At 62.8% G+C, this 230686-nt stretch carries 196 protein-coding genes, 1 tRNA gene, 3 pseudogenes and 4 riboswitches (1 of these 204 running past the window's edge); of the genes and pseudogenes, 145 read left to right on the top strand and 55 right to left on the bottom strand.

Features of this window, described 5'->3' with window-relative positions:
* Positions 1-3 precede the first annotated feature (3 nt).
* Positions 4-825, top strand: coding sequence for an alpha/beta fold hydrolase (locus tag GS_RS13225; protein ID WP_010943266.1), 822 nt, complete (start codon positions 4-6; stop codon positions 823-825).
* Complete coding sequence (bioC, locus tag GS_RS13220) at positions 818-1621, top strand: malonyl-ACP O-methyltransferase BioC (protein WP_010943265.1); 804 nt, start codon at positions 818-820, stop codon at positions 1619-1621. Before GS_RS13225 ends, bioC begins: the two co-directional genes overlap by 8 nt.
* A 61-nt stretch (positions 1622-1682) precedes the next feature.
* On the opposite strand, the gene GS_RS13215 is transcribed toward bioC, so the two are convergent.
* The 5 genes from GS_RS13215 to GS_RS13195 form a co-directional block, all read right to left on the bottom strand.
* Positions 1683-2873 carry a class I SAM-dependent rRNA methyltransferase gene (locus GS_RS13215; RefSeq protein WP_010943264.1) on the bottom strand — a complete coding sequence of 397 codons (1191 nt, stop codon included), beginning with the start codon at positions 2871-2873 and terminating at the stop codon, positions 1683-1685.
* Between the two features lie 68 nt (positions 2874-2941).
* Positions 2942-3226 carry an ArsR/SmtB family transcription factor gene (locus tag GS_RS13210; RefSeq protein WP_010943263.1) on the bottom strand — a complete coding sequence of 95 codons (285 nt, stop codon included), beginning with the start codon at positions 3224-3226 and terminating at the stop codon, positions 2942-2944.
* 107 nt (positions 3227-3333) lie between these two features.
* Complete coding sequence (locus GS_RS13205; protein ID WP_010943262.1) at positions 3334-4329, bottom strand: ABC transporter ATP-binding protein; 996 nt, start codon at positions 4327-4329, stop codon at positions 3334-3336.
* Positions 4326-5288: an ABC transporter ATP-binding protein gene (locus GS_RS13200; RefSeq protein WP_010943261.1), complete on the bottom strand. Its 963-nt coding sequence runs from the start codon at positions 5286-5288 to the stop codon at positions 4326-4328. Before GS_RS13200 ends, GS_RS13205 begins: the two co-directional genes overlap by 4 nt.
* Before the next feature lie 103 nt (positions 5289-5391).
* Complete coding sequence (locus tag GS_RS13195; RefSeq protein WP_010943260.1) at positions 5392-7530, bottom strand: HD domain-containing phosphohydrolase; 2139 nt, start codon at positions 7528-7530, stop codon at positions 5392-5394.
* A 434-nt stretch (positions 7531-7964) separates the two neighbouring features.
* On the opposite strand from GS_RS13195, the gene GS_RS13190 reads away from it, so the two are divergent.
* The 22 genes from GS_RS13190 to GS_RS13080 all read left to right on the top strand — a co-directional run bounded on the left by GS_RS13190 (position 7965) and on the right by GS_RS13080 (position 32521).
* A complete protein-coding gene (locus GS_RS13190; protein WP_010943259.1) occupies positions 7965-9101 on the top strand; it encodes a SpoIID/LytB domain-containing protein in 1137 nt (378 codons plus the stop codon).
* Positions 9088-10119 carry a tRNA preQ1(34) S-adenosylmethionine ribosyltransferase-isomerase QueA gene (gene queA, locus GS_RS13185; protein ID WP_010943258.1) on the top strand — a complete coding sequence of 344 codons (1032 nt, stop codon included), beginning with the start codon at positions 9088-9090 and terminating at the stop codon, positions 10117-10119. Before GS_RS13190 ends, queA begins: the two co-directional genes overlap by 14 nt.
* 85 nt (positions 10120-10204) lie before the next feature.
* Positions 10205-11314, top strand: coding sequence for a tRNA guanosine(34) transglycosylase Tgt (gene tgt / locus GS_RS13180; protein ID WP_010943257.1), 1110 nt, complete (start codon positions 10205-10207; stop codon positions 11312-11314).
* 70 nt (positions 11315-11384) lie between these two features.
* Entirely contained in the window at positions 11385-11705 is a 321-nt protein-coding gene (yajC, locus tag GS_RS13175; RefSeq protein ID WP_010943256.1) for a preprotein translocase subunit YajC, read from the top strand.
* 25 nt (positions 11706-11730) lie between these two features.
* The gene (secD, locus tag GS_RS13170) at positions 11731-13332 is read left to right on the top strand and encodes a protein translocase subunit SecD (RefSeq protein ID WP_010943255.1); all 1602 of its coding nucleotides are present in this window, start codon (positions 11731-11733) and stop codon (positions 13330-13332) included.
* 8 nt (positions 13333-13340) lie between these two features.
* Entirely contained in the window at positions 13341-14249 is a 909-nt protein-coding gene (secF, locus tag GS_RS13165; RefSeq protein WP_010943254.1) for a protein translocase subunit SecF, read from the top strand.
* A gap of 13 nt (positions 14250-14262) precedes the next feature.
* Positions 14263-14853 (top strand): tetratricopeptide repeat protein, encoded by a 591-nt coding sequence (locus GS_RS13160; protein ID WP_010943253.1) that lies wholly within the window; start codon positions 14263-14265, stop codon positions 14851-14853.
* Positions 14854-14914: 61 nt separating this feature from the next.
* The gene (recJ, locus tag GS_RS13155; RefSeq protein WP_010943252.1) at positions 14915-16651 is read left to right on the top strand and encodes a single-stranded-DNA-specific exonuclease RecJ; all 1737 of its coding nucleotides are present in this window, start codon (positions 14915-14917) and stop codon (positions 16649-16651) included.
* Positions 16641-17531, top strand: coding sequence for a cation diffusion facilitator family transporter (locus GS_RS13150; protein ID WP_010943251.1), 891 nt, complete (start codon positions 16641-16643; stop codon positions 17529-17531). Before recJ ends, GS_RS13150 begins: the two co-directional genes overlap by 11 nt.
* Positions 17532-17588: 57 nt before the next feature.
* Positions 17589-18095: a rubrerythrin family protein gene (locus tag GS_RS13145; RefSeq protein WP_010943250.1), complete on the top strand. Its 507-nt coding sequence runs from the start codon at positions 17589-17591 to the stop codon at positions 18093-18095.
* Positions 18096-18410: 315 nt separating this feature from the next.
* Positions 18411-19793, top strand: a complete 1383-nt coding sequence (locus tag GS_RS13135) for a hypothetical protein (protein ID WP_010943248.1) — start codon at positions 18411-18413, stop codon at positions 19791-19793.
* A 74-nt stretch (positions 19794-19867) separates the two neighbouring features.
* Complete coding sequence (locus GS_RS13130; RefSeq protein ID WP_010943247.1) at positions 19868-21406, top strand: LysM peptidoglycan-binding domain-containing protein; 1539 nt, start codon at positions 19868-19870, stop codon at positions 21404-21406.
* A gap of 31 nt (positions 21407-21437) precedes the next feature.
* Positions 21438-23375, top strand: a complete 1938-nt coding sequence (locus GS_RS13125; RefSeq protein WP_010943246.1) for a GspE/PulE family protein — start codon at positions 21438-21440, stop codon at positions 23373-23375.
* Between the two features lie 103 nt (positions 23376-23478).
* Complete coding sequence (gene pheA, locus GS_RS13120) at positions 23479-24555, top strand: prephenate dehydratase (protein WP_010943245.1); 1077 nt, start codon at positions 23479-23481, stop codon at positions 24553-24555.
* Positions 24552-25424, top strand: coding sequence for a prephenate dehydrogenase (locus GS_RS13115; RefSeq protein WP_010943244.1), 873 nt, complete (start codon positions 24552-24554; stop codon positions 25422-25424). The genes pheA and GS_RS13115 overlap by 4 nt, the downstream gene beginning before the upstream one ends.
* A 16-nt stretch (positions 25425-25440) precedes the next feature.
* Positions 25441-26730, top strand: coding sequence for a 3-phosphoshikimate 1-carboxyvinyltransferase (gene aroA / locus GS_RS13110; protein WP_010943243.1), 1290 nt, complete (start codon positions 25441-25443; stop codon positions 26728-26730).
* Entirely contained in the window at positions 26727-27428 is a 702-nt protein-coding gene (cmk, locus tag GS_RS13105) for a (d)CMP kinase (protein WP_010943242.1), read from the top strand. The genes aroA and cmk overlap by 4 nt, the downstream gene beginning before the upstream one ends.
* Before the next feature lie 37 nt (positions 27429-27465).
* On the top strand, positions 27466-28314 hold the full coding sequence (gene ispH, locus GS_RS13100) for a 4-hydroxy-3-methylbut-2-enyl diphosphate reductase (RefSeq protein WP_010943241.1): 849 nt from the start codon (positions 27466-27468) through the stop codon (positions 28312-28314).
* 66 nt (positions 28315-28380) lie between these two features.
* Positions 28381-30141, top strand: a complete 1761-nt coding sequence (locus GS_RS13095) for a 30S ribosomal protein S1 (protein ID WP_010943240.1) — start codon at positions 28381-28383, stop codon at positions 30139-30141.
* Between the two features lie 86 nt (positions 30142-30227).
* Complete coding sequence (locus GS_RS13090) at positions 30228-30518, top strand: integration host factor subunit beta (RefSeq protein ID WP_010943239.1); 291 nt, start codon at positions 30228-30230, stop codon at positions 30516-30518.
* A 10-nt stretch (positions 30519-30528) separates the two neighbouring features.
* Positions 30529-30615 (top strand) — tRNA-Leu (locus GS_RS13085).
* A gap of 148 nt (positions 30616-30763) precedes the next feature.
* A complete protein-coding gene (locus GS_RS13080) occupies positions 30764-32521 on the top strand; it encodes a tetratricopeptide repeat protein (RefSeq protein ID WP_010943238.1) in 1758 nt (585 codons plus the stop codon).
* A gap of 666 nt (positions 32522-33187) precedes the next feature.
* Here GS_RS13080 and GS_RS13075 read toward each other — a convergent pair.
* A pseudogene (locus GS_RS13075) lies at positions 33188-33880 on the bottom strand (IS5 family transposase); the annotation flags it as partial.
* 226 nt (positions 33881-34106) lie between these two features.
* Here GS_RS13075 and GS_RS13070 point away from each other — a divergent pair.
* From GS_RS13070 to GS_RS17805, 7 genes and pseudogenes are all read left to right on the top strand, one after another.
* The gene (locus tag GS_RS13070) at positions 34107-35153 is read left to right on the top strand and encodes an IS110-like element ISGsu4 family transposase (RefSeq protein WP_010941629.1); all 1047 of its coding nucleotides are present in this window, start codon (positions 34107-34109) and stop codon (positions 35151-35153) included.
* 632 nt (positions 35154-35785) lie between these two features.
* Positions 35786-36013 carry a hypothetical protein gene (locus GS_RS13065; RefSeq protein ID WP_164930454.1) on the top strand — a complete coding sequence of 76 codons (228 nt, stop codon included), beginning with the start codon at positions 35786-35788 and terminating at the stop codon, positions 36011-36013.
* Positions 36014-36086: 73 nt separating this feature from the next.
* The gene (locus GS_RS13060; protein WP_010941225.1) at positions 36087-37172 is read left to right on the top strand and encodes an IS5-like element ISGsu2 family transposase; all 1086 of its coding nucleotides are present in this window, start codon (positions 36087-36089) and stop codon (positions 37170-37172) included.
* Between the two features lie 263 nt (positions 37173-37435).
* A complete protein-coding gene (locus GS_RS13055; RefSeq protein ID WP_010943234.1) occupies positions 37436-38110 on the top strand; it encodes a lipoprotein in 675 nt (224 codons plus the stop codon).
* Positions 38111-38191: 81 nt separating this feature from the next.
* The gene (locus tag GS_RS13050; RefSeq protein WP_010943233.1) at positions 38192-39160 is read left to right on the top strand and encodes a lysozyme inhibitor LprI family protein; all 969 of its coding nucleotides are present in this window, start codon (positions 38192-38194) and stop codon (positions 39158-39160) included.
* 77 nt (positions 39161-39237) lie between these two features.
* A complete protein-coding gene (locus tag GS_RS13045) occupies positions 39238-39927 on the top strand; it encodes a hypothetical protein (RefSeq protein WP_010943232.1) in 690 nt (229 codons plus the stop codon).
* An 86-nt stretch (positions 39928-40013) separates the two neighbouring features.
* Positions 40014-40166 (top strand): annotated as a pseudogene (locus GS_RS17805) (toll/interleukin-1 receptor domain-containing protein); the annotation flags it as partial.
* 70 nt (positions 40167-40236) lie between these two features.
* Here the strand turns inward: GS_RS17805 and istB are convergent.
* Complete coding sequence (gene istB / locus GS_RS13035) at positions 40237-41031, bottom strand: IS21-like element ISGsu6 family helper ATPase IstB (RefSeq protein WP_010940725.1); 795 nt, start codon at positions 41029-41031, stop codon at positions 40237-40239.
* Complete coding sequence (gene istA, locus GS_RS13030; protein WP_010940724.1) at positions 41028-42053, bottom strand: IS21-like element ISGsu6 family transposase; 1026 nt, start codon at positions 42051-42053, stop codon at positions 41028-41030. The genes istB and istA overlap by 4 nt, the downstream gene beginning before the upstream one ends.
* A 34-nt stretch (positions 42054-42087) precedes the next feature.
* Between istA and GS_RS13025 the strand changes: the two genes are divergently transcribed.
* Entirely contained in the window at positions 42088-43398 is a 1311-nt protein-coding gene (locus GS_RS13025) for a hypothetical protein (RefSeq protein ID WP_010943230.1), read from the top strand.
* 515 nt (positions 43399-43913) lie between these two features.
* Here GS_RS13025 and GS_RS13020 read toward each other — a convergent pair.
* A complete protein-coding gene (locus GS_RS13020) occupies positions 43914-44696 on the bottom strand; it encodes a transposase (protein WP_010943229.1) in 783 nt (260 codons plus the stop codon).
* 166 nt (positions 44697-44862) lie between these two features.
* On the opposite strand from GS_RS13020, the gene GS_RS13015 reads away from it, so the two are divergent.
* The 3 genes from GS_RS13015 to GS_RS13005 all read left to right on the top strand — a co-directional run bounded on the left by GS_RS13015 (position 44863) and on the right by GS_RS13005 (position 47503).
* Positions 44863-45969 (top strand): restriction endonuclease, encoded by a 1107-nt coding sequence (locus tag GS_RS13015; protein ID WP_010943228.1) that lies wholly within the window; start codon positions 44863-44865, stop codon positions 45967-45969.
* 125 nt (positions 45970-46094) lie between these two features.
* Positions 46095-46814 (top strand): hypothetical protein, encoded by a 720-nt coding sequence (locus tag GS_RS13010; RefSeq protein ID WP_010943227.1) that lies wholly within the window; start codon positions 46095-46097, stop codon positions 46812-46814.
* A 248-nt stretch (positions 46815-47062) separates the two neighbouring features.
* Positions 47063-47503 carry a hypothetical protein gene (locus GS_RS13005; RefSeq protein WP_010943226.1) on the top strand — a complete coding sequence of 147 codons (441 nt, stop codon included), beginning with the start codon at positions 47063-47065 and terminating at the stop codon, positions 47501-47503.
* A gap of 243 nt (positions 47504-47746) precedes the next feature.
* On the opposite strand, the gene lpdA (GS_RS13000) is transcribed toward GS_RS13005, so the two are convergent.
* Positions 47747-49105: a dihydrolipoyl dehydrogenase gene (lpdA, locus tag GS_RS13000; RefSeq protein WP_010943225.1), complete on the bottom strand. Its 1359-nt coding sequence runs from the start codon at positions 49103-49105 to the stop codon at positions 47747-47749.
* Between the two features lie 17 nt (positions 49106-49122).
* A complete protein-coding gene (locus GS_RS12995; RefSeq protein WP_010943224.1) occupies positions 49123-49551 on the bottom strand; it encodes a MarR family winged helix-turn-helix transcriptional regulator in 429 nt (142 codons plus the stop codon).
* Between the two features lie 419 nt (positions 49552-49970).
* Between GS_RS12995 and GS_RS12990 the strand changes: the two genes are divergently transcribed.
* From GS_RS12990 to mtaB, 19 genes are all read left to right on the top strand, one after another.
* Positions 49971-51719: a hypothetical protein gene (locus tag GS_RS12990; RefSeq protein WP_010943223.1), complete on the top strand. Its 1749-nt coding sequence runs from the start codon at positions 49971-49973 to the stop codon at positions 51717-51719.
* A 193-nt stretch (positions 51720-51912) separates the two neighbouring features.
* Entirely contained in the window at positions 51913-52149 is a 237-nt protein-coding gene (locus GS_RS12985; RefSeq protein ID WP_010943222.1) for a hypothetical protein, read from the top strand.
* The gene (locus GS_RS12980) at positions 52140-53633 is read left to right on the top strand and encodes a patatin-like phospholipase family protein (protein ID WP_010943221.1); all 1494 of its coding nucleotides are present in this window, start codon (positions 52140-52142) and stop codon (positions 53631-53633) included. Before GS_RS12985 ends, GS_RS12980 begins: the two co-directional genes overlap by 10 nt.
* 138 nt (positions 53634-53771) lie before the next feature.
* Complete coding sequence (gene ycaC, locus GS_RS12975) at positions 53772-54404, top strand: isochorismate family cysteine hydrolase YcaC (RefSeq protein ID WP_010943220.1); 633 nt, start codon at positions 53772-53774, stop codon at positions 54402-54404.
* Positions 54405-54966: 562 nt separating this feature from the next.
* Positions 54967-56130 carry a choice-of-anchor F family protein gene (locus GS_RS12970; RefSeq protein ID WP_010943218.1) on the top strand — a complete coding sequence of 388 codons (1164 nt, stop codon included), beginning with the start codon at positions 54967-54969 and terminating at the stop codon, positions 56128-56130.
* 227 nt (positions 56131-56357) lie between these two features.
* On the top strand, positions 56358-57728 hold the full coding sequence (locus tag GS_RS12965) for a sigma-54-dependent transcriptional regulator (RefSeq protein ID WP_010943217.1): 1371 nt from the start codon (positions 56358-56360) through the stop codon (positions 57726-57728).
* Positions 57729-57936: 208 nt separating this feature from the next.
* The gene (locus GS_RS12960) at positions 57937-58203 is read left to right on the top strand and encodes a Franean1_4349 family RiPP (protein ID WP_010943216.1); all 267 of its coding nucleotides are present in this window, start codon (positions 57937-57939) and stop codon (positions 58201-58203) included.
* A 19-nt stretch (positions 58204-58222) separates the two neighbouring features.
* Positions 58223-59854: a methyl-accepting chemotaxis protein gene (locus tag GS_RS12955; RefSeq protein ID WP_010943215.1), complete on the top strand. Its 1632-nt coding sequence runs from the start codon at positions 58223-58225 to the stop codon at positions 59852-59854.
* A gap of 31 nt (positions 59855-59885) precedes the next feature.
* The gene (locus tag GS_RS12950) at positions 59886-60392 is read left to right on the top strand and encodes a chemotaxis protein CheW (protein ID WP_010943214.1); all 507 of its coding nucleotides are present in this window, start codon (positions 59886-59888) and stop codon (positions 60390-60392) included.
* A gap of 86 nt (positions 60393-60478) precedes the next feature.
* Positions 60479-60814: a hypothetical protein gene (locus GS_RS12945; RefSeq protein WP_010943213.1), complete on the top strand. Its 336-nt coding sequence runs from the start codon at positions 60479-60481 to the stop codon at positions 60812-60814.
* On the top strand, positions 60801-61664 hold the full coding sequence (locus GS_RS12940) for an HDOD domain-containing protein (protein ID WP_010943212.1): 864 nt from the start codon (positions 60801-60803) through the stop codon (positions 61662-61664). Before GS_RS12945 ends, GS_RS12940 begins: the two co-directional genes overlap by 14 nt.
* Complete coding sequence (locus tag GS_RS12935; RefSeq protein ID WP_010943211.1) at positions 61665-64217, top strand: hybrid sensor histidine kinase/response regulator; 2553 nt, start codon at positions 61665-61667, stop codon at positions 64215-64217.
* Positions 64218-64220: 3 nt separating this feature from the next.
* Entirely contained in the window at positions 64221-65327 is a 1107-nt protein-coding gene (locus tag GS_RS12930) for a response regulator (protein WP_010943210.1), read from the top strand.
* Positions 65328-65354: 27 nt separating this feature from the next.
* Positions 65355-65708, top strand: coding sequence for a hypothetical protein (locus GS_RS12925; RefSeq protein ID WP_010943209.1), 354 nt, complete (start codon positions 65355-65357; stop codon positions 65706-65708).
* A gap of 150 nt (positions 65709-65858) precedes the next feature.
* Positions 65859-66536 (top strand): serine O-acetyltransferase, encoded by a 678-nt coding sequence (cysE, locus tag GS_RS12920; protein WP_010943208.1) that lies wholly within the window; start codon positions 65859-65861, stop codon positions 66534-66536.
* A 3-nt stretch (positions 66537-66539) separates the two neighbouring features.
* Positions 66540-66977 (top strand): Rrf2 family transcriptional regulator, encoded by a 438-nt coding sequence (locus GS_RS12915; RefSeq protein WP_010943207.1) that lies wholly within the window; start codon positions 66540-66542, stop codon positions 66975-66977.
* The gene (locus GS_RS12910) at positions 66974-68158 is read left to right on the top strand and encodes a cysteine desulfurase family protein (RefSeq protein ID WP_010943206.1); all 1185 of its coding nucleotides are present in this window, start codon (positions 66974-66976) and stop codon (positions 68156-68158) included. Before GS_RS12915 ends, GS_RS12910 begins: the two co-directional genes overlap by 4 nt.
* On the top strand, positions 68142-69239 hold the full coding sequence (mnmA, locus tag GS_RS12905) for a tRNA 2-thiouridine(34) synthase MnmA (RefSeq protein WP_010943205.1): 1098 nt from the start codon (positions 68142-68144) through the stop codon (positions 69237-69239). The genes GS_RS12910 and mnmA overlap by 17 nt, the downstream gene beginning before the upstream one ends.
* The gene (mtaB, locus tag GS_RS12900; protein WP_010943204.1) at positions 69239-70543 is read left to right on the top strand and encodes a tRNA (N(6)-L-threonylcarbamoyladenosine(37)-C(2))-methylthiotransferase MtaB; all 1305 of its coding nucleotides are present in this window, start codon (positions 69239-69241) and stop codon (positions 70541-70543) included. Before mnmA ends, mtaB begins: the two co-directional genes overlap by 1 nt.
* A gap of 149 nt (positions 70544-70692) precedes the next feature.
* Here the strand turns inward: mtaB and GS_RS12895 are convergent, their stop codons facing one another.
* The 4 genes from GS_RS12895 to GS_RS12880 are packed head-to-tail and all read right to left on the bottom strand — an operon-like array spanning position 70693 to position 74965.
* The gene (locus GS_RS12895) at positions 70693-72504 is read right to left on the bottom strand and encodes a sensor histidine kinase (protein ID WP_010943203.1); all 1812 of its coding nucleotides are present in this window, start codon (positions 72502-72504) and stop codon (positions 70693-70695) included.
* Positions 72505-72546: 42 nt separating this feature from the next.
* A complete protein-coding gene (locus GS_RS12890; protein ID WP_010943202.1) occupies positions 72547-73314 on the bottom strand; it encodes a sensor histidine kinase in 768 nt (255 codons plus the stop codon).
* The gene (locus GS_RS12885; RefSeq protein WP_010943201.1) at positions 73311-74588 is read right to left on the bottom strand and encodes a DUF6178 family protein; all 1278 of its coding nucleotides are present in this window, start codon (positions 74586-74588) and stop codon (positions 73311-73313) included. Before GS_RS12885 ends, GS_RS12890 begins: the two co-directional genes overlap by 4 nt.
* A 59-nt stretch (positions 74589-74647) precedes the next feature.
* Positions 74648-74965 (bottom strand): YcgN family cysteine cluster protein, encoded by a 318-nt coding sequence (locus GS_RS12880; RefSeq protein ID WP_010943200.1) that lies wholly within the window; start codon positions 74963-74965, stop codon positions 74648-74650.
* Positions 74966-75152: 187 nt separating this feature from the next.
* On the opposite strand from GS_RS12880, the gene GS_RS12875 reads away from it, so the two are divergent.
* From GS_RS12875 to GS_RS12855, 5 genes are all read left to right on the top strand, one after another.
* Positions 75153-75638: a SixA phosphatase family protein gene (locus GS_RS12875; RefSeq protein WP_010943199.1), complete on the top strand. Its 486-nt coding sequence runs from the start codon at positions 75153-75155 to the stop codon at positions 75636-75638.
* Positions 75639-75665: 27 nt separating this feature from the next.
* Entirely contained in the window at positions 75666-76190 is a 525-nt protein-coding gene (locus GS_RS12870; protein ID WP_010943198.1) for a helix-hairpin-helix domain-containing protein, read from the top strand.
* Between the two features lie 48 nt (positions 76191-76238).
* A complete protein-coding gene (locus GS_RS12865; protein WP_010943197.1) occupies positions 76239-77129 on the top strand; it encodes a CHAD domain-containing protein in 891 nt (296 codons plus the stop codon).
* Entirely contained in the window at positions 77126-78667 is a 1542-nt protein-coding gene (locus GS_RS12860) for a Ppx/GppA phosphatase family protein (RefSeq protein ID WP_010943196.1), read from the top strand. The genes GS_RS12865 and GS_RS12860 overlap by 4 nt, the downstream gene beginning before the upstream one ends.
* Before the next feature lie 99 nt (positions 78668-78766).
* The gene (locus GS_RS12855; protein WP_010943195.1) at positions 78767-78952 is read left to right on the top strand and encodes a hypothetical protein; all 186 of its coding nucleotides are present in this window, start codon (positions 78767-78769) and stop codon (positions 78950-78952) included.
* On the opposite strand, the gene GS_RS12850 is transcribed toward GS_RS12855, so the two are convergent.
* The 6 genes from GS_RS12850 to GS_RS12825 form a co-directional block, all read right to left on the bottom strand.
* A complete protein-coding gene (locus tag GS_RS12850; protein WP_010943194.1) occupies positions 78949-79764 on the bottom strand; it encodes an RMD1 family protein in 816 nt (271 codons plus the stop codon). The two genes, GS_RS12855 and GS_RS12850, sit on opposite strands and share 4 nt — an antisense overlap.
* Positions 79765-79805: 41 nt before the next feature.
* Positions 79806-80741, bottom strand: a complete 936-nt coding sequence (locus GS_RS12845; protein WP_010943193.1) for a 4-deoxy-4-formamido-L-arabinose-phosphoundecaprenol deformylase — start codon at positions 80739-80741, stop codon at positions 79806-79808.
* Between the two features lie 7 nt (positions 80742-80748).
* Positions 80749-81963, bottom strand: coding sequence for a peptidase U32 family protein (locus GS_RS12840; protein ID WP_010943192.1), 1215 nt, complete (start codon positions 81961-81963; stop codon positions 80749-80751).
* 91 nt (positions 81964-82054) lie between these two features.
* The gene (locus tag GS_RS12835; RefSeq protein ID WP_010943191.1) at positions 82055-83674 is read right to left on the bottom strand and encodes an ArnT family glycosyltransferase; all 1620 of its coding nucleotides are present in this window, start codon (positions 83672-83674) and stop codon (positions 82055-82057) included.
* Positions 83658-83951, bottom strand: a complete 294-nt coding sequence (locus GS_RS12830; RefSeq protein WP_010943190.1) for a lipid-A-disaccharide synthase N-terminal domain-containing protein — start codon at positions 83949-83951, stop codon at positions 83658-83660. The genes GS_RS12835 and GS_RS12830 overlap by 17 nt, the downstream gene beginning before the upstream one ends.
* Positions 83944-84657: a glycosyltransferase family 2 protein gene (locus tag GS_RS12825; RefSeq protein WP_010943189.1), complete on the bottom strand. Its 714-nt coding sequence runs from the start codon at positions 84655-84657 to the stop codon at positions 83944-83946. Before GS_RS12825 ends, GS_RS12830 begins: the two co-directional genes overlap by 8 nt.
* Before the next feature lie 193 nt (positions 84658-84850).
* Here GS_RS12825 and ybgF point away from each other — a divergent pair, with 193 nt between their 5' ends.
* From ybgF to GS_RS12770, 11 genes are all read left to right on the top strand, one after another.
* Positions 84851-85579 (top strand): tol-pal system protein YbgF, encoded by a 729-nt coding sequence (ybgF, locus tag GS_RS12820; RefSeq protein WP_010943188.1) that lies wholly within the window; start codon positions 84851-84853, stop codon positions 85577-85579.
* 73 nt (positions 85580-85652) lie between these two features.
* The gene (locus tag GS_RS12815; RefSeq protein WP_041914065.1) at positions 85653-86654 is read left to right on the top strand and encodes a LysM peptidoglycan-binding domain-containing protein; all 1002 of its coding nucleotides are present in this window, start codon (positions 85653-85655) and stop codon (positions 86652-86654) included.
* A gap of 85 nt (positions 86655-86739) precedes the next feature.
* Positions 86740-87810, top strand: a complete 1071-nt coding sequence (gene dprA, locus GS_RS12810) for a DNA-processing protein DprA (RefSeq protein ID WP_010943186.1) — start codon at positions 86740-86742, stop codon at positions 87808-87810.
* 14 nt (positions 87811-87824) lie between these two features.
* A complete protein-coding gene (gene topA, locus GS_RS12805; protein ID WP_010943185.1) occupies positions 87825-90098 on the top strand; it encodes a type I DNA topoisomerase in 2274 nt (757 codons plus the stop codon).
* 72 nt (positions 90099-90170) lie between these two features.
* Positions 90171-90581, top strand: coding sequence for a hypothetical protein (locus GS_RS12800; RefSeq protein WP_010943184.1), 411 nt, complete (start codon positions 90171-90173; stop codon positions 90579-90581).
* A complete protein-coding gene (gene trmFO, locus GS_RS12795; RefSeq protein ID WP_010943183.1) occupies positions 90578-91882 on the top strand; it encodes a methylenetetrahydrofolate--tRNA-(uracil(54)-C(5))-methyltransferase (FADH(2)-oxidizing) TrmFO in 1305 nt (434 codons plus the stop codon). The genes GS_RS12800 and trmFO overlap by 4 nt, the downstream gene beginning before the upstream one ends.
* A 79-nt stretch (positions 91883-91961) precedes the next feature.
* Positions 91962-92243: a hypothetical protein gene (locus GS_RS12790; protein WP_010943182.1), complete on the top strand. Its 282-nt coding sequence runs from the start codon at positions 91962-91964 to the stop codon at positions 92241-92243.
* A complete protein-coding gene (locus GS_RS12785; RefSeq protein ID WP_010943181.1) occupies positions 92230-92805 on the top strand; it encodes a Maf family nucleotide pyrophosphatase in 576 nt (191 codons plus the stop codon). Before GS_RS12790 ends, GS_RS12785 begins: the two co-directional genes overlap by 14 nt.
* A gap of 9 nt (positions 92806-92814) precedes the next feature.
* Positions 92815-93510 carry a YggS family pyridoxal phosphate-dependent enzyme gene (locus tag GS_RS12780; protein ID WP_010943180.1) on the top strand — a complete coding sequence of 232 codons (696 nt, stop codon included), beginning with the start codon at positions 92815-92817 and terminating at the stop codon, positions 93508-93510.
* Positions 93511-93592: 82 nt separating this feature from the next.
* Positions 93593-94396 carry a polysaccharide deacetylase family protein gene (locus GS_RS12775; protein WP_010943179.1) on the top strand — a complete coding sequence of 268 codons (804 nt, stop codon included), beginning with the start codon at positions 93593-93595 and terminating at the stop codon, positions 94394-94396.
* Positions 94383-94571 (top strand): hypothetical protein, encoded by a 189-nt coding sequence (locus GS_RS12770; protein ID WP_010943178.1) that lies wholly within the window; start codon positions 94383-94385, stop codon positions 94569-94571. The genes GS_RS12775 and GS_RS12770 overlap by 14 nt, the downstream gene beginning before the upstream one ends.
* A 92-nt stretch (positions 94572-94663) precedes the next feature.
* Here the strand turns inward: GS_RS12770 and proC are convergent, their stop codons facing one another.
* Positions 94664-95476 carry a pyrroline-5-carboxylate reductase gene (gene proC / locus GS_RS12765; RefSeq protein ID WP_010943177.1) on the bottom strand — a complete coding sequence of 271 codons (813 nt, stop codon included), beginning with the start codon at positions 95474-95476 and terminating at the stop codon, positions 94664-94666.
* Between the two features lie 288 nt (positions 95477-95764).
* On the opposite strand from proC, the gene GS_RS12760 reads away from it, so the two are divergent.
* From GS_RS12760 to rsgA, 11 genes are all read left to right on the top strand, one after another.
* The gene (locus GS_RS12760) at positions 95765-96310 is read left to right on the top strand and encodes a cupin domain-containing protein (protein ID WP_010943176.1); all 546 of its coding nucleotides are present in this window, start codon (positions 95765-95767) and stop codon (positions 96308-96310) included.
* A 25-nt stretch (positions 96311-96335) separates the two neighbouring features.
* The gene (locus GS_RS12755) at positions 96336-97532 is read left to right on the top strand and encodes a saccharopine dehydrogenase family protein (protein ID WP_010943175.1); all 1197 of its coding nucleotides are present in this window, start codon (positions 96336-96338) and stop codon (positions 97530-97532) included.
* Positions 97533-97724: 192 nt separating this feature from the next.
* On the top strand, positions 97725-98879 hold the full coding sequence (gene nspC / locus GS_RS12750) for a carboxynorspermidine decarboxylase (protein ID WP_010943174.1): 1155 nt from the start codon (positions 97725-97727) through the stop codon (positions 98877-98879).
* Between the two features lie 198 nt (positions 98880-99077).
* Positions 99078-100985, top strand: coding sequence for an arginine decarboxylase (gene speA / locus GS_RS12745; protein WP_010943173.1), 1908 nt, complete (start codon positions 99078-99080; stop codon positions 100983-100985).
* A 108-nt stretch (positions 100986-101093) separates the two neighbouring features.
* Positions 101094-101906: a dienelactone hydrolase family protein gene (locus GS_RS12740; protein ID WP_010943172.1), complete on the top strand. Its 813-nt coding sequence runs from the start codon at positions 101094-101096 to the stop codon at positions 101904-101906.
* 257 nt (positions 101907-102163) lie between these two features.
* On the top strand, positions 102164-102667 hold the full coding sequence (locus tag GS_RS12735; RefSeq protein ID WP_235044896.1) for a response regulator: 504 nt from the start codon (positions 102164-102166) through the stop codon (positions 102665-102667).
* A gap of 79 nt (positions 102668-102746) precedes the next feature.
* Entirely contained in the window at positions 102747-104105 is a 1359-nt protein-coding gene (locus tag GS_RS12730; RefSeq protein WP_010943170.1) for a diguanylate cyclase, read from the top strand.
* Positions 104106-104119: 14 nt separating this feature from the next.
* Positions 104120-105331, top strand: a complete 1212-nt coding sequence (locus GS_RS12725; protein ID WP_010943169.1) for a hypothetical protein — start codon at positions 104120-104122, stop codon at positions 105329-105331.
* A 21-nt stretch (positions 105332-105352) separates the two neighbouring features.
* Complete coding sequence (locus GS_RS12720) at positions 105353-105784, top strand: ABC transporter substrate-binding protein (protein ID WP_010943168.1); 432 nt, start codon at positions 105353-105355, stop codon at positions 105782-105784.
* A complete protein-coding gene (locus GS_RS12715; protein ID WP_010943167.1) occupies positions 105781-108942 on the top strand; it encodes a PAS domain S-box protein in 3162 nt (1053 codons plus the stop codon). Before GS_RS12720 ends, GS_RS12715 begins: the two co-directional genes overlap by 4 nt.
* A 138-nt stretch (positions 108943-109080) precedes the next feature.
* Complete coding sequence (rsgA, locus tag GS_RS12710; protein ID WP_010943166.1) at positions 109081-110157, top strand: ribosome small subunit-dependent GTPase A; 1077 nt, start codon at positions 109081-109083, stop codon at positions 110155-110157.
* Positions 110158-110166: 9 nt separating this feature from the next.
* On the opposite strand, the gene fusA is transcribed toward rsgA, so the two are convergent.
* The gene (gene fusA, locus GS_RS12705; RefSeq protein ID WP_010943165.1) at positions 110167-112236 is read right to left on the bottom strand and encodes an elongation factor G; all 2070 of its coding nucleotides are present in this window, start codon (positions 112234-112236) and stop codon (positions 110167-110169) included.
* A 232-nt stretch (positions 112237-112468) separates the two neighbouring features.
* Between fusA and GS_RS12700 the strand changes: the two genes are divergently transcribed.
* The 4 genes from GS_RS12700 (at position 112469) to GS_RS12685 (ending at position 117167) form a co-directional block, all read left to right on the top strand.
* Positions 112469-114349 carry a DUF6600 domain-containing protein gene (locus GS_RS12700; RefSeq protein WP_010943164.1) on the top strand — a complete coding sequence of 627 codons (1881 nt, stop codon included), beginning with the start codon at positions 112469-112471 and terminating at the stop codon, positions 114347-114349.
* A gap of 90 nt (positions 114350-114439) precedes the next feature.
* On the top strand, positions 114440-115741 hold the full coding sequence (locus tag GS_RS12695; RefSeq protein ID WP_010943163.1) for a nitrite/sulfite reductase: 1302 nt from the start codon (positions 114440-114442) through the stop codon (positions 115739-115741).
* A gap of 188 nt (positions 115742-115929) precedes the next feature.
* On the top strand, positions 115930-116664 hold the full coding sequence (locus GS_RS12690; RefSeq protein ID WP_010943162.1) for a hypothetical protein: 735 nt from the start codon (positions 115930-115932) through the stop codon (positions 116662-116664).
* Entirely contained in the window at positions 116664-117167 is a 504-nt protein-coding gene (locus GS_RS12685) for a nitroreductase (protein WP_010943161.1), read from the top strand. The genes GS_RS12690 and GS_RS12685 overlap by 1 nt, the downstream gene beginning before the upstream one ends.
* Positions 117168-117188: 21 nt before the next feature.
* Here the strand turns inward: GS_RS12685 and GS_RS12680 are convergent, their stop codons facing one another.
* Both GS_RS12680 and GS_RS12675 read right to left on the bottom strand, forming a co-directional pair.
* Positions 117189-118583 (bottom strand): sigma-54-dependent transcriptional regulator, encoded by a 1395-nt coding sequence (locus GS_RS12680; RefSeq protein WP_010943160.1) that lies wholly within the window; start codon positions 118581-118583, stop codon positions 117189-117191.
* 33 nt (positions 118584-118616) lie between these two features.
* Positions 118617-119513, bottom strand: a complete 897-nt coding sequence (locus GS_RS12675; RefSeq protein WP_010943159.1) for a selenium metabolism-associated LysR family transcriptional regulator — start codon at positions 119511-119513, stop codon at positions 118617-118619.
* Positions 119514-119639: 126 nt separating this feature from the next.
* On the opposite strand from GS_RS12675, the gene GS_RS12670 reads away from it, so the two are divergent.
* The 8 genes from GS_RS12670 (at position 119640) to GS_RS12635 (ending at position 126073) form a co-directional block, all read left to right on the top strand.
* Positions 119640-120002: a hypothetical protein gene (locus GS_RS12670; protein ID WP_164930453.1), complete on the top strand. Its 363-nt coding sequence runs from the start codon at positions 119640-119642 to the stop codon at positions 120000-120002.
* Entirely contained in the window at positions 119999-120157 is a 159-nt protein-coding gene (locus GS_RS12665; protein WP_164930452.1) for a hypothetical protein, read from the top strand. The genes GS_RS12670 and GS_RS12665 overlap by 4 nt, the downstream gene beginning before the upstream one ends.
* Positions 120158-120173: 16 nt before the next feature.
* A complete protein-coding gene (gene yedF, locus GS_RS12660) occupies positions 120174-120761 on the top strand; it encodes a sulfurtransferase-like selenium metabolism protein YedF (RefSeq protein ID WP_010943158.1) in 588 nt (195 codons plus the stop codon).
* A gap of 49 nt (positions 120762-120810) precedes the next feature.
* On the top strand, positions 120811-121572 hold the full coding sequence (locus tag GS_RS12655; RefSeq protein WP_010943157.1) for an acyl-CoA dehydratase activase: 762 nt from the start codon (positions 120811-120813) through the stop codon (positions 121570-121572).
* A 33-nt stretch (positions 121573-121605) separates the two neighbouring features.
* Entirely contained in the window at positions 121606-122769 is a 1164-nt protein-coding gene (locus GS_RS12650; protein ID WP_010943156.1) for a double-cubane-cluster-containing anaerobic reductase, read from the top strand.
* Between the two features lie 27 nt (positions 122770-122796).
* Positions 122797-123219 (top strand): rhodanese-like domain-containing protein, encoded by a 423-nt coding sequence (locus tag GS_RS12645; protein ID WP_010943155.1) that lies wholly within the window; start codon positions 122797-122799, stop codon positions 123217-123219.
* Positions 123216-125213, top strand: coding sequence for a rhodanese-like domain-containing protein (locus GS_RS12640; protein ID WP_010943154.1), 1998 nt, complete (start codon positions 123216-123218; stop codon positions 125211-125213). The genes GS_RS12645 and GS_RS12640 overlap by 4 nt, the downstream gene beginning before the upstream one ends.
* A gap of 116 nt (positions 125214-125329) precedes the next feature.
* On the top strand, positions 125330-126073 hold the full coding sequence (locus GS_RS12635) for a rhodanese-like domain-containing protein (protein ID WP_010943153.1): 744 nt from the start codon (positions 125330-125332) through the stop codon (positions 126071-126073).
* A 304-nt stretch (positions 126074-126377) separates the two neighbouring features.
* Here the strand turns inward: GS_RS12635 and GS_RS12630 are convergent, their stop codons facing one another.
* A complete protein-coding gene (locus tag GS_RS12630; RefSeq protein WP_010943152.1) occupies positions 126378-126803 on the bottom strand; it encodes a c-type cytochrome in 426 nt (141 codons plus the stop codon).
* 149 nt (positions 126804-126952) lie between these two features.
* Positions 126953-127029, bottom strand: a riboswitch (cyclic di-GMP riboswitch).
* A gap of 333 nt (positions 127030-127362) precedes the next feature.
* Positions 127363-127803, bottom strand: coding sequence for a c-type cytochrome (locus GS_RS12625; protein ID WP_010943151.1), 441 nt, complete (start codon positions 127801-127803; stop codon positions 127363-127365).
* A 231-nt stretch (positions 127804-128034) separates the two neighbouring features.
* Between GS_RS12625 and GS_RS12620 the strand changes: the two genes are divergently transcribed.
* Together GS_RS12620 and GS_RS17710 are read left to right on the top strand one after the other, a co-directional pair.
* Complete coding sequence (locus tag GS_RS12620; RefSeq protein ID WP_010943150.1) at positions 128035-128373, top strand: hypothetical protein; 339 nt, start codon at positions 128035-128037, stop codon at positions 128371-128373.
* Between the two features lie 112 nt (positions 128374-128485).
* Positions 128486-131107: a bifunctional diguanylate cyclase/phosphodiesterase gene (locus GS_RS17710; RefSeq protein WP_010943149.1), complete on the top strand. Its 2622-nt coding sequence runs from the start codon at positions 128486-128488 to the stop codon at positions 131105-131107.
* Positions 131108-131155: 48 nt separating this feature from the next.
* Here the strand turns inward: GS_RS17710 and GS_RS12610 are convergent, their stop codons facing one another.
* The 3 genes from GS_RS12610 to GS_RS12600 form a co-directional block, all read right to left on the bottom strand.
* The gene (locus GS_RS12610) at positions 131156-132082 is read right to left on the bottom strand and encodes a class I SAM-dependent methyltransferase (protein WP_010943148.1); all 927 of its coding nucleotides are present in this window, start codon (positions 132080-132082) and stop codon (positions 131156-131158) included.
* The gene (locus tag GS_RS12605) at positions 132079-132843 is read right to left on the bottom strand and encodes a glycosyltransferase family 2 protein (RefSeq protein ID WP_010943147.1); all 765 of its coding nucleotides are present in this window, start codon (positions 132841-132843) and stop codon (positions 132079-132081) included. Before GS_RS12605 ends, GS_RS12610 begins: the two co-directional genes overlap by 4 nt.
* 109 nt (positions 132844-132952) lie before the next feature.
* On the bottom strand, positions 132953-134569 hold the full coding sequence (locus GS_RS12600; RefSeq protein ID WP_010943146.1) for a tetratricopeptide repeat protein: 1617 nt from the start codon (positions 134567-134569) through the stop codon (positions 132953-132955).
* A 278-nt stretch (positions 134570-134847) separates the two neighbouring features.
* Between GS_RS12600 and GS_RS12595 the strand changes: the two genes are divergently transcribed.
* The 16 genes and pseudogenes from GS_RS12595 (at position 134848) to GS_RS12525 (ending at position 159111) form a co-directional block, all read left to right on the top strand.
* Positions 134848-136713 carry a sensor histidine kinase gene (locus GS_RS12595; RefSeq protein ID WP_010943145.1) on the top strand — a complete coding sequence of 622 codons (1866 nt, stop codon included), beginning with the start codon at positions 134848-134850 and terminating at the stop codon, positions 136711-136713.
* Positions 136682-138376 (top strand): sigma-54 dependent transcriptional regulator, encoded by a 1695-nt coding sequence (locus GS_RS12590; RefSeq protein ID WP_010943144.1) that lies wholly within the window; start codon positions 136682-136684, stop codon positions 138374-138376. The genes GS_RS12595 and GS_RS12590 overlap by 32 nt, the downstream gene beginning before the upstream one ends.
* An 894-nt stretch (positions 138377-139270) precedes the next feature.
* Entirely contained in the window at positions 139271-140218 is a 948-nt protein-coding gene (locus GS_RS12585; RefSeq protein WP_010943142.1) for an NHL repeat-containing protein, read from the top strand.
* Between the two features lie 139 nt (positions 140219-140357).
* Positions 140358-140438, top strand: a riboswitch (cyclic di-GMP riboswitch).
* Between the two features lie 25 nt (positions 140439-140463).
* Entirely contained in the window at positions 140464-141762 is a 1299-nt protein-coding gene (gene omcS, locus GS_RS12580) for a c-type cytochrome OmcS (RefSeq protein WP_010943141.1), read from the top strand.
* A 110-nt stretch (positions 141763-141872) separates the two neighbouring features.
* Positions 141873-143165, top strand: a complete 1293-nt coding sequence (locus GS_RS12575) for a cytochrome c (protein WP_010943140.1) — start codon at positions 141873-141875, stop codon at positions 143163-143165.
* Positions 143166-143247: 82 nt separating this feature from the next.
* Positions 143248-146355: a fused MFS/spermidine synthase gene (locus GS_RS12570; RefSeq protein WP_235044895.1), complete on the top strand. Its 3108-nt coding sequence runs from the start codon at positions 143248-143250 to the stop codon at positions 146353-146355.
* Positions 146352-147665 (top strand): cytochrome c, encoded by a 1314-nt coding sequence (locus tag GS_RS12565; RefSeq protein WP_010943138.1) that lies wholly within the window; start codon positions 146352-146354, stop codon positions 147663-147665. The genes GS_RS12570 and GS_RS12565 overlap by 4 nt, the downstream gene beginning before the upstream one ends.
* Before the next feature lie 26 nt (positions 147666-147691).
* Positions 147692-149140: a YncE family protein gene (locus GS_RS12560; protein WP_010943137.1), complete on the top strand. Its 1449-nt coding sequence runs from the start codon at positions 147692-147694 to the stop codon at positions 149138-149140.
* Between the two features lie 36 nt (positions 149141-149176).
* Complete coding sequence (locus GS_RS12555; RefSeq protein WP_235044894.1) at positions 149177-151333, top strand: hypothetical protein; 2157 nt, start codon at positions 149177-149179, stop codon at positions 151331-151333.
* A gap of 22 nt (positions 151334-151355) precedes the next feature.
* A complete protein-coding gene (locus tag GS_RS12550; RefSeq protein WP_010943135.1) occupies positions 151356-151955 on the top strand; it encodes a GNA1162 family protein in 600 nt (199 codons plus the stop codon).
* On the top strand, positions 151927-153105 hold the full coding sequence (locus GS_RS12545) for a lipoprotein (RefSeq protein WP_010943134.1): 1179 nt from the start codon (positions 151927-151929) through the stop codon (positions 153103-153105). The genes GS_RS12550 and GS_RS12545 overlap by 29 nt, the downstream gene beginning before the upstream one ends.
* Positions 153106-153194: 89 nt before the next feature.
* Positions 153195-154910, top strand: coding sequence for a peptidylprolyl isomerase (locus tag GS_RS12540; protein WP_010943133.1), 1716 nt, complete (start codon positions 153195-153197; stop codon positions 154908-154910).
* A 15-nt stretch (positions 154911-154925) separates the two neighbouring features.
* Entirely contained in the window at positions 154926-156908 is a 1983-nt protein-coding gene (locus tag GS_RS12535) for a cytochrome c3 family protein (protein WP_235044893.1), read from the top strand.
* An 11-nt stretch (positions 156909-156919) separates the two neighbouring features.
* A pseudogene (locus GS_RS17605) lies at positions 156920-157675 on the top strand (cytochrome c3 family protein); the annotation flags it as partial.
* Between the two features lie 169 nt (positions 157676-157844).
* Complete coding sequence (locus GS_RS17600; protein WP_338029188.1) at positions 157845-158201, top strand: cytochrome c3 family protein; 357 nt, start codon at positions 157845-157847, stop codon at positions 158199-158201.
* 4 nt (positions 158202-158205) lie between these two features.
* The gene (locus GS_RS12525) at positions 158206-159111 is read left to right on the top strand and encodes an NHL repeat-containing protein (protein ID WP_010943130.1); all 906 of its coding nucleotides are present in this window, start codon (positions 158206-158208) and stop codon (positions 159109-159111) included.
* A gap of 347 nt (positions 159112-159458) precedes the next feature.
* Here GS_RS12525 and GS_RS12520 read toward each other — a convergent pair whose 3' ends face one another.
* From GS_RS12520 to GS_RS12500, 5 genes are all read right to left on the bottom strand, one after another.
* Positions 159459-161951, bottom strand: a complete 2493-nt coding sequence (locus GS_RS12520; RefSeq protein WP_010943129.1) for a PAS domain-containing sensor histidine kinase — start codon at positions 161949-161951, stop codon at positions 159459-159461.
* Positions 161948-163192 carry an MFS transporter gene (locus GS_RS12515; protein ID WP_010943128.1) on the bottom strand — a complete coding sequence of 415 codons (1245 nt, stop codon included), beginning with the start codon at positions 163190-163192 and terminating at the stop codon, positions 161948-161950. The genes GS_RS12520 and GS_RS12515 overlap by 4 nt, the downstream gene beginning before the upstream one ends.
* A 148-nt stretch (positions 163193-163340) precedes the next feature.
* Positions 163341-164708 carry an L-lactate MFS transporter gene (locus tag GS_RS12510; RefSeq protein WP_010943127.1) on the bottom strand — a complete coding sequence of 456 codons (1368 nt, stop codon included), beginning with the start codon at positions 164706-164708 and terminating at the stop codon, positions 163341-163343.
* Between the two features lie 370 nt (positions 164709-165078).
* Positions 165079-166467 carry a TatD family hydrolase gene (locus GS_RS12505; RefSeq protein WP_010943126.1) on the bottom strand — a complete coding sequence of 463 codons (1389 nt, stop codon included), beginning with the start codon at positions 166465-166467 and terminating at the stop codon, positions 165079-165081.
* A gap of 105 nt (positions 166468-166572) precedes the next feature.
* Complete coding sequence (locus GS_RS12500) at positions 166573-167664, bottom strand: hypothetical protein (protein WP_010943125.1); 1092 nt, start codon at positions 167662-167664, stop codon at positions 166573-166575.
* A 176-nt stretch (positions 167665-167840) separates the two neighbouring features.
* On the opposite strand from GS_RS12500, the gene arcC reads away from it, so the two are divergent.
* Together arcC and GS_RS12490 are read left to right on the top strand one after the other, a co-directional pair.
* Complete coding sequence (arcC, locus tag GS_RS12495) at positions 167841-168785, top strand: carbamate kinase (RefSeq protein ID WP_010943124.1); 945 nt, start codon at positions 167841-167843, stop codon at positions 168783-168785.
* On the top strand, positions 168782-170101 hold the full coding sequence (locus GS_RS12490; RefSeq protein WP_010943123.1) for a cyclic 2,3-diphosphoglycerate synthase: 1320 nt from the start codon (positions 168782-168784) through the stop codon (positions 170099-170101). Before arcC ends, GS_RS12490 begins: the two co-directional genes overlap by 4 nt.
* A 23-nt stretch (positions 170102-170124) precedes the next feature.
* On the opposite strand, the gene GS_RS12485 is transcribed toward GS_RS12490, so the two are convergent.
* The 10 genes from GS_RS12485 to GS_RS12440 form a co-directional block, all read right to left on the bottom strand.
* Complete coding sequence (locus tag GS_RS12485) at positions 170125-171942, bottom strand: KUP/HAK/KT family potassium transporter (RefSeq protein ID WP_010943122.1); 1818 nt, start codon at positions 171940-171942, stop codon at positions 170125-170127.
* Between the two features lie 82 nt (positions 171943-172024).
* A riboswitch (cyclic di-AMP (ydaO/yuaA leader) is annotated at positions 172025-172164 on the bottom strand.
* 69 nt (positions 172165-172233) lie between these two features.
* Positions 172234-172938, bottom strand: coding sequence for a response regulator (locus GS_RS12480; RefSeq protein WP_010943121.1), 705 nt, complete (start codon positions 172936-172938; stop codon positions 172234-172236).
* Complete coding sequence (locus GS_RS12475; protein WP_010943120.1) at positions 172928-175627, bottom strand: sensor histidine kinase; 2700 nt, start codon at positions 175625-175627, stop codon at positions 172928-172930. The genes GS_RS12480 and GS_RS12475 overlap by 11 nt, the downstream gene beginning before the upstream one ends.
* The gene (gene kdpC, locus GS_RS12470; RefSeq protein WP_010943119.1) at positions 175624-176193 is read right to left on the bottom strand and encodes a potassium-transporting ATPase subunit KdpC; all 570 of its coding nucleotides are present in this window, start codon (positions 176191-176193) and stop codon (positions 175624-175626) included. The genes GS_RS12475 and kdpC overlap by 4 nt, the downstream gene beginning before the upstream one ends.
* A gap of 45 nt (positions 176194-176238) precedes the next feature.
* On the bottom strand, positions 176239-178308 hold the full coding sequence (gene kdpB / locus GS_RS12465) for a potassium-transporting ATPase subunit KdpB (RefSeq protein ID WP_010943118.1): 2070 nt from the start codon (positions 178306-178308) through the stop codon (positions 176239-176241).
* Positions 178309-178372: 64 nt separating this feature from the next.
* Positions 178373-180151, bottom strand: a complete 1779-nt coding sequence (gene kdpA / locus GS_RS12460; RefSeq protein ID WP_010943117.1) for a potassium-transporting ATPase subunit KdpA — start codon at positions 180149-180151, stop codon at positions 178373-178375.
* 218 nt (positions 180152-180369) lie between these two features.
* On the bottom strand, positions 180370-180579 hold the full coding sequence (locus GS_RS12455; RefSeq protein ID WP_010943115.1) for a hypothetical protein: 210 nt from the start codon (positions 180577-180579) through the stop codon (positions 180370-180372).
* Between the two features lie 202 nt (positions 180580-180781).
* The gene (locus tag GS_RS12450) at positions 180782-183376 is read right to left on the bottom strand and encodes a B12-binding domain-containing radical SAM protein (RefSeq protein ID WP_010943114.1); all 2595 of its coding nucleotides are present in this window, start codon (positions 183374-183376) and stop codon (positions 180782-180784) included.
* A gap of 62 nt (positions 183377-183438) precedes the next feature.
* The gene (locus GS_RS12445) at positions 183439-185139 is read right to left on the bottom strand and encodes a protein arginine N-methyltransferase (protein ID WP_010943113.1); all 1701 of its coding nucleotides are present in this window, start codon (positions 185137-185139) and stop codon (positions 183439-183441) included.
* A 260-nt stretch (positions 185140-185399) separates the two neighbouring features.
* Entirely contained in the window at positions 185400-188210 is a 2811-nt protein-coding gene (locus GS_RS12440; RefSeq protein ID WP_010943112.1) for a GPMC system transcriptional regulator, read from the bottom strand.
* Positions 188211-188793: 583 nt separating this feature from the next.
* Here GS_RS12440 and GS_RS12435 point away from each other — a divergent pair.
* From GS_RS12435 to ltrA, 3 genes are all read left to right on the top strand, one after another.
* Positions 188794-189021: a type II toxin-antitoxin system antitoxin VapB gene (locus tag GS_RS12435; RefSeq protein ID WP_010943111.1), complete on the top strand. Its 228-nt coding sequence runs from the start codon at positions 188794-188796 to the stop codon at positions 189019-189021.
* The gene (locus GS_RS12430; RefSeq protein WP_010943110.1) at positions 189021-189422 is read left to right on the top strand and encodes a type II toxin-antitoxin system tRNA(fMet)-specific endonuclease VapC; all 402 of its coding nucleotides are present in this window, start codon (positions 189021-189023) and stop codon (positions 189420-189422) included. The genes GS_RS12435 and GS_RS12430 overlap by 1 nt, the downstream gene beginning before the upstream one ends.
* A gap of 547 nt (positions 189423-189969) precedes the next feature.
* Positions 189970-191310 carry a group II intron reverse transcriptase/maturase gene (ltrA, locus tag GS_RS12425; RefSeq protein ID WP_164930422.1) on the top strand — a complete coding sequence of 447 codons (1341 nt, stop codon included), beginning with the start codon at positions 189970-189972 and terminating at the stop codon, positions 191308-191310.
* A gap of 77 nt (positions 191311-191387) precedes the next feature.
* Here ltrA and GS_RS12420 read toward each other — a convergent pair whose 3' ends face one another.
* The 4 genes from GS_RS12420 to GS_RS12405 form a co-directional block, all read right to left on the bottom strand.
* On the bottom strand, positions 191388-191777 hold the full coding sequence (locus GS_RS12420) for a hypothetical protein (RefSeq protein WP_010943109.1): 390 nt from the start codon (positions 191775-191777) through the stop codon (positions 191388-191390).
* A gap of 37 nt (positions 191778-191814) precedes the next feature.
* Positions 191815-192570: a hypothetical protein gene (locus GS_RS12415; RefSeq protein ID WP_010943108.1), complete on the bottom strand. Its 756-nt coding sequence runs from the start codon at positions 192568-192570 to the stop codon at positions 191815-191817.
* Positions 192571-192593: 23 nt separating this feature from the next.
* Positions 192594-193121: a hypothetical protein gene (locus tag GS_RS12410; protein ID WP_010943107.1), complete on the bottom strand. Its 528-nt coding sequence runs from the start codon at positions 193119-193121 to the stop codon at positions 192594-192596.
* A 152-nt stretch (positions 193122-193273) separates the two neighbouring features.
* The gene (locus tag GS_RS12405; RefSeq protein WP_010943106.1) at positions 193274-193624 is read right to left on the bottom strand and encodes a hypothetical protein; all 351 of its coding nucleotides are present in this window, start codon (positions 193622-193624) and stop codon (positions 193274-193276) included.
* Between the two features lie 80 nt (positions 193625-193704).
* On the opposite strand from GS_RS12405, the gene GS_RS12400 reads away from it, so the two are divergent.
* Positions 193705-195078 carry an integron integrase gene (locus GS_RS12400; RefSeq protein ID WP_010943105.1) on the top strand — a complete coding sequence of 458 codons (1374 nt, stop codon included), beginning with the start codon at positions 193705-193707 and terminating at the stop codon, positions 195076-195078.
* A 15-nt stretch (positions 195079-195093) separates the two neighbouring features.
* Here GS_RS12400 and GS_RS12395 read toward each other — a convergent pair whose 3' ends face one another.
* Together GS_RS12395 and GS_RS12390 are read right to left on the bottom strand one after the other, a co-directional pair.
* Positions 195094-196938 (bottom strand): TIGR04442 family protein, encoded by a 1845-nt coding sequence (locus GS_RS12395; protein WP_010943104.1) that lies wholly within the window; start codon positions 196936-196938, stop codon positions 195094-195096.
* A 103-nt stretch (positions 196939-197041) separates the two neighbouring features.
* The gene (locus GS_RS12390) at positions 197042-197797 is read right to left on the bottom strand and encodes a GPMC system MBL fold metallohydrolase (RefSeq protein WP_010943103.1); all 756 of its coding nucleotides are present in this window, start codon (positions 197795-197797) and stop codon (positions 197042-197044) included.
* Between the two features lie 128 nt (positions 197798-197925).
* Here GS_RS12390 and GS_RS17595 point away from each other — a divergent pair, with 128 nt between their 5' ends.
* Both GS_RS17595 and GS_RS12385 read left to right on the top strand, forming a co-directional pair.
* A complete protein-coding gene (locus tag GS_RS17595; protein ID WP_235044892.1) occupies positions 197926-198180 on the top strand; it encodes a hypothetical protein in 255 nt (84 codons plus the stop codon).
* A complete protein-coding gene (locus tag GS_RS12385) occupies positions 198138-198950 on the top strand; it encodes a glycosyltransferase (RefSeq protein WP_235044891.1) in 813 nt (270 codons plus the stop codon). The genes GS_RS17595 and GS_RS12385 overlap by 43 nt, the downstream gene beginning before the upstream one ends.
* Positions 198951-198995: 45 nt before the next feature.
* On the opposite strand, the gene GS_RS12380 is transcribed toward GS_RS12385, so the two are convergent.
* The gene (locus GS_RS12380) at positions 198996-200102 is read right to left on the bottom strand and encodes a homoserine O-acetyltransferase MetX (RefSeq protein ID WP_010943101.1); all 1107 of its coding nucleotides are present in this window, start codon (positions 200100-200102) and stop codon (positions 198996-198998) included.
* 95 nt (positions 200103-200197) lie between these two features.
* A riboswitch (SAM riboswitch) is annotated at positions 200198-200300 on the bottom strand.
* A gap of 252 nt (positions 200301-200552) precedes the next feature.
* Between GS_RS12380 and GS_RS12375 the strand changes: the two genes are divergently transcribed.
* From GS_RS12375 to GS_RS12355, 5 genes are all read left to right on the top strand, one after another.
* Entirely contained in the window at positions 200553-200942 is a 390-nt protein-coding gene (locus GS_RS12375; RefSeq protein WP_010943100.1) for a DUF948 domain-containing protein, read from the top strand.
* A 5-nt stretch (positions 200943-200947) separates the two neighbouring features.
* Entirely contained in the window at positions 200948-201259 is a 312-nt protein-coding gene (locus tag GS_RS12370; protein ID WP_010943099.1) for a YtxH domain-containing protein, read from the top strand.
* A gap of 75 nt (positions 201260-201334) precedes the next feature.
* Positions 201335-202651 (top strand): YihY/virulence factor BrkB family protein, encoded by a 1317-nt coding sequence (locus GS_RS12365; protein ID WP_010943098.1) that lies wholly within the window; start codon positions 201335-201337, stop codon positions 202649-202651.
* Between the two features lie 148 nt (positions 202652-202799).
* Positions 202800-204143 carry a penicillin-binding transpeptidase domain-containing protein gene (locus GS_RS12360; RefSeq protein WP_010943097.1) on the top strand — a complete coding sequence of 448 codons (1344 nt, stop codon included), beginning with the start codon at positions 202800-202802 and terminating at the stop codon, positions 204141-204143.
* A 50-nt stretch (positions 204144-204193) separates the two neighbouring features.
* Positions 204194-204421, top strand: a complete 228-nt coding sequence (locus GS_RS12355; RefSeq protein WP_010943096.1) for a YkgJ family cysteine cluster protein — start codon at positions 204194-204196, stop codon at positions 204419-204421.
* Positions 204422-204429: 8 nt separating this feature from the next.
* Here the strand turns inward: GS_RS12355 and GS_RS12350 are convergent, their stop codons facing one another.
* A complete protein-coding gene (locus GS_RS12350) occupies positions 204430-205152 on the bottom strand; it encodes a UDP-2,3-diacylglucosamine diphosphatase (RefSeq protein ID WP_010943095.1) in 723 nt (240 codons plus the stop codon).
* 68 nt (positions 205153-205220) lie between these two features.
* Between GS_RS12350 and GS_RS12345 the strand changes: the two genes are divergently transcribed.
* The 16 genes from GS_RS12345 to GS_RS12265 all read left to right on the top strand — a co-directional run bounded on the left by GS_RS12345 (position 205221) and on the right by GS_RS12265 (position 226001).
* On the top strand, positions 205221-205661 hold the full coding sequence (locus GS_RS12345; RefSeq protein WP_010943094.1) for a UPF0158 family protein: 441 nt from the start codon (positions 205221-205223) through the stop codon (positions 205659-205661).
* A 35-nt stretch (positions 205662-205696) separates the two neighbouring features.
* Entirely contained in the window at positions 205697-206737 is a 1041-nt protein-coding gene (locus GS_RS12340) for an AI-2E family transporter (RefSeq protein ID WP_010943093.1), read from the top strand.
* Between the two features lie 3 nt (positions 206738-206740).
* Positions 206741-207793 carry an AI-2E family transporter gene (locus GS_RS12335; protein WP_010943092.1) on the top strand — a complete coding sequence of 351 codons (1053 nt, stop codon included), beginning with the start codon at positions 206741-206743 and terminating at the stop codon, positions 207791-207793.
* Positions 207786-210179, top strand: coding sequence for a heavy metal translocating P-type ATPase (locus tag GS_RS12330; protein ID WP_010943091.1), 2394 nt, complete (start codon positions 207786-207788; stop codon positions 210177-210179). The genes GS_RS12335 and GS_RS12330 overlap by 8 nt, the downstream gene beginning before the upstream one ends.
* Positions 210180-210204: 25 nt before the next feature.
* Positions 210205-210618 (top strand): peptide-methionine (R)-S-oxide reductase MsrB, encoded by a 414-nt coding sequence (msrB, locus tag GS_RS12325; RefSeq protein ID WP_010943090.1) that lies wholly within the window; start codon positions 210205-210207, stop codon positions 210616-210618.
* Entirely contained in the window at positions 210615-211391 is a 777-nt protein-coding gene (locus tag GS_RS12320; RefSeq protein ID WP_010943089.1) for an alpha/beta hydrolase family protein, read from the top strand. Before msrB ends, GS_RS12320 begins: the two co-directional genes overlap by 4 nt.
* Positions 211392-211495: 104 nt before the next feature.
* The gene (locus GS_RS12315; RefSeq protein WP_010943088.1) at positions 211496-214180 is read left to right on the top strand and encodes a 2-oxoglutarate dehydrogenase E1 component; all 2685 of its coding nucleotides are present in this window, start codon (positions 211496-211498) and stop codon (positions 214178-214180) included.
* Between the two features lie 77 nt (positions 214181-214257).
* Positions 214258-215487: a 2-oxoglutarate dehydrogenase complex dihydrolipoyllysine-residue succinyltransferase gene (gene odhB, locus GS_RS12310; RefSeq protein ID WP_010943087.1), complete on the top strand. Its 1230-nt coding sequence runs from the start codon at positions 214258-214260 to the stop codon at positions 215485-215487.
* On the top strand, positions 215477-216256 hold the full coding sequence (locus tag GS_RS12305) for a tetratricopeptide repeat protein (protein WP_235044890.1): 780 nt from the start codon (positions 215477-215479) through the stop codon (positions 216254-216256). The genes odhB and GS_RS12305 overlap by 11 nt, the downstream gene beginning before the upstream one ends.
* Positions 216257-216515: 259 nt before the next feature.
* Positions 216516-217934: a dihydrolipoyl dehydrogenase gene (lpdA, locus tag GS_RS12300; protein ID WP_010943085.1), complete on the top strand. Its 1419-nt coding sequence runs from the start codon at positions 216516-216518 to the stop codon at positions 217932-217934.
* Positions 217935-217948: 14 nt separating this feature from the next.
* Complete coding sequence (locus GS_RS12295; RefSeq protein ID WP_010943084.1) at positions 217949-219886, top strand: aconitate hydratase; 1938 nt, start codon at positions 217949-217951, stop codon at positions 219884-219886.
* Positions 219887-219888: 2 nt separating this feature from the next.
* On the top strand, positions 219889-221721 hold the full coding sequence (locus tag GS_RS12290; RefSeq protein ID WP_010943083.1) for an ATP-binding protein: 1833 nt from the start codon (positions 219889-219891) through the stop codon (positions 221719-221721).
* An 8-nt stretch (positions 221722-221729) separates the two neighbouring features.
* Complete coding sequence (gene pdhA / locus GS_RS12285; protein ID WP_010943082.1) at positions 221730-222707, top strand: pyruvate dehydrogenase (acetyl-transferring) E1 component subunit alpha; 978 nt, start codon at positions 221730-221732, stop codon at positions 222705-222707.
* A gap of 756 nt (positions 222708-223463) precedes the next feature.
* Positions 223464-224486 (top strand): RelA/SpoT domain-containing protein, encoded by a 1023-nt coding sequence (locus GS_RS12275; protein WP_010943079.1) that lies wholly within the window; start codon positions 223464-223466, stop codon positions 224484-224486.
* Between the two features lie 224 nt (positions 224487-224710).
* Positions 224711-225457 (top strand): SAM-dependent methyltransferase, encoded by a 747-nt coding sequence (locus GS_RS12270; RefSeq protein WP_010943078.1) that lies wholly within the window; start codon positions 224711-224713, stop codon positions 225455-225457.
* 127 nt (positions 225458-225584) lie between these two features.
* Positions 225585-226001, top strand: coding sequence for a hypothetical protein (locus tag GS_RS12265; RefSeq protein WP_010943077.1), 417 nt, complete (start codon positions 225585-225587; stop codon positions 225999-226001).
* A 48-nt stretch (positions 226002-226049) separates the two neighbouring features.
* Here GS_RS12265 and GS_RS12260 read toward each other — a convergent pair whose 3' ends face one another.
* Together GS_RS12260 and GS_RS12255 are read right to left on the bottom strand one after the other, a co-directional pair.
* Positions 226050-226340, bottom strand: a complete 291-nt coding sequence (locus tag GS_RS12260; protein ID WP_010943076.1) for a type II toxin-antitoxin system RelE family toxin — start codon at positions 226338-226340, stop codon at positions 226050-226052.
* Complete coding sequence (locus GS_RS12255; protein ID WP_010943075.1) at positions 226330-226575, bottom strand: type II toxin-antitoxin system Phd/YefM family antitoxin; 246 nt, start codon at positions 226573-226575, stop codon at positions 226330-226332. Before GS_RS12255 ends, GS_RS12260 begins: the two co-directional genes overlap by 11 nt.
* Positions 226576-226952: 377 nt before the next feature.
* Here GS_RS12255 and GS_RS12250 point away from each other — a divergent pair, with 377 nt between their 5' ends.
* The 5 genes in view from GS_RS12250 to GS_RS12230 are tightly spaced (at most 40 nt apart) and all read left to right on the top strand, a layout consistent with a single transcriptional unit that may run on beyond the window.
* Positions 226953-227438, top strand: coding sequence for a VOC family protein (locus GS_RS12250; RefSeq protein WP_010943074.1), 486 nt, complete (start codon positions 226953-226955; stop codon positions 227436-227438).
* A gap of 40 nt (positions 227439-227478) precedes the next feature.
* Positions 227479-228465, top strand: coding sequence for an alpha-ketoacid dehydrogenase subunit beta (locus GS_RS12245; RefSeq protein WP_010943073.1), 987 nt, complete (start codon positions 227479-227481; stop codon positions 228463-228465).
* A 15-nt stretch (positions 228466-228480) separates the two neighbouring features.
* On the top strand, positions 228481-229737 hold the full coding sequence (locus GS_RS12240) for a dihydrolipoamide acetyltransferase family protein (protein WP_010943072.1): 1257 nt from the start codon (positions 228481-228483) through the stop codon (positions 229735-229737).
* 29 nt (positions 229738-229766) lie between these two features.
* Positions 229767-230474: a lipoyl(octanoyl) transferase LipB gene (lipB, locus tag GS_RS12235; protein WP_010943071.1), complete on the top strand. Its 708-nt coding sequence runs from the start codon at positions 229767-229769 to the stop codon at positions 230472-230474.
* Positions 230456-230686 carry the beginning of a Lon protease family protein gene (locus tag GS_RS12230; RefSeq protein WP_010943070.1) on the top strand. The gene runs 2235 nt beyond the window's last position, so only the first 231 of its 2466 coding nucleotides appear in the window; its start codon is at positions 230456-230458; its stop codon lies off the right edge, out of view. The genes lipB and GS_RS12230 overlap by 19 nt, the downstream gene beginning before the upstream one ends.

Below are 230686 nucleotides of genomic sequence, written 5' to 3'. Positions count from 1 at the left end.
ATCATGCCGTTTCTTCAAATAGACCATAACCTGACGATTCATTATGACGACGAGGGGGACGGCTTCCCCCTGGTGCTCGTCCACGGCTGGGCCATGGAAGGGGGCGTCTGGGCCTTCCAGCGGCCGCTGGCATCCTCGTTCCGGGTAATCACCGTGGATCTCAGGGGCCACGGCCGGTCCACGGCGCCGGGTGACGGGTACGGCCTCGCCGATTTCGCGGCAGATATCGTGGTGCTGTTTGACGAGCTTGGCCTGGAACGGGCCGCGATTGTCGGCTGGTCCCTCGGTGCCCAGGCGGCCCTGGAGGCGGCACCGCTGCTGGGAGACCGCCTTGCCGCGCTCGTGCTCGTGGGGGCGACCCCCCGGTTCTCGGCAACGGATGGATGGCTCCACGGTCTCCCCGCCACCGAATGTCGGGGGCTGGGGCTGCGTCTGCGGCGCACGTTCGACGCGGCGCTTGACGGCTTTTTCCACAGCATGTTCGCAGAGGGGGAACTCTCTGACGAATCCGAACGGCTCATCGGGCAAGAGATCACCGCATCGTGGCGCCGTCCCGCAGCCACGGCCGCTCAGGCTGCCCTCGTCACCCTGGCGGAAAGCGACCAGCGCCACCTCCTGGAGAAAATTCGAGTGCCCACCCTGGTTATTCACGGCGACCGGGACGCCATCTGTCCCCTCGAAGCCGGCGCCCATCTGGCGGATCATCTTCCCCTGGGCCGATTCCTGTTGTTCGCCGGAACCGGCCATGCCCCCTTTCTTTCCCGTCCCCGGGAATTCAACAGCGAGGTGACACGCTTTCTGCGCGAGGTGGCCGGAGATGATTGATCGCCGCAAGGTCCGCAACGCCTTCCACCGGGGGGCCGCCGACTATGATGCCTATGCCGCGGTGCAGAAGCGGGTCATGGAGCGGATACTTTCCCTCCTCTTCGCCGAGGGGGTCGAGCCGGCCCGGATTCTCGACGTGGGGGCCGGCACCGGCGCCCTTGCCCTGCGCCTTGCCGACCGCTACCCGTCGGCCGCCATAACCTGCGTTGATCTGGCCCACGGCATGGCCCGGCAGGCCCGCGACAACCTGGGCCGGACCATGGAGCGCCTGGTTGCCGTGGCCGATGCGGAGCATCTTCCCCTTCGCGACGGTGTCTTCGACCTGGTAGTCTCCACCTCCACCTTCCAGTGGCTCACCACGCTCGACCGGGCCTTCGCGGAGGCCCGCAGGGTTCTGGCCGATGACGGGCTGTTCGCTTTTGCCCTGTTTGGCGACGGGACCTTCAAGGAACTCAAGGCATCCTACCGGGCCGCTCTCCATTCGGTGCCGCGCGGCGGCCGGGATCGGACCCACCGGTTCTTTACGCGGGACGAGGTGCGGGCGGCGCTGGCGCGGGCGGGATTCAGGTCGGTTGAGGTTTTCGATGAAGACGAGGTGGAATACCACCCGGACGTGCCGGCCTTTCTCCGCTCCGTGAAGCGGATCGGCGCCGGCAACGCCTCGCCGGTCGCCGGGCGGGGCCTTTCGGGGAGGCGGGTCATGGAAACGATGATGCGGACGTATGCCGAGCGCTTCGGCGGTGCCGATGGAATTCCAGCCACCTACACGGTGGTCTATGGGGTGGGGAAGCGTTAGCTGAAAACGTGAAGCGCCGGGAAGCAGGGGGCAGCGCGCGGCGCTGCCCTTCGACCGGAGATCAGACCGCCTGGAGAATGAAGCACTTGAGGTATTCGGTTTCCGGCACGGCCAGCAGCACCGGGTGGTCCGGCGCCTGGGACCGGACGCCCACCACCCTCATGTGGCGACCGGCCTGACGGGCAGCCTGGGCCAGAAGCTCCCGGAGCGGCTCTCTTCCCATATGGTAGGAGCATGAGCAGGTGATGAGGTATCCCCCCTCCTCCAACAGCTCCATTCCCCGCCGGTTGACGGTCAGGTAGCCCTTTTCCGCCTCCTTCAGGGCCTTTTTGCTCTTTACGAAGGCCGGCGGATCAAGGACCACCACACCGAAGCGCCGTCCCTCGTGACGCAGGCTCGCCAGTCGCTCGAAGGCATCGCAGACCTCGGCCCGCACCCTGTCTCCCAGGCCGTTGAGCCGGGCATTGGCCATGACCAGGGCGGCCGCCCGCTCCGAAACATCCAGACACAGTGTTTCCGCGGCACCGAAGGCCGCGGCGTGGATCCCCCAGCTGCCCGAATAGGAAAAGCAGTCGAGTACCCGCTTCCCTTCGCTGATCCCCTTCAGGAGGAGATGATTCTCCTTCTGGTCCAGGAAGTGTCCGGTCTTTTGCCCACCCATGATATCCACCCTGAACCGGAGGCCATGCTCTTCGATCTCAAGTTCGCCGGGTGTTTCCCCCGCCAGGACCTCCACCTCTTCGACGAGTCCTTCCAGCGATCTCACCGCCACATCGTTGCGGGCAACGATCCCTCGGGGGGCCAGGAGTTCCGTCAGCGTCGCCACGATCAGCTCCCGTCGGGCGTCCATCCCGGCAGTCAGAAGCTGGATGGACAGCCATTCGCCGTACTTGTCGATCACGAGTCCCGGCAGGAAATCCCCTTCGCCGTGCACCAGGCGAAAGGTTTCCATGCCCGGGTAGAGCTGCCGACGTAGCGCCAGCGCTCGGCCGATCCGTTCCAGAAAGAAGTCCCGGTTGTCGATGTCGGCCCGCTCCCGCGTGAGGAGGCGCGCCGCGATCAGTGACCGGGGATTGTAGTACCCCGTTCCCAGGAAACCGCCGCCGGTGTCGAAGATGTCGGCGGTGATGCCCGGGAGCCGCTCACCCTGGATATCGCGGATCTCGTTGCTGAAGACCCAGGGGTGTCCGCCCCTGATCCGGCGCTCCTCGCCGCGGTTGAGGATGATCCGTGTCCTGTTCGTTCCGTTCATGCGTGCTCCAAAAAAAATCCCCTCGCCTGGAGGGGATTCGGTGTGACGTCAGTAGGGTGGTGGAAAGACTAGCCGAGCACGTCGATGAGCTTTTTGGCCAAGGGGTGGACCACAGTATAGTGGACCTCGACGCCGTCGCGCTTGCCTTCGATGATCCCCTTGTTCTTGAGCAGGGCCAGATGCTGGGAAACGGTTGCCTGGGGAAGGCCGAGACACTCCCAGATATGCTTAACGTTACATTCCCTTGTGCAGAGCCCCGCCACGATCTTGAGCCTGACCGGGTGGCCGAGTACCTTGAAGATTTCCGCTTCATCGGTGAAATTTCTGCTCTTGTCGAATTCTTCCATTTCCATGAAAAATCCTTCCTGTTGCCCGCGGAAGCGTTGACCCTCCGGAATCGGCGGGATAATTGGGGCCTAGGGAATATTTCATATAGTTATATGGTTCTCACCATGCCTTGTCAAGAAAAAGGTGTCGGTATACCAAACAGTTTTTTACTTAGGTGGCACGCTGCAAAATGGCCGGTTCCCTTCTCCTCCAAGGGGGGGACATCAGTACGGCAAATTGCCTCTGCATAGGGGCATCGCGGGTGGAAAGGGCAGGCCTGTGGCGGATTTAGCGGTGAAGGCGGATCGCCTGCCAGGATGATTCGTTTGTGGCTGAGCCCCGCCTTTACGCGGGGGACCGCCGACAGGAGCGCCTCGGTGTAGGGGTGCTGAAACCGCGAAAACACAGCATCCCGCGTCCCGATCTCCACGATTTTTCCCAGGTACATGACCGCAACCCGATCGCTCAGATGTCTGACCACGGACAGGTCGTGGGCAATGAAGAGATATGAGAGCCCCAGGTCCCGTTTCAACTGCTGCAGGAGGTTGATGATCTGGGCTTGGATGGAGAGGTCCAGGGCGGACACCGGTTCATCGGCCACAATGACACGGGGCGAGACCGCAATGGCCCGGGCAATGCCGATCCTCTGCCGCTGGCCGCCTGAGAATTCGTGGGGATAGCGGTCCGCATGGCCTGCCTGAAGCCCCACCATATCCAGCAGTTCCAGGGTCCTGGCCCGGCGTCCCCCGCGCGGAGCGAGTCCGTGGATGTCCAACGCCTCGCCCACGATGTCACCCACCCGCATGCGCGGATTCAGGGAGGAGAACGGATCCTGAAAGATCATCTGCACATCTTTGTGGAATGACTGGCGTTCGTCGCGCGCCATGTCGGCCATGGCCCGGCCGTTGAAGCGGATGGTGCCGGCGTCGGGAGGGATCAGCCCCATGAGAAGTTTGCCCACCGTTGACTTGCCGCACCCGGACTCGCCGGCGAGTCCCAGGGTCTCGCCGGGGGCGATACCGAAGGTCACGTTCGAGACGGCCCGCAACTCCCGCCGGGGGGAAAAGGGACCGGCACTGACGGAAAATGCCTTGGAGAGGTTCTCCGCGCTGAGGAGGTGGTCGGTCATAGGGGATTCCAGCACCGGGCCCGGTGGCCCGGCGAGCGTTCGATGAGGGGAGGCGTTTCCTGGGCGCACTCCCGTACCTTGCGGGGACAGCGATTGCAGAAGCCGCAGCCGGCGAGCCCGCCGACCAGGCTCGGCACCTGTCCGGCAATCGTACGCAGCGGCTCGCCCGGAACGCTGCGCTGGGGGAGCGACGCCAGAAGCCCGTCGGTATAGGGATGCAGGGGGGTGGTCACCAGTTCGGCGGTGAGCCCCTCTTCCACGATACGTCCCGCGTACATAACCATGGTCCGGTCAGCCCGCTCGGCAACCACTCCCAGGTCGTGGGTGATGAGGAGAAGGGCCATGCGGTGCTCTTCGCCGAGACGGTCGAGGAGTTCCAGTATCTGCGCCTGGATGGTGACGTCCAAGGCAGTGGTCGGCTCGTCAGCGATCAGAAGCCGCGGGCCGCAGGCCAGCGCCATGGCGATCATGACGCGCTGCCGCATGCCACCCGACAACTGGTGGGGATAAGAATCGAGCCGGGACGCCGGCTCGGGAATCCCCACCTGGGCCAGCAGGCGCTCTGCCTCCTCCCGCGCCGCCCGTCGCCCGAGCCGGCGGTGGAGGATGAGCCCCTCGGCGATTTGGCTGCCGATCCGGAATACCGGGTTCAGGGACGTCATGGGTTCCTGGAAGATCATGCCGATGCGGTTCCCCCGGATGGAGCGCATCTCCGCCTCGCTTGCCGCCAGGAGGTCGGTCCCTTCAAATCGGATCTCGCCCTCTGTTATTTCGCCGGGCGGCGGGACCAACCGCAGGATGGATGCCGCGGTTACACTTTTCCCACAGCCGGATTCCCCCACCAGTGCCACGGTTTCACCGGCGGCAATGGAGATGTCGACGCCGTTCACGGCATGGACATCCCCTTCGGCGAGATGGAAAACGGTCGAGAGTTGCCTGATGTCGAGCAGGTTTGCCACGGACGATTCCTGTCTGGATAAAATGGGCGCAGGATGCGATGAATCAGTGGTGGTTATACCACGATCTCCACCGGTGGGCAAATGTCGGCTGGTGCTTCGGGGGTCAGTTGGTGCGGTGGCCGTATTCGCTGATGGCGACCACCTTGCGCTCCGCGCGCCGATGATCGCGGACAGGGCAGGAGGCTCCCGGCTCTTTCCGCTGGAAGGTGATGCCCAGGATGCCCGATTCCAGGAGTTCGACGAAGGGCGGTACCAGTTCGGGGTCGAATTGAGTGCCCACGTTGTCGATCAATTCCCGCACCGCCAGATCCACCGGCAGGGCCTTGCGGTAGGGACGATCGGAGGTCATGGCGTCGAAGGCATCGGCCACGGCGAGGATGCGGGATTCGAGCAACTGCTCCTCCCGGCCGAGGCGGTTCGGGTAGCCGCGGCCGTCGTACCGCTCGTGGTGCTGGCCGATGCACTGGCGCACATCCTGGAGAAAGTCGATCGGCTCCAGGATCTTCATGCCGATCACCGGATGCTGTTGAAGGTCGCGGATTTCGTCCGGCGAGAGTTTGCCTTCCTTGTGGAGCAGGCTCAGGTCGATGCCGATCTTGCCGATGTCGTGCAGGATAGCGGCCCGTTCGATCACCTTGATGCGATCGGCGGAAAGGCGCAGCTTGCGCGCCAGCTCCGTGGAGTAACGGGTCACCCGCTCCGAGTGGCCGCGGGTATAGCTGTCGCTCGCCTCGATGGCGGAAACCAGCGCCTGGATGGTGTGAAGATAGGTTGCCTGCTGCTCGTCGTAGAGCTGGGCGTTCTTGATGGCGATGCTCGCCTGGGCGGCGATGGTGGAGAGCAGTTCCAGTTCCTGGATGGTGTAGGTGGAGTTGTCGTCCTTGTTCACCACCGTAATGGTGCCGATGATTTCGTCCTTGATCTGGAGCGGGGCGCAAATGAGGGTTCTGCGTTCGTATCCCAGGGAGCTGTACCGGTCGAACTGGGGCCATTCGTCCATGGTGGTGATGAGGAGCGGTCGGCGATTCTCGATGACCCAGGTGGATACGCTCGACTGCTTCATGGGCAGCGTTGTCGTCGAGCCCTCCGGGATGGTGTGGCCCAGCAGCGTCGTCACCTGCAGATTCTTCTCCCGGGGCGAGTAGAGGATGATGTAGCCGATCTGGGCGCGGAGGGTGTCGACCGTGGTCTTCACGATCAGGTTGAAGAGCCGCTCGGGCTCCATGGTCGAGTTGACGGCGAGACCCACCTTGTAGAGAGTCGAAAGCCTCGCGACGGCCTGCTCGAGGTTGGTGTTCTTGTCCTCCAGTTCGCTGGCCAGGTCGGCTATTTTGTAGTTCGCCTCTTCGATCTCCTCGATCCGCTCTTCCATGCTGACGTTCAGGTTCTCGATCTCACTGAGCTGCTCCTCCAGCTTCTGGTTCATGATGTGCATTTCGTGGTGGTGGGACAACTTGGACTGGGCCCGGGCCAATTCACGCTCGTGGCTGATGGTGGTTTCCATGTAGTACTTGAGCTTGTTCACCATCATGTTGAAGTTGTCGGACAGCGCCATCATGTCGTCGCTGCTGGAAATATCGCTCCGCACATTGAAGTCGCCGTGCTCCACCCGCTGCATTGACGCAATGATGGTCTTCAGGGGGCGGTTCACGTAGGCGTGGAGAAAGAGCGATATGGTGACGAAGATCAGCAGGACCATGAACAGGGTCGAAGTCAGGGCAAAACTCTTGCCCTTGGCCAGATCCTCCTGGAGGTAGTCTATGGGAAGCTCGATCTCGAGGGCGCCGAGAATGGCCTGGCCGGCGTCGTGGCATCCCTGGCAGGCAGGCTTGTTGTAAATGAGGGAGATGCTGTGAAACTGCTGGTGGGCGCCATCGCTGTGCAGGTGGATGGCGTTTCCCTTGCGGTAGGCCTCCAGTTCCTGCACATCCACTTGGCCGCCGATTTCGCGCTTGTCGGAGGAGTTGAGGATGCGGCCGTTTTCGTCGAAGATGGTGAGGCTGTTGATGGCTTCGTGCGCCTTGAGGCGCGTCAGGATGCGGGTCACCTCGTCTGATTGCCCGCTCATCATGACGTTTTCGATACTGTTCTGGATGGTGGTGGCGAGGATCTGGGCGTTGCGTGCCGAAATGCGGGTGATGGTACGCTGCTGGTTGCGATATTCCAGGTATCCGAACGTCGCAACGATCACCACGACGATCAGGGTTATCATGCCGAGAATTTTTACTCGAAGAGAATTCATGAAGGGATATCCATGTGCCACTATGGGGTGATTATTCGTCAAATCGCAGGAAATGGCATCAAAGTCAAGTGATATGGCGGCTTCTTGTTGTCAAATTGTCAGACGCCGGTGGCCTGCGAGTGCTTCGGTCTGATTGTCCGGCGAGCCGGTTCCCGGTGCCGCCGGGCACTGCCGGCGGCCTGTGCTGCCGCGGCCCCGAAACGCTTGACAAGGCATCTGACTCCCCCTATGATTACGAACCTGCGCAAGGATTTGACTGTTCGCGCCAGGATTTAAAAGCAATTCATTTGCCAAGTGTCGGCTAATGATTTTTGCACTCCCATTAATCCGGATTCCATCCAGGAAAGCACACGCAGGCGGAGGGGCAATCCCCTCCCTCTTTTTATGCATCGGCCGGTGAAACCAAACTCAGAGCGCACCATAGGCGGGCAGCAGTGGTGAGAGCGTTATTCGTCCTTCTGGCCGTTGTCTTTTTCGCAGCGACAGCCGGCGGCGGAACCGCTCCGTTCCGCCAGGAAACCGTGCGGGTCGCCATCGTCAAGGGTGATGACGAGGTCCGTGTCGACGGCGACGGCCTCCTTGCCACGGACCAGGGCGGAGAGCCGGTGCGGTTCGCGCTGCCGGCCCCCGTCCGTCGCGTCGGCGAAGCCCTTTCCGTGGGCGGCAGGGTTCTGCGCCGCCTGACCATTGCCTCCCCTTCAACCGTGACGGTCAATGGCAAGCGGTATCGGGGCATCATCGAGCTGGTCCCGGCGGACAAGGGGATACTCGTCATCAACGAGCTCCCCCTCGAAGATTACCTGGTGGGGCTCATCAATTGCGAGATATCGTCCCAATGGCCCATGGAGTCGGTCAAAGCCCAGGCCGTGGTGGCGCGTACCTATGCGGTCTACCAGAAGAAGGCCCGCGCCGGCGCCGCCTATCACCTGGAGTCCACGGTCCTCGATCAGGTCTACGGCGGGTGCGAGATTGAAGACAGCAGGGCCGCCCGCGGGGTGCGCGAAACCGCAGGAGAGATACTCACCTGGGCGGGGCAGCCGATCCAGGCCTTCTACCATTCCAACTGCGGCGGCCGGACCGAGGTGGCGGAAAACGTCTGGGGCTTCAAGCTTCCCTACCTCAAGAGCGTTGACTGCGCCTATTGCTCGGATACGCCCTCAACCCGCTGGGAACAGACCCTGCCCCTGAAGAAGCTCGAATCGCTCCTTCGGGGGGCGGGCATCGCTGTGTCCGGGCTCAGAGATATCAGGGAAGGCAAGCGCAACAACAGCGGCCGTCTCACCGAGCTGGTACTGGTGTCGTCCCGCGGGAGCACCGCGGTCCCGGCGGTCACGTTCCGAAAGATCGTCGGCTACACTGTTATCAAGAGCACCAACTTCCTGGTGAAGGTGCGGGGTGACGAAGCCGTGTTCACGGGCATGGGCTACGGCCACGGGGTCGGCCTCTGCCAGTGGGGGGCCAAGCAGCGGGCCTCGGACGGATTCAGCTACCGTGAGATCCTGTCCTACTATTTCCCGGAAGCGGTGCTCACGCGCATGGACGATGGACAGGGGAGCGATGCTCGTTACTGAGTTCGACTACCATCTCCCCCCGGAACTTATCGCCCAGGAACCTCTTGTCCAGCGGGACGCCACCCGGCTCATGACCGTGGAGCGGGACGGCGGCGGCATCGGGGAGATCCCGTTCCGCGGCATCGTGGACCTGTTCCGGCCCGGTGACCTGCTGGTGATCAACGATACGCGCGTCATCCCGGCGCGGCTCCTCGGCCGCAAGGAAAGCGGCGGCAAGACGGAGATCTTTCTCGTGCGGCGCCGACCGGGGGACCACGAGACCTGGCACTGCCTGATCCGCTCTTCAAAACCGCCCCGCCCGGGCGTGACGGTGCTCCTCCCGGAAGGGGTCCGCGCCGTTGTCCGCGAGCCCGGTGACGGGGAAACCTGGCTCGTGTCCTTCACACCCGGTGAAGGGTTTCAGGAGTGGCTGGATCGCAACGGCGCCATGCCCCTTCCTCCCTACATCAGGCGCGAGGCGGATGCGGCGGACCGGGACCGGTACCAGACAGTGTTTGCCCGCAACCGCGGGGCGGTAGCTGCGCCCACTGCCGGCCTCCACATGACCGCCGGGCTCCTGGACGAGATCGCCGGCCGCGGGGTCCGGGTGGCGCCCGTGACGCTGCACGTGGGGCTCGGCACGTTCATGCCGATCCGGGTCGAACGGCTTGAAGATCATCGGATGCACCGGGAGCGGTACCACATCCCCCCCGCGACCGCCGACGCGATCAACGGGTGCAGGCGGGAGGGAGGCCGGGTCATCGCCCTGGGCACCACCGTCTGCCGGACCCTGGAGCAGGCAGCGGCGGCCGACGGGACCATCGCAGCCGGCGAGGGCGAGGCCGACATCTTCATCTACCCCGGTTACCGCTTCAAGGCAGTGGACGCCCTGATAACCAACTTCCACCTGCCCAAGTCGACCCTGCTCATGCTCGTGTCGGCTTTCGCCGGCAGGGACCTTCTCTTCAGGGCCTACGGCGAGGCGGTGGCCAGGCGTTTCCGTTTCTTCAGCTACGGAGACGCGATGTTCATTTTCTGAAAGGCGGGCGCGAGGCCGCGCAGGGGACGGACGGGATGATTTCCCGGCCCCGGGCTGCGGTGTCCGGCCCTGCGTGCAGGCATCCTTGGCAGCTATCCAGTTCCGATTACTGAAGCAGGACGGCGCGGCCCGTCTCGGCTCTTTGACAACGCCCCACGGGCTCATCGAGACCCCGATCTTCATGCCGGTGGGAACCCAGGCCACGGTCAAGGCCATGACCCCCGAGGAGCTCGATGCCATCGGTGCGCGGATCATCCTTGCCAACACCTATCACCTCTATATCCGCCCGGGCCATGAACTGATCCGGCGGATGGGGGGGCTTCACCGCTTCATGCACTGGGACCGGCCGATCCTCACCGACAGCGGCGGGTTCCAGGTGTTCAGCCTTAACGAGCTCAGAAAGATTTCGGAGGAGGGGGTGCGGTTCCAGTCCCACCTGGACGGGTCGTACCACACCATCCGGCCCGAGGACGCCGTCGCCATTCAGGAGGCCCTGGGCAGTGACATCGCCATGTGCTTCGACGAGTGCACACCCTATCCTGCGACGCACGACTATGCCCGGCGCTCCATGGAGCTGACCACCCGCTGGGCCCGCCGCTGCAAGGATGCCCGCCGCCGCGGGGATCAGGCCCTGTTCGGCATCGTCCAGGGGGGCATGTACCGCGACCTGCGCGAGCAGAGCGCCGCAGAGCTGGTGGAAATCGGATTCGACGGGTACGCCGTGGGCGGGCTTTCAGTGGGAGAGGAGAAGGAGCATATGTACGGCGTCATGGAATGGACGGCGCCGCTGCTCCCTGTGGACCAGCCCCGTTACGTGATGGGGATCGGCACCCCGGAGGATCTGGTGGAGGCGGTCTGGCGCGGCTTCGACATGTTCGACTGCGTGATGCCCACCCGCAACGCACGCAACGGAATGCTCTTCACCTCCTTCGGCCGTCTGAACATCAAGGGGGCTGCCTACGCGGAGGATCAGGGGCCAGTGGACCCCGCATGCGGCTGTTACGTCTGCCGGAACTACAGCAGGGCCTACCTGAGGCACCTCTACCGTTCCGGCGAGATCCTGGCGTCGCGCCTCAATACGTACCACAACCTCGCCTACTACCTGGATCTGATGGCGCAGATCCGGACGGCCATCGCCGAGGAGAGGTTCGACTCCTTCCGCCGGGAGTTTTACGCCCGCCGGGAAACGCAGTAACGGTAGCAGTTTTTTCACAGTCGTTTAACAGAGGGCTCTGCCCTACACAATACACGTGGAGGTACACACAATGCTCGGAATCGCGTTTGCAATGGCGGCACCCCCGGGAGGCGCCCAGGCCGGCGGCGCCATGGGGGCTTTCCAGGCAATTCTGCCCCTGGTCTTCATGTTCGCCATCTTCTATTTCCTGTTGATCCGTCCCCAGCAGAAGAAGGCCAAGGAGCACCGGGCCCTGCTCGACTCCCTCAAGCGGGGCGACCAGGTGGTCACCGCCGGCGGCATGCACGGCAAGGTGAGCGGCATCGATGGCGATATCGTGAACCTCGAGATTGCACCTGGCGTCGTCATCAAGATCACCAAGGGATACGTCGCCAGCCTGAAGAAGGACTAAGGATCCATCGAAAGGAGCTTCGCTCATGTCCAAAGGGCTACTCTGGCGCTTCAGCCTCATTGCATTATTTATTACTCTGTCGCTTCTCTACCTGACCCCGACCCTGGTGTCGCCGCTGCCGTCCTGGTGGAAGGGACTCCTTCCCAAGGACCGGATACACCTGGGACTCGACCTGCAGGGCGGGACGCATTTGGTCATGGAGGTGGAAACCCAGAAGGCCGTTGAGGGGACCCTGGACCTCATCGCCACCGACCTGGAGGATGCGCTCTCGGCCAAGACGCTGCGGTACAAGCAGATCGCCCGTCAGGGGGGCGACCGGGTCGGCATGACTTTTTACGATCGCGGGACCGCTGACGAGGCCCAGAAGCTTCTCAAGGACAAGTACCCGACCATGACGCTCGTCCCCCCCTATGACGAGGGGGGCTTCGTGCACCTGCAGCTCCGGATGAACGAGAAGGAGGCCCAGGAGCGCAAGGACCGGGCCGTTGCCCAGGCCCTGGAAACCATCCGCAACCGGATTGACCAGTTCGGCGTTTCCGAGCCGGTCATTGCCCGCGAAGGACTCACCAACATCGTGGTCCAGCTGCCGGGCATCAGCGACCCGAAGCGGGCCATCGAGCTCATCGGCCGCACGGCCCGCCTTGAGTTCAAGCTGGTGGACGAGACGGTCAATCCGGCCATCGCCACGCCGGGAACCATTCCCGAAGACACGGAAATCCTGATGGAGAAGCGGACCGATCCCACCACCGGGGCGGTCACCGAGATTCCGCTGGCGGTGAAGAAGAAGGCAATCATTACCGGTGATCTTCTCACCGATGCCCAGATCAGGATCGATTCCCAGTTCAACCAGCCCTACGTGGCCATCGAGTTCAACTCGACCGGCGCCCGGCTCTTCGACCAAGTGACCGCCGCCAACGTGGGCAAGCGCTTCGCCATCGTCCTTGACAACACCATCTACTCGGCCCCGGTCATCCGCGAGCGGATCTCCGGCGGGAGCGCCCAGATCTCCGGCTCGTTCACCGAGAAGGAAGCGGCCGACCTGGCCATCGTGCTCCGGGCCGGTTCCCTCCCCGCCCCGGTCAAGATCATCCAGAACGTGACGGTGGGTCCGTCCCTGGGTGAAGACTCCATCAACAAGGGACTCATGGCCGGCGCCATCGGCGTCGCGCTCGTGATCCTCTTCATGGGGATCTACTACAAGCTGTCGGGGATGGTGGCCAATTTCGGGATGATTCTCAACGTCCTCTTCCTCATGGGGGCTCTGGCCGCCCTGGGGGCGACCCTCACCCTGCCCGGCATCGCCGCCATCGTACTGCTGATCGGCATGTCGGTTGACGCCAACGTTCTGATCTTCGAACGGATACGGGAGGAACTGCGCCTTGGCAAAACGCCGATTGCCGCCCTTGATTCAGGCTACGACAAGGCGTTCCTCACCATCATGGACTCCCACGTGACCACCCTTATAACCGCGGCGGTCCTCTTCCAGTTCGGCACCGGTCCGGTCAAGGGATTTGCCGTGTCGCTCAGTCTGGGGGTCATTATCAACCTCTTTACTGCCCTCGTCGGAACCAAGGCGATCTTCGATTTCGTCCTGAACCGTCTGCGGGTCAAGCGTCTGAGCGTCTAGGGGGCATCATGCAAATAATCGGCAAAACAAATTTCGATTTCATGGGCAAAAAGAAGATCACGTTCGTGATCTCTTCCATCATCGCATTGCTCGGACTGATCGGCGTCGGACAGATTGCCCTGGGAACCGCCAACATGGGGATCGATTTTTCCGGCGGCACCGCGGTCCAGCTCAACTTCAGCCAGCCGGTAGCCATCGACCAGGCCCGGCACGCCTTGGCCAAGCACGGTTTCAAGGACGCCAACCTTCAGGAGGTTTCCGGGGGCAACAAGCTTCTCGTCAAGGTCGGCAAGGCCACCCACGTTCAGGGGCCGGCAGCCGACGCCATCGAAGATGCCTTCCGGAAGGAGTTCACCGACAACCGGTTCGTGATCGAGAGCTCCACGGAGATCGGCCCGGCCATCGGCGACAAGCTCCGCAAGGACACCCTCGTGGCAGTGGTCATTTCACTGGTGGGCATTGTCATCTACATCGCCTGGCGCTTCGACTTCGCCTTCGGCGTGGGTGCCCTGGCGGCGACCCTTCACGACGTGCTGGCCATGTTTGCCGTCTTCTTCGTCATGCAGAAGGAGATCAACCTGCTCTTCATCACGGCGGTGCTCACCATTGCCGGCTACTCGCTGACCGATACGGTGGTCGTCTTCGACCGGATCAGGGAAAACCTGCACAAGAACGTCAAGGATTCCCTGACGGCAATCTGCAACTTCAGCATCAACGAGGTCCTTTCCCGGACAATCATTACCGCCCTGACCACGTTCCTGGCGACCGCCTCGCTCTTTTTCTTCGGTGGCGAGGTGATTCACGACTTCGCCTTCGCGCTGCTGGTGGGCATCATCGTCGGTGTATATTCATCCGTGTTCGTGGCGAGCCCCATTGTCGTGATCTGGGGGTCGCGGAACAAGGAAACCAAGGCCTAGGGGGAGACAGTATATGAACAAGGAAACCTTGCTTGCCGCAGTTGTGGCTCTCGTCGTGGGACTCCTGGGCGGTTACCTGGTGTTCAGCATCAGTGGGTCCAAGAACCCGGCGCCGGCCGGCGGGATGGCGGGGGGGGGAGCTCCCATGGTGAACTATGAGGAGCGGATCGCCCAGACCGTCAAAGTCGTGGCCCAGGACCCGAAGAATCTCCAGGCCTGGGTCCAGCTGGGCAATGACTACTTCGACACCAATCAGCCGCAGAAGGCCATCGAAGCCTACGGCAAGGCCCTGGAGCTCAAGCCGAACGATCCCAACATCCTTACCGACCAGGCGATCATGTACCGGGCAGTGGGCTGGTTCGACAAGGCGGTCACTAACCTGGAAGCAGCAATGAAGGTCGATCCGAAGCATGTTCAGAGTCTGTTCAACCTGGGCATCATCTACATGGAAGACCTGAAGCAGCCCGCCAAGGCTGTCGAATACTGGAAACGCTATCTCGACCTGGATCCCGCGAGCCCCAACGCCCAGCGGGTCAGGATGATGATGGAACAGGCGCAACAGGTCCAGCCCAGCTCTTCGGCACCGGGCCCCATGTTCCGCTAGGCCGCACACCTCATCCCCGCTCCGGCGGGGATTTTTTTCGCGCGGACGGTCGCGAGGAGCCATGCACGCGGGCAACGAAAAAGTCTGGACCATACGGGAGCCGGACCGGGATGTGGTGGTCCGGCTCTCCCGGGATCTCTCCCTTGATCCTCTCCTGGCCCGGCTGCTGGCCAACCGGGGGGTGACCGACGGAATCGACGGGCGGCGCTTTCTCGGTGCGACCCTGGCCGACCTCCGCGACCCGCTGCTGCTGCGCGGCATGGATGCCGCGGTGGAGCGCCTCTGCGCTGCCCTGCGCAACGGTGAGCAGGTCTGCGTGTACGGCGACTACGATGTGGACGGCGTGACCGGCACCGCCCTCCTGGTGAGTTTTTTCCGGGAGGTGGGATTTACCTGCCGCTATCATATCCCCAAACGGCTCAGCGACGGCTACGGCCTCTCCGAGGACGGCATCCGCGCCGTTGCGGAAAGGGGCGCGCGGGTGATCGTCACGGTCGATTGCGGCATCGGCTCCGTGGCAGAGGCCGATTTATGCGCCTCCCTCGGCGTTGATCTCATCATCACCGACCACCACAGCCCGGGTCCCGAGCTGCCCCGGGCCCTGGCAGTCATCAATCCCCGGCAGCCCGGCTGTTCCTATCCCTTCAAGTCCCTGGCCGGCGTCGGCGTCGCATTCAACCTCCTGATCGCCCTCCGGGGCCGGTTGCGGGAGCAGGGGTGTTTCACTGCCGGTCCCGAGCCCAATCTCCGCCAGTATCTGGACCTCGTGGCCCTGGGAACCATCGCCGATGTGGTACCCTTGGTGGAGGAGAACCGGATCTTTGTTACGTACGGGTTGAAGGAAATGTCCGCCACGAGCCGTGTGGGGGTGACTGCCCTCAAGGATGTGGCGGGAGTGGCCGGCCGGGTCGGTTGCGGCGCCGTGGGCTTCCGTCTGGCCCCGCGCCTGAATGCCGCCGGTCGCCTGGAGGATGCCTCACTCGGCGTGGAGCTGCTCCTTACCGGCGACCGGAGCAGGGCGGCCACCCTTGCGGCGGAGCTCGACCGGAGCAACGGGGAGCGGCAGGCCCTGGAGCGCTCCATCCTCGACGAGGCAACCGCCATGGTGCGGGCAAACCCTGCCATGGCCAGCAAGAGGAGCATCGTCCTCGCCTCAGACGCCTGGCATCCCGGCGTGGTGGGCATCGTGGCATCCCGGCTGGTGGACAGGTTTCATCGGCCCACCATTCTCATCGCCCTGCAGGACGGCACGGGACGCGGCTCCGGGCGAAGCGTGCCCGCGCTCCATCTGCTGGATGCCCTGTCGGCGTGCGGCGAGCACCTGGAGAAGTTCGGCGGGCACCGGCAGGCGGCGGGCCTCTCCATTGACGAGGAAACCCTCCAGGCCTTCGTGGATCGGTTTGAAGACGTCTGTGCCGGACTGCTGGGTCCCGACGACCTGAAGCCGGTGGTGGCCGCTGACGCCGAGCTTGCCGCCGACGAGGTGACCCCGGCGCTCGTGGACCTGATCGAGGCCCTGGAGCCGTTCGGCATGGGGAATCCGGAGCCGCTGTTCCTGCTGCGCGGCGCCACGATCTGTGGCCGGCGGGTCGCCGGCGGGCATCACCTGCAACTGCGGCTGGACCTGGGGGGGCGCCAGGTGGATGCCGTCGGTTTCAACCTCGCCGCCAGGGACGGTGCGCCCGGCGAGCGGGTGGACATTCTCTTTACGGCTGGCTGGAACAGCTGGAACGGCCGGCGAAAATTCCAGCTCACTCTGAAGGATCTGAAACGATCGGGAGATGACCGTGCTTCGTGAGGAACGGTTCGAACGGGCGGAGAAAGTCATTCACCTGGGATTCTGGGTCAATGCCGTCCTGATGGTCATGAAACTTGCGGCAGGGCACTTCGGCGGGTCGGAAGCGGTTTTTGCCGACGGCGTTGAGAGCGGCTGCGACTTCGTGGCGCTCCTCTTTACCATGGTGGCGCTGCGGGTGGGGCGCAAGCCCTTCGACGCCAGACACCCCTACGGCCACGGCAAGGCGGAGAACGTGGCGGCATTCGTCATCGCGCTGGTCATCGGCGGCGCCGGTATGTTCATCCTGGTGCAGTCGGTGCGCACCATCATGTCCCGCTCCTGGCAGACCCCCGATCTCATCGCGGTGGCTGCCGCCCTGCTGACCATCGTCATCAAGGAAGGGCTCTATCGCTACAGCGTCGCGGCGGGGCGAAAGCTCGACAGTCCGGCGCTCCAGGCCGTTGCCATGGACCATCGCAAGGACGCCCTTACCTCTGTCGGAACCCTGGTGGGTGTTGTCGGCGCCTATGCCGGTTTCGGCATCATGGACCCGCTTGCAGCGGGACTCACCTCTCTCTTCATTTTCAAGATCGGGTACGAGACCTTCCGTAGCGCCCTCCACGACCTCATGGACGGCCAGCCGCCCGGCGACTTCATCCGGGCGGTCACTGATCTGGCCGAGGGGGTCGAGCACGTCCATGAAATACGGGGGCGCCGGTCGGGCCAGTACATCATCATCGACCTCAAGCTCGACATGGACCCGGAGATGACGGTCAAACAATCCCACGATATCGCCACGTGTGTCAAAAAATTGATTTTCGAACGGTTCCCCAACGTGGGGGATGTCATGATCCACATCAATCCCCACGACGAGGAGCATGAGGATCTGATACGGCTTTAGCAGGGAGGCGTTCGGACGCTGATGCGTCAGGACCCCTATCACCACAAGGAGGCAGCCATGGCAGAGACCCCCAAGAGTATCGCTGATCTGAAGGAAGCATTCGCCGGTGAGTCCCAGGCGAATCGCAAGTACCTCGCCTTTGCGAAGCAGGCGGACAAGGAAGGGTTCACCCAGGTGGCGAAGCTCTTCCGCGCCGCGGCGGAGGCCGAAACCATCCATGCCCACAACCACCTGCGCGCCCTCGGCGCCATCGGCGCAACCCGTGAGAACCTGGTGGAGGCCGTTGCCGGGGAAACCCACGAGTTCAAGAACATGTATCCCCAGATGATCGCCGACGCTGAACTGGAGGGTGCCACCGAGGCCCGCCGCTCGTTCACTTTTGCCAATGCCGTGGAAAAAGTCCACGCGGCCCTTTACCAGCAGGCCCTCGACACCCTCGGCCAGTCGACGGAGGAGTTCGACTACTACGTCTGCCCCGTCTGCGGCCACACGGTGGAGCGCGAAGCGCCGGAAAAGTGCGAAGTCTGCGGGGCCAAGGGGAGCGTGTTCTTCAAGGTAGCCTAGTCACTTTGTCTCATGTCCCGCCCGGTTGATCCTCTGGGTAGCTTCGAGCAAAGACCAGCCAAGCAGGCCATCAGCGTTTTCACACGGGCTGTCCGGGAAGTGCCGGGCAGCCCGTACGTCGTAATGGCTCAATTCCGCCGGTCCCCTTCGATGCGGCAGCGCGCCTCCGGCAGATATGAGGAGTGTGAAATATTACGAGGAATCTTTTATTGGCTGGCCCTTATTTTGCATTTAAGGCTGGGTGCCATAACCATCAGGAAAAAGATTGACATTAAATTCCGCCTCATGTGAGTATCCGGTATCCATGGAACAAGTATGAATACCATCCTCTTTATTTCCGACGACTTCAGGTCCAGTGACGTTCTCACGTTTCTTCGCTCCCACTATAAAGGGCGGGTGAAGCTCGCTCCGGATTTCGACCAGGGCCTCAAGGACGTGTTCGACAACCGTCCCTCGGGCGTGTTCATCCAGAGCGAGATTTCCGGCATTTCGGGAGAGACGGTCGCCCGGCACATCAAGACGCTCCTTCGGACTGAGGCTCCACGCATCATCCTCGTTCACACCGCTCCCCTCAAGCCCCAGGGGGGGAAAAAGTGGTTCGACGATTCCCTCGACTTCAATCAATCGGCCGATGAGCTTGCCCATGCGCTCAGGGAGTGCGTGCTGGCGATCTCGCCCGGCCTCTGGGTCGATGACGCCATCGGGGAGTCTGTCGCCGCTGGCGAGGCCGTGGCCGAGCCTGCAATCGACGAGTCCGCCATAGACGCGGCACCGTCGGCCGGGGACGAGGCCGCGCAGGAGATCGACGCTGCGGAGGAGGATGCTGCTCCGGAATTCGAGTTCAACAGCTGGGACGTGCCCGCGCTGCCGACAGAGATGCACGCTCCGGTTGAGGACGAGGCGCCCGTTTGCGTTGCGGCCGCACCCGCCGTTGCCGAAGTCGTGCCCGTTGCCGTGGACGTCGTAACTCCCCCCCCGGCTGCCCCGGCCGAATCCGTTCCGGAGACGGACCCGGCCCCCGCTCCCCCCCGGACGGCGCCTTCCGTGGCCGATTTCAGTGCTCCGCCCGTGGCCGCGGAGCAGAAGCCGCGACCGGCGGTTCCTCCCTTTAGGGCAACCGGGTCCTCACCCGCCAGGGCTGGCCGGAAATCCCTCCGGATGCCCCTACTCGCGGTTCTGCTGGTGATGGCGTCGTCGGCTGCCGCCTATTTCCTGCTTCATCCGGGGAAACCGTCCCAGCCTGCGGCCGCCGTTGCGCCCTCCGCTCCGTCGGCCGCGACCCCCTCCGCGCCTCCGGCCGGCGCTCCTGCACCGACTGCCGAGCCGGACCCGGCGCACCCCGCGTCCGCGACGCACCTTCCCACGTTCATCCCCACCAAGGAGCGCGATGAGGCCTTTTCCCGCGCCAATCCCGGCTGGGAGCGCTACCGGGGCAAGGGGATGGAATTCAGGGTTTACCGGGAATCGGGCGCGGTAAAGGCCGTCCAGGTCATCGCGGCAGGGAAGGGGGGCATTGCCGAGTCCTATGTGGCCATGGTCCTGCGTGAGCTGACGGGCAGCGAGGACCGCACCGACCCGGCGCGCCGGAAAAAGGACGGCTACCTGGTCGAGAGCGCCAGGACCGCCGGTAATGGCGAGATTGTCGTGTATCGGGGCAAGGGCGGCACGATCCGGGGCATCGTCCTCTCGCTCTCCTGATGCCCGGCACCAACCCGCGGACGAAGCACGACGGTTTCGTGACGCGGGATATTCACGCATTGACGGGAGAAGGAATGTCATCATTGGCACCCAGATTGTGGGTCGGCATAGCGTTCGCAGCCGTGGCACTTCTCGGCGTGTCCGGGGGAGCGCATGCCCTTGACCGCCGGTTCGAACTTACGCCCAGCCTGCTTTCCCAGGGGGGCGAGGCTCCCGCGGCCCCCCGCAGCGAAGGGCGCCCGGCCCGTAAAAGCGAACGGGCTTCGGCAGGAGTCACCGACTACACGGTCCGTCCGGGCGACCACATTTTCAAGATCCTCATGAAGGAATACGGGTTTTCCAACCGGGAGGCCGAGACGCTCATCCCCGAGGTTCGCCGGATCAACGGCATCACCGACATCCGCCGGCTGCGGGTGGGCCAGACCATTCGCATCCCCCTGGGCACTGCCGCCGGCAGCGACGTGCGGGGCCACAGCCGTCCCGTTGCCCGGGAGGCAGCCGTTGCCTCCGTCGCCAGCGTGCCCGCGGCAAAGGATACGGGCCATCTGCTCCGGATGACCAGTTATGCCGGCGCGCGCGCGACCCACGATCTCGACGCGGCCCGCCGCCTGTGGGACGGACTCGTTGCCGCCGAGGTGAGGGATGCGCGTCCCATCAGGATCGAGGACCGGAATTTCTCCCTTTCTCTCGATCCGGAGAATTTCCCCACGTTTCCTGCCGCCGACGGCGGCCGCATCCTGGTTGACGCCGACGGCAAGATCCCGCCCCTAGTGCGGGCACTCATCGAGGAGAAGGAACCTTCGGTCAGGATCGTGTCGGAGAATCCCCGCAACCGCAGGCGCTTCCTGGCCTCGCTGCTGGAGGGGGCCGGGTTCTACTCGGTGGAGGAGAACGTCTCCCTGGAGTTCGGCGCCGATCCCAAGCTGACCGTCACAGCCGACTTCAAGGTGGAGAAAAGCCCTGACAGTCTGCTGCACAACGACGTGATCCTCCTGAACGTGGACGAGTACCGGCGCGGGGTGCCCCCCGCTCTGACCGGTTTCCTGAAGCGCGAAGGGTTTCAGATGGTGGAGCCGTTCCTGGGCCGGGGCGAATCTGCTCCTCCCGCGAGCCAGACTCTGTACCAGATCACGGCCAGTGAGCCGCGCGACATTGCCGACTCGCTCCTCAGGGCGCTCAATCTCCGTTACGACGTAGACCGTAGCGTGGAGCTCTTCGGGTCCGGCGACGGCGGTGTTACGCTGTTCGTCCGGGCCGACCGTTATTTCGAGAACGGTGGCGACCGGTTCGTGGTGAGCCACTTCGACGGAGACCCGGTGAGCTACACCCTCACCCGCTTGCTGGAGACCAGGGGCTACCGGGTGATCATGCTCGGCGACCATGACGATTTCCGCATGGTGGCGGAAAAAATCTTCGGTCGCCTGCGGATGCCGGGGTCCTTTGCCCGCTACGATCTGGTTCCCTACCGGGAGGCCCCCTACGGCATCCAGATGTCGGGCTTCCGGGTGCCCCGCTCCGGGAGTGCGACCGGGGGCTTTTTTACCAATGCGGCATTGAACCCCCTGTTCCGCGATCTGCTCGATTTCAACGGCTACTCGATCGTTTCCTACTGAACGGCGGCCGATCCCGAGGTTCTTTGCCCCCATGTCCCAGAAAAAGGTTGGCGAGATACTTATCGAGCACCGGCTGATCTCCGAGGATCAGCTCCGCGAGGCCCTGGAACTGCAGAAGGTCTTCCCCGACCAACCCGTGGGGCAACTGCTCTGCAAGCTCGGGTTCCTGAGCGAGAGTGAGCTGTCCTATATCCTGGAGCAGACCGGCAAGCGCCAGAAGCTGGGCGATATCCTCATCAGGGAGCGCCTGGTCGACGAGGAGCGCCTGAACCAGGCCCGGGTCGCCGCCAAGCGGGACGGCTCCACGCTGGAGCGTGCCCTCCGCAAGCTGCGTCTCGTCGAAGAGGAGCCTCTGGCCAAGACCATTGCCACCCAGTACGACCTCTCCTTTGTTCACATCAACACCCTGGAGATCGAGCCGGACCTCGCCCGCTGCATCAACCCCAACTATGCCCAGCGCCAGCGGATCGTCCCCATCTCCCGCATCGGCAACACCATCACTCTGGCCATGGCCTATCCCATCAAGCTTCATGAGCTGAAGGAGCTTGAGCAGAGCATCAAGTCGCGGATCATCCCGGTCATTGCCATGGAGAGCGAGATCATCCAGGCCCAGCAGCGCCTCTACAAGACCGCCGCCAGCGCCGCCCACGCCCTTACCCTCGATGAGGCCGACCTGGAGATCGCGCCGGGAAGCATCGTCGACATCCTGAGCTCCGGCGCCGGGGAGGATGAGCCGGACATCGATGACGAGGTGCGCACGATCACCGAGCGCGACAGTGTCATCGTCAAGCTCGTCAACAAGATCATCTTCGACGCCCACCAGAACCGCGCCTCGGATATCCATATCGAGCCCTATCCCGGCAAGAACGACGTGATCGTCAGGATGCGGGTCGACGGCAGCTGCAAGGTGTACCAGCGCATCCCGTTCAAGTACAAGTACGCCATCCCCTCGCGCCTCAAGATCATGGCCGAGCTGGACATCGCCGAGAAGCGCAAGCCCCAGGACGGCAAGATCAATTTCAAGAAATTCGGCCCCCTGGACCTGGAACTGCGGATCGCCACCATGCCAACGGCCGGTGGACTCGAGGACGTGGTCATCCGGCTCCTGAACACGGGCCAGGCCTATTCATTCGACAGTCTCAGCCTCACCGACCGCAATATGCGCATCTTCGGGGAATCCATCACGAAGCCCTACGGCCTTGTCCTGGTGGTGGGCCCCACCGGAAGCGGCAAGACCACCACCCTCCACGCGGCCATCGCCCGCATCAACCGACCCGAGGTGAAGATCTGGACCGCCGAGGACCCGGTGGAGATCACCCAGAAGGGGCTCCGGCAGGTTCAGGTCAACCAGCGCATCGGCCTCACCTTTGCCGCGGCACTGCGCTCGTTCCTGCGGCTCGACCCGGACGTGATCATGGTGGGCGAGATGCGGGACGAAGAGACCGCCTCCATCGCGGTGGAGGCGTCCCTCACCGGGCACCTGGTCCTGTCGACCCTGCACACCAACTCGGCCCCGGAGACGGTCACCCGCCTCCTGGAAATGGGACTCGACCCCTTCAGCTTCTCCGATTCGCTTCTCTGCGTCGTGGCCCAGCGCCTGGCCCGCCGCCTCTGCGAGGATTGCCGCGAGCTTTACCGCCCTGACCGCAAGGAGCTCTCCGAGATCATCGAGGAGTACGGCGAGGAGCAGTTCGCCGCCACGGGACTGCTGGGCAACGAGGTGGTCCTGGCCCGGCCGGTGGGGTGCACCACCTGCAACCAGAGCGGCTACCGGGGGCGCCTCGGCATTCACGAGGTGCTCGAAGGCACCGACACCATGAAGAGCCTCGTCAAGAAGAAGTCCGACACCGAGATCATCCGGCGGCAGGCCATGGCCGACGGCATGACCACCCTGCGGCAGGACGGCATCCTCAAGGTCTTCCAGGGGCTCACCGACATCCACGAAGTACGCAAGGTCTGCCTCAAGTAACGATGGTGTAAACCATAAAATGTTTGCATTTTAGCCCCCTTTGCTATACAGTACCTCCCTCCGCGGAACTGCCGCACCATATTTCTCCCCCCAGGTGACCCCCTTGAGCGCGACACGCAATCTCGACGCACTGCGGCGCGAGATCGACGCCATTGACGATGCCATCCTCGATCTGCTCAACCGCCGTGCCGGACTGGTCATGGAGGTGGGACAGGTCAAGACCGTGGAGAAGCGCGATTTTCACGTGCCGAACCGTGAACGGGAGATTTACGAGCGGCTGCTCGCCCACAACACCGGCCCCTTTCCGGCCGAGGCGGTCAAGAGCGTGTTCCGGGAGATCATCTCCGCTTCACTCGCCCTTGAGGCGCCCATGAAGGTGGCGTTCCTGGGGCCCCGGGCGACCTTCACCCACCTGGCCACCATGCAGCACTTCGGCCTGGCCGCGGAGCTGGTCGCCCAGAAATCGATCCCTGCCGTGTTCGAGGAAGTGGAGAAGGGCCGCGCTCTCTACGGTGTCGTGCCGGTCGAGAACTCCACCGAGGGGATGGTTTCCCACACCCTCGACATGTTCATGGAGAGCGACCTCAAGATCAACGCCGAGGTTCTGCTGGAAGTGTCCCACGACCTCCTCTCCCGCACCGGCCGGCTGGACGACGTGAAGAAGGTCTATTCGCATCCCCAGGCCCTTGCCCAGTGCCGCAAGTGGCTCGACGACAACCTGCCGGGTGTGCCGGTGGTGGACGTGGCGTCCACTGCCCTGGCCGCCCAGATCGTGAGCGAGGATTACGCGGCCGCGGCCATTGCCAGCGAGTTCGCCGCGGCCCAGTACGACCTGAAGGTAGTGCGCACGAGAATTGAGGACCAGGTCAACAACTTCACCCGCTTCCTCGTCATCGGCCGGAAGATGGCGGATCGGAGCGGCGACGACAAGACCTCGCTCATGTTTTCCGTCAAGGACGAGCCGGGCATCCTCTACCGGATGCTGGAGCCCTTCGCCTCCCGCGGCGTCAACCTGTCCAAGATCGAATCCCGCCCCCTCAAGAAGAAGGCGTGGGAATACATTTTTTACCTGGACCTGGCCGGCCACATCACCGATCCGGTGGTTGCCGAGGCGGTTCAGGACCTGGGACGCTACTGCCAGTTCGTGAAAATTCTCGGCTCCTATCCCAGGGCGAAATGAGCGGTTCCGTCCCCTTTATCCGGCGACTGGCCGTCATCGGCGTCGGCCTCATCGGCGGTTCCCTGGCGCGGGCCCTGCGGACGGCCGGTGCCGTGGGTGAGATCATTGGCATCGACCGGGACGAGGCCAACCTGCGGCAGGCCGCCGAGCTGGGGGTCGTCGACCGGGCCGCGGCCACGGTTGCCGAAGGGGTTGCCGGCGCCGACATGGTCTTTCTTTCCGTGCCGGTCCGCGCCATGGCGGGGGTAGTGAGGGAGATCGCCCCCCACCTGGCTGCCGGGTGCATCGTGACCGACGGCGGCAGCGTCAAGGCAGAAGTCGTGGCCGCGTGCGATCCCCTCATGCCGGCCGGCACCTGTTTCGTGGGGGGGCACCCCATTGCCGGCACCGAGCACTCGGGGGTCGGGGCGTCCTTCGCCACCCTCTACCAGGGCAAGCGCTGTATCCTGACCCCTGCCGCAACCACTGACCGCGACGCGCTCGCCACGGTGGCCCGCATGTGGGAGGCGGCCGGTTCCGAAGTGGTGCTGATGGATCCGGAGAAGCACGACCGGGTGGTTGCCGCCATCTCCCATCTCCCCCACATGGTCGCCTACGCCCTGGTGAATGCCGTGGAGGGGTACGACCGGTTCGAGGAGAGCATTCTCCGCTATTCGGCCGGCGGCTTCCGGGACTTCACCCGCATTGCCTCGTCGGACCCGGCCATGTGGCGCGACATCGCCCTCATGAACCGGGAGGGGGTTCTGGAGATGATGGATCACTTCGCCGCGTACTTCGGCCAGCTCCGGTCCCTGGTGGCCGCGGGGGACGCTGAAGGTCTCGAACGGTTCTTCCGGGATTCCAAGGAGTCCCGTGACGCCATACTCTAGCTGCAAAGGAGTGTCCGTGGTAAGCCTGAGTTCACACCCCGCCCGTGCGCTGCGCGGCGAAATCGCGGTGCCGGGGGACAAATCGATCTCCCACCGCTCCATCATGCTCGGCTCCATCGCCCGCGGCGTGACCACGGTGAGCGGCTTTCTCCGGGGCGAGGACAATATCGCCACCCTCGACGCCTTCCGGGCCATGGGGGTGCAGGTCCACGACGACGGCGAGACCCTGCGGATCGAGGGGAAAGGGCTCCACGGCCTGACCGAGGCCGAGGACGTCATCGACTGCGGCAACTCCGGCACGTCCATCCGGCTCCTGACGGGGCTCATGGCGGCCCAGCGCTTCTACACGGTCCTAACCGGCGACCGCTACCTGCGGCGCAGGCCCATGCGGCGGGTGGTGGAACCCCTTTCGCGCATGGGGGCCTGCATCCACGGCCGCGACAACGGAGAAAAGGCGCCCCTTGCCATCGTTGGCCGGCCCCTGACCGGCATCGCCTACGATTCGCCGGTGGCCAGCGCCCAGGTGAAATCGGCCCTCATGCTGGCCGGTCTCTACGCCGACGGCGCTACCCGCGTCACCGAGCCCCATCTCTCGCGGGATCACTCGGAGCGGATGTTCCGCCACTTCGGCGCCCGGTTGGAGACCGACGCCGCCGGGGTCACCGTGTACGGCGGGCACGAGCTGGACGGCCGCGACATCGTGGTGCCGGGCGACATCTCCTCGGCGGCCTTTTTCCTGGTTGCCGCCCTGATCGTCCCCGGCTCCGAGCTGCTCATCCGGGGGGTGGGCGTGAACCCGACCCGCACGGGCATCCTCGACATTCTCGCCGCCATGGGGGGCTCGGTGGAGCTGCTCGACCAGCGCGAAGTCTCCGGCGAGCCGGTGGCCGACCTGCTGGTCCGGTCATCTGCCCTCAAGGGGATCGAGATCGGAGGGGACGTGGTGCCCCGGGCCATCGACGAATTCCCGGTCATCTGCGTGGCCGCCGCCCTGGCCGAAGGAACCACCGTCATCCGCGACGCGCGTGAGCTGCGGGTCAAGGAAACGGACCGCATCGCCGCCATGGCCGCCAACCTGCGCGCGGCGGGTGCCACTATCACCGAGACGGCGGACGGCATGATCATCGAGGGGACCGGCCGGCTGAACGGCGTCACCGTGGAGAGCTTCGGCGACCACCGGATCGCCATGTCCATGCTCGTGGCGGGGCTTGCCGCCTCGGGGGCCATCACCGTAAGCGACACCGAGTGCATCGCCACCTCGTTCCCCACCTTCACCGCGCTCCTGGACAAGGTGGCGGTACGGTGAGCGCGGCGGGGCGCAGGGGGCTCATCGTCGCCATCGACGGACCGTCGGGCGCCGGGAAGAGCACCATAACCAAGCTCCTGGCGGACCGGCTCGGCTACATCCACATCGACACCGGAGCCATGTTCCGGACCGTGGCCCTGGCCGCCAGCCGCGCCGGCATTGCGCCCGACAACGACGCCTCCCTGGCCGGGCTCTGCGCCGATCTGGAGATCGCCTTTGTGAGGAATAACGGCTGCTGCCGGGTGACTGCAAACGGCGAAGACGTGACCGACGCCATCCGGACCCCGGCCATCAGCGCCCTCACCTCGGCCATCTCGGCACGCAAGGTGGTGCGCGACGTTCTGTTGCGCCTCCAGCGCCACATGGCCCGCGAAGGGGGGGTCATCCTGGAGGGGCGCGACATCGGGACCGTGGTCTTTCCGGACGCCGACGTGAAGTTTTTCCTCTCTGCGTCAGTGGAGGAACGGGGCCGCCGGCGCTACCTGGAACTGAAGGCCAAGGGGCAGGAGGTGTCCCTTGACGAGACCATCGCGGCCGTGGCCCGGCGGGACGAGCAGGACTCGGGCCGGGAGCACGCCCCCCTGCGGCGGGCTGATGACGCCGTGGACATCGATTCGACCGGACTTTCCATCGAGGAGGTCCTGGACCGCATGGAATCCATCGTGCGGGAGCGGGAACGGGCCACTCCGGGCGCGTAGTCCGGGACGGCAACAGAGCAGCTTCGGGAGCAACGCAATGGAGATCGTACTGGCAAAGCGGGCCGGCTTCTGCTTCGGCGTGAAGCGGGCAACCCAGATGGCCTTCGAGGCCGCCGAAAAGGAAGGGGAAACCTTCACCCTCGGCCCCATCATCCATTCGCCCCAGGTCGTGCAGCGCCTGGAGGGGATGGGAGTGAAGGTGCTGAGCGACCTGGAAGGGATCGGTAACGGCACCGTCATCATCCGGTCCCACGGGGTGACCTCCGCGGAACTGGAAGACGCGGTCCGCCGGCAGCTTGAGGTGGTGGACGCCACCTGTCCCTTTGTCAAGAAGGCCCAGGAGCACGTGAAGCGTCTGTCCCACGACGGCTATACCGTGGTGGTGGTGGGCGATGCCGACCACCCCGAGGTGCAGGGCATCGTATCCTACGCCGAGGGGCCGGTCCACGTGGTCGGTTCCGGCGAGGAGGCCGCCAGGCTCCCCAACATGAAGAAGGTCGGCGTTGTGGCCCAGACCACCCAATCCTTCGAAACCCTCAAGAACGTGGTGAAGGAATGCCTCCTCAAGGGGGGGGAGATCCGGGTCTTCAACACCATCTGCGACGCCACCGCCGTCCGCCAGGACGAAGCCAAGGCCCTGGCCCGGGAGGTGGACTGCATGATCGTCATCGGTGGCTTCAACAGCGCCAACACCAAGCGGCTCGCCGAGGTCTGCTCCGAACTGCAGCCGCGTACCTACCACATAGAGACGGCCCAGGAGCTGGATGCATCATGGTTTCAAGGGGTTGAGCGGGTAGGGGTCACTGCGGGCGCATCCACGCCCAAGTGGCTTATCGACGAGGTAATAGAACGGATACAAGAGTTTGACAATAAGAAAAAAGGTTGAGTTTTTCGATAGATATTGCTACGTTTACTCATCCTAATCCACGACGTGTAGGGAGGCCAGCTTTAAATGAGTGATGACAAGGACTATAACAGCCGCACCGCAATGACGATCAAACGATTCGCCGATGCGGAGGACGAGGCGGATCAGGGGGGCTCCGGCGAGTTCGCCGAGCTTTTCCAGGAGAGTATCAGGCATCACCATGTGGGGGAAGTCGTCAAGGGCAAGGTGGTGCACATCAGCAACGATTACGTGCTGGTCGATATCGGATACAAGTCCGAGGGGAGCATCCCCGTTGAAGAGTTCCTCGACGAGGCAGGCAACCTGACCGTCCAGGTGGGCGACGAAGTGAAGGCCCTGTTTGAGCGGAAGGAAAACCAGAAGGGGTACGCGGTTCTCTCCAAGCGCAAGGCCGACCGCCTCTCCGCCTGGGACTCCATCGACGCCGCCGGCGGCGAAGGCGGCATCGTCGAAGGCAAGATCACCGGCAAGGTCAAGGGGGGCCTCACCGTCGACATCGGCGTCCAGGCGTTCCTGCCTGCCTCCCAGGTTGATCTCCGCCCCGGCGGCAACCTGGACAAGTACATCGGTGTGACCGACCGCTTCAAGGTGCTCAAGCTCAACAAGAAGCGGGGCAACATCGTTCTCTCCCGTCGCGTCCTGCTGGAAGAGGAACGGGCCGGCGTCCGCACCGAGACCCTCGCCAACCTGGCCGAGGGCCAGACTCGCGAAGGCGTGGTCAAGAACATCACCGATTACGGCGCATTCGTCGATATCGGCGGCGTTGACGGCCTCCTGCACGTGACCGACATGTCGTGGGGCCGCCTGGGCCACCCCTCCGAGATGCTCAAGCCGGGCGACAAGCTCAGCGTCAAGATTCTCAAGTACGACCAGGAGAAGGGCAAGATCTCCCTGGGCCTCAAGCAGATCACTCCCGATCCCTGGCTTGCGGTGGAGCAGAAGTTTCAAGTCGGCGACCGGGTCAGCGGCCGCGTGGTCAGCATGACCGATTACGGCGCATTCGTGGCCCTCGACGAAGGGGTCGAAGGGCTGGTGCACGTCTCCGAAATGTCGTGGACCAAGCGGCTCCGCCATCCGTCCGACCTCCTCACCGTGGGCGACGAGGTGGAAACCGTGGTGCTCGGCATCGACACCGGCAACCGCCGCATCTCCCTCGGCCTCAAGCAGGCCCAGGCCAACCCCTGGACCCAGCTGGAGGAGAAATACCCCGTCGGCACCAAGCTGGAGGGGCAGATCAAGAGCATCACCGACTTCGGCGTCTTCATCGGCGTTGACGAGGGAATCGACGGCCTCGTGCACGTTTCCGACATCTCCTGGACCAAGCGGATCAAGCACCCCGGCGAGGTCTACGCCAAGGGGCAGACCGTCCAGGCCGTGGTCCTCAACGTGGACGCCGAGAACGAGCGCCTTTCCCTGGGGATCAAGCAACTCACCCCCGATCCCTGGAGCGTCATCCCCGCAACCTACCGTCCCGGCACCCGCGTGCGGGGCAAGGTAACCTCCGTGACCGACTTCGGCGTCTTCCTTGAGATCGAAGAGGGGATCGAAGGGCTGGTGCACGTCTCCGAGCTTTCCCGCGAGAAGGTCGCCTCGCCCAAGGACTTCGCCTCCGTGGGCGACGAGCTGGATGCGGTGGTTCTGAGCGTCGACGACGTGGAGAAGAAGATCGCCCTCTCCGTCAAGGCTCTCCAGGCCGCCGCCGAGAAGGCCGAGCTGGAGTCGTACATGCAGGACCGCGGTGAAGCCACCTCCAACCTGGGTGCCCTGCTCCGGGAGGGGATGCGCAAGAACGGCGACAACAACGACTAACATCCGTCCACCGGGCGGGCGCCGTCCGGTCCGCCGGGCGACGCCGGCACCGCGGCAGAGTCAATCAAGCAGCAAGGAGTATTGTGATGACAAAAAGTGAACTGGTAGAAATGCTGGCGGAGAAAAACTCGTGGCTCACCCGCAAGGACTCGGAGATGGTGGTCAACATCGTATTCGACAGTATCGCCGACGCCCTCAAGAGTGGTGAGAAGGTCGAGATCCGCGGCTTCGGAAGCTTCACCGTCCGTGAGCGCGGCGCCCGCGAGGCCCGCAACCCCAAGAGCGGCGCCATCGTCAAGATCCCCGCCAAGAAGACCCCGTTCTTCAAGACCGGTAAGGAACTCCGCGAGCGAGTAAACCACGAGAACGCCGATTAGACCCGGTACTGCCCGGATGGTGGAACTGGTAGACACAAGGGATTTAAAATCCCTCGGCAGCAATGCTGTGCCGGTTCGAGCCCGGCTCCGGGCACCACGTAACAGATGAAGCACTGAGGAAAACAAGAGGGCTATGCCGCAACGCATAGCCCTCTTTCTGCATCTTCCGCCACGGGCCGGGCAGGCGTACGGAGTGCGCCGGCTGGCGGTGGCTGGCACTCACTCTTCATCCCAGGGGAATCGAGATGAGCAAGATCGGCCGGAATGACCCGTGCCCATGCGGCAGCGGGAAGAAATACAAGCAGTGCTGTTTCCACCGGGCGACGTCCGCGGCTGCGACTCCCGATGCCGAGATGCTCTGGCGCGCCGGCAACGCCCATCTGGCCGGGGGCGCGCTCGACATGGCACTCTCCTGCTACCGTGAGGCCGTGCGGCTCAGGCCCGGCTTCGCCCAGGCCCACTACAACCTGGGGGTTGTCTTTCAGCAGAAAGGGCTGCTCGACGAGGCCGCCGCCAGCTTCCGGAGCGCCATCTCCTTCAATCGCGACTACGCCAAGGCCTACAACAACCTGGGCTATATCCTGGCCACCCAGGGGCGGCTCGACGAGTCGGCCGACTGCTTCAACCGGGCCATCGCCATCGAACCCGGCTTTGCCGCGGCCTACCACAACCTGGGTACCACCCTGCGCCACCAGGGGCGGCTCGACGAAACCCTGGCCGCCTTCCGCACGGCCCACGCCATCAATCCCCACGATCCCGTCTTCCACAGCGACCTGCTCATGATGCTGCACTACAGCGACATGGACGACGAAACCCTGTTCCGTGAGCACGTCCGCTGGGGCGAGCAGCATGCCCCGGCCGCCGCGTCCGTCCCTACCCACCAGTGCGACCGCGACCCCGGCCGGAAGCTGCGCATCGGCTACGTCTCCGGCGACTTTGGGAAACACCCCGTGGGCTACTTCCTGCTCCCCTTCCTGGAGAACCACGACCGCTCGCAGTTCGAGATCTGCTGCTACTCCGAGCGGGGCCAGCGCCAGGAGGATGACGTCACCGCCCGGATCAAGGGCCATGCCGATCTCTGGCGCAGAACCATAGGCCTGGGCGACGCCGCCGTGGCCGAGATGATCCGCGCCGACGGCATCGACATCCTCGTGGACCTGGCCGGCCACACGGCCCACAACCGGCTCAGGGTCTTCGCCCTGAAACCCGCGCCGGTGCAGGTGACCTGGCTCGGCTACCCCAACACCACCGGTCTGCGCGCCATGGACTACCGCATCACCGACGCCGTTGCCGACCCCCCCGGCAGTGCCGATGCCCTGCACACCGAGCAGCTGATCCGGCTCGAACAGGGCTTTCTCTGCTACACCCCGCCCGCCGGCGCTCCCCCCGTGGGCGAGGCGCCATGCCTCGCGGGCGCCGGGGTCACCTTCGGCTCCTTCAACAACCTGGCAAAGGTGAGCCCGCAGGTGATCGACGCCTGGAGCGCCATCCTGGGCCGCGTGCCCGGCTCGCGCCTCATGCTCAAGTTCAAGGGCTTTGCCGACGAAACCTGCCGCAGGCGAGTCAGCGACGCCTTCGGGGCCCGGGGCGTCTCACCGGACCGGCTGGAGCTCGTCTCCTTCGTGGAGAACTTCAACGACCACCTGGCGCTCTACAACCGGCTCGATCTGGCCCTGGACACCTTCCCCTACAACGGCACCGCCACCACCTGCGACGCCCTCTGGATGGGCGTGCCGGTGCTCACCTGCTGCGGCACCCGCCATGTCGCCCGGGTCGGGGCCAGCATCCTCACCAGCCTGGGCCTGCCCGAGCTCATCACCCACTCGCCGGAAGAATACATCTCCGCCGCGGCCGCCCTTGCCGCCGACCCCGCCCGGCTGGCCGCCCTGCGCCGGGATATGCGCCCCCGCCTGGCCGCCTCGCCCCTGTGCGACCCCACCGGATTCGCCCGCCGCATGGAAACGGCCCTGCGGGATATCTGGCGCCGGTGGTGCAGCGCGTAAGGCCCGTCGCCCGCCCCGCGCGATACTTCCACCCAAAAATGCGAAAGGCTGTACGGTCACGTGCCGTACAGCCTTCTCTGATTCTGTGCCTGTCCCCGCCCGAGCGGGGATCGACCGGCAGGTTGCCCTGCCTCGGTGCTACTCATGTAGGTTTTCTCCCAGCTGTTACGATATCTCGCCTCCTTTCCGGCCCGCAGGGCCAACGCAATGAAGGTGCATCATCATACCAACTGCTTCTTCTGACCTGTTGGTAATCATATCGGCATCCCCGGCCGAAGCTTGAGAACTATTTTTGCGACCCGCGCGGACAGGGACGCGACCGGCTGCCGACCGTCGAACAGCGCAAAAAATCAGGAATTCCCCTAATTGATTAAATGTTAATTGCATGTTACTAACCTGAATCGTTCGTTTACAGCACCAGGGGTTTCCTTATGAAACGTCGTGAAAATGCTGTGTTGCGCCTTTTCGTACCGTTCCCGCCCCAGCCGTTCGCCAAGTATTCCCCGCGATTCAGTGAAATTGATGTCCTGCTCTGGGAGCACCTCGATGCGCCCTATGCCTCCGTGGTGGTGAGCCATGCGGGGCGTGTGGCCACGGGTGTTTGCAGGGGCCTCGCGGACAGAGGGGGCATGCGGGCTCCGGGTGGTGCGGGGGTAGGGGGGATGCGGTAACGGTACTCATCATGACCAGCCCATTCAGATTCTCGGTCAGCAGATGGGCCGCAAACGACAATCGAGGCTCTTGGTTGATCCCCTTGCGATAGAGCTTCGCTTCAGGATCGGTAGTGGATGCATGAGTCTCGTTGCTCAGCTTCTCACCCTGGAAATCACGGCCCGGATTCTTGCCGGCAGGCGGTTGCCCGTCATCATCGTCCCGTGACTTGAAGCTCTTGATGGAGGCCCATGACTGGATCAGGGTGCCATCAACACTGAAGTGATCTTTGGAGAGCAGTTTCTTGCATTTCGCCTGATCAAGTACTGCCTCCAGGAACTGCGTGGCGACATCGGTCTCGATCAACCGCTCCTGATTCGTGCTGAAGCTGGAATTATCCCAAACTGGATCATCCAGGCCCAGGCCAAGGAACCAGCGGAACAGGATACTGAAGTGAATCTGCTCAACCAGCTTGACGTTACTGGGAATCGAGTACAGCACCTGAAGCAGCATGGCTTTGAGCAAGCGCTCCGGCGGAATCGAGGGCCGGCCCGTATGGGAGTACATCTTACTGAACACCGGCGAAAGGTTTTCCAGTGCCGCATCTACCATGTGCCGAATCGGCCGAAGGGGATGGTCTTTGGGAACGAAGGATTCCGGCGAGAGATAAACGAACAAAGCATCAGATTGTTGCTCAAGGCCGCGCATATTTATTCTCCTGGAATATCAGCTTGTTATGCGCAATAAGATAGCATAAAACTGTGTCAAAATGGTCCTAAATACTGATAGTTTTTCAAAGACCTGATATAGGAAGCAAATTTCTTATATGGGAAAACCTACTAATAACGGGATACTGTGTAAGGCCCCCTCTGGGCATACGGATTAGCGTATGCTGGACTTTGGCGAAACCCATTCTCCAAAGGAGGCCTTACACATGAGATTTTACACTAAGACTCACAAGTACTACTGCGGAATTGATCTTCATGCCCGAAAAAAGTACGTCTGCATTCTCGACTCGGAAGGGACCGTGCTGGTTCATCGCGAAATCAACTGCAATCCTGAGAGCTTCCTTCGCCTCGTGGCACCCTACCGGGAGGACTTGGTTGTCGGCGTGGAATGCATGTTCGCATGGTATTGGCTGGCAGACCTTTGCCGTAATGAAAAGATCGAGTTTGTGCTCGGTCACGCCCTTTACATGAAGGCAGTCCACGGTGGCAAAGCAAAGAGCGACAAGATTGACGCCCACAAGATTGCTGTGCTGCTCCGCGGCGGCATGTTTCCCTTAGCCTACGTCTACCCGCCGGAAATGCGGGCAACACGGGACCTCCTGCGCCGCCGGAACTTTTTCGTCAGAAAACGTGCTGAGCTTATGGCACACATCCAGAACACGGTAACCCAATATAATCTGGCTCCTCTTGGCATTGATCTCGGAGTCGAAGAGAACCGCCATGAAGTAGCTCAGCTCTTCCACGATCCGGAAGTGAGGAAAATTATCGAAATTGACGTTGCCATGATCGACGCCTTTGACGATGTCATCAATGTCCTCGAACCGGACATAGAAAAAACGGCCCGGCAACACAACCTGCATGCCCTCAAACTTCTGCGCTCAATCAACGGCGTGGGAAAGGTGCTGGGCCTGGTAATGCTCTACGAGATCCATGACATAAATCGTTTCCCGACCGTGCAAGACTTCTCTTCCTACTGCAGGCTGGTGAAATGTGCCCACGAATCAGCGGGAAAGAAAAAGGGGGTCGGCGGTTCCAAGATAGGCAACGTCCATTTGAAATGGGCCTTCTCTGAGGCCGCTGTGTTCTTCGTGCGCCACAATCCCCAGGCAAAAATCCTGATGGAGAAACTGGTCAAGATTCATGGCAAAGGGAAAGCGATTTCGATCCTTGCCCACAAACTGGCACGAGCGATTTTCTACATGCTGAAAAACAATGTGCCGTTCGACCGGGAAAAGTTTTTGGCAACGGCGTAAAGCTGGAGGGGACAGAGGCAGCTTAGTGCACAACTGGAGCCACACGAGCAAGCATGACCACGACCGTGAAAGACAACGAGGTGCGGCTGAGAACACGTACCGGTCGATTTGATGATGCTCAGGGAGCAAGTTAACGAGATTGGAGCCCTGTCCCGCTCCTTACATAACTGAATCTATTCTTTTCAGCTTTTGAATGTTCTGCCCCTCGCCGGAAACCGGGATCAACTGTGCCTCGCACCAGCGATGAGCACGCTTCATGAATGGGACGGCCGAGGGAACGGGATAGTTTCTAAGCCGCGCAAGGAATGCCTTCGCAATCGCTGTAGCAGCAACAACCGCAGCGAATTGAGCTTTGATAAGAGTTTGGTGCAGGATTCTTTCCTGACCCAGTATTGGAAATCAAGTCAGAACGGATAAGATGTCGAGATAGATTCGTCAAAGAAAACGACTCAAAATCGGTTGGGCACCATTTTGCCTATTGACTGACTGGGGCCTTATAAGAGTTGAGAAGGATGAAAATGCACCGAATACAATTTGGCATATTGATATTCGCATCATTTCTTATGTTGCCTAGTTGTGATGCCACACATTTGTACTTGGTTAAGCAACCAAACTCTAAGATACCGAGAGGCATGGAATGGAAATGCCTATCCAGCGCAAAATCTGAACTATCATTAGGAGTGGCTCCAATAACAGACGAAGAAAAGGCTCTCTTCAACGGCAATGACGTCAAATATTTTCTCTGGTGGGGGTCTTTAAGCGGGCCTAGGCCCGTAGAAGATGTTGACGGCTACATCAGTGAGGCGAAAACAATTTTTACGATTTCAGATAAATACAAGATAAACCTAACAGGCTGTTGAAATTGAAATAGAGAAAACAGCCTATTTGTGGTACATTGTCGCGCATAACGCTCTACAATTATTGAGGAAAGTTATGCGCGGCTTTGACAGCAACACAGAAGCTCTCTTTACCTATGTGACACCTGAATCCTTTGTCCCGAAGGACCACCCCTTGCGGGCCATCCGTAAAATGGCCGACGAAGCCCTGGCAGGGATGGACAAGCTCTTTGACAGCATGTACGCCACAACCGGCCGCTCCTCAATCCCACCGGAGAAGCTCTTGAAAGCCCAACTGCTGATGATCCTCTACTCCATCCGCAGCAACCGGCAGTTGGTAGAGCAGATCCATTACAACTTCCTGTTCCGCTGGTTCCTCGGCATGGGCTTGGACGAGAAAGTCTGGGATCATTCCAGCTTTACCAAGAACAGTGACCGATTGATTGGCTCCGAAGTTGCCGCCGAGTTTCTTTCCCGGGTTCTGGCCCAGGCAGAGCGTAAGCGACTGTTGTCCCGCGAACACTTCACCGTTGACGGAACTCTCATCGAAGCCTGGGCTTCCATCAAGAGCTTCAAGCCCAAGGATGGACCTCCTTCAGCCGGTGGTGGCGGCAGAAACGATACCGTGGATTTCAAGGGACAGAAACTTACCAACGAAACCCATGGTTCCACCACTGACCCTGATGCCCGGCTCTACCGCAAGGGGAAGAACAAGGAAGCCAAGCTCTGCTACCAGGGACATACCCTGATGGAGAATCGTAGTGGCCTCATCATCAGGACCAAGGTGACAACGGCAACCGGTTGCGGTGAGCGCGACGCAGCAAAGGCCATGGTGCAGCAATTGCCAAGGACGACCCGACGGATCACTCTTGGCTGCGACAAAGGCTACGACACAGAATCATTCGTCAAAGAGCTGCGTAGGCTAAAGATAACGCCACACGTGGCCCAGAACACCTCCAACAGGAAATCGGCCATCGACGGCAGAACCACCAAGCATCCGAACTACACCATCAGCCAGAAGATCAGGAAACGAATCGAAGAAGGCTTTGGCTGGATGAAGACCGTGGGCAGCTTACGCAAGACGATGTACCGGGGAATCGAGAAGATCGCCATGCAACTTGATCTGCACGCTGCGGCCTACAACCTGGTTCGGATGAAAAACCTGGGTCTCGGTGTCACCTGAGAGGGGAAAACCAGGCTACATCAGCAGTATATGAGGTTGATAAAGAGCAAAAAGAACGAGAAACAAAGGTTCTGAGCAACAAAACTGATTCAAAAAAAAACGAACTGCAAAGTTCAGCAAGTCAAATGGGGCCGATTTTCAACAGCCTGCTAACGGAGAGGTATGTGCTCTGCCTTCTGAATGGCGGATACATGTGGCCTGATGCCGACTCTATAAACAAAAGATTTAAGTGAATCGACACTCGAAGACGTGAGAGACCTAAAATGAGCAAAAAATCTTCTTACATTGCACTTCTCACTATTGTATTGCTGTTTCAAGGATGCGCTGCCCTCACAAGTAACCCCTATTACAAGCCATCCACGGCTGAGTCTGCAGAAGGGTCCGCAGACCGAGGGGGGGCTTTGTTTATTCGTTTTGGAGGAACAAACTCACTCACCGTCAATAAGCCTGAAGTAGAAGTCAGTGTAAGATCTAACGGCACTGGAGTTTATTATCCGATGGCGATGGGACCAGTTCTTCCTGTTATTCCAACATTCATGACAGCCCCTGACAAAGCCCCCCCTACCGCTTTACTAGAAATATATCTGCGGCCACTGCGTGAAAATATCACGTTCAATCCTATGTTAGTCAAAATCAGGAACTCTAAAGGAATAGAAGTGTTTCCAACCAGTTATATCAATTCTCACGCCAGAGCATTCACATTCTACAATGGCAAAGAGATAACAAGCGAAACCAAGGAGATAGTCCTCAATAAAGGAAGCCGCTACTGCTTTGTTCTTGAATATGATATGCGGGACTCCCCGGACTGGGATCTCCATATGACGATAAGCGGGCTGAGGGCTGAAGGAAAGGAAGTTCCCACCCCAGAGTTCAAATTTGAGAGAGGTTCAGCCTTTTACCTGATATGGGGCGGACGAGGAAAATACTGCTCACAATAAGTCTCAACCAGTGCCTTGGACGCCGACCGGGGCTGAAATGCGCCCCGGTGCGGGTCAAGGCCTGAGCCGTTAAGGAACAACATGATTAACAAAAGAGATTTAGTGCGAGAAATTATTGAAGTCCGAGAGCGCAACCGTTCAGGTCGTGCTCAAGGTGAACTCTGGTCTCGGATCATTGCGCTTGAGAGAGTTTACGAGGAGTTCGACAAAGACAACATCGAATTACTAAAATATTTCCCAATAGCTTTGGTCGGCTGTGTCGAAAGCTATTTCAGGCTCATCATTAAGGAAATAATTGATGCTGGTGAAGACTATGTGATGGCTGCATCGAAACTGGTCGAAAAGGGAAAACTTGATTTTGAACTCATCAAAGCTTTCCACGGTCAGAAAATTTCGTTAGGAGAGTTCGTATCTCATATTATTCGTATAAGCAGCTTAAACCAAATTGACACTGTGATGTCTACCCTTCTAAGTACTCAATACCTCGATAAGTTGGCTACTGTTTATGATCGTAACCTTGTAGAAACTCATGGAAAACCAAAAGATCCAATAATCTATAATAAAGACAAGATATATTCGGATGTTACAAGAACATTCGAGCTAAGACACATTTACTGCCATGAAATGGCTAGTCGAGAAAAGCCTGATTGTAACGAAATAGATAGCTGTTTCTTTAGCTCTCTATTCTTTATGAAAGCTGCGGATGAATACCACCACCAACTTTTATATCCTGGCCCGATTATGGGGCAACAGCAGATGAATCATTCAGCAGCAGAGCATTATGGAGAAGCACGAAAAGAACTGGACGGAATTCATTCAAAGGTTTCTACATTCTTATCTAAGAAACGGTACAAAGAATTCATAAGCATCCACAAGTCATGGGAAAAGTACAGGGACAAGGAAGCGGAGTTCAATGCAGACGTATACCGTGGAGGAACACTCTGGAGCTATATTTATTCAACGACAGCTACGGAGATAACCAATAAGAGGATAAAAGAAGCCAAAGAGTATCTTGCTCAGCTTGAAGAATATGGCGGAGAGAGTCCTTAACCAGCGCCACGACCGGCCCAAAAAGACTGCCGGTCAGGCTTATGACGTTGAACAAGAAGAAAAGGAGAAGAAAGCAAATGGCCCACGAAAAGAAAATACCCCCGGCAAATGTTACCAAGCCAGAAACATTTATTATTGAGTCCCTGAATCACGAAGATGAATTGGCAACAAGACTTGATGGGAAGGTCTTGTATGATGTCCTGAAGCTTCAAGGTAAAAACCCGCTTTATTACTACTTCCGCACTCAAAGAGAATTGATTGAATTTGCAAAAATATTTAGAGAATCTGGCTACCGATATCTGCACCTCTCATGTCATGGAAGTGAAGAGATAGTTCAATATACTTTCGGAGAATCTACATACGCCGACTTTGCGGCTATATTCGAGAAGAAGCTGCATAACAGGCGATTGTTTGTCTCTGGCTGTAATTTGGGAAACATGAATTTTGCAAAAGCAATCTTTGACAAAAATGGCGGCATGTATTCTGTGACAGCTCCTATGAAAAAAGTGTATTTCGATCAGTCCATATCCTTTTGGTCGGCGTTCTACTACATGATGCACGCATGGGATTCGTCAGCAATGAAAAAGCAACGGCTCAACCAAGTGTTCGACCAACTTGCTACGATATTCGAAATGCCATTGGCACACTATTATCGGGACACATCACAAGGCGCAGCTGTGGTAGAGGCAATTTACTCAGCTAAACGCCAAAACCTAAATTCTTCTAAAGTGAAAGCTACAGTATTGCCAGGAGAAGAAATCGCTTAATATCAAGTGAATGTGGAGAAGTTCTTTAAAATAAGGAGATTGGAGTAAATTCCCAATCACACCTTTGGACACAAAAAAATATGCTATACGACGCATTTATTAGTCATGCATCTGAAGACAAGCAAGATTTTGTTCGTGGTCTAGCTGAGGCTCTACGAGACAATAATGTAGCCGTCTGGTATGACGAATTTACTTTAAAGGTAGGAAGCAGCCTCCGTAGATCAATTGACCATGGGCTGTCAACGGCAATCGAAAATTGACCCACTTTACCGGTTGATCGGAAATTGAAAAATGACCCACCTTCCTGGATTAGTCATCGATCTGAGGTGTCGGCAGTTGCTGGCCGAGAATACCTGCGCGTCGCTTCTCTTTCAGCCGGTAGCTGTCACCTCTGATCTGAATGACATGGGCGTGGTGCAGCAGTCGGTCGAGCATAGCTGATGTGAGTGCCGTATTGCCGCCGAAGGCTTGTTCCCATTCCCCGAAGCTCAGGTTCGAAGTGAGGATGACGGAACCTGTTTCGTACCTTTTGGCGATCACCTGAAAGAACAGATTCGCCTGCGTTTCGCTGAACGGGAGGTAGCCGATCTCATCGATGATGAGCAGTCTCGGCCCCAGGACACTGCGCCGCATTACTTCCTTGTACCGCCCCTGCCGCTGGGCGCTTTCAAGTTGCAGCATCAGGTCGGCGGCGGAGATGAAGCGTACCTTCACGCCGCACTGAGTAGCGCGGTAGCCGAGCGCGATGGCGAGGTGAGTCTTTCCGGTGCCGCTGGGACCCAGCAGGATTACATTCTCCCGGCGCTCGAGGAATGCCATCGCCGACAGGTCCAGAATTCGCTGTTTCGGGGCGCCGGTGGCGAACTCAAAGTCATAATCCTCGAGAGTCTTGATCGCGGGAAAACCGGCGAGCTTTGCCATTGTGTGGCGCGAGCGTCCCTGTCGGACGTCGTTCTCGGCCTTGAGTACCTGTTCAAGGTAGTCGATGTAGGAGGATTCCTGCTTTGCCGCGGCATCTGCAAGGTCGGTGTAGACATCGGCCACCGACAGAAACTTCAGATCATCGCAGAGCGTGACCATACGCTGGTGCTGGATGTCGCTCATAGCCGCCCCTCCTGAAGGATCTGATCGTAGAAGGAGGCGGGGCGCTGAAGGGGAATAACCGGCCACGGCATGGCAGCAATGACTTGCGGCTTGTCCGGCTCGACTGCAAGCCTTGGCGGCAGCGGCAGCATCGCTGACCGCTCGATCTCGAGCCGATCGCAGGGGCGTTCGCCGGTCTCCCCATGGATGCGGCAGTTGGCTACTTCGTTGAGCCACTTTCTGACCTCGATGTTCGCGGTTGCGACATCGAGAGTTAGTCCTGCCTGCTTCAGGCGCGAAACCAACGGGTAGTAGAAGCTGTACCGCAGGTAGCGGTTGAACCGCTCAACCTTTCCCTTGGTCTTGGCCCGGTACGGCTTGCACAACCGGGGGATGTACCCGAAATGCTTTGCCGTGTCCCACAGGCCGGTGTGGAAACGGTGGTTGCCCTCGCCGAAGGCGTTTCGCTCCAGCACGACGGTCTTCATGTTGTCATAGAGCACTTCGCGCGGGACCCCGCCGAAGAAGGAGAATGCCATCTCGTGGCATTCCCGAAGGACGTCGAACGCTTGGCTGGTGGTGAAGACAACGAACGAATCTCTACTGAAACCAAGCGTTCCAACGAATGCGTACAGCGGGTGCTTGCCCTTGCGCAGTTCGCACCAGTCGGCTTGCATCTGCTTGCCTGGCTCCGTTTCGAACCGGACAACGGGTTCCGGCGTGATGCGGGAATAAAGGGTCGCCAAAAACGTTCTGACAGTGCGTTCGCCGCCATCGTAGCCAAAGCTTTTGATCTCCCGAGCAAGCACCGGCGCGGGAATCCGATGCGGCAGAGCCGCCTTCACCCGTTCTTCGAGAAACGCTTTAAATGGGTCAAGCTTCCCCGGTCGCTTCGCTCGTTCTTTGTACCTGGGATCAGCGGTCGACCTGAGGAATTTCCTGACCGTGTTGCGGCAAAGTCCGGTGATACGCGAGATCTCCCGGATGCTCTTGCCCTGCTTCTTGAGAATTCTGACTTCCATACACTCTTCCTTTCCGATCATGCCGACCCTCCAGGTCGGCTAGGATAGAGGAAGAATGGGTCAATTTTCGATTTCCGAAGTGGGTCATTTTTACATTGCCGCTAACAATGGGCTTTCCAAGTCCAGATTTGGCATAGTTGTTCTGAGTAAAGCTTTTATTGGAAAGCAATGGCCTGAGTGGGAGCTTGATGGGCTTGTCCAACGCCAGAATAATTCTTTGAATTCTGTAATCTTACCCGTTTGGCTGGGATTATCTTATGAAGAGGTGCTGGATTTTTCTTCACCTTTGGCGGATAGATTCGCTATTCAGGCAGAAAAAGGGCTTGAATATGTGGTCAATGAGCTGCTGAAGGTTATTAATCCTCAAGGCTCATCTCTCGTAGTAGCGAGAAACAGGCTAGTTGAATTGGGTTTTAACCCACCCGTTGTTACTTCGGATTGGTGGCACCAGGCTATTGAATATTGTGGTTCAAATTCACTAGAAGGAACATTTCAAGACGCCATGGGGTGGGGGCATTGGGGATTTCCTCTTCCTCCAGTTGGCGACACTACCGCAGAAAAAGGCGAACGCATTGCGTGGGCGGCTCTGCAGTTGAATTGGCAGAAAATAGCTAATAATTGCTCTATATCTCAAATTACGAAACCTGAGACTATTCATGAATTCATAAATAACACACCTGGCTTACGTCAAGCGTGCCTTGAATACCCTCATTATTTGGCGACTTATGCCCCACAACTTACAATTCCTGGTTTCGGTGGCGACTTTGAAAAAATATATGACAAGTGGCTAGAAAATTCACAAAAGAAACAACGGGCTGAAAAAGAGAGAAAATCGCGTTCTGGAACGGCACTGACTACAGATGGAGATGTGCCAACTTGTGATGAACTGCTTGCACTTCATGAACCAAACTTTGGAAATTACGAATCAGCAACTATTGCATGTAATTTTGTTCAGGGAGACCTGATGGGCCCCCCTGTCAAAGTATATGATACGATTGATTATCTCATATGGCTGTTATCTGACGCCAGTGCATGGCTTCCTGAAAAAACTCGAAATTATCTCATTGATGGGCTAAAGAAATGGGCCGTTTGGCTCTGGACTGAATATAGTAATGATTCTGATCTTCCTTCTAATAATGAAACCAGTTCCCTCCAAGAAGCCCTTTCAAGAGCAGAGACCTTTAAAGCCTTTAGAATAACACCCAAGATCAACAAAGACATTGAATCGCGTTTTTCTTACACAATTAATATTCTGGACCTTCCCGAGTCTGTTGATGAAATTAAAAAAGCATTTCTTGGTTGTGGTGCTATTCAAGAGTGGTTTTCGAGCAGAACTCGCAGAAAGAAGAAGTCCAACCCTTATTAGGCCCCCGTCCGTCAAGGGCAAAAAAGAGCCCTGACGATTTTGAATCGCTTTTTAAATGAATCGGATCAGCAGTTTCTCTGTTCTGACTTCATTTCGGAATCATCAGAGTCAGGAACCTTTGCCAGAAGGAAAGGTCCTGCACCAAACACCTATCGAGGTTCACACCGCTGCGGATACTACAATTGGCAGCGGCTGCGAAGGCATCACCTTCGCGACCTGGAAACTGTACCGTACCCTCATGCCGTCCCATTCAAAGCGTCGGGATTAATCCTGACGGAGAATCGCAGTTAGTGCCGGGCTCAGGCGAGGGGCAGAACACACCGAAACAGCAAGAAATCGACTCATGTATGTAAGGAGCGGGACGGAGCTCTAATCCAAGCGACAGGTATCCGGGCATCGGCCAATCGACCGGTTCGCGTTCAAAGACGCACTGTTACTCATCTTTCACGGTCGTGATCATGCTCGCCCCATGTGGCTCCAGGTGAACGTTGTAGCTGCTTCCATCCCCTCCAGCTCTATGCTGTTGCCATGAACTTCTCCAAGTTGAACGGCACGTTATTTTTCAGCATGTAATAGATCGCCCGCGCCAGCTTGTGCGCTATGATTCCGATAGCCTTTCCCTTGCCATGTACCTTGGCCAGATTCTCCACCAGCTTCTTGGCCGGCGGGTTGTAACGGATGAACAGCATGGCTGCTTCGGAAAAGGCCCACTTCAGATGCGCATTGCCGATCTTGGCGCCGCCGCTGCCTTTCTTCTTCCCGGCTGATTCGTGACTGCATTTGACTAAGCGGCAGTAAGAGGCGAAATCCTGAACCGACTCAAAACGATTGATGTCGTGGATCTCGTAGAGCATCACCAGGGCCAGGATTTGCCCGACACCGTGGATATGGGTCCGACGGCGCAGCAGATCGCGGGTAGCGCGCATCTCCGGAGGGTAGACGTAAGCAACAGGGAACGAGCCGCCGCGTAACAGCACCGCGATCTTGTGGGAATCGATCTTGTCGTTTTTCGCTTTCCCGCCGTGGACGGCTTTCATGTAAAGGGCATGACCCAAGACAAATTCGATTCCTTCCTTACGGCAGAGATCGGCAAGCCAGTACCAGGCAAACATGCATTCCACGCCGACCACCAAGCCATCACGGAAAGGCGCGACTGCTTTGAGAAAGGCCTCCGGCGAACTTGAGATGTTGCGGTGCAGGAGCACCTCGCCCTGTGCATCCAGGATACAGAGGAACATTTTCTTCGCATGAAGATCGATTCCGCAGTAGTGTTTGTGAGTTTTTGTGTAAAATCTCATGGGTAAGGCCTCCTTTGGAGAATGGGTTCTCGCAAAGTCCAGCATACGGCAAAAATCCGTATGCCCAAGGGGGGCCTTACATAGTATCCTGCGGCGACAGCGGTCTCCGCTGACGCTCCGCCGCTGGCGCCTTGAGACGTTGGAAGGCTAAAGGAAAAATCCTGAAATGGCTGATGACAAGAAATGGAAGTTGGTAGAGAGAGTTGTCGCTGCGGCCTTTGATGAACCGAATGTGACTGTGCAGAAAAATGTGCGGCTACGATCCCTGCGTAGAAAGGGCGGAGCCGGTGGATTGCGCGAAATAGATGTCTTAATCACAGGAGAATTAGTAGGACAAAAAGTTCATTTTGCTATCGAATGCAAAGATTACAAAAGAAAGGTCGACTCTCATCATATAGATGCTTTTATAGGTAAACTGCAGGATGTAGGCCTAGCGACACAAACAAGTATTTTTGTTACAACTCGTGGGTATACTACTCAAGCGGTTGAACGTGCACATGAAGTTGGAATGAAAACGCTGGTGCTCAAGCATAATGAAGAAATAAATATCAAGACTGAAGTTCTGAATGCACTACAGTCACATGTATTCATATTCTGCGCGATTACCGAGATAGAAGTAAAAACTGATGAAATTTTTGATATGAGTTCATTTGAGCATTTCAAGTTCTTTGACAAAAAAGGGACGTTCGTTGGCCTACTACCTGATTTCATCTGGGAGTCCTGGATTAGAGGAACTCCTTCAGCTAATCTAGGCAAATACTCATACAGGGTTAATATCAGCGATGAGATCTGCTATCTGCAGGATGGCAAAAAGAACTGCATTAATTTCATCAGAGTAGACTATCAAGTTGGGGCGCTAGTTTTCCAATTTAAGGGGCAAGCAAAGCGCTACCATTTGTACAATGCTCATGAACAGAAAACAGAACTCTATAAAGTAAAGGCAGATTTTTCAACGTCCAAACCAACTCCATTTGTTTTCCACGATGAAAGCACACTACTGAAATTCTTAAATGAACAGTGTGCAATAGCCAAGATTGAATTCCCTCGCATAAAGCTCCCCAAAATAGTAATGAACCAAGGTCTTTTATGGCCAATACCTATTAGGGTCTCGGAATATTTTAAAACAATATCCCCCGAAGACGCGGCACAGGAAGTTCAAAAGCTCGCGGAAGGCCCAGACAATAATTTTTGGGAGTTTGACACCATATACAATGAAATCATGAAGAACATCGAAAATTTTCCAAATGTAAGGTTCACTTACCATCCCCTATAAAATGAGGCACAGTGAGAATTGGCGAAAAAGTAAAGAGCACTTCCAACATGGGCGGCGGCACTCGGACTCCGCTACGCTACGCCGGTGCGCCCCCGGCCGTTATGTGAATCGAGAAAGGATCAAATATGACCCAGGAAAATAATAACGAGGCGATAAAGTTCTACGTTAATATTATTGAATCACCATCTGACAGAGATATTTATTTCGGGAGGTCAGAGGGATCATTAATCCAACAAGCCGTAAATCTTAACGGCATTCCATGTTCTGTACGGTGTGCCATATCAAAAGATGCATTTGTTTTCGCACTAACTCACGACCTGCCACAGGTAATCAAAAGCTATGATGACCGAGCACCAGTTTTACACATAAGTGCTCATGGTTTCCCCGAAGGAATACAGCTTTCAAACGGAGAGCAAATTACATGGGCGGAGTTGAAAGAAATTTTGACCCCGCTTAGTGAGGCGCTTAAAGGCAATCTGTTAATTTGCATGTCGTGTTGTAGCGGTGTCGCTGCTTGCCGAATGGCTATGAATATTGATGACACTGAAGCGCCTTTCTTTGCTGTAATTGGACACCCAGCTGAACCGGAATGGCCTGAAACTGCTGTTGCATATGCAACTTTCTACCACTTGGTTGCTAAAGGCCGACATATAGATGAGGCAGTAAAAGCAATGCAAATAGCGTCAGACAACTATGGATTTCAAATCATAACCGCACAAACAGCCAAACAAGCATACCTAGACGCCCTAAAAGAAATGGCAGACGAAAATATTCCAGCAACTTTAGAAAACCAACTGCAATTACAACCGCCTTCCCCTTTGGCTAAGACTTTTATCCACACATGAACCAAAGTCAGAAGGGGCCGCTTTAGTATAAAAACTACCAAAACGGAGTAACCATAATCCTCCACCTTTTGCATAAAATGAAAGCGGCTTTACTGCGCCACCGAACAAAAAAGCGAAATACTTGAAGCTGACAAGCCGCATATATCCCCCAATGCGTTAGCACATAACTCTCGGCGGCACGCCGACCGCTAACGCGGCGGGTGCGCCTCATACACGTTGTGCAGTAGAAAATAATAAAGAGAGTGATCATGAAATATGAGGACAAATTTATAGCATTTGTAGATGTACTGGGATTCAAGAGCATGGTTGAAGCATCCGAATCCGGTCTTGGAATGGCATTACCTGAGTTAATGGAATGTCTATCGAAACTCGGGAAGCAAGAGGACAAGGAAATCTTTGACCGTTATGGAGCCCGGACCTGCCCAGAGAGCAGATTCATTCAAAAGAACCTTAATTTTGAACTGACGCAGATTTCTGATTGTGTGATTGTGTCCTCGGAGGTGTCCCCAGCAGGTGTCATCAACTTAATAAGCCATTGCTGGGGAGCTGTTATTGAGCTGTTGGTGCGAGGAATCATGTGCCGGGGTTACATCACAAGGGGGGCCATATACCACCACAAAGGTCAGGTAATTGGAAGCGGTTACCAGAAAGCCTATGCAAAGGCGGGGTGTGGGGTCGGACCAAGCTAACAACCTGAAGCTGCAGTAGATTTGGCCCAAAAGAACACATTCTCAGCGTTTAGAGCCTCACTTTTGCCGGTAAAACCGGCAGTGTAAGGCTCCCGCTCCTCCTTCAGGGGGCTGGGGATGCTTATGAGGGGGCAGGGACATTCCCGTAGCGGCTCTCCATGCTGAAGCCGGAGAGCCGCTTGAGATCATAACTGATGTGAGGCGGGTTATTTGGTAACAATTATAACGAGTTCAATCGTTGAATTAATTGAAGTGCTGGACGGCTAGCAGAACATTTTTGGAATGAGTCGGATGGGCATGGACCGTTTTCCCTATCTGCTCCAGGGTCAGACGGTTTTCGACCGCCACTGCCATCTCGTGGATCATTTCTGTTGCCCCTTCTCCGATGATGATTGCCCCGGCGATTTGAGAGGTATCCTCCTCGATAAACAGCTTCACGAAGGCCGGCGCGACTTTGTCCACCACGGCGCGGCCATTGGGGGCCTGTGGCATGGTGAAGGCCTTAATGCCGGCCCTGGCTTCATGTGTTCCTACTGCCGCCACTTCGGGGTGACAGAACACAACTCGCGGGACAGCACGATGGTCGAGGGGGTGGCGAGTGCCCTGAATAAGATTCTGGGCAAGCAGGTACCCTTCTTTTTCTGCCGCATGGGCCAGGGTCATGCCACCGATCACGTCGCCCAGCGCGTAGATGTGGGGAACGGTGGTCTGCATCATCTCGTTAACCTTGACAGCGCCCTGTTCGGTCGCTACTCCGGCAGCGTCAAGGTTCAGCCCGGCAATGTTCGCTGTGCGGCCGATGCCGACCAGTACCTTGTCGAATTCTTCGGTTGCGCAGGAGCCGTCATAATGGACATGGACCGTTCCAGCCTCGACCGAAATGCTTTTGATGGCCGCGCCTGTTTTCACCGTGATGCCCTGCTGTTCAAAGGTGGACTGCAGCGTTTTCCCGGCTTCCTTGTCTTCCCGTGGCAGCAGGCTATCCATGGCTTCAACCAAGGTAACTCTGCTGCCGAAGGTGTTGTACAGGGTTGCAAACTCGCAGCCTATCGCCCCGCCGCCGATAATCAGCAGCTTGTGCGGGAGATCCGTGTTTTTCAGAATCTGGTCACTGGAGAGGATGGAGTGCCCATCAAAGGGGGCACAGGGAAGTTCGGCGGGGACCGAACCGGTCGCAATGATAATTTTTTCGCCGCGGATTTGTTCGGAACTGCCATCTGCTTGGCAGATCTGTAGCTCATGTTCGGACAGGAAAGAGCCTTTGCCGCGGAAGACGGCAATGCGCGCATCGGTCAGTTTTCCCTGGACCATATGACGCAGCATGTTCAGATCTGCGTCGGCAACGGCGCGCAGGCGTGTTAAATCGACAGGGTTCACGGATAGGTCCAGGCCGTATTTCTCGCTGTTTTGGGCATCGCGATAGACCTTGGCCGCTTTTAGCATGGATTTGGTCGGCATGCAGCCACGGTTGAGACAGACCCCGCCGAAACTGTCGTGATTTTCCTGGATGATCGCGACCGATTTGCCAGCCTGCTTCAGCATCATCCCTGCGGTCATGCCTCCGGGACCGCCGCCGATAACAACAACATCAAACGTTTGCATTGAGATTCTCCTGTTGATTACTCTGTTTCCGGGTTCTCCAAGGCCTTTGTAGCGACATCGAGCAGTCGGGTGAACGTTGCCAGGTCCTCTGGCGACATGTGCCGCACCATCGCGGCGACAACCTCGTCCCGTTTCTCCTGTAAGGCTTCGACTGTCGGGCGGGTCCGCTCGGTTATATACACCCGTGACTGCCGTTTGTCCTTGTCGCTGGCGGTCCGGAAGATCAGACCGTCCCGCTCCATGCGTCGCAACGTATTGGCCATGGTTGGTTGCTCAACCTGAATATTCTTGCACAGTTCGGCTTGAGTCTGTCCTTCCGCGTCATGCAGGCAGCAAAGAACCGGAAGTTGCCCCTGCGTTACTCCGTGCGGTTTTATTTTTTCATTCACCTTGGACAGAATCAGCCGGGCCAGGTAGTTCAGCTTGTAGCACAGGTCATCATTCATTCCGGGCCTCCTGGTGATGTCCTCTTTGTATAGCCGGCTATACTTAAACATAGTTGGCTATCCATTGTCAAACGGATATGAGACGAATTGGTTGCTGGCACGGTGTGGCGAGGGGATTCCCCCGACTCATGGCTCGCACAAGGCTGAGGGGCGCTCTTTTTTATGTGGCGCGAATGTTCCGGAGCGCACCCAACCCGGCGACAGGGGAGAACCCGCAAATAGCTCAGAATCTCATCCTCGCCGCAGCACCCCAATCCCCCATCACAATCACCAATAATCCCTGTAATTCCATTGACGAACTGGTTTCTGGTGGTAAAGTTCATGCATAGTAAATGTAAATTCCCGTCCCTCTGAATACCTTCCCCTCCCCCTCCGTTACCTTCCTCTCTCCATCCCTCCCGCAGAAGGAGGTATGAGATATGAAAAAGATAGCGATTTCCTGTCTGGTGCTGGTCCTGTTGTTGGGTGTGGATGGGGCCGGCGTGTGGGCCATTGATGTCGGATGGATGCAGAAAGGGGTGCGTGTCTGGTATTTCGGGGCTGTTGGCAGCACAACGGCGTCGGATGCCGAAGAGGCGTATCTGCTCAGCAACGTCAACGGCACTGATGTGCAGGTGACCAAGCATTCGGGGCTGAATCATTGGGGGACCACCAATCCGGTAGATATCGGCACCTATTCCGCCCTAGACATGGGGCCGTGCTGGATCCACCCGCAGAGGCTCCAGACCCTGCAGAGCGGCGATACCTGGAAAGGCCAGGTGATCGCCACCGTGCTGCGGGAATCCCATACCTACGCTACCCTTAAGGCTCAATTCTCTTTTCCGTACCTCCTTCTCCCGATAAAGACATTGTTCGATCTCAAAGCCCAACGGGACGTGGTGAAGATCGTCTATTACATCAATCAGTACAGTACCGGCATTGCCTACTTTGACGCCGATACCGGCCTGATGCTGCTCTACGAAACGTCCAACGGGCTGGTGACGGTGTTCTTCCTCCTGAGCGAGATCAACTACGATTTTGCCACGCAGCTGGCCTTTGCCGAGGACAACGGGCCCCATACCGGGTTCAAGTCGTCGGTCCTGGAGCAGCAGATGATGCCCTGGCCCGATACCAGGAGCGGATATCTCTTCTTCCAGTCCTCGGTGGAGTCGCGATACGGTTCGACCGTGCAGATGTGGGTCTCCATGTCTTACAGCGGGAACAAGGGGTCTGCTCTGCCGCCCTATGAGAACTTCTGTTTTTTCGGCAGCGTCCCCATTCTGCGGCACATAGCCATGTCACAGGCAGCCGCTTACCCGCCTGACCAGTGGGCACCCTATGGGCAGTATCTCTGGTGGTGGGTACCGGCAGGGGCGTTGCAGGCTACGGCCATAAATGTTTTTGATGTCCCCATGACCCGGACTGCCACGAGTCCCTACACCTTTACGGCCACCCAGCAGCCGGCGAGCCTTTACTTTCCCAAGCTCTGGTTCGACAACAACGGTTACCTGACCCAGTTTTCGGCCATGGATTCCGCCACCGGACTCGATATCGATCCGGAACGAAGCGCGGCCTATTACAATAATTCCACCTCAGTCGACGGGGTAACCTACTATGTGAGCAGCATGGGGATTGCCACGCCGTCTGTCTACCATCTCAGCATGACGGTGGTGAGCGACACGCCGGACAAGGGCGGCGGCTCCGTCCACGGCGACAATGGCATAGCCTGCGCCGGCCACGGATCGAGTCCTTCCGGAATGAGTGGTACCTGTCAGGCGGATTTCTCCTCAGGGACCACCGTCAACCTCTACCAGACCCCCGACTCCGACTCCACATGGGCGACATGGACTGCGGCCGGCTGCGGCACAAACCAGAGCTGCCAGGTGGTAATGAGCAGCGACCGGAACCTCACCGTCACGTTTTCCTATTCTCCCATGGCAAAAGTGAATTCCAGCGGTTACCGATGCGACTCGCTCACCGAGGCCTACGCCACGTCCGGACCGGTAGACACCATATACGGCCGGGCCGTGACCTTTGCGGAGGACTTCACCTTGGGCAACAGCAAGGCCGTTACGCTCCTCGGCGGCCGCGACGCCTGGTATCTGCCCCTGGACGCCTGGACAACCCTGCAGGGGAGCCTTTCCATCCGGAGCGGCTCACTGACCGTGGAGAGACTTGCAATCAAGTAGGCGCCATGAGTTGGGTGCAGAGGGGAGAACAGCGAGTTCGCCGTGATGATCCCGGCTGCATCGGGCCGGTATCTTCCCCATCCTCCCGATACCAAACGAAGACAAGGGCTCGCCGGAACGGCCGGGGCACACCCCGCCGTTCGGCAGCGACCGCCTCTACCGCCCGTTTCCCGCAACACAAAAGGAGATGCCCATGGAGTTCTTCGTCTGCCCCTGCCCCGAAACCGGCACCGTGATCCTCGACGGCGTTGACCAGGGCCCCAACAAGGATGACGCGGGGGTGCTGCAGGCCAAGCAGTGCAACCCGGGCCGCCATACCGTGGCGCTCCGCTGCCCTGCGGGCAAGACCTGCGTCCCGCTCAAGAGGACCGTGGTAATCAAAGACACCGACCCGGTGGCGCCCCAGGAGGTGGCGTTCCAATGCGTGTGACGGGCAGAGGGCTGAGGCTGTTCCTGGCCGGCGCGGCGCTCGTGGCGGGGGGCTGCGCCCACTACCCGGAGAATCCCCGGCTGGCGGCCGTTTCAACGGAAGCGGGCTACCGCTACAGCGTGGTCAGGCCCCGGCCCACGGCGGACAAGCCCTTTGTTCTGCTGGCGTTCTCGGGCGGCGGTACCCGTGCGGCAGCCTTTTCCTTCGGCCTCATGGAGGAGCTGAACAGGGTCGAGTACGCCGGTCGGGACGGGGCCAGGCACCGGCTCCTGGACGACGTGGAGATCATCTCGTCGGTTTCCGGCGGGAGCTTCACCTCGGCCTACTACGCGCTCTACCCGGACCGGTTCTTCGACGATTTTCCGGGTACGTTCCTCTACCGCGACATCCAAGGCGGGCTCGTGCGGCGCCTGTTCAACCCCTACAACTGGTGGCGCCTGGCCTCGCCGGATTTCAGCCGGATCGACATGGCGGAGGAGTACTACAACGACACGGTCTTCGGGGGCAAGACCTTTGCCGACCTGGTCGCCGCGCCCGGGAAGAGGGCGCCCTTCCTGGTGCTGAACGCCACGGACATCAGCATCGCCCACCGGTTCGAGTTCACCCAGGACCAGTTCGACCTGCTCTGCTCGGACCTGGCCGGGGTCTCGGTCGCCCGGGCCGTGGCCGCCTCGTCCAATTTCCCGGTGGCCTTTGCCCCGCTCACCCTGACCATCCACAAGGAGCCGTGCGGCCCACTTCCCGAATGGATCGGGCTGGGCCTGGACCGGGAGAGCAACCCGAAGCGCCGCGTGGCCGACGCCGAGGCCGGCAGGTCGTACCGCGAGCCCGACCGGCTCTACGCCCACCTCCTGGACGGCGGCCTGTCGGACAACCTGGGGCTCAGGGGGCCGTTCCAGGCGGTGACCACCACCGACAGCGCGTGGAGCATCCTCCGCTACGCCAACCTGAACCGGCTGGGGCGGCTGATGGTGATTGCGGCCAATGCCAAGACGACCAAGCAGCGGAGCTGGGACGCCAGGAGCGCGCCGCCGGGGATCGACGCCGTCCTCGACGTGGCCCTGAACGGCCCCATGGACGACGTCTCCTTTGACAGCGTGGAGATGATAGACGGCCATTTCCAGCAGATGCGCCAGCTGGCCCGGACGGTGGATTCCTGCAACCGGCGGCTGGGGCAGGAGTGCCCGTCGGCCCCGCCGATCCCGAACCCGATCGTGACCGAGTTCACCTTTGCCGAGCTGACCTTCGACGATATCCCTGACCCGCGCCTGCGCCTCTGCCTGCAGGCGCTGCCCACGTCGTTCGCACTGCCGGCCAAGACCGTGGACCTGCTCCGCGCCGCGGCCGGGTACCTGCTGATGGGCTCGGCTGAATTCGTCGGCGGCATGCAACGGCTCGATTCCACCTGGCAGCCGCGCCCCGTGGCCATCGACCCGGCGCTGGTGGACGAGGTCTGCGGACCGGCATCCGACGGGGGGAGCTGACAAGGAGGCGATCCGGCCCCTGCCGTATGATTTGGGCCGGGAGCGTCGCATCGGCCCGGTGATATACTTGAAGCAGGTGGGGGCGGTTAGCGCCATCCGCTTCACCGCTCCTGACTCACCACGGGAAAGGAGACCATCATGAACGCACCATACAAGTACACCCGTCTTTCCAAAGACGATGCCGCGCTGTTGCTGGTGGACCACCAGGCGGGGCTCATCTCGCTGGTCCAGGATTTTTCGCCCGGCGAGTTCAAGAATAACGTGCTGGCCATCGCTGCCTGCGGCAAATACTTCAACCTGCCGACCATCCTCACCACCAGCTTCGAAAACGGCCCCAACGGGCCGCTCGTGCCCGAGCTGAAGGAGATGTTCCCGGACGCGCCCTACATCGCCCGCCCCGGCAACATCAATGCCTGGGACAACGAGGAGTTCGTGGCCGCCGTGAAAAAGACCGGGCGCCGGCAACTGATCATCGCCGGCGTGGTCACCGAGGTCTGCGTGGCATTCCCCGCCCTGTCCGCCGTTGAGGAAGGGTACGAGGTCTTCGTGATTACCGACGCCTCGGGCACCTTCAACGAGGTGACCCGCCACACGGCATGGCTGCGGATGCAGGCCGCGGGCGTGCAGCTGATGAACTGGTTCGGCATGGCCTGCGAACTGCACCGTGATTGGCGCAACGACATCGAAGGCCTGGGCAGGCTGTTTTCCAACCACATTCCGAACTACCGGAACCTGATGACCAGCTATTTTGCGCTGATGGGCACGAAGTAGCGAACCCTCCGCACAAACCCCCGCAACCCTGGTTGCACCCTGCAACCCTGGTTGCGGGTATCCGTTGCGTTCCTTTTCGTGTCGCGTGCGTGTCGGATGGCACATGTGGCACACCCCTAGTGTTTTTCCAGTAACTACAAGATGTTATATGAATTGCGCCCGCATGATGCCTGGCCGGCGCAGCATCCTCCACCACTGTCCCCGTTACGGCTCCATCGGCAGGACAACCTGAGATCGAGGCAACCATGGTTGCCCGGGTTCAGGCCCGGATTTTCCGTTAATTTTCAAAAAATCAATACATATCAATATGTTGAAGATAGTTGCCGGATTGGTATGCCCATTGCTGAACAGTGCAAGCATGATCACTGATTACAGCCGCCGGGCAGCGTGAGTCGCGCCCCGGCCCGGCGCCTGTCAGAACTGGAGAATTCGGTCGCACACCGGAAAGGAGGGTGCTGGAAAGGGTTTTTCATTGGAAGCAGCAGGGGGGCGCGATATTCGCTTCCCCCGCGCAAGGAAGTGCACGAAGCAACCTCAACCACACGAAGAAAAGGAGAACATCATGTCGAGAAGCAAAACTGCAAAGAAGCTGTCCGCACTGCTGGGAGTATCGTTGTCTGTTGCCGCTTCGGCCGCCTGGGCCGGCACCATCACCGGGTGGGACATGAGCAACGTGACGGTGGCGCCTGCCCCCTATACCGAGTATGTGACCTACACCAGCACCCTCTTCACCAGCCCGGCCAAGACTACCACGAACGGCGTGATCACCTGGAAAGAGACCGACGTCAAGGCGCCCGGCATGAAGGTCGTCAACAAGGACGACGTGACCGGTCTCAAGTGCATCATGACCACCGGCTACAACCCCTACGACTTCTCCGACAAGATGTGCTCGGACCCGCTCCAGTCCAGCAAGCGCTGGAAAGTGAAGGGGACCAACGGCCAGCCCATCGACGTGTATTTCAAGGTGGCGACCGACACCTATACCAGCATCTACAACTCCATGCAGAAGCTGACCGACGGCGACGTGAAGAAGTGGAAAGGCTTCCGGGCCGAGCTGGGCTTCATGGTGAACGGCGTGTTCACCAAGTCCAAGGCCGGTGACGGCCTCGGCTTCACCGACAAGAAAGGGAGATTCTTCACCACCACCTCGTCCGCCGTTCAGTCCGCCGAAGTCCTGTCGGCCCTGTTCGCCCAGGGGCTGGCCGGGCCCGCCGACGCCAATCATCCGAGCACCGGTTACTTCGATCCGAAGTATCGCTTCAGCTACCTGCTCAACGCCACGGAAGACGGGCTCGACACCGGCTTGATCTCCTCCAACTACTATGCGCTGTTCGGCGACTGGAACAACCTGTCCAGCGTGCCCTGGGCCTACTACTATGACAACGACGACAACATCAACACCGACAACCTGCTGATGGCCAACTGCGACGGCAACTTCGTGGTAACCGATCCGGTCGCGGAAACGGGTTACTGCGAAGGGACCTGGGTGACCTACCGCAGCCAGGCCGGCCTGGACGCCAACGGCCTTCCCTATCCCTCGGACGGCATCAAGAAGCCGGTTCCGGCCGACGTGCTGGCGTCCTGGCAGTCCAACCGGCTGTACCTGACCGGCCCCATCGAAGACCTGGCCAACCTGGGCGTCAACTACTACATCACGGTCAACAAGCTGAACGCCTCCTGGCCGACCCCGAACCAGTTCGTGCTCCGCTTCTATCCGAAGTACTAAGAACGGCCTGAACAGCAGGGTACAGTAACACAACAGCGGGAGGGGCATTGGCTCCTCCCGCTTTGTGCATTGTGAGCCGGACGTAGCGGGGGCACATGGGCGTGAGTTGGGATCCGGATGTAGACGGTCATGAGGGGATGTTCCCCGTTATCATCTCAAGTCCCGGGGGGAATTGTCCGATATAATATCTGGTATGTCCATTTTGCCGGGACGAGGTTCACCATCCCATGACCGCTCCGAAGATTCTTGCCGTCGACGATGACGAGCTTTCTCTCTTGATGCTGGAGAACCTGCTGGCCGATGCGGGATTCGCCCCCCTGACCGCGGTCAGCGGCGCACAGGCGCTGGCGCTGTTGGAGCGGGAGCATGTGGACCTGCTCATCTCCGACCTGATCATGGAGGGGATGAACGGTCTGGAACTCCTGGATCGGGTCAGGGAGCGCTACCCGAACGTGCCGGTCATCGTGGTCACGGCCCGGGGGAGCGTGGAGAGCGCCGTGGAGGCCATGCGGCGGGGCGCCTACGACTACCTGGCAAAGCCCTTCAACCCCGAGGTGCTGAGGATCACGCTCCAGCGGGCCCTGGACTATCACCACGTGGTCCGCGAGAACGAGCAGATCACGGGGCTGTTGCGCGAGCGGTTCACCTTCCAGAGCATCGTTACGGTGAATCCGGCCATGAAGAAGCTGCTGGAGCTGGCCGCCAGGGTGGCTGCGGCGCGGCAGACCACGGTGGCCATCTACGGCGAAAGCGGCTCGGGCAAGGAGGTGCTGGCGCGGGCCATCCACTTTGCCGGCAAAGGGCTGCCCGCCGGATTCGTGGCGGTCAACTGCGCGGCCGTGCCCGAGCACTTGCTGGAGAGCGAGCTGTTCGGCCACGTGCGGGGGGCCTTCACCGGGGCCGACCGGGATCGGGAGGGAAAGTTCAGTCTGGCCCGCGGCGGCACGCTTCTGCTGGACGAGATCGGCGACATGCCCCTGCCGCTCCAGGCCAAGTTGCTGAGAGTCCTCCAGGAGCGCGTGTTCGAAAAGATCGGCAGCAATACCCCCATCTCGACGGATTGCCGCGTTATCGTGGCCACCAACCGCAACCTGGCCGACATGGTGGCGGCCGGCCGCTTCCGCGAAGACCTCTATCACCGGATCAACGTGTTTCCCTTGGTCATTCCGCCTCTGCGGGAGCGCACCGACGACATCCCGCTCCTGTGCGAGCACGTCCTCGACCAGCTGCGGCAGCACCTGGGCAAGCCGCTGCCCGGCATCTCCCAGAAGGCCATGGACGCCATGCTGGCCCACGGCTGGCCGGGCAATGTGCGGGAGTTGCGCAACTGCCTGGAGCGCGCCGCGATCCTGACCGACGGCGAGCTGATCCGGCCCGAGCACCTGGGGTTCGGCGCGGCCGGAGCCCCTGCCCGGGAAACATCTGCCGGACCGGCGCCCGACACGGTGCAGTACGCCCTGGCGCTGCCCGTTGACCAGTTGTCGCTCCATGCCCTCACCGAGCGGATCATGGCCATCACCCTGGAGCGCTGCGGCGGCAACAAGTCCAGGGCGGCCCAGCTCCTCAGGATCGACCGCAAGGCATTCTACCGGGGCTGACCCCGCGCCGCGCTCCCCCTGCAGCACCCCCCTCATCCCCCACTGTTCCATTTTGCCCCACTCTGTCCCTCAGGGGGACGCTCCTTCTGTTGTTGTTCGGCATAACATATTGAAATTACATATTTGTCGAGATTGGCATCCTGCCTGCTGAATAAAGGGTAACAATTGTTCAACTGTCCCGTGAAGGGACAACACGAGGAGGATGCCCGTGACGCAAGAAGCTGTTGAAAAATTCCTTGGTCGCCTGTTGACCGATGACGGGTTCCGGCAGCGGGCGATAGTTTCGCTGGCCGATGCCTGCCGGGAAGAGGGGTATCGGCTCAGCAGCGAAGAACTTCGGGCAGTGAACCAGGATTACTTTGATCTGCTTGAGCAACTGGCGGGGCAACTCGACAGGAGCATCAAGCGCTTTTCCCCCGCCGAGCCGGAGGAGTGCGGCCGGGAATCACGGCTGTCACAGCCCGCCAACGACTGAACAAAGAGGAGATACCATCATGCAATGGTTGAGGAACCTGAGAGTGGGAATCAAGCTCGTGGCCGCATTCAGCGTCGTCGCCGCGATCGCCGCCGTGGTCGGTTTCATCGGCTCCGTGGAGATTCGCAGAATCCAGAGCGACGACCGGAGGCTGTACGAAAAGATCACCGTGCCCATGCACGATCTGGCGGAGATGTCGGTGGCCTTCCAGCGGGTCAGGATCAACCTGCGCGACGCGGTCGAGGCGACCGACCCGGCGGAGCAGGCACTGTACCTCGATACGATCCGGAAACTCCGGGAGGTCATCACGGAGCACCAGGACAATTTCGAGAAAACCATCCTGACCGACGAGGGCCGCACGCTGTTCAACGAGTATAAGGAAGCCCGCAAGGTCTATGGGGGCTACATCGACAACATCATGCAACTGAACAGCGCGAAAAAGGTCACCGAGGCAAAGGCGCTGCTCCACGGTGACGCCAAGAAAGCGGCACTGCATTACCAGGAGCTGCTCAGCAAGCTGGTCGACGCCAAGCAGGCGCAGGCAAAGCTGACCGCCGAGCGCAACGAGCACGTTGCCTCGACCTCCTTTACGGTGATGGCGGTGCTGTCGGCGGTGGGCGTGATCCTGGCCATCGGACTCGGCCTGCTCATTTCCCGGATGATCACCACTCCGCTGAGCCGGGCGGTGGACGTGGCCAACCGCCTGGCGGACGGCGACCTGACGGTTGTCGTTGCCGCCACCTCCACGGACGAGACGGGCCGGCTGCTGACCGCCATGCAGAACATGGTGCGGAGCCTGCGGGAGATGGTGACCCAGACCGCAACCATCTCCGCCGGTATTGCGTCTGCCTCGTCCCAGCTCCACGCTACGTCCGAGCAGATCGCCACCGGCACCGAGGAAGTGGCTTCCCAGGCCGGCACCGTGGCCACCGCCAGCGAGGAGATGTCGGCCACCAGCCAGGACATCGCGACCAACTGCCATGCCGCCGCCGGGAGTGCCGAGCAGGTGGCCGCCACCACCCGCCAGGGGTTCGACGTGGTCAGGCACACCGTTGATGGAATTCGCGACCGGGGCGAAAAAACCCGCCAGAATGCCCAGATCGTGGCATCGCTCGGCGACCGCTCCGAGCAGATCGGCGACATCGTGGGCACCATCGAGGACATCGCCGACCAGACCAACCTGCTGGCGCTCAACGCCGCCATCGAGGCGGCCCGGGCCGGGGAACAGGGCCGCGGGTTCGCGGTGGTGGCCGACGAGGTGAGGGCCCTGGCCGAGCGGACCACCCGGGCCACCAAGGAGATCGGTGAGATGATCCGGGCCATCCAGCAGGAAACCAAGACGGCCATCGTCTCCATGGAGGAGGGGGTGCGCGGGACGGAGCGGGGCGCCATCGAGGCGGCTCAGCTGGAAACGGCGCTCCAGCAGATCCTGAACCAGGTGAACGAGGTGAGCATGCAGGTGGGACAGATCGCGACGGCCGCCGAAGAGCAGACCGCGACCACCGGCGAGGTGACCAGCAATATCCAGCAGATCACCGAGGTGGTGCACCAGACCGCCCAGGGGGCCGAAGAGACGGCCGATGCCGCCGCCCAGCTGGCCCGTCAGGCCCAGGATCTGCAAGCCCTGATCGGCCGCTTCAGGCTGGCCTGAGCGTTCGCGTCGCGAGCATACGGAGGGAGTCATGGCACACGCACTGGTAACGAATGTCTCGGTCGGCCCGAGCGATGAACTGATTCAGCTGGTCAGCTTCACGGTCGACCATGAAGAGTATGGGGTGGACGTCCTGAAGGTCCGGGAGATCATCCGGATGAGCACCATAACCCATGTTCCCGAGGCCCCGCCTTACGTGGACGGGATCATCAACCTGCGGGGGAGGGTGATCCCGATCATCTCCATGCGCGACAAGTTCGGCCTGGCGGACGTGGCTAGCGACAACCGGACCCGGATCGTGGTAATGGGCGTGGGGGACGCCCTGCTGGGATTCAGGGTGGATGCCGTGTCTGAGGTGATCCGGATCGCCGGCAACCGGATTCAGCCGTCGCCCGCGCTGCTCAGCTCCGGCGGCGAGCAGGAGTACATCGTTGGCGTGGTCGACCAGGGGGAGAAACTGCTGGTGATGCTGGACCCAGACAAGATGCTGACGCCCCGCGAACTGGGACAGCTCGGCGATACTTCACGCCTGTGCTGACCCGGCCAAGCCGTGGTATGCTACTGGCGGAACGCATCAATTCGTGGGCGCCGGAGAAGGGATGCCGGCGCCGGGGAGCCTGAACCGTGGGAATAGTGCCGACTGAAAACCTCGAAGAGGGAATGGTCCTTGCCGCTGACGTCCATGACCGCACCGGGAGGCTGCTGCTGGGGGCCGGGGTGGAGCTGGAGCGCAAGCATATTGTCATCCTGATGACCTGGGGCGTGACTGAAGCCGACATCGCGGGGGAAGACAGCAGCGGCTCGGCCTCGCCCCTCTCCCCCGAGGTCCCGCCGGCTCTGATGGAGGCTGCCGAGGCAGAGCTCAGGCCCCTGTTCGGGGAAAACGACATGGAGCATCCGGTGATGCGCGAGCTGCTGCGCCTTGCCGCCCTGAGAAAGGTCATCCATGGCAACCCATAACCACACCCTGACTATGGAGTGGATCGTTGACCGGACCCGGACGGTCTACTCGCTCCCCTATTTCTACGAGCGGCTCAACGAGGCGATCAACCATCCCCGCAGCTCCATCGACGATGTGGCCCGGATCATCATCGACGATCAGGGGTTGACCGCGCGCATCCTGAAACTCGCCAACAGCCCCATGTTCGGCTTTTTCTCCAAGGTCGACTCCATCTCGAAAGCGGTGACGATCATCGGCACCCAGCAGCTGCGGGACCTGGCCCTTGCGGCCTCGGTAATGGATGTCTTCAAGGATATCCCCCGCGAGCTGATGGACATGGTGCTGTTCTGGCGGCACAGCATCGCCTGCGGCATCGTGGCCCGCAACCTGGCGATCTATCTCCGCGAAAGCAACGTGGAGCGGTTCTTCGTGGCGGGCATTCTCCATGACGTGGGGCAGTTGGTCATGTGCACCGCCATTCCCGAAAAAGTCAGCGAGGTGCTGGCCAGGAACCGGTTGGAGTCCCGCTTCCTCGATGCCACCGAACGGGACGCGCTCGGCTTCGACCACGCCGCCCTGGGCGGCGCACTGCTGCGCGCGTGGAAGATTCCTGCCACCATCAACGAGCCGGTCGCCTATCACCACGAGCCCGGCAAGGCCGAGCAATTCTCGCTGGAGGTGTCGATCATCCACCTGGCCGACATCATCTGTCAGGCCCTCGGGTATGGCGCCAGTGGCGAAGGGGGGGTGCCCCTCCTGGACCCCGCCGCGTGGGACCGCCTCGGTGTGCCGGTGTCGATCCTGACGACAATAGTGAAGCAGTCCGAGCCCCAGGTAGAGGAAACGTTCGCCATCCTCGTGGAGGGATAAATGAGACAGAAGGCCGCCGCACCATCCCGCGCCTTCCTGCTGGAGCGCGTCAATTACCTGGAAGAAGCCAACCATCGCTACTTGTCGATCCTCGACATGCTGGCCTCCAGCAGTATGTTCCACAGTGACCTGGGCCGCGCAAAGGACCCCCAGGAAATCTTCCGGGCCACCCTGACCCAGCTCCGTCGGGTCCTCGACTGCCGCATGACCGGCTTTCTCATCTCGTGCAGCGACGGCAGCTTCAAACTTGTCTCCTGGGAGCCGGACGAGGGGCATGACGAAATCCAGCGCATCATCGACGCCAAGATCGTGGACGGCACCTTTGCCTGGGCCCTGAACCGGAACCAGGCCATCCTCGTCCCCCTGGCCGACGACCGGTCCCTGCTGCTGCACGTGGTCGCCACCCGCTCCCGGATCCGCGGCATGTTCGCGGGCATTCTCCCCGGCAGCTCCCATTCACCCGATGCGGCAACCCTCAACGCCGTGTCGGTCATCATGCACACCTGCGCCCACTCTCTGGAGAGCACGGAGCTGTACTCCATGGTACGGGATACCCTGGCCTCGCTGGAGCAGCGGGTGCAGGAGCGGACCCGCGACCTGGCCGCGGCCCGGGAACAGGCGGAAAGCGCCAGCCGCGCCAAGAGCGATTTCCTCGCCAACATGAGCCATGAGATCAGGACCCCCCTGAACGGCATCATGGGGATGACCGACCTCCTGCTCGGCGGCGGGCTGAACCAAACGCAACAGCACCAGTACCTCGGTGCGATCAAGGGGTCCGCCGACTGCCTCATGGGGGTCATCGGCGACATCCTCGATTTCTCCAAGATAGAAGCGGGGAAGGTTGAGTTGGACCCGGTGCCCTTTTCCCTGCGCACGTTCGTGGGACAGGCGGTGCGCTCCCTGTCCGCCCGGGCGGCCGAGAAGGGGGTGGAACTCGTCTGCGACCCCCGGGAAGATGTGATCGACCCGCTCATCGGCGATTGCGGGAAACTGCGCCAGGTTCTGGTGAACCTGGTGGGCAACGCCATCAAGTTCTCCGACGGCGGAGAGGTCGTGGTGGCGGTGGAAACGGCGGCCGTCGAGGGGAACGAAGTGCTTCTCCGGTTTTCGGTTTCGGACCAGGGGTGCGGGATCGCGCCGGAGGCGCTGGACCGGATTTTCAACGTGTTCGAGCAGGCCGATTCATCCACCACCAAGCGTTTCGGCGGCACCGGCCTCGGCCTGGCCATTTCCCGCAGGATCGTTCAACTCATGGGGGGCGATATCCGGGTCGAGAGCGCCCCGGGGGAGGGGAGCACGTTTTACTTCACCTGCCGGTTCCAGCTCCGGCCGCCTGAACCCGACAGCCTCGCGGACCACGGCCTTGCCGGGCGGCCCGTGCTGGTGGTCGAGGCGCCCACGAGCAGCCGCAGGGTCCTCGTCTCCTACCTGACCGGCTGGGGCATGCGGCCCCGGGTGGCGGCCACCGTGGACGATGCCCTGGAGCTTGCCGCCGGCATGACGACCGCTGCCGGTGAGCCCCTGATGGCGCTGGTGGACAAGAAGTCCCTGGGTGCCGGCTGGCAGGAGGCGCTCCAGCGCCTGACCGAAGGCGTCGGCACGGAGTTGAGGCTGATCCTGATGACCGAGGTGGGCGACGTGGTCGAAAAGGAGAGCCGCCTCTGGCCGGACAAGGCGAGGTGTCTGCTCAAGCCGCTCGTGCACGGCGATCTCGGGGAGGCGATCGTTTCGGCTCTGACCGGGCGGGAACCGTCCGAAACACCCCCCCGGTCGGCGCAGCCCGGCAGCGGCCCCGGCCTCAGTATCCTGGTGGCCGACGACGTGGAGGTGAACCGGATGCTGGTCAACGCCATTCTCGGCCGGATGGGGCACCGGGTGGCCCAGGCCGCCAACGGCGAGGAGGTCCTGAAGGCCCTTGAGGACTCCCGCTTCGACCTGGTGCTGATGGATGTGCAGATGCCGGTTATGGACGGGTTCGAGACCGCCCGTCGAATTCGTGAGCAGGAGCGCGGTTCCGGCCGACGGACCCCCATCCTGGCGCTGACCGCCTATGCCGGGCGGCAGGATCGGGAACAGTGTCTGTCCGCCGACATGGACGGCTATGTGGCCAAGCCCTTTACGGCCGAGGAACTGGTCCGGGCAGTGCACTCCTGCTGCGGGGTCGATGGCTCGCTCGACGGCGCCGGCGACGGGCGGGAAACCGCCCCCGCGGTCGCGGACGAGGCGCCGCCGGTTTTCGACCGGCAGGGATTGCTGGCCCGGCTCCGGGGCAAGGACGAGCTGGTTCCGAAGTTCGTGGGGATGTTCCGGGACGGGACGGAAAAGAATCTTGCCAAGCTTTGGGAGGCAGTGGAGAAACGGGATGTCGCGGGGCTTCGGGTGGGGGCACACGCCATTGTCGGCGCCGCCGGCAATATCGGCGCGCAACGCGTGCTCGCCTTGGCCCTGCGCATTGAGGACGCCGCCATCAGCGGCCGGCTGGACGAAGCGGTTTCCCTGCTTCAGCCCCTTGCCGCCGAATATGACACGTTTGTACGCGAAACGGAGAGATAGATCATGCTGGATTCAATCTCGGTCCTTGTGGTAGATGATGAAGAAATGAACCGTGAGTTGCTTTCGGTCATGCTCGACGGCCTGGCAACGCCGATCACGGCGCAGAATGGCCTGGAAGCTCTCCGGGTGCTGGATAAGAACTCCGCCATCGACCTCATCCTGCTCGATCTGGAGATGCCCGAGCTGAACGGGTTTGCGACGCTCGCCACCCTCAAGAAGCATCCTCTGTGGTGCGACATCCCCGTTATCGTCCTCACGGCCAGCAAGGACGAAGTGACCCGGACCCTGAGGCTGGGGGCCAACGATTTTCTCGCCAAACCCTACGACACGGAGGAGTTGCGCCTGCGGGTGATGAACCATGTCCGCGCCAAGAAGCTGGTGGACCTGTCCCAGGACGTGAACGGCATCCTGGAGCGGGAAGTGGCCCGCAAGACCGCCGAGGTCAGAAACGCCCTGGCCATGGCCCGGGAGGCGGAGTACGAGATAACGCTGCGCCTTGGCCGCGCCGCCGAGTTCCGCGATGTGGAAACCGGCATGCACACGCGCCGCATCAGCGAGATGGCCCGGGAGCTCGGCCGGTTGAGCGGGCTGCCCGAGGACCAGTGCGAGGTGCTCCGCTACGCGGCTCCGCTTCACGACGTGGGCAAGCTCGGCATACCGGACCGGATACTCCTCAAGCCCGGACGGCTCACGGACGAGGAGATGGAGATCATGCGTCTCCACACGGTCATCGGCGGCAAGATCCTCGCCGGCGGCGACCGGTACACATCCCTGGAGATGGGACGGATCGTTGCCCTCCAGCACCACGAAAAATGGGACGGCACCGGTTACCCCTGCGGGTTGGCCGGAGAAGATATCCACATCTTCGGGCGCATCGTCATGATCGTCGATGTGTTCGACGCCCTCTGCTCGGAGCGCCCCTACAAGCCGGCAATGCCCTTCGACGAAGTTCTCTCCGTCATGGGGGACGGGCGGGCATCGTTCTTCGACCCTCGTCTGCTGGAAATATTCCTGGCCAACGTGGAGGCCTTCGTCGCGATCCGGACCTCGCTCATGGACCAGCCCGTGGAGGAGAAGGCGGCCCTGGAGCAGGTGCTGTTCCTGGCATGATCGCGGCCTGAACGGGAAGGGAGTGGAATGGAAGAGCAGCGCCTGTCAATCCTGATCGGCCGCTTTACCGCGGCGGCCACCGCCCACGGGGAAGCCCTGGAGGCCATGGACGCGGGGCGGGCTGACCGCCATGCGACGATGCTCGCGCGCCTCTATCGGGAGATCGCCGCCTTCGGCGCGGCGGGGCGGGCCGGACTGCTGGACGCCGCGGAGCGCGGCACCGGAGCCGCGGCGGGCATGGCTGCGGTCTATTCGCTTTCCCACGATGCACCCCGCTCCCTGGCGATCCTGCGGCGGCTGGCCCGGGAGCCGGGGCTCCTGGGCTTCCGGGCGTCCGTGGCCATCGAGCGCTGGGAAAAGGGAGAGTTGACCCTTTCGTGACGGGGAGGAGGGACCTGCTAGAAGTTGACAAAAATTGTAGGGTATGCTACTGATCGAATATCCTTAATGTAAGGATGCCCCTCGTGCCGTCTCGGGCATCCTTTTGTTTCCAATCCGCGTGGGGATCATGATCCCCGGAAGGGACTGCCGATGTTTGCACGACTGCGCGAGGATATTCAATCGGTGCTCGACCGCGATCCCGCTGCCCGCAGCACGCTGGAAGTGCTCTGTTGCTACCCGGGGCTGCACGCCATCTGGTTTCACCGGCTGGCGAACCTGCTCTGGCGGAGCGATTTCCATTTCCTGGGCCGCCTTGTTTCCCACGTGGGCCGTTTTCTCACCGGCATCGAGATCCATCCGGGAGCGACCATCGGCCGGCGCCTTTTCATCGATCACGGCATGGGGGTAGTGATCGGCGAGACGGCCGAAATCGGCGACGACGTGACCATCTACCACGGGGTGACCCTCGGCGGGGTCAGCCTGGAGAAGAAGAAGCGGCACCCCACCGTGGAGAGCAACGCGGTCATCGGTTCCGGCGCCAAGGTCCTGGGTCCGTTCACCGTGGGCGAGGGGGCCAAGATTGGCTCCAATTCGGTGGTGGTGAAGGAGGTCCCGGCCAATGCCACCGTGGTGGGCATCCCCGGCCGGGTGGTCATGGCCGCGGAGAAGCCGAAGGACAAGTCCGATTTCGAGCACGGCAAGCTGCCCGACCCGGAAGCCAAGGCCATTTCCTGTCTCTTCGAACAGATCCGGGAGCTGGAGCGCAAGTACGGCGAACTGGCCGCCGAGCACGAGGCGCTGAAGCGCCGCCTGGATGGGGGGAATTAGTCCATGAGACTGTCGACGCGCGCCCAGTATGCGGTGCGGGCCATGGTCGATCTGTCGCTCCACTCGGAGGGGAAGCCCGTGGCCCTGCGGGATATCGCCCAGCGGGAGGACATCCCGCTCAACTACCTGGAGCAACTCTTCAACCGCCTGCGTCGCGGCAGCATCGTGGAGAGCGTGCGCGGGCCCGGCGGGGGCTACCTGCTGGCCCGGGAGAGCTCGGCCATCCTGGTGGGCGAAATCGTGGCCACGGTGGAAGAACCGCTGACGCCGGTCTCCTGCATGGACAAGGGGAAGGGGCGCTGTACCCGCACTGCGGCATGCACCACCCATTCGGTCTGGGAGATGCTCGGCGAGCGGATCAGGACGTTCCTGGATTCCATCACCCTGGAGGACTTGGTGCGGGACGCCCGCCGACGGCCCGGCGAGAGTGAGGATCAATGAGTGAAGCCCCCGCGGGCACTGTCCCGCTGATCTATCTGGACCACAACGCGACGACGCCGACGCACCCCTTGGTGGTGGAGGCGTTGTTGCCGTTTCTGGGGGAGCGGTTCGGCAATCCGTCCAGCATCCATTGGGCCGGCCGGGCCGTGAAGGGGGCCGTGGAGGAGGCCCGCGAGGCGGTGGCCGAACTGGCGGGATGCGAGCCGGGTGAGGTGGTTTTCACCGGGTCGGGCTCCGAGGCCGACAATATGGCCGTGAAAGGAGTGGCCTCGTCCCTCCGGAAGCGGGGCAACCATATCATCGCCACCCGGGTGGAGCATCCGGCCGTGGCCAATTCCTGCCGCTACCTGGAGCACGGCGGATACGAGGTAACCTGGCTCGACGTGGACCGGGACGGTATCCTGGACCCGACGCGGGTGGAAGAGGCCATCACGGAGCGGACCATTCTCGTCACGGCCATGTATGCCAACAACGAGACCGGCGTGCTGCTGCCGGTGGCGGAAATCGGCGAGATCGCCCGGCGGCACCGGGTGCCCTTTCACTGCGACGCCGTCCAGGCCCTGGGCAAGGTCCCCCTGGAGTTCCGCGCCACCGGCGCGTCGCTCATGGCGCTCTCGGCCCACAAGGTTTACGGTCCCAAGGGGGTGGGGGCGCTGGTGATCCGGCGTGGCACAACCTGCCACCCGCTGGTGCACGGCGGCTCCCAGGAGCGCAATCGCCGGGCCGGAACCGAGAACGTGGCCGGCATCGTGGGCTTTGGCCAAGCGTGCCGACTGGCGCGGGAATCCCTGGCCGACGAGACAGCGCGGGTTTGTCGCCTGCGGGACCGGCTGGAGGAGGGAATCCTCGGCCGGGTGCCCGGCGCGCGGGTGAACGGCCATCGGCAGTTCCGGCTGCCGAATACGAGCAATATCAGCTTTGAAGGTGTGACCGCTGATACGCTGCTCATGGCTCTGGACCTGGCCGGGATCGCCGTGTCGTCGGGGTCCGCGTGCAGTTCCGGCACCCTGCGACATTCGCCGGTGCTGGCCGCCATGGGGCTGTCCCCGCAGGAGGCCGGCGGAGCCGTGCGCTTTTCCTTGGGACTGGGAAATACGGATCAGGAGATCGACCGGGTGCTGACGGTGCTGCCGGAGATCGTCGAACGGGTGAAACGAGGTGGAGATGGCAGAGAAGCATAGACAGCGCATCGTCATCGCCATGAGCGGCGGGGTGGACTCGTCGGTGGCGGCGGCGCTTCTGAAGGAAGAGGGGCACGAGGTCATCGGCATCTCCATGCAGGTCTGGGACTACGCGAATTTCGCCGCACCGGAGGGGGAGAAGTTCGACACCTGCTGCTCCCTTGACGACATCCACGATGCCCGCCGGGTGGCGGAGCAGATCGGCATCCCCTTCTACGTGGTGAATTTCGAGGAGGAGTTCCGGCGGCTGGTGATCGACGACTTCGTGGACGAGTACTTCCGGGGGCGGACGCCGAACCCCTGCGTCCGGTGCAACCAAAGGGTGAAGTTCGAGCTCCTGCTCCACAAGGCCCGGGAACTGGGCGCCGACTTCCTGGCCACGGGCCACTACGCCCGCCGGGTCCGGGGAGAGGACGGCCTCTACCACCTGCTGCGGGGATTGGACCCGGCCAAGGACCAGAGCTATTTCCTCTTTACCCTGACCCAGGACCAGCTTGCCCGGACCCTGTTCCCCCTGGGAGAGATGACCAAGGAGCAGGTGCGGCGCCTGGCGGCGGAACGGGGGCTGCGGGTGGCCGAGAAGGGGGAGAGCCAGGAGATCTGCTTCGTCCCGGACGACGACTACGTCCGGTTCCTGGAGGAGGAGCGGGGAACGGGGCTCATGGCCGGCGAGATCGTAGACCGCAAGGGGAATGTCCTGGGCCGCCACGGGGGAACCTACCGCTACACGGTGGGGCAGCGCCGGGGGCTGGGCATCGCCCACCCGACTCCCCTCTACGTGGTGGGGGTCGATGCGGAGCGGCGGCAGGTGATCGTCGGCCCGGCCGAAGAGCTTCTGGCCACGGGGCTCACGGCAACCGAGGTGACCTGGGTCGTGCCCCCCCAGGGGCAGACCGTGGAGGCCTCGTGCAAGATCCGCTACCGCCACCAGCCGGTGCCGTGCACGGTTGCCGTGCGTGCCGACGGCAGTGCCGAAGTCCGGTTCCGGCAGCCCGAGAAGTCGGTGACCCCGGGGCAGGCGGTGGTCTTCTACCGCGATGACGAGGTTCTGGGCGGCGGCTGGATCGAGGGGCGGCTGTGATGCAGCGGGTTGCCATCACCACCCTCGGCTGCAAGATCAACCAGTTCGAATCAGCTGCCATGACCGAAAGCCTCGGTCGCGAGGGGTTCCGGCTGGTTCCCTTCGAGGACGAGGCGGATATCTACGTCATCAACACCTGCACGGTCACGGCACGGACCGACGCGGAGTCGCGGCGGCTCATCCGCCGGGCCATGCGCAGGAACCCGGCTGCCCGGGTGGTGGTGACCGGCTGTTATGCCCAGGTGGCGCCCGACGCGGTGGGTGAGCTGCCCGGCGTGTCGCTGGTGGTGGGGAACAGCGAGAAGAAGGGGATCGCCGGGCTGTTGCGGGATGCGGTGCCGGCGGAAAAGATCCTGGTGTCGGACATCTCCCGGCAGCGGACCGTGGAGGCCCTGGGGCTGGAGAGCTTTGCGGAGCATACCCGCGCGTTCCTCCAGGTGCAGAACGGCTGCGACGCCTTCTGCTCCTACTGCATCGTGCCCCATGCCCGGGGGAGGAGTCGCAGCGTGCCCTTCCGGGACGTGCTGGAGGGGATCGGCACCTTTGCCTACCAGGGATTCCGGGAGGTGGTGCTGACCGGCATCCATCTGGGGGCCTACGGCGCCGACCTGGAGCCCCCCGCGAGCCTTCTCGATCTGCTGGAGGCTGCCGACGCCGAGGCGCTGGTGCCGCGTCTGCGCGTCGGGTCGGTGGAGCCCCACGAGATCTCCGACGGTCTCATCGCCCTGATGGCCCGGTCGCCCGTCATCTGTCCCCATCTGCACATCCCTCTCCAAAGCGGCTCTGACAGCGTGCTGGAGCGGATGAACCGCCGGTACACGGCCGCGTTTTTCCGGGAGCGGGTGGAACGGCTGGCTGCGGCGGTGCCGGACATCTGCATCGGCTGCGACGTGATCGCCGGCTTCCCCGGCGAGACGGACGAGGAGTTTGCCGCCACCCTGGCCCTGCTGGAGGGGCTCCCCATCGCCCACCTCCACGTCTTTCCCTTTTCGCGGCGCGAGGGAACACCCGCGGCTCGCATGCCCGGCCAGGTGGACGGCAAAATTGTGCGGGAGCGTGCCGAGGTCCTGCGGGCGCTGTCCGACCGGAAGCGGGAGACCTTTCACCGGCGCTTCATGGGACGGGATCTGCCGGTGCTGGTGTTGAACGGCCGGGGAAAAGAGGTGACGGGGCTGTCGCGCAACTACATTACGGTGCGGATCGAGGCGGTGACGCCGCCCCCCGAGGGTGAGGTCATGGTCCGGATAACCGGCGTGGAGGCCGACGGGGTGCGGGGCATTATCTCAGAACCTGTCCGTAAGTAATCACTCCGGTTTCGCATTCCGTCTTCATGCCGTTTTGGGCCGGCCTTCAATCGTACCGTCCTCGACGAAGCCCTGCTACGCCTGCGGCGCTACTCAATCGATCCGGCCAAATCCGTCATAAATCCGGGCACGATCTGCTGAAACAGCAGTTACGAACAGGTTCCCAAGGTAAAGAAGAACGTTGCTCCGTTGTCGGGGGCTGCCTCGGCCCACAGCCGGCCGCCGTGCCGGTGAACGATCCGCTGGACCGTGGCGAGCCCCACGCCGGTTCCCTCGAATTCATCCTCCCGGTGCAGCCTTTGGAAGGGGGCGAAGAGCCGGTCCGCGTAGGCCATGTCGAAACCGACGCCGTTGTCGCGCACGTAGTAGATGGTCGTTGCCCCGTCCTGTCGGGTGCCGATCTCGATTGCCGCCTCTTGCCGGGTGCGGCTGTACTTCCAGGCGTTGCCCACCAGGTTTTCCATCACCACCCGCACCAGCCGTGCATCCCCCTCTGCCTCCATGGCATCACTGATTTTTACCGACACCCGCCGCTCCGGTTCGGTGCCGTGCAACTCGTCAAGGATGTCGCGGGCCATGGCGCCCAGGTCGATCCGTTCGCGCTGCAGGTCGCTCCTGCTGAGACGCGACAGCTCCAGCATGGCGTCGATCATCTGCGAGAGGCGCCGGCTGGCCCCGTTGATCCGCTCCAGGCAGTGCCGGCCGTTCTCGTCGAGGTGGTCGGCGTAGTCCTCGAGCAGGGCTTCGCTGAATCCCTCCAGGTGGCGCAGGGGGGCCCGCAGGTCGTGGGAAACCGAGTAGCTGAACGATTCCAGTTCCCGGTTCATGGCCTCGAGATCGGCGGTGCGCTGGAGGACCCGTTCTTCCAGCTCGGCGTTGAGTGCCGTGAGGGTCTCTTCGCTGGCCCTCAGCCGCTGGGCCATGGCGTTGAACGAGGAGGCGATGGTTTCCAGCTCGTCCCGGGCCGAGAAATGGAGCTTGTAGGTCAGGTTGCCCCGTTCGACCTCACCCATGGCGGCGACCAGTTCCTGCAGGCTGCCGAGGATGGACCTGACGAGCCTGACGGCCGGGAACATGGCGATGAGCCCTGCGATCAGGGCCGCGGACAGGGCCTTGCGGCTCACCAGGAGCGCAAAGCTGCGGGCCTCGGACAGGGGCATGGAGACCAGGGCGTGCCAGCCGTGGTTTCCCACTTTGGCCACGCTGATGATCCGCTCAACCCCGTCGCTTCCCCGGCAGACCGTGGTGAAGCCGGGGGTGATCACCTCTCCGGGGCACTTGAGGGCGGTGTCGGTGATATTGCGCCCGATCCGTTCCGGTGAGCGGGTGTCCATCATGATGCCCCCCTTGCGGTCCAGCACCAGAATGTCGGTATTGTTGGCAAGGCGGTTGGTGGATACGGCCAGGTGTTTGGAGATGGCGTTCAGGTCGATGGGGATGCCCACAACCCCCACCTGGCGGGAATGATCGTCCATGACCGGTCCTGCGATCATGACGGCAGGGCGCTTGAAGAGTTTGGATACGTGGAGATCGCCGATGATGTAGGCGCCCCTGCGCGCCCGCTGGTACCACTCCTTGTCGTTGTAGTTCAGGGTGTGCACGGTGGGGGAGGAGACGCCGGAGCCCACATTGTTTCCGGCCATATCGGCCGCCAGGATGTTGAGCCGCATGGGATAGGAGGGGAGCAGTTTCGCGAATAGCCGGTCCATGGCCGCCGGTTCGCAGGCGACGACCGTGGGATGGCGCGACAGGACCCGCAGAACGCCGGTGGTCTCGGTGATCAACCGGTCCACTTCCACAGCCACGTGCGTGGCCGCCGAGAAATTGCGGCCTTTCAGGTCGTCGATTTCCCGCTTGAGTATTTCGTAGTGGTTGTAGATGGAAAGGACGGCCATCGGCACCAGGAAGAACCCGATGATGGAGATAAGCTTGATCCTGATGGTCAGGAAGGGAAGAGTCATGGGGCTGCCTCCCGCTGATGCGTCCTGGAGAGCTGTCGGGATTTACCCGGTCAGAGTGAAATAAAACGTCGCTCCCGCATCGGGCGCCGCCTCGGCCCATATTCTGCCGCCGTGGCGTTGGATGATCCGGTGGGCCGTAGCAAGGCCGATGCCCACCCCCTCGAACTCGCTGCCCTGATGCATGCGCTGGAAGGGGATGAACAGACGGTCGGCAAAGGCCATGTCGAACCCGGCACCATCGTCTTTCACGAAATATGCCGTTTTCCCCTCCTGTACGCAGACACCGAAGGAAATGTGGGCGGGATCGCGGGCCACCGTGAACTTCCAGGCATTGCGCAGCAGGTTGTCCATCACCGTACGGAGCATCCGGCGGTCTCCCTGCGCCGTAACACCGTCCTCGATGGTGAACAGTACGCTGCGCTCCGGGTGCAGATACCTGAGCTCCATCTCGATGGTTCGCACCATCTCGCTCAGGTTGGCGGTACCGGAGCAGAGCGGCTCGCGGGCGATGCGGGAGAGGTTCAGCAGCCCGTTGATGAGGTTGCCCATCCGCTGGCTGGCGATCCTGATCCGCTTGAGGTAGTCCTGCCCCTGGGCGTCGAGTTGTTCGACGCAGTCTTCCATGAGGGCCCGAGCGAATCCGTCGATGATGGTCAGGGGGGCGCGCAGGTCGTGGGAAACCGAGTAACTGAAGGTCTGCAATTCGCGGTTTGAGGCGTCAAGGGCCTCGGTGAGCTCGGTAACCCGGTGCTCCAGCTCCTGCACGCGGCAGCGCAGTTCCTCTTCGCCGGTGTGGCTCCGGTCATTCATGCCGGGTCCCCATGACGGTCCAGCAGTTCGTTGATCCGGCGGATGTCGGCGAGTTCCCGGAACTCCCGGAAGCCGTCGATGCCGTCCGGGTCCAGAGCCCGGTAGAAGCGGGGCGGCGTGGCCCGCAGCCCCTCGATCACCCTGCCGGTGGCGTAATCGTCGATCACCAGCGATTCGTGGTGCTTGCGCAGTTCCATGACCATGCCGAAGCCGAGCCGGAAGAGGCGGGAGAGGTATTCCCGGCCGATGATCGCGGCGGCCCGTTCCACGTCGCCGTCTGACAGGTGTTCAAGGGCGATGGAGAGGTAACCGTGGACCCGCCGGAAGATCGCCTCCATTCCTTCGCGGGAGCGGAGGGCGGCGCCGTCGGCCACCAGGGCGCTGTTGACGAGGGCGGTGAGCTCCTGATCCACCGGACCCTCCACCCGGGCCAGGGCACGGTTGAGGAATGACTCCTCGTATCCCGCCGGCATGGGGAGGCCGGTTATACCCGAGGCCAGGTCTAGTCGCTTTTCGGCTGAGGGGATGAAGCTGTCGGGAGAGAGCCGGGCATAGATGGTAAGGGCATCCTCCAGCTCGGGGAACCCCAGGTCGGCGAGCCGGCCCGAGCGGAAGCGGTAGGCGAGCTCTTCCAGCTCGCTCTCCAGCTCCACTTTGATCCCCTCCATGAGCCCCAGGTAGAGCTCCCGGTCGTTGCGGAAGATGATATCGATGAAGGTCCCCACGGCGCGGGCCCGTTCGGCGTTGCGGAAGGTTAAGAAGTAGACGTTGTCGAAGCTGTGGTCCCAGTCGGCCACCCGCTCTTCGTCGGAGACCAGGTCGCCGATACCGCCGCCGACGATGATCTCCTTCTTGAACATTAGAATGAGAAGTTCCGCGTCCATGTGGGGCAGCTGCTCCAGCACGGCCTCTTCGCCCGCCTCCAGCAGGTGGTTGAGCCACTGGTGTGATTTCGCTTCGGAAAAATTCCACGAGTCCCAGAGCTCCATGTCCAGAATGAACATCCGCTGCCGCGGCGACGCCAGTTCCCAGAACTCCACGGCGTCGGTCATTCCCACCTCGGTCAGTATCCAGTAAAACTGCTGCTCCGGCAGCGCGCGCACCACCTCCCGGGCGCGAGGGTCGGCGAGGAGGGCGTTCATCTGCTTCCAGGCGGTGGCCCCGCCGGGGACTGCAGACGCCGCCTCCGCATCGGGGCCCGTCGCTTTACCGACCATGGCGCGGCGGGTGCGCTCCTCCTCCAGACTGACTACCTTGCTGCCATCACGTCCCATTTCCTGAAAACTCCCTTCCCTGTTCGTTGCAACGTGCGATGTGCGGGCGCGTCTCCGGCTCAGCCCCTTTTCCCCTTGTTGCGTCCGTTCATTCTGACCTTTGACAGCCGTACCCCCAGCGCCTTGCGGTAGGCGCAGTCGTCATGAAGCCAGGGGAGCGTTCTCACCAGTTCCTCGGTCAGCTTGACGCACTCGGGATTGATGTCGAACCGTTTGTCATAGATGACGCACTGGCGGGTGGTCACGTCCAGATAGCGGCAGGGGGTTGCGGTGAAGAAGACGGTGCCGTTCTCGTCTTCGATCTTCTCGAAGCAGCAGAGGCCGCACCGCTCACAGAGGGATTCCCACCCATCGCCGGATTCGTCCTGATTTTTCATGGCATGAGGATACCTATCGGCGAGAGGTGTGTCAATGATCAAGGCTGCCGGCCCGGCTCCCTTGATTGTTACAACCGCGTAAAATCTTTGCCTGTCCGTGGCTTTGTGCGGGAATTCTCATTGAAAACGCTGCATGCTGTGCTTTACTCTTTTGCGGAGCCGGACTGCACGCTGTGCCGGAGGTGATATGAAATTGCTCGTGGTGCGCCACGCCGAGGCGGTGGAACGCGCTCCGGCGATCGCCGAGGAGGACCGCTGGCTTACGCCGCGGGGGCGGGCTTCCTTTGCCACCAGCGTCCGGGTCATTGCCCGACGGCGCATGTCTCTCGATCTGATCGTCACCAGCCCCCTGGTCCGTGCCGTGCAGACGGCGGAACTACTCGCCGCCGGCCTGGACTACGACGGGGAGCTGGCGGTCTCCCGGGAACTTGCCCCCGGTTTCGACCGGGAGGGGCTTGCCCGGCTGCTGGCCGGTCGGCCCGGAGCCAGCCATGTGGCCATCGTGGGGCACGAGCCCGACGTGGGCCGGGTGGTGGCCGATCTGCTGGGAAGGCCGGAGGCTGTGCCGCTGCGCAAGGGAATGGCCGTGGCCCTGGAGCTGGATCCGGCCACGGGGACCGCTCGGCTGCGCTGGGTAGTCCACAGGGGAGAGAAGACGCGCACGCTGCCCTGACAGCATGTCTTGGGGAAGGAGAGAGGAATGACGGACGTCCAGAAGGAACTGCAGAAAATTCGCGGCATCGGCGAGGTGCTGGCCAAGCGGCTGGCCGAGGCGGGGCACGACACTTTCGAGAAGATCGCCGCGGCCGGCGAAGAGGGGCTCAGGGCCATCAAGGGGATGAATCCCCGTTCGGTTGTCTCAATTGTTGCCCAGGCCGCCGAACTGGCTAAGGGGAAGGCTGAGGACCGGGCCCGGCGCGTGGAAGAGCTGAAGGCCGCCGCCCTGACCCTGCGGGAGCAGGTGGAGGGGATCGCCCGCACGGTACGCGAGCGCTTTGCCGATGAACTGGAAAAGAAGACGGCCCGCCGGGTGGAGAAGGAGTTACTCAAGGTGGTGACGACCCTGGAAAAGGTGGAAGGGAAGATCGGCCGCCGGGTGAAGCGGGCCGGCAAGGGGCTCGCCAAGGCCGAAAAACGCCTGGCTGGTCTGGCCGATACGGGGCTCAAAGAGGTCGAACAGGGACTGCGGCGGACGCGCAAGGCCCTCAAGCGGGTGCTTGCCTGACGGCGTCGTTGCTCCGTCGGTGCGTCCGAAGGTGAAACGGGGCCCCTCATGCGGATCAGCGGGCATACACCACTCTGGATAGCGGCCCGGGCGCTTCTGGCCGGCCGGGTGGACGATTTCTTCGACCGGTGGCGCAGGGCGGCTGAAACGTTCGACCCGGAGGACATCCATGATCTTCGGGTCTCCTCGCGGCGGCTCCGGGAGGGATTCCTCCTGTTCGCCGCCGCCTATCTCCCCGAATCCGTCCGGCGCGCGGCCCGGGGCGTCAGGAGCGTTACCCGGCTCCTGGGTGCCCTGCGCAATACCGACGAGGCCCTTGTCTTTTTCCGGCACATGGCGGAGACGGCCGACGGGAGCGCCGGCCGCCACCTGGCGCGGATCATCGCGCGGCACGAGGACCTGCGCCGGGAGCAACGGCGGCAGCTCCGGCTGAGGCTCCGGGAGCTGGACCCCCGCCGCACCCGCGAGGCCCTGGCCCGCATCGTGGCATGTCCGACTCTCTTCTCGCCGCCCCCTTCGGGCATCGACCCCTTCACGACCATTGCCGTTTTTGCCGCCGAGCGCCTTCGGGAGCGCCTGGACGACGTGCTCGCCCTGGTGCCCGATGCCTGCCGCGAGGCTGACGTGGAGGCCCAGCACCGCTTGAGGATTGCGGTGAAGCACTACCGCTACCGCCTGGAAATTCTCTCTTTTCTCCCGGGAAACGACTTCGACTCCCTCCATGCCGCGATCAAGGCCTACCAGGACGTTCTTGGCACCATGCACGACCTGGACGTTTTTGCCGGCATCGTCCGGCACGAGGGATTGCCATCGGCGGATGAGTGTGTCATCCTGAACCACATCGCGGGGGAGCGGCACCGGCAGTTCGCGCTGTTTGCCGGGCTCCTGGCCGAGACCCCCTTCGAAGCCATCGGCGAACAGGTGAGGAGAGCGCTGTGACCCACAACCGGCTGGCCGCCATCGATATCGGGACCAACTCCATCCGCTGCATCGTGGTGGAGGTGACCAGGAACGGCAAATTTCGCGTTCTGGACGACGAGAAGGCCACCGTGCGCCTGGGCGAAGGGATGGCCGCCAGCGGCACCATCTCGCCGGCGGCCTGGGAGCGTGCCGTTACGGCGCTTGGCCGGATGAAGAAGATCGTGGACGGCTACGGGGTCAAGGTGGTGGAGGCGGTTGCCACCAGCGCCGTGCGCCGTGCCGCAAACGGCGAGGAGTTCATCCGGACCGTGGAGGAGACGGTCGGGGTCAGGGTGGCGGTGATCAGCGGCGAGGAGGAGGCGGAACTGGCCGCCCTCTCGGTGCGGAACCATTTCGACATGGAGGGGGTCCGCTACGCCATGGTGGACATCGGCGGCGGCAGCCTTGAAATCGTCACGGCGCTCGGGACCCATATCGAGGATATCCACTCCCTGGAGCTCGGGGCCGTGGTCCTGACCGAACGCTTCGTCCGGAGCGATCCCCCGCGCCAGGCTGACCTGGACAGGCTGCGCAAACACGTGCGCGCGTCGCTGAAGGAGTCACTGGGCGCCGAGTGGGGACACCTCCAGAGCCTGGTGGGCTCCGGCGGCACCATCACGTCTATCGCCGCCATGGTCATGGCCATGCGGGGGGAGGGGTACGGATCGGTCCACCGTTACGAGGTGCTCCGGTCGGAGGTGGTGCATCTGCTGGCCATGCTCTCCCGCAAGGACCTCAAGGCCCGCCGGGAGGTGCCGGGGCTCAACCCGGACCGGGCCGACATCATCACTGCCGGTGTCACTGTGGTGGACGAGCTCATGAGGTTCTTCGACGTGAACCTCTTGCGGGTCAATGAGCGGGGAATCCGGGAAGGGCTCATCATCAAGGCCCTGCGGACCCACGGCCTGATTCCCGGCATGGAAACTCCCCTCACCTGGCGCGAGTCGGTGCTGGAGTTCGCCCGTTCATGCCATGCGGACGAAGAGCATGCCCTCCAGGTGGCGCGGCTTTCCCTGGAGATATTCGATTCCCTGGAGCCGGTCTATGGCATGGGCGAGGGAGCCCGCCGGATACTGGAGGCGGCGGCCATCCTCCACGACGTGGGCTACTTCATCAACTATTCAAGCCACCACAAGCATTCATACCATTTGATCCGCCACGCGGACCTCTTCGGCTTCACCCCCCGGGAGCGGGAGCTGATCGCCTCAGCGGCCCGCTACCACCGCAAGGCCCTTCCCAAGAAGAAGCACGAGTCGTACATGCGTCTGGCGGAGCCGGACCGGCTCCTGGTGGCGCGCCTGGGCGGCATCCTGCGGCTCGCCGACGGCCTCGACCGTCGCCGCAACAGCCTGGTCTCCGGCCTTACCTGTTCCCTTTCCGACGGCACCTTCATCCTTACCCTTGCCAGTCGCGGAGAAATCTCCGTGGAGCTCTTCGGCGGCAAGATCAAGGGAGATCTCTTCGAGGAGGCCTTCAGTAAGCGCCTCCTGCTGGTGGCCGAAAGCGCCCTCGCCTGAGCCTGTCCCCTCCGTATTTTCGTAATTGTGTGCGTACCGTAACGAAATCGAAGTGTTGAACGTCTAAAGTGGGATCATGACACGTCAGGAGGTTCAACGATGAATATTATTCCACTCGGCGACTACTACGCTTGGTACTGTGACTGGTGCGACACCAGGAACCAGACGCTCCAGCAGAAATTCACGGCGGGCACCGTCACCTGCGGGGCATGCCACAAGCCGTTTTCCCTGCCGGCCGCGGCTGGGTGCCCGACGGAGCGGTATGCCCTGTCGGGCGGCTTTTAGCGGGCCAGCTCGAAGAGGTAGATGACGATCTCGATGAAGATCAGGATGATGATGGTCCATTCAAGGCGGGAGGCGCGGCGGGCGTGGGCGAGGCTCGTGAAAACCTCCGTGATGTCCAGGAGCGTTTCCCCCTTGTGCTTGATCTCGTTGTAGCGCTGGTTCAGCTCGAAGACGTTGGCCATGGTCAGGTAGAGGCGGTCCGCCTCGGGGTTCTCCCAGGTGAATTCCGGCTTTTCCAGGACCATGACGTGGGCGATGGACTGGTACTTGTAGGTCAGGACGTTGGCCGCCAGCTTTGCCAGACGCCGGTCCGAGATTCCCAGCTTGCCCCGGTCGAGCATGCCGATGACGGTTTCCATTTCATCCAGGACCTGGTCGACCCGTTCCTCGATCCGCTCCAGGGCCACTGATTTGGCGATGACGAAGCAGATGGTATCCACGTAGGCCGGATCATACACGGGCATGGTCGCCAGATCGTTGGTCACGGCGGGGCCGCTGCTCTCCCCCAGGGCCAGGGCGTAGTCATCCCGGTACTTTTCGTCCGGCACGCTCTTGAACGGCTCCGCGTAGTGCGCCATGCTCCAGAAAAAGGCCCTTGCCTCCTCCTCCGTGCAGTTGACGAAGACCACCCCGCCGAAGAAATAGAGGTAGACCCTCTTGGTCGTGCCCTGGTCCCCCGACAGGGGCTTGAGGCTCGCCTGGTCGAGCACCATGGGCTCTTCCCACCGGTAGCGCCGGGGGAAGCCCAGATCGGCGGCCAGCCGGTTCAGGTCAAGTTCGCCCGGCAGGGCGAAGGCGGTGAATGACGTCATGGCTCCCTCCCCAATGCTCCTCTGGTGATCAACGCCTGGAATCACGGTTCTCCGGCCGCCGGCCCCGGTTCGCTCCATTCCTCGCCCTGAACCGCCACCCGCCCGGGACGGCCCGGGATCTCCTCCATGGTGAGCCGGCAGACGGGCACGGTTGCCCGCTTGGCCTCGTCCGCGGCTTCGCCCAGAGTGACGAAGCGGGCGCCGGTTCCCGTGAGCCGGTCCAGCAGCGACGCCAGGTGCGGCGCATAGCGTTTCCCTTCGATTTCGGCCTGCACCGTGTGGACGTTGAGTCCCGGCCCCACCAGGCCCATCAGCCGGTCCACGGCCTCCCGCTCCGTGGCGATCCCCCCGCCCAGCAGTTCGTCCAGGGTCGGCAGGGTGGTGGGCACCTGGAGGGTGCCGAACCGCCGTCCGTCCACAACCGGGTAGAAGGGGGTCCGTCCCCGGCAATCGCTGCAGAAGGACAGGAGCATGGAGTCCTGGATTTCAAGGGAGTCGGCGCTCACGGTCCAGCCGGGCGCCGCGGCGGTCCGGGCCCGTCGTCCCATCACCTCCTCGAAGAGGGCGCAGGCGCGGCCCAGTTCCAGGGCGATCATCTTTTTCGGAATCCAGGGAAGAAGGTCGTGCCACTTTACGTGGTCCCAGCCGTGGATGCCCACTTCGTGGCCGAGGCGGGCAGTGAGCCGGATGGTGTCGGCGAGCCGGTTGCCGATGATGGGGGGCGGGATCAGCAGGCCCGAGAGAAGGGTCCGCGGCCCCAGCAGGGCCGGTGCGTTGAGCCGGAGGCTGGTCCGGAGGAATCCCCGCCGGGTGATGATGCGGCGCACCGCCTTGCCGGTATTGTCGGGACCCAGGGAAAAGTAGAATGTCGCCTTGACCCCGAAGCGGCCGAGGATGTCGAGGATGCGCGGGATGCCGTCCCGGGTCCCCACGAAGGTGTCGGCATCGACCTTGATGGCGATGGTTGGCCGTTCCATGGCGACCTCAGTCGTCCCGTTCCCGCCGTAGCAGATCCCAGGGGGCGGCCGCTTCGGGGAGTATCGTCCGGATCCGTTGGTTCGGGTGGGCTTCGGTCAGGGGAGCCCCGTTCTCGTCGGTGAAGGTGTCGAGCCTGAAGGTATCCGAGCGCATGCCCGGCCCCATCAGCTCCATGGTCCAGCCTGGCCGGATGCGGTTGCGGACGGCAAGGATGGCGGTGCCGTCGGGTAGGATCTCGTCCACCACGGCGAGAAAGTCATGGCTGCGCAGATAACGGGAGTCGTACTCCAGGTCCGCCGCCTCGGGGCGGCCCAGGAGGAAGCCGGTGGTGTATCCCCGGTGGCTCACCTTGGACAGTTCCTCCAGCCACTCGGGACGGAACGCGTAGCCGGCGGGGTCGGCGGCATAGCGGTCGAGCGCCTCCCGGTAGACCCGCACCACCGACGCCACGTAGTGGATTCCCTTCATTCTCCCCTCGATCTTGAGGGAGTCGACTCCCGCCTCCACCAGCTCGGGAATGTGGCGGATGAGGCAGAGGTCCCGGGAGTTGAAGATGAACGTGCCGTTTTCGTCCTCAGTGACCGGGTAGTACTCGCCGGGCCGGCTTTCCTCCACCAGGGCGTAGCTCCAGCGGCAGGGATGGGTGCACTCCCCCCGGTTGGCATGGCGCCCGGTCATGACGGCGGAGAGGAGGCAGCGCCCCGAATAGGCCACGCAGAGAGCGCCGTGGGCAAAGACCTCCAGTTCGGCCGACACGCGGCGGCGGGTTTCGCGGATCGCCTCCAGGGACATCTCCCGGGCCAGGTTGATGCGGCTGATGCCCTGCTGCTGCCAGAAGAGGGCGCTGCGCCAGGTGGTGGTATTGGCCTGGGTCGAGAGATGGATGGTGCGGTCCGGGACGATGCGGCGGATGGTGGCGATGACCCCGGGATCGGCGGCGATGAAGGCGTCGAAGGGGATCGGCGCTACCTCTTCCAGGTAGCGGTCCAGTTCCTCCAGCTCGTCGGTGTCGGGATAGCTGTTGACCGTGAGGTAGACCTTCACCCCCCGGTCGTGGGCATAGGCCACGGCCTCGGCCATGGTGGCGGGGGTGAAATTGTCGGCCTGGCTCCGCAGTCCGAAGCGGGCACCGCCCAGGTAGACGGCGTCGGCGCCGTAGTGGACGGCCACTTTGAGTTTTTCGAGGTTCCCGGCCGGGGCCAGGAGTTCGGGGATCTGCATGACTGCTCCGCGCTGAAGGTTCGTGTGGCCGGGATGATATCACAGTCATCGTTCCCGGCAGAACACTTTGATGGGAGAACATGGGGGCGGATCAGGGCACCGGGTGCGGGGGAGGCTCCCTTCGGCAGAGATAGGCCGTGTGCTTGCGCTGGACAAAGACCGGCGTGACGGAGCAGGCGTGCTTCAGCCGGAACTGATCCATCTGGCCCTGGTCGGTCACCACGAAGATTTCGCCCCGTGCGGCCAGAAACCGCTCCACGTCGGCATCGGTGGGAAGGTAGATGTCCCGGTTGGCGCCGTCCTCCTCAAAGCGCAGGTCCCGGTCGGTCACGAGTCCCATGGCGGCGATCCGGTTCCGGTAGAAGGAGAGCGAGGGGATGAACGTGCCGTACATGAGGATGTCGCGCTTGTGCTCCGGGTCGATGCGGTCGATGGCGGCGACCATGTCGCCGTACCCCTTAAGGTGTGGGCCCAGATGCGTCATGGCGCCATAGATCGTCACCGACAGACAGAGGGTATAAAGGGCCGTGTTTCTCACGAACTGGGGCGAGAGGCGGCTCTTCCAGAGGTAGGCGCACAGGACGAGGAGCGCTACGCCGTAGAGGAGGAGCTGGATTTTCAGGGGGGCGGCCGGTTTGTAGAAAAAGCCGGTTCCGCCGGCCGCAACGGCGGCCAGGGTGAGGATGACCAGGGTGGCGGCCCGCAGCCGGGCCGTCTCGAACCGGGCCAGCGCGTATGCCGTTATGATGGAGGCCGTGCCGTAAAAGGGGAGGATGTAGGCGGACAGCTTGCTCTTTGCCAGGGAGAACACTACCAGCGGCGCCACTATATAGACGAAGATCGTCCTGATCCGTCCGTCGAGCTGCTTCCACCCGGCGACGCCCCGGGCCAGGAACAGCGTGTAGGGGAAAAAGGTGGCGCTGAAGATGACGAAGAAGTACCAGAACGGCTTGTCCCGGCCGAAGCGGTTGGTGGCCACCCGGTCCACGGTCTGGACTTTGAGGAAGTAGTCGGGAAGCTCCGGATTGCTGATGCTCACCGCCAGGTACCAGGGGAGTGCCACCGCTGCAAAGGCGCCGGCCGCCGCGGCCACCTCGCGCCAGGTGAAAACGTTGCGGTGATCGCGGTCAAAGGTCTTGGCCACCAGAAAGGGGAGCAGGGTGAAGAGCAGGATGATCGGTCCCTTGGTGAGGAACCCGAGGCCCAGGAACAGCCCGTAGAGGGGGGCGTTCCAGAAGCTGCGCCCGCCGTACAGCTGGCGGAAGAGCATGAGTTGGGCCAGGGCCGTGAAGCAGGCCAGGTAGATGTCGGTGGAAACCACCCGTGACGAGGAGAGGAAGAGGAGCGATGTGCCGCAGATGAGCATGGCATTGATCGCCTCGTCCCCGCTGCCGAGGAAGATGCGGGCCGTCCCGAGCAGGGCGGCCAGGGCTGCCGTTGCGGCAACGATGCCGAAAAAGCGGACCCCGAAGCCGTTGATGCCGAAGAGCTCCATCCCGGCGGCCATTCCCCACATGGACAGGGGAGGCTTGTGGAAGTGCTTGATGCCGTTCAGGTGCGGCTCGAGCCAGTTCCCGGTCACTACCATCTCCCGGGCGATTTCACCGTAGCGGGCCTCGGTGGACTCTCTCAGGTGGAGGGCCGACCCGGGGTAGAGGAGGATCAGGAAGTAGATGGCCAGGAAGGGGAGCGCCCTACGACTCAAGCGCATCGATCACGTCCTTCCTCTTGTTTTTGCGGATGAAGTAGAGGTTGCGCAGATAGATGACCGTACCGGTGGATTGTCCCACGATGAAGACCGGGTCCCGTTTTATGACAGCGTAGACCAGCAGGAACAACCCGCCGATGATGCTGAAGTACCAGAACGCCTCGGGAATGACGCTTTCCTTCCGGCGCTCGGTATGGATCCACTGGACGAAAAAGCGCATGAAGAACAGGGCCTGTCCGGCGAAACCGATTCCCATGGTAAGCATCGCCGCCTTAGACATGTTTTTCTCCTATCGTTGCCGGTTGATACCGCCGTTGCATCCAGCGCACCGCCAGCAGGTCGAAGAACCCCTCCCGGGCCCGCCGCCAGTTGGTGTAGTTGGATGTGCCGTGGCGCCGGGGGCGGTGGTTCACCTCCATCTCAACGACTCGGGCTCCCTCCATCCTCATGAGGGTCGGCAGGAAACGGTGCATCCCCTTGAACATCTTGATCCGTTTAACCATGTCCGCCCGCATGACCTTCAGAGAGCAGCCGGTGTCGTGAATGCTCTCCCCGGTGAGACGATTACGTATGCCGTTGCCGATCCTGCTCCCCACCCGTTTGGACAGGGTGTCGCGCCTGTTGCGGCGCCAGCCGGTCACCATGTCGCAGCCTTCGCCGTAACGGGCCATCATGGCCGGCACATCGGCCGGATCGTTCTGTCCGTCGGCGTCCATGGTGATGATGACATCCCCGGCGGCGTGGGCGAAGCCCACCCCCAGGGCCGCGGACTGGCCCCGGTTGGCGGCCAGCGATAGGTAGCGAACGGCCGGGCAGCCCCGCGCCAGGGATTTTAGAACCTGGAGGCTGTTGTCGCGGCTCCCGTCGTCGACGAAGATGATCTCGTATTCGTACCGTTCGGCATCGGCCATCCGGGTGATTTCGTCGAAAAGGGGTAGGAGATTGTCCTGTTCGTTATGCACCGGAATGACAAAGGAAATCTTCATGTGCGGTCCTGTGGGCGCTCGCTCTGCCGGATGCTGTCTCGCTGATCGATGTTATAGCATATCCAACGCTAACGTAATCAACAAAATTACGTGAATATATTCATGTAACGCGTGATTCCGGTCACGGCTTTGACCTTGACAAACAAGGGGAAATGTCATTAACTCTCCGAAGAGTTCACTAGGGAGAGGGTCCATGAACCTGCTCAGACACGCTGTTGCCGGACTTTGCCTCGTGGCGTCCGCCGGTTGCAGCGGCCAGGATGTGATGGTACGGAAGCAGTCGGAGATGGAGACGCGCCTGGAGCACCTGCATCAGGCCAGCACCACCTCCGGCGTGCGCCTCGCCGAACTTTCGGCCGAGGTGACCGCGCTCCGCGAGCGCCTGGCCGCCCAGGGCGCCGAGCTCGAGCAGATCAAGGCCGGACAGCGGGAACTGCAGGCGAACATCACCGAACGTCTCGCCCAGGTTGCCCCCGCGGCCGGTACCCCATCCCGCATCGAGGTGGTGAGCCGAGACGGCGCGCCCCGTGAAAAGGACGGCCCCCCCGATGCTTACCTGAAGGCCTTCGGCCTCTACAGCGCCAACAACTTCGCCGGCGCCGTGGAGGCGTTTCAGGCATTCCTTGCGGAACATCCCGACAGCGAGTATGCGGGCAATGCCCTCTACTGGATCGGCGAATGCCACTATTCGCGCTCCGACCTGCCCCGGGCGCTGGATGCCTTCAGATTGGTGGCCGAGCGCTATCCCGCGAGCACTAAGGTCCCCGATGCTCTCCTCAAGAGCGGCTACACGCTCTATGCCATGAAGGAGCCTGAGCGGGCCCGGGAGATCCTCGAATCGCTCGCCGCCAAGTATCCCCGGAGCCCCGCTGCGGCCAAGGCCCGCGAACGCCTCGCTGTTGCGACTCCGAAAAAACAGTGATTCCGTACCCATGCCGGCGTTCGCCCCGCCGGCGCATCAGGTGCCCCTTTACGGACGGGGCCGCGAGGTGACCATGAAACGGATGCTGGCTGCTTCCCTCCTTCTCGCCCTCTCTCTTGTCGCTCCCCTCGGGGTGCTGGCTGCCGCAGAGGAGCCGACGGTCTACGTCATCCAGAAGGGTGACACCCTCTGGGGACTGTCCGAGCGCTTTCTCAAGGACCCGTACTACTGGCCGAACCTCTGGGCCAGAAACCCCGCTATCGGCAATCCCCACTTCATCTATCCGGGACAGCGGGTCAGGGTCTATCCCGACCGGATCGAGATCGAGCCGCGTACGCCCGCCACGCCCGAGGCGGCACCGTCGCCCCGCCCCTCCGAGGAACCGGTGGCGGAGCGGAGCTTCCTGGTGAGCGGCAGCGAAGGGTATCTGGTGGAAAAAGGGTTCAAGCCCGCCGGCAGGATCATCACCACCAGCCAGAGCCGCGTGATCGTGGGCGAGGACGACATCGTCTACGTGGACATCGGTGCGGATCAGGGCGCCAAGGTGGGCGACCGGTTCTCCGTCTATAAAAAGCTCGAAGCAGTGAGCCATCCGGTCACGAACGTGATCCTCGGCGAGAAGATGATCCCCCTCGGCACCCTCCAGCTCACCGAGGTGGAAGGAAAGGTCTCCAAGGCAATTGTGACCAAGTCCTATCAGGAGATCGGGCCTGGCTCCCTCATCCTCCCCTGGCGGGACAAGCGACGCCTGGTTCCCCTGAAGGCGGCCCAGCAGGATATGAACGGTTTTGTCGTTGACTCGCAGGGGGGCAACAAGGCCATCAGCGAAGGTGACCTTGTCTTCATAGACCTCGGAAAAAGCCAGGGCGCCCAGCCGGGGCACATGCTCTACGTGCTGCGCGACGTGGTGCCCGATCAGCAGTATGCCGACATCTCAGTGAAGAAGCTGCCGCCCGAGGTGATCGGCGCCCTGGTGGTGGTGGCCAGCGGCGAGACCACGTCGACGGCCCTGGTGGTGAAGAGCATCGATACCATCTACCGGGGCGACCGGGTCGAGGTCCGGGCCGCCAGGTAGGCAGCATTGCGGGGACCGGCACGGCCGGTCCCCGTTTCGTATCCCCCGTCTCCGGCATGAAAGGGCCTGCCGCCTTCCCACTCCCATGTATCACTGGTTTGCGCTCAGATCGGTCCCCCTGGTGGGGAATGTCCTCTATCGCCGGCTGCTGGATCGGTTCGGCTCTCCCGAGGCGGTTTTCAGGGCCTCCGATGCTGAGCTTGCGTCCGTGCGCGGCGTAAGCTCCGCCGTTGCGGCCTCCATCCGGGGGCATGATCCCCGTGCCTTTGCCGAGTCAGAGTGCGAACGGGTCCGGCGCGCGGGCGTCCGCATCGTCACCATCCGGGACCCTGACTACCCGCCGCTTCTCCTCCAGATTGCCGACCCGCCCCCCTACCTCTACGTCAAGGGCGACCCGACGGGGCTGGAGCCTGCCGTGGCCGTGGTGGGGTCGCGCCGGGCCACCGTTTACGGCCGCACCGTAACGGCCCGGCTGGCCGAGGACCTTGCCCGCCGCGGGGTGGCGGTGGTTTCGGGCATGGCCCGGGGCATCGACACTGCGGCCCACCAGGGCGCCCTGGCCGGGGAGGGGAGAACCGTCGGCGTTCTGGGGTGCGGCATCGACGTGGTGTATCCCCCCGAGAACCGGGCGCTCTTCGCCCGGGTGGCCGACCGGGGAGCCCTGGTGTCCGAGTTCCCCCTGGGCATGGGGCCTCTGGCCGAGAATTTTCCCCGCCGCAACCGGATCATCAGCGGCATGTGCCGCGGTGTCCTGGTGGTGGAGGCGGCCGAGCGGAGCGGCTCGCTCATCACGGCACAGATGGCCCTGGACCAGGGGCGGGACGTCTTCGCCATCCCGGGGAATATCACGAGCAGCGGCAGCAGCGGCACCAACCGGCTCATCAGGGAAGGGGCCAAACTCGTGGCCGGAGTCGAGGATATCCTGGAAGAGCTTGTCCCCCGAGCTGCGGCCGCGGTTGCCGTTGCGCCGCCACTGCCGCCGCTTCCCGCCGGCGAGGCCGCCCTGATGGCGATGTTCGGCGCCGATCCACTTCACATCGACGAGATCATTGCCAAAAGCGCGTTGACAGTGGGGGAGGTTTCGGCTATGTTACTGCGCCTGGAACTGAAAGGAGTCGTAACTCAGCTTCCCGGCAAGTTTTTTCACGCTAACTGACAACGGTACCGTCTATGTCCCAACATCTCGTCATAGTAGAATCTCCTGCCAAGGCTAAGACCATAGAGAAGTTCCTCGGCCCGGACTACAAGGTGCTCGCATCCTACGGCCATGTGCGCGCCCTGCCGAGCAAGCAGGGCTCCGTGGACGTGGAGCACGACTTCGAGCCCCGCTACGCCGTCCTGCCCGAGAGCAAACGGCACATCGACGCCATCAAGAAGGAGTTGAAGGCGAGCGATTCGCTCCTGCTGGCCACCGACCCCGACCGGGAAGGGGAGGCCATCTCCTGGCACCTGCTGGCGGCCCTGGGCGTGAAGCCCGAGAAACCGCCGGTACCGGTCAGGCGGGTGGTGTTCCACGAGATCACCAAGGACGCCATAGTCCATGCCGTGGAGAATCCCCGCGATATCTCACAGGATCTGGTGGACGCCCAGCAGGCTCGCTCAATTCTCGATTATCTCGTGGGTTTCAATCTCTCCCCCTTCCTCTGGAAGAAGATTCGTTACGGCCTTTCCGCCGGCCGGGTCCAGTCGGTGGCCCTGCGGCTCATCTGCGAGCGGGAGAAGGAGATCCAGGCGTTCCAGTCCCAGGAATACTGGACCATCGGCGCGGAGCTGGCCAAGGAGGGGGGGCAGAAGTGCACCGCCAATCTGGTCGAAGCCGAGGGGAAGAAGCTCGACAAGTTCGACATCCCCGATCAGGCTGCGGCCGACCGGCTCGTGAAGGCCCTGGAGAACGCCACCTTCACTGTGGACAAGGTGACGAAGAGCGAGCGCAAGCGGACGCCGGCGCCGCCGTTTACCACATCGACCCTCCAGCAGGAGGCTGCCCGCAAACTGGGCTTTTCGGCCAAAAAGACCATGGCCACGGCCCAAAAGCTCTACGAAGGGGTCGCCATCGACGAAGGGCTCGTGGGTCTCATCACTTACATGCGTACCGACAGCGTGGTGCTGTCGAACCAGGCACTGCAGGAGGCCCACCAGGTCATCACTTCCCTGTACGGTCCCGAATACGCCCTTGCCAAGCCCCGCTTCTACAAAAACAAGGCTAAGAACGCCCAGGAGGCCCACGAGGCGGTCCGCCCCACCTCCATCGCCCGCACCCCGGCGGAGCTGAAAAAGTACCTCTCCTCCGACCAGTTCAAGCTGTACGACCTGATCTGGAAGCGGACCGTGGCCTGCCAGATGGCCGAGGCGCTCCTGGACCAAACCTCCGTCGATATCGGCGCGGGCAAGGGCTACCGCTTCCGGGCCGCCGGCACCGTGATCCGCTTTCCCGGATTTATGAAGCTGTACATCGAAGGGGTGGACGATCAGGCCGAAGAGAAGGAGGGGACCCTCCCTCCCCTCACCGAAGGGGAACTCCTGAAGCTCCTGAAGCTCCTCCCGGAGCAGCACTTCACCCAGCCGCCCCCCCGGTACACCGAGGCGAGCCTGGTGAAGACGCTGGAAGAGTACGGCATCGGGCGCCCCTCAACCTATGCCTCCATCATGAACACGCTCCTGGAGCGCAAGTACGCCCGCCTCGACAGCAAGCGCTTCATCCCCGAGGATGTGGGGATGGTGGTCAACGATCTTCTGACCAACCATTTCACCACGTACGTGGACTACAACTTCACCGCCACCCTTGAGGAAGAGCTCGACCAGGTCTCCCGGGGGGAAAAGCGGTGGAAGCCGCTGCTGCGCGAGTTCTGGGAGCCCTTCCAGGGACTGCTCAAACAGAAAGAGGGCGAGGTCAGCAAGGCGGACCTCACCACCGAGGCCACGGACGAGGCATGCCCCGAATGCGGAAAACCCCTGGTGGTGAAGCTCGGCAAGCGCGGCAAGTTCATTGCCTGCTCCGGTTACAAGGAAGGGTGCACCTATACCCGCAACATCGACCAGGGTGAGGGAAGAGAGCAGGCGGAGCCGGTCCTGTCCGAGGAAAAGTGCGACAAATGCGGCAGCCCCATGCTCATCAAGGACGGGCGCTTCGGCAAGTACCTGGCCTGCTCGGCCTATCCCGCCTGCAAGAACATCCAGCCCCTGGTGAAGCCCAAGGGGACCGGCCATACCTGCCCCGAATGCAAGGAAGGGGAGCTGACCGAGAAAAAGTCCCGCTACGGCAAGATGTTCTACTCCTGCAACCGCTATCCCCAGTGCAAGTTCGCCCTCTGGGACCCGCCCCAGCCGGGGCCGTGCCCCAAGTGCGGCTTCCCGCTGCTGGTGAAGAAGGTCTACAAGCGGGAAGGGGAGTTCCTCAAGTGTCCCAAGGAAGGATGCGACTACCGGACCGAAGGGAAAAAGTAATCACGTCGCCGACCGGGCGGGGAGCGATCCCCGCCTTTTTCTCGCACGATGTGCGGCTGCTGAAGGAAATCCATGATGCTTACCGACATGCACGAAACCTGTGAGCAGTGTCGTTTCGCCTATGCCCGGATCGATACCGAGTGCTGGGGCGAGACGAGCTCCCGGCGGGTCATGTGCCCCATCTGCGGCTGGACCAAGTACGAGGAGCAGGTCTGGAACTTTGCCCTGGCCACCACCGTCAAGCGGAGCGTCATGCAGGGGTACGGTGCCTACCGACTCATACCGCCCGGCGGCTTCTCGGGGTACAACGCCTTTCACGTGCCACCCTCCGGGGAGGTTGTCACCCACATCCGCCAGTTGCTCGACAGCGGCTGGAAGGGGTATCTGACCCTCTGGGACGAGGAGAAGGGAAAGGCCCGACTCCTGGCTGGCCACCCCCTCCAGAAGTTCGAGATTCCCGCGGCGGGCGACCCGTCCCCATGACCGGTGCCGTCACCATCATCGGCGGCGGCCTGGCTGGGTGCGAGGCCGCCTGGCAGATCGCCGGGCGCGGCGTGCGGGTCGTTCTGCGGGAGATGAAGCCCCAGCGCTACTCGCCGGCCCACCACCTGTCCGGGCTGGCGGAGCTGGTCTGCTCAAACTCGCTCCGGGGGGAGTCCCTGGAGAACGCCGTGGGGCTCCTCAAGGAAGAGTTGCGGCGGGCCGGCTCACTCATCATGGCCGCGGCCGACGCCACCCGGGTGCCTGCAGGCGGCGCCCTGGCCGTGGACCGGGAACTGTTCTCCTCCTACGTAACCGAGCGGATCGAGGGGCATCCCCTGATCGAGCTGGTGCGCGAGGAGGTGACGGAGCTTCCCGCCGAAGGGGTCCTGGTGATCGCCTCGGGGCCCCTGACCAGCGACGCCCTGGCCGAGCGGCTGAAGCAGATCACCGGCGACAGCCTCTACTTCTACGATGCCATCGCTCCCATCGTTGCGGCCGACTCCCTCGATTCGGACAAGGTTTTCCGGGCCTCCCGCTACGGCAAGGGGGACGGTGACGACTACCTGAACTGCCCCCTCTCCGAAGAAGAGTACGAGCGGTTCGTTGATGCCGTTCTCGCCGCGGAAAAGGTACCGGCCAGGGATTTTGAAAAAGTGGTACACTTTGAGGGGTGCATGCCCGTGGAAGAGATGGCGGAGCGGGGCCGGGAAACTCTCCGCTTCGGCCCCCTGAAGCCGGTGGGGCTCACGGACCCCCGTACCGGCCGTGAACCCCACGCGGTGGTGCAGTTGCGGGCCGAGAACCGGGAGGGAACCCTGTTCAACCTGGTGGGTTTCCAGACCAAGCTCACCTGGCCCGAACAGCGGCGAGTCTTCCGAATGATCCCCGGCCTGGAGAGCGCCGAGTTCGTCCGGCTCGGCTCAATGCACCGCAATACGTTCATCAATGCGCCGACCCTGCTGGAGCCCACCTTCCGGCTCAAGGGCGACCCCCGCACCTTCTTTGCCGGCCAGATCACCGGGGTGGAGGGATACGTGGAATCGGCCGGCAGCGGTTTCCTGGCCGGTATCAATAGTGCCCGGCTCGTGCGGGGTGAGGATCCGGCAGTTCCGCCGCCGGTCACCGCCCTGGGTGCGCTGGTGGCCCATATCACCACTGCGCCGGCCAGGCACTTTCAGCCTATGAACGTAAACTACGGACTGTTCCCGCCCCTCGAGGGGAAAGTGAAAAAGAAGGATCGCCGGGGAAGGCTTGCGGAGCGAGCCCTGGCGGAACTGGATCATTGGCTCGCAACAGTGTAGGGGCGAACCTCGCGTTCGCCTTTGACGTCGCGTGACACCAGAAGCGGGCGATCACAAGGATCGCTCCCACGGGGTATCTATGGACGACAAGGAAAAACAGGAAATATCTCTCATCGGCAGGCTCCTTTCCATGGAGGCGCTCCTGATCCTCATGGGGATCGTTTCTCTGGGCTACGGCATTGCGCGATCCCAGATCATGAACATCTTCTGGGGCGTGGTGATCCTGGTGGGGGCAGTGGTCCTTTCCTTTGTCAGGAAAAAGGACTGGAAGAAGCACTGGGAGGAGCTGGAGATCGAGAAACGCCGCCACGAGGAACGGATCAAGGCGCGAAACGAGGGAGAAAAGGATGGAAAAGGGTAGGATCGTCCTGGCGTCCGCCTCACCCCGGCGGCTGGAGCTGCTGGCATCGGCCGGGGTGGAATTCGACGTCTGTGCGAGCGATATCCCCGAGGAGCCCATCCCCGGCGAGGCCCCGGCGGATTTCGCCACGCGCCTGGCCCGGGACAAGGCCGTGGCCACGGCGGCCCGGACCGAGGGGCGCTGGTTCGTGGGTGCCGATACCATCGTGGTCTGTGCCGGCGAGATCATGGGCAAGCCCGTGGATGAGGCCGATGCCGTGCGGATGCTCAGGAAACTCTCCGGTGTTTCCCACGAAGTAATTACCGGCTATGCCGTTTACGACCGGGAACGCGACGGTCTGCTCTGCAAGGCGGTGGTGACCAAGGTCGTGTTCAAACCCTTGCGTGACGAGGAAATCAGCGCCTACGTAGCCACCGGCTGCCCCATGGACAAGGCCGGAGCCTATGCCATTCAGGGGGGCGCTGCCTATATGGTCGAGCGGATCGACGGCTCCTATACCAATGTGGTTGGCCTGCCGCTCTGCGAAGTGGTGGAGGATCTGCGCCGCATCGGCGCCCTGTGAGTTCCGGTCATGGCAATCGCCGACAATTTGACCCATATCCTGGCAAAGATCGCGGCCGCGGCCCGGCGGGCCGGGCGTGATCCGGCGTCGGTGCGCCTCGTTGCGGTCTCCAAGACCATTCCGGCCGAGGCGGTTGAGGACGCGGCCCGGGCAGGGCAGCGGCTCTTCGGCGAGAACTACGTGCAGGAATTCACGGCCAAGGCCCGTGAGGTGCGTGATCCGGTGGAGTGGCATTTCATCGGTCACCTTCAATCCAACAAGGTCAAGTACCTGGCCGGGCTCGTGACCTGTATCCATTCGGTGGACCGTCTGTCCCTGGCCGAGGAGATCGACCGCCAGTGGGCAAAGCTCGACGCGGTCTGCGACATCCTCGTGCAGGTGAACATCGCAGACGAGGAGACCAAGAGCGGCACCTCGGCGTCCGAACTCACAGACCTGGTGGCGGCCATGGCCACCCTGCCCCACGTGCGGGTCCGGGGTCTCATGACCATGCCTCCCTTCTTCGACGACCCCGAGGAGGCCCGTCCCTACTTCCGCGAGCTCAGGCGCCTGGCCGACGCGGTGGCTGCCGAGAACATTCCCGGTATTTCCATGACGGAACTCTCCATGGGGATGTCCGGTGACTTCGAGGCTGCCGTGGAGGAGGGGGCTACGCTGGTCCGCATCGGAACGGCCCTGTTCGGCGAACGGGTGTATCGTCCCTGACCAAGTCACCCGTCACTACCCCTGTGGCGGTCTTCGGGCCGTAATTCCCGTAGTTATTTCCTTAGTGGAGGTTGTAGCGCAAATGCTGTTCCGCCTGATTGTCGCGGTTATGTTCCTGGCGTCCTTCTCGTCCGCCGCCCGGGCCGTGCCCCGGCCGGTTTCGGCCGCGGATTTCTCGGTTCCCATCCTCCTTTACCACCGCTTCGGCCCCACCGTTGCCGACGGCATGACCATCAAAACATCGGTCTTCGAGGAACACCTGAAGTATCTGCGGGACAACGGCTACCGGGTGATTCCCCTGCGGCAGGTGGTGGACTTCTATCTGAAAAAGGGACCGGCGCCGCCCCCCAAGTCGGTGGTGATCGTGGAGGACGACGCCCATAAGTCGGTCTATACCGACATGCTGCCGTTGGTGAAGAAGTACCGGGTGCCGGTGACGGTCTTCATCTACCCGTCGGCCGTCTCCAACGCGAAGTATGCCATGACTTGGGACCAGCTCCGGGAGCTGAAAAAAACGGGGCTCTTCGATTTCCAGTCCCACACCTACTGGCATCCCAACTTCAAGAAGGAGCGGAAGAAACTCCCCCCGGCGGAGTTTGACCGGCTGGTGGAGTCGCAGCTGAAAAAATCGAGGGAAAAGATCGAGAAGGAACTCGGGGTGACGGTGGACATGCTCGCCTGGCCCTTCGGCATTTATGACGACGACCTGATCCGCCGGGCCGGGACGCTGGGGTACCGGGCCACCTTCACCATCGACCGTCGCCACGTGACGCCGGCCGAGAGCGTCATGAAGCTGCCCCGTTATCTCATGATCAACGCCGACCAGGGGAAGGTCTTCGCCCAGATCCTGGCCGGGAGCGGACCCCGGAGAAATGTCGTCTACTGATCCGCCCAAAAAGCATCCCTGCCCCGACTGCCGGTTCTGCCAGTGGTGCGGCGATGACCGCTGTTCCCTCTGCCTGCGGGGGTGCAAGAAAGGCAAAAAGCTCTCCCTGGCCGAGCAGGTCGAGCTTTTTGAGAAGGTGAACCGAAAGGCTTCGGCCACAGAGGACACAGAGTAGCACCGGATCTCCGCCGTCTCCACCCTGATCGCTACGGGATTCGTGACAGCCGCCGTTACGCGTTGAGAGTTATTCTCTGCGGCGAAGAAGCGTTATTTTTTGCCCAGCTCCGCCGAGCGGGCAGTAGCGGCGTCCACGGCGGCCATGACCGCTCCGCGGAAGGCATCCCGCTCCAGGGAGGCGATGCCGGCGATGGTGCTGCCGCCGGGGGAGGTGACCTTCTCCTTGAGGACGCCTGGGTGGTCGCCGGTCTCCAGGAGCAGTCTCGCAGCTCCCAGTACCGTCTGGGCCGCCAGTCTCGTGGCCACGTCCCGGGGGAGGCCGTTTTTCACGCCGGCGTCGGAAAGGGCCTCCATGAAGAGGAAGACGTAGGCCGGGCCGCAGCCGGAGACGCCGGTGACGGCGTCCATGAGCTTTTCCTCCACCACGCAGGTGGTCCCCACCAGGTCGAAGATTCCCGTGGCAAAGAACAGATCGTCATCGGTGGCGTTCCTGCCGCGACAGAGGGTGGACGCCCCTTCCAGCACCAGGGCCGGGGTGTTCGGCATCACCCGGATCACCCGGGCCGCGCTGCCGCAGACCTCCTCCATGTCCGCGGTGGTAATCCCCGCCATGATGGAGATGAGCAGCTTGCCGTCGAGCCCTGCCGGCCCCAGGGCCGCAACCATGCCACGGAACACCTGGGGCTTTACGGCCATGACCAGGGCGTCGGCAGCGGCGGCCACCCGGCCGTTGTCGGCGCAGACGTCGATGCCGTAGGTGCCGTGCAGGTATTCCCGCCGCGCTGCCACCGGTTCAGCCACCATCACGTCCGCCGCCGCGACCCCGCCGGCCAGCAGCCCTTTGATGATCGCCTCAGCCATGTTCCCGCCGCCGATGAAGCCGAGAGTGCTTCCCTTCAGCATCTTCGTCCCTCCTCGAAAATAGTATACTTTTTCCTACGGCATCCGCCGGAAAATGTCAAGCCGGTGATCAGTCGAACATGACGGAATGTTGCGGGTTTGTGAATATGTTTGGCGGGGTCAAAAAATCGTTGACACCCTGTTTTCTTTGTATTATATACCTCCCCTCGTGTCGATTGGTTTAAACGAAAAGTTTAGAAATGCTAAACCGGCTGCTTGACAGAAAGTTTAGAAATGCTAAACAGCGGGTGTAAACAAAGAGTTTAGTATTTCTGAACCAGGAGAAACAACGTGAAGATCGGCGAGCGGTTGAAGCGGCTCAGGATGATCAACTCCCTCACCCAGGAGGAATTGGCCAATCGGGCCGACCTGACCAAGGGATACATCTCCCAGCTTGAGAACGACGCCACCTCTCCGTCCATCGCCACTCTGAAGGACATCCTCGACGTGTTCGGCGTCAGCATGCAGGAGTTCTTCAGCGATCCAATCGGCGAGGACGTGGTCTACGGCAAGGATGCCCGGGTTCAGCCCTCGGCCGACGATGCGGCCGTGATGGTGGAACTCCTCGTCCCCGGCGCCCAGAACCGGGAGATGGACCCGGCCCTGGTGACCCTGGCCCCGGGCGAGGAGATGGACGAGCAGAACTTCCACGAGGGAGAGGAGTTCGGCTTCGTCCTTCTGGGCCGAATCCAGCTCCGGCTGGACGACAAGGTCTACACGCTGAAAAAGGACGAATGCTTCTACTTCACCTCGGACAAGCGCCATACGGTGAAAAATATCGGCAAGGGGCCGGCCAAGATATTGTGGGTCGTGACCCCGCCGACATTTGATTACTGATAACGCAATCGAAGGAGATCAACCAATGAGCAAGGTACTGATAATCGGAGCCGGCGGCGTCGGCCAGGTCGTTGCCCACAAGTGCGCCCAGCGCAGGGACATCTTCAGCGGGATCACCCTCGCCTCCCGGACCAAGTCCAAGTGCGACGCCATCGCCGCCCAGCTGAACAACAGCATCGCCACTGCCCAGGTGGACGCGGACAATGTTCCCGAGCTGGTGGCGCTCATCAAGAAAGAGCAGCCGAAGCTCGTCATCAACGTGGCCCTGCCGTACCAGGACCTGACCATCATGGATGCCTGCCTGGAGACCGGCGTGGACTACCTGGACACCGCCAACTACGAGCCCCTGGACACCGCCAAGTTCGAGTACTCCTGGCAGTGGGCCTATCAGGACCGTTTCAAGAGCGCTGGGCTCATGGCGCTGCTCGGTTCCGGCTTCGACCCCGGCGTGACCAACGTCTACACCGCCCTGGCCGCCAAGAAGTACCTGGACGAGGTGCAGGAGATCGATATCATCGATGCCAACGCCGGGAGCCACGGCCAGCCCTTTGCCACCAACTTCAACCCGGAGATCAACATCCGCGAGGTGACCGCTCCGTGCCGCCACTGGGAGAACGGCGAGTTCGTCGAGACGCCCCCCCTTTCGACCAAGCAGGTCTTCGATTTCCCCGAGGGGATCGGCCCCATGAACATCTATCGTCTCTATCACGAGGAGATGGAGTCCATCGTCAAGCATATCCCGACCATCAGGAAGGCCCAGTTCTGGATGACCTTCTCCGACAACTACCTGAAGCACCTGGAGGTGCTGCAGAACGTGGGCATGACCCGTATCGACGAGGTGGAGTTCCAGGGGCAGAAGATCGTGCCGATCCAGTTCCTGAAGGCGCTCCTCCCCGATCCGGGTTCCCTCGGCCCCCTCACCAAGGGGAAGACCTGCATCGGCGTCATCGCCCGCGGTCTCAAGGACGGCAAGCGGAAACAGGTCTACATCTACAACATCTGCGACCACGAGGCCTGCTACAAAGAGGTTGGCTCCCAGGCCATCAGCTACACCACCGGCGTACCGGCGGTGGTGGGCGGGATCATGATGCTGACCGGCAAATGGCACGCCCCCGGTGTCTGGAACATGGAACAGTTCGATCCCGAGCCGTTCCTGGCGGAGCTTGGGCCCATGGGGCTGCCGACGGTGGTGGTGGACGGCGGCGAGTGGCCGGAGCTGTAAGAGGAGCGCAATCTTCCGACCATCTCACCGCCGTCCTCGGAATGCTCGTTGTGCGGCGTAGCGCTGCTACGCCTCCGCCGGCATCCCTGCGGGTGCGAGGACCCGGCCGAAATCTTGCGCTCCGGCGGTTAAGGCGTTTACTCTGTGTTCCTCTGTGACCCCTGTGGTTACTGTTTTGAAAAGGTTTTGAATTTGACCGGCATCGATATCGACAAAATCCTGAAGCTTGCCCCGTCTCCCGCCTATGTGGTGGACCTGGGGCGGCTGCGCCACAATCTGGCCATCCTGGACCAGGTGCAGCGGCGCAGCGGCGCGAAGATACTCATGGCGTTGAAGGCCTTCGCCATGTGGAGCGTCTTCCCGATCATCCGGGAGACGCTTCACGGGGTCTGTGCCAGCTCTCCGTGGGAGGCCCGGTTGGGGCGCGAGGAGTTCGGCCGGGAGGTCCACAGCTTTGCCGCCGCCTTCAAGGAGAGCGACGTGGTGGAGCTGCTTCAAACCTCCAACCACCTGGTTTTCAACTCCTTCAACCAGCTGGAGCGGTTCCGGCCCCTGTGGGAGAAGGAGCGGGGACGGGTCTCGGTGGGGCTGCGGGTGAACCCCGAGCACTCCGAGGGGCACACCCCCATCTACGATCCGTGCGCGCCCGCGTCGCGGCTCGGCATCCCCCGGCGGGAGTTCGACGGCAGATCCCTCGAAGGGGTAGAGGGGCTCCACTTCCATACCCTCTGCGAGCAGCTCTTCGAGCCCCTGGCGCGGACCGCGAAGGTATTTGAAGAAAAGTTCGGCCCGTTTCTCCACGGCATGAAGTGGCTGAATCTGGGGGGCGGCCACCATATCACCCGTGAGGGTTACGATATCGACGCCCTGGTGGAGCTGATCACATACTTCAAGAGAAAGTACGGCGTGGAGGTCTACCTGGAGCCGGGGGAGGCCATCGCCATCGGCACCGGCATCCTCGTGGGGGAGGTGCTGGACGTGGTGCACAATGAGATGGACATCGCCATCCTCGACGTCTCCGCCACCTGCCACATGCCCGACGTGCTGGAGATGCCGTACCGTCCCGGCATCACCGCCGGCTTCGACCCCGGCGAGAAGGCCCACACCTACCGCCTGGCGGGGCCGTCATGCCTGGCCGGGGACGTCATCGGCGACTGGTCCTTTGATAAGCCCCTGAAGCCGGGAGACCGGCTCGTTTTCGAGGACATGTCCCACTACACCATGGTGAAGACCACCACCTTTAACGGCATCCAGCATCCGGCCATCTGTACCTTCGAGCCGGAAACCGGGGAGTTGAGGGTGGTGAGGAAGTTCGGATACGAGGATTTCAGGAGCAGATTGTCGTAGGGGGGCGATATCTTCCGACCATCTCGACGCCGTCCTCGTAAGCTTCGTTGTGCGGCGTAGCGCTGCTACGCCTCCGCCAGGCTTCCTGCGGATGCGTCGATCTGGCCGAAATCTCTCGCCCCTTTGGAAAACCGTAAACTGAAAACGATTACCTAACAGCGGCGTTAGTGCGCGAATATGGCGTCGCCAGGAGAGCATATGGAACGCTGGTCGATTAACGAATCTGCGAAGATCTACAACCTGCCCAACTGGGGCGCCGACCTCTTCTCCATCAACAAGAAGGGGAACGTCTGCGTGCACCCGTCACCCACGTCCAAGCATTCCATCGACCTGCGTGCCCTGGTGGACGATCTGATCAAGCGCAAGATCAAGCCCCCCATCCTGCTCCGGTTCATGGACGTGCTCCAGGGGCGGATCGCATCCATCAACCGAGTCTTCAAGAACGCCATCGACGAGAACGACTACCCGGCCACCTACCAGACCTTCTACCCCATCAAGGTGAACCAGCAGCGCCAGGTGGTGGAGGCCATCGCCAAGTTCGGCAAGCGCTACAATATCGGCCTGGAAGTGGGCTCCAAGCCGGAGCTGGTGATCGGCATCTCCTTCGCCACCGGCAACGGCATCCCCATCATCTGCAACGGTTACAAGGACACCGAGTATATCGAGACGGTCCTCTACGCCACCAAGATCGGCTACGACATCACCATCGTGGTGGAGAAGATGTTCGAGCTGGAGAAGATCATTGCCCTGTCGAAAAAGACCGGCATCAAGCCCAAGCTGGGCATCCGGGTGAAGCTTTCCTCCAAGGGGACCGGCAAGTGGGCCACTTCCGGCGGTGAGGACGCCAAGTTCGGCCTCCGGATGTCGGAGATCATCGCCGCTATCGGGCTCCTGGAGCAAAATGACCTCCTGGACCGGGTGAAGCTCCTCCACTTCCACATCGGCAGCCAGATCACCAAGATCGACAAGATCAAGAGCGCCCTGATCGAGGGAACCCGTATCTACGCCGAGATGCGCAAGCTGGGGGTCGGCATCCGGTACGTGGACATCGGCGGCGGCCTGGGGGTCGACTACGACGGGTCCAAGTCGAGCTACTTCTCCAGCGTCAACTACTCCATCGAGGAGTACGCCAACGACGTCATCTACCAGATCAAGAACATCTGTGAGGACGCCGGCGTCGAATGCCCCAACATCATCTCCGAATCGGGGCGGGCCACGGCGGCCCACTACTCGGTGCTCGTGACCAATCTCCTCAACACCAACACGTCCAATGCCATGCCCGACTTCGAGGAGACCCTCAACGGCACGGAAAAGCTGGCCCCAACGGTCAAGAAGCTGGTGGACATCTACAAGAGCATCGACCGCTATTCTCTGCGGGAGGACTACCACGATACGGTCCAGCTCATCCAAGAGGCGGTGAGCCTCTTCAACCTGGGCTACCTGACCCTTAACGAGCGGGCCATGGCCGAGTGGCTCCACGGTAAGATCCTGCGCAAGATCAACGGCATCGTGGAAAAGATCAAGCCGATCCCCGAGGAGCTCCAGAATTTCCAGCTGAGCCTGCGGCAGACCTATTTCGCCAATTTCTCGCTGTTCCAGTCGATTCCCGACTCTTGGGCCATCGACCAGCTCTTTCCCATCGTGCCGATCCAGCGGCTCAACCAGAAGCCCGACGTGATGGCCTCCATCGCCGACATCACCTGCGATTCGGACGGGGAGATCACCAGCTTCGTGGGCGAGAACGGCCGGACCAAGTACCTGCCGCTTCACAAGATGCGCAAGGACGAGGACTATTTCGTGGGCTTCTTCCTGATCGGCGCCTACCAGGAGATCCTGGGGGACATGCACAACCTGTTCGGCGATACCAACGCCGTCCACGTCACCTTCAACAAGAAGACCGGCTACAAGATCGATACGGTCATCCATGGCGACGCCACCTGGGAGAGCCTCAAGTACGTCCAGTACAAGGGGCCGGAGATCCTGAAGCACGTCCGCGACACCCTGGAGAAGGACGTGGCCCTTCGCAAGGTCACCATCGAGGAGAGTAGCCATTTCCTTGAGCTGCTGGACCGGACGCTCCTGGGCTACACCTACCTGGGGGAATGACGGAGCCCCACCCGCCCCCTTCCGACCGCTCGCACCCTCGATGCGGCCGGTTGAGCGTATCCGTTCGGATGGTAGAATTGGATACGTGCAACGAATCGGGAGGTGGCCATGAAACAGAGCATTCGCGCAGGACTCATGCTGGTCGTGGCGGCCCTGGTCGTGCTGGCGGCGTTTCCCGCCGCGGCCAAGGTCCGGGGTAGGGTGGTTGAGTACCGGGACGGCACCGTCACCATGAAGGGGTACCTGGCATGGGACCCGGCCCTGAAAGGGAAGCGTCCCGGCGTGCTGGTGGTGCACGAGTGGTGGGGGCACAACGAGTATGCCCGCAAGCGGGCCAGGATGCTGGCCGGCCTGGGCTACACGGCCCTGGCCGTCGACATGTACGGCGAGGGAAAGCAGGCTCCCCATCCGGACGATGCGGCCGCATTCGCCGCGGAGGTCATGAAGAACGGCAACCTGATGAAGGACCGCTTCATGGCGGCCATGAACCTGCTGAAAGACCAGCCCACGGTGGACCCGGGCCGGATCGGGGCCATCGGTTACTGCTTCGGCGGCGCGGTTGTGCTGAACATGGCTCGCCAGGGAGTTGATCTGGCCGGAGTGGTGAGCTTCCATGGCAGCCTTGCCACAGACCGGCCGGCCGAGCCGGGCGGAATCAAGGCCCGCGTCCTGGTGCTCAATGGTGCGGCAGACCGCTTCGTTCCGCCGGAGCAGGTCGGGGCGTTCGCCGCTGAAATGGCCCGGTCCGGTGCCGAGTTCGGTTTTATTTCCTATGCCGGGGCCAAGCACAGTTTCACCAACCCCGAGGCAGACGCCTTTGCCAAACGCTTCGGTCTCGACGTGGCCTATGACGCCCGTGCCGACCGACGGTCATGGGCGGAAATGAAGCGCTTTTTCCATCTCTGTTTTTCCGGCGGATAACCGGACCTTCGTAACGGCGGCAGGTAGCCGCACACACCGTTGCGCCCCGAGAGAGGCCAGGCATCCCCGGCCTGAACCTCTCCCGGGGCGATCCCTCCGTGTTTCTTCAGAATTTCCCCACTAATGTTTTGGTGTTGACCGTCCTCTGTTCATCGGCCGCGTTCCGAGGGGGCATTTGCCCCAGTAGTGCGTATTTTCGCCCGACTATTGCTAAAGGAACACCCCTTTCCGGTCGATACAATCATAAGGAACCGCATGTGGCCAGCTGCCCGGACGACGACCTGAACGGTGCCGCCGATTTCGCTTCAGGGGTTTTTATGAATGGGTTTCGCGACGATGTAATCCTGCTTGTGGACGACGACCGCGGCCATGCACGCCTCATCGAGAAGCATCTGGCCCGCATGGGGGGCATGCAGCATGTGATCTGGCTCGACAACGGACGCAGGGCCCTCGACTTCATCTTCGAGGAGGGCGAGTTCGAAGGGGTCAAGACCCTGCGGCCCTGTCTCGTGATCGCGGACCTGAACATGCCCGAATTGGGCGGGGTGCACGTCCTGTCCCGGCTCAAGGGAGATGAGCGTACCTCGTCCATTGCCGTAGTGATCCTCACCACCTCCGATAACCCGGCGGAGATCGAAGCCTGTCATGAACTCGGCTGTGACGCCTTTCTCCGGAAGCCGATGGATAGCGACGGCTTCGTCCTGGTGGCCGAGCGGATCGTCTCTCTCATTGGGGACGGCACGATTAGCGCTGGCGAATGAATAGGTCTATATTTTGCATATTTATATATTAATTCAATCGTCAAGCGCTGGGTACGACACGACACGATGAGGTGGGCCAATGGCCGAATCACGTCCGATCCGGATTCTGTACATGGAGGACAACCCCGCTCTCGCCCGGCTGCTCCAGAAGAGCCTGCTGCGCAAGGGGTACCAGGTTGATGTCGTTGCCGATGGCGCGGCCGGGCTTACCGTGCTTGAAGGGACCTCCTACGATCTGATTCTGGCGGACTACGATATGCCCGTCTGCGGCGGCATCGAGGTGATTGCCACCCTTGCGGCCAGGGGTGTCGATATCCCCGTCATCATGGTTACGGGCAACGGAAGCGAGAAGGTGGCAGTGGAAGCCCTCAAGCAGGGGGCGGCGGACTACGTGGTGAAGGACCTGGAGATGGGGTACATCGAACTGCTCCCCATCGTGATCGAGCAGGTCCTGACCCGGCAGGAACTGCTCCGGGAAAAGGAATTGATGGCCGAGATGATCCGCGACCGGGAGGAGCGCTATCGCCGCTTGGTGGAGTTGTCGCCCGACGGCATCGCCATCCACGTGGGGGACCGGATCGCCTTCATCAATGCCGCGGGGGCCCGCCTGCTGGGGGCATCCGATCCGACGGGGGTGATCGGCCGGCGGGTAGCGGACCTGGTGTCCCCCGATTACCTCTGCCTGGTCCGCGACCAGCTCGCGTCGGAATCCACCGGCTCCGATGCCGTGCCCTGGTTCGAGGAACGGCTCACCCTCCCCGGTGGCCGAGCCGTCGACGTTGAACTGGCGGCAGTCCCCTTTTCCCACGAGGGGGAAGAGGCGTTACAGGTTATTATTCGTGATATAACGGAAAAGAAGCTGGCGAAAAGACGACTGGAGTTCCTGGCTCACCACGATCCCCTCACCGGCCTGGCCAACCGGGTGCTGTTTTTCGACCGCCTCGACGTGAGCCTGCGCCAGGCCGAGCGGGACCGGCAGTGTGCCGCGCTCCTCTTCATAGACCTGGACCATTTCAAGGGAGTGAACGATGTCTTCGGCCACGACGCCGGCGACGTGCTCCTGATGGAGGCGGCCAGGCGCATCGAATCATGCCTGCGCAAGGCCGACTCGGTGGCCCGGATGGGGGGGGACGAATTCACCGTCATCCTCACCCGGGTTTCAGGCGAAGCCGACGCGGCCATGGTGGCGGGCAAGATCATCGAAGCACTGGCCGTGCCGGTAGCGCTCGCCGGCGGCGAATGTACCGTCGGGGCCAGTATCGGCATCAGCATGTATCCCCTCGATGCGGCCGATGCGGAAAGCCTGCTCAGAAAGGCCGACGCGGCCATGTACCGGGCCAAGCGCCTCGGGAAAAACCGTTTCGCCTTCGCGATGCACGATCCCTGCGCCGGGGCGGTAGACGCTGCGCCGCAGGCGTGTGCCGGATCCCCGTGCTAGGGAGCTGCCGTCATATGTCCATTGTTCGATTTTTCTGCGCGGCGCTGGCGGCCGTCACCGTGGCGGTCGCCGGCGATGCCCGCGCCTTGGACCTGCTGGGCGAGAAACTCGCCCTGCACGGGTTCGCTTCCCAGGGCTACCTGGACAGCACCGGCAACAATTTCCTGGCCGATACCCGCGACGGGACCTTCCAGCTCAACGAGTTCGGGCTTACGCTCACTTCTCGCCTCACCGACCACCTCCATCTCGGCGCCCAGCTGCTCTCCCGCGACTACGGCGACGTGGGCGACAACGAAATCCGGCTCGACTGGGCCCTGGCCGACTATCGCGTTCACGACCTGATCGGCGTGCGGGTAGGCAAGATCAAGCGTCCCATGGGGCTCTACAACGAGGGGCGCGACTCGGATTTTCTCCGTCCCATGATATTTCTCCCCCAGAGCATTTACGACGAAACCCGTCGCGACATGCTCATCGCCTGCATCGGCGGCGGCCTTTACGGCAACGTGCCCGCCGGCCCGCTGGGCGATTTCGACTACCAGTTTTTCAGAGGCTGGTTCGATTTTCCCGACGATTCCGTCATCGCGCGAGCCACGCGGGCGAACGCCCAGACCTTTGCCACCCGCAAGGGGCTCGGCACCGTGACCGACGTGACCATGGACAACAAGTACGTGGTCGGCGCACAGCTCATCTTCAACACCTCCATCGACGGCCTGCGCGCGGCGGTATCCTGGCAGCGCGGCCGCCACGACCTGACCCTGAACGGCGGAGCGCTCCCGCCGGGAGAGCTGGCCATCCGCGGCAAGTACGTCTACTCCCTGGAATATGTGAACGGCCCCCTCACGCTGGCCAGTGAGTACGCCGAAACAGACCGCGAGCAGCGGCTCTTCGGCCAGCTCACCATGGACGGCCGGACCCAGGAGTGGTACGTGATGGGAACCTGGGCCTTCAATGAACAGGTGAGTCTCTCGCTGCTCTACGATGTGTTTTACAACGACAAGCACGATCACGACGGGAAGGCCTACCTCCGGCAGGGGCGGCCCGACTACCTGGGCTGGCGCAAGGATTTCGGCGCCGGGCTCCGCTTCGACATCAACCCGTCGTGGACCGTCAAGGCCGAATGGCACCAGGTGGACGGTGCTGCCCTGTACCTGGAACTCTACAACAGTCCGCAGGATATGAAGCGGCGCTGGGGCTACGGCGCCGTGAAGGTTTCATACAATTTCTGACACCCAACGGCGGTGGATGCGATGAGGTATTGTCTGGACGTCATCCTTGTGGTCCTGCTGGTTGCCGTCTCCGTTCCGGAGGCGGCGCGAGCGGCCGACTACGTCCTCGTCGTCAACCGCGATAACCCGGTCAAGACCCTGACCGAACAGGAAGCCCGCCTCATGTTCTTGGGAAAGAAAACGGCCTGGCCCGATGGCCGCTCGGTCACCATCGTGCTCCAGGATGGTAAAAAGGCTCACTCCTCATTTGTACAGGGTGTGCTCCACCGTTCGTCCCAGCAGTACGGCATTTACTGGAAGAAGGCGCTGTTCACGGGTACGGCCATTCCGCCGCGCACCCTGAAGGGGGATGCCGACGTGAAGGCGTTCGTGGCCACCACCCCCACTGCCATCGGCTATATCTCCCCCGAAACGGTCGATGCGTCGGTCAGGGTCCTGGAGGTTCGCCAATGAAGCTCCCCCGCAGTATCCGCACCAAGGTGTGGCTCTGTGTTCTCGTGGCCTTCGTGGGTTACCTGATCGCAACCCTTTCCAGTTACTACTCCAATCTACTTTTTTCCCACAACCTCGACCACCTCAAGCGGGTCGAATTTCCCCTGGCCCTCAATGGGAACGATATCCTGAGCCTCTACCGCAAGCAGTTGAAGCTCTACGAGGATGCCTTTGTCACCGGCGAGCGGGATGAAGCGCTCAGGGCCAATGAACTGGGGCGCGAGATCGTGACGAGCCTGGCCCGGGTAGCTGAGCTCACCCGGGAGGACACCGAGCACCGCTATGGCGACGTCGAGGCGCTCAAGTCCCGCTACGAGGCCTATTTCCGGAAGGCGACGGAGCTGTATCCCCGGGTGCTCGGCAGCACCGACACGTTCCTGAGCGGAGAGATCGCCCGTCTCGGGGCGGACGGCCGCTTGATCCTGGTGGACTTCGAGCGGATGTCGCGGGATTACGTCACCTCGGTCGAGCACCAGATCGAGCGCAACCGTGCGCTTGCCCGCGATACCTCGATCTATCTTTTCGTCCTGTTCGGGATGGTGGTACTGCTGGCGGCGCCTGCCATCACCTTTGTGGCCAACCGGCTCCTGATCCGCCCCCTGGAAGAGCTGCGCGGCATGGTTACCTCCTTTGCCGGGGGCAGTCTGGACCTTTCCGGACTCCCTGACTACGATGCCGGAGACGAGATCGGCTCCCTCTGCGCCTCGTTCAGGTCCATGGTGGAGGGGCTCCAGGAGACCACGGTCTCCCGCGACTACGTGGACAATATCATCGAGAGCATGAGCGACTGCCTGATAGTGGTCGACACCCGCGCCGCCATCCGGCGGGTGAATCGCGCCGCCCTGACCATGCTCGGCTACGATGAGGAGCAGTTGCTCGGCATGCCGGTCGGTGTCATCTTCGCCTGGGAACGTGACAAGGAGCGCCTGCGGACCGAGGGGCTCAGGTGCTTTGTGGAGTCCATCGGCTCCAGTCCGGCCGAATTCACCTTCCTGAGCAGCGACGAACGCCGGACCCCGGTACTGCTCTCCGCGTCTCCCATGTTAGGCCGTGACGGCTCGTTCCAGGGATCGGTCTTCGTTGCGGTGGACATCGGGGAGAGGAAGCGGACCGAGCAGGCCCTGCGGGAAAACGAGCAGCACCTGAAGAACATCCTCGATTCCATCCACGCGGGAATCCTTGTCATCGACCCCCAGGATCACCGGATCGTGGATGCCAACACCTTTGCCCTGGACATGATCGGGGCGCCCAAGGGGCTCGTGGTGGACCGGATCTGCCACAATTTCGTCTGTAGCGCCGTTCAGGGCGCCTGTCCCATCACCGACCTGCTCGAAAACATGGACAACTCGGAGCGGCGCCTGCTGCGGTTCGACGGCACGTCCATCCCGATCCTCAAATCGGTGGTGCCGGTCACCTACCAGGGAAGGAAGCTGCTGATCGAGAGCTTCATCGATATCTCCGAGCGCAAGTGGGCCGAAGAAATGCTCCGCTACCTCACCGAGGGGACGGCTTCGGTGACGGGCGAGGAGTTTTTCCGTTCGCTCGTCCGGCGTCTCTCCTCGGCCCTCGGGACCCGGTTCGCCTTTGTCACCCGCCTGCTGGACGGTTCTCCCGCCCGGATGCGCACCCTGGCCTTCTGGACCGGCAACGGCTACTGTCCCACCATGGAGATGCCCCTGAACGGCACCCCCTGCGAACGGGTCATCGCTGACAGCGACATCCTGTTCCATCCCAGCGGCTTGGGACAGCTCTATCCCTCCGCCGAAACCATGAAGCGAATGGGTGTCGAGAGCTTCCTGGGCGTGCCGCTGTTCGATTCCCGCGGCACCGCCATCGGCCACCTGGCGGTTCTGGACGATAAGCCCATGCGCGAGGACGAGGGGCACCGCTCCCTGTTGCGGATATTCGCGGCCCGGGCCGGGGCGGAGCTCGAGCGGATGAGGTGGGACGAGGCCCTGCGCGAAAGCGAGACCCGCTACAAGGATCTCTTCGAAAACGCCAACGACCTGATCCAGAGCGTGTCACCCTCGGGCGAGATCCTCTACGTGAACCGGGCCTGGCGCGAAACGCTCGGCTACAGCGAGGAGGAGGTGAAGGGGCTCACCTTTGATCAGATCATCGATCCGGAGTGCATTGGCCACTGCATGGGCGAGTTCCGCAGGGTCATGGAGGGCCAGAGCCTGGAGGCGGTGGAGGCCCGGTTCATGGCGAAAGATGGCCGCTCCATCCTGGTGGAGGGGAGTGTCAACTGTAACGTGGTGGACGGCAAGCCGCTGGCCTCCCGGGGGATTTTCAGGGATATCACCGAGCGGAAGCACCATGAGGACACGCTCCGGAAATACGCGACAGAGCTTGAGCAGACCAACGAGGAACTGAAGGACTTCGCCTATATCGTCTCCCACGACCTGCGCGCGCCGCTGGTCAGCATCAAGGGGTTCTCCATGGAGCTGGTTACGGCTATGGATGAGCTCAGGGGGGTCATAGCGGAGCTTTCCCCGAACATCGAGATGATGACCCGCGAGCGGCTCCGCCGGCTCTTCGAGCAGGATATCGACGAGGCGGTCGGCTTCATCAACTCCTCGTCCCAGCGCATGGATACCCTCATCACCGCCATTCTCAACCTGTCGCGCCTCGGTCGCAGGGAACTCAAGACGGAACCGGTCGACATGGGCGCTGTCGTGCGTTCGATCCTCGACTCCCTGGCCCATCAGATCGAGACGAACCGTACCGAAGTGGCGATCCGCGACCTTCCGGTCATCACCGCGGACCGGATTGCCATGGAACAGATCATGGGCAACCTGCTGGACAACTCCCTCAAGTACCTGGAGCCCGGGCGGCCGGGCCGTCTGGAGATCTGGGCCGATGTGGGCGGCGAGGAGTGCGTCTTCCATGTGAAGGACAACGGGCGCGGCATCAGGGAGGAAGAAATCCCCCGGGTCTTCGAACTGTTCCGCCGCGCCGGCCGGCAGGATGTCCCCGGCGAGGGGATGGGGCTGGCCTTCGTGAAGACCCTGGTGCGGCGGCTGGGTGGCCGCATCTGGTGCGAGTCCGAACCGGGCGTGGGGAGCACGTTCAGCTTCACCCTGCCGTCTTCCTTTTCTCACAAACTCCCGCTATAGTAGTTCTGCTTTGTTGCACGACTTTTTCCTCCGGGTGAGCCCCCGGTCCCCTTAGGGGCCGCCCGGAGGAAAAGTGATAACGTAACAGCAGACCCCTCAGCGGTTCCTTCCCACGAGGATGTGAGCATAAGGACTCTCATGGAATTACTTGTAAAAATGGGATGGGACGACTGGTTCGCCGCCCATGCCGGGGCGTCTTCCGACGCCGGCCGGCCGGGGCGGGTCGTTGCCGAGCAGCGCGGCGAATACCGGGTGCGCACGGCCGACGGCGAGGTGGCGGCCATCCTCACCGGCCGCGCCATGCGGGAGACGGCCGGCGATCGGCTCGAACGGCCGGTGGTGGGCGACTGGGTGATTGTGGAGCCCGTTGCCGGCGACAGCACCGTCCTGGTGCGGGCCGTTCTGCCCCGCCGCACCATCCTGGCCCGCCGTGAGTCGGGCCGTGGGGCCGAGGTTCAGCCGGTTGCCGCCAACGTCGACATCGTCTTCATCGTAGCCGGCCTGGATGGCGCCCTCAACCTTCGCCGGCTCGAACGGTTCCTGGCCGCGGCCCGCGAGAGCGGCGCCGAACCGGTGGTACTGCTCACCAAGAGCGATCTGGCCGGTGATCCGGCCGCACCGGCGGAGGAGGCCGCAACGGTCGCTCCCGGCATCCGGGTCATGACCGTCAGCTCCCTGGACGGCGCCGGTGTCGACGAAGTCGGAGCCCTTCTCGCCCCCGGTGTGACCGCCTGCTTCATCGGACCGTCCGGCGTGGGCAAGTCGAGCTTGGTCAACCTGCTGGCAGGAGATCCGGTCATGGCCATCGGCGCGGTGCGCGAGCGGGACGCCAAGGGGCGCCACACCACCACCCATCGTCAGCTTATCCTCCTGCCGGGCGGGGGAATCGTCATCGACACACCGGGGATGCGGGAATTCGGCCTCTGGCAGGTGGACGAGGGGATCGACGCGGCGTTCCCCGAGATCGCGGAGCTGGCCGCCGGCTGCCGTTTTCACGACTGTTCCCACCGGCACGAGCCCGGCTGTGCCGTCCGCACCGCCCTGGCCGAGGGCGGGCTGGATCCGGGCCGCTACGGCAGCTATCTCAAGCTTCGGCTGGAAGAAGAAACCATGGCAACCCTGGCCGATGCCGAGGGGCGGCGGGAGCGCAAGAAGGGGGAGCGCCGCATGGCCAAGGGGTTGCGGGCGGTGCTGCGCAAGAAGGGAAAGAAGTAGCCGTCCGGTTCACGCCTCCAGGCCGAAGCGCCGCAGCACCTCGATCGGGGCCCGATCGTAGTGGGAGAATTCCATGGTGTAGGTGCCGCGCCCCTTGGTGGCGCTGCGCAGTTCGGTCATGTAGCCGAACATTTCCGCCAGGGGGACCGACGCCCGGATGGTCTCCGTGTCGCCCTGGCTGCTGATTCCTTCGATCCGTCCCCGCTTCTGCTGAACCGACCCGAGGACCTTGCCGGCATAGTCGGCCGGGATGACGATTTCCAGGTTCATGACCGGCTCCAGGAGCGTGGGCCCCGCGTCCCGGGCCGCCAGCATGAGCCCCCTGCCTGCCGCCGCCCGAACCCCCGCGTCAGTGGTAACGCCCGGCTCCACCGGAATCGCCGCCACCCGTACCTCCAGATCGGTGAGGGGGTAGCCGGTGCGGGCCCCGGCAGAGCAGGCCCGGCCGATGCTGTCGGCCACCGCGTCCCGCAACTCCTTGCCGATGCCCAGTTCCGCGGCGTCCGGCACGTTCACCCGCACCCCGGCCCCTCGCGGCAGGGGCGACAGCTGCAGCAGAACCTCTCCCCCCTGGACTTTTCCCTCATGCTCGGCCCGGAAGATCTCCCGCCGCTCCACCGCCCGGGTGATGGTTTCCCGATAGACCACCTGGGGTCGTCCGGTCTTAACTCCTACGCCGAATTCCCTCTGCAGCCGGTCCACAACCACTTCCAGGTGGAGTTCACCCATGCCGGTGAGAATGGTCTGGCCCGTTTCTTCGTCCTCGTGGACCCGGAAGGTGGGGTCTTCCCACTGGAGCTTCTCCAGGGCCGGCAGGAGCTTGTCCCGGTCGTCGACCCCACGCGCCTCCACCGCCAGCGATACCACCGGCTCCGGCACGGCCAGTCCCTCCAGCACGATCCGGTGGGCCGGGTCGCAGAGGGTGTCGCCGGTCAGCACCTCCTTGAGCCCTGCCGCCGCCACGATGTCGCCGGCGGCCGCCTCCTCGATCTGTTCCCGCTTGTGGGCATGCATCCGGAAGAGCCGGGCGAGCTTCTCGAAGCACCCCCGGGAGCTGTTCCAGACCGCGCCGCCCGCTTTGATGGTGCCCGAATAGACCCGGAGATAGGTGAGCTTGCGTCCATCCTCCGACTGGACCTTGAAGGCCAGGGCGCAGAAGGGGCCGCCGGGGTCGCAGGGGAGTTCGTCAACGGTTTCGCTGCCGGGACGTTTGCCCTTAGCAGGGGGAACGTCAAGGGGCGAGGGGAGAAAGTCGACCACGGCGTCCAGCAATGGCTGGATCCCTTTGTTCCGGAGGGCAGAGCCCAGGAGCACCGGGAAGATGCGGCAGGCCAGGACGCCGAGCCTGAGTGCGCCCCGCAGCCGGGCGGCGGTGATATCCTTGCCTTCCAGGAGATCGGCGAGGATGGCGTCGTCGAAATCGGCGGCCGCCTCGGCAACGGCATCCCGGCCCTCGCGGGCCGCGTCCAGCAGGTCCGCAGGCACGGGACCCCGGCTGACCGTTCGTCCCTGGTCCCCGTCGGCAAAGGTAATCAGCTCCTCGGCAAGGAGGTCGATCACCCCGCGGAAGCCGGTTTCTTCGCCCACGGGGAGTTGGAGAAGCACCGGCCGGGCCTTGAGCTTCTCTTCCATCTGACGCAGGGTGCCCCGCAGGTCGGCGCCGACCCGGTCCATCTTGTTGATGAAGCAGATGCGGGGGACCCCGTAGCGGTCGGCCTGCCGCCAGACCGATTCGCTCTGGGGCTGGACCCCCTCCACGGCGCTGAAGATGGTCACTGCGCCGTCGAGGACCCTGAGGCTCCGTTCCACTTCAATGGTGAAATCGATGTGTCCGGGCGTGTCCACCAGGTTGAGCCGGTGGTTACGCCAGGTGCAAACGGTGGCGGTGGAGGTGATGGTGATTCCCCGTTCCTGCTCCTGGGGCATCCAGTCCATGACCGCCTCGCCGTCGTGGACTTCGCCCATCTTGTGGGTTTCACCGGTGTAGAAGAGGATGCGTTCGGACACCGTGGTCTTGCCGGCGTCGATGTGGGAGATGATGCCGATGGTGCGGACCTGGTCGAGGGGGGGGCGGGCCATGGGACCTCCGGGACGCGAATTGTCCGACAGTATAGCGAAAAGGAGCGGTCTTTGCCAGATGGATGGAGGGTGCGTTGCGCCCCGCCCGTCCATCGCTAGAATTGTAAAACAGCCCGGTATCCCGCCGGGGTGCTGTGTGCCGGTAATTCCGGTCAGTTGGGTCGCAGCCGGCGGCCGTGACCGGAATCCTTCCGCAGAGCACCCGCCCGGGACGCCTGAGGGGAGGTTGATCATGGGAATCGTGAGTCGCGCAGCAGCGTTGTGCGCCATTGTGATCCTCTGGGTCGCGTCGGTTGTCGGCGCGGCCGAGCTTGGTACTGCCCGGCTTTCGCTGGTGGCGGGAGACGTGCAGATACTCACCGAGGACACCAATGAGTGGGTAGCGGCGGCGGTCAATACGCCGCTGGCCGAAGGAGACCGGCTCTGGTCGCCGGACGGGAGCCGGGCGGAGATCCAGGTGCGGGGAGGAGTCCAGGTGCGGGTCGATGCCCGGACCGCCCTCGACATCGTCGACCTGGGCCGGGAATCGTTCCAGCTCAGCCTGGCCGAAGGACGGGCCTATCTCACCAATCGCAAGGGCGGGGTCGACCGCATCCGGGTCGACACCCCCTACGCCTCGACCGGCATTTACGACAACTCCATCGTCATGGTTGACGCCACGAGCGGAGGGACCGCGGTCGTGGCAGTGATCAAGGGCTATGCCGTGGTGGAGACCCGCCAGGGCACGACACGCGTCTCCGCCGGCAGCGAGCTGCGGCTGAGGGCCGACGAGCAGGCGGAGATCGCCCCGATCGGCTCGCCCGACGAGTGGGAAACCTGGAACCGGAAGCGGGACCGGCTGCTGGCCGATGCGGCTGAAAGCCTCCGTTACGTTCCCGACGAACTGGACGACTACGCGGCTGACCTGGACGCCAACGGCCGGTGGCTCTACGCGAGGGAGTACGGCTACGTCTGGTCGCCCCGGGTCTCAGCCGCCGTGGACTGGGCCCCCTATCGGCTGGGGCGGTGGACGTGGGTGCGTGGCTCCTACGTCTGGATCTCCTATGAGCCCTGGGGGTGGGCACCCTACCATTACGGGCGGTGGGTATTCGTGTCCCGGGTCGGCTGGTGCTGGGTGCCTCCCTCCCGTGGCGCCGCCTACTGGGGGCCTGGGTACGTGGGGTGGGTGTACAGCTCGGACACCGTGGCCTGGGTCCCGCTGGCGCCAGGGGAGATTTACTACGGCATCGGCTTTTACGGCCCCTTCAGCGTTGATATCACGAACGTGGCGGTGAATCCGGTAGTGGTCCGCACATACCGCCACATTCACGTCCGCAACGCCGTCACCATCATCGACCGGGACACATTCATCACGGGGAGGAGAGGGCGTTCGATTGCGCGGGAGAACCCGTTCATCTCCGCCAGAGTCGAGGTCGGTCCCCCGGCCATCAGGCCCGCCCGGGAAACCCGGCGCCCCATCGACAAGCGGATAGCACCCGAACGGCAGCCGCCGGAGCGCATCAGGAAGCTGAAACCGGAGGAGGTACGGCGCGACCGCCGCACGGTTCCCGGCGACGCCGGATCGGTCTTCAGCCCCGGCCGCCAGGCCGACGAAATGCGGGTCAAGCGCCGCGAAACGCCGCATCGCCAGGAAGCCGCGCCGGCGCCGTCCGGCAGTCGGCAGGGCGGAAAAGGTGCCGGGCTTCCCTCCGGTCGCGAACGGACACCAGAAGGGAAGGGACGCAACGCTCCCCCGCCCCCGGTACCGCGCGCCGTTCCCGGCAAGGCGCCGTCCCCCCCGCCACGCCCGGATGATGCGGTGCGTCAGCCCCGCGTCCAGCAACGGTCGCCCCAGGTGAAGACGCCCGCCCCCGACACAAGGAAGCAGATGCCGGAGGTAAAGAAGCAGGTGCCGGAGATGAAAAGGCAGGCCCCCGCCCCCGAGGAGCAGACACCGCAGGTAAAGCCGGCGCCCCCCGCCGGTGCCGGCGGCCAGGGGCGGGAAATCTCGAATCGTCCCGCACCCCGCCCGGAACAGGCCCGCGAGCCCGAACTCCAGCGTCCGGCCCGGGAGCGGCGGGACGAGGGACAGGGAAAGGATCGAAAAAAGTACGGCAGAGATGATCGGGAATAGTGCGGTATATTTGGGTGGGTATTTTATGGTTTAAAGTGCAGTATTTTTGTGGTACTCTTTGGCTAAAATTATTTACCAAAGAGGTAGGCAATGCGATTCGATCCGCAACAGCTCAGAATTGACGGCGTGTATGCCCAGCGACAACCCGGGACCTTCATGCTCCGGATAAAGGTGCCGGCGGGCATTCTTTCAGCGGAGCAGGCCGAGGCGGTGGCCGACATCGCCGACCGGTTCGCCGGCGGCCTGCTCCATCTTACCACCAGGGGAAGCATCGAGCTGCACGGCCTCACCGAGGATCACCTTTCATCGGTCTGGCGCGGCCTTGCCGCCGTGGGCCTCACCTCCCGCGGCGCCTGCGGCGGGGCGGTGCGCGGGGTGGTCTGCGGCTCGGTCACCGCCGCGGCCTGGCCCCTGGTCCAGTCACTGGCCCACAAGCTCCATCTGCACTTTACCCGCAATCCCCATTTCGAGGCGCTGCCTAAAAAATTCAAGATCGGCGTTTTTACCGGCGATAACGAGGGGCGGCACCTGATCCAGGACCTGTCGCTCGTGCACCGGGAGAACGAGGCCGATGCACCGCGCTACGATGTCTGGGCAGCCGGCGGCCTCGGCCGGGAACCCTCGCCGGCATTCCTGGTGGAGGAGGCGGTGGCCGAGGATCGGATCATCCCCCTGGTGGAGGCCATTGTCCGGGTCTACAAGGAGCGTGCGCCCAAGGGAAAGCGTCTCAAGCATCTGGTCCGCGACCTGGGCCGCGAGGACTTCCTCGCCTTGGTGGCGGAGCGCCGGGGAGACCAGCCTCTGCCCCTGGCCGACTCCTTCAGCGGCGAGCTGTTCCCGTCCGTCGCCGCCGGCGGCGTCTGCGTGGAGGCACCGGTCTTTGCCGGCGAACTGACAACGGGCGGCCTGCGGTCCTTGGCCGCCGTGGCCCGTGACGTTGCCGGCGGCTTCATGGTGCTCACCGGTGATCAGAACGTGCGCTTCCTCCTGCCCGAATCCGTGCGCCGTCAGGATGCCCTCGACGCCGTGGCCGCCGCCGGATTCGCTGCGGACCGTCCCGAACAGCGGGTAGCCTTCCGCATCTGCCCCGGCAGCCACGAATGCGCCATGGGACTCGCGCCGACCAGGGACGTGGCCCGGGCTGTTATCGGCGCCATGGGTGACGATGCCGCGGCGCTCCGGTGGTCCATATCCGGCTGCCCCAACTCCTGCTCCCAGCCCCAGCTTGCCCGGGTGGGGATCGTCACCGCCAAGAGCGTCAAGGGAGAGGACGGACAACGCCGCCCCCTCTTCGACCTCTATCGCCGCGAGGATGACGGCAGCCTTGGTGTTGTGGTCGGGAGCGGACTCGAACTGGAAGAACTCGTGGCGGCCGTGCGTCTCGAACGCTGACCGGTACCGCGTAGTTATGCCGGAGGGACGGATTGGCATGTAAATTGTAGATTTGCATTACCTAACGAGTTGTATTATACAGAACGAGGTAGTGCGAAAGATCTGCAATGGCCGTAACTCTCCGGAGAAGCTTTTATTTCGCGGAGAGGGCCGCAGTGTCGGTGTAAGCCAATTGACGGGAGGTTGACGTGGAGTTTCTCCATAATGTCACCATAGTGACTATCGTTGAGGTCTTCTTCTGGCTGATCGCCGCCATCATCAGCATCTATTTCAGCATCGGCAACGCCCGCCTCTGGACTAGCATCGCCATCGGCTTCTGCCTCATTTTCTTCAGCCAGGTCTACGCGCTCAACCCCTTTTCCATGTACCACCATCTGGCGGCGATCCACTACGTGATCAGCACCATCGCCATCATTGTGCTGACATTCGGGTTCAGGGAGTACTACCTCTTCACCCGGACCCTTGAAATAACCGGCAGCAAGCGCACCGTTGCCATCCTGACCGTGGGGGCCATCGCACTGTCGGCCCTGCTCATTTACACCAACCCGCCGCCGTCCGATTACGTCCTGCGCCAGATCAGGATGATCGACAACGCCAACTGGGTTTTTCTTTCCATCGTCAACTTCGACATGATTCTGAAGATTTACCGCCAGATCAAGGACTCCCCCATCTCCGGCGGATTCATCGCCTTCGGGGTTGCCTTTGTCTGCCTGTTCCTCTGGAAGGGGTCGGCCCTCTACCTCCAGGTCTACCAGTGGGACCCGGAGTGGGTTGACCTGATCGAATTCCTGGGCGGGGCTTCCAACGCGGCCGACTTTCCGGGCCGGATAGCCTTTTCCATGTCGGTCCACCAGGCCATGAGCCTCGTTTCGGCCATGACGGTGGGAGGATCGTTCATCTACCTGTGGCGGTTGATGCGCTGATGGAACTGCTCGAGGGAATTCTTTCGCGCCGCAGCGTGCGGCAATTCACCGATGAACCGGTGAGCCCCGCAGAGGTGGAGGATATCCTCCGGGCCGGGGCATGGGCACCGTCCGGGCTCAACAATCAGCCGTGGCGGTTCGCCGTGGTCCGCGACCGGGAAAAGCTCCGGTCCCTGGCGGGGCTCACCCGCTACCGCCACATCGTGGAAGGAGCGCCGGTCAGCATTGCGGTGTTCTGCGACCGGGACGCCATGTACCACGAGACCAAGGACCATCAGGCCATCGGAGCCTGCCTCCAGAACATGCTGCTCGCGGCCCACGCCCTGGGGCTCGGGGCCGTGTGGCTGGGCGAGATACTGAAGAGCGCCGGTCAGGTGCGCGACCTGCTGGGGCTCCCTCCGAATCTGGAGCTCATGGCGGTGATCGCCGTGGGCCGTCCGTCCGGGGTCCCCCACCACTCGGACCGCAAGCCCCTGTCAGAGCTGATCGTCGCTGAATTCTGACTCCGCAGTACCTGCCGCTTCCTATCCCCCGTCGCTCCCCCCCCCGTGCAATCCGTGCCGTGTCATCTTGTAGCGTAGCGTTCCGCGCGGAATCTTGAGAATCTGGGCCGCCTGCAGCACGTTGTTGCCGGTCATGGCCAGGGCCGCAGCGATGAGCTGCTTTTCGTAGCGGTCGGTGGCCGCTTCGAGCCCCTGGGCCAGATCCGCGCTTACATCCGTGGCCGGCGGGGCAACGCTCCCCTCGGTCTGCTTGATTTCGGGCGGAAGGTGGTTCGGGGTCAGTTCCGGGCCGTCGTGCATGATGCAGATCCGCTCGATGACGTTTTTCATCTCGCGGATGTTGCCGGGCCAGGGGTGCGTTTCCAGCAGCCGCAGGGCCTCGGCCGAGATGATCTGGAAGCTGCGGTTGAAGGTGCGGCCGTAACGGTCCAGGTAGAATTTCGCCAGGACCGGGATATCCTCTTTCCGCTCCCGCAGCGGCGGGATGTGGATGGGGAACACGTTGAGACGATAGTAGAGGTCTTCCCTGAAGTTCCCTTCGCGGATGGCGTCGCGCAGGTTGCGGTTGGTGGCGGCGATCACCCGCACGTCGATGTCGATGTTCCGCGTTCCGCCGACCCGCCTGATCTTCCGGTCTTCCAGCACCCGCAGCAGCTTGGCCTGGATGGAGACATCCATCTCGCCGATCTCGTCCAGAAAGATGGTCCCCTTGTGGGCTTCTTCAAAAAGGCCCGGCTTGCGCTGGCTGGCATCGGTGAACGCCCCCTTCTCGTGGCCGAAGAGTTCGCTTTCCAGCAGCGAAACCGGCATGGAGGCGCAGTTGATGGCGACGAAGGGGGCCTCGCGCCGGTCCGAAAGGTGGTGAATGGTGCGCGCCACCAGTTCCTTGCCGGTGCCCGACTCGCCGGTGATGAGGACCGTGGAGAGGGGAAAGCGGGCCACCTCCTTGACCTGGCGGATGATCTCCTTCAGCCCCTCGCCGGCCCCCACCAGGGGGACATTTTCGAACAGGGTCAGATCCCCCTTGCGGAGATTGCGGACCTCGCGCCGCAGGGTCTGGGTCTGGAGCGCCAGTTTCACGATGACCCGCAGGGCGTCCGCCTTGAAGGGTTTCTTCATGTAGTGGAACGCGCCCAGCTTCAGGGCGTCCACGGCGCTCTCCACCGAGCCGAAGCCGGTTATGATGATGACGAGGAGCTCCGGGTCCAGGAGTTTCAGCTCCTTGAGGACCTCGATGCCGTCCTCGGTGCCCAGGTTCAGGTCCAGCAGGACCAGGTCAACGTCCTCGTCGGCAACGATCTCGCGGGCCTCCGTGCCGGAGGCGGCGCAGAGAACCTGATAGCCGTCGTCGGTGAGGATCCGCTCCACGTTTTCGCGGATGAACGCCTCGTCGTCTATGATGAGAATCTTTTCCATGGTGCGCGATAGGAGGGAGCGTCGAGCCGCGGGTCAGGCGAGCCGGGTTCCGGTCAGTTCGCCGATGAAGGCGACTGCCGGGGGGGAGAGTTCCCGGCCGGTACGGGCGACGAGATAAAAGGTCCGGGCAATGGTCAGCCCCTCCACCGGCAGTTCGACCAGTTCGCCCCGGGCAAGTTCCTTGCGCACCGACAGCTCCGACACGAACGACAGGCCGAGTCCCGCCGCAACGGCCTGCTTGACCGCCTCGTTGCTTCCCAGGCAGGCGCGGACGTGGAGCTTCTCGGCGGGCAGGCCCGCCCCCGCCAGCGCCTCGGCAACGCTCTTGGCCGTGCCCGACCCCAGCTCGCGGAAGACGAAGCCGTGGTTCGCCAGCTCGGCGAGAGGAACGGCTCCGGTGCCCGCCAGAGGATGGTCCGGGGCGGCGATGAGTCGTATCTCGTCCCGGCCGAGGGGGGTGAAGGTGAACCCCTCCTCGTCGAAACGGCTGCCGATGATGCCCACCTCCGCGTCCTCCCGCTCGATCCGGTCCAGGATGTCGCGGCTGTCCCCCTGGAGCAGCGTCACCTGGACGCCGGGGTGCCGGCCCAGGAACGAGGCGAGCATGGCGGGAATCATGTAGTCGGCGGGAATGGTGCTGCCGCCGATGCGCAACTCCGCCTCCTCAAGTCCCCGGAACCGCCGCATGACTTTGCTGATCTCGCGGCTGCCGGCCACCACTTTCCGGGCGTGCTCCAGCAGGATTTTCCCCCCCTCGGTGAGGAGCGCCCCTCGGCTCGTCCGGTCCAGGAGCCGCACGCCCACCTCGCTCTCCAGGGCGGCAATGTGCTGGCTTACGGTGGACTGGGTAAGGAAGGTGGCTTCGGCGCCACGGGAGAAACTGCCGCTCTCGGCGACGGCCAGAAATACTTCGAGCTGCTTGAGGTTCATGGAGCGCTATCGCCTTTCTCAATTGGAGTTATTTTATATATGAAAAATATCAATTTGACCTGTTTCTGTCAATTAGTCGATAATTTGCATAATTTTATCCTATGAATTTATCACGGAGGGATTCTCATGAAAAGGGAAGAAACGGAGTGCCCGGAATCTTCGGTAGCGGAAGCGGTTTCGAGGGGTGACTTCCTCAGGACCATCGGCATGGGGCTCGGCGCGGCCGGCCTTGCCGGACTCATGGGGGGGCAGGCATTTGCGGGTGATCCGGAAGGGAAGGGCAAATACGTCATCGTCATCACCAATGGCGGCAATGACCCGAACCGTGCCGTCTTTGCCCTGCTCATGGCCCAGGTGGTTGCCGACAAGGGTTGGGGCAAGCTCCACGTCTGGATGACCTGGAAGGGGCCGATCTGGCCAACAGCAACAAGGCCGGGCGGATCGAATCCCCCATCTTCAAGAAGTTCGGCAATGCCGAAAGCATCATGAAAAAGCTCAAGGACAAGGGGGCCTGGTTCGGCGTCTGCCCGCCGTGCGCCGAATATGCCGGCGCCGTGGGGGGCGACAAGTTCGATTTCGTGGAAAAGGCTGCCGGCGACTGGCTCATGAAGAACATCCAGGACTCCTGGGTCCTCTGGATGTAGGAAGGTTACAGCTCGTATGAAAACGATCGATTGCAGGAATATGGCGTGCCCGGCTCCGGTGGTGACCACCAAGCGGGCACTGGAGGAGGCAGGCGGAGAGACCGTGCGGGTGCTCGTCGATGCGGGGGCGCCCCGCGAGAACGTGGCCCGCTTCGCCGCCAACCGGGGATTCAGGGTGGCTGTCGAGGAGGCGGACGGCGGCTTTGCCATCACCATCGGCAGCGGGGAGGGCGCCCCTTCGGCCCCGGCGGAGAACCCCGCGCGGCAGGGCCGGACGGTCATGCTCATCACCTCTGACCGCCTGGGCGACGGCCCCGAGGACCTCGGCCGGCTCCTGATGAAGAGCTTCATCATTACGCTGCTCGACCAGGAGAGTCTCCCTGACCGGATGATGTTCCTCAACTCGGGCGTGCTCCTCACCACCGAAGGGTCGGAGGTGCTTCAGGCGCTGGAGCAGCTGGGCAACCGGGGTGTAGAGGTCCTTTCTTGCGGCGTCTGTCTCGACTTTTTCCACTGCAAGGAGAAACTCGCGGCCGGAACGGTAACCAATATGTTCACCACGGCCGAGGCGCTGCTCACGGCCGGTTCCGTCATTCGCCTGTAATGGGTGCTGATTGTGTGATGCCGCGGCGCTGCTGCGGCGGGAGGCAGATATGGTGAGTGTCGGGATCGACATCGGCTCCACCGCCACCAAGGCAGTCGTGTTCGACGGCATGGTTCGCGGCCGGGCAGTGGTACCCACCGGCTGGGAGCCGCGCGAGGCGGGCCTTCGGGCCTTTCGCGAAGCTCTTTCGTCCGCCGGCCTCCGGGAAGAAAGCGTCTCCCGCGTGGTGGGCACCGGTTACGGCCGGGTATCTCTGCCGTTCAGCGACCAGCGGGTCACGGAGATTTCCTGTCACGCGCGCGGGGCCTGGTACCTGAATCCCGACACCCGCGCGGTCATCGATATCGGCGGCCAGGACAGCAAGGTCATCCTGGTAAGCGACGACGGGTCGGTATCCGACTTCATCATGAACGACAAGTGCGCCGCGGGCACCGGCCGTTTTCTCCAGGTCATGGCGGGCATCCTCGACCTCACCCTCGACGAGCTCGGCTCCCTGGCCGCGTCCAGCGAACCGGTGCCGCTCACCAGCATGTGCACGGTCTTCGCCGAATCGGAAATCATCGGCCTCCTCGCCCAGGGAACGCCCAAGGGCGCCATTGCGGCCGGCATCATCGACGCCATCGCCCGCCGGATGGAAGGGCTGGTGGGGCGGCTGGAAGCCCACGAGGGGATTACCTTCACCGGGGGACTCGCCACCAACGGCTCCATCAGCGGCGTCATCGCCCGGCGGCTGGGGCTTTCCCTGCACGTGCCGGAAGACCCCCAGATCGTGGGCGCCCTCGGCGCCGCCCTCATCGGCTGCAATGCGTAGCATGCCGGTCCGGAAAGAGGCCATCCCGTCGCCATGATACATTCAGAAACCTTTGCCGAGATTGCCACCCTCAAGGAGCGCAATCTCATCGCCCTCAAGGAGGCCAGGGAAGCCGGCCGGCACGCGGTGGGCACCTACTGTCTCTTCTCGCCGACGGAATTGATTCTGGCGGCCGGCGCCATTCCCGTGTCGCTCTGCGGCACGAGCCAGAAGCCGATCCCCGCGGCCGAGAAGGTGCTGCCCCGCAACCTCTGTCCGCTCATCAAGTCGAGCTACGGGTTTGCCGTCACGGACACCTGTCCCTATTTTCACTTTGCCGACTTCCTCCTGGCAGAGACCACCTGCGACGGCAAGAAAAAGATGTATGAGCTCCTGGGGGAGCTCAAGCCGATCCATGTGATGCAGCTTCCCCAGATCCAGGACGAGGCTGCCCTGGACTACTGGCTCATGGAGATCGGTCGGCTCAAGACCCGGCTCGAACGGGAGTTCGGGGTGCGGATCACCGACAAGGCCCTGACCGAAGCCATCCGACTCATGAACGAAGAACGCCGGTCCCTCCAGGCCCTCCAGGATGTCTGCAAGGCCATCCCGTCCCCCATCAGCGGCCTCGACCTGCTGACCGTCCTTCACAACCGCGGCTTTTCCGTGGACCGGCGGGCAGCCATCGAGCTGGTGGACCGGTTCGCGGCTGAGTTGCGGCAGATGGCCGCGGCGGGCATTTCCCCCTTCACCGAATCCACCCCGCGGATTCTGCTCACCGGCGTGCCGGTGGGAGTCGGTTCGGAAAAGCTGATCCGGATCATCGAGGAGAGCGGCGCTTCGGTGGTCTGCCTGGAGAGCTGCGGGGCTTACAAGAAGGTGGAGCAGGTGCGGGAGGGCGGCGACCCGCTTCGGGCCATCGCCGAACGGTACCTGAAGGTGCCCTGCTCATGCATGTCGCCAAATACCGGCCGATTGGAGCTGGTGGAGCGCCTGACGCGCGAATTCCGCGTGGACGGAGTCGTGGACCTGACCTGGCTCGGGTGCCATACCTATGCCGTCGAATCATCGGTCCTGAAGAAGCATCTCCAGCAGCGGACCGGTTTGCCGTTCCTCCAGATCGAAACCGACTATTCGGAGTCGGACACGGGCCAGCTCAAGGTCCGGGTCGAGGCATTCCTCGAAATTGTCCACCGTTCAATGAAGAGGACCGCCTAGGGCGGTCCCGGAAAAAAGGAGAATCGAATGAGAAAAGTAGTAGTGCTGGCAGCAATGATGGTGGTGGCCTTCGCGGTAGCGGCGCTGGCGGCCGATTACCGGTACGTGAATCAGGACACATTCAAGCAGTGGGTCGAAGGCGGCAAGTCCATGGTCATCGTGGACATCCAGACCCCCGAATCGTTCCAGAAGCGCCATTTCAAGGGCTCCCTCGAAACCAACGCCTATCCCGTCAAGAGCGACGAGGAAAAGCAGCGGCTCGACAAGACCCTCGAGCGGATCAACGCCTCCGCCGATGAAGTGGTTATCGTTTGCCCCCGGGGCGGCGGCGGTGCCAAGAACACCTATGACTACCTGAAGTCCCGCGGCGTGGATGAGAAGCGGCTCTTCATCCTTGAAAAAGGAATGGAGGGGTGGCCCCATCCCCAGCTCTGCGAATCGGGCAAATGAGTCATTCCCCCTGGTCCGCCGGTGACGTGGCGACGCGTTGCACCGCCTGCGGCATCTGCGTAGCCGAATGCGCCTTCCTGCGGGAGCACGGCACGCCAAAGGCGCTGGCAGCATCCTTTGACCCCCGGCGACTGGACCAGTCCCATCTCCCCTTCGGGTGCAGCCTGTGCGGCCTCTGCCGCGCGGTCTGCCCCGAAGGGGTCGATCCTGCCGCCCTGTTCCTTGCCATGCGGCGCGCCACCGCCGATGCCGGTACGCTGCAACTGTCTCCCTACCGGGGGCTCCTTTCCTACGAGCGGGCCGGGACATCGAGACTTTTCACCTGGTACGGGCTCCCCGACGGGTGCCGTACGATCTTTTTCCCCGGCTGCGCGCTGCCGGGGACCCGCCCCCGGACAACGCTGAAGCTCTTCGACCTGCTGCGCGGCAGCGAACCATCCCTCGGCATGGTTCTCGACTGTTGCACCAAGCCGTCCCACGACCTGGGACGATCCGGGCACTTTACGGCCATGTTCGGCGAAATGAAGGCCTACCTGCTGGCGCAGGGGGTGAAGACCGTCCAGGTGGCCTGTCCCAACTGCCATGAGGTGTTCTCCCGCTATGCCCCGGAGCTGGAGGTGGTCACCGTTTACGAGGTACTGGCGCGGGCGGGCATCAGCTTCAAACAGACCGAGGGCGCTGTGACCGTGCACGATCCCTGCGTCTCGCGCGATAACGCCGGGGTGCACGCGGCCGTGAGAACGCTGCTGGGCGCAGCCGGGCTCAGGGTTCGGGAAATGCCCCACCACGGCGTCCGGACCCTCTGCTGCGGCGAGGGAGGAGCGGTCCGCTGCACCGCGCCCCGCCTGGCCGGGGCATGGACCTCCCTGCGCGCGGCAGAGGCCGGCGGCAGCACGACGATCACCTACTGTGCCGGCTGCGCCTCGTATCTCGGTCCGCACACGCCCACCAGCCACGTGGCGGACCTGCTTTTCGAACCTGAGGCCGCCCTGGCGGGCAGGGTCAAGGTGGCCAGCGGTCCCCGGACCTACCTGAACCGGTTGCTGCTGAAGAGGCGGTTGCGCCGCAGCCTCCCGGTGGCCTCGTCGCGGGAGCGGACCTTCCGCAGCGCTGCCGATGGCGTCGGCAGCGCTGTCGGCGGGAGACGCGCCGCCGTACTCATCCTCCTGATGCTGGCGGCGGCTGTCCTTGTGGTGATGCTTGCCGTTTCCGGTGCGTCAGCCCGCGATTTCGGGCTGATGGAGCCCCAGACCCTGGCGCGCGCCCCCGGAACCTGGGTGGTGCTCGACGGCCGTCCGCGCTCCGACTGGCAGGCGGGTCACATCCCCGGCGCCCGTTCCTTTTCGTGGGAGAACTACACCAGAACGGACGACAAGGGGGTCCCCTACAAGCTCTGGCCGCCCCGCGACCTCGCCCGGGCCCTGGGATCCATGGGGATCGACGAGCGGACTCCCGTGGTGGTGTACGGGGATGCGGACAAGAGCTGGGGAGGGGAGGGCTGGGCCGCCTGGGTCCTGGCCTGGCTCGGGCACAAGGGCCCCGTGCGGATGCTCAACGGCGGCATCCAGGCCTGGACCGCCGCGGGACTTCCCCTCACGCGAGGCCATGAACGGTACAGCGGCGGCACCCTGACGTACCGCTCTGCCGTTCGGCCCGAGGAAGATATTACCACCGCCGAACTGGAGCGTTCGCTCGGCGCGGTCACGATTATCGATACCCGCTCCTTTTTCGAGCGGCTCGCCGGACGTATCCCAGGCTCGGTGCACATCCCCTGGAACAAGTTCTTTACGGGCAAGGAGCGTCGCCCCCTGGCTCCGGCCGAGGTGCGCAGGCTTCTGGCCAGGAACGGGGTCGATGCGGACCGGCCCGTTGTCTATTACTGTGCCGGGGGAATCCGGTCGGCGTACGCCCTGATGGTGCACGAACTGGCCGGCCTGGGCCCTGCCCGCAATTACGAGGGGGGCATGGAGGAGTGGAAAAGGCTGCACCGCTGATCCGCCGCGGCCCCCGGTCCGGCCGAAGCGATCCGTCTGATGTTGTGTCGCCCCCGCGCGGGGTTATGAAATCCGGGCGTTCCTGCCCGAGCCTGTCACCCAAAGGAGGAAGAACCATGAAACAAATTGTGCAGCGTGCGCTGGCATGCGCCGTCCTGGCCCTCGGCATCCTGGCCGGCGGTGCCGGCTGGGCCGCCGGGGATTACCCGGTCGTGACCACGGACCACCTGAAGGCCATGATCGACGAGAAGCGGGATTTCCTGCTGATCGATGCCCGGACCCCCGAAGAGTATGCGGAAGCGCACATCGTCGGAGCGGTCAACGTGCCGGAGAAGACCTTCGACAGCGCTTCGGCGCAACTCCCGGCCGACAAGGCGAAGCTCATCGTTCTCTACTGCAACGGTATCAAGTGCGGCAAAAGCAAGCGGGTGGCCAAAAAGGTGGAACCCCTGGGCTACACCGCCATTGCCGTTTATAACGAAGGGATGCCGGTCTGGGAAGAGCGGGGTCTCCCCATCGTCAAGGGGGCGGGCTACGGCAGGAAGATCGAGACGACCATAGTCCCGGCAGCCGAGCTGGACCGGATGATCCGCTCCGGCAGCCAGGACTATGTCCTGATCGACGTGAGGGATGATATGGAGTTCGAGGAGGGGCACATCCCCACGGCCATCAATATCCCGGCCGAGCAGCTTGCGGCACGGTCCGACCAACTGCCCAAGGAAAAGAAGATCATTGTCTACTGCAATACGGGCAGCCGCAGCTACATGGCCTACAAGAAGCTGATCGGCCTCGCCTATCCCTCAATATTCCAGTCGCTGTTCGTCGAGTGGAAGGAGGCGGGGCTGCCGGTAGCAAGGTAGTGTCCCGATTGGTACGTTCCTGGTGGTAATTATGGTCGGTTCGATCGCTGTGGCGTCACGGCTGCCTCACGTTGCCGGACGCGTGCGTCGCAGCGCCGGCAGCCGCACTGCCTCGCAATTACTTTCATGGAAGATTGGATCGATAGCGGAGAATGTGATCTGTAAAAGGGTCACCAGAGTCGGTGGCCCTTTTCAATTGGCAGGACTTACGACGGGACGTTGGTGAGAGCGTTGTTTTTCGGGTACATGTCTGAAGGGATGTGGTGGAAGGGCACCGGAAGCGGTGGCCCCTTCCTTTTCGCGGTTATTTGAGGGCGTCGGCAATGGAGTGGAGTTCTTCCGGGGTAAGGTTCACGTGAAAGCCCATGCCGCCCACGTTGTTGTCGATGGCGAAGCGGATCATTTCCGCCGTGGTTCCCTTCATGTTCGCCATGGTGCCGTGGCAACCGGCGCAGTTGCCGGTATAGTAGAGCGTAGCTCCGTCAATGGGGCCTGAACGGCGCGCCTCAGTCCGTGATTTTCGCTCTGCCGGTTGGGGGAGCGGGTAGGCGGGGTCGGCTTGAATTGTCCGTTCGCCGGGTGTGGCTATGATGGCCGGGGTGCGTGGTACCGAACCGTCGGCGGTCCGGCCCGTATTGGCGTCCGCGGTGAATGCCGCCAGCACGCCGATGACCAGGGCCGCTGCGGCTGTAATGTGCCCTCTCGTAACGGTCTGAATTCTTTTAGCCATAGTTTCCTCCCTGAATAGGATGCCTGAATCCGTGTCGTGTGTAGATCATGGCCGGTCTCTATCGGTTAGTGGTCACCTCCCTTCCGTCACCGGCCGGCGCGGCCACGGCACAAAAAAAGCCGGGCCGCCGCCCTATCGTGGTGTGATAGTTCGGCAACCCGGCTGTCTTCGTGAGACCCTGTGGGCTTTCCGCCCCATCCTCGCGGATGGTTTAGTAGTATCGCTATCGCCAGCTTACTGCTCTGGTTAATTGATACACTTTTGTATCAGATTAGAAACTCTGTGTCAAAAACAAAAGCGTTCGGAGTGCAAAATAATGACGATTGCACATGTTGTAGCATTTTGGTTCAGCCGTGAAGAGAGCTCCACGCCTGAAAAGACGCCACTTTTTGCTGTTGTCACCGGGACACCTGGATTGAGTTGAGATGCCATTGATCCGATTTCCAGCACCCCTGGATCCCGCTTTCGTGCGGGGTGTTTTCTCCGAGAGGCCCCCGTGCCCTCCCGTCAGGGCAGGGGGTGTCTTCGGGGCGGGAACGTGGCGAATGGGTGACGTAATTTACTGCTTGGTGAGACCCATCACGTAGCCGACCAGGGTGTCGATTTCAATTTCCTGGAAGGCGGCTCCAAAGGCAGGCATGCCGTTGGGGCGTCCCTTGACGATGCTTTCCCGGATTGCCTCGGGGGTTCTGCCGTACTTGAACTGGGCCTGGTCGAGTGCCGGTCCGCTGCGGCTCCCCGCGCCGTTGCCGTCCGTGCCGTGGCAGCTGGCGCACCGCTTGTTGAAGATGGCCCGTCCCATGGCGGTTTGCTGCTGGCCGCTCATCCCCTCGGGCATGGCGGCCGGCGCCCCTGCCTGCGGCGTCCCGGCGGACGGCGCGGGTGCCTGCGGTGCCTCCTTCTTCGAACAGCCGGTTGCGGCAAGGGCGGACATCACTGCCACAAGAACGGCGGCCCGATGCAGGTGGCGGCATTGGGCACTGATAGCTTTTGAAATCATGGCGTACCTCCGTTTGGTAAATTACATCTCATGAAGTATAGTGAGAGCCGGTGGTCTGTCAAGGGGATGGCCGTCAAGGGCCGTTTCACGGCACACTGCCGGGGAAAATCCGGACAGGGCAATGGGTGCGATCCGGAAAAAGAATAGTGTCCCTCGCCAGCGGCTCCATTCGGTCTATACTACTTCCAGGGACTTCACGGAAGGCCGGATAACGATAGGGGGAGGTGTTGCATGCGCCAGTCAATCGCACACACACTAGCGGGTACCGCGGCCAGGAGCACACTTGCCGTCATGATTGCCGTGGTGCTCGGCTTCGGACCGGACGCTGCCCTGGCCAAGCGCGGCGGCCGCGACGACAATCGGACGGAATTCTACGGCATCGTCCAGGAACGGCCGGAACAAGGGCTGCACGGCACCTGGGTGATCGACGGTCGCACCGTTGCCACCGACTCCCGCACGGAATTCGACCAGTCCGAGGGGCGCCTGGATGTCGGCAGCTGCGCCAAGGTCCACATCCGCAACGGCCGGGTGCACGAGATCGACAGTGAGCCCATGGGGCACTGCCGGTGAACCGGTGGCGCGGTTCCGCTCCCGGCGGGGCTCGCCGCCGACCCTGCCGTAAGTTGAGACATAGCGATTATTTTTCCTCAAGAACTCTCTATGTTCATCCGAAAAATGGTATATGGTTGCGTTCTTCACACAGTACAGCCGCCCCGCGAAAATCCTGCTGGGTATCACCGGTCTGCTCCTGGCGATTCTCCTCGTTCTCTTTTTCGGCGTACGCCACATTCTGGTCGACAGTTTCACCGAGGTGGAGTCCCGGGACATGTGCAAGAACGTGGAGCGGGCCACCAGCATCATCGCCGACGAGCTGGACAAGCTCTCGACGATCTGCACCGACTATTCGGGATGGGACGACGCCTACCAGTTTGTCCGGGACCGCAACAGCGACTTCATCGCCTCGAATCTCACCATTGAAATATATCCCAAGCTCCGGCTGAATGCCCTGGTGTATCTCAATTCCAGGGCGGATGTGGTCTACGGCCGGGGGTTCGACAGAGCCTCCGGAAAGTACGAACCGCTTCCCGCCGGCCTGGAGGAGCACCTGAAGCCCGGGGCGAAGCTCGTGTCCCTCACCACCCCGGACCAGCACGTCTCGGGCATCGTGACCCTGCCCGAGGGCCCGTTCCTGGTTGCGGCCCGACCCGTGCTCACGAGCAAGTATGCCGGTCCGGTGCGGGGTGTCCTCGTGCTCGGCCGCCTGCTCGACAAAGAAGAGGTGATGCGGCTCTCGGAGACAATCCACATTCCCCTGGAGATACACACCGCAGACGATGCTACGCTTCCCCCCGATTTCGCGGCGGTCCGGGGCGAACTGGCACAGGGGGCGCCGGTCGTTCTGCGCCGCGCCGACAGCAAAATGATCGCCGGCTATGCCGCCATTCCCGACATCTATGGCAAACCCGCCCTGCTTCTGAGGGTCGACGCGCCCCGCAGCATCTACCAGGAGGGGAAAAAGGCCGTCACCTACTTCCTGACCTGGTTCGCGGTGGTGGGGGTCTGCTTCGCGTTTATCATCAACCTGTTCTGGCGCAGGCTGCTGGAGTCGCTGCAGCAGGGCCGGCGCTCCGAGGAGCGGAACCGGCTGGTGGTGGAGCGGACCAACCAGGCGATCCTGTTGCTGGAGCCGGGGGCGGGGACGATCATCGACGCCAATCCGGCCACCTGCGTCCTGCTCGGCTTCTCGCGAAACGAACTGACCGGGGCTGACATCCACGCGCTCCTGAGCGGTCCCGTCCAGGAAGTAGATAGCGAACTGGAGCGTTGCCTCCGGGAAACGCGGGAGCTGAGCCTGTGTCACCGGGACGGCGCCGAGCTCGTTGTCGAGGCCATGGCCACCCAGGTCCCCCACGGGGACGATCAGGCCCTTTGCCTCATGTTCCACGACATCACCGATCGCCGCCGGTTCCAGGAGGAGCTCCTGCACCAGGCAACCCACGACACCCTCACCGGGCTCCCCAACCGCTCGCTTCTGGAGGACCGCCTCAATCAGGCCGTCGCTGGCGCCCGCCGCCGGGGGCAGATGGTGGCGCTCCTCATGTTCGACCTGGACAACTTCAAGGTGGTCAACGACACCCTGGGTCACACGGCAGGGGACCAGCTCCTGCGCAGCGTGGCGGCCCGCATCCGATCCTTCGTGCGCAACTGCGACACCTTTGCCCGGCTGGGAGGGGATGAATTCGTCATCGTCCTGACCAACCTGACGCGGATGGATGATGCGGTCACCGTGGCCGAGAGCTTCCGCAACCTCCTCGCCATGCCGTTTTTCCTGGGCGGGCGGGAGATATTCATTACCGCCAGCATGGGCATCTCCCTGTTCCCCGACGACGGCGACACCATGGAAGCACTCATCAAGAAGGCCGATACGGCCATGTACCACATCAAGGAAAGCGGCCGGAACAGCTTCCAGTTCTTTGCCGAGGAGATGAACCAGAAGGTCAATGCCCGCCTCACCATTGAAACTGGGCTGCGCCGGGCCCTGGAGAAGGGGGAGATGCTCCTGCACTACCAGCCCCGCCTGGAACCGGGCACCGGCGCCGTGGTCGGCATGGAGGCGCTGGTCCGCTGGAACAGCCCGGACATGGGGTTGATCTCGCCCGCCGACTTCATCCCCATCGCCGAGGATTCGGGGCTCATCGTGGAAATCGGGGACTGGGTCCTGGCTACCGCCTGCTGCCAGGCGCTGGAATGGCACCGGATGGGCCACGATTCCCTCCGGGTGTCGGTCAACATCTCCGCCCGCCAGTTCGTGGGCCACGACTTCGTGGACCGGGTGGTGCGGATCATCGAGCAGAGCGGGCTCTCCCCCCACTTTGTGGAGCTGGAACTGACCGAGACCGCCCTGACCCACAACGTGGACGAAACGGTCAAGATCATGAACCGGCTCCGGGAGCGGGGTATCACCATCAGCATCGACGACTTCGGTACCGGCTACTCGTCGCTCAACTACCTGAAGCGTTTCCCGGTGGATGTCCTCAAGATCGACAAGTCGTTCATCGACGATATGGTGAAGCGGCGGGAAGATGCGGCAATCGTCGCCACCATCATCGGCATAGCCCACCACATGCACATGAAGGTGGTTGCCGAGGGGGTCGAGACCGCCGAGCAGATGAAGCTGCTGATGGAGGGGAACTGCGAGGAAATCCAGGGCTTTTACTTTTCCCGCCCGCTGCCGCCGGAGGAGTTCGAGAGGTATATCGCCGGCCGCACGGTGCCCCTGTTGCCGGCCGCGCCGAGGGAATGAACCGGCCCTCCCCCCTGTCGCGACGATCGGACACAGTGCCGCGCACCCTCACGTGCGCGGCGTTTTTTGTGCGACCATCACCAGGGTGCCGCCCCGCCCCAGGAGCGTTTCCCCGATCACCAGCAGCGTCGCGGCCGGCGCGAAGAGCACCGCCAGCAGGAGGCTGATCAGGGTGAGAGCGCCGTGCTCGCCGCGGCGGCGCCGGCCGGTCAGGGCGGCAAAGAGGATGTTGGGCACCGGCAGCAGCGCGTTGAGGGCGCTCTGGAGCCACCCCATCAGGTCATACTCGAACTCGTGGTGCATGGTTCGGACGACCGCGCATCCGTCGGCGGCCAGGAGCCGCCCCAGGGACCCGTGGTTGAAATGGTAGAGATGTCTCGGCACGTCCAGGTGCAGCCAGTGGCGGCCGAAAAACCCGCATTGAAGCCCGCCGGCATCCGGCACGGCCACCACCAGCACCCCGCCGTGGCCGAGCATGGCGGCGAGCCGCGTCAGGAGCCTCCCGGGGTCCGTCATGTGCTCCAGGCTGTGCCAGAGGGTGATGCAGTCGTAGGGGATGCCGTCGTCGGCGGCATCCACGCTGCCGCGCACGTCGAGCCCCGCCTCCCGGGCCGCGGCCGGGTTCAGCTCGGTCCCCACCGTCCGCCAGCCCCGCTGTCCCGCCTCCAGGAGAAACGTCCCGTCCCCGCACCCCACATCCAGCAAGCGCCTGCCCGCGCCGTCGCCCCCGCAGGCGGCGGTTACCCACCGGATGCGGCGCCGGGCGCACCAGGCAGCGGTCACGCCGTGCCGGCCCCCGTGATAGGCTGCCCCGTAGTAGGGTGCCATGTCGGCGGGGTGCGGCTCCGTGTGTCCCAGGCCGCACCTGCCGCACCTGGTGAGGTGAAACCGTTCGCCGGTCTGGGGATCGGCAACCCCCTCCAGCCAGGGGGCCAGCGGCCCGCCGCAGGCCCGGCACGCGGAAAGGCGGGTCATTGCGCCGCCGCCTGATCGTTGCGGGGGGTGAATCGCCCGGACCTGATCAGGCCCATCCGCGCCAGCCTGAACTCCAGGGCCGTGCCCAGGACCCCGAGGCCGTAGATGACGCTCCGCCGGAAATTGATGGACGAGGCATCCTCGAAGTACTTGGTCGGGCAGCTCAGCTCGCCGATCCGGTAGCCGTGCCAGATGATCTGGGCCAGCATCTGGTTGTCGAAGACGAAGTCGTCGCCGTTGGCGTCCAGGGGGAGCTGCTCCAGCACCTGGCGGGAAAAGGCCCGGTAGCCGGTATGGTACTCGGACAGCTTGTGGCTCAGCAGCAGGTTCTCCACCAGGGTCAGCACCCGGTTGGCCACGTACTTGTAGAGCGGCATGCCCCCCTTCAGGGCGCCGATGCCCAGGATCCGCGAGCCCAGGACCGCGTCGAATTCGCCGTAGGCGATCATGGCGGCCATGGCGGTGATCAGCTTCGGGGTGTACTGGTAATCCGGGTGGACCATGATCACGATGTCCGCGCCCAGGTCCAGGGCGGCCCGGTAACAGGTCTTCTGGTTGGCGCCGTAACCCTTGTTCCGGTCGTGAACGATGGTTTTGATCCCGAGCCGCTCGGCCACCTGGGCGGTCCGGTCGCGGCTGGCGTCGTCCACCAGCAGCACGTGGTCAACGTGCTCGAAGGGAATCTCGGCGTAGGTCATTTCCAGCGTCTTCTCGGCGTTGTAGGCCGGAAGCACGACAACTATCCTGCGTGAATTGAGCATGTAGGCACCGGGTCGGGGCCGCCGGCGGCGAAATGGCCGGTCGTGCCGCTTCCGCGCCGGCAGCGGCCGGAGACGGAAGGTTGGGGTGTCGGGGAATGCGGTGTTCCGGTCAGGGCGCAGGGGCAGCCCCCGCCGTGCCGCGGAGCTTCGCGAGCCGCGCCTGCACCTCGGGCACGTACTCGCCGTACTCCACCGGCACGTAACGCAGGAAGAGCTCGTACTGCTCCGCGGCCCGGGCCGGCTCTCCCTGCATTTCATAGATGCGGCCCAGGTTGTAGCGGGCCATGACATTGGCGGGATTGGCCTCGACCGCCGCCAGATAGCGGGCCTTGGCGCCGGCCAGGTCCCCCTGCCGCGCCGCCAGGGTCCCCAACTGGGCCAGGGCCCCGGAGTGGCGCGGGTCGATCCCGACGGCGCGCTCCCATGCCGCGCGGGCGCCCGCCGTGTCCCCCCGCTCGATCAGGGCCGAGCCCAGATTGAAATACCCCTCGGCGGAGCGGGGGTCGGTCTCGACCACGCTGGCGAACAGGCTGACGTCGTCGCGCCAGTCGCGGTTCCGCTCAACGGCCACCAGGGCCAGGAGCAGCGTGATGCTCCCCACCACCCCCCAGCCCACCCGCGCCCCCCACCGGTCGAACAGCGGCCCCCCCAGCACGGCCCCCGCAACCAGGCAGAACCCGGCGGCGGGCAGATACATGAACCGTTCGGCCATGGGGTAGCTGGGGATGGGCACGATGTTGGCGACCGGCAGGAAGTTGACCCCCAGCCAGAGCAGGCCGAAGCGGGCGGCCGGGCCGCCCCGGCGCAGGAGCAGCCACAGGCCGGCCGCGATGACGAGCCATGCCGGCACGAGCCAGGGGGCCGACGCCCAGCCCGGCGGCACCTCATGAAAGATGGTGAGCCCGGCCGGGAAAAGGAACAGGGCCAGGTAGCGCGGAATGACATAGAGATTGCGGACCAGGCGCTGGGGAAGCTCCGCCGCGGCCATGCCGGTGCCGAGTACCCCTTCCAGGGCCGCAGACCGCATCAGAAGGTAGATGGCAATGGCGGCAATATAGGGGAGCAGCGACAGCCACGGCCGGAAAAGGTCGCTTTCCCTGTCGCCGGTACCGTGAAATGGCCGGATCGCGTAGAGGAAGACGGGGACGATCACCATGAGGGCCGTTTCCTTGCTCATGAGTCCCAGGAACAGCAGCAGCGCGCCGGCCGGGTGCCACGGCCAGCCGCCGGTGTCCCGTCCCCGCAAAAACGCCAGGAAGCAGGACAGGGCAAAAAAGAGGGCGATGAGGTTGTTGCGCGCCGAGATGAAAGCAACCGTCTCCACGTTGATCGGGTGCACCGCGAAGAGCAGCGCGGCCGTCAGCGCGGCCGGTCCGGCACTGAACAGGCGCCTCCCCAGCTGGTAGACGAGCAGGACGTTCAGCGCGTGGAGCACCATGTTAACCGCGTGGAATCCCGCCGGATTCATGCCGAACAGCCGGAAGTCCAGCAGGTAGGATGCCCGGTTGAGGGGCCGGTAGTAGGGTTTCACGATATCGGGCGACAGGAGGATGTCGCGCAGGCTGGTGAAACTGCGGGTGGCCGGGTTTTCCACGATGATGTAGCCGTCGTCCCAGACAAAACCGTTGGCCAGGGTAACGAGATAGACCCCCAGGGCGACCGCCGCCAGGATGAGGGGCGGAAGCAGGGGGTGGGTGCCCGCGGCAGGGGAGCGGGAAGTGTCCATGGTGGTGTGACCTCGTGTGTGCTGAGCTGGGCAGTTGTTCACGGCTTTCAAGTTGAGTGCCATTTCGGTGACGGCCCGGAAAGGAGGTTTGTAGAATTTGTTTCAGTTAATTTGTCGCCGGCTGGCATGGATATTGTTTGTTAATCACGGGGCTCTGCACGGCGCAACTGGTTGTTAGCTGATTATCATCATTTGGGGTGTGACACACATAACTGTATTGTTATAAATTGCATATATTGTATTTAAAATGTAATGTTGTTTCGAGTCCCGCTTTGTCCATGCGCAAAATCAGCCTGAAAGCAAAAATCGTCACGATTGTGCTGCTGGTCTTTTTCGGCGTTGCACCGGCCACCTCCTATTTCGTCATCGGTTACTTCAAGGACCGGTTACAGGAGTCGATCCAGAACCAGCAGGTCATTCTGGTGAGCCGGACCGCGTCGGAGCTGGATTTCAAGATATCCTCCGCCCAGAGGATGCTTGTATCCGTGGCCCTGAGCATCCCCGAACAGGTCGTCCGCGACCCGCGGGCAGCGGAGCGTTTCCTCTACGAACGCTCGTTCCTCAGCATGTATTTCGACAGCGGCACCTTCCTGCTGAACCCCGGGGGCCAGTTGATCGCCGAGACCGCCTGGAAGCCGAGCCGCGTCGGCCGTGACTATTCGTTCAGGGAATACGTCAAGGATACCCTCGCCACCGGCAAGCCGGTCATTTCCGCTCCCTATGTCCCCCGGACCCTGCACCATCCCGTTGTAATGTTCACCGCGCCGGTGTTCGGCTCCGGGGGCAAGCTGATCGCCATCCTGGCCGGCAGCACCGATCTCTATAAGGATAACCTCCTGGGCGATCTCTCCACCGCCCGGATCGGCTCGCTGGGATACTTCAGCCTCTACGACCACGAAGGGGTGGTTATCATGCATCCGGTGCGTGAGCGGATTTTCAGCCCCGCGGACAAGCAGGCCGAGGGTATGACGGCGCGCATCGCCCAGGCGAGACGCGGCGCCAATGTCCAGGGCGAGCTCGGACAGCGGGACGGCAGCCGGACCCTCTCAACCATGAAGAAGCTGGGCAGCATCGACTGGATCCTGGCCGCTTCATATCCGGTGGAAGAGGCCTACGCGCCCGTGCAGCGCCTGGTCCGGCTCTCCTGGTGGATCATGGGCTGCGGCGGCGTCTTTGCCGCCCTGCTCATGTGGATGACCATGAGCCATCTCATCTCGCCGCTGCTCTCCCTCACCCGCCAGATCAGGCAGCTGGGGGCGTCAAACGGCGACCTGCCCATGGTCCGGATCGACTCCAACGACGAAATCCGCGAAACCGCCGAGGCGATCAACGGCCTGCTGGAGCGGCTGCGGCTCAAGGAGATCGAAAAGGAGACGATCCAGAAGGACGCCATGCAGACCTGGCACCTGGCGTCCCTGGGCGAAGTCGCGGCCGGCGTGGCCCACGAGATCAACAACCCCATCAACGGCATCATCAACTGTGCCCAGATCCTGGCGGCGGAGCCGTGCCTCAGCGAGCCGGAACGGGGGGTTGCGAGCAGGATCATCAAGGAGGGGGAGCGGGTGGCGGTCATCGTCCGGAGCCTGCTCTCCTTTGCCCGCTACGAGGGGAGGGAGCGGGTCCCCGCCTATGTGCCCGACATCCTCAACGACACCCTCGAACTGACCAGGGTCCAGCTGAAGCGTGACGGGGTCCAGCTCCACGTGGATCTGCCGTCGGACCTGCCGGCGCTGCTGGTGCACCCGCACCAGATCGAGCAGGTGTTCCTCAACCTCATCAGCAACGCGCGCTACGCCCTGGACAAGAAGTTCTCCGCCGGCGCGGGAGGGGGCAAGCGCCTGGATATCAAGGGAGAAAAGATTATCGGAGATGACGGCGTCTTTGTCCGGATCGAGTTCAGGGACAACGGCACCGGCATCCCGCGCGATGTGATCGGGAGGGTCATCGACCCCTTCTTCACGACCAAGCCTGCCGCTGAAGGCACGGGCCTGGGGCTGAGCATCAGTCACGGCCTGATCTCGGACCATGGAGGGCGACTGAAGGTTGAAAGCGTCGAGGGAGAGTTCACCCGTGTAATGATTGATTTGCCCGTAATGACCTGGGAGGACGAGTATGGCCAGAAGGGTTCTGATAGTAGAGGATGAGGACACGCTGCGGTTCACGTTCGAGCACTTCCTCGCGGCCGAGGGCTATGCCGTCGATACGGCGGCCGATTTCGCGGAGGCGATCGGCAAGGTCGAATCCGCCGACTATGACCTTGTTTTCACCGACATCATCCTGGGCAACGATAACGGCATCGATGTCCTGCGCGAAGTCAAGGAGCGCCAGCCCTCCATCCCCGTAGTGATGATCACCGGCTATCCCAACGTGGAGACGGCGTCCGACGCCGTCCGGCTCGGGGCCTTCGACTATCTCCCCAAGCCGGTCAAGCGCGACGCCCTGCTGCGGGTGGCTCGCATGGCCCTCGAACACAAGGACCTCATGGAGGAGCGGGAGAAATACCGGACCAACCTGGAGGCCATCTTCCAGAGCGTGGACGATGCCATCCTCACCGTGGATCTGGACATGAACGTGGTGGCCTACAACGAGTCCGGGAAATACTTCTTCAGCCTCGCCGCCGAATCCATCGGCAGGCGCTACGTGCCGGGAGAGGGGAACGGCGCGTTCCTCCACGCGCTCACGGAAACCCTCAAGACCAAGCGGCCGGTGGAGACCCAGCGGACCGAATGCGTGGTCGGGGGGAGCGAAAAGCGCGTGGTGAGCCTCAAGACCTCCCCCCTGGTGGACCGGACCGGCACCTTCTCCGGGGCCGTCATGGTGGTGCGCGACGAAACGCGCCTGGATGATCTGGAAAAGAGTTTCGAGGGGCGGGAGACGTTCCACAACCTGGTGGGAAGCAGCCCCCGCATGAAGGAGATTTACGCCTTTGTCGAGTCCCTGGCCGATGTCCCCACTACCGTGCTGGTGACCGGCGAGAGCGGCACCGGCAAGGAGCTCGTGGCGGCGGCCCTGCACTACAAGGGGGGGCGGAGCACCAAGCCCTTCGTCAAGGTCAACTGTTCCGCCCTGGCGGAACCGCTGCTGGAGAGCGAGCTGTTCGGCCACGTGAAAGGGGCCTTCACCGGCGCCATCAAGGACAAGATGGGCCGTTTCCAGAAAGCGGACGGCGGCACGATCTTCCTGGACGAGATCGGCGACATCTCGCCGGGGATGCAGGTGCGGCTGCTGCGGGTCCTGCAGGAGAGGGAATTCGAGCGGGTGGGCGACTCCACCCCCATCAAGGTGGATGTACGGGTCATTGCCGCCACCAACGTCGACCTGGCGGAAAAGGTGCGGATCGGCCAGTTCCGGGAAGACCTCTTCTACCGCCTGAAGGTCGTCCGGATCCACATCCCGCCGCTGCGGGAACGGCGCGAGGATATCCCCATGCTCGTGGAACACTTCCTGGCCAAATTCCGCGGCAAGTTCAAAAAGGACGTCAGCGCGGTTTCCGACGAGGTCATGAAGGTGTTCATGTCCTATCCCTGGCCGGGCAATGTCCGCGAACTGGAACACGTGCTCGAACACTCGTGCATCGTCTGCACTTCCGGCCTGATCACCCTGGAACACCTTCCCTCGGATTTCATGGAACACCATGAGATCCACGGCAACGAACCGGCCACCGAGCGGGAGACCACCCTGCAGGCGATCCGGAAAGCCCTGGAAAAATCCGGCGGCAACAAGGCCAAGGCGGCGCGCCTGCTCGGCATCAGCCGTATCACCTTGTACCGAAAACTCAATGAATTAAAGATTGTTCACGACGAGTAGCCGATTAGGGTGTATCATGTAACACATTTGTTCCTTAACATCTGTGTTACATGATACACTTTTTCAATGAACGGCCGGTCGGAAACGATAAGTGAAATAGCGATAAACGGAATTTAATTTGCGGACAGGAAGACACTAACATGCCGAGATTTATACATTCAAATTCTGATATGTAAGTTTGACACCCCGCATAGTTCACCGTTGCAACGCCCCCGGCAAGACCCTGAAAAGTGTAACATCCCCTAACGAACCCCCCATCATATTCCCCCCACCACCACACCGGGTGTACCCCCCCGGGAACCCCGTTGTTCCCCCCACGGGAAGGCTGTCGGCGCAGGCCGGCCGATTTGCGCCGCAGAAAGGCGAGGGTAGCCCCGCGCGCGGCTCCCGTCGATCCTCTTGCCAAGGCGTGGCGGGCATCCCGATGCACCGGCCGTCCCCCTTGTTCCGCCGTCCCCGCGCCCGCAGCGGCCCTCGATCCAGCCCGGCGGGCCGCTCCCGCGTTCTCTCGCTCCATGCGTAAGTGTCACGCGCCGGTTTCGTGCCTGACGCACCCCTTCCGGTGACTTCACCGATACCTTCGGCCACCCGGGCGGCTCGGCAGAAAGCCAGTCAGGACAGGTGGTTGTGCCACATGGTCCGATCCGGTAGTGGTTTTACGGCCAAATAGCAGTGCGTTTTCGCCAAATGGCCGCGATTTGCCCGGTTGCTTTCAACAAAAAATCTTAATTATTTTAAAAAGCGAACAATTACCGTTAGATACAAATTTGTTACCACTGTTAAAAAATGCTTAGGCATGCGCTGTGCTAAATCACGAGAAAACAAACACATTTTGCTGGCAGTCGCTAGAGGCGAAACTTGATTAACCACCTGTGCAAACATATTGAAACCCGAATGAGACAAATCGGCAACCGGCGTGTAGCACCGCTGGCCATCCTCGCCGCCGTTCTCATGGGTGGACCCACCAATGCGAGCACGGGTGAATTCAAGGTTGCGTATCTGTATAACCTCTCGGACTTCACGGGCACGATTCCGTACAGCCTGGCCAAGATCGCCCTTGATGCGACGGCACGCGAGACCTATGTGATCTCGGGCGAGACGGTCAAGGTATTCAACAACAGCGGCATGGAAGTCTACCGGTTCACCAACACCATGGAGTCCGGGATCGTGTACGACGCCGCCATCGACGAGCAGGGTCGGATCCTGGTCCTGGCCTACAACAACGGCACGCCCAGCCTGCTCCTCTGCAACTACCGGGCGGAACCCATCAAGCCCATCGAGTTCAAGGGGCTGCCCGAGAAACTGGCCGCGTTCAAGCCGAACCGGCTCATGCTGAGGGACGGCAAGATCTGCCTGGTGAGCCTGGGTTCCATGATGGTCGTGATGCTCGATCCGGAAGGGAACTACGTCAAGCATATCGATCTGGCCGAAGCATCGAGCGTAACCGAGGAAGACCGCCTCAACACGGGCATCGGCGCAGTGGCCTTCGATTCGGACGGCAGCGTGCTCTTTACCTCGCCGGTCACCGGTAAGGTGTTCAGGATCTCGGCGAACGGCACGGTTGAATCCTTCGGCAAGCGGGGCAGCGCGCCGGGCAAGTTCGGAGTCCCCACGGGGATCGCGGTTGACGGCCTGGGCAACTACTACATCTCCGACAAGCTCAGATGCGCGATCCTGGTGTTCGACCGGCAGTTCAAGTTCATCTACGAGTTCGGCGGTCGCGGTGACGCCCCCGGCAGTCTGGTGGGCCCCGACGACCTGGCAATCGATGCCGAGGGGAAGCTTTACGTGGGTCAGCTCGGCAATCGCGGAGTAAGCGTATTCAAGGTAACGCACGACTGATCGCGAGTCGTAACTCAGGCCGGCATCCCGCCTTGGAGGGGAGGTGGAGGGACCACAAAACGCTGGGGATGCACTGAAGACCATTTTGTATTGCATTGCAGGCACAACACTCACGAGCCGAAAGGCGAAACCAAATTTCCTCCGAAAAGAGTAAACCCATCGCAAGGTGGGGACACAAAGCCGACGGGTGCCGCTGGAGCGGGACGGCCGGGTTGCCGGAGAAACCAACCAAAATGGAGGAAATGATGAAAAAGGGGATGAAAGTAAGTCTTTCCGTGGCAGCAGCAGCACTTCTCATGAGCGCCCCCGCGGCGTTCGCTTTCCACTCCGGCGGCGTTGCCGAGTGCGAAGGGTGCCACACGATGCACAACTCGCTGGGCGGCGCAGTCATGAACAGCGCCACTGCCCAGTTCACCACCGGCCCCATGCTGCTCCAGGGCGCCACCCAGAGCTCGTCCTGTCTGAACTGCCACCAGCACGCCGGTGACACCGGTCCTTCCAGCTACCACATCTCCACCGCTGAAGCTGATATGCCTGCCGGTACCGCTCCGCTCCAGATGACCCCGGGCGGCGACTTCGGCTGGGTGAAGAAGACCTACACCTGGAACGTTCGTGGTCTCAACACGAGCGAAGGCGAGCGCAAAGGCCACAACATCGTTGCCGGCGACTACAACTATGTTGCCGACACCACCCTGACCACGGCCCCGGGCGGTACCTATCCGGCCAACCAGCTTCACTGCTCCAGCTGCCACGATCCCCACGGGAAGTATCGTCGTTTTGTTGACGGCAGCATCGCCACCACCGGTCTCCCCATCAAGAACAGCGGTTCCTACCAGAACAGCAACGATCCCACCGCGTGGGGCGCCGTTGGTGCATACCGCATCCTGGGCGGCACCGGCTACCAGCCCAAGTCCCTGAGCGGTTCCTATGCCTTCGCCAACCAGGTACCGGCCGCCGTTGCTCCGTCCACCTACAACCGGACGGAAGCTACGACTCAGACCCGCGTTGCCTACGGCCAGGGCATGTCCGAGTGGTGCGCCAACTGCCACACCGACATCCACAACAGCGCGTACCCGACCAACCTGCGTCACCCGGCCGGCAACGGCGCCAAGTTCGGTGCTACCATCGCCGGTCTGTACAACTCCTACAAGAAGTCCGGCGACCTGACCGGTACCCAGGCTTCCGCCTACCTGTCCCTTGCTCCGTTCGAGGAAGGCACTGCCGACTACACCGTGCTCAAGGGTCACGCCAAGATCGACGACACCGCGCTGACCGGCGCCGACGCCACCAGCAACGTGAACTGCCTCTCCTGCCACCGCGCTCACGCTTCGGGCTTCGACAGCATGACCCGCTTCAACCTGGCATACGAGTTCACGACCATCGCCGATGCTTCCGGCAACTCGATCTATGGTACGGACCCCAATACCTCGTCCCTCCAGGGCCGTTCGGTCAACGAGATGACCGCTGCCTACTATGGCCGTACTGCTGACAAGTTTGCTCCTTACCAGCGCGCTCTCTGCAACAAGTGCCACGCCAAGGACTAATCTTGCCACAATCTGATGTTGTGTGATTCCGCCGGGGTCCGCCTGAAAGGGGGCCCCGGCACCTCCTTACCGCCAACCGGAGTCCGACACAGATCGCCAGGAGGTATTTTATGAAACGCTTCAAGACTCTTCCCGTCACAGCAGCGGCGCTCCTGGTTCTCGGCGCAACCGGCACGGGATGGGCTTTCCACTCAGGTGGCGTGGCAGAGTGCGAGGGATGCCACACCATGCACAACTCCCTGGGCGGCCAGCAGATGAACAACGCTACTGCCCAGTTCACCACCGGCCCTTATCTGCTCCAGGGGACGGACCAGAGCTCGTCGTGCCTCAACTGTCACCAGCATGCCGGTGACACGGGGCCCAGCAGCTACCACATCAGTACCGCAGAAGCCGACATGCCCGCCGGCTCTCCGCCGCTCCAGCTCACGCCGGGCGGCGATTTCGGCTGGCTCAAGAAGACCTACAGCTGGGTGCCGCGCGCCGGTGCCGCCACGGAGTGGAGCCACGGCGAGCGCAAGGGCCACAACATCGTGGCCGCCGATTACAACTACGTGGCCGACAGCACCATCACCGCGGCCCCGGGGAGCATGAACACCCCCTTCCCGGCCAACCAGTTCAGCTGCATCAGCTGCCATGACCCCCACGGCACCTACCGGATCACCTCACTGGGCGTCCAGGCCAAGACCGGCAAGCCGATCAGGAGCTCCGGCTCCTACGGCGCTGTTCCCGATGCCACCACTGCCGTCGGCGTTTATCGCCTCCTGGGCGGTGCCGGGTACAAGCCCAAGTCCCTGAGCGGCGGCGATGCCTTCATGTTCGCGGCCCCCTACGCCGTGGCCCCCAACAGCTACAACCGCTCGGAAGCCACCAGCGACACGCGGGTCGCCTACGGCCGGAGCATGTCCCTCTGGTGCGCCAACTGCCACGGGCAGATGCACACCACCTTCGGCACCCTGGTTCACCCGGCCGATCAGAACCTTGGCCCCTTCGTGGCCCAGATCTACAACTCGTACAAGAAGTCGGGCAACCTGACGGGCGCCGTGGATACGGCGTTCACCTCGCTGGTGCCGTTCCAGAGCGACAACACCCACGACCTGAACGCGCTCAAGGCCCAGACCACGTCAACTGCCGGCCCCATCTCCACGGACCGGGTCATGTGCCTCTCCTGCCACCGCGCCCACGCATCCGGCTTTGACAGCATGATGCGGTACGGCCTCGGCAACGAGTTCATGACCGTGGCCGATGCGTCAGGCAACCCCGTGTGGCCCGACCCGGTCACCAACGCAGCCCAGGCCCAGGGACGGACCGTTGCCGAAACGCAGCAGGCGTACTATGGAAGACCCCCCACCAACTTCGCCCCGTATCAACGGGTCCTGTGCAACAAGTGTCATGCCAAAGACTGATTCATATGTCATGTAGTTCTGGTCACGGCCGGCCTCCGGCCGGTCGTGGCCGCCTTTTTTCCAGCAATCGATCCACTATCCGGTGAAACACCCCTCGGTTTCCGGCGCCTGTCCGGTCGAGGGGTTTGAGCGTGCCATGCCGATCCTCATTACCGCTCTCATCTATCTGATCTTTTTCCTCTCGGGAGCCACCGCCCTGGTCTATGAGGTCGTCTGGGTCAGAAAGCTCAGCCTCGTGTTCGGCGGCTCGCACCTGGCGGTGACCACGGTGCTGGCCGTGGTCATGGGGGGGCTTGCCCTGGGTAGCTGGCTCTTCGGCCGGCGCGTGCGCACCACCCGGAACCTGCTGCGCCTCTACGGTGCCCTTGAGATCGGCATCGCCTTTTTCGCCCTGCTCTTCATCGCCCTGCTCAACCTCTATTCCCTGATGCCCGCCTACTCCTTCGAGTCGCTGACCGAGCATTCGCACCAGCTGCCCCGCGTGGCCTTGCTCACCCTGCGGATCGTGCTCGCCGCCATCGCGCTCATCGTCCCCACGACCCTGCTGGGGGGGACCCTGCCGGTGCTGGCCGCGTTCATGGTCCGGGGCCGGCGCGCGGTGGGGCGGGGGGTGGCCTACCTCTACGCCCTGAACACCTTCGGCGCGGTGGCCGGCTGTTTTGGGGCCGGATTCTACCTGTTGGGGCGGTTCGGGGTATCGAACACCATGGCCGGCGCGATCACCGTCAACGTGCTGCTGGGCATCGCCTGCTTCGCGCTCCAGGGCCCGGCGGCCCGGTACCTGGAGGCCGGCGAGGATGAGGCCCCGGCGCCCCTGTCCGCTGTTACGCTGCCCGAGGAGAAGGCCCGCATCGGGCTCGTGGTCTGGGGGATCGGGGTCAGCGGCTTCTGCGCCCTGGGGTACGAGGTGCTCTGGACCCGGGTCCTGGGGATCGTGATCGGCACGAATGTGTACGGCTTCACTTTGATGCTGGCGGCCTTCCTGACCGGCATTGCCGCGGGCAGCGGGGCTTATGGCCTGTGGGCCCGCCGCCTCCGGCCGCCCGAGGAGGGGGGCTGTCCCGTGTCCAAGCTGATCGGCGGGTTCGGCGTGGTGCAGATCGTGATCGGCCTCAGCGCGCTGCTGGTGACCATTCTCATCCGCGATCTTCCCACCAGGGTGTTCTTCCTCCAGGACCTCTTCCTGTCGCAAAGCACCGACCTGTTCCGCGCGCGTCAGTTCGCCAATTTCGCCCTGGTCTTTTCCTACCTGTTCATCCCGGCCTTTTTCATGGGGGTGGCCTTTCCCCTGGCCGGCACCCTTGACGCCTGCCGGCGGCGCAAGGTGGGGCATGCCGTGGGCGAGGTGCTGACCTGCAACACGATCGGCGCCATTCTCGGCACCGTGGTGAGCGGTTTCGTGTTGATCCAGGTCTTCGGCATCGAGCGCTCCCTCTACCTGCTGGCCACGGTAAACGCCGGTTTCGGCCTGTTGATCCTGGCGCGCCTGCTGCGTGGCACCCCCCGCAGGCTGGCCACGGCGGGCACCGTGCTGGCTGTGGTCGGCGTCATGGCCGTTGCCGGCACCATGCCCCGGATCTGGGACGCCAAGTACTTTGCCATCTACCGCACCAACCAGCCGGAGGTGTTCAGGACCCCGGACCTGATTGCCGAGGCCAAGCGGCACACCGATGTCCTCTATTACGCCGAGGGAATCCAGTCCATCGTCAGCTCCATCAGGATCAGGGGGGGCTACCAGGCGTTCCTGCGCAACGGCCGGATCGAGGCGTCCGACCACAATGAGAGCCTTCAGAACCAGTACGCCCTGGGTCACCTGCCCATGCTTCTGCACCGCAACCCGCGCAAGGTGCTGGTGATCGGCGCGGGCAGCGGGATTACCCTTGGCGCTGTTTCGCTCCACCCGAGCGTGTCCGAGATGACGCTGGCCGAGGTGGAGCCGAAGGTGCTGGGGGTGACGCGCTCCTTTGCCGCCTACAACCACGGCGTGCTCGGAGACCGCCGGCTGCGGGTGGCGTTCAGCGACGGCCGCAACTACCTGGCGACCACGGGCGAGCGCTACGACGTGATCACCGCCGATCCGATCCACCCGTGGCTGAGCGGCGCCGGCTACAACTACACCCGCGAGTATTTCGAGCTGGCCGCAGAGCACCTGCGGGCCGGCGGCATCATGTGCCAGTGGCTCCCCCTCTACGATCTTTCCGCCGACGATCTCAGGTCGGTGGTCCGGACCTTCCGGCAGGCTTACCGCCACGTCCTGGTCTGGATGACCCAGGGGGATGCCATGCTCATCGGCAGCAACGCCCCCATCCTCCTGAGCGAGGACGAGCTGGCCGCCCGGATCGCCGTGCCGGCCGTGGCCGCCGATCTGGCACGGGTGCAGATGGGGAGCGCCACCGACCTGCTGAGTTATTTCGTCATGGGCACGGCGGGTGCTGACAGGTTCAGCCGTACTGGTAGAATTAACACTGACGACAACCTCTATCTCGAATTCTCGGTTCCCCGTTCCACCGGCAAGTCAGCGCTGCCGGAGGTCAACGTGAACGCCCTTGCCCGGCACCGGGAGAGCGTCCTGGCCTACCTGGACGACAGCGTGCCGCCGGCGGACCGGCTCGCCCGGGAGAACCGCTGGATGAGGCTCGACCGCGCCGCGGCCCTGGCCCTGGAGGCCCGGGCCATCTTCCTGGGCGGGCGCTACGATTCGCCCCGGTTCGGCCTCCTGGTCTCCGAGCTGGAAGGGAACTATGCCGCGTTCGCTCCGTGGCGGTTCCTGCGCAGCGAATACCTGGAGGAAATGGCGAGCAGTCCGCTGCCGCTCGATCAACTGGCATTGGCCTTGCTAGATGAATCTGGTCGCCGGGTCGTCGTGAACGTTGCCGCGGTCATGAGCCGCGTCAGCCGTGAGCTGACGGTGGTTGATTTCGTGGACAGCGACGAGCGGGTGATCATCGGCCAGGCGGACATTAACGGCAGGGGGCGGGATGGCTCGGCCAAAAGGCTGGCCGCCGAGGTGATGGAGGCCGTCCGGCTTGCCTACAACGAGGAGTTGAGCGGGGCGGAGGCGCGCGGCAAGCCGCTTCCGGACCAGGCGGAATTTGTCCGCAGGATGCGGGAAATCATCGCGACCATGACGGGCCGGCAGCACGGCAACCCGTACCCGGCCCAGGGTCGACCCATTAAGGAATCGGCGTGAAAGCACCCAAGGCCATACTTGCGCTCCTGGTCGTGCTGCCGGTACTGCTGCCGGCCACCACAGGCCGTTCCCTCGCCTTTCACGAAGGGGGCGCGGGCGAGTGCGAAGGGTGTCACACCATGCACAACTCGGAAGGGGGCTTCGCGGTGGCCACCAACGGCCGCCCCGTGGGCATGGGCAACCGCTATCTCCTGAAGGGGGGCGATTCCAGCTCCACCTGCCTGAACTGTCACGAGAAGGCGGGGGATGTGGGCCCCACCTCCTATCACGTGAGCACGCCGGGGTTCGAGATGCCGTTCGGGGTCCCGCCCAAGCAGCTGGGGCCCGGCGGCGATTTCGGCTGGCTCAGGAAATCCTACACCTGGATTCCGGCCTTTGGCTCGACGCTTTCGAGCAGCGAGGGGGACCGGCACGGCCATAACGTGGTGGCGGGGGACTACGGCTATCTCCAGGATGCCCTCCACCTGACGGCCCCCGGCGGCAGCTATCCGGCGGCGGGCCTGTCCTGCGTCGCCTGCCACGACCCCCACGGCCGCTACCGCCGCGACCAGGACGGCTCCATTGCGGTCACGGGCAAGCCGATCCGGGGCTCGGGGAGCTACGCCACCGGCGTCGAGCCCGATGCCGCCATGGCCGTGGGCGCCTACCGGCTCCTGGGGGGGAACGGCTATTACCCCAAGTCGCTGGGACCGGCCTTTTCCTTCATCAACGGACCCCCGGCGGCGGTGGCCCCGGCCGACTACAACCGGAGCGAAAGCACCACCGCGACCCGCGTGGCCTACGGCCAGGGGATGTCCGAGTGGTGCCGGAACTGTCACCCGAACATCCACCGGGACGGCAGCGGGGGAGGGCTGGTGCACCCGGCCGGCACCGAGGCCCCCCTGGGCGGCGCCATGGTGGATTACTACAACCGGTACATCAAGACCGGGGACCTGTCCGGCGTGGAGGCCACCTCCTGGCTGTCGCTGGTCCCCTTCGAGGCGGGAACCAACAACTACACCCTGCTGAGGAATATCGTGACGGCCACCCCCACCAAGGGGCCCAGCACCGCGGACGGCACCCCCCGCGTCATGTGCCTCACCTGCCACCGGGCCCACGCCGGCGGCTGGGACAGCGCCACCCGCTGGAACACCAAGACGCCCTACGTGGTCTACAACGGCAAGTATTCACAGGAAGGGGAGGCCTACCAGCCCTACGGCCAGGGGCGCAGCGAGATGGAAGCCCTCAGGGCGTACTATGACCGGCCCGCGTCGCTCTTCTCGCCGGAGCAGTCGACGCTCTGCACCAAATGCCACACGTCCGTGCCATGACCGTGGCAAGGGGATCGGGGAGCACCATGAACGAGAATTCTCCCAAGCGCATGACGTCCCGCGGGGCTGCCCTCCTCATCGTTCTGTGGGTCGCCGTGCTCGCCGCGCTGACGTGCAGCGGCTGCCACGCGCCCGTTGTCGTCACCAAGCCCCAGCTGTTCGCCGAGGGGGAACTGTTCCTCTACCTGGAGCCTTTCCCCCGGGACGCCGGCCGGCTCGACTTCACCGTGGCGGGGGTTTCGGCGATCAAGAGCGACGGCACGGAGATACCCCTCTCCCTCAGGCTGACCGAGGCGAGCCCCGCCACCATGAAGTGGCAGCGGATGCTGGGGTCGGCGATCCTGCCGGGGGGGCGCTACAGCGGCCTGTCGTTCCGGATCTCGGGGGCGGGCACCAAGACCGACGAGGGGCGAATGGCCCTGCTGCCCCCCGAGAAGCCGGTCATGATCGACTTCCCCTTCGTGGTGGAACCCCAGAAGGGTATCCTCATCTCCCTCACGCTGGATGAAGATGCATCGGTCAGCAAGCGCTTCAGCTTCTCGCCGGTCTTCAAGGCCGAGATCCCCGGGCGGCCCCTGTGGGGACTCACGGGCTTCGTCACCAACAAGGGGGCCAACACCATCGCGGTGTTCGACAAGCGGGAGGCCCGGGTCACGGAGTTCATCGAGACCGGGCGGGCGCCGGCCGGCATCGTCTTCGATCAGGCGGCGCGCCGGGCCTACGTGGCCCTGTCGGGCGACGACGCCATCGAGGTCATCGACCTGATGGCCGACTATTCCCTGACCCGCATCCGGCTCAGCATCGGCGACGGCCCGGTCGAACTGGCCCTGACCCCCGACGGCAGGACCCTGCTGGTGGCCAACAACGGCTCCAATACGCTCAGCTTCGTGGACCCGGCCTCCCAGTCGGAACTGGCCCGGGTCATCGTGGGGAGCAGGCCCGGCGCCGTGATCGTGGACCGGCTGGGACGCACGGCCTACGTGCTCAATACCCTGTCCAACTCGGTGTCGGTGGTGGACATCGCGCGGCGCGCCGTGGTCGCCACGCTGCCTACCGAAACCTCGCCCCTCTGGGCGCAGCTGAACCGGCGGGGCGACCGGCTGCTGGTCATCCACGAGCTTTCCCCCTACCTGGTCGATATCGATCTTACCAACAGGCTCGTCGCCAAGCGGGTTTACGTGGGGATGGGGGCGCGGACGATCAAGATCGACACGTCCACCGACCAGATCTACATCGCCAAGCGGAGCGACACCGTGATCGACGTCTTCGACCCCTTTTCGCTCCTGCCGGGCAATTTCATCTCCGGCGGCGGCAGTCCCTCGTACCTGACCATCGACGGCGAGCACAACAATCTCCTGGCCCTCCTCTCCGGCGTGAAGCGGCTGCAGTTCATCGGCCTGGTGGGCAAGCGGGAGGTGGCGCAGATCGACGTGGGCGACGAGCCCTGCCGCGTGGTCGTGGCGGGCGAAAGGTAAGGCGTGGGCAACGGGATGCGGATACTCCACGGGTTCATGGCAGCAGCGGCCCTCGCGGCCGCGCTGCTGCCGGCCACGGCGGGGGCCGAGGGGCTGCGGGGGTTCCTGGAGCTGAGCTACGTCAATTCCGACAACCAATCGACGGATGCCGGCAATGTGACCACGACCACCAAGAGCAGCTCGATCCTACAGCGCTACAACCTGTCCCTGGACCGGATGCTCTACCCGACCCTGCGCTTCACGGGCGGCGGCACTGTCGACTACACCATGACCCGTGCGGAGTTGAACGACAACCAGCTCGATACCACCCTGCTGAAGGTGAGCCCCTTCCTGGACCTGACCCTGGGCACCCCCCTCTATTCCGCGGGACTGGGCTACAACCGGCGCCAGGAGATTTCCGATACCGAGGGGATCGCCTCGTCCAACATCATCCACGAGAACTACAACGCCAAGCTGAGCCTCAGACCCGAGGGGCTCCCCTCCCTGGAGTTCCTCTATACGCGGACCAATTCCTACGATGCCGACCGGCAGTTCCAGGATGTGGTGCTCAATTCGTACAACCTGGGTTCCCGCTATAAGCCGGTGGAGCAGGTGGAGCTGAACTACCAGGGGCTCTATACCGATGCCACGGACAACCTGACCCGGAACAACACCACGGTCCTGACCCACACCGGCCGGGTGACCTACAACGACCAGTTCTGGCAGGACCGGGTCACCCTCTACGCCAACTACAACATCTCGTCCCAGGAGACCAACAGTGCCCTGTTCCGGCTCTTTCCCACGGCCGGCCTGTCGGCCCTGACCGATACGCCCCTGCTGGTCACCCTGGCCGCCAACCCGGCGCTGGTGGACGGGAACCTGAACACGGGGAGCAACGTCACCATCGGCATCCAGCCGGTGGGGGGCGACATCAGGCCCCGGAACCTGGGCTTCGACTTCGGCGGCGCGGTGACCGTGAACCGCATCCGCGTCTGGCTCAACACGGACCTCCCCTCGGACATCGAGAACCGGTTCTCCTGGACGATCTACACCAGCAGCGACAACCTGAACTGGACCCTGGTGCAGCTCCTGCCCTCGGCACCGTTCAGGAGCAACGAGGCGGGCACCGGCTGGTTCTACGAGCTGGGCTTTTCCGGCGCCACCTCCCGGTACCTGAAGGTCGTTACCTCGCCCCTGCCCCTGGGCACCGTTTCGCTGGTGAACCCCACCGCGAACCTGACCGACATCCAGGTGACCGAGCTGGAAGGGTTCGTCCAGTTCGAGGATGTCCAGCGACGCACCACGAGCCAGGTCTCCCACGTGCTCGACACCAACATGCGGGTGAGGATCCTGGAAAATCCGAACCTGAACTACGAGCTGAGCTACTACTACGACCGGAGTGACTCGGACTTCTTCTCCACCTCCCGCTACATCCTGTCGAACGGTCTTTCCGCGAGCCACCGGTTCAATCAGTACCTGTCGACCAGCGCCCGGTTCGCCCGGGAGGACTCCAAGGAGAATCAGGGCGCCCGCGTCTCCTACATCTACAGTGCCCTGCTGACGGCCACCCCGCTCCCCACGCTGACCCACAGCCTGGTCTTCAGCGGCCGCAACGAGGAGATCGACGGGAGGAAAAGCGACACCAATTCGCTGTTCCTCAACAACAGCGCCACCCTCTACCAAGGGGTGGACGTGAACCTGAACGGGGGCTACAGCATGGCCACCGCCGAGTCGGGCCAGAAGACCAATACCACCATCGTCACCTTCGGCCTCACCCTGCTGCCCCACTCGACCCTGACGGTGAACGCGAGCTATTCCGGCAACATGACCGAACAGACCGGCGGCGGCTTGCCCGACAACTCCACCTTCACCCACCGCGGCGACCTGTCGGCGGCCTTCAACCCGCTGCGCTCCGTCTACCTGTTCGGGGCCTTCGGCGTTATCATGGAAAAGAACAAGGACATGGTCACCACCCGGAACATCGGCGGAACCTGGTCTCCGTTCCGGGACGGCGCCCTGCAGTTGAGTTTTTCCTATAATGAGGCGTACAATTCATCTGCCAACCAGAAGGACCGGACCATCGTGCCGAGTATGCGCTGGAACATCCGGGGGGGCTCCTACCTGGATATGTCCTATCTGTACCTGAAGAGCACGTCGGTCAGCCAGTCGTCCGAGTCGCGCACCTTCAGCAGCACCCTGAGATTCGCGTTCTGATTTCCACGGAGAGAGGGCATATATGAGATCACGATTCGTCACCCACACCGGCGCCCTGATGCGGGCATTCTGCGGAATCTTCGGCCTCTTTGCGTTCCTGCTGATGCAGGGCTGTTCCCACGTGGAGCATTTCCGGGACCCCAACATGGACTTCGGGGCGATCCAGAGCGTGGCGGTGATGCCCTTCGGCAACCTGTCCAAGGACACCCAGGCCGCGGAGCGGGTCAGGGACGTGTTCAACACCAAGCTGCTGGCCACGGGGGCCCTCTACGTCATCCCCGTGGGCGAGGTCAGCCGGGTGACGGGGGTGGCCGGCGTCATGAACCCCACTGCCCCCACCCCCGAGGAAGTGGTTAAGCTGGCCAAGATGATCAAGGCCGACGCGGTCATTACGGGCATGGTACGGGAGTACGGCGACGTCCGCTCGGGCTCGTCCATGGCCGACGTTATCTCCCTGAGCCTCCAGGTGATGGAGGCCCAGACCGGGAGGGTCGTCTGGTCCGCATCGGCCACGGAGGGGGGGATCGGGTTCACGGACCGCCTTCTCGGCGGCGGCGGCAGGCCCCTCAACGATGTGACTGAGAAAGCGGTCGATGATCTCATCTCGAAGCTGTTCCAATAGACTGCTCGCACTGCTGCCGCTGGTTCTGCTCCTCCTGGCGGCGGGATGCGCGCGTCTTTCCGTGGAGGCCGGCCGGCCGTCCGGTCCGCTGGTGGCGGTCTACCCCATGGAAGACCTGAGCGGCGCCGACGCGCCCCTGGCGGCCATGCGCAGCGGGTTCACGGAGCGGCTCCGGCAGAACGGGGTGCGCATCATGGACGAGGCCGATCTGCGGCGGTTCATGGAGCAGCAGCGCATCCGCTACACCGGCGGCCTCGATCTGGAGACGTCGGCCGCGTTCAAGGCCAAGGCCGGGGTGGACGCGGTCCTCATCATGAGTCTGGAGTACTACAGCGACGTGAGCCCCCCCAAGGTGTCCCTGGTTGCCCGCCTGGTGGCCACGGGGGAAAAGCCGGAAATCCTCTGGATGGACAGCGTGGGGATGGCCGGTGACGATGCCCCGGGAATCCTGGGGATCGGCATCGTGGAAGACCCGTCGGTCCTGTGGAACCGGGCCCTCGACCGCCTGTCCGGGTCGCTGCTGCACAAGCTGGCGGGCGAGGAGGCTCCTGCCCCCGGCTGGGAGCGGCGGTTCAAGCCCAAGGAAGCGTACCGCTTCATGGAGCTTGACCCCAGGCGCCGCTACAGCGTGGCGGTCCTGCCGTTCTTCAACGAGAGCGATCGCACCAATGCCGGGGAGATCATGGTGCTGCACGTGGTGAAGCAGCTGGTGTCGTCCAAGGCGTTCGCGGTGCTCGAGCCGGGGGTGATCCGGGGCAAGATGCTGGCCATGAGGATCATCATGCAGAACGGCATCTCCCTGCCGGCGGCGGACCTGCTGGCCAACAACCTGGAAACCGATTTCATCCTCACGGGCCGGGTCTTCGAGTACCGGGACATGCCCAGCGGCTCCGGCAAGCCCCGGGTCGATTTTTCGCTGCAACTGCTGGAACGCTCCAGCAAAATGGTGATCTGGGCCACCAAGAGCAGGAACACCGGGGATGACGGTGTGTTCTTCTATGACTGGCGGAGGGTGTCCACCGCCAACGTCCTGACCGAGGGGATGATGAGGGCCTTCCTGGGGGTCATGGTGGAGGAGACCAGGGAAGTGAAGCTGACGCCGCCGCGGATGAGCCAGGAAGAACTCGAACGGATATTGATGAGCCCGTAACGGAATTCGTTGTGTCAAACGTCCTGATGGCCGCCCGGAGCGGAGTGCCCGGTGCGGCCGCAACCTGAATGCAGAGAAAGGGGAGTCTGATGAAGAAGTCTTTGGTTACGCTGATGGTAGCATGCATTGCCGCGGGTGCCCCGGTGGCGGGCTTTGCCGATTCGCCGGCAAAGCCGGAAAACGTGGAAGCCTCGCCGGCTCCGGCCGACGTGATGACGATCAGGGTGAAGGTGCCCCTGTTTTCGCCGCTGTTTGCCGAATTCCCCGTGGCAACGGTCAACGACGAGCCGATCACCGTCAACGACCTGAACGCCTCCCTTGAAACGGTACACGAGGGGATGACGGAAGGAAAGCAGGCCCCCCGCCGGAACTTTACGGATATCCTCAACCGGATCATCACCTCCAAGCTCATCATCCAGGAAGGGCGCAACATCGGCCTGGACCAGCAGGAGCAGCCCAAGGAGATGATCGATACCTTCTCCCGCAAGCTCCTGCGCGAGCTGGTGCTCAAGGATCATGTGAAGGACATCCGGCCCGACCCCAAGGAGGTGGAGAAGCGCTACGGCCAGCTCAACGTGGAGTGGACCTTCTCCACCCTCACGTTCAAGAACGAGGAAGATGCCAAGAAGGCCCGCAAGGCCCTGGACAAAGGCACGTCCTTTGACGCGCTGGTGGCCGAGGAGGTCAAGGAGAAGCGCGCCGAGGCCAAGCAGAATGAGAAGCTGAAATACGAGCACATCCACCCCGATATCGTGAAGATCATCGATTCGCTGAAGCCCGGCGCCGTGGGCCCGGTGATCGACATGCAGAAGGGGGCCATGCTGTTCCGGCTCGATGCCGTGAAGCATTCCGACGATCCGAAACTGAAGGACAGGGCGGAGAAGGAAACGCTCACCGCGGCCCGCTTCAAGGCCCTTGAAAAATTCCGGACCGAGCTGATCGAGAAGTATTTCAAGCAGGACAAGAAACTGATCAAGTCGCTGGATTTCGAGAAGGACAAGGCAGGGTTCCTCAAGTTCCTGGAGGACAAGCGTCCCCTGGCCACCATCAAGGGGGAGAAGCCGGTGACCGTGGCCGACCTGGCCGAAGCGATCCGGATGAAGTTCTACCACGGGGTGGACATGGCCATTGACCAGAAGAAGGTCAACAAGGCCAAGGACTCCCTGCTGTTCGAGATCCTGGCCACCCGGGCCATTGAGAAAGAGGGCCGCGACAAGGGCTTCGACAAGAAAAAGGAATACCTGGACAAGGTCACCGACTACCAGGAATCCGTGATCTTCGGGCATTTCGTGGAAAAGGTCATCCGCCCGGACGTGAAGGTGACCGAGGATGAGCTGAAGGCCTACTACGAGGCGCACAAGTCCGAGTACTCCTACCCGATCATGGTGGTGCTGGACGGCATTGCCTTCAATGACCAGAACGCGGCCCAGTCCGCCGCGGAAAAGCTGCGCCAGGGGATGGATTTCAAATGGTTCAAGGAGAACGCCGAGGGCCACGTGGATGCCAAGGCCGCCGGGGTCCTCCAGTTCGAGGACGTGCCGGTCACCCTCAAGACCCTTCCCGAGGGGCTGAACAAGGTCATCACCGGGGCCCAGACCGGTGAATACCGGGTCTATTCGGACCCCAACGGCTTCACCTATGTCATCCTGGTCCGCAACGTGATCCCCGAACAGGTACAGTCCTTCCCCGAGGTCGAGGCCACAATCAGGAAGAACGTCCAGTCGGAACAGCTCAACAAGCTGGTCGTGGAGTGGGCGGACAAGCTGAGGAAGGCGTCCGACGTCAAGATTTTCGCCGAGTTTTAACGGACTGGAGGAGCTATGCGCACCGTGCATGCACAACGACAACTCTTATTCCTGGTGATGACCCTCCTGGTGGGGGGGCTCATTCTTCACCTGTCGGAGAGCCCGGCGCTGGCGGCGAAGAAGTTCGCCCGCAAGGAATGCGTCGACTGTCATGGCAAGTTCAATGACAAGTACCTCTCCATGAAGTACATCCACACCATCGTCAAGGAGCAGAAGTGCGAGGACTGTCACCTGCGCCACGGCATCGTGCCGAAGCTGCTGCTCAAGAAGGACGGCAACCAGCTCTGCTTCGACTGTCACGGCCGGGACAAGATCGGCCTGGACAAGCCCAAGGTGCACACACCCCTGCGCCAGGGGAAATGTACCCTCTGCCACAACCCCCACGCCTCCACCACCCCGCACCTGTTGAAGGGTGACGGGCCGGAGTCCTGCTACGGCTGCCACAAGAAGGAGGACTACGAGAAGGGGACCATCCACGGCGCCATCACGAAAAAAGGCTGCGGCTCCTGCCACGCGGCCCATAGCTCCACCGAGGACAACCTCCTCAGGGAAAAGGAGCCGAAGATCTGTCTCGGCTGCCACGACAGCGGCGCCGGCAGCTTCAAGAAGGCCCACGGCGGCTATCCGGTGGAAAGCAAGCGCTGCACTATCTGCCACAACCCCCACTCGGCCACCGGCAAGAAGCTCCTCCGCTCCAGCGCCCATAACCCCGTTGCCACGGGCGGCTGTGACGGCTGCCACAATCCGGCCGGCGGGCCCGAGCCCTTCGGAGTGACCCAGAAGGGGAGCGAACTCTGCTACCAGTGCCACGATGCGGCCATGCTCAAGGGGACCGGCGGCGTGGCCGAGCACGCGCCGTTCAAGAGCGGCGACTGCCTCTCCTGTCACCGGGCCCACACCTCCGAGTTCGCGAAGCTGCTCACGGCCGACGGCAACAACCTCTGCTTCGGGTGCCACCAGGACAAGAACCTGCGCGTTGCCGTGCCCCACAAGGTCATCACCGGCGACAAGAAGGGATGCCTCTCCTGCCACCGGCCCCATGCCGCCCCCAACAAGGGACTGCTCACCCTGGCCGGCTCGGATCTCTGCTACTCGTGCCATGCCAAGACCAAGGAAGGGCTCAAGAACAAGGTTCAGCACGTGCCCTTCAACGGCGGCGACTGCAGCTCCTGCCATGATCCCCACGGCACCAACTTCGCCGCCATGCTCAAGGAGCGGGCCGATACGGTCTGCTACGGCTGCCACACCGATGCCGAGACCAAATTCAAGAAGACCTTCACCCACAAGCCGGTCATGAACGCCGACTGCGTGTCGTGCCACGGCGCCCACGGCTCGGCCGAAAAGAACCTGCTCAAGAATACCGTGCCGCAGCTCTGCGCACCCTGCCACGCGGACCTGATGAAGGCCGAGTCGGGCGGCTCCAGTCACATGCCGTTCAACGGGGGCCAGTGCCTCACCTGCCACGATTCCCACGGCAGCAACGTGCGGGGGATGATCGTGGACAACGAGGCGAAGCTGTGCTTCGGCTGCCACAAGTCGCTGGAGCAGGGCGACAAGGCCTCCAAGAGCTCCCATGCCCCGTTCCGGGGAGGGGACTGCACCAAGTGCCACAGCCCCCACAAGGCGAAGCTCAACAAGCTGCTGCTGGCCCAGGGGACCGACCTCTGCGTGTCCTGCCACAAGGGGACCAAGGAGCGGTTCGCCAGCGAGAAGATCCACACGCCTGCGGAGCAGGACTGCCAGACCTGCCACAAGCCCCACAATTCGGGCCAGCCGTCGCTGCTTACCGAACAGCTCGTGGCCCTGTGCGGCCAGTGCCACTCCTACGACCGTAAGCCGTTTGCGGACGCTCACCTGGGGATCTCCGCCACGGTGATGAACTGCATGAACTGCCACGATCCGCACAGTTCCAAGGACCCGAAGTTCTTCAAGAAGATGGTGCACGCACCCTTCGCTTCGCGTTCGTGCTCTGATTGCCACGTGACAGGAAAACAGTAAAAGGAGCTCCCATGCACGCATATCGCACATATCTTTACACGTTCTGCGCGGTGCTTGTCATTCTGGGCGCATCCTTTGCGCTCGCCCAGGACAACGCACTCAAGTTCAAGCTCAAGCCCGACGCCACCGGCAAGCTCTGTTTCAACTGCCACGCGGCGTTCAAGGAGAAGATGTCCAAGCCCTTCGTGCACACCCCCCTGAAGAAGGGGGAGTGTACCGGCTGCCACAACCCCCATACCTCGACCCACGGCAAGCTGCTCTCCGCCGATAACGGCGGGGTCTGCTACCGCTGCCACACCACGGTGGTGCCCTCCGGCGCCAAGAGCGTCCACAAGGTGGTGGGCGAGGGGAGCTGCATGAAGTGCCACGATCCCCACTCGGCCCCCAACAAGGAGAACCTGCTCAAGGGCGGGAACGAGCTCTGCTTCGAGTGCCACAAGGAGATGGGGGCCACCCTGTCCAAGGTCAAGTACCGCCACATGCCCGTGGCCCAGGGATGCCTCAACTGCCACGATCCCCACGCCTCGGCCAAGAACCCGTACCTGCTGAAGAGCGATATCATCCCGCTCTGCGTGGGCTGCCACAAGACCGACCGGCCCATGTTCGCCAAGAAGCACATGAACTATCCGGTGGCCAATGCCCGCTGCACCGGCTGCCATGATCCCCACGGCTCCGACAACCCGGGCATCCTCTACAACACGGTCCACAAGCCGGTGGCAACCCGGATGTGCAACCAGTGCCACGAGGAGGCCACCTCGCCGAACCCGCTGGCCACCAAGAAGACCGGCACCGATCTGTGCCGCGGCTGCCATAACGACATGGTCAACACGACGTTCGGCCTGAACCGGGTCCACGGCCCGCTGCTGAGCAAGCAGGGCCTGCCTCAGCTGCCACAACCCCCACGCGGGCAAGCAGAAGGGCATCCTGCGCCAGCCCATGGCGGTGCTCTGCAACAGCTGCCACGTGGACAACATGAAGCGTCAGGAAAAGGTCGCGTCAACCCACGAGCCGGTCAAGAACGGCCAGTGCACGGCGTGCCACGATCCCCACTCATCCAACTACCTCTTCCTGACCAAGAAGTCGCTGGATATCGAGCTCTGCGCCGACTGCCACGACTGGGCGCACCACTCGACCCACCCCATCGGCGAGAAGTTCCGGGATCCGCGCAACAAGAACATCCCGATCCTGTGCGTGAGCTGCCACGACGCCCACGGGACCGAGTTCAAGAAGATGCTCTACTATCCCAAGACCAGCGACCTCTGCGTCCAGTGCCACGAACAGTACAAGAGGTGATTCCATGGCAAAAACGATCATAACCATGCTTGCCCTTGCAGGAGCGCTCGCATCGCCGGCCCTGGGCGCCGACGCCATCAAGCTCAAGCACTTGACTACCGAGTTCAACGATGAGAAGGGGGGGACCATGAAGGCCCCCGAGGGGATAGCCTGCGGCAAGAGGCAGCTGGTGGTTTCCGACACCGGCGGCGGACGGCTGCTGAGCTACAGCATCGAGAACGGCTCGGTGCGCGGCGGCACCGAGATCAAGGCGGAGCAGGTGCCGTACCCCACCAAGGTGCAGCTGACCTCCAAGGGGGAGATCCTGGTCATCGACGGGAAACTCCGCCGCATCGCCCACTTCTCGCCCGAGGGGAGCTTTGCCGGCTACCTGGATCTGAAGGGGGTTCCGGCGCCTGCCACCATCGCCCCCCGCGGCATCCGCGTGGACGACAAGGACAATATCCATATCCTGGATATCTTCGGGGCGCGGGTCATCGTCACCGATGCGGCCGGCACCTTCCAGTCGCAGATGCCGTTCCCCGAGGGGTACCGCTTCATCTCCGACCTGGCGGTCAGCGCCAGCGGGACCACGCTTCTCCTTGACAGCGTGGCGTCCAGGGTCTATGCGGCCGCCCGCGGCGAAACCGCCTTCAAGCCCCTGACCGACGGGATGAAGGAGTATCTCCAGTTCCCCACCAGCATTGCCACCGACAAGCAGGGGAAGATCTTCATCCTCGACCAGACCGGCAATGCCGTCGTCACCCTCGGCCAGGACGGCTCCTTCCAGGGCCGTCAGCTCAACATCGGCTGGAAGAACTCGTTCCTCCACTATCCGTCGCAGCTCTGCATCAGCGAGGAGAACGACATCGACGTGGTTATCGCCGATCGGAACAATAACCGCATCCAGGTGTTCAGAGTGGTAAGGTAGTTGCTAATGAAGTAACAAAGCCCTCCACACGACAAGGCGGGAAGGCTCCTTTCAATTGGCCCGGAGATTTATTCTCCGGGCATTTTTTTTGTGCAGCGAGCAATATCAGGTAGTTGGCTGCGTTCCCGGGAAGGCCGGGCGGACCGGTGGGGTGCCCAGTAGGGTTGCAGAGCAGATACATGTCTGTATCACCGGATACGGTTTTGTAACGTACACTTGTGTAACATGTGACACTTCATTAGGGATATTCTTGGGTTGTGTTAATGTTACGTCCGAGGTTCGCTGAGGGCTGCGTAAAAAAAGAGGGTAAAGAACCAGGCTAATGACCGGGGGGCTGGAGATTATGGCTAGCCCATGGGAAGAGTGATGGTGAAGGTCGTTCCTGCCCCGGCGCTGCTTTCCACGCTGATCCTGCCGTGGTGCTCCTCGACGATGCGCTGGGTGATGGAGAGCCCCAACCCGGTGCCCGCCCCCTTGCGGGTGAAGAAGGGCTCGAAGATGAGCGGCAGGTCGTTATCGGCGATGCCGGGGCCGGTGTCGGCCACCGTTACCACGGCAGTGTCACCATCCACGCCGGTGGTCACCCGGACCGATCCGCCGTCGGGCATGGCCTCCAGGGCGTTTTTCACCAGGTTCAGGAGGGCCTGCCGCACCTTTTCCACGTCGATGCGGAACACCGGCACGTCGCCGGGCTCGAAGCCGAGCGCCACGTTCCGGCTCTCGCACTCCCGACGCAGGAGCAGGAGCGTATCCTGGATGACCCGGTTCAGGTCGGCCTCCCGCAGGAATGCCTTGGGCGGGGAGGAGAAGTTGAGCAGCCCGGCCACGAGCCGCTCCACCCGCTCGATCTCCTGGAGCGCCTTGCCCATCATTGCCTGGCTTTCGGCGTCGAGTCCGGCCCGATCGTGGAGGTCGTCCAGAAGCAGCGACACCCCCGTGAGCGGGTTGCGCACCTCGTGGGCGATGCCGGCGGCCAGCTTGCCCAGGGAGGCCAGCCGGTCCAGCCGCGTCATCTCCTCCCGAAAGCTTTCCTTCTCGGTCTCGTCCCGGATGGTGACGGTGAGCCCGCCGGAGCGATCGGCATAGATGGGGAAGAAGCCCACCTCGAAATGCCGTTCCTTGCCATCGGTCCCGAGCACGAGCGGTTCGCGGCCGTACTCGCGCCGGCCGGCCAGGGCCTCGGCGATCCGGCCGGTCATGTCGCTCCATTCGCTGAACACCTTTTGGTAAGGGGCGCCGATGACCGCGGCCGGCCCCAGCAGGCGCGTACCGGTGCCGTTGATCGAGGTGAGCAACCCCTCGGGCGACAGCGTCATGATGGCGCTGGAGATGCTCTCCAGAACGCTTTCCTTGAAGTTGCGCTCATCCATGATGTGCCGCCGCGATTCTTCCAGCTCCTCCAGGGTCTTGAGAAGTCTGTTCTTGCGAAGTTCCAGCTCGTCGGCCATCCGGTTGAAGGTGTCGGCCAGCTCGCCCACCTCGTCGCGCGCGGCCACTTCCACCTTGGCGCCGGATTCGCCCCCCGCCAGCCGCCTGACCCCGTCGGTCAGCAGGGCCAGGGGCCGGGTGACGCCCCGGGAGAGGAGCCAGGCACAAATGACCACCATCAGGGACGTGGCGGCCACGATGATGGCCGAAAGCCGCAGGTGTTCCCGGAGCTGGAGATTGATGACGGCGGAGCCGGCCCGGGCCGTTTCATGGAACTGGTCCACCTGGAAGCCGATGGTTACCCCGCCGAAGATGCCGTGGCGCGTGTAGTCGCCGGTGGAGTAGGGGATCGGCGCGAAGGCCATGATCTTCTTGGCGCCCCCAACATTGGTGATGTCCACGTAGCCCGATTGGCGCTCCCGCACCAGCTGGGCCACCCGGGGGTAGTTGGGGTGAATGAAGCCGGCGTGGTCCAGGTTGAAGGGGATGCGGCCCGCCTCGACGTCGGCGGGGGGGGAGTTCTTCGTGTAGGGGGGGACCAGGGTGCCGTCGGCGTCCACCCCCCGGATGTCCCAGAACTTGGGATGGGTGATGATCCACCCTTCGTCGTCGAAGATGAAGGCATAGTTGCCGCTGCGGTAGGAGGGGAAGACCACGGCCCGGTTCCGGCCGGGGCTGATATGCTGGGAGAATTCCATCAGGTGGCGGTGGTCGAGTGACAGGACCATGACCCCGTCGAACCGGCCCCGCCTGTCGAACAGCGGGGTGGCGAAGCGGACCACACCCCGAAATTCCCTGCCGCTGTAGGCGTCCTCAGGCTCCCGGGCGCCGGCCAGCTGCTCCTCTTTCCCCACGTGGAAGCCGGTGACGTGCGTCACGAGGATTTCGCCCCGTTTGAGCTGCCGGGCGCGCTGGAAGTAATCCTCCCGCAGGAACTCGGTCTGGCCGGGGTCGGCCACGGTGCGCAGCCCGCTTTCGGGCACGATGGCCCCTTCGCGGATCACGAAGGTTTCCCGGCCGTTGGCATCGATCACGGCCAGGGAGGCATAGCGCGGGATCGACTCGCGCACCTCGCGGGGGGCCGCGGCGGTGCCGTCCCGCCGCCAGATCTCGCCGTGGCGGCTCTCGTAGAAGGCGGTCAGGATTTCGGGGGTGCGGGGGAGGGTGACGCAGAGCTTCAGGTCGGCCTCGCAGTCCTGCAGGAAGCCGGCTATGCCCTCGGCCACCTGCTCGGCCCGAAGGCGCAGGCTTTCGGATGCCTGCCGGTCGGCCGCATCGGCGATCCGGTCGGCAAGGGTCTCTCGCACGCTGCCCAGGTTCAGGGCGAGGATGGCCGAAGAGACCAGCAGCGGCACCAGCGACAGGGTCAGCATGGCCACCAGGATCTTCTGGAACAGGGAGAGCCGGTTCATTTCCTTCCCCCGGCCATGCGCGAGCTCTCGGGGCAGCGGCGCAGCAACCACATGAAGATGGGCCCCGTGAGCGCCCCCACGCCGGCCGTGGCAAAGGCGATCCCCCACTCTCCGCTCACGCCGGGGAAGGGCTCCCAGCCCCGGCAGAGATCCAGCGCCCAGCCGAACACGGTGGGTGAGATCATCCCCAGCGAGTAGCCCACCAGCGATTGGAGCCCCATGGCCGCCCCCAGGTAGCCGGGGGCCACCAACTCGGTGAGGCCGGTGGAGAAGACCGGCGACTCGGCAACGATCAGGTAGCCGTAGACCAGCCCCACGGCCACGGCCAGGTAGGGGGAGACGTTGACCAGCCAGCCGAAGAGGAAGGACAGGGAGGCGCTGCCGAGCATGACCAGGGTGATGGTCCTGGTCCGGCCCAGCCGGTCCGAGAGAGTGCCGGTGATGGCCGTGGAAAAGGTGCCGATGCCGACGATGGCTGCCGCCGCGGTGGCAGCCCAGCCGGTGGCCGCCCCCTGATCGATCCCCTGCCGCACCAGCGATGCCGTAAAGAACGGCGCCAGCCAGCTCCGCATGCCGTACATCTCCCACATGTGCGAGCCGTAGCCCAGGATCATGAGAAACGCCGGCTTGTTGCGCACGATTTCCTTCTGGAAGGTCTGGTCTGATGTCACGTGCCGGACCTGCTCGTAGCCCTGAAAGACGATCAGGGAGAGCCCCGCGCCCAGGTAGACCCCGGCCGAGCAGACGAGAATCGCAACCCGCCAGCCGGCCACCGTGGCAACGGCCCCGGTCAGCGCCAGCGACAGGGATGCCCCCAACACCAGCGCCCCCACGTAGATCCCCACGGCGCGCCCCCGTTTGGACGGCTCGAACCGCTCCGCCACCAGCTTCAGCCCCGGCATGTAGGTGCCCCCCATGCCGATGCCGGTCAGGGCGCGCAGGATCATGGCGGAGGCATAGTCATGGGCGTAGAGGCCGAAGAGCAGGTTGGCCGTCCCCGACCAGAGGGCCGCCCCGATGAAGATCCGCTTGGTGTTGAGCCGGTCGGTGAGGGCCGACAGGATCACACCCGACGCGATGTAGCCCAGCTGGTAGACGGAAAAGACCGACCCCGCCATGGTGTTGTTCATTCCCCACTCGGCCTTGAGCAGCGGGAGCACGGCCGAGTAGTTGATGAACACCAGCATGATGAATATCTGCGCCAGGCAGAGTATGAGGAGCCAGCGGGTCTTGTCGGACATGGGCATTCCGGCGATCATGGTTTAATGAACAGGAAAAGTATAACCAGATTGATTCACTGGGACAACGGAATTGACCGGCGGCTGAAAAAAAGAGGCCCCGTCGGAACGGGGCCTCTGTCTGCTGCGTGTGTGATCGCTCGGGCGGCGGTTAGCGGGTGCCGCGCGGGGTGGAGGGGGTGAAGCCGAGGAAGTCGGCCCAACCGCGCATGAAGCTCTCCATGAAGTCGTTGCGGGGAACCGGCTGCGCCGCGGCGGTGGCCGGGGTGGCGGCCTTTGCCGGCTTCAGTGCCAGGGAGACGAGGGCGCCCACCGAGAGCAGCGCGCCGGCCAGGATGAAGGAGGCGTTGAAGCTGCCGGTCTGGGTGTTCAGCATCTCGGAAGCGCGTCCCATCACGAAGCCGCCCACGCCCCAGGCGGTGAACAGGATGCCGTAGTTGAGGCCGTAGTTCTTGAGTCCCCAGTAATCCTTGCTGAAGGAGGGGAACAGGGCCAGGTTGGCGCCGTAGTTGAAGCCCATGAAGGTTGCCAGCAGCACCACGAGGACGGCGTTGGGGTGCCCGGCTCCCACGACCGGGATGGCCGCGAACATGAGGACTGCCTGGAACACGAACATGATGAGCAGCGTCGCCATCCGGCCGATCTTGTCGGAGAGGACGCCCGCCACGACCCGGCCGCCCGCGTTGCCAAGGGCCATGATCGCAACTGCCAGGAACGCCATGCTCCCCATGCTCTTCTTGGCGATGCCGGCCACGCTGCCGATGACCATGAGGCCGGCGCCGGCGCCGATGAAGTAGGTGACCCAGAGAATGTAGAACTTGCCGGAGCGGAGCATCTCGGATGCCGTGGCATTGACCGCCGGCTTGGCCGGGGCCGCCTTGGCCGTGCCGTCGGCCTTGGGAACGTCGGCAGGCACGTAGCCGGCTGGCGGGTTGACCAGGAAGAAGGAGAGGCCGCAGACGACGATCGCGAAGGCGACGGCGTAGATCAGCATGGCCTGCTGGATGCCCACGGTGCCCAGGAGATAGCTGGAGACCGGAGCGATGTAAACCGGGGCAAGGCCGAAGCCGGCCACCACGATTCCGGCGATGAGGCCCGTCTTGGACGAGGGGAACCACTTGAGGGCCGGCGGCGTGGCGGCGGAGTAGCCGAAGCCGAAGCCGGCGCCGGCCAGGATGCCGAAGCCCATGACCCATGCCATGTAGGCATTGCTCTGGGAGAGGAGGGTGAAGCCGATGCCCACCAGCAGGCCGCCGATGAGGGCGGTGCGGGCCGGACCGATCTTGTCCTGGCACTTGCCGGCAAGGATCATGGCAAAGGCGAAGGTCAGGCAGCAGACCGCGTAGGGGTCATTGATGGAAGCCAGGTCCCAGTCGAAGGCCCCCGGGCCCCCCTTCTCGATTGACGTCTTGATGGCGCCCTTGAAGATACTCCATGCGTAGAGAACGCCGAGTGCCAGGTTGATCCCGGTGCCGGCGAGGGCTACTTGCCACCCCTTGTTTTTGACTTGTTCCGACATCGCGCTACCTCCTTATGAACGAGTTCAGACTCTGTGGACGAACGAAGTGCGTTTGTTTGAGGTAGAGCAACTTGCATACCATTGTTATAAAATTATGTTTATTTTAAAAAGTAACGAAAAAACATAATGTTATAACGGCAAAAAAATGCGCGGGGAATCACGGAGGGTTCGAGAGATTTTGCATAACTGCAAATCAGGTTATACCTTTTGGGGCCATCGGCCGGTGACCTGCGGGGTGTGATGGGAAGATATTCTTTTAAAATCGGGCGGTTGCAATGATGCCCCGCATCGGCGCGATGAGGTTTGCAGAAATGCGAGGGGTAATGGTTGCGTGCGAGGATGCGAAAGGGGGATGCATCCGAGGCGGGGCTTACCCCACCTCGGCAAATTCGCGCTCCCGGAACTCGACGCCGAGGGACTCGGCCAGGGCGCGCACGGCGGCCACGTCGATGCCCGGCACGGTAACGGCCGTGGCCACCACCGTGGGGATGTACAGCCGGGCCTCTTCCAGGAACCGGCAGATGCCGTTGAAGCCGTTGGTGCCGAAGGGGGTGTTGCAGAGGCGGGCGTACGTGTCGGCGTCGGCGGCGTTGAGGCTCACGGAGATGCAGTCCACCAGGCCTTGCAGTTCGGGCAGGACGTTGCGGCCGTGGACCAGGTTCGCCTGGCCGTCGGTGTTGATACGGATGCGGAAGCCGCGTTTCTTCAGTTCCCGCGCCACTTCCACGATCAGGTCGAGGCGGAGCATGGGCTCGCCGAAGCCGCAGAAGACGATTTCATCCACCGGCCCCGGCTCACCGACGGCAGCCAGCACCTCGGCGCTGTCCGGCTCGTGGTCCAGCCGGAGGTGGTGTCCTTTCACCGTGTAGTCGTCGAACTTGGCGCAGAAGGAACAGCGGTTTGAGCAGCGGTTGGTGATGTTCAGGTAGAGGGAGTTCCTGATCCGGTAGGCGATCCGGGCCGCCTGGTCGCTCTCCCCGATGCCGAAGAGCCGCCGGGCGTTGAGGGAGGTGATCCGTCCCACGTCCTCCAGGGAGAGCCCTTTCAGTTCCGCCACTTTTTCGGCGGTGAGCCGCACGTAGGCCGGCTCGTTCCGCTTCCCGCGGTGGGGGACCGGGGTGAGGTAGGGACAGTCGGTCTCCACCAGCAGGTGCTCGATCTTGACGCCGCGCACCACCTCGCGCAGGGCTTCGTTGGAAGGGTAGGTGACGGTGCCGGGGATGGAGATCAGGAAGCCCATGTCCACGCATTCCCTGGCCATGGCCAGGTCGCCGGAGAAGCAGTGGAGCACGCCACCCACGTCCCGGGCCTTTTCCTCGCGCAGGATCGCCATGACCCGCTCGTGGGCGTCGCGGTCGTGCACCACGATGGGCAATGCCAGTTCCCGGGCCAGCCTGATGAAGCGGCGGAAGACCTGTTCCTGCTCGTCGCGGGGCGAGCGGTCCCGGAAGAAGTCGAGCCCGATTTCGCCGATGGCCGCCACCTTGGGGTTCCCCTGGGCCAGGGTCCTGATCTCGTCGTAGCAGCGGTCGGTCACCCGCCCCGCGTCGTGGGGATGGATGCCCACGGCGCACCAGATCCGCTCGTGGCGGCCGGCCAGTGCCACTGCGGCCCGGCTGGACTCCAGGTCAGCCCCTACCGTGACGATGTGGGAAAGCCCCGCCTCCCAGGCGCGGGAGAGCATGGCGTCGAAATCGGCCGCAAAGTCGTGGCCGTCGATATGGGCGTGGGTGTCGATGAGAAAACCTGACTCGTTCATGGTGGTCCTTCCCGGTCCGTGAATGCCGATGGCGGCCGGAAGAGCCGCCACTGCCGACAAGGCTACCACGAACGGCCGTGCCGTGACAAGCCCGCGAGGGGAGGGTCATCCCTTGAGATTGTTCCAGAGATTGACCATGAAATCCTGCACGTTGGTGAGGATGGCCCGGGCCTGGCCGGACCCGCGGTTGGCCAGCTTGTCGGCCCCGAATTCGGACATGTCCACGATATAGAAATATACCGGCCGCACGGTGCCGTCATCCAGCACCCTGTAGCTGGGGGTCATGTTGCCCACGGCAATGGCGTGCAGCTGGGTGGCCAGGGCGATGACCGTGGTGGCCCGTCGGGCGTGGGCGCGCATGGCGTCCTGGGCCTGGCGGGAATCGGTGATCACGTCGGGGAGCGGGCCGTCGTCCCGGATGGAGCCCGCCAGGACCACCGGCACCCGGTGCTCCAGGCAGGCGCGGATGATCCCGTCGCGAATCCCCAGCTCGGCGATGGCCCGTTCCAGGGAGCCGTGCCGCAGGACTTCGTTGATGACGTCCAGGTGGTGGTAATGCCCGCCGGCCACCAGGGCCTGGGTGTAGATGTCCTGGCCGAGGCCGGTGTGGAACAGGGCCGCCTCCAGATCGTGGGTGGCCAGGGCGTTGCCGGCCAGGAGCGCGTGGCAGTAGCCCCCGCCGATCAGGCCGGCCATGGCGGCGCGGCTGTCCCGGTCGAACGCCACGGCGGGCCCGAGGACCCAGACGATGTGGCCGTGGTCCCGGTCGTGGCGCAGGATGTCGTACAACTCTTCATAGGAGCGGGAAAAGGGGCTCTCCCGGGTGCCGCGGCTGCGGAAGGTGAACTTGTCTCCCCCCGCCCCGGCCGGGGCGTCGAACCCCGTGGTGTGCACGTAGATCCCTTCTTCGCCGTTCTCGGTCCGCCCCACCACCACCCGGTCTCCCCGCCGGACCAGGCGGGGTTCCACCACCCTGAGCATGTCGCCGTCCAGCACCAGCACCGCGTCCATTCTGCTTCCCGAGGCCAGGAGCCAGCGACCGCCCCCCAGGTGGACGTATTCGGGATAGTTTGAGGTGGCGTGAAACCCGGCGGGGAGCACGCCGCTGCCGGGGGCCTCGGCCACGCGGACCGGCGGCGCGGCGGCCAGGTCGGGCCGGGTGAAGTCGGGGGGAACATAGGCGGGAAAAGGTGTCATGGCCGTACCTCCCAGGAAAATCTCGGTAGCGTCAGGCAAAGTAAAGCCCCTGCCGGCGCGGTTGTCAATGGTCGGGCCTGCATCCGGCCGATCCCTGTGGTACCATTCCAGAGTCATTCATGAAAACCGCGCCCCGGCACCGGCCGCGGCAGACAGATCACCACAGGGGAGAACCCATGACCGACAGCCCGACCCGGCCCATCCTGCTGGTTGCCCTCGGCGGCAACGCCCTGATCCGCCCTGGCGAACGGGGGACCTGCGCGGAGCAGTTCGCCAACCTGCGGCGTCCCATGGGGCAGATCGCCCGGTTGACCGACCGGTACCGGCTCATCATCACCCACGGCAACGGGCCCCAGGTGGGCAACCTCCTCATGCAGCAGGAGTCATGCGCCGAGGTGCCGGCCATGCCCCTGGAGATCCTGGTGGCCCAGACCCAGGGGCAGATCGGCTACATGATCGAATCGACCCTGGAGAGCGAACTCCTGGCCCTGGGCGGGGCGAAGCGGTGCCTGGTGAGCCTGATCAGCTACGTGCAGGTGGCGGAGGACGATCCCGCGTTCCGCACCCCCACCAAGCCCATCGGCCCCCACTACACGGCGGAGGAGGCCGCGCGCTTCACCTGGCCCATGGTGAGCACCCCCCGGGGATTCCGCCGGGTGGTGGCCTCGCCCGAGCCCCTGACCGTGGTGGAGAAGGACGAGATCCAACGGCTGGTGGAGATGGATTTCATCGTGGTCTGCTGCGGGGGCGGCGGCATCCCCGTGACCCGGGAGGGCCGCGCCTTTCACGGCGTGGATGCGGTGATCGACAAGGACCTGGCCAGCGCCTGCCTCGGCCGGGAAGTGGGGGTGGATACCCTGGTCATCGCCACGGACGTGGCCGGGGTGGCCACCGGCTTCGGCACGGCAGGGGAGACGTTCCTGCGGCGGCTGGACGCGGCGCGGGCGGAGCAGTTGCTGGCGGCGGGCGAGTTTCCTCCCGGCTCCATGGGGCCGAAGGTGGAGGCGGCCGTCCGCTTTGTCCGGGGGGGCGGCACGCGGGCCGTCATCTGCCATCTGGACGAGATCGAGGCCGCGGTGGCGGGAACGGCGGGGACTGAGATAACCGGAGGGACGACATGAAGCGGAAACGGATCATCATCATGGGGGCGGCCGGGCGGGACTTTCACAACTTCAACTGCTGCTTCCGGGACAACCCGGCCTGCCGGGTGGTGGCCTTCACCGCAACCCAGATTCCCTACATCAGCGACCGGCGCTACCCGGCGGAGCTGGCCGGAACACTCTATCCCCACGGCATCCCCATTGTCCCCGAAGAGCAGCTGGAGGAGCTCATCCGCCGCCTCAGGGCGGAGCAGGTGGTATTCGCCTACAGCGACGTGGCCCATGAGCGCCTGATGCACACGGCCTCCCGCGTGCTGGCCTGCGGGGCCGATTTCACCCTGCTGGGGCCCGACGCCACCATGCTCGCGAGCCGGCTCCCGGTGGTCTCGGTCTGCGCGGTGCGCACCGGCTGCGGCAAGAGCCAGGTGGTCCGCTATTTCTGCGATATCCTGCGGGAGCGGGGAATCCGCCCCGTGGTGGTCCGCCACCCCATGCCCTACGGTGACCTGGCCGCCCAGGCCGTGGAGCGGATGGAGAGCATGGCCGACCTGGACCGCTTCCGGTGCACCATCGAGGAACGGGAGGAGTACGAGCACCTCCTGGACCACGGGGCCATCGTTTACGCCGGGGTGGATTACCGCCGGATTCTGCGACGGGCGGAGAAGGAAGCGGCGGTCATCATCTGGGACGGGGGGAACAACGACCTCCCCTTTTTCCGACCCGACCTGGAGATCGTGGTGGCGGACCCCCTGCGCCCCGGCCATGAAACCTCCTGGTATCCGGGGGAGGTGAACCTGCGCCGGGCGGCAGTGGTGGTGGTGAACAAGGTGAACGCCGCGGAACCGGCGGCCGTGGCGGCGGTGGAGGGGGCGGCCCGGAGCGCGAACCCGTCGGCCGCGCTGGTGCGGACGGAATCGGTCATCACCGTGGCGGACGGCGAACGGATCAGGGGGAAGCGGGTGCTGGTGATCGAGGACGGCCCCACCATCACCCACGGCTCCATGCCCTCGGGCGCCGGGCTTGCCGCAGCCCGCCAGTACGGCGCCGCGGAGGTGGTCGACCCGCGCCCCTGGGCGGCGGGCTCGCTGCGGGATGTCTATGCCGCCTGGCCCCACATCGGGCCGGTCCTCCCGGCCATGGGCTACAGCCCCGCCCAGGTGGCCGACCTGGCCCTGACCATCGACTCGGTACCGTGCGACTTGGTGGTGGCCGCCACCCCCATCGACATCGCTCGCCTCACCGGCACCGGCCGGCCGGTGCTGCGCGCCTTCTACAACGTGGTCGAAGGGGAGGGGGCTCCGCTCCGGCAGGCCTTTGAAACCTTCCTGAACACCTAACAGGCTGTTGAAAAACGTCCCTGCTACATTTCGACCCGCGTCACCACCCCCTGAAGCTTGCTGACCGGCAGCTTGTTGAACTGGACGAAGTTGGCACTCTGGCGCTTGATGGTGGCAAAGATCCGCCAGACGGGGTTGCTGGTGTCGATGTCCTCGATGCCGTAAAAGATGACCTTTTCCTCGACCCCGTGTTTCTTGAGCAGTTTCTCGATGTCCAGCCGCTCCATGTAGCCGGCGTTGACCTCGAAGGCATCGAGCCCGGTGCCGATTCCCCGCGTCAGCTTCGTCCTCACGTCAAAGGGCTCGTCGGTCCGCGTCAGGGAGACGAACACGTTCCGCTCGTAGATGATGTTGCTCCTGATGATGCAGTGGATCACGTAGGGGGGCACCACGGGGGTCTCCCGCACGAAAAAGAGCCCGGTGCCGGGGATGTTGTGCCCCTTGGCGTAGATTTGCTCGTAGGAGAGGAGGAAGGTGTCCAGGTCCAGGGGCTTGAGGGAGCGGTAGAGGGCCCGCTGGCCCCGGGTCCAGATCACCATGATCGCCAGGGGGATGGAGGCGAGCACCAGGGACCAGTAGCCGCCGTGGGGCAGCTTGTGCAGGTTGGCGGTGAGATAGGCGAAGTCGATCACGGTCACGGCCAGGGCGATGGGGACCTTCCACTTCTTGGTGGTGCGGGAGAAGATCATGGTCATCATGATGCCGGTGATGAACATGGTGCCGGTCACCGCCAGGCCGTAGGCCGCGGCCAGGTTTTCCGACCGCTGGAACAGGATCATGATGAAGATGACCGCCACCAGGAGCGACCAGTTGACCGAGCCGATGTAGATCTGGGACTTCAGGTGGGTCGAGGTGTAATCCACTTTCATCAGCGGCAGGATGCGGGTGGTGATCCCCTGGTAGACGATGGAGAACACCCCGCTGATCAGGGCCTGGGAGGCGATGATCGTGGCCGAGATGGTGAGGAGCAGGAACGGGATGTAGAGCATCGGCACCTGGCTCTTCACCATGGAGAAGAGGATGTTCTTGGCCTCGGGGTTGCGCAGGATGAAGGCCCCCTGGCCCAGGTAGTTGATGACCAGGGCACAGAAGACGAAGTACCAGGCCCGGATGATCGGCTTTCTCCCCAGGTGCCCCATGTCGGCGTAGAGGGCCTCGCCGCCGGTGGCGCAGAGGATGACCTCGGAGAGGACGAAAAAGCCGGCCAGGCCGTTGTGCTTGAGGAAGAGGACGGCGTGGTGGGGGCTGATCGCCTGGACCACCGTGGGGGTGCCGATGATCGAGACCAGCCCCGACACCGTCAGGGCCGAGAACCAGACGACCATGATGGGGCCGAAGGCGCTGGCCACCTTGTCCGTTCCCTTGAACTGGAAGATGAAGAGAAACACCGCGATGACCGCGGCCACCAGGATCAGCCCCCCCTGGGCCAGGTCCTCCAGGCCGGGGATCAGCCGCATTCCCTCCACGGCGGAGAGGATACTGATGGCCGGGGTGATGACGCCGTCGCCCAGGAGCAGCGAGACGCCGAGGAAGGCGAGAAAGCCCGCAAAGGCCATCTGGCGTCCCGATTTGAGCAGCCGGATCAGGATCTCCTTCAGGACGATGGTTCCCCCTTCGCCCTTGCGGCCCAGGCTCATGGCCAGCCAGGCGTACTCGACCGTGACGAGGATGATGAGGGTCCAGACGATGAGGGAGAGGATGCCGAGCACGTGCTCCGCGTCGGGCTTGGTCAGGGTCATGATGACCGTGAGGGTGTAGATGGGGCTGGTGCCGATGTCGCCGAACACCAGGCCCATGGATTTGATGATGCCGCCCCAGTAGGATTGGGCTTCAGTCTTCATGTACGCGCCTCCCGGAAGATATGCATGAAGGGGCGGGAAACGGAAAAGCCGCCGGCAGGCGCCGGCGGCCCTGAAACCGCTGTCGTGCCCTTCCAGATGCCTACGAGGTTAGCTGACGGGCTCGAGGCTGAAAGTCCTCTATCCGGCGCCATTGCCGGAATACGCCCCCGAAGTGGGTCCCCCGCACCCGTTCTCGCGAACGGATCTCGGCTGCATGAATGTCCCCCATAGTATGCCCCGTTCCCCCGGCAGGTCAAGCATCAGATTGTCCCCTGATGGTTGAGCCCCTGGTCACTCGGCCTTCAAACGATAGCCGACCCCGGGCTCGGTCAGGAGGTAGCGGGGGCGCGTGGGATCGGACTCGATCTTGCGGCGGAGATTGCTGATGTTCACCCGCAGCACATGGGGCTGTTCCACATGGGCAACCCCCCAGATCTGCCGGAGGATCTGGCTGTGGGTCAGGACCTTGCCGGCGTGGACCGCCAGGAGGCGCAGCAGCTCGTACTCGGTGGGGGTGAGCTGTACCTCGACTCCGTCCACGGTCACGCGGCGGCGCGGCAGATCCACCTCAAGCCCGCCGATCCGGCAGATCGGTTCGGGCGCCTGCCGGATGGAGCGGCGCAGTACCACCCGCATCCTCGCCAGCAGTTCCCCGATGCCGAAGGGCTTGGTCAGGTAGTCGTCCGCCCCGGCATCCAGGGCATGCACCTTGTCGTCCTCCCGCTCCCGGACCGACAGCACGATGATCGGCACCGGCGACCACTCCCTGATCCGCCTGATGACCTCCACCCCGTCCAGGTCCGGCAGCCCCAGATCCAGGAGGATGAGATCGGGCCGGATGGCCGCGGCTGCGGCCAGCGCGGCGTGACCCGTTTCGGCCTGGTGGAGCGAGAACTCCTCCGCGTCGAGGACGGTGCGGAGAAAGCGGCGGATCGCCGCTTCGTCGTCCACGATCAGGATCCGCGGCCGGTTGATGGCGTTCGCTTCATGGCCCATGGGAAACACCCTCTTTCGCCCCGCCGGCCAGCGGCAGGGTCACGATCACCCGGAGCCCGCCCCCGGTCCGGTTCTCGGCCCGGATGGAGCCGCCGTGGGCCTCGACGATTCCTTTGCAGATGGAAAGCCCCAGCCCGGTTCCCTGCGCCCCTTCGGGAACCGCAATGCGGTAGAACTTGTCGAATACCCGCTTCAGGTCCTGCTCGGGAATGCCCGGGCCGCGGTCTGCCATCTCGATGCGGAGCCTGCCTCCGTCCACCCGGGCCGTTATCTCCACGCCGCTGTCGGGCGGCGAATATTTCAGCGCATTGTCGAGCAGATTGACCAGCACCTGGGTCATCAGGACCATGTCTATCCTGACCAGGGGCAGGTCGGGAGCAAGGCGCACGTCGATCCCGCGCTCGCCGATCCGCCGCTCCAGGGCCGCCAGGGCGCACCCGATCAAGTCCTGAACATCGCTCAGCTCCCGTTTCAGTTTGATCGCCCCGGACTCCAGGCGGGTCATGTCGAGGAGGTTGCCCACGAAGCGGTTCAGCCGCTCTGCCTCTTCCCACGCGGTGTCGAGCAGTTCCAGCCGGGATTCGTCGGCCAGGGTATGGACCTTGTCGCGCAGGGTGTCCAGGGCGCCGGTGATGGCGACCAGGGGGGTACGCAGGTCGTGGGAGATGGAGTTGAGCAGGGCCCGTTCGAGGTTCTCGCGGGCCTGGAGGATCTGGGCCTGCTCGGCCTGCCGGGAGAGCTGGACCCGCTCGAGGGCCATGGCGGTCTGGGAGGTGAATGCGTCCAGCATGCGGCGGACCTGGGTGGAGCGGTAATCGGCATCGTTTTTCAGCCTGACCCCCAGCACCCCGAGGACGGAGCCCGATGTCTGGAGCGGCAGGTAGAGAAATCCCGCCGAGGCGAGGGTTTCGGTCCCCTGGCCCGCGGTCTGGCGGTTGCGGAACGCCCAGTCGGCCACGGCCATCTCCTTGACGTCGGGCTTGAGCCCCTTGCTGGCGGCGGCGACTCTGAGCCGGTCTCCCTCGGGAAGGAGCACGGCGGCCCTGGCGAACAGGGTCTCGCCGATGTTCCTGATCACGGCGGCCACGAGGGTCTCGATGTCGGCGGCTGCTGCCAGGTCGCGGCTCAGATAGTAGAGGGAGGCGGTCTGCTCCTCCCGTTCCCGCACGGCCTCGGCCCGTTCGCGCACCGTGGAGACCAGGGTGCTGATGACCACGCCCACGGTGAACAGGGCGACAAAGGTGATCAGGTACTGGGTGTCTGCCACGGCAAAGGTCAGGTGCGGCGGAATGAAGAAGAAGTCGAAGGCCAGGACCCCCAGAAAGGCCGTGAGGATGGCCGGCTTGAGGCCGAGCCTCAGTGCCGCCAGCACCACTGCCAGCAGGTAGATCATGACCATGTTGGTCGGCGCCAGGAAGGGACGGAGCAGGAGGCAGGCCAGGGAGGCCGCGACGACCAGTGCCAGGCTCGCCAGGTAGCCGGAGAAGGAGATCGGCCCCCTCCGTACGGGAAGGACCGGCCCCTTTCCGGCCTCGGCCGGCTCGTAGCTGACCACGTGCACATCGATGGCGCCGCTCAGGCGGATAATCCGGTCGACCAGGGGGAGGCGCAGAAACTCGCGCCAGCGCGGCTTTGCCGGCTTGCCGACCACGATCCTGGTCACGTTGTGCCTGCGGGCGTAGTCGATGAGCGCCTCCGCCACCGACGTGGCGGTGACGGTGGCGACCTGGGCGCCGAGGCTTTCCGCCAGGCGGAGATCCTTCCAGACCCGTTTCCGGTTTTCCTGCTCATGCCTGCCGTTGCCGGGGGTCTCCACGTAGACCGTGAACCAGGGGGCCTTCAGTTCGTCCGCCAGGCGGCGGGTGGTCCGGATCAGCCGCTCGCTGAACGGGCTGCCGCTGATGCTCACCAGAAGCCGCTCGGCCGCCGGCCAGGGGCCCGGAATGGCCCGCGCCTCCATGTAGGCCCGCATCTCTTCGTCCACGCGGACCGCGGCGCGGCGGAGCGATAGCTCCCGCAGGGCGATCAGGTTGCCGGCGCGGAAGAACTTTTCCGCGGCAAACGCGGCCTGCTCCGGCACGTAGACCTTCCCTTCGCGCAACCGCTGCAGGAGATCCTCCGGCGGGATGTCCACCAACCGGATCTCCGCCGCCAGGTCCAGGAGGCGGTCCGGCACGGTCTCGCGCACGGCGATGCCGGTGATCTGCGCCACCACGTCGTTGAGGCTCTCGAAGTGCTGGACGTTGACCGTGGTGAAGACGTCGATGCCGGCCGCCAGCAGTTCCTCCACGTCCTGCCAGCGCTTCTCGTGCCGGGAGCCTGGCGCGTTGGTGTGGGCCAGCTCGTCCACCAGGGCGAGCTGGGGCCGGCGGGCCAGCACCCCGTCGATATCCAGCTCCGGGAGCATGACCCCCTGGTACTCGATCCGGGCCGCGGGGAGGATTTCCAGCCCTTCCAGGAGTGCATCGGTTTCCGGTCGGCCGTGGGATTCCACGTAGGCGGCCACCACGTCGCGCCCTTCATGCCTGCGCTCCCGGGCCGCCTGCAGCATGGCGTAGGTCTTGCCGACACCGGCGGCGTAGCCGAGGAAGATCTTCAGCTTCCCCCGCTTTGCCTCGGCCTCTTCGGCCTGGGCCAGCTTCAGCATCGCCTCCGGCGAGGGGCGTCTCTCGTCGTCCATATCACTCATGGCATCAGTGTATCCAATGCCAGATTCAGAGCAAGCACGTTAATCCGCGGTTCTCCAAGGAAGCCGAGCTGACGGTCCTCTGTATGGGCGGCGATGAGCCTGCTCAACGCCCCTGCGCTCATCCCGCGGGCCCTGGCGACGCGGGGGATCTGCACCTTCGCCGCTTCCGGCGAGATATGGGGGTCAAGGCCGCTGGCCGAGGCCTGGACAAGATCAGCCGGTATGCTGCCCTTGATGCCGGCGTCACGGAGAGCCTTGATCCGCTCTCCGACCGTTTTCAGGTATGCAGGATTGGCGGGGCCGGCATTGGAACCCCCGGAACCGGCCGGGTTGTAACCGAATTCAGGGGTGGCCGAGGGACGGGGCCAGAAATACTTCGGCCCGGAGAATGGTTGTCCGATGAGGGTCGAGCCGACCTCACGTCCCCGCGCATCGGTGATGAGGCTCCCCTTGGCCTGCTTCGGGAATACGGCCTGGGCGATGCCGGTGACGACCGCCGGGTAGATGCCGCCGCAGAGGATGGTGAAGATGATGAGCATCAGGATGGCGGGTTTCAGTTCTTTCATGATGTTCTCCCGTAGGGCAATTCATGAATTGCCCCTGCACCGTAGTCACACAAACAGCCCCACCACCATGTCAATCGCCTTGATGCCGACGAATGGCGCGATTACCCCTCCCAACCCGTAGATCAGGAGGTTGTTGATCAGCAGCTTCTCGGCCGGCATCGGTCGGAACTTCGTTCCCTTCAACGCCAGCGGCACCAGCAGAAGAATGATTACCGCATTGAAGATGACGGCCGACAGGATGGCGCTCATGGGGGTCGCCAGACCCATGATGTTCAACGCTCCCAACTGGGGGTAGACGGAAAGCATCATCGCCGGGACGATAGCGAAATATTTGGCGATATCGTTGGAGATGCTGAACGTGGTAAGGTTTCCGCGGGTCATGAGGATCTGTTTCCCAACCTCTACGATATCGAGGAGCTTCGTCGGGTTCGAGTCCAGATCGATGATGTTGGCAGCCTCCCTGGCCGGCTGGGTGCCCGTGTTCATGGCTACCGCCACGTCCGCCTGGGCCAGGGCGGGGGCGTCGTTGGTACCGTCGCCGGTCATGGCCACCATGTACCCGGCTGCCTGGTTCTCCCGGATCAGGCGGAGTTTCTCCTCGGGCTTTGCCTGGGCGAGGAAGTCGTCCACCTGTGCCTCGGCGGCGATTGCCGCGGCGGTGAGGGGGTTGTCGCCGGTGATCATAACGGTCTTGATCCCCATGCTCCGCAGTTGCTGGAACCGTTCCTGGATGCCTCCCTTGATGATGTCCTTCAGGTTGACCACCCCGAGAATCTCGGCGTCGCAGCTGACCACGAGCGGAGTTGCCCCGGCACGGGCGACTTTGTCCACCACAGCCTCCAGATCGCCCGGGATGCTCTTTCCCCCCAGGCTTTTGACGAAGGCGGCCGTCGAGTCGGAAGCCCCCTTGCGGTACTGTCTGCCGCCGGCATTAAGACCGGACAAGCGGGTTTCGGCGCTGAAGGTGACGGTTTCGGCATCTGCCGCGAGCGCCTCCGCCTTCATGCCGTACTTCTGTTTGGCCAGCACCACGATGCTCCTCCCTTCGGGAGTTTCATCGGTCAATGACGCCATGAGCGCCGCTTCCGCGACCTCCTTGTCGGTGTGTCCGCCGACCGGGATGAACTCCACCGCCTCACGGTTTCCCAGGGTTATGGTCCCGGTTTTGTCGAGAAGGAGCACGTTAACATCTCCGGCCGCCTCGATGGCCCGTCCCGACAGGGCAATGACGTTTTTCTGGAAGAGCCGGTCCATGCCGGCGATGCCGATGGCGGGCAGCAGAGCGGCAATGGTGGTTGGCGCCAGGCAGACGAAGAGGGCGACCAGGACCGTGAGCGATACCGGCGACCCCTGACCGGCAGCCCTCACGCTGTAGACGGAGAGGGGGCTGATGTTGGCGCACACGAGCAGGAAGACTGCCGTAAGCGCGATGAGGAGCACCTCCAGGGCGATTTCGTTGGGGGTCTTGCGTCGCTTGGCCCCCTCGATCATGGAGATCATCCGGTCGAGGAAGGTCTCACCCGGATTGGCGGTGATCCTGACGATGATGGCGTTGGCGATCACCTTGGTCCCGCCGGTGACGGCGCTCCGGTCTCCACCTGATTCCCGCACCACCGGCGCCGACTCGCCGGTCACCGCTGCCTCGTTCACCAGGGCCGCGCCGGCGAAGACATCGCCATCGCCCGCAATCAGCTCTCCCGCCTCCACCAGGATATAGTCATCCTTGCAGAGCTGATTGGCGCCGACCACGGTAAAATCACTGCCGAATTCCGGCTTGTTGAGCCGTTTGGCCATCACCTCGGTGCGGGTCTTCCGCAGACTGGCGGCGCGCGCTTTACCGCGCCCCTCCGCCAACGCCTCGGAGAAGGTGGCGAAGATGACCGTCAACCAGAGCCAGAGCGACACGAGGCCGGTGAACCAGGCCGGCTCCTCCCCCGCGCCGGCAAGCGACATGAAGAAGGTTGCCAGGGTGATGATGCTGGCAATTTCCACCATGAACATGACCGGGTTGCGCCAGAGGGTGCGGGGGTCGAGCTTCCTGAAGGATTCGATCAGGGCGGGCCGCATGATCTGCGGATCGAAAATGGATATCGGCTGCGGGGCGTGTTTGGTCATTATCGTCTCCTGTAGGGGCGATCCTTGTGATCGCCCACCGAGCGGGCGAATACAAGATTCGCCCCTACATCGTCATGGTCAGGTGCTCCACGATCGGCCCGAGCGACAGCGCCGGGAAAAAGGTGAGCGCACCGACGATGAGGATGACCAGGGTCAGCCAGAGGGCGAACGGCACCTTGTCCGTCGGCAGGGTCCCGAGGCTCGGCGGTACGTATTTCTTCTCCGCCAGGGAGCCGGCCATGGCGAGCACCGCCACTGCCGGGGCGAACCGTCCGACGATCATTGCCAGGGCGCCGAGGATGTTGTAGAAGGTCGTGTTGGCCGAGAGCCCCGCAAAGGCGCTCCCGTTGTTGTTGGCCATGGAGGCGAAGGCGTAGAGGACCTCGGAGAGGCCGTGGGCTCCTGGATTGGCCATGGCGGCCACGGCGGACGGAGAGATCATGGCGATTCCCGAAAGTATCAGCACCATGACGCCGGCAGCCAAAACCGTGACGACCGACATCCACATCTCCCGCACCTCGATTTTTTTCCCCAGGTATTCCGGCGTGCGCCCGATCATCAGGCCCGAGACGAATACTGCGATCACGGCGAAGGCGAGCATGGTGTAGAGGCCGGAGCCGACCCCGCCGGGAACCAGTTCACCCAGGAGCATCAGGCTCATGGGGATCATGCCGCCGATCGGAGTGAGGGAGTCGTGCATAGTGTTCACCGCGCCGCAGGATGTGCCGGTGGTTGCGACCGTGAAAAGGCTGCTTCCGGCCAGGCCGAAGCGGGTATCCTTTCCTTCCATGTTGGCCCCGTGAACGCCGAGCTTTGTCACCAGCGGATTGCCGCCCGATTCAACACCCTGAAGCACCGCAAAGGAGGCCAGCAGGATCAGGAGCATGACCCCGAGGAGGGTCCAGCCCTGGCGGGTATTCCCCACCATGGCGCCGAAGGTGTAGGTGAGGGAGAACGGGATGAGGAGGATGAGCAGGATCTCCAGCATGTTGGAAAGGGGAGTGGGGTTCTCGAACGGATGGGCCGAGTTGGCGTTGAAGAAGCCGCCGCCGTTGGTCCCCAGTTCCTTGATCGCTTCCTGGGAAGCGACCGGCCCCATGGGGATCGTGACCTCCTTGGCGGTCACACGTTCGGTGACCGGATTTCCCGTGGGGTCCTTGACCGGGCTTCCCGTGCCGTCACGCTTCGGCGTGTCGTAGGTGACCGGCTGCACCAGGGACACCGCCTGGTAGGCGCTGAAGTTCTGGATCACCCCCTGGGAAACGAGGACGAGGGCGGCGATCAGGGAGATCGGTACCAGGATGTAGAGCGTCGCGCGGGTCAGGTCGACCCAGAAGTTGCCCAGCGCGGAGGTCGTGCGCCGCGCGAAGCCGCGAATAACTGCGATGGCCACGGCAATGCCGGTGGCGGCGGAGACGAAGTTGTGCACCGTCAGCCCAACCATCTGGGTGAAGTAGCTGGCCGCCTGTTCACCCGCATAGGCCTGCCAGTTGGTATTCGTGGTGAAACTGACGGCGGTGTTGAGGGCCAGTTGCCAGCTGAAGGCCGGAAACTTCTGCGGATTGAGCGGCAACAGGTGCTGCAGCATCAGCATGGCGAAAAGTGTCGCGAAAATGACCAGATTGAAGAGGACCATGGCCCGGGCATAGCGCTTCCAGTCCATCTCCTCTTCACTGTTCACTCCGCAAACCCCGTAGAGGAGGCTCTCGGCGGGCGCGAGGACGGGTGAGAGGATCGTCCGCTCCCCCTGGAATACCCGGGCCATGAAGGTGCCCAGGGGCTTGACCATGGCCAGGAGAACGACAAACAAGAGAACTGTTTGCAGCGATTCGTACACGTTCATGAGACAGTCTCCGAATTGATCGATGTCATTAAGTCTAGCACGCTTACGGCTTCTCGCCGGGACCGGCCCTTATTGCATTGCGAACGGGAGCATTGGTGAGGGGGCAGTGAAGCCGGTGCCGTGCGGCGTTTTGCTGGATTGTTTTCTCGGTACCGACCGGCCGGGACAAGTACCGTCCTGCGGCCCCGCCAGGTCGAAAGAGGAGCCCGCACGGCCGGTCAACCCGGCGTTGGCCCGGTTTCTGTCTCAGGCGAGAGAGGCTTCACTGTCCATGCCTTGCGTTCGCACTGGTAGACCGGTATTTCCCCTTTGCGATAGGGTGGCGGCGCCACGACCGTGACCCCTTCGATCATCTCGATCACTGCCTCGTCCTCGAACCCCTCACCCTGGTACACGCCCGTGGCGCAATCGAAAAAATAGACTTTCATGGCCGTCCTCCCGCGTGAACTCTTTGTTACTACCCTAGCGGAAAGCGCCTCAAAGCAGGCTCAAAAGAGGGGGGAAACGCATCAAGAAGTCATCAAGACGGAGAGACCGCGCGTGCCGGAGGCCGGGGAGGGAAAAACGAAGGCCCCGCGTGAGCGGGGCCGTGCAGGGTGGGAAAGTGGTGGTCAGGGTGGCACCGGCACACTATGGTGCGGTTTCATCGGCGCGGAACACGAAATCCTGGGCCCGGACGGAATCGCACAGCAGGCACGGCTTGACCTGGCCGCTCGTACGGCTGTCGATCCAGGCCGCCAGTTTATCGTAGTTGCCCTTCACCGTGACGTCAGGGAAGGACCGGCACGCCCGCTCCAGGAAATCGAGGGACGTGTCGATCTGATTGCGTGCAAGGGCAATGCACGCGTGCTGGTTGAGGATGATGTTGCCGATGGGGAAGCCCAGCTCCTCTGCCCGAGTCAATGCCGCCGTGGCTTTGTCTAACTGGCCCGCGCGAAGGTATGCGTTGGCGAGCTCCACATGGACGGTGGGCACGTCGGGCAGATGCTCCACGACGGCTTCCCTTTCCGCTACGGTATATTCGTAGCCGCCGATGGTTCCGATGCTGCAGTAAAGATGCTGCATGACCGTATCCAGGTCTTTTTTGCGCTTTCTTTCCACGGATATATCCATGAAGTCGTTCCGGAAGAAGATATCCGAGGTCAATCCCTGTTGTTCGCACAGATGACCGTAGTCTTCCGTGCCCGGAAGAAACATCAGTGGCGTGAGGTCGTAGCTGTTGGGCCGACCGGCCTTGATCAGGTCGATGCTCGCCTGGAGCGTGTCGGGCGTCTCTCCACGATTGATCACCATCATGTAGTAGTGGACGAGCATGCCGTACTTTTTGGCCGCGCGGGTCACCGTGAGGACCATTTCGGGGGTGATCCCCTTGTGTATCCTCTCAAGGATCTCCGGTGACCCCGATTCCACCCCGATCATGATCTCCTGGCAGCCTGCCCGCCTCATCCTGTGCAGTACCTTGTCCTCCATGGCATCCACGCGGGTGCTGCAGCTCCAGAGAAAGTCGAGCTTGTTCCCGATGATCGCGTCGCACATGTTCAGGGTACGCTGCTGGTTGGCGGTGAAGGTGTCGTCTGCGATCATGAGGTAGGGCACCGGCAGCCGGGCCAGTGCCTTCCTGAACATGTCAATGCAGTAGTCTGTGGAGTAAAAACGGATCTTCCGTCCCCACAATACGGGATTGCCGCAGAACGAGCATTTGGAAGGGCAGCCGCGCGACGTCATCACGATATTGCTTGAATAGTAGTCAAAATGGGATGCAAGCGTGTCGAGGTCGCCGATCCGGGGGCGCACTGGACCGAGCGCCACCTCGTCGCCGTTTCGCCACGCAGTGCCCGGGATTCCAACTGCCGGCCGGTGCGAGCGGATATGGTCGAGCAGTTCCATGAAGGTCTCTTCGCCTTCGCCGACGACAACCGTATCGATCGCGCGGTAATAGCGCAGCGTTTCAAGGGGGAGCGTCGTTGCGAAGGGGCCGCCGACGGTAATGTGGGCGTGCGGATGATACTGTCTGATCAGGGCGCACAGCGCACCCATGCCGCGCCGGTTGGAGTTGTAGGCGGATACGCCGTACACGTCGGCCCCGGTTCCGGCGATGAGGGCCACGATGTCGGCCCAGGGCGCGTTGAACAGATTGTACACGCGGACGTCGTGCCCGGCTTTTTTCGCCTGGGCCGCGATGGACAGCACGCCTTGGGTAATGGTCTTGAGTTCCCTGCTGATGGCGACCGGTCCGCCGGCGGTGGCGGGCGGGCCGAACGGCATGCCTTCCGGTACGGCCAGATCCGCGGACGGTATCTGCCACAACGGAGGGTAGACCAACACAATGCGCAGGGGGCGGGGCGCGTTTTCGTCTCTCCCGGCAACGGCTCCCGCTTCGGCAGATCCGTCATGCCCATGGGAGGGGACCCGATACTTCCGGTCGAGCGACTCTACGGATGCCGCCGCCGGATGTGACGATAGTTGCCGCGGCTGTCCCTCTGCCGCGTCCGCGGCGGGATACTCGGGACCGCGGGTCAGATCCCCGTCCATGAGCAGGGGATTGGTCAGGCGCCGTAATGCGTTTGTCCAATCTTCCTGGTGCGCGAGAGACAGTTTCCAGCTTTCGAGCGCCTCATCCAGGCGGCCCATTTCCTTAAGGACGTTGCCGAGGCTCGCGTAGGCCTCCTCATACGTCGGTCTGATTGCCGTTGCGCGGCGATAGCAGCTCTCCGCTTCCTCCAGGCGGCCCAGGGCCTGAAGCGCGGAGCCGAGGTTGTAGTGCGCCTGAGCCAGATCCGGGTTGTTCTCGATGGCGCGGCGGAAACAGGCTTCCGCCTCGTCCAGCCGCCCCAGGCTGCTCAGAATGTTGCCGAGATTGTTGTGCGCGATGGCGTCGTTCGGCCGCAGCTTCAGCGCGTAGCGGCAGTAGTATTCAGCCTCGTTGAGCTGATTCAGCTCATAGTAGATGATGCCGATATTGCAGTGGATATCCGGGTCGTCGGGCAACAGGCCGGCGGCCTTCAGGAACAGGGGCAGCGCATCCCCGTTCTGCCCCAGCAGCAAGGTGCAGATCCCCAGTATCTTCCAGCCGAAACCATGATCGGGGAACCGTTCGGTAAGGCCCTTTGCAAGATGCGCCGCCTCTGCGTAGCGACCCTGCCGCATGTAGTTGATTACATTGCCGGTCTCGTGGGGCGTCGGCTCGCTTGCTTTCAGGTTGGCTCGTCTCAGTTTGCGGTTCATTGGTTCACCATTAAGACGTTACATACGGGATGCATGTCTGATCTGCCCCGTGCGAAGGGATGTCATGGGGTCACGATTTTCTTCAGAAAGAACCAGCAGGTCCTGATGTCGTGGGAGGCGATGATCTGCGCGACCTGGCCGGGCTGCACGTCGACGGGGGTTTTGAAGAGATAGACGCAGTGCTGCCAGCCGGATGCCACATTCCTCTCTGCCGGATGGTTCTCAAAGACGAAGGTATCGTCCATTTCAAGGCGTATCCACTGGATGACGCCGCAGCACCTGCCGGCCCTGGTGATCGGCACGTCTATGCCGTAGCTTCTGCTGGTGGGGAAGTGATCCGTGCCCATGAAGTCGAAATGAATGGCCCCGATGCCGTCGCTCAGCAGTTCGATGTTGAGATCGTTCCTGCCGACATACTGCTTCGGGGGCACGATGTCGTTGAACCTCGACAGGTCGAAGCCGTAGACCTCGTCGACCCGGACGTTCATTTCGATGTCCCGTCCGCCGAACAGGGCAATCCGGACCGAGCCCCGGGCGGGGATGATCCGGGCTCCCGGCTTGAGCAGCCGCCGTTTTGCGTCTTCGATGCTGCTCAGAACGCCTTCGCCGAGAAATTCGCTCGACAGGATTTCCGAGACGAGCAGATCGGCCCGCTCTTCCAGGTCGACGCCGACCTCCAGGGTGGTGGACAGTTTCGGAATCACGGTGACCTGGTCCGCGAATCCGTTGTCTTTCACGATGGACGCGGCAGTCTCGGCAATTGCCGTGACCACCTCGCAGGTTGTCACGTGCCGTGCGCCCAGGCGGGCCGACATCATGGACAGAAGGCCCGATCCGGTCCCGATTTCCAGAACGCGCGTCTCCGGGGTGACCGCGGCCTGCAGGGCATTGAAATAGGCATCGTTCCTGGGCTTGTCGTTCATCATGGGCAGATGCCACAGGGGAACCGTGTCGCCGAGGGTCATGCTCAAGCCGTCATGGGCTTCCAGTTCGTAGGGGGAAAGCTCGATTGCCCGGCGGAAACTCGCCGCTGCCTTGTCCGGCTGGCGGAGCTTGAACAGGGTGTGGCCCAGGCCGATGTGGGCGCGGGTGTAATCCGGCATCAGCGACAGGGACTTCCGGTAGGTGGTTTCTGCCTCCTCCAGCCGGTTCAGCCCCTTCAGGCTCGTGCCCAGGTTATTGAGGGCTTCGGCAAAATCCGGCTTGAGGACGAGAGCCCTCCGGAAGCACTCCTCTGCCTCCCCATACCGTTTCTGATCATTCAGCACATTGCCGAGATTGTTGAGCGCCTCGGGAAAATCCTTGTTGATTTTCAGCGCAGTGCGATAGTTGCTTTCCGCCGCCTGGAGAAGCCCGATCTCTGCCTGGGCGATACCCAGGTTGGCGAAGGCCTGGGCATAATCCGGCTTGAGGCTGGTGGCCCGCTGCAGCCAGGGTACGGCTTTTTCATACTGCTCGAGCCGCAGGTATGCCACCCCGAGGTTGTGGTGCAGCTGCGCATCGCCCTGCGCCAGGTTCGCCGCCGTGGTCAACGGTTCGATTGCTTCCTTGAACCGTCCCTCCATGAGCATGATGACCCCGATCGCCTTCCAGACCACGGCGTGGTTGGGCCATTTGTTCACGGCCTCATTGATCTTCTGGTCCAGCAGGTCAAAGCGTCTCGAATTGAACAGCGCCAGCGTGTCTTCAAAAAAAGTGCGGGGGGGATTGGTCACGGACAGCTTCGGCCCTGCTCCCGCGGCATGCGCCTTCTTTTTTTTCATGCAGCACCTCCATAACGAGGAATGAACTGCCGGTTAGGGGTTATGTCTTGTGCAAAGATTGCGCCATGCGTATCCCTGATGGAGCGAGTGGCTGAACGCCAAAGGGGTCCGTCATGGCGCAGGCGGTGCCCGGCGCCGGCGAACGGCGCAGTAAGCGAGATCGCTACCGCGAATCGTCTTTTAACAGGCATGGCCGTTGCGCTGATCGGCCGGCACCGGTATTCGGGCCGGCCTTGCCGTCGGTTTCCGGTCTGCCGCCCTCAGATCTTCACGGTCTTATAGAGGAAATTCTTGAACTTGAAGAACCGCTTCCGCTCCTCGTCGTTTTCTTCCACATCGTCGCCCACGGCCTTGAGGTAGCGGGCCACCTGGGGCATGCTCCGGCCCGCCGCGTCGCGGCTCCGCTCGATGACGAGCCGGACGGCGTCGCGGGGGATGGCGTTGCGGGAGTAGGGCTCGTAGACCGCTTCCCAGAAGGTTTCGCCATTGGCGATCTTGTCCAGGATTTCCGTCACCATCCGGTCGTTCAGCTCCTGGGTGGCGGTGGCAGGGGCGAACTCGCGCATGCCCGCGGCCAGGGCGCGCCGGACGTCGTCGGCGGTGAGCACCGTGCCCTTGCGGAAGAAGAGCGCCCGCAGCAGGATGCTCCGCAGTTCCCTGATGTTGCCGTGGTAGTGGTGGTTCATCAGGAGCCGCTTGGCCTCCTCCGCCAGGGTGGGGGCGGCGTCCTTGGACTCGTCCCCCCGGTAGGTGCGGTAGAGCTTGCCCAGGAAGTGGGTGGCCAGGTCGGGGATGTCCTCGCGCCGCTCGTTCAGGGACGGCACCTGCACCGCCAGCTCCGACAGCCGGTGGTAGAGGTCTTCCCGGAAGTTCCCCTTGCGGATCTCTTCCGCCAGATCCTTGTTGGTGGCGGCCACCAGGAGCACCCGGCTGAAACGGTCCTGGTTTTCCCCCAGCCGCACAAACCCGCCGTTGTCCAGGAACCGGAGCAGCTGCACCTGGGTCTTGGGGTCGGCGTCGCCGATCTCGTCCAGGAAGACGATCCCGCCGGCGGCATCCTCCAGGATGCCCTTGCGGTCGCTGTAGGCGCCGGTGAAGGCCCCCTTCTTGTGGCCGAAGAGTTCCGAGTAGGTCAGGTCACCGCTGTAGGCCGCGATGTTGGTCTTTTTCACGGGGAGCTGGCCAGCGGGGTTGAGCTTCTCCCGGTACATCTCGTTCAGCTTGTTGTAGAGGTTGTTGAAGAAGAACTCCTTGCCGGCGCCGGTCTGCCCCTGGACGAGGATGGAGGGGAGGCCGATGGTCGCCTCCTGGAGGACGTTCTTGCTCCAGAGGGTGATCCGGTTGAAGAGGGGCACCGACACGGTGTTGATGAAATCAACGATCTCCTGGGCTTTGCGGCTGTTGCCGATGATGTTGCCGAGCCGGTAGGAGGAGATCTGGGGGTCTTTGTAGGCCACGTCAGTCTTGAGCCGGGTCACCTCCCCCTCGAGCCGCTCGATCCGCTGGACGTCGGAGATGTGCCGGGAGGTGAGCCGGTCGATGATCTGCAGGATCCGCTTGTGCTCTTCCGTGAACCAGGCGGGCTTGAGCGAGTTGAGGCAGACCACGGCGATCACCTCGTCGTCGCAGACGATGGGGACCGCGATCTCGCTCTTGATCAGCTCGTGCATGGAGCGGTGGAACCCCTCGCCCCCCTGCTCGTCCGCCACGTGGGCGATGATCTTCGGCTGCTTGGACCAGGCCACGTAGCCGGTGAGGCTCCGCTCCTCGGCGGGGAGCTCGTGGCCGCCGATTCTGAAGGGGGGGATGTACTTCTTGAGCCACGACTTGTTCTTGGCCCCGACGATGGTCCCTTCTTCGTCCTCCACCACAAGCCATTTTTCGCCGTCACGCTCCTGGACGATGGCGATGCTGCCGGTATCGGCGCCGATCAGCTCCGTGGCCATTGACAGGACCCGGGTGAGGAACGGGGAAAGCTCTTCGTTGCGCTCCTGGAGGAGTTCGGTGATCTCGGCCAGGACGCGGATTTCCAAGTGTTCGCCGCCGATCTCGTTCACCATCCGCTCCGCCATCTCCGCATGGGTCTGGAGCAGGCCCATCTCGAAGTCGGAGAAGCGGTACAGGTCTTTGGTGAAATAGTTGACCAGGCAGATGACCTTGCGGCTGGACGGCTCGTAGCGGGGCACCACGTAGAGGGAGCGCAGCGCCATCTTCTCGGTGAGGGCCTTTTTCTGGAGCTCCTGCTGGGTCAGGTCCGGAATGAACAGCGGGCGCAGAAGCCGTTCGTCGGCGATGACCGCGTTGTCGTCCAGGAACCGGGAGATGAGGGAGGTACCCCTCTGGAGAGCGATCTCTCCCTGCTCGTCATACTGCTTTTTCAGGCTGGGGTCTTCCGAGTGGCTGGCCAGGATGGCGAGGCGCGACGAGCCTTCCGGACCGGGCACGGGCACCAGCACCGAGGCGAGGACCAGCCGGTCGATGAGGCGCACGGCCGACTGCACCATGAACGAGGCAGCTTCCCGTTTCTTGTACTCCTCGACCCGGCGGGCGAGCAGGAGCTGCTGGTGGTAGATGCGGGCGACGTCGAGCCGGTCGGCCACGGAGGTGACGAACTCGCCCAGCAGCGCCTTCCCCTTGCCGCGCAGGATCTCCCCCGGCCGGAAGCGGTCGACGCAGACCACGCCGATGGATTTCCCCTGGCTCACCACCGGCAGGATGTAGCTGTGGCCGATGGCGAAGCGTTCGGCAAAGCCCCGGTCGAAGGTGTGTTTTCCCTCCGGCTCGTAGTGGAATTCGGTGGCGTACTGGGAGACAAAGACGCTGGAAACCGACGCCTCACGGGAGATGATGGGGAAGCTCACCTCGCGGATCTCATCGGCCAGGGGGCCCGAGGCGTGGACACAGGTAAGGACGCCGCGGGTCAGGTCTTCCAGGTAGATGCGGATCCGGTCCTGGCCGGAGACGAGACGCACCCCCTCGGCCAGCAGGTGGAGCATTTCCTCAAGGTTTTCCTTGCCGTAGGCAACGATTTGATCCCGCAAAAGGGGGAGGTGCGACGAAAGGGACTCCATTGAAACCTCTGAGTGTAAAAAGTGTACTCAGGGGCAGTGTAGGTGAAGGGGAGGGGGAAAGTCAAGGGAGGCGGGCGTTCTCTACTCAGCTCAGCCCTTTGCGGACCTGCTGCAGTTCCTCTGGGGAGGAAAGCACGTACTCGTCAAGTTCTCCACGAAATATTTGATAAGGTTGAATTGTACCGAAACCTGAGAGCGTCAATCTTCTCTCCTGCAAGCCAAGCGGCGTTCAATCTTGCGAGTCTTTATCGCTCTTCTAGCGTCATGGGTTCTTTGCTCCAACGCCTTTGGGTCTGTATATTTCCATGGATGTCCCCGGAACTCCTGAAGTGGCGAATATGTTTCAGTTTTATTGACGGCGAAGCGAGTTATGTTGAAATAACCGACTACCATTAAGGAGAAATATTATGGCGACAAAAAATGGTCTTCCCCCTACCTGAATCCGTGAGATTACAGTCATAAAAGTTGTTTTGATCTTTGTGGCCATGTTGGGAGTTCGTTCTCTCATCATTGTTGAAATTTTACTTGCCAACCTAAAACCTGAAATATATACTTCAAATATATATTAATGTGGAGGTCAGAAATGAAAACTGCAAAGATTTTTCAAAATGGACAAAGTCAGGCAGTAAGGCTTCCCAAAGAATTTCGCTTCGAAGACAGCGAAGTATTCATCAAGAAAAGCGGCAACGTCGTTCAACTGATCCCTCGGAGCGATTCGTGGAATTCCCTCTTCGGCAGTCTCAAGAAATTCTCCCGCGATTTCATGTCCGAGCGCATACAACCTGAACTGGACAAGCGGGATGGCTTCTGATGAAATTGCTTCTCGACACCAATATCTGCATTTACATCATAAAGCAGCAGCCGGTTGCTGTACTTGAGCGTTTCTTAGAGTACCAGGTTGGCGATATTGGCATTTCATCCATAACTCTCTCGGAATTGCGCTACGGAGTTGCGAAGAGCACCCATATGGAGAAAAACGCCAAGGCCCTCGACGAATTCATCATTCCTTTGGAATTGGTTTCTTATGATGAATCGGCGGCTCATGTCTATGGAGATATTCGAGCAGCTCTTGAAAAAGCTGGTACGCCCATTGGCTCCATGGATATGTTGATTGCCGCTCACGCTGTATCGTTAGGAATCCCTCTGGTCACTAATAACACCCGCGAGTTTTTACGGGTCCCTTCCCTCAATATCATTGATTGGACGGTTTAGCTTTCTTCCAACGCCACAAGCCTGACCGGCGGGTTTCTAGGCCGGTCGTGGCGCTAGTGTACGCCCGGCATGGGCGTGAACTAATGGGGTGCAAGTCCCCTGTACGTAGAATCCAGCACTGTCGCGAGACAGGGTACCAAAGTACTAGCCGACGGCAAGGGCGCCTCCGCGAGGAGGGGTCTGAAGGAAGCCCGAGCGCAAAGCTATGAGCCGACGAACAGAAACAGCATACAAGGCCGGGGTGTCCGGGCAAGTCAGCACAACATGACGAAGTCCCACGGATTCAGGATGCCAAGGTAAATGCTGCGGTTGTGTAGCCACAGTTCACGTTCTTATCCGGGGAGACCTGCTCCACATGCTAGCGATGTTTGCTGGCGCGGCCTCTGGTAACAGCTGCCGTGATGGGGCAGGAGTCAGCAGAAGCCATAGTAGGCGCGGACGTTGCCGCCAGCGATCCGGCACCTGGAAACAAGCCCGGCGTCGTCACAGACAGCCGGGAAGCCTTACCCCGCCGAAGGGCCGAACGATGAAGAGGAGGTAAGCCCCAATGAGCTTTCACGACATACCGAACCCGACCGGGGGAATGCCCGTGGAGCGCGTCATTGACCGGCCAACTCCGGAAGAGCACCTACTGGAGCGGATACTTGCCACAGAGAACATGGACCTGGCGTGGAAACGGGTGCGGGCCAACAAGGGCGCACCTGGCGTCGATGGTGTTACCATCGACGCGTTCCCCGAACGGTTCCGGCCCCTCTGGGGCGATATCCGTGCATCGCTTGCAACAGGTACCTACCAACCACAGCCGGTCCTTCGAGTGGAAATACCCAAACCAACGGGCGGCACCCGCCCGCTGGGGATTCCCACCGTCCTTGACCGGCTGATCCAACAGGCAACAGCCCAGGTGCTCACGCCGATCTTCGATCCGGAATTCTCCGCATCGAGTTTCGGGTTCCGCCCCGGCCGCTCGGCACACAATGCCGTGCGGCAGCTGCGGGAGTATCTGCGGCAGGGCTACCGCATTGCCGTGGACATCGACCTTGCCAAGTTCTTCGACACGGTCAATCACGACCTCCTCATGACAATGGTGGGGAGGAGGGTCCGCGACAAGCGGGTTCTCACCCTGATCGGCAGGTATCTCAGAGCCGGGGTGGAGGTTGACGGGCGGCTGGAAAAGACCCGCATGGGCGTACCCCAAGGGGGTCCGCTTTCCCCGCTTCTCGCCAACATCCTCCTCGACCACCTGGACAAGGAGCTTGAGAGCCGTGGCCACAAGTTCGTCCGTTACGCCGATGATTTCGTCATTCTGGTGAAGAGCGAGCGTGCCGGCGAGCGGGTCATGGGGAGCGTCAGGAAGTATCTGACGAACAAACTCAAGCTCACGGTCAACGAAGACAAGAGCAAAGTCGCCAGAAGCGGCGACTTGAGCTTTCTTGGCTTTGTCTTCAAGGGAACCAAAATCCTCTGGTCTGACCAGGCGTACAAGGAGTTCCGGCGCCGGGTCAGGAAGTACACCGGCAGGAGTTGGTTCGTCTCCATGGAGTACCGACTGAACAAGCTGTCGACCTACCTCCGCGGCTGGATGGGGTACTTCGGCATTGCCGAAGCCTACCGTGACATCCCGGAGATCGACGGCTGGATACGGCGGCGGGTGCGGCTGTGCTACTGGAAGCAGTGGCGGTGGTGCCGCACCAAGATTCGGAACCTGCTCAAACTGGGTGTACAGCTTGGCACATCCATCAGAGCAGGGCTGAACCGCAACGGTCCGTGGGCCATGTCCCGCAGGCTTGCCGCCCAGCACGGTATGACCAACCAGTGGCTGAAGGATCAAGGACTTGTATCTGTCAAAGAACTGTGGGTGAAGATCCATTACCCGGCCACGGCCCGGTAACTTCGTCGAACCGCCCGGTGCGGACCCGCATGCCGGGTGGTGTGGGGGCTGGGGGGGTAAAACCCCCGGCTACCCGATTAGGCATTTCTTTTCGTCAGCGCATCCACAAGTTTTTGGACGTTGATCTTATTCTTCCCGTAATCGATAGCTTGCGTCGGTAGTGAGCATTCAGAACTCACTTTTGCGCCTCCATCGGCAAACTCGATCTTTATGATTTCCCCCCATGACCGCCAGCTTATTTTCGTTCGAGCTTTCATTCTATCCGGGCCGTCGTGCTCAATCTCCCATCCTTGTTCCATTAGTGCGACACGAATTTTTTCTCGTGCCTCAATTCTGGAGGAAAATGGAATAAACTCTTCATTCCTCGCGGCGATTCGCCAACCGAACATTGGTCCTAGTATGATCGCAATCAGACCGAGGATGAGGATGATCGCCAAGGCGACTACAATGATTTCCGCAAAATTCATATTAATTGCCTAACGGTTCGGGAGAACACCGGCGGTTTTAGGCCGGTGTTTCTGCCTGGTTAGGCATTCCGTCATCAAAAATCAAGCGTGCCACTTTTATGTTGGGAAATTGTGACTTCATACTTTGTTGAAACTTTTCGTACACTTCTTGTATGGATTCAATATTTTCACGAACTATTTTGTATGTTTCATGTGTAAGGCTGTTGAGATCAATTATTAAGCTAGGTGGGAGTTGAGACAATAACTGTTGTATGTCAACATTGCCGGGGTAATAACCTAGGCGTTCCAGTTCAGGTTGAAGTTTGTTTTTAATGGTTTCATGTAATTGCTTTATCATTCCTATGGCTAAATTATATCGTTGCTCTTCCATTATTAGTTCTGCATATATTTGTGCACCATCACCTTCCCCCTCGAACATGAATAGCAATCCTTCGCGCGGCAAATTCACTTCATAGTGATAGGCCAACAACCCTCTTAACCCTAACCACGGTACAGGCAAAGTTTCTGTAGGTTCAATAATTTCTCTTCTGTATTGTCTTAAATTTGAGTAGATGTTTGATATTAAGTGAACTGTTTGGTTTGCAGCGCTCTTTCTTCGGGTCATTTCTGTTTTTTCAGTTTTTTCCCTTTGCAATCTAAATGCGGCTTCAGCACCAACTAATGCAGCAAGTAAAGTTGCAATTGGAGCAACTATGTCAATCATTTTAAGTGTCGGTGCAGCTGAACTCAAAATAGTAATATAAAAAATGACTCCCATAACAATACCCGGAGCAGTGTAATCTCGATCTTTCATGTCACCTCCCTGAGTCATGTCATTCATTCTTTTTGCCTAACGGGCCGGGAGAACAGCGGCGGTTTATAGGCCGCTGCTTCTTCCTGGTTGAATGTTAACTTCTTCTTCACTTGGGGCTCAAATTTTTCCATGACACCTGTCAGGTTTTTATCCGTGAAACTTTGACCTGTTGCAGTGGTCAAGTCAGGATGAAAGGTGTAAGAACTAAATTCTCCGTTTGACGCATTGAAATCGATGGAAATTGCCCTTTTCTTGCTGTCGTGAATCATTACTTCCTCGCCTTTGACGTAAATCCATGGACTTTTCGCTTTTACTGGTTGAAGTAATGCTTCCGGGCTGGCATCAAATTTATTTGGAACCATCGCAACGAAAGGGCCAAGCCTTCCTACTCTCGCCTCTGTCACCCATGGCGCCATCATCTGCATTCCTTTTTTGTTGTCATCATCTGGCCAGGAAGCGATAACATTTTGCGGTCTTGCTCTCCAGTGGCTAATGGCAGAAAGGAGAGCCACTCCAGCAACAAACCCGAAGGCAAATGATTTCCAGTTCATTTCTTGTTTCTCCGTTTTTAATCATTCAACTCGTAAATCACCCGTTAGGGTGTGCTATCTACAAATATATAGAACCAAGTACATGTAGATGGAAGCATCTACATCTATATGGGGCTTGCCTATATAGATATAGATGGAGTCGAGGGTTATCCTTATCCGAATCCATCTACATCTATATGCTTTTCCAGCGGAGTACCGACTATGTTGCCGTAGGTGACAAACCATAACTTTTTTTCCGGGTTCCAACGTCCACCGACTGCTTTTACCTGATTGCGGATTGCCACGTCGGTGGCTTTTACCCGTAACGGGACAAGCGTGTCGTTTGTGAAGCGGGGTGGCGGCGGGGTCCAGTCACTCCGCTCGACAATGAGTTCTACGGTCTTCAGGCGTTGCTTCGTTTCCGGATCATAACGAAATCTTACGCATACCAGTGCGTCGCCGTATTTCTTTATCAGAGATTTTGTGCCGTGCTGCCCGGGTTTCAGGGTCAAGCGTGTTTTCATTGGTCACCCGCATCGAAAATATGTCGCCAACTATACGCATTCTTTGATAGAACTTAAATTAAAAATTCTGAGGAATTGTGATGATTTTACTGCCGCACCATCTGTTCAGGCAATACCGTTCTTTTTACAACAACTGCGGAATCGCGGTCGCTGATTTTGCCGACTATCTGAAATGGCTGCGCTACTTTCTCGATTTCTGTGAAAAGTATCATGTTACGGGAAGCGAGCCGGAGAGAATCGATCTCTTCCTGAACAAGTTGCAGCAAAAAGGACAGTCTGAGCAGAAGCGGCAGCAGGCCAGTCAGGCGGTATCTTTGTATTTCGTCATGCTGAAGGGTGGCGCCAGTGACACGTTGCCGGTGTCCTCAGCCCCGTCCGCACAACCGATGGCGCAGCAGTCGGAAGGTTCGGCTGACGTGCCGCCCGACTCTCCTCCTGTTCCCCCGCGGCACTCTTTCTATAACGTCGCTGGCTACCAGGAAAAATCCGACTCTCCTGAATGGGATGAGGTTATGGCGAAGCTGGCAGCGGAAATCAAGGTCAGGCATTATTCCAGGAAAACATTGCAGACCTACGCCAAGTGGTGCCGTCAATTCCAGCGCTTTTTGAAGAACAAGCCTCCAGTGGAGCTGACAACCGCGGATGTGAAAGAGTATCTAACCTGGCTGGCGGTGAAGTGTAATGTGGCCGCCTCTACGCAAAATCAGGCGTTCAACTCGCTGCTGTTTCTGTTCCGCCATGCCCTGAAGCGGGATTTCGGCGAACTGAGGGACGTGCCGCGCGCCAAGAAGTCGCTCTATGTGCCGGTGGTGCTGTCCCGTGCAGAGATCGACGCTATCCTTGCCCACCTCTATCACCCCCATGGCCTGATCGTGAAACTCCTGTTCGGCTGCGGGCTGCGGCTGTTCGAGTGTCTGCAGCTGCGGGTTCGGGATTTCAACTTCGATGCGGGTATCCTTACGGTCCACGGCAAGGGGAAGAAGGATCGGACTCTGCCGCTGCCGGAGTCTATCCTGAATGATTTGCAGCGGCAGATGCGGCGGGTGAAGGAGTTGCATGAAAAGGATCTGGAGCAGGGGTATGACGGTGTGTTCCTCGATGATGCTATGGAGAAAAAATACCCCAAAGCGCCGAAGGAGCTGATTCATCAATGGTTCTTTCCGCAAAAGGATCTGACGCCGGTGGAGGCGAACGGGCAGCTCAGGCGGGCGCATGTCCATGAGTCACTCTTGCAGAAGGCGCTCTACCTGGCCGTCCGCAAGGCAAAGATCCCCAAGCGGGTTACGGCCCATACCTTCCGCCACTCCTACGCGACGCACCTGCTGCAGGCCAATTACGATATCCGCACCATCCAGACCAAGCTGGGGCATGCCAGCCTGAAAACGACAATGATTTATACCCATTGTGTTCCGGTCAGGACCGTGAAGGAGGCGCGAAGCCCGCTGGATTTCTGATTGCGCGTGGGCGGCCTAACTCAAACCCTTCCTGATCTGGTACAGCTCCTCCAGATCCAGCTCGTTCAGCTCGAAGTACTCCCGCTCCAGTTCCTCAACGTAGAAGCGGTCGAGGCCCGAGTTTTCCAGGAAGTCTTCGCGCAGGGCAATGTCCCGGTCGGCAATGATGCGGGGGAGGAGGCCGTGGAGGTAGACCGCTTCCTTCTGGATGGTGAGGATGGTTTCGTCGAAAAGCCGGTCCGGGACGTTACCGTCGACGAGCTTCTTGGCGATCAGCTCTTCGTTCACCTCGCGCCTGAGGGCCTGCTGATCGGCCTTGGTGGTGTACTTCGAGTAGAAGTTCCGGATGCGGTCCCGCACGTGGGACAGGAGCAGGATCGCCAGGCGCTCCTCCCGGTCGATGGTCAGCAGCTGCTCCATCAGGGCGGCCACCGTGAGCCGGTTCAGCTCGATTTCCGCCAGGCCGCGCCGCAGGTTGGTGATCTTCATCCGGCCGTAGCGTCCCAGGTACTTGTTTTCCAGGAGTCCTGCGATGAAGAGCTCGTCGAACAGGCCGTCCCGAAGCGAGTCGAAGGCGGTCTTGTTGCCCAGCAGGCTGCGGATCATCTCTTCGGTGATCCGGACGTTTTCCATGAAGGCCAGCTGGTTGACGGCCTGGGAGGTGGTGTCGTAACGGTCGAAAAAGGTGATCAGGTAGGAAAAGCCCTCGATGATGGCCAGTTCGGCGCCGTCGCGCATCTTTTCGTCGCAGAGTCGGCTGGCGTCCAGCAGTAGTTCCTCGAAGGCGTGGTCACGGTTTTCGGCGGCCTTCTTCTTGGCGAAGAGGAGCCGGGCCATGTCCTCGCGGTCGATGGAACTCTCGATGTCCCGTTCGGTCAGGAAGATTCCTTCGAGAATCTGGCGGATATCGGAGAGATAGTCCTGCTCCTCGGGCGCCACCAGTTTCTTGTCGTTTTTCAGGACTTCGTCGAGGGTGTAGAAGAGCGCGCCCGGGATCTTGTTGCGGACCGACAGGGTCTTGAGCCGCGTGAGCCGGGCGTTTTCGAGCCGGCTGATCTCCCCCTTGCGGTGGCAGCCGATCAGGATGTTTTTGTACTCGTCCACGATCCGGCGGTTGGCCGGGTGCTTGTACATGACATCGATCCTGATCCGCTCCTGCTGGTAGCGGTCGATGTCGTGACGCGCGGCAACGGCGGTGAGCATGGCGAAGTCGTCGTCGGCGATCTTCTTGTTCCTGAAGTAGAGCCGCCGGAAGGTGTCGTGGTACTCCCGGTGGTGGACGTTGATCAGCTTGAAGAGGAAGAACAGGGCAGTGGGATCGCTCAGGAGGGCCAGCACCTCGGCGATGAGGGCGTTTTCGTCCTGCTCCCCTACGGCGGCGGAGCGCTTGAGGGTCTTGCCGATGGTCCTGACGATGGATTCCTGCTGCCGTCTCAGGGGACCGGTCACCCGGGCCGAGGAGATGAAGAAGAAGTAGTTGACCACGGCGTTGCCTTCGAAAAACATCTTTTCGAAGCCGAGCTGGCCGCCGGTGCGGTCGTCGAAGATGAGGTTGCCGCTCTCCTCCTCCATGCGGGCGCCGTACATGACGAGCCGGTTGATGACGTCGCCCTTGGCCAGGTCCGGCACCGGCTGGTCCACGCCGAACATGTACTCGCAGAAGGAGCCGCCGTTCCCCTCGTGCCTGATGCCCCCCGGGCCCAGGACGAATTCGTTGCCGGGCGCAAAGAAGCGAAGCTCTCTCCCCGGCCCCTCCGCGGCGTTGAAGAAGTAGCGCTGGTGCGAGTCGTCTCCCGCCACGATGGCGTAGTACTCGATCCGTTCGTCTATCTGGCCGTGGAGGCGAATGTCTCTGTGCATGGCTGCCCTGTCCGGAGATGCGTCGCTCGGAGCGTGTTCGCGAATAAGCTCTTATATCGACAAATCACGGGTTTTTCAATGACGATACGCTGGGGCGGACAACTTAGAGCGAGACGGTCATCCCGTCGTAGGCAAACTCCACCCCTTCCGGCAGCCGAATGCCGTCGGCGTAGGCCACTTCGTGGGTCAGGTGGGTGAAGATCGTCCGCTTGGGGCGCAGCTCCGCGACTACCCCGAGCGCACCATCGATGTTGAAGTGGTTCTCGTGGGGGGTGTAGCGGAGCGCATCGATCACCAGCAGGTCGAGCCCCCCCAGCAGCGCCAGGGATGATTCGGGGATGCGGCTGCAATCGGTCAGGTAGGCCGCACCGTCGATCCGGTAGCCCGTGGCGGGCATGGTGCCATGGTGGAGGTGGATGGGGACGATGGTCCGGCCGAACAGGGCGAACGGATCGTGGATCACGTGGGGGTCCAGCAGCGGCGCATAGCCGGCCGCTTCCATTCCCTTGAAGATGTAGGAGAAATTGCGCAGCACTGCGTCCATGGTCTCGCGGTTGCCGTAGCAGGGGATCACGCGCCGGTGGATGAAGTGGAACCCGCGCAGGTCGTCGATGCCGTTCACGTGGTCGGCGTGGGAGTGGGTCAGGAGCACCGCGTCGATGTGGGGGATGTGTTCCCGCAGGGCCTGGCGCCGCAGGTCGGGGGATGTGTCCACCAGGATGTAGCGGCCGGCCGCTTCGATGAGGAGGGAGGCGCGGGTCCTCTTGTCGCGCGGGTCGGTCGACGAACAGACGGAACAGGTGCATCCCACCATGGGAACGCCGGTGGAGGTGCCGCTGCCGAGTATGGTAATCTTCATGGGGTGGGTCTCCCTGCGAGTTGGGCCACGATACCATGAGCGGAAGCGGCCCCGCAAGGGTCTTTGTCCTTGCGTCCGCCACCGGTTCGGGCTACCATCGGCCCCCTGCGGAGGGAAGGGAGCACCGGATGAAGATTACTCTGATTACCCCCTATTACCATCCCCCTGCCCGGGGGAATGCCGTCACCGCCAGGCGGATCGAGCGACAGCTCCGGGCCGCGGGGCACGCGGTGACCGTTCACTCCCTTGACGCCGCGCCCGCGGAGGATATCCTGCGGCGCATCACGGCCGATCCGCCGGACCTGATTCACGCCCTGCACGCCTATCTGGGGGGGCCGGCGTGGCCCGGGAGGCCGGCCGGGCCACGGGCATCCCCTACCTGATCACCCTGACCGGTTCGGACGTGTATGAAGCGCTGGAGGACACCCGGCGCCGGGATACCCTGGCGGTCCTGCGCGATGCCGCCGCGGTGGCGGCGTTCCACAAGTGCGTCCGGTGCCGGGTGCTTGATCATCATCCATCCCTGGCCGAAACGATGGCTGTCATCCCCCAGGGGGTGGAACTGCCCGGGGAAGAGTTCGATTGGGGAAACGAGCGGTTCGACAGGGGCGAGTTCGTCTTCTTTCTGCCGGCGGGGCTGCGGCCGGTCAAGAATGCGGCCTTTGCCCTCGGCCCCCTGGCGGAGCTCCACCGGGAGGAGCCGCGGGTCCGCTTTCTGCTGGCCGGGCCGGTCCTGGACCGGGAGTACGGCGCCGCAACCCTTGAGGCCATCGACTGCCATCCCTTTGCCCGCTACCTGGGCGAAGTGGGGCGTGACGCCATCGGCGCCCTGTTCCGCCGGGCAGACGCGGTCATCAACAGCTCGACCTTCGAGGGGGGGATGGCGAACAGCGTCCTGGAGGCTCTGGCTTTCGGCAAGCCCGTGCTGGCGTCGTACATCGACGGCAACCGCTCAGTAGTGAAGGAGGGAACCACCGGTTTCCTGTTCCGGGGCGAGCGGGAATTCCTGGACCGGGCCCGGGATCTGCTCCGCAATCCCGCCCTGGGACGGCGCCTCGGCGAACAGGGACGGGAACTGGTGCGGGAGCGTTTTTCCCCGGGACGGGAGGCGGAGGCCTACCTGGAGCTCTACCGGCGGATCACCGGCGCGTGAGTGGAACCCGGCGGACGATCGCCGGGTTTTTTTGTGTGCGGAGGCCTAGCCCCGCTCCACGCGGGCCAGGAAGTCCCGGACCATGGGCGCGAAGGTTTCGTGCTCCAGGAGGAAGGCGTCATGGCCGTAGGCCGACGGGATCAGGTGGTATTCGGCCTCCTTGCCCAGGGCCCGGAGCGTGGTGGCCATCTCTTCGGTCTGGTAGGGGGGGTAGAGCCAGTCGGAGGTGAAGGCGAAGAACTGGATCGGAGCCGTGACGCGGCTGAACGCGTCTTCCAGCGACTCGTACCCCCAGGCCACGTCGTACAGATCCAGCGCCTTGGCCAGGTAGAGGAACGAGTTGGTGTCGAAGCGGTCCACGAAGTTGTAGCCGTTGTAGGTGAGGTAGCGTTCCACCTCGAACTGGCCGAAGAAGTCGAACAGGCCGTCCCGGGCCGAATAGCGGCGGCCGAACTTCTGCCACATGGATTCGTCGGAGAGGAACGTGATGTGGCCGATGCCCCGGGCGAGCGCCAGGCCGTCCTTGGGGTTTTTCCGGTACTCACCCTTTTTCCAGGACGGATCGTTGAAGATGGCCCAGCGGGCCACGGCGTTCAGGGAGATGGCCTGGGGCGACGGGCGGCTCGTGGTGGCGAGGGCAATGGCCGAGCGGACCCGGTCCGGGAACTGGGTGGCCCACTCCAGGGCCTGCATCCCGCCCATGCTGCCGCCGAGGACGGTGAGGAGCCGCTCGATGCCCAGGTGGTCCAGCAGCAGGGCCTGGGCCCGCACCATGTCCCGCACGGTGATGACCGGAAAGGAGAGGTTGTAGCGCTTGCCGGTCTTCGGGTTGACGGACGCGGGGCCGGTTGAGCCGTAGCAGGAACCGATAACGTTGGAACAGATGACGAACCAGCGGTCGGTGTCCAGGAGCCGCCCCGGGCCGACGATGGCGTCCCACCAGCCGGGCTTGGGATCGTCTTCGCTGTATTTACCCGCCAGATGGGCGTTGCCGGTCCAGGCGTGGGCCACCAGAATGGCGTTGGACCGGTCGGCGTTCAGCCGGCCGTAGGTCTCGTAGGCCAGGGTGATGGGCCCCAGTATCCGGCCGCTTTCCAGCCTGAGATCCGTTTCGAAGGTGACGGATTGTTCTTCGACGATGCCGACGGACATGATTCCCCACGGGCGCGTGCGCGCGGCGGCGAAAATGAAAGGCCCCCTCCCGGGAAACGGGAAGGGGCCTGTACGCGTCGGTGGTCACAAGCTCCCTCTCATCGCTCCCTTTCGGGCAGGATTTAGCACCTGGCGTCCGCTACCGGACCGGTTGCTGTGGTTTCACAGGGCCTTTCCCTCCACCACTCTTGATAAGAAGGTCTACTATTCTCTTTTGGTGAAGGATACGGAAGCCCCGGCCGGTTTGTCAATCGGATTTTGCCGCCAAGTTGCCGTATCTGCGTAAACGGCGAGCAATTCGTTTGCAAAAGCACGGGCCGTTGGCTATAGTTTACCGCACGTGGAAGCAGCAACGGCGGGGGCCGGGGGCTTGCGGCAGATGGGCTCCCTTGCAATCCCCGTCCCGTGCACTATACTGTTTCCCATTAAGACCGTGGAGGGATCGACTTCATGAGCATTGGCGCACTTGCCGTACTGGTAATGGCCTGCGCACTGGTTGTGCTGGTGGCGTTTCTCATTCCGACGCTGCTGGAGATCAGGAGAACCGCGGCAGAGTTCAGGAGCGTCATGGCCCAGGTGGGGCAGGAGCTGAAGCCCCTCACCCAGGAACTCCAGCAGACCCTTGCCGAACTGAAGGTCGTCACCGAGGGGGTTGCCGAGCGGGTGGACGACGTGAAGGAATTCATGGAAGCCGTGGGCGACACCGGGCGCAACATCCGGACCATCAATGCCGTCATCGGCAGCGTGGCCCACGCGGCGGCGGCCTCCTCCGCCTGGAGCACCGGCGCCCGGGTGGCCGGAAAGTACCTCATGGAACGACTCATCAAGAAAAGGGGGTAATTCGTATGTCTGAAGAAAGAGGAACGAGCGTCGGAACGGTATTCCTGTCATTCCTGGCCGGAGCCGCGGTGGGAGCGGGCCTGGGGCTTCTGCTCGCACCCAAGACCGGCAAGGAGATGCGCGAAAACATCATGGATCTGACCGATGAGGCCCTCGACAAGATCAAGGGATTCACGAAAGAGGCCCAGTCCAAGATCAAGGATACCTACGAGGAAACCAAGGACCTCATCACCGAGAAGAAGACCATCATCACCTCCGCCATCGAGGCGGGGAAGGAAGCCATGGACCGGGAGCGCGAGAAGTTCAAGGAGATGTAGCCACTCCCGGCGCCGCACGAACAAGCCCACCCCGCGTGGGCTTTTTCGTGTGCGCTCCGAAGGGCGGAGGCGCGGATGGAGAAAGGGTCAAAGGGCACAATCTACCGCTACCTGGATACGTTCCGGGCCATGGACACCGACGGGCTCGGCCCGGTCCGCGGCCGGCTGGTGGCCGCGCTCCAGGCGACGGTGACCGCCGTGGGCAACTTCATGGACGACCAGTGCCTGCTGCATGCCTCGGCCCTGACCTATTCCACGCTCCTGTCGATCGTTCCCTTCTTTGCCCTTGCCTTCGCGGTCCTCAAGGGGCTGGGGGTGCAGAACACCCTGGAGCCTTTCATCCTCGACCAGGTCGCGGCAGGGTCCCATGAAATCGTCGACCGGATCGTTACCTACATCAACAACACCAAGGTCGGCTCCCTGGGGGCCGTGGGCCTGGTGACCCTCGTGGTGTCAACCGTCACCCTGCTGGGGAACATCGAAGAAACCTTCAACTCCATCTGGGGGGTGCGGGAAACCCGGTCGCTCTACCGGCGGTTCAGCGATTACCTGAGCGTGGTGGTGTTCGGACCGATTCTCATCTTCGCCGCCATCAGCGTCACCACGACTCTCGAGAGCCAGAAGGCGGTCCAGTGGCTGATCGGCACCGCCTATCTGGGCGACGTGCTGGTGGCGGCTTTCCGACTGGTTCCCTATGTCAGCATCTGGCTCGCCCTTGTCTTCCTCTATATGCTCATCCCCAACACCAAGGTCCGTTTCCGCTCGGCCCTGGTGGGCGGGGTCATCGCCGGCACGCTCTGGCAGGCAGCCCAGTGGGGATATATCCACTTTCAGGTGGGTGTGGCCAAGTACAACGCAATTTACGGCACCCTCGCCGTGCTTCCGGTCTTCATGATCTGGCTCTATGCCAGCTGGTCGATCGTGCTGTTCGGCGTGGAGGTGGTCTACGCCCACCAGCATCGCCGCACCTTCCGGCACGAAACCCACATCCCCGACCTGGAGCCCGCCGCGCGCGAGCGCCTGGCCCTGGCCCTGCTGCTGGAGGTGTGCCGGACCTTTTTCCGCGATGGCGCGCCCTGGAACGCCGAGCGCCTGGCCGAACGGCTCGACGTGCCGGAACGGACCGCACGGGAAACGCTGGGCATGCTGGTCGCCAAGGGGTGGCTTGCCGAGAGCTGCGGCGAGGAAACCCTCTACCTCCCGGCCCGGGAGCTGGAGCACATGCGGGTCAGGGAACTGATCGCGTCGCTCAGGGGGCACGCCATGCCCCTGGCGACCGGGCGGTTTGACCCGGCGGTGGAGTGGCTGGCCGCGAGAATGGAAGGGGCCGTGGCCGCAGAACTGGGGGAGGTGAACTTCAGGACCCTGGCCGAGGGGGGCGGAGTGGATTAAATATGATTCATGTCAGCCCGCCAACGGGCGCCGACATTGACAATGCGGGGCTTTTCCCTATATAGTGACGGCAGTCCGTCATCCATTCAAGTGACCCCGCATCCGGGCCGGTGCCGCCGGTCGCGATGTCCGTGCGAAATGAACATACATGCAGGATTTTAAACATTTAACAAGCAAGAAACGATTCTCCGCCTCCTCTTTCCTCTCGCCGAGGAAGAACGACTCCCGCAATGCCTTCAAGAGGCTCGATGAGCCTCCTCCCCGCAAGAAACGTCTCCGCTTCCTGCTTCCCGTCATTGCCGCGCTCCTGGTCGCCTACCCGGTTCTGTCCCTTCTTCTTTCGGGCCGGCCCGCCGTTTCCAGCGTCCGCGAAGAGGCCCATCCGGGCAAGCTGAGCCTCAAGGACCTGGACAGCTTCGGCGCCTTCCGCCTGGCCGCCGGTGCCTTCCCCACGGCTCGTGCCGAAGGGGGCCGCCTCGTGGCCCCCCTCGCGGGCGGAGGCACGGTGGTGTATGCCATCAATGAAGAGGTCCAGGAGCGGGTCAAGGACGTCCTGGCCCAGTTCCAGGTTCCCTACGGGGTTTTCGTGGCGGTGGAGCCGCGCAGCGGCCGGATCCTGGCCATGGTGGCCCATTCCTCGATCCTGCCGGGCTGGGAGCAGCAGGCGTTCTACGGCATCTACCCCATGGCGTCGCTGTTCAAGATCATTACCGCCACCGCTGCCCTTGAACAGGGCAAGGTCTCTCCCGACACCGTGATTCCCTTCAGGGGGGGGCTCTACTCGGAGAGTTCCCGCCACTGGAGCGACCTGCCAAAGCGGGGCGCCCAGGAGATGGATCTGACCACCGCCATGGGAAAATCGGTGAACCCGGTCTTCGGCCGGCTTGCCTGCGACGTGGCCGGGCGCGATTCGGTCCTTCGCTGCGCGGAGCGGTTCGGCTTCAACCATGCGCTGCTTCCCGGCACGCCCGTCCTGCCCAGCAAGGCCGAGCACCCCGCCACCGACGACGATCTGCGCCTCATGGGGGCCGGGCTCGGGCGCGAGGTGAAGATTTCGCCGCTCCATGCGGCGGTGCTGATGGCCACGGTTGCCAACGGCGGCACCATGCTCGTCCCCTCCCTGGCTGACGAGATCCGCGACCCGTCGGGAAAGGTCGCCTATACCCACCAGCCCCGGCCGCTGCGGACCGTGACCACGGCCGACGTTTCAGCGCAGCTCACGCGGATGCTGTCCTCCACCGTGACCACCGGCACTTCCCGCCGGGCGTTCCATGACCAGCGCGGTCGACCCAAGCTGGCGGACATCTCCATTGCCGCCAAGACCGGTTCCATCAACGGTACCGACCCCGAGGGCCACTACAGCTGGTTCGCCGCCTATGCTCCCACCGACAACCCGCAAATAGCCCTGGCAGCCCTCGTCATCAACCAGGACAAGTGGAAGATCAAGGCGTCCTACGTGGGCGAGCAGGCCTTGGAGGCCTTCTTCAAATAGGACGGGCGGCGGCGGTCGCCTGAAATCCGTAGCCAACGATCCGGGTTATTATGGACTGTCTCAGATGCGGTACCTGCTGCACCGCACCCGACATCAGCGCGCTGGGCAAGCCGGTGGGCGTGCGTTGTCCCCATCTGGGCGAGGGTGGGCTGTGCGCCATCTACGACGAGCGGCCGGCGGTCTGCCGGGGGTACCGCCCCGACGAGATCTGCCGCCGGATTGCGGCGCCGACGCTGGAAGAGCGGGTGAAAAAGTACCGGGCGCTGTTCGGGGTCTAGCGGCGGGGTTACGGTGTTCCGTAGGTCTTCAGCGAAAGGGTGCCGTCGCTCCATTCGCCGTAGGTGTAGTGGGTGAGCCAGTCGCCCAGGGAGAGCAGGACCGTGCCGTCGTCGTTGCGATCGATGAACGGCTGGTGGAAGTGTCCGGCGACGACTGCGCGGCATCCTTCCCGGAAGCGCTCGGCGGCGAAGGCCCGGAGGATGGCGGCGTAGTCCCAGCGGTGCCGGCGCCGGCCGTGGTTTTTGCGGCTTTCCCGCGACATGCCCACGGCGATCCGGCAGGTCACGGCGGGGGGGACGATGCGGGTGGCCGCCCGCGTCAGGGAGCTGTGGAGGATGAACCGCAGGAGCCGGTAGGGATAGTCCTTCCGGTTGACCTCGTCCCCGTGGCAGAGATAGAGCCGCTCCCCCTGGATGTCGATCACGGCGGGGCCCGGGTGGACCGTTGCCCTGAGCGTCTCCGTGAAAAACGGCCCCATGTGGAAGTCGTGGTTCCCTTCGAAGTACTCGATCCGGACCCCGCTGTCGACCAGCTCCCGCAGCCGGTCGAGAAGGGGGAGGTAGTGGGTGAAGGGGACCGGATCGTAGCCGATCCAGAACTCGAAGAGGTCGCCGAGAATGTAGAGGGTGTCGACGTTGCCCCGGAGCCCGGCCAGGAACTCCATGAGCAGCCGGTAGTTTCGGTCCCCCGGCTGCCGCAGGTGGGCGTCGGCGATGAAGATTGCGCGCATGGCGGCACTATAATCGAAAGGCCGCCAAAGGTAAAGGCGCGTTGAGGCGGGCGAGGCGTAAGGTGAACATGGGATTCATGCGCGACATTGAAATACTCTGGGATGATCTCCTGGAGGCGTTCGAAAATCCGGAAACGGCACTGGCCTATTTTCTCGATCGGGAAACGGGCGACATCTTTGCCGTGCCGTCCGATTTCGACGATGACGATTTCTGGCGGGAGATGGAAGAGAGCGAGGACCGATTCCTCCGCATCCCCGGCTTCGATTACGATCAGGAACGGCTGCTGCTCCACGAGTTCATCAGGGGGCTCGACAATGCGAGCCTCAAGGGGATGCTGCTGCGCTCCTTCGAAGGGAAAAAGCCCTACGGTCGGCTGGACGAGATCCTGTCGTTCTATCCCGAGGAGTTCGACCGCTACATGGCCATGAAGGAGGAGCTCATCTCCGACCGGGCCCGGCGGTGGCTGGAGGAGAACGATCTCTTCGGCGCCGAAGAGGAGGATTTCTGAGGGTGCCGCACGCCGGCGCCCCACAGGAGCGGACGATGGCTGACAAACAACCGGCGGTGAACAGGGTCGTGGCGGCGCTGCTGGTGGGCGGGGCGCTGATCGCCGCAGGCTACGCGATCAGGCATACGGTCTCCTGCTTCCTGCTGTCCTTCGTTACCGCCTATCTCCTGGACCCCGTCCTCGTTGTGATGGAGCGCCGCGGCGTGCGCCGTCCGTGGGGCATCCTCTTCCTCTACGCGCTTCTCGCGGTTTTCTCCGTCTTCTTCTTCATCGTGCTCGTGCCGTTTCTCAGCCTGCGCTGGGAGGCGTTCATCACCGGGCTCCCCGCCTATCTCCAGAAGGGGAAGCAGATCGTGTTCGCCTGGAAGAGCCGGGCGGTCCCTCCCTATGCGGTGGAGGAGTGGCGCTGGCTCTTCGATACCGCCGCCGGCCAGGCCGACAAGCTGCTGGCCAAGCTCGGCGCCGGGGTCTACGCCGCTGCCGAGGGGCTCGTCTTCAATCTGTTCAACCTGGTGCTCGCGCCGATTCTCGTGTTCTTCATGCTCTGGTACAAGAAGGAGTTCATGGAGACAGCGGCGGCGTGGCTCCCCGCGTCCCGCCGCGAGGTCTTGCTGGCCCTGGGGCGGGAGGTCAACGAGAGCATCGGCGGCTACATCCGCGGCCAGTTCATGGTTTCGGTCATCGTGGCGGTCCTGTCCACGGTGGCGCTCTTCGTCATCGGCATCGACTATCCCATCGTCAACGGCATATTCGCGGGACTCGCCTCGGTTCTCCCCTTCATCGGGGTCATCCTGGCAACCCTGCCGCCCCTGTTCTTCGCCTATGTCCAGTACGAGAGCGGCATGGTGCTCCTCCAGGTGATCGGCGCCTTCTCGGTCATCTACTTTCTGGAAGGCTACCTGGTGAAGCCGCTGGTCTTCAAGGAGTCCATGGACCTGAACCCCCTGGTGACCATCATCGTGGTCATGGTGTTCGGCGAACTCATGGGTTTCTGGGGCATCCTGCTGGCCATTCCCATTGCCGCCGCCGTGCGTGCCGCCGCCGACCACCTCCGTCGCGGCGATTTCCGGAGCTAGGCGGTGCGCCCCCGCGACGCGGCCCATATCGCCTGGTTCCTGGCCATAACCTTCGGGCTGGTGCTCCTGGCGGGCCATTTCGCCGTCCACTCCCTGTCGGCGGTCCTCACCTCGCTGGTCATTGCCTATCTTCTCAATCCGGCCATGAAATTCATGGAGGCCAAGGGGCTGGGGCGGCTGCCGGCCATTGCCGTGCTCTATCTCTCCATTGCCGTGGGAATCCTCCTGGCCCTGATCCTCCTGATCCCCTACCTCAGCCACCAGCTGGAGGCCTTCCCCCGGGCGGTCCCCCGCTACGTGGATAATCTGCAACTGGTCATGGAGACGTGGAAGGGTCGCCTTACCCCCTATTACGGCGGCGAGGAGGGAACCTGGCTCATCGCCCGGGCCGAGGAATCCCTGAAGAAGCTGGCCCTTGAGCTCACGGGCAAGGGATACCAGCAACTCACGCGGGCCTTCTTCGGTCTCTTCAACCTGGTGCTCGCCCCGATCCTCGTTTTCTTCATGCTCTACTACAAGGATTTTGTGAAGGACTTGGTCCTCCGGTTCGTCCCCCACCGGGAGCGGCCGTCGTTCCGGGAGATGGGAGGACGGATCAAGCGGTCCCTGGAGCGCTTTATCCTGGCGCAACTCCTGGACTGCGTCATCGTGGGTATCCTGTCGGCTCTGGCCCTCTACGCCATCGGCATCGAGTTTCCGCTGCTCAACGGACTGGTGGCCGGATTCGCGTCGGTGGTCCCCTTTGTGGGGGTGATGGTGGCGGTGATCCCGCCGGCCCTGATCGGCTATGCGGAAACCGGCGACATGTCGGTGATCCCCCTGGTCTGCGCGGCATATTTCGTGATCAGCGTTATCATAGAAGGGAACCTGATCAAGCCGCTCCTCATGCGGGGGACTTTGCGGCTTAACCCCCTGGCGGTCATCTTTGTCCTCATGGCCATGGGCGAGCTCATGGGCTTCTGGGGGGTGGTGCTGGCGGTGCCGGTGGCGGCAGTGGTGAAGATCTGCGCGGCCGAGCTGCGGGGATATCTGACGGAGGGACATCCGAATGCGTAAGGTCTTGTTTCCCATCACCGGCATGAGCTGCGCCGGGTGCGCGGCCCGGATCGAGAAGGAGCTGGGCGGCGTGGCGGGCATTGCCTCGGCCGTGGTCAACTTCGCCACCGCCGAGTTGTCCGTGGAGTTCGACGAACGGGTGATCGACGAGGATGCCGTGGTGGCGCGGGTGGAAGCCCTGGGCTACGGAGTGGTGCGCACGGCGGCCGGGGAGCTGCGTTTCGGGGTGCGGGGGCTGCACTGCGCCTCCTGCGTGGCGAACCTGGAGAAAAAGCTCCTGGCCGACCCGGCCGTGTCCGCCGCCGTGGTGAACCTGGCCCAGGAGGAGGCCCTGGTCCGGTTCGATCCCTCCCGCCTGGGCAAGGCGGACATCTTCGCCCTGGTGGTGGCCGCGGGGTACACCCCCGTGGAGCCCGAAGCGGAAGGGGGGGAGGCCGCCGCGGAGTTGAAGGGCCAGCGCAACTGGTTCATTGCCAGTCTTCTGCTCTCGCTCCCCATCATGGCCACCATGACCCTCCACGACAACCGGGCCGTGGGCTGGATGAACCTGGTCCTGGCCAGCGCGGTCCAGTTTTCGGCCGGCCTCACCTTCTACCGGGGGAGCTGGTTCGCCCTGAAGAACCGCAGCGCCAACATGGACGTGCTGGTTGCCCTGGGCACCTCGGCCGCCTATTTCTACTCCCTCTTCGCTTTTTTCGGGGCCTTCGGCGAGCATGGCGGCCACGTGTTCTTTGAGACCTCGGCCATGCTCATCGCCTTCATCCGCCTGGGCAAGTACCTGGAAGCCCGGGCCCGGGGCAAGGCGGGGGAAGCCCTGAAGAAGCTCCTGCGGCTCCAGGCGGACAAGGCGCGGCTGGTGACCGGCGACCAGGAGCGGGAAGTCCCCGCGTCGGCGGTGCGGGTGGGCGATCTGGTCCGGGTCCGGCCGGGCGAGACGATCCCCGTGGACGGGGAGGTGGTGGAGGGAACCTCGTCGGTGGACGAGTCCATGGTGACCGGCGAGTCGATCCCGGCGGACAAGGGGCCGGGGGCCGCGGTCACCGGGGCCACGGTGAACCGCAGCGGCGTGCTCCTGGTGCGGGCCACCCGCATCGGCGAGGAAACGCTTCTCTCCCAGATCGTGCGGATGGTGCGGGAGGCCCAGGCGGACAAGGCGCCGATCCAGCGGTTCGCCGACCGGGTGTCCGGGGTCTTCGTGCCGGTGGTGATCGCCCTGTCGGCCCTCACGTTCGCCCTCTGGTTCTGGGGGCTCCACCAGGAGTTCCTCTTTGCCTTCAAGCTGGCCATCTCCGTGGTGGTCATCGCCTGCCCCTGCGCCATGGGGCTCGCCACCCCCACCGCCATCATGGTGGGGAGCGGGGTGGGGCTGTCGCGGGGGATTCTGGTCAAGCGGGGCTCGGTGCTGGAGAACATCTCCCGGGTCCAGGCGATCCTGCTGGACAAGACCGGCACCCTCACCCGAGGCGAACCCTCCCTCACCGACCTGGTGCCGGCGCCGGGGGTGACGGAGGAGCGGCTGCTGGCGGTGCTGGCCGCGGCCGAATCCCGCTCGAACCATCCCCTGGCCCAGGCGGCGGTAAGCGGCGCCGCCGGACGGGGCGTGGTGCCGGCGCCGGTGGACGGCTACCGGGAGACCGAAGGGGGAGGCGTGGCCTGCGTCCTGGACGGTGAACCGGTAACGGCCGGCAGCGCCCGGTTCCTGGTCGGGGCGGGCATCGACACTTCGCCCCTGGAGCAGGCCGCATCCCGGTTGGCCGGGGAGGGGAAATCGCTCATCCTCGTGGCCGAAGCGGGACGCCTGCTGGGGGTGGCGGCCCTGGCCGACCGGCTCAAGGAGAGCTCGCCCCGGGCCGTGGCCGAGCTGAAGCGAATGGGGATAGCCACCTGCATGATCACCGGCGACCACCGGGAGGTGGCGGCCGCCGTGGCCCGGGAGGCGGGGGTTGACAGCTTCGAGGCCGAAGTCCTGCCGGGCCGCAAGGAGGAAATCGTGCGGGAGTACCAGGCAAAGGGGTACTTCACTGCCATGGTGGGCGACGGGATCAACGATGCCCCGGCCCTGGCCCGGGCCGACGTGGGGATCGCCATCGGCGGCGGCACCGACGTGGCCAAGGAGACCGGCGACGTGATCCTGGTGCGGGACGACCTCATGGATGCCGTGCGCGCCATCCGCCTGGGGCGGGCGACCCTGGCCAAGGTGAAGCAGAATCTCTTCTGGGCCCTGTTCTACAACATCCTCGGCATCCCCGTGGCCGCCGGGGTCCTCTACTATCCGCTGGGGATCACGCTCCGGCCCGAATTCGCCGGGCTTGCCATGGCCTTTTCCTCGGTGTCGGTGGTGACCAACTCGATCCTGCTCCGCCGGGCGGGAAAGAAGCTGGGCTAAGGAGCAGGGAGCACGGAGGCGCATCATGAAAAGGAAGATCGAGAAAACCGATGCCCAGTGGCGCGGGCAGCTGACCCCGGAGCAGTACGAGATCACCCGCCGCAAGGGGACCGAGCCGGCTTTTACCGGCGCCTACTGGGACTGCCACGACAGGGGGACTTACCGCTGCGTCTGCTGCGGCGCGCCCCTGTTCGACTCCGCGGACAAGTTCGACTCCGGCACCGGCTGGCCCAGCTTCACCGCTCCCCTGGACGGAGACGGGGTGGAGAGCGAGGAGGACCGGAGTTTCTTCATGCACCGGACCGAAGTCCACTGCGCCTCCTGCGGCGCCCACCTGGGGCACCTGTTCCCGGACGGCCCGGCCCCCACCGGCCGGCGCTACTGCATTAACTCGGCATCGCTCGTACTCGACCGGGCCGGCGAGGGGGAGAAGGAATGATCTCGCGCCGCCTCCGTTTCCCCGGCGGCCGCGGCGCGGAACTCTCCGGCATCCTCGATCTGCCGGAGGGGCGGGAGCCGGTCGCCTTCGCCCTCTTTGCCCACTGTTTCACCTGCTCCAAGGAGCTGAAATCCATGGTCGCCATCAACCGGGTGCTCACGGAGCAGGGGATCGGCGTGCTCCGCTTCGACTTCACGGGGCTCGGGGAGAGCGGGGGGGACTTCAGCGAAACCGGTTTCACCTCCACCGTGGACGATCTGCTGGCGGCCGCCTCGTTCCTGGAGCGCTCCCATGCCACGCCCAGCCTGCTCATCGGCCATTCCCTCGGCGGCACCACCTGCCTTGCCGCGGCCGGAGCCATCAAGGGCTGCCGGGCGGTCGTGGTCATCGGCTCACCGGCGAGCCCGGCGGGGCTGCGCCACCTATTCACCGGCAAGGAGGACGAACTGGCGCAGAACGGCTCGGCCCAGGTCATGGTGGCCGGCCGCCCCTTCCGACTCGGCCGCTCGTTCCTGGACGACGTGACCGGCGTCCGCCTTGATGGGGCCATCGCCACCCTCGGCGTGCCGCTCCTCATACTCCATGCCCCCGACGACCAGGTGGTGGGCTTCCACCACGCCGAGCGGATCTTCTCCCTGGCCCCCCAGCCCAGGAGCCTGGTGGCCCTGGACCGGGCCGACCACCTGCTCCTGGCCGAGGAGGACGCCCGCTATGCCGCCGGCATCATCGCCGCCTGGGCCGTCAGGTACCTGTCCCCCGACCCGGCCGGATAGGCCCGGCTGAGCATCCTGCCGGCCCGCGCCCCGCGCCGGTTCGGTTTGAAACCGCTTTCCCCTCTGTTATACTTATCCGCGTCACTTCAACCAAGGACGCTGTCATGACCTTTGCCGCAGGGGCCGACCCCGAGTTCATCGAATCCCTCTTCCAATCCTGGCAGGCCGATCCCGCGTCGGTTTCCGCCGAGTGGCGCGCGTTTTTCACCGGCTACGAGCTGGGGCGCGGCGAGCCGTCGGCCGAATGCCCCACCCCCGAGCTGGCCGCCAAGCAGTCGGCGGTCGACTCTCTCATCTATCGCTACCGCGACCTGGGCCACCTGCTGGCCTGCACCGATCCCCTCTCTCCCTGCAAGCTGGAACACCCGCTCCTGGCGCTGGAGCAGTACGACCTGGACCAGTCGGACCTGGACCGTACCTTCCGGGCGCGCCGTTTCCTCAAGAGCGAGGCGACGTTGCGGGAGATTCTGGCAACGCTCCGGGAGACCTACTGCCGTTCCGTGGGTGTGGAGTTCATGCACATCCAGGACCCTGCCGAGCGGACTTGGCTGATCGAGCGGATGGAGCCGGTCCGGAACCGGCCGCCTGTTTCCCTGGACCAGAAGCTGCGCATCCTCGAGAAGCTCAGGGAGGCGTCCCTGTTCGAGGAGTTCCTGCACCGGAAATTCCTGGGGCAGAAGCGCTTTTCCCTTGAGGGAGGGGAGGCGCTGATTCCCGCCCTGGATGCCGTGGTGGAACGCGCGGCCCGGCTCGGCGTGGATGACCTGGTGCTCGGCATGGCCCACCGGGGGCGGCTGAACGTGCTGGCCACCATCATCGGCAAGCCGGTGGAAAATATCTTTGCCGAGTTCGCCGACAACGTGGAGCTGGCGTTCGTGGGGGACGGCGACGTGAAGTACCACAAGGGGTTCTCCAGCGACCGCCGGTTCGCCGACGGCAGCAGCATCCACCTGACTCTGGCCTTCAACCCCTCGCACCTGGAGGCGGTGAACCCGGTGGTGGAGGGGAAATGCCGGGCCCGTCAGGACGCCCGGGGGCCGGGGGGGGACAGGCGGGTCCTGCCGGTGCTGATCCACGGCGATGCCGCCTTTGCCGGCCAGGGGGTGGTGGCCGAGACCCTGAACCTCTCGCAGCTTGAAGGATACCGGACCGGCGGCACCCTCCACATCGTCATCAATAACCAGATCGGCTTCACCACGGTCCCGGCGGATGCCCGCTCGTCCCTCTACGCCACCGACACGGCCAAGATCGTGGCGGCGCCGGTGTTCCACGTCCACGGCGAAGATCCCGAGGCGGCGGTCCACGTGATGGAACTCGCCCTGGAGTACCGGCAGACCTTCGGCCGCGACGTGGTGGTGGAGATCATCTGCTACCGCCGGCACGGCCACAACGAGGGGGACGAGCCCTACTTCACCCAGCCGGTCATGTACGGCCGGATCAAGGACCGGCCGCCGGTCCACGAGCTTTACGCGGACCGGCTGGCAGAGGAGGGGGTTCCCCGGGACCGGCTCGACGCCATGACCGCAGCCATTGCCGGGCGGCTGGAGGAATCCCTCGGCGCCCCTCCGCGTCCCGTGGCCGGCGGCTTCGAGGGGAAGTGGGGAGAGTACCGGCGGGACTATTCGCCCGCCAAGGTCGATACCGGCGTGGACGCGGCGCGGCTGCGGCAGCTGGCCGAGGGGCTGGCCGGCGTGCCCGAGGGCTTTTCCGCCCACCCCAAAGTGGCAACCATCCTCCAGCGGCGGCTCAAGGCCGTGCAGGCGGGCGAAGGGATCGACTGGGGCAATGCCGAGACCCTGGCCTACGGGACGCTTCTGGCCGAGGGAACCTCCATCCGCCTGTCCGGGGAGGATTCCCGGCGCGGCACCTTCGGCCACCGCCATGCAGTGCTCCACGACATGAACACCGAAGCATTCCACGTGCCCCTGGACGGCGCTGCTACCGGCGGTGCGGTCTTTCGCGCCTGGGACAGCATGCTCTCCGAGTTCGCGGTCCTGGGCTACGAATACGGCTATTCGGTCCAGTCCCCCGAGATGCTCGTCATCTGGGAGGCCCAGTTCGGCGATTTTGCCAACGGCGCCCAGGTCATCATCGACCAGTTCATCGCCGGCGGCGAGTCCAAGTGGGAGCGGGTAAGCGGCCTCGTCATGCTCCTGCCCCACGGCTACGAAGGGCAGGGGGCCGAGCACTCCAGCGCCCGCATCGAACGCTATCTCCAGCTCTGCGCCGACGATAACCTCCAGGTTGCCTATCCCTCCACCCCGGCCCAGCTCTTTCATCTGCTGCGGCGGCAGGTGAAGCAGCCGTTCCGCAAGCCCCTGGTGGTCTTCACCCCCAAGAGCCTGCTGCGCCATCCCCGTTGCGTCTCCCGGCTGGAAGAGCTGTCCGGCGGCTGGTTCCGGGAGGTGATCCCCCCCGTTGCCGACCCTGAAAAGATCCGGCGACTCCTGCTCTGTTCCGGCAAGATCTACTACGAGCTGCTGGAGCGGATGGAGCGTGACGCGGTGGCCGACACGGCCATTGTCCGGATCGAACAGCTCTATCCCCTGCGGACCGACCTGCTGCGGGAGGCGGTGGCGCCCTTCCGGGGGGCCGGGAGCATCGCCTGGGTCCAGGAGGAGCCCCGCAACATGGGAGCCTGGAGCTTTCTCCGGCCCCACCTGGCTGATCTTTTCGGTCGCGAGCCCCGTTACGTGGGGCGGCCCGACAACGACGTCCCCGCCGTGGGGTCGCACCGGCTGCATGGGGTGGAGCAGGAACGGGTCGTCACGGAGGCGCTCGCGGTATAGGCGTTCCCCCTCACCGGGGGCCGGTTCACGCATCGTGATAGGTGCTGATCGGCAGCACTGTTTCAACGGAGAATTCCATGGAAATCAAAATACCATCGGTGGGTGAATCGGTATTCGAGGCCCTGGTGGCCACGTGGCTCCGCCAGGACGGCGATGCGGTCCGCAAGGACGAGCCGGTCTGCGAGATCGAGACCGACAAGATCACCATGGAGCTTAACGCTGAGGCCGACGGGGTTCTCTCCATCGCGGTGCCGGCCGGGACCACGGTGAAGATCGGCACGGTCATCGGTACCATTCGCGAAGGCGCTGCCGCCCCCGTTGCCGAGTCGCCGGCTCCGGCACAGGCCGCTGCCGCCGCGCCCGCCGCAGAGCCCCCTCTTTCCCCGTCGGTGCGTAAAATGGCGCGGGAGCGGGGGATCAGCCCCGAGGCGGTGCCCGGTACCGGCCGGGGAGGGCGGGTGACGGTGGATGATCTCTTCTCCTTTGCCGAAAAGCGGGAGCAGGGGGCGTCTCCGGCCGGGGCTCCTCCGCCGGCCGCTCCCCAGCCTCCCGCGCAGCAGCCCCGGCCGGCGGCAGAGCAGCCCCGCCAGGCCGAGCCGCCGGAGGCCGATCGCACCACCCGCACCCCCATGACCCCCATCCGCAAGCGGATCGCGGAACGTCTCATGGCGGCGCGTCAGCAGACCGCCATGCTCACCACCTTCAACGAGGCCGATCTGGGGCGCATTGTGGAACTGCGTGCCCGCCACAAGGAGCAGTTCGCCAAGCGGCACGGGGTATCCTTGGGGTTCATGTCGTTCTTCGTCAAGGCCTGCGTAGAGGCCCTGAAAGCCTTTCCCCTGGTGAACGCCCGCATCGACGGCAACGACATCGTCCGGCACCACTACTACAACATCGGCATCGCCATCGGCGCGGACAAGGGGCTGGTGGTGCCGGTGCTCCGGGATGCGGACCGCCTCCATTTCTGGGAGATCGAACAGGCCATCGCCGCCTTTGTCGAAAAGATCAAAACCAACCGGCTCGAACTCTCGGACCTGGAGGGGGGCACCTTCTCCATAACCAACGGCGGGGTGTACGGCTCGCTCCTTTCCACCCCCATCCTCAATCCGCCCCAGAGCGGGGTGCTCGGCATGCACGCCATTCAGGACCGTCCCGTGGCCCGGGACGGGCAGGTGGTCATCCGGCCCATGATGTACCTGGCCCTGTCCTACGACCACCGGATCATCGACGGCCGCGAAGCGGTGGGATTCCTGCGCACGGTGAAAGAGTATGTGGAAGATCCGGAGGAGCTGTTCCTTGAGGGGTAGGGTTGCGGTCATGGTGTGCCGGGTCGTGACGGCACTGGCCCTGTCGCTGCTGGCGGTTGCGCCGGTGCCGGCCGCTTCCCGTACGGCAAAGGGCGCAAAGGCCGCCAACGGGTATGCCGCCACCCAGGCCGCGGCCCGGCGGGGGGATGCCAAAGCGGCCTTCAGGCTTGCGCTGATGCACCTGGACGGCAGCGGCGCCCCGCGCAAGCCGACAGAGGCGGCGCGGTACATGAAAATGGCGGCCGAGCGCGGCCACGTGCGGGCCCAGTACTATCTGGGCACCTTCTACCACGAGGGGACCGGGGTCAAGCGCGACACCTCGGCCGCGGCCCGCTGGATCGGCAAGGCGGCCGCGGGGGGCGATGCCGAGGCCCAGTACGCGTACGGCATGGTCCTTCTCTCCGGTGACGGCGTGCCCGTGGACAAGGTGCGGGCCATCGAGTGGTTGGGCAAGGCATCCCGCCAGGGGAACGAGGGCGCCCGGGACGTGCTCCAGGAGCTGGTCGCCTTCCAGGGCCGGCCGACGGAAATCCGCTCCCTGGAGCCGACCATCTCCTCTCCCGTTCCCGCTCCCCGGCCGGAGGCGGGCACCACGGGGGCGCGCCTCGAAGGCAAGGGGGTAGTCCTGGACCAGGGCGAGTTCAGCCTCAAGTTCTCCATGCCCGGGCTGGGAAACACCGGTGACCCCTACCGGACCACGACCGACGAGAAACTCTGGAATCATCTGCAGGGGGGGAGCTTCGAGATCATCTACCGGCCGGGTAAGTAGCCGGGCTGTGGCTCAAGTCTCGGCTGTTCACCCCCCTGCTCGCGCTGCTCGCTTCCCCCCTACAACGTAGGGGGGATTGAGGGGGGGCCACGTGCCTGTTGACAGGCCGCCATGGCGGCGTGGGGTGCTGATCAGGATCTGTAATGGCGAGTTTCTGAAATGGTTGAAACAATAACAGGTTTTCCTTTTTGACCTCTGCGACCTCTGTGGGTAACGGCTTTTTTCAGGATAACTCTACTTCTCTCCGGGAGGATTTCCCATGGCTGAGCAAACCTTCGACCTTATCGTCATCGGCGCCGGACCCGGCGGCTACGTGGCCGCCATCAGGGCTGCCCAGCTTGGCATGACCGTGGCGGTGGCGGAACAGCGCGAAACCCTCGGCGGGGTCTGCCTCAACGAGGGGTGCATCCCCAGCAAGGCGCTCCTGGACTCATCGGAGTTCTTTGCCCAGGCCCGGGACGGCTTTGCCGGCCACGGCATCCTGATTGACCCTCCGCGGCTCGACCTGGCGCGGATGATGGCCCGCAAGGACGATGTGGTGAAAAAGCTCACCGACGGCATCGCCTACCTCTTCAAGAAGAACCGGATAACCTGGCTGAAGGGGACGGCTCGCCTGGCGGGCAGAAACGGCGATCTCCTGCGGGTGGAGGTGGGCGGCAACGGGACGGCGCCCGCGCACCTGCTGGAGGCCGGCAAGGTGCTCCTTGCCACCGGCAGCGAGGCGGTGCCGGTACCGGGCCTCGCCTTTGACGGGGAGACCGTGGTCTCCGCCCGGGAAGCCCTGGCCTTCGACCGGGTGCCGGAGCATCTGCTGGTGGTGGGGGCCGGCTACATCGGGCTGGAGCTGGGGTCGGTCTGGCGCCGGCTCGGCAGCCAGGTGACCGTGGTGGAGGTGCTGGCCAAGCCGCTCCCCGCCACCGACGGCCAGGTGGCCGACGCTCTGGTGCGCTCCCTGAAGAAGCAGGGGATCTCCTTCCGCATGGAGACACGGGTGACCGGCATCGAGAAGCGGGAGGGCACGGCCGTGGTCACGGTGGAATCGTCCGCCGGCGGGCGCGACGCCATCGCCTGCGACCGGGTCCTGGTGGCCGCCGGCCGCCGCCCCGTCATGGCCGGGCTCGGCCTCGAACCCTTCAATCTCGCCATGGAGGGGGGGCGCATCCGGGTGGACGACAACTACCTGACCTCGGCCCCGGGGATCTACGCCATCGGCGACCTGATCCACGGACCCATGCTCGCCCACAAGGCCATGGCCGAGGGGGAAGTCTTCGCCGAGCGCCTGACCGGCGAGGCGTCGGTCGTGGACTACGAATACATCCCTGGTATCGTGTATACGTGGCCCGAGGCGGCCGGCGTCGGCCTGACCGAAGAGCAGCTCAAGGAACAGGGGATTCCCTATGCCGCGGGCCGGTTCAATTTCATGGCCAACGGTCGGGCACGCTGCATGGGGGAAACCGAAGGATTCGTGAAGATCCTGGCCAAGCCCGACACGGGCCGGGTCCTGGGCATCCATGTGGTCGGCCCCCGCGCCTCGGACCTCATTGCCGAGGCGGTCACCGTCATGACCTACGGTGGCAGCGCCGCCGACATCGCCATGACCTTCCACGCCCACCCGACCCTCGCCGAGGCCATGAAGGAAGCGGCCCTGGACGTGGAGAAACGGGCGATACATGCGTAACTAAGGAGATCCCCATGGGCAAGAACCTCGCAACCAAAATCCTCGAAGCGCACCTCGTGAAGGGCGAACTGACGCCGGGCACCGAGATCGCCCTGAAGATCGACCATGCGCTCCTCCAGGACGCCACCGGCACCATGGCCATGCTGGAGTTCATCGCCATGGGGGTGGACCGGGTGAAGGTGGAGCTGGCGGCCCAGTACATCGACCACAACCTGCTCCAGACCGACAACCGCAACGCCGACGACCACGTCTTCCTCATGACCGCGGCCCAACGGTTCGGCGTCCATCTGTCCAAGCCGGGGAACGGGGTCTCCCACCAGGTCCACCTGGAGCGCTTCGGCGTGCCGGGCCGGACCATGCTGGGAGCCGACTCCCACACCACCTCCGCCGCCGGGCTCTCCATGATCGCCATTGGCGCCGGCGGACTCGACGTCTCCCTGGCCATGGCGGGGCACCCGTTCCACCTCCCCTGCCCGAAGATCTGGGGAGTGAAGCTCACGGGACAGCTCCAGCCCTGGGTTTCGGCCAAGGACGTGATCCTGGAGATGCTCCGGCGCCACACCGTGAAGGGGGGCGTGGGCAAGATCATCGAGTACTACGGCCCCGGCGTGGCGACCCTCTCGGCAACGGACCGCGCCATCATCGGCAACATGGGGGCGGAGCTGGGAGCCACCACCTCCCTCTTCCCCTCGGACCACCGGACCCGCGAGTTCCTGGAGGCCCAGGGGCGCGGCGAGGTATGGCAGGAGCTTGCCGCCGACCCGGACGCCACCTACGACGAGTACGAGGAAATCGATCTCGCCACGGTGGAGCCCCTCATCGCCTGCCCCTCGTCTCCGGACAACGTGGTGCGGGTGGCCGACATCGAAGGGCTCAAGGTGGATCAGGTGCTCGTGGGGAGTTCCGCCAACTCCGCCTTCCGGGACCTGATGACCGTCTGCCGCATCCTGGACGGGCGCCGCGTGGCCTCCCACGTCTCCTTCAACGTGAATCCGGGCAGCCGCCAGGTGTTGGAGAACGTGGCCGATCAAGGCGGAATCATGATGCTCCTCCTGGCCGGGGCCCAGATCCACCAGCCCGGCTGCCTCGGCTGCATTGGCATGGGGCAGGCGCCGGGCACCGACCAGGTAAGTCTGCGCACCTTCCCCCGCAACTTTCCCGGCCGCAGCGGAACGAAGAATGACAAGGTCTATCTCTGCTCCCCCGAAACGGCAGCCGCCGCCGGAATCTTCGGCGTGGTCACCGATCCCCGGAAACTCGGCGATCTCATGGCATGGCCCAACGTCCGGAACCCGGAGAAGTACGTGCTGGACGACTCCAGCATCATCTTCCCCCTGCCGCCCGAGGAGGCGAAGCAGGTGGAGATCGTCACCGGCCCCAACATCGTCCCGTTTCCCGACTTTGACCCGCTGCCGGAGACCCTGGAGGCCGAGGTCATCTTCATGGTGGGGGACAACATCTCCACTGACACCATCATGCCCGCCGGCAACAAGGTGCTTCCCTACCGGAGCAACGTCCCGGCCATCAGCCAGTTCGTGTTCGAGCAACTGGACCCCGACTTCCACAAGCGGGCCAGGGAGAAGGGGACCGGCGTGGTCATCGGCGGCGAGAACTACGGCCAGGGATCGAGCCGTGAGCACGCGGCCCTGGCTCCCCGCTACCTGGGCATCCGGGCCAAGATCGTCAAAAGCTTTGCGCGGATCCACAAGGCCAATCTGGTCAACTTCGGCATCCTGCCGCTCACGTTCAAGAATCCCGCCGACTATGACCTCCTGAAGCAGGGGGACCGGCTGGAGTTCCCCGACGTGCGGCGGCTCGTGGCCTCCGGAGCCGTGGAGATCCCGGTGCGGGTGGGCGGGAAGGAAATCGTCACCCTGCTGGACGTCTCGGACCGGCAGCGGCAGGAACTGCTGGCCGGCGGGACGTTGAACTACGTGAAACGGAGCGCCTGACCATGGCCGGACGCGGATATGCCAGTCGCCTGTCGATTCTGTCCGCGTCCGCGCTGATTCTGGCGCTCGTTGTCATCCTCGCAGCCACCGGAGGCTCCCGCGCCGAATCCGGCGCCGTGTCCCTGACCCCCGAGGAGCGGGCGTGGCTCAACGCCCATCCGGTCATCAAGCTCGCCCCGGACCCCGACTTCAAACCCATCGAGTATTTTGACGAAAACGGCGTCTACCGCGGGGCAGCGGCCGACCACATCCACGCCCTGGAAAAAAAGCTCGGCATCACCATCACCATCGTTCACCTGCGGAACTGGGACGAGGTCATGGATGCCTTCAAACGGCACGAGGTGGACCTGCTCGGGGCGGTGGCCGCCACACCGGACCGGGAACGGTACATGCTGTTCAGCGATCCCCTGGTGGTGGTCCCCGGCGGGATCTTCTCGGCCAGGGAGTTCGGCAAGCCCCTTGCCATCAAGGATCTGCAGGGGCTGAAGGTGGCCGTGGTTTCCAACTACATGGCCCACGACTACCTGCGTAACACCTATCCGCAGATAAGCCTGGATATCGTGCCGGACGTCTCCACGGGGCTGGCCAAGGCATCCCTGGGGATGGTGGACGTCTACGTGGAAAACATGGCCAACGCCACCTTTTATCTCCAGGAGGCTGGGATCACCAACCTCCGGCTCGTGGGGAACACCGATTTCATGTACCGCTGGGGGATCGGCATCCGCAAGGACTGGCCCATGATGCGGCAGATCCTCAATAAGGGGCTCGCGGCATTGAGCGAGGATGAAAAGAGTGCCCTCATCGGGCGCTGGATTTATGTGAAGGCCCCGCCCTGGCGGCCGAGCAGGGCATTTGTGGCGGGAATGGTTGCTTCGGTTGCGGGCGTGCTGCTGGTGGCGGCGGTGTCGATCAACCTGACGCTCAAGAGGAAAGTGAACGCGCGGACCGCGGAACTGCAGGGTGAACTGGCTGAGCGCCGAAGGCTGGAACAAGAGCTTACCCGCCTGAACGAGCAGCTGGAGGAGCGGGTCCGGGAGCGGACTGCCGAGCTGGAGCGCCAGGTGGCCGACCGCCGGCGGGCCGAGGAGGCGCTCCAGCAACTCACCGTCGGGCTGGAACAACGGGTGAAGGCCCGTACCGCCGAACTGGAGGCCTCCAACCGGGAGCTGGAATCGTTCACCTTCGCGGTGTCCCATGATCTGCGGGCGCCGGTGAGGCACATCAACGGCTATGTCGAGATACTCACCGAGGAACTGGCGGCCAAGGAGTGCCTCTGCGCGGGCGATTATCTCGCCCGGATCATGGTCTCCTGCCGGCGGATGCAGGAGATGATCGACTCGCTCCTGGACCTTTCCCGGATAAGCCGCAAAGAGCTCCAGTGCGAACAGGTCGACCTGAGCGAAATCGCCCGGCAGATCATGGCTGAAATGCGAGAGGCCGAGCCCCATCGCCGCGTGGAAGCGACCATCGCCGACGGGATCAGGGCCAAGGGAGACCCGGTCCTGCTCCGCAGCGTCATCGAAAACCTGCTGCACAATGCCTGGAAATACACCGGCAGGAAAGACGTGGCCCACATCGAGTTCGGCGTCGACACCGGGGGCGGGGAAACCGTCTACTACGTCCGCGACGACGGGGCCGGCTTTGATGCCGCATACGCAGGCAAACTGTTCACCCCCTTCCAGAGACTCCACACCGATGCCGAGTTCACCGGCACCGGAGTCGGCCTTGCCACGGTGCAGCGGATTATCCACCGGCACCGCGGCAGGGTCTGGGCCTTCTCCGAGCCCGGCCGGGGGGCATGTTTCTTCTTTACCCTGAATACCGAAACCGCATGAGGTGACCCATGGCAACCACGCTCCGCGCCATCCTTCCCGATTCCGAGCTGCTGAAGATGCACGAACAGATGGTCCTCTCCCGCGAGTTCGAGGAATCGTGCGCCGAACAGTACACCAAGGGGCATATCACCGGCTTCCTCCACCTCTACAGCGGCCAGGAGGCAGTGGCGGTGGGCGCAACCGCGGCGCTGCGCAAGGACGACTACATCCTCTCCGCCTACCGGGAGCACGCCCAGGCCATCGTTCGGGGGGCCGAGCCGCGGCGGGTCATGGCCGAACTCTTCGGCAAGGCCACCGGCATGTGCAAGGGGAAGGGGGGCTCCATGCACCTCTTCGACCCGAGCCTCGCCTTCATGGGAGGATACGCCATCGTCGGCGGCCAGTTCCCCATCGCCGTCGGGCTTGCCTTTGCCTCCAAATACCGGAAGGAAGGACGGATCTCCGCCTGCTTCTTCGGCGACGGCGCCGTCAACCAGGGCACCTTCCACGAATCCCTCAACTGGGCCCGGCTCTGGGAGCTGCCGGTCCTCTTCATCTGCGAGAACAACTTCTACGGCATCGGCACCGCCGTCTCCCGGGCCTCGGCCCTCTCCGACATCCACAAACGCACCTGCGGCTACGACATCCCCTCCGTGCGGGTGGACGGCATGGACGTCATGGCGGTCCACGAGGCCGTCAAATGGGGCGCCGAGTGGGTCCGGGAGCACAGCCGGCCCTACCTGATCGAAGCCATGACCTACCGCTTCCGGGGCCACTCCATGGCCGACCCCGGCAAGTACCGCAGCGCCGCCGAAGTGGAGCTCTGGAAAAGCCGCGACCCGATCCCGAACTTCGAGAAACGCCTCGTGGAAGAAGGCATCGCCACCGAAGCCGAACTGGCCGCCGTGCTGGAGAAATGCCGGGGCGTCGTGGCCGACGCCGTGGCATTTGCCGAAGAATCGCCGTGGCCGGAGGATGATGAGGTTTATTCGGATATTTATGTGTGAGGGGCAGAAACTGTTAGCCGCAGAGACATGTTTGATCTGTTCCAATACGGGGGGATGAGCGGTTCACGCACGTGTGCGTGAACCGTTTAATGATGAGTTGGGTGGAAGAAAGCATGACGAAAAAAACTACACATATGACACTAGGACGTCTGCCTAATCTGACTTTGAGACAAGCAGCTTCAGTATTTATGACAGTTTTGGCGTTGTGTGGTTGCTCTTGGAGCCGATAGGACTTTTCGGAGTAAACTCACAATTTTTTGCAAGACTAGGTTGGTATGGATATTTATTCATAATTTTAACTACGACAGCCCTTACAATTCCTGCCTTGGATCTATTCAGGCGGCATAGGTTCACAAAGTTGAAATTTATTGAACTACGAGTGGAGTCCTCTACAGATGGCGGTTTACACTTTGTGCGAGCTCCTGAGAATCTTCAGGTATGGGATTTTATAGCTTTGTTTCTTAATCATCTGAAGAAAGGTCCTGCAGGCGATACCATAGATGCTATGTGCAGAATTTACATTCCTGTTCTGTATGTACGAACAGACGATGCAGATCGTGAAATTTTAGATGATCTGACGTTGCGGGAGGCAGATTTGAAAAATGGTGATGTCTGTTTTATTAAAGGCCGACCTCGAAAGGATGAAGTACGTTTTTGCTTATCGCGAAGAGACGATCCAACACACGAATAGACCTGTTTCGCTTCGCTCCCAGGTCATTCGCACCACCGTTATCTCTTTAACTAGGAGATCTTAAAATGAAATGGGTAACCTGTGATTACTCCAAGAAAGATGTTATGCGAGCTGGAGAGCAATTAATCAGCGAATCAGTTACTGATCAAGAGCTGTCAACAGCTATGGATGTTCTCTCAAGTTGGAGGGCAGCGCATGCATATCCAATGCATGCATTACTGATATTTCTCAGGACACAATCAAGTAAAATTGATGCAAATACTATCGTGGTACAGCGACTAAAAAGGACGCCATCGATACTTGATAAGTTATCTAGATTTCCTCAAATGAAGCTACATCGTATGCAAGATATCAGTGGATGTAGAGCAGTAGTTAACAATGTTAATATGGTTGAAAAATTATCTGACTCTATTACTAATAGTAGGACAAGGCACAAATTACATAAAAAAGATGATTATATACAAAATCCAAAGTTGTCAGGATATAGAGGCATACATCTAGTATATAAATATAAAGGTGGAAAGAAGGCGTACTCTGATTATTTTGTAGAAATTCAGCTTAGATCAAAAATACAGCACGCATGGGCTACATCAGTCGAAATAGTGGACATATTCACACGACAAGCGTTAAAAGCCAGTCATGGTAGTAAAGAATGGCTCGACTTTTTCATGTATGCCAGCGCTGAATTTGCAAAGCTTGAAAAAAGGCCAATAGGTAACCACCTAGATGGAATAGACACCAAATTACATTTAAAAAAACTTGCTGATAGTCTGAGCGTTGTCAATAGACTAAATGCGTTTGCAGTCTCTACACAGTATGTTGCGACGAAGCAAGACAATAGAACTGACTATTTCTTACTAGAACTAACAGATACTGCGCAAGCCATCATGGTAACCCAATATACGTCTGCTGATTTAGATAAAGCTACTAAAGCATACCTTGAAAAAGAAAAAGCAGCAAAAAATGATTCTACTTATGATGTTGTATTGGTAGCAGCTGGATCAATGCATGCACTAAAAGCCGCTTATCCTAACTACTTTGCAGATTCAAAGGCATTTCTTAATTACCTCGCAAAGGTACTGAGCTAACTCTCGAATCGACGTGAATCGGGTCGGACCAAGTCAACTTGCCGATATTTCAGCAAATACACCTCAATTCAGGAGGATTTTTACCCGTAGAAGCGCATTTTCAGGGTCATAATCGAGCACTCAACATGGCACAGGCAGAACCCGGGGGACACCTTGTTTATTGACCCGCCCAGAATTCCCCCGGGATTTCGAATCAATCCACACCCATAAGGAGATTTTCTGCATTGGACATTCCACGGATTTTTACCATCACCGAAAGCGCTCACCGCATCCATAACCCGATTACACCCGAAAAGCTCACCACTCTCGGCGCGGCGCTGCGTCTGGAACCGGGGACCCGAGTGCTGGACCTGGGCAGCGGTTCGGGGGAGATGCTGTGCACCTGGGCACGCGATCACGGCATCATCGGCACCGGCATCGATATGAGTCAGTTGTTCACCGCGCAAGCGAAACTCCGCGCCGAAGAGCTCGGCGTTGCCGATCGCGTCACGTTCATCCATGGCGATGCTAGCGGCTACGTGTCGGACGACAAGGCCGGTGTGGCAGCCTGTGTCGGTGCCACGTGGATCGGCGGGGGAGTCGCCGGCACTATCGAGCTGCTGGCGCGGAGCCTGCGCCCCGGGGGGATCATCCTCATCGGCGAGCCCTACTGGCGGCAGGTGCCGCCGACGGAAGATGTTGCCAGGGGGTGTCTTGCCAACTCGACCTCCGACTTTCTCATGCTCCCGGAACTTCTCGCGTCGTTCGGCCGGCTTGGCTATGACGTCGTTGAAATGGTTCTGGCCGACCAAGATGGCTGGGACAGATACGAGGCGGCCAAATGGCTCACCATGCGCCGATGGCTTGAAGCCAATCCCGACGACGAGTTGGCGAAAGAGGTTCGAGCCCAACTGACCTCGGAGCCTGGGCGCTACGCCTCGTACACGCGTGAATACCTGGGCTGGGGTGTGTTCGCGCTGATGCCGCGGTGATGCGTTGGCGCAGTATTCCGGGGGCATCTTGGTTGATTCCAGATGAGATATGTAAGGTTTCCCCGGAATTTGGTCCGTTCGTTGTGACAACAGGTGTATCGGATGACCGACGAGAGGAGGGCTCAGCATGAAACGGTTGGCTATTGTTGTTCGAGATGACGCCTATGATCGCCTCTACACGCCGTTAACCTTTGCCTATGTTGCGGCGAGCAAGGGCATTGCGGTCGACATTCTATTTGTCTTATGGGCGGTACGGGTTCTCACAGAGAAAGGCGCCAAGGCGGTCAAGATCGATAGCCGGCATGCTGCAGAAGAAGAGTGGTTCAAGGACAGGGTTCGGCGTGACGGTGACCCTCTCGAGATTTACGATTTCATCAAGCTGGTTAAGAAGACGGGCAACGCTTGGTTCTACGGTTGCCGGCTCGCAGCGGCCACCTTCGACGTGGACGAGTCGCAGCTCATCCCGGAGGCGGATGGTATTGTGGATTCGCTCTGGTTTTTGGAAGAGAAAGCGATTAAGGCAGATCATTGTCAGTATTTCTGATGTGGAGTAGAAAAGGGTGGTGCCTTCAAATTTCAAGAGCGAAATTTATTACTGTTTCACCCTTTTCTCTGCCGCTCGATAAACGGTAAGGTTTTCGCGTTTTCCGACAGCCACGACAGTAACGATGATGCGGTTGTCGTCAACCTGGTAAACCAGCCGGTAGCCGGCGTTCTTCAGCTTGATTTTGTAGCAATCGGGCATGCCGGAGAGTCGGGCCGGCTCGACGCGAGGAAGCTCAAGCCGTTCGGTAAGCTTCTTCTTAAACTGTTCACGGATTCTGCCATCGAGTTTTTTCCACTCCTTCAGGGCGGATTCCTTGAATTCGAGGCTATAGCTCATCGAGGGAGACCTTGACACTCGGCTCGTGTTCCCGTTCCTTCACAATTTGGGAAAGCTCATAATCCTCCAGTTTCTCCATGAGCGCCTCGAAGGCATCGGCGGGGATTAAGTATGCACTTGGCTTGTTGTGGTTGAGGATTGCCACAGGTTCACCTTCGGACTGATTAATGATTCGGGTGGGGTTTTTTTTAAGGTCACTTATGCTGACCGAGGCACGGGCAAAAAGACGTTCCATAAATAACCTCTTTTGAGACTTTAATTTGGGTATAAATATAGGTCTTAATTGGCATCGCTGCAAGAAAATATTGAAAGCAACTGAATCAGGGACAAAGCTGCAAAAATCAAAAAACCTGAGAAAGCGGAGAGCAGAAAGGGGTCTTCAAATTTCATATGTGTATGTTGGAGATTCTCACCGACCGGGGCTACAAAACGTCCAGGAGCGGGTCACGGATTGGACCGCCATCCCGCCCATGCGAAGCACAGCGAAGCCGCCCCGGAATGGTACACTATGGTCGTACGTTGACGCGGTGATAGCGGCCGAGCCACTGCCCTCCGCCTGCGGGCACATCGCTGACTTCGGCCCGGGGTGGCTCATCCCAAAGGAGAAATGACATGGACAAGCCGGCAAAGAACACGATTTGCCTGTGGTACGATGGCGACGCCGAGGACGCGGCGCGGTTTTACGCCCGGACCTTTCCCGATTCGTCCGTTGGCGCGGTGTTCCGCGCACCGGGAGATTTTCCGTCCGGGAAGAAGGGGGACGTGTTGACGGTCGAGTTTACGGTGATGGGCATCCCGTGCCTCGGACTCAATGGCGGACCTGAGTTCACGCACAACGAAGCGTTTTCGTTTCAGGTCGCAACCGTTGACCAGGACGAGACGGATCGCTACTGGAACGCGATCGTCGGCAACGGCGGCCAGGAGAGCGTATGCGGCTGGTGCAAGGACAAATGGGGAATTTCCTGGCAGATTACGCCGATCGCCCTGACCAAGGCGGTCACCGATCCCGATACCGCTGCCGCCAAGCGCGCGTTCGATGCGATGATGCAGATGAAAAAGATCGACATCGCCGCAATTGAGGCTGCGTACCGCGGGTGAGATTGCATTCCTCGCACCATCATGAACCCGGAGGCTTCCGATGCCTGAAATGAACTACCGCGATGCCCTGAACCTGGCCCTGAAGGAAGAGATGCGCCGCGATCCGTCGGTGGTGGTCTGGGGGGAAGACGTGGCCCTGTACGAGGGGTCCTTCAAGGTGACCCGCGGGCTGCTGGCCGAGTTCGGCGAGGAGCGGGTGAAGGATACCCCCATTTCGGAGAACTCCATCGTGGGGGTGGCCGTGGGCGCTGCCATGGGGGGCTTGAGGCCCGTGGCGGAGCTGATGACGGTGAATTTCGCGCTCCTGGCCATGGACCAGATCGTGAACCACATGGCCAAGATCCGCTCCATGTTCGGGGGCCAGACCTATCTCCCCATGGTGGTCAGGGCGCCGGGGGGCGGGGGGAGCCAGTTGGGCGCCCAGCATTCCCAGAGCCTGGAAACCTATTTCATGCACTGCCCCGGCATCCATGTGGCGGTGCCGGCCACACCGGCGGATGCCCGGGGGCTGCTCAAGGCGGCCATCCGCGACGACAACCCGGTCATGTTCCTGGAGCACGAGCTGCTCTACAACAGCAAGGGCGAGGTGCCCGACGACCCGGAGTCCGTCATTCCCTTCGGAAAGGCGGATGTGAAGCGTGAGGGGAAGGACCTGACCATTGTCGCCTATTCGCGCATGACCATCCTGGCGCTCCAGGCGGCGGAGGAGCTGGCAAAGGAGGGGATATCCTGCGAGGTGGTGGACCTGCGGACCCTGACCCCCCTCGATACGGCGACCTTTACGGCGTCGGTGAAGAAGACCGGCCGGGCCGTGGTGGTGGAGGAGTGCTGGCGGAGCGCCGGACTGGGCGGGCACCTGGCCGCGATCATCGCGGAGGAGTGCTTTGACCGGCTCCTGGCGCCGGTGCGGCGGGTGTCGGGGCTCGACGTGCCCATGCCCTATTCGCGCAAGATTGAGAAGCTCTGCATTCCGCAACCGGAGACGATCGCCGCGGCGGTGCGGGAGACGCTGAGCGGAACGTACTGAGAAAGGGATATCCTCATGGCAACCGACATCACCATGCCCAAGCTCTCCGACACCATGACCGAAGGCCGTCTCGTCGCCTGGAAGAAAGGGGTGGGCGACCGGGTTGAGCGGGGCGACATCATCGCCGAGGTAGAGACCGACAAGGCCACCATGGAGCTGGAGGCGTTCGCCTCGGGCGTTCTGGCGGAGCAGCGGGTGAAGCCCGGCGAGCTGGTGAACGTGGGCACGGTTATCGGCGTGATCGGCGGGGCGGATGAGGTTAAGCCGACGGAGAAGGCCGCAGCCGCCCCCCCGGAGCTGGCCGACTGGCAGCCGCCACCGGAGGCGCCGGCGAACGGGGCGGAGCCTGAGATCCCGGAGCGGGTGCTGGAGTTGCCCGAAGCATCGGCGCCGCCGGCTCCCCTGCCGCCGGGCGACGATACCAAGGCCTCTCCCGCCGTGCGCCGCCTAGCGCGCGAGAAGGGCATCGACCTGCACCAGGTGAGGGGGAGCGGCCCCGAGGGGCGCATTCTGATGGAGGACCTGGATCAGGTTGCGGCGAATGAGGAGCCCCCGGCGGCGCAGGCAGGGCAGGTCTCTGCGGGCGAATCTCCCGCTCCGCCCGAGGCCGAGCCTATGACGCGCATGCGGGGCGCCATCGCCCGGATCACGGCCGAGGCGTGGCGCACCATCCCCCATTTCTACGAGACCGTCGAGATCGACATGAAGGAGGCCGGTGAGATCGTCCGGGAACTGAAGGGGAGCGGCAACGCCGTGACCTACAACGACCTGGTGCTCAAGGCCGCCGCCCTGGCCCTGGTGCAGTTTCCCCGGATGAACGCCTCGTTCCGGGACGGAGGTGTCGTTGCTCACCGGGAGGTGAACATCGGCTTTGCCGTGGCCATGGAGGAGGGGCTGCAGGTGCCGGTGGTGAAGGGGTGTCAGTCGCTGGCCCTGAAGGAGATCGCCCTCCAGACCGTGCGCCTGGCCGAGCGGGCCCGGAGCGGCGCCATCACCCAGGAGGAGATTTCCGGCGGCACCTTCAGCGTTTCGAACCTGGGGATGTACGGCATCGATGAGTTTGCCGCCGTGATCATGCCGCCCCAGGCAGCGATCCTGGCCGTGGGTGCCGTGGCGGACCGGCCCGTGGTGCGGGATGGGCAGCTGGCGGTCGCCCGGACCATGCGGGCGACCCTTTCCTGCGACCATCGGGTGGTGGACGGGGCCTATGCGGCCCAATTCCTGGGCGAATTGCGGAGGGTGCTGGAGAATCCGGTGCTGATGCTGGTATGATGATGCGGTTTCCGGGCAGGGGGGGTGCCGTGAAGATCGTGGATCTCGCCGCCATGGAGTACGCCGAGGCCTTTGCCCTCCAGGAGCGGCTCGCTGCCGACGTGGCCGCCGGCCGCGCGGAGGAGACGCTGCTCCTGCTGGAGCATCCGCCGGTCTATACCCTGGGCCGGCGCGGCGATGGCGGGAGTCTTCCGGACCCGTCGGTGCGCCCCGTGGAGATCAACCGGGGCGGCGACGTGACCTGGCACGGCCCCGGCCAGCTGGTGGGCTACCCCATCCTGGACCTGGGATGCCGGGGCCGGGATCTGCACCGGTACCTCCGTTTTCTGGAACAGGTGCTGATGGACGCGGCCGCGTCTTTGGGCGTGCAGGCCTGGCGGGTAGCCGGCCGGACCGGCATCTGGACCGAGGGGGGAAAGCTGGCCTCCATCGGGGTCGGGGTCCGGCGCTGGGTTACCATGCACGGCTTCGCCCTCAACATCTGCAACGATCTGGCCCCCTTCAGCCGCATCCACCCCTGCGGCATCGTGGGCTGCCCGGTCACCACCCTGTCTCGTGAAGCGGGCCGGGCGATCACCGTGGCCGAGGCCAAGGCCGCGGTTGCCGCCCCCTTTGCCGGGCTGCCGGCCGACGCCCTGCCGGAGCAGCCCCGTGATGCCGTTCAACCTTCGTCATGCGATGATGTTCATGCACCGTCAACCACTTCAAGGAGGCCACCGTGTCCACTGACCGTCTGAAACTCCCCGTCGAGAAGCTCCGCTGGATCTGCGATCCAGATCAGTTCGAATTCACCACCACCGATGATCTGCCCGAGCTGGAGGGGACCCTCGGCCAGGCCCGGGCCCTGGCATCCATCGATTTCGGCCTCGGCATCCGCGAGAGCGGGTTCAACCTGTTCCTGGCCGGGGAGCCCGGCACCGGCCGCAGCTCCACCGTCAAGAACATCCTG

The organism is Geobacter sulfurreducens PCA, assembly GCF_000007985.2.
GTDB lineage: Bacteria > Desulfobacterota > Desulfuromonadia > Geobacterales > Geobacteraceae > Geobacter > Geobacter sulfurreducens.
Note: the sequence above shows the minus strand (reverse complement) of the source record. Positions and strands in the feature narration are given on the sequence as shown.

Coding starts and splice junctions, on each gene's coding strand:
- GS_RS12910 (WP_010943206.1), top strand. CDS start 66,974: ATGAGTGAAGCCCCCGCGGGCACTGTCCCGCTGATCTATCTGGACCAC.
- GS_RS12590 (WP_010943144.1), top strand. CDS start 136,682: ATGGCCAGAAGGGTTCTGATAGTAGAGGATGAGGACACGCTGCGGTTC.
- GS_RS13070 (WP_010941629.1), top strand. CDS start 34,107: ATGAGATTTTACACTAAGACTCACAAGTACTACTGCGGAATTGATCTT.
- GS_RS12515 (WP_010943128.1), bottom strand. CDS start 163,192: ATGTCCGACAAGACCCGCTGGCTCCTCATACTCTGCCTGGCGCAGATA.
- GS_RS12585 (WP_010943142.1), top strand. CDS start 139,271: ATGAGACAAATCGGCAACCGGCGTGTAGCACCGCTGGCCATCCTCGCC.
- GS_RS12350 (WP_010943095.1), bottom strand. CDS start 205,152: ATGCGCGCAATCTTCATCGCCGACGCCCACCTGCGGCAGCCGGGGGAC.
- GS_RS12640 (WP_010943154.1), top strand. CDS start 123,216: ATGAGTCATTCCCCCTGGTCCGCCGGTGACGTGGCGACGCGTTGCACC.
- GS_RS12840 (WP_010943192.1), bottom strand. CDS start 81,963: ATGCAGATCCCCGAACTCCTGGCCCCGGCCGGGAACCTCGAAAAACTC.
- GS_RS13045 (WP_010943232.1), top strand. CDS start 39,238: ATGGCCCACGAAAAGAAAATACCCCCGGCAAATGTTACCAAGCCAGAA.
- GS_RS12985 (WP_010943222.1), top strand. CDS start 51,913: ATGGAGTTCTTCGTCTGCCCCTGCCCCGAAACCGGCACCGTGATCCTC.
- GS_RS12955 (WP_010943215.1), top strand. CDS start 58,223: ATGCAATGGTTGAGGAACCTGAGAGTGGGAATCAAGCTCGTGGCCGCA.
- GS_RS13135 (WP_010943248.1), top strand. CDS start 18,411: ATGAATACCATCCTCTTTATTTCCGACGACTTCAGGTCCAGTGACGTT.
- GS_RS12915 (WP_010943207.1), top strand. CDS start 66,540: ATGAGACTGTCGACGCGCGCCCAGTATGCGGTGCGGGCCATGGTCGAT.
- GS_RS13115 (WP_010943244.1), top strand. CDS start 24,552: ATGAGCGGTTCCGTCCCCTTTATCCGGCGACTGGCCGTCATCGGCGTC.
- fusA (WP_010943165.1), bottom strand. CDS start 112,236: ATGGCCCGCCCCCCCCTCGACCAGGTCCGCACCATCGGCATCATCTCC.
- odhB (WP_010943087.1), top strand. CDS start 214,258: ATGGAAATCAAAATACCATCGGTGGGTGAATCGGTATTCGAGGCCCTG.
- GS_RS12260 (WP_010943076.1), bottom strand. CDS start 226,340: ATGAGCTATAGCCTCGAATTCAAGGAATCCGCCCTGAAGGAGTGGAAA.
- omcS (WP_010943141.1), top strand. CDS start 140,464: ATGAAAAAGGGGATGAAAGTAAGTCTTTCCGTGGCAGCAGCAGCACTT.
- GS_RS12890 (WP_010943202.1), bottom strand. CDS start 73,314: ATGAATGACCGGAGCCACACCGGCGAAGAGGAACTGCGCTGCCGCGTG.
- GS_RS12675 (WP_010943159.1), bottom strand. CDS start 119,513: ATGAACCTCAAGCAGCTCGAAGTATTTCTGGCCGTCGCCGAGAGCGGC.
- GS_RS12295 (WP_010943084.1), top strand. CDS start 217,949: ATGGGCAAGAACCTCGCAACCAAAATCCTCGAAGCGCACCTCGTGAAG.
- GS_RS12845 (WP_010943193.1), bottom strand. CDS start 80,741: ATGGAACGGCCAACCATCGCCATCAAGGTCGATGCCGACACCTTCGTG.
- GS_RS12500 (WP_010943125.1), bottom strand. CDS start 167,664: ATGACACCTTTTCCCGCCTATGTTCCCCCCGACTTCACCCGGCCCGAC.
- GS_RS12245 (WP_010943073.1), top strand. CDS start 227,479: ATGCCTGAAATGAACTACCGCGATGCCCTGAACCTGGCCCTGAAGGAA.
- kdpB (WP_010943118.1), bottom strand. CDS start 178,308: ATGACCAAACACGCCCCGCAGCCGATATCCATTTTCGATCCGCAGATC.
- GS_RS12680 (WP_010943160.1), bottom strand. CDS start 118,583: ATGGAAAAGATTCTCATCATAGACGACGAGGCGTTCATCCGCGAAAAC.
- arcC (WP_010943124.1), top strand. CDS start 167,841: ATGACCGACAGCCCGACCCGGCCCATCCTGCTGGTTGCCCTCGGCGGC.
- GS_RS13010 (WP_010943227.1), top strand. CDS start 46,095: ATGACCCAGGAAAATAATAACGAGGCGATAAAGTTCTACGTTAATATT.
- GS_RS12785 (WP_010943181.1), top strand. CDS start 92,230: ATGGAAAAGGGTAGGATCGTCCTGGCGTCCGCCTCACCCCGGCGGCTG.
- GS_RS12930 (WP_010943210.1), top strand. CDS start 64,221: ATGCTGGATTCAATCTCGGTCCTTGTGGTAGATGATGAAGAAATGAAC.
- GS_RS12455 (WP_010943115.1), bottom strand. CDS start 180,579: ATGAAAGTCTATTTTTTCGATTGCGCCACGGGCGTGTACCAGGGTGAG.
- GS_RS12340 (WP_010943093.1), top strand. CDS start 205,697: ATGGCTGACAAACAACCGGCGGTGAACAGGGTCGTGGCGGCGCTGCTG.
- ybgF (WP_010943188.1), top strand. CDS start 84,851: ATGAACCTGCTCAGACACGCTGTTGCCGGACTTTGCCTCGTGGCGTCC.
- GS_RS12475 (WP_010943120.1), bottom strand. CDS start 175,627: ATGAGTGATATGGACGACGAGAGACGCCCCTCGCCGGAGGCGATGCTG.
- recJ (WP_010943252.1), top strand. CDS start 14,915: ATGCACGCGGGCAACGAAAAAGTCTGGACCATACGGGAGCCGGACCGG.
- GS_RS12855 (WP_010943195.1), top strand. CDS start 78,767: ATGAATATTATTCCACTCGGCGACTACTACGCTTGGTACTGTGACTGG.
- GS_RS12755 (WP_010943175.1), top strand. CDS start 96,336: ATGAGCAAGGTACTGATAATCGGAGCCGGCGGCGTCGGCCAGGTCGTT.
- GS_RS12825 (WP_010943189.1), bottom strand. CDS start 84,657: ATGAAGATTTCCTTTGTCATTCCGGTGCATAACGAACAGGACAATCTC.
- GS_RS12800 (WP_010943184.1), top strand. CDS start 90,171: ATGATGCTTACCGACATGCACGAAACCTGTGAGCAGTGTCGTTTCGCC.
- GS_RS12545 (WP_010943134.1), top strand. CDS start 151,927: ATGATCTCATCTCGAAGCTGTTCCAATAGACTGCTCGCACTGCTGCCG.
- GS_RS12535 (WP_235044893.1), top strand. CDS start 154,926: ATGCGCACCGTGCATGCACAACGACAACTCTTATTCCTGGTGATGACC.
- GS_RS12635 (WP_010943153.1), top strand. CDS start 125,330: ATGAAACAAATTGTGCAGCGTGCGCTGGCATGCGCCGTCCTGGCCCTC.
- GS_RS12670 (WP_164930453.1), top strand. CDS start 119,640: ATGAAAAGGGAAGAAACGGAGTGCCCGGAATCTTCGGTAGCGGAAGCG.
- GS_RS12370 (WP_010943099.1), top strand. CDS start 200,948: ATGTCTGAAGAAAGAGGAACGAGCGTCGGAACGGTATTCCTGTCATTC.
- GS_RS12725 (WP_010943169.1), top strand. CDS start 104,120: ATGTCCATTGTTCGATTTTTCTGCGCGGCGCTGGCGGCCGTCACCGTG.
- GS_RS12885 (WP_010943201.1), bottom strand. CDS start 74,588: ATGGGACGTGATGGCAGCAAGGTAGTCAGTCTGGAGGAGGAGCGCACC.
- secF (WP_010943254.1), top strand. CDS start 13,341: ATGCAAATAATCGGCAAAACAAATTTCGATTTCATGGGCAAAAAGAAG.
- GS_RS12390 (WP_010943103.1), bottom strand. CDS start 197,797: ATGAAGATTACCATACTCGGCAGCGGCACCTCCACCGGCGTTCCCATG.
- bioC (WP_010943265.1), top strand. CDS start 818: ATGATTGATCGCCGCAAGGTCCGCAACGCCTTCCACCGGGGGGCCGCC.
- GS_RS12540 (WP_010943133.1), top strand. CDS start 153,195: ATGAAGAAGTCTTTGGTTACGCTGATGGTAGCATGCATTGCCGCGGGT.
- rsgA (WP_010943166.1), top strand. CDS start 109,081: ATGGAATTACTTGTAAAAATGGGATGGGACGACTGGTTCGCCGCCCAT.
- GS_RS13210 (WP_010943263.1), bottom strand. CDS start 3,226: ATGGAAATGGAAGAATTCGACAAGAGCAGAAATTTCACCGATGAAGCG.
- GS_RS12375 (WP_010943100.1), top strand. CDS start 200,553: ATGAGCATTGGCGCACTTGCCGTACTGGTAATGGCCTGCGCACTGGTT.
- kdpC (WP_010943119.1), bottom strand. CDS start 176,193: ATGAAAGAACTGAAACCCGCCATCCTGATGCTCATCATCTTCACCATC.
- GS_RS12435 (WP_010943111.1), top strand. CDS start 188,794: ATGAAAACTGCAAAGATTTTTCAAAATGGACAAAGTCAGGCAGTAAGG.
- GS_RS12940 (WP_010943212.1), top strand. CDS start 60,801: ATGGCAACCCATAACCACACCCTGACTATGGAGTGGATCGTTGACCGG.
- cysE (WP_010943208.1), top strand. CDS start 65,859: ATGTTTGCACGACTGCGCGAGGATATTCAATCGGTGCTCGACCGCGAT.
- GS_RS13060 (WP_010941225.1), top strand. CDS start 36,087: ATGCGCGGCTTTGACAGCAACACAGAAGCTCTCTTTACCTATGTGACA.
- GS_RS12485 (WP_010943122.1), bottom strand. CDS start 171,942: ATGAAGACTGAAGCCCAATCCTACTGGGGCGGCATCATCAAATCCATG.
- queA (WP_010943258.1), top strand. CDS start 9,088: ATGCTCGTTACTGAGTTCGACTACCATCTCCCCCCGGAACTTATCGCC.
- GS_RS13225 (WP_010943266.1), top strand. CDS start 4: ATGCCGTTTCTTCAAATAGACCATAACCTGACGATTCATTATGACGAC.
- GS_RS13025 (WP_010943230.1), top strand. CDS start 42,088: ATGGGTCAATTTTCGATTTCCGAAGTGGGTCATTTTTACATTGCCGCT.
- GS_RS12240 (WP_010943072.1), top strand. CDS start 228,481: ATGGCAACCGACATCACCATGCCCAAGCTCTCCGACACCATGACCGAA.
- GS_RS12330 (WP_010943091.1), top strand. CDS start 207,786: ATGCGTAAGGTCTTGTTTCCCATCACCGGCATGAGCTGCGCCGGGTGC.
- GS_RS12700 (WP_010943164.1), top strand. CDS start 112,469: ATGGGAATCGTGAGTCGCGCAGCAGCGTTGTGCGCCATTGTGATCCTC.
- GS_RS12685 (WP_010943161.1), top strand. CDS start 116,664: ATGGAACTGCTCGAGGGAATTCTTTCGCGCCGCAGCGTGCGGCAATTC.
- GS_RS13095 (WP_010943240.1), top strand. CDS start 28,381: ATGAGTGATGACAAGGACTATAACAGCCGCACCGCAATGACGATCAAA.
- GS_RS12595 (WP_010943145.1), top strand. CDS start 134,848: ATGCGCAAAATCAGCCTGAAAGCAAAAATCGTCACGATTGTGCTGCTG.
- GS_RS12895 (WP_010943203.1), bottom strand. CDS start 72,504: ATGACTCTTCCCTTCCTGACCATCAGGATCAAGCTTATCTCCATCATC.
- GS_RS13050 (WP_010943233.1), top strand. CDS start 38,192: ATGATTAACAAAAGAGATTTAGTGCGAGAAATTATTGAAGTCCGAGAG.
- trmFO (WP_010943183.1), top strand. CDS start 90,578: ATGACCGGTGCCGTCACCATCATCGGCGGCGGCCTGGCTGGGTGCGAG.
- GS_RS12320 (WP_010943089.1), top strand. CDS start 210,615: ATGATCTCGCGCCGCCTCCGTTTCCCCGGCGGCCGCGGCGCGGAACTC.
- GS_RS12835 (WP_010943191.1), bottom strand. CDS start 83,674: ATGCGCTTGAGTCGTAGGGCGCTCCCCTTCCTGGCCATCTACTTCCTG.
- GS_RS12720 (WP_010943168.1), top strand. CDS start 105,353: ATGAGGTATTGTCTGGACGTCATCCTTGTGGTCCTGCTGGTTGCCGTC.
- GS_RS12880 (WP_010943200.1), bottom strand. CDS start 74,965: ATGAAAAATCAGGACGAATCCGGCGATGGGTGGGAATCCCTCTGTGAG.
- GS_RS12740 (WP_010943172.1), top strand. CDS start 101,094: ATGAAACAGAGCATTCGCGCAGGACTCATGCTGGTCGTGGCGGCCCTG.
- GS_RS12395 (WP_010943104.1), bottom strand. CDS start 196,938: ATGCACAGAGACATTCGCCTCCACGGCCAGATAGACGAACGGATCGAG.
- GS_RS12445 (WP_010943113.1), bottom strand. CDS start 185,139: ATGAAAAAAAAGAAGGCGCATGCCGCGGGAGCAGGGCCGAAGCTGTCC.
- GS_RS12715 (WP_010943167.1), top strand. CDS start 105,781: ATGAAGCTCCCCCGCAGTATCCGCACCAAGGTGTGGCTCTGTGTTCTC.
- GS_RS12875 (WP_010943199.1), top strand. CDS start 75,153: ATGAAATTGCTCGTGGTGCGCCACGCCGAGGCGGTGGAACGCGCTCCG.
- GS_RS12870 (WP_010943198.1), top strand. CDS start 75,666: ATGACGGACGTCCAGAAGGAACTGCAGAAAATTCGCGGCATCGGCGAG.
- GS_RS13015 (WP_010943228.1), top strand. CDS start 44,863: ATGGCTGATGACAAGAAATGGAAGTTGGTAGAGAGAGTTGTCGCTGCG.
- GS_RS12815 (WP_041914065.1), top strand. CDS start 85,653: ATGAAACGGATGCTGGCTGCTTCCCTCCTTCTCGCCCTCTCTCTTGTC.
- dprA (WP_010943186.1), top strand. CDS start 86,740: ATGTATCACTGGTTTGCGCTCAGATCGGTCCCCCTGGTGGGGAATGTC.
- GS_RS13145 (WP_010943250.1), top strand. CDS start 17,589: ATGGCAGAGACCCCCAAGAGTATCGCTGATCTGAAGGAAGCATTCGCC.
- GS_RS13130 (WP_010943247.1), top strand. CDS start 19,868: ATGTCATCATTGGCACCCAGATTGTGGGTCGGCATAGCGTTCGCAGCC.
- GS_RS12695 (WP_010943163.1), top strand. CDS start 114,440: ATGCGATTCGATCCGCAACAGCTCAGAATTGACGGCGTGTATGCCCAG.
- GS_RS12980 (WP_010943221.1), top strand. CDS start 52,140: ATGCGTGTGACGGGCAGAGGGCTGAGGCTGTTCCTGGCCGGCGCGGCG.
- GS_RS12555 (WP_235044894.1), top strand. CDS start 149,177: ATGGCAGCAGCGGCCCTCGCGGCCGCGCTGCTGCCGGCCACGGCGGGG.
- GS_RS13065 (WP_164930454.1), top strand. CDS start 35,786: ATGGAATGGAAATGCCTATCCAGCGCAAAATCTGAACTATCATTAGGA.
- secD (WP_010943255.1), top strand. CDS start 11,731: ATGTCCAAAGGGCTACTCTGGCGCTTCAGCCTCATTGCATTATTTATT.
- GS_RS12380 (WP_010943101.1), bottom strand. CDS start 200,102: ATGTCCGTCGGCATCGTCGAAGAACAATCCGTCACCTTCGAAACGGAT.
- GS_RS12575 (WP_010943140.1), top strand. CDS start 141,873: ATGAAACGCTTCAAGACTCTTCCCGTCACAGCAGCGGCGCTCCTGGTT.
- GS_RS12345 (WP_010943094.1), top strand. CDS start 205,221: ATGGGATTCATGCGCGACATTGAAATACTCTGGGATGATCTCCTGGAG.
- mnmA (WP_010943205.1), top strand. CDS start 68,142: ATGGCAGAGAAGCATAGACAGCGCATCGTCATCGCCATGAGCGGCGGG.
- speA (WP_010943173.1), top strand. CDS start 99,078: ATGGAACGCTGGTCGATTAACGAATCTGCGAAGATCTACAACCTGCCC.
- GS_RS12550 (WP_010943135.1), top strand. CDS start 151,356: ATGAGATCACGATTCGTCACCCACACCGGCGCCCTGATGCGGGCATTC.
- GS_RS12265 (WP_010943077.1), top strand. CDS start 225,585: ATGAAACGGTTGGCTATTGTTGTTCGAGATGACGCCTATGATCGCCTC.
- topA (WP_010943185.1), top strand. CDS start 87,825: ATGTCCCAACATCTCGTCATAGTAGAATCTCCTGCCAAGGCTAAGACC.
- GS_RS13215 (WP_010943264.1), bottom strand. CDS start 2,873: ATGAACGGAACGAACAGGACACGGATCATCCTCAACCGCGGCGAGGAG.
- istA (WP_010940724.1), bottom strand. CDS start 42,053: ATGATCGGAAAGGAAGAGTGTATGGAAGTCAGAATTCTCAAGAAGCAG.
- ycaC (WP_010943220.1), top strand. CDS start 53,772: ATGAACGCACCATACAAGTACACCCGTCTTTCCAAAGACGATGCCGCG.
- istB (WP_010940725.1), bottom strand. CDS start 41,031: ATGAGCGACATCCAGCACCAGCGTATGGTCACGCTCTGCGATGATCTG.
- GS_RS12665 (WP_164930452.1), top strand. CDS start 119,999: ATGAAAAAGCTCAAGGACAAGGGGGCCTGGTTCGGCGTCTGCCCGCCG.
- pdhA (WP_010943082.1), top strand. CDS start 221,730: ATGGCAACCACGCTCCGCGCCATCCTTCCCGATTCCGAGCTGCTGAAG.
- GS_RS12925 (WP_010943209.1), top strand. CDS start 65,355: ATGGAAGAGCAGCGCCTGTCAATCCTGATCGGCCGCTTTACCGCGGCG.
- GS_RS12420 (WP_010943109.1), bottom strand. CDS start 191,777: ATGAATTTTGCGGAAATCATTGTAGTCGCCTTGGCGATCATCCTCATC.
- GS_RS12650 (WP_010943156.1), top strand. CDS start 121,606: ATGATACATTCAGAAACCTTTGCCGAGATTGCCACCCTCAAGGAGCGC.
- ispH (WP_010943241.1), top strand. CDS start 27,466: ATGGAGATCGTACTGGCAAAGCGGGCCGGCTTCTGCTTCGGCGTGAAG.
- GS_RS12560 (WP_010943137.1), top strand. CDS start 147,692: ATGAACGAGAATTCTCCCAAGCGCATGACGTCCCGCGGGGCTGCCCTC.
- GS_RS17595 (WP_235044892.1), top strand. CDS start 197,926: ATGAAGATTACTCTGATTACCCCCTATTACCATCCCCCTGCCCGGGGG.
- GS_RS12775 (WP_010943179.1), top strand. CDS start 93,593: ATGCTGTTCCGCCTGATTGTCGCGGTTATGTTCCTGGCGTCCTTCTCG.
- GS_RS12480 (WP_010943121.1), bottom strand. CDS start 172,938: ATGGGCCATGAAGCGAACGCCATCAACCGGCCGCGGATCCTGATCGTG.
- GS_RS13055 (WP_010943234.1), top strand. CDS start 37,436: ATGAGCAAAAAATCTTCTTACATTGCACTTCTCACTATTGTATTGCTG.
- GS_RS13005 (WP_010943226.1), top strand. CDS start 47,063: ATGAAATATGAGGACAAATTTATAGCATTTGTAGATGTACTGGGATTC.
- GS_RS13125 (WP_010943246.1), top strand. CDS start 21,438: ATGTCCCAGAAAAAGGTTGGCGAGATACTTATCGAGCACCGGCTGATC.
- GS_RS12620 (WP_010943150.1), top strand. CDS start 128,035: ATGCGCCAGTCAATCGCACACACACTAGCGGGTACCGCGGCCAGGAGC.
- GS_RS12600 (WP_010943146.1), bottom strand. CDS start 134,569: ATGGACACTTCCCGCTCCCCTGCCGCGGGCACCCACCCCCTGCTTCCG.
- GS_RS12865 (WP_010943197.1), top strand. CDS start 76,239: ATGCGGATCAGCGGGCATACACCACTCTGGATAGCGGCCCGGGCGCTT.
- GS_RS13205 (WP_010943262.1), bottom strand. CDS start 4,329: ATGACCGACCACCTCCTCAGCGCGGAGAACCTCTCCAAGGCATTTTCC.
- kdpA (WP_010943117.1), bottom strand. CDS start 180,151: ATGAACGTGTACGAATCGCTGCAAACAGTTCTCTTGTTTGTCGTTCTC.
- GS_RS12630 (WP_010943152.1), bottom strand. CDS start 126,803: ATGGCTAAAAGAATTCAGACCGTTACGAGAGGGCACATTACAGCCGCA.
- yedF (WP_010943158.1), top strand. CDS start 120,174: ATGAAAACGATCGATTGCAGGAATATGGCGTGCCCGGCTCCGGTGGTG.
- GS_RS12490 (WP_010943123.1), top strand. CDS start 168,782: ATGAAGCGGAAACGGATCATCATCATGGGGGCGGCCGGGCGGGACTTT.
- GS_RS12790 (WP_010943182.1), top strand. CDS start 91,962: ATGGACGACAAGGAAAAACAGGAAATATCTCTCATCGGCAGGCTCCTT.
- GS_RS12990 (WP_010943223.1), top strand. CDS start 49,971: ATGAAAAAGATAGCGATTTCCTGTCTGGTGCTGGTCCTGTTGTTGGGT.
- ltrA (WP_164930422.1), top strand. CDS start 189,970: ATGAGCTTTCACGACATACCGAACCCGACCGGGGGAATGCCCGTGGAG.
- GS_RS12780 (WP_010943180.1), top strand. CDS start 92,815: ATGGCAATCGCCGACAATTTGACCCATATCCTGGCAAAGATCGCGGCC.
- GS_RS17600 (WP_338029188.1), top strand. CDS start 157,845: ATGGCGGTGCTCTGCAACAGCTGCCACGTGGACAACATGAAGCGTCAG.
- GS_RS12450 (WP_010943114.1), bottom strand. CDS start 183,376: ATGAACCGCAAACTGAGACGAGCCAACCTGAAAGCAAGCGAGCCGACG.
- GS_RS12355 (WP_010943096.1), top strand. CDS start 204,194: ATGGACTGTCTCAGATGCGGTACCTGCTGCACCGCACCCGACATCAGC.
- GS_RS12970 (WP_010943218.1), top strand. CDS start 54,967: ATGTCGAGAAGCAAAACTGCAAAGAAGCTGTCCGCACTGCTGGGAGTA.
- GS_RS12730 (WP_010943170.1), top strand. CDS start 102,747: ATGGCCGAATCACGTCCGATCCGGATTCTGTACATGGAGGACAACCCC.
- GS_RS12610 (WP_010943148.1), bottom strand. CDS start 132,082: ATGACCCGCCTTTCCGCGTGCCGGGCCTGCGGCGGGCCGCTGGCCCCC.
- GS_RS12965 (WP_010943217.1), top strand. CDS start 56,358: ATGACCGCTCCGAAGATTCTTGCCGTCGACGATGACGAGCTTTCTCTC.
- GS_RS12510 (WP_010943127.1), bottom strand. CDS start 164,708: ATGTCGGAACAAGTCAAAAACAAGGGGTGGCAAGTAGCCCTCGCCGGC.
- lpdA (WP_010943225.1), bottom strand. CDS start 49,105: ATGCAAACGTTTGATGTTGTTGTTATCGGCGGCGGTCCCGGAGGCATG.
- lpdA (WP_010943085.1), top strand. CDS start 216,516: ATGGCTGAGCAAACCTTCGACCTTATCGTCATCGGCGCCGGACCCGGC.
- GS_RS12430 (WP_010943110.1), top strand. CDS start 189,021: ATGAAATTGCTTCTCGACACCAATATCTGCATTTACATCATAAAGCAG.
- GS_RS12410 (WP_010943107.1), bottom strand. CDS start 193,121: ATGAACTGGAAATCATTTGCCTTCGGGTTTGTTGCTGGAGTGGCTCTC.
- GS_RS12995 (WP_010943224.1), bottom strand. CDS start 49,551: ATGAATGATGACCTGTGCTACAAGCTGAACTACCTGGCCCGGCTGATT.
- GS_RS12770 (WP_010943178.1), top strand. CDS start 94,383: ATGTCGTCTACTGATCCGCCCAAAAAGCATCCCTGCCCCGACTGCCGG.
- GS_RS12250 (WP_010943074.1), top strand. CDS start 226,953: ATGGACAAGCCGGCAAAGAACACGATTTGCCTGTGGTACGATGGCGAC.
- GS_RS13090 (WP_010943239.1), top strand. CDS start 30,228: ATGACAAAAAGTGAACTGGTAGAAATGCTGGCGGAGAAAAACTCGTGG.
- GS_RS12525 (WP_010943130.1), top strand. CDS start 158,206: ATGGCAAAAACGATCATAACCATGCTTGCCCTTGCAGGAGCGCTCGCA.
- GS_RS12415 (WP_010943108.1), bottom strand. CDS start 192,570: ATGAAAGATCGAGATTACACTGCTCCGGGTATTGTTATGGGAGTCATT.
- GS_RS12405 (WP_010943106.1), bottom strand. CDS start 193,624: ATGAAAACACGCTTGACCCTGAAACCCGGGCAGCACGGCACAAAATCT.
- GS_RS12290 (WP_010943083.1), top strand. CDS start 219,889: ATGGCCGGACGCGGATATGCCAGTCGCCTGTCGATTCTGTCCGCGTCC.
- GS_RS12400 (WP_010943105.1), top strand. CDS start 193,705: ATGATTTTACTGCCGCACCATCTGTTCAGGCAATACCGTTCTTTTTAC.
- GS_RS12315 (WP_010943088.1), top strand. CDS start 211,496: ATGACCTTTGCCGCAGGGGCCGACCCCGAGTTCATCGAATCCCTCTTC.
- GS_RS12935 (WP_010943211.1), top strand. CDS start 61,665: ATGAGACAGAAGGCCGCCGCACCATCCCGCGCCTTCCTGCTGGAGCGC.
- GS_RS12365 (WP_010943098.1), top strand. CDS start 201,335: ATGGAGAAAGGGTCAAAGGGCACAATCTACCGCTACCTGGATACGTTC.
- GS_RS13160 (WP_010943253.1), top strand. CDS start 14,263: ATGAACAAGGAAACCTTGCTTGCCGCAGTTGTGGCTCTCGTCGTGGGA.
- GS_RS12360 (WP_010943097.1), top strand. CDS start 202,800: ATGCAGGATTTTAAACATTTAACAAGCAAGAAACGATTCTCCGCCTCC.
- GS_RS12625 (WP_010943151.1), bottom strand. CDS start 127,803: ATGATTTCAAAAGCTATCAGTGCCCAATGCCGCCACCTGCATCGGGCC.
- GS_RS12850 (WP_010943194.1), bottom strand. CDS start 79,764: ATGACGTCATTCACCGCCTTCGCCCTGCCGGGCGAACTTGACCTGAAC.
- GS_RS13195 (WP_010943260.1), bottom strand. CDS start 7,530: ATGAATTCTCTTCGAGTAAAAATTCTCGGCATGATAACCCTGATCGTC.
- GS_RS13020 (WP_010943229.1), bottom strand. CDS start 44,696: ATGAGATTTTACACAAAAACTCACAAACACTACTGCGGAATCGATCTT.
- GS_RS13080 (WP_010943238.1), top strand. CDS start 30,764: ATGAGCAAGATCGGCCGGAATGACCCGTGCCCATGCGGCAGCGGGAAG.
- GS_RS12645 (WP_010943155.1), top strand. CDS start 122,797: ATGAGAAAAGTAGTAGTGCTGGCAGCAATGATGGTGGTGGCCTTCGCG.
- GS_RS12255 (WP_010943075.1), bottom strand. CDS start 226,575: ATGGAACGTCTTTTTGCCCGTGCCTCGGTCAGCATAAGTGACCTTAAA.
- proC (WP_010943177.1), bottom strand. CDS start 95,476: ATGCTGAAGGGAAGCACTCTCGGCTTCATCGGCGGCGGGAACATGGCT.
- GS_RS12605 (WP_010943147.1), bottom strand. CDS start 132,843: ATGCTCAATTCACGCAGGATAGTTGTCGTGCTTCCGGCCTACAACGCC.
- GS_RS12830 (WP_010943190.1), bottom strand. CDS start 83,951: ATGTCTAAGGCGGCGATGCTTACCATGGGAATCGGTTTCGCCGGACAG.
- GS_RS12655 (WP_010943157.1), top strand. CDS start 120,811: ATGGTGAGTGTCGGGATCGACATCGGCTCCACCGCCACCAAGGCAGTC.
- yajC (WP_010943256.1), top strand. CDS start 11,385: ATGCTCGGAATCGCGTTTGCAATGGCGGCACCCCCGGGAGGCGCCCAG.
- msrB (WP_010943090.1), top strand. CDS start 210,205: ATGAAAAGGAAGATCGAGAAAACCGATGCCCAGTGGCGCGGGCAGCTG.
- GS_RS12505 (WP_010943126.1), bottom strand. CDS start 166,467: ATGAACGAGTCAGGTTTTCTCATCGACACCCACGCCCATATCGACGGC.
- GS_RS12950 (WP_010943214.1), top strand. CDS start 59,886: ATGGCACACGCACTGGTAACGAATGTCTCGGTCGGCCCGAGCGATGAA.
- GS_RS12440 (WP_010943112.1), bottom strand. CDS start 188,210: ATGGAGTCCCTTTCGTCGCACCTCCCCCTTTTGCGGGATCAAATCGTT.
- mtaB (WP_010943204.1), top strand. CDS start 69,239: ATGCAGCGGGTTGCCATCACCACCCTCGGCTGCAAGATCAACCAGTTC.
- GS_RS12520 (WP_010943129.1), bottom strand. CDS start 161,951: ATGAACCGGCTCTCCCTGTTCCAGAAGATCCTGGTGGCCATGCTGACC.
- GS_RS17710 (WP_010943149.1), top strand. CDS start 128,486: ATGGTTGCGTTCTTCACACAGTACAGCCGCCCCGCGAAAATCCTGCTG.
- GS_RS12275 (WP_010943079.1), top strand. CDS start 223,464: ATGAAATGGGTAACCTGTGATTACTCCAAGAAAGATGTTATGCGAGCT.